A 226,521-nucleotide genomic window follows, 5' to 3' on the forward strand; every position below is an offset into this window, starting at 1 on the left:
CCCGGCCACCCCGAACCGCCAGGCACGCCCCACACCGCCAAGCCACCCCGAACCGCCAGGCACGCCCCACACCGCCAAGCCACCCCGAACCGTCAGGCTCGCCCCGCACCGCCAGGCCACCACCCCGAACGGCCGCGCGCCGAAAGCCCCGCCGCGGAAAACGGCGTGCCCGCGGCCGGTCCGGGCACCAGGCTGGCGGTATGCACGACGGCAGAACAGTACGGGTCTCCAAGTACCTCTCGAAGCACCTGCGTCACGAGCCCGGGCGCATCGGCCTCCGGCTCGACGCGGCGGGCTGGGTGCGGATCGACGAGCTCCTGGCCGCTGCCGCCGCCCACGGCTTCCCGTTCACCCGCGAGGAGCTGGTCCACGTCGTGGCCGTCGACGACAAACGGCGGTTCGCCGTGGACGGGGAGCGGATCCGGGCCCGGCAGGGGCATTCGGTGCCGGTGGACCTGGCCCTGCCGCCCGCCGAGCCGCCGCCGTACCTGTACCACGGCACCGTGGCGCGCTTCCTGCCCGCGATCCGCGCCGAGGGCCTGCGCCCCATGAACCGCCATCACGTGCACCTCTCGCCGGACCGCGAGACCGCCACCCGGGTGGGCGCCCGGCGCGGCCGTCCCGTCGTCCTCGCCGTCGACAGCGGCGCCATGCGCGCCGCCGGGCACGTCTTCCACGTCACCGGCAACGGGGTGTGGCTGACGGCCGCGGTCCCCGCCCGCTACCTGCGCTTCCGGTCCGGTGGCGGGACGGGTGGCGGGGAGGGCGGGAAGGGGGCGGCCGGGCGGTCGTGAGAGCGGCGCGGCCCCGCGCCCCCGGCAGGATGCGGTCTGATTCGGCGGCCGGTGACCGGGCAAGTGATGTGCTGTGGTCATCCCTGTGCACGACGTGAATCCGGTGCGGCGCACCCCGTGGGTGACGTACGCGCTCGTCCTCGTCAACGTCGTGGTCTTCCTGCGCACCCCCGGCGTGACCGGCTCGGTGACCGGTGACAGCGGCCTCGCGGACCTCTGCCGCCTCCACGCCTTCCTCGACCGGTGGGGGGCCGTGCCGCGCGAGCTGGTGCACGCCCGGCTGCCGGGGCTGGTGCCCACCGGGGAGGTGGGTGTGGGGCCGGCCGGCCCGGGGTGCCTGGTCGGGCCGCCCGCGTACGACAAGTCGCCGCCGCTGTCCGTGCTGACCGCGATGTTCCTGCACGGCAGCTGGTTGCACCTGCTCGGCAACATGCTCTTCTTATGGATCTTCGGGGACAACGTCGAGGACCGTCTCGGCCATGTGCGGTACCTGCTGTTCTACGGCTTCTGCGGTTACGCCGCCGCCTACGGGTTCGCGCTGGCCGACACCGACTCCGGCACCCCGCTCATCGGCGCCTCGGGCGCCATCGCCGGGGTGCTCGGCGCCTACCTCGTCCTGTTCCCCCGGGCGAGGGTCTGGGTACTGGTGCCGTTCCTGCTCTTCCTGCCCCTGCGCCTGCCCTCCTGGGTGGTCCTCGGGCTGTGGTTCGTCCTCCAGGCGGTGTACTCCTACGGCGCGGGCGTCTCCGACGCCGCGAACGTGGCGTACCTGGCACACGTGGTCGGCTTCGTCACGGGAATGCTGCTCGCCTGGCCGCTGCGGCGGGGAGCGCCTCCTCCGCCCGAACCACCGGGGCCGCGGTGGGGCCGGGGTGTCCGGCCCGGCACGCCGTGGCGGATCCAGCGGATCCAGGTGTATCGATCACGAGCCATGCCCGCGTACCGGGCCGGCCTCTAGAGCTGGGTGGCACCGCCGTCGACGAGCAGCTCCGCACCCGTGGTGCAGGAGCTCTGGTCTCCGGCCAGGTAGAGGGCGGTGGCGGCGACCTCGTCGGGGCGGCCGAGGCGGCCGAGGGGAGTCGGTGCGGCGGGCTCGGCCGCCGCGGACCGGTCGTCCCGCGGGAACGCGGCCCGCAGTTCGTCACCGCCGGGAGTCCCGACCGGGCCGGGAGTGAGGGCGTTGTCCCGGATCCGACGGCCGGCCAGTTCGGCGGCCCAGGTACGGGCGAGGCTGCGGATCGCGGCCTTGGTGGCGGCGTAGACACCGAGGCCCGGGACGGCGCGCAGGGCCGCGCTGGAGGAGAGCAGGATCACCGAGGCACCGTCCGGCAGCAGCGGCAGGGCCTTTTGGACGGTGAAGACCGTGCCTTTGAGGTTGACGGAGGTGGTGCGTTCGTACTGCTCCTCGGTGATCTCGCCGAGGGGGCCGTAGTCCCCGACACCGGCGTTGGCGACGACGACGTCGAGGCGCCCGCTGCGCTCCTCGATCTCGGCGAACAGCCGGTCGAGGTCGTCGAGCCGCGACACGTCGCCCCGGATACCGATTCCGCGGTCGCCGACCCGCCTGACGGCGGCGTCCAGTTCGGCCTCGCGGCGGCCGGTCAGGTAGACCGTCGCTCCCTCGTCGGCGAACCGGCGCGCGATGGCCAGGCCGATGCCGGTCGAGGCGCCGGTCACCAGGGCGATCTTGTCGTCCAGCTGTCCCATGGGGTTCTCCGTATCCTTGAGGTAACCGTTTCTGTTACATGAACGGGCGCGGGAAACCGCCGCTTGCGCGACCGGAGGTCAGGCCGGGCTCAGGAAGCTTTGAGCACGTCCCGGAGAACGTCCTCCAGCGTGGTCCTCGCCAACTCCTCGCGGAGGACGGCCTCGATCCCTTCGTAGACGGAGGTCAGCGCCGGTCCGATGCCGCGGCCCACGACGCACTGGGGGTCGGGAGACGAGCGGTGCAGCGCGAAAAGCGGCCCCGGTTCGACCACTTCGTGGACATCGAGCAGGGTGATCGCCTCCAGGTCCCGCGAAAGCGTCCAGCCGGCACCGGCGCCCCGCCGCGAGTCGACGAGGCGTGCTCGGCGGAGCTCGGACAGGAGGCGGCGGATCACCACCGGATTGGTGTCGACGCTCGTCGCGATCTGCTCGGAGGTGGCCACTTCATGACCACGGCGCTGGTACAGCCCGATCCACGTCAGGGCATGCGCCGCGATGGTCAGTCTGCTGTTGGCGCTCACGTCGCCCTCCTCACCTCCCTCAAGCCCCGCCGCGCGGTCGTAACCGTAGTTATGACATTCACCGGCGGCAAGACTGCCCCGGCGTTGCCGATTCCGGCCGCGCGCGGCCGTCCAGGGCGTCCGCGCGCGGCGGTCGCCCCTGTTCACAGGCCCGGCCGCGCCCGTCCCCACGTGCGGCGGGACCGGCCCGAAGACCGGTCGCTGGCCGGAGCCGCGCCCGGTCGCGCGAGAAAATACCAGCGCGGGCGGGCCCGACGGGTCCAGGATGAACTCCGGCGCCCGGCACGGGGGTACGGGCGCCCGCGAGGACCGAACGGCCCGGCCGGGTGCCGCACGCTTCCCGGCCGGGCCGCGGACGGCGGACGGGCGCGCGTGCGGCGCCTCGGCTGCGTCACCTCGCCCCGCCGTCGTACGGGCAGGGAACGCGCGCCGCCCACCGGATCGCGGTCTGGCCCCGCACGCTGATTGGGGGCCGCGGGGTGCGCTCCGCTAGCCTGAGCGGCACGATGAAGCGTTTTTCCACGTCATGGGGCACATTCGACCTCGCCCGCTTTCCCGAGGACCCGCGCGACCGGCTGTTCGCCTGGGACGCCGCCGACGAGTACCTGCTGCGGCACCTCGCGGGCGGGGACGACGGCCCGGTGGACCTGTCGGGCGACGTGGTCGTCGTCGGCGACCGCTGGGGCGCCCTGGTCACGGCCCTCGCCGCGCACCGCCCCACGCAGATCACGGACTCCTTCCTGACCCAGCAGGCGACCCGGGTAAACCTGGACCGCAACGGCGTCCCGGCGGATTCGGTACGGCTGCTGTCCACGCGGGACACCCCGCCGGAGCGGATCGACGTCCTGCTGGTCCGGGTACCCAAGAGCCTGGCCCTGCTGGAGGACCAGCTGCGCCGGCTGGCGCCCGCCGTGCACGCGGGGACGACGGTCGTCGGTACGGGCAAGGTCACCGAGATCCACACCTCGACGCTGAAGCTGTTCGAGGACGTCCTCGGGCCGACGCGGACGTCGCTCGCGGTCAAGAAGGCCCGGCTGATCTTCTGCTCGCCGGACCCGGGGCTCGTGCGGCGGCCCAGCCCCTGGCCGATCGAGCACACCCTGGGCCCGGACGCCGGGCCGGCCGCCGGGCTGACCGTGGTCAACCACGCGGGCGTGTTCTGCGCGGACCGCCTCGACATCGGCACCCGCTTCTTCCTCAACCACCTCCCCCGGCGGCGGGGCGGCGGGCGCGTGGTGGACCTCGGCTGCGGCAACGGCGTGCTGGGCACGGCCGCCGCGGTGGCCGACCCGGACGCCCAGGTGCTGTTCACGGACGAGTCGCACCAGGCCGTCGCCTCCGCACGGGCCACCTTCCGGGCGAACGCCGGGGAGGGGCGGACGGCCGAGTTCGTCGTGGGCGACGCGCTGTCGGCGGTGGCCCCCGGCTCGGTGGACCTGGTGCTCAACAACCCGCCCTTCCACTCGCACCAGGCCACGACCGACACCACGGCCTGGCGGATGTTCACCGGCGCGCGGCGGGCGCTGCGCCCGGGCGGGGAGCTGTGGGTCGTCGGCAACCGGCATCTCGGGTACCACGTCAAGCTGCGCCGGATCTTCGGCAACTGCGAAGTGGTGGCGGGCGACCCGAAGTTCGTGGTGCTGCGGGCCGTGAAGCGGTAGCGCCTGACGGCGCGTTCGGGGCGGGCGTACCGGGCGCCGACGGGCCGGCCGGCACACCGCCGGTGTCCGGTCTCGGCCCGGCCGTCGGCCGGCCCTCCGGGGGTACGCCCCGCCCTTTCACCGTTTCCCGCGGGAGGGCCCGCGCCCCCGCGAGCGACTTCGCCGCTCGTCAGCCCGGCAGCGCCACCTCCTCCACCCTCGGCAGGATCAGCGCCCCGGTGACGATCATGAGGACGCCGACGGCCTCCGGGATCAGCCACCAGCCGGTGCGGACGTGTTCCTCGTACACCATGAGCCCCAGCGTGAGGCTGACGAGCGCGTCCCCGAGGGTGAGGGCGGGCTGGGAGGCGAGCAACGGCCCGGACTCCATGGCGTTGGAGAGCAGGAAGAGGGAGACCGCCCCGGCGGCGGCGAAGGCGTACGTCTGCCAGCAGGTGAGGAAGGCGCCCGCGCCGTGCCGGGCGAAGGTGGTGGCGGCGTCCTTCATCAGCGCGGCGGTCAGGGCGTAGCCGACGGCCGCCGCCGCGCCGAAGAGGGCGGCCCGCGCCTTGCCCCGGGGGCGCGGCAGGGCGGCCACGACGCAGCCGGCCATCGCCGCGGCGGCGGCCGTCAGCGCGGCCAGCCAGCGGGCGGTGCCGACGTGGACGTGTTCCCCGGTCGGCGCGGCGGCGGCCAGCGCCAGCCCCAGCCCGGCGGCGACCAGCAGGATCGCCGCCCAGCCGTACGCCGGCAGCCGGCGGCGGAAGACGGTGCCGGCGATCAGCAGCGCGAACGGGAGCTCGCTGACGAAGATGGGCTGCACCAGCGAGAGGGATCCCAGGGAGAGCGCGAGCGCCTGGAAGACCGCGGCGCAGAGGACGGCGCCGATGCCGGCGAACCAGGCGGGGTGCCGCAGCAGGTCACGGACCAGGCGGAGGCTGAAGGCGTCGGCCTTCGGGACGGTTCGGGCCGCCAGCCGCTGGAGCACCACGGCGGTGGCGTTGCTGACGGCGGCCAGTACGGCGAACAGCAGCGTGAGGACGTCTGCCACGTGTCGCTCCCCTCCTGTCCGGGCGGCGGGCGGTCGCTTGCGTCACGTGCGTCACGGTGGCAGAGCACACCACCCCACCGGCCCCGCGGCGCCCCCCGGAACCCGGTCGTCACACGATCAGTCGATCCGACGCATGCCCCAGGACGGCCGGTTGCGCGCTTGCGCCCGGCGCGGCCCGGCACGGAAGGTGACGGGGCCGGGCGCACCCGCCCGGCAGGCGCTTGCCGAGGAGGGCAGTGTGATCCACATCAGTGAGACCCTGGCGCTCCAGACGGTCGAGGACTTCCTGGACGCGGAGGAGCGGGCGCGGCTGGCCAAGTTCGTGGACGCCGACCCCGTCGCGTCCCGCCGTCCGGTGCGGCAGGCGGAGGTGGTGCCCGCCCCGGCCGGAGCCGGGGAGATCCTGCGCCGGGCGACGGAACGGGCGCTGCCCGCGATCCGGCGGGCGCTCCCGTCGGTGCGGGACGCGGGCCCCTGGGGTTACACCGAGCTCTGGCCGGGGGACGCGGTCCCCACGCACCTCGACGGGATCCCGTCCCCCGGCACCGCCCCGCGCCGGATCGGGCGGATCGGGGTGTCGGTCGCCGACGCGGACGAGGGCGGGCTGTTCTACGTCGAGACGACGTCCAGCGGCGCGCCCTGGACGGGTGCGGTGGCCGGTGAGACCGAGGGCTTCGCCCCGGGCACGCCCCTCACCCGCTGCCTCCCCCACCAGCCGGCCGGGCGCGGGCACGCGGCCGAGGCGGGCTGGTTGTCCCGTACGCCCACGACCCGTTGGACGACGGCCGCTCCGGCGGGGGTGGCGGTCGCCTACGGGTCCCAGCTGATCCACGGGGTGACTCCCGTGACGCGCGGCCGGCTCCGGAAGTTCGTCGCGGATCTGCTCGCGTGAGAACGGCGGCGGGGCAGACGGCCGACCGTGCCGCCCGCCTGCCGCGCGGGCGTCGGGGTGGCCGCGACGGCAGGCGGCCGGACGACGGTACCCCGATCACGCCTTGACGGCGGCACCGTCCCGGGCGGGCTCCGTCTCGCTCGCCGCGGTCCGGGTCGGGGGCTGCGGCGGGGTGGGGCGGACGAGGGCCAGGGTGAGGAGGCCGCCCAGGACCGCGGCGGCGGCGGACCACAGGAAGACGGACTGGAGGCCGTCGGCGAAGGCGCGGTGGACCAGTTCCCCGGCCGTGCCCCGGTGCGCCTCCGGCGCGGCGGCGACGAGGCGCCGGGCCTGACCGCCGGCGAGGGCGGAGGCGGCGCCGTGCGGGTCCGGGACGGCGCCGGAGAGGTCGCCGCGGGCGGCGTGGGTGAAGACGGCGCCGAGGACGGCGATGGCGAGGCTGGTGCCGAGCTGGCGGAAGGTGTTGACCGCGCCGGCGGCCATGCCCATGCGCTGCGGCGGCACGCTGCCGGTCGCGGCCGAGACCAGCACCGGTGTCGCCAGGCCGACGCCGACGCCCGCGACGGCGAGCCCGAGGACCAGGGCCGAGCGGCCGGCGTCGGCGGACATCGCGGTGTACAGCAGGTACATGCCGAGGGCGACGAGCAGCAGGCCGACGCCGATGGGCAGGCGCGGCGCGATCCGCTGGGTGTACCGGCCGGCGAGGGCGGCCACGAGGAAGGAGGCCACGGCCATCGGCGTCAGGGCGAGGCCGCTCTCCACCGGGCCGAGGCCGAGCACGGACTGCAGCCATATGGAGACGAGGACGAGGCCGCCGAACGCGCCGCCCTGGAACAGCAGCGCGCCGCCCATCAGGCCGGCGAACGACGGCCGGCGGAGCAGGGCCAGGTCGAGCATGGGAACCTCGCCCCGGCGCCCGGCGCGGGTCTCGGCGAGGACGAACCCGACGAGGGCGGCGGCCGCGACGGCGAACGAGGTGAGGACGGTGGCCGACGTCCAGCCGGACTCGGCGCTGCGGATGAATCCGTAGGTCAGGGCCGCCGCGGCGAGGGTGAAGGTGACGGCACCGGGGACGTCGACCCGGGTGCGCCGGGCGCCGGCGGCGCGCGGCCGGTCGGCGCGGACGACGCGGAGGGTGAGCAGCACGGCCGCCGCGGCGATCGGCAGGTTGACCAGGAAGATCGCTTCCCAGCCGATGTGCTCGGTGAGCAGGCCGCCGAGGATGGGTCCGGCCGCCGCGGCGGCGCCGTTGACGGCGCCCCAGATCCCGAACGCCGTGCCCCGGTCCCGGCCCTGGTAGGTGGCGCCGAGCAGGGCCGCCGAGGTCGCGAACATCGCGGCGCCGCCGGCGCCCTGCACCGCGCGGGCGGCGACCAGGACGCCGGCGTCGGGGGCGAGTCCACAGCCCAGGGAGGCCAGGGCGAACAGCGTGAGGCCGATGACGTAGAGCCGGCGGTGGCCGAACAGGTCGGCCAGCGAGCCGGCGACGAGCAGCAGCGCGGCCAGGGACAGGGCGTAGGCGTCGACCACCCACTGGAGGGACGAGAAGGTGGCGTCGAGGTCGTCCCCCATCTCCGGCAGGGCGACGTTCACGATGGTGACGTCCACCAGCAGGATGAAGGCGCCCAGGCTCACCGCCACCAAGGGCCACCACTTGCGCATGATCACTCCGTTTCCTCCGGGCCGCGGAGCGGTCTCCGCGTCACCCGCGCCGCAACCATCCGCCGGAACACCCTCCTCGCACAGCCAGGACCGCGTCGGGCGCGGAATCCGACAGCATTTACCGTGAGACGGTGAATTTCGACACCGCGCCCGACGACCAGCGAGCGGTGCTGCCGCCGCTCGACACCTCCGACCAGGCCCTCGTCCACGCCCTCCAGATCGACGGCCGGGCGCCCTTCCGCAGGATCGCCGAGGTGCTCGGCGTCTCCGACCAGACGGTCGCCCGCCGCTACACGCGGCTGCGGTCGGCCGGCGTCCTGCGGGTGCTGGGGCTGACCGAGCCGCTGCGCCTGGGCCAGGCGCCGTGGATCGTCCGGATCCGCTGCGCGCCGGGCGCGTCCGCGCAGATCTCCACGGCGCTGGCCCGGCGCCGGGACACCACCTGGATCAATCTGACGGCGGGCGGTACCGAGATCGCCTGTCTGGTGCGGCCGGAGCGGCCCGGGGAGGGCGTGCTGCTGCTGGAGAAGCTGCCGGGCACGCCCCGTGTGGTGGACGTCGCGGCCCACTCGCTGCTGCACGTCTTCTTCGGGCAGGAGCGCAGCCTGCTGACCAAGTCGGGCCCGCTCTCCGCCGGCCAGGTGGCCGCGCTGTCCCCCCGGGACGCCCCGGAGTCCCCGCCCGCCGACCCCGGCCCGGCCTTCCCGGTCGACGCGGCGGACCACCGGATGTTCGACGTCCTGGCGCTGGACGGCCGGGCCTCCGTCGGGGAGCTCGCGGCGGCCACCGGCTGGTCGCAGACCACGGTGCGGCGCCGGATGGCGGAGCTGCGGGCGGCCGGGGTGCTGTACTTCGACGTCGACTACCACCCGCGGGTGCTCCAGCGGAACTTCCGTTCCCTGCTGTGGCTGAACGTCGAGCCGTCCCGGATCGAGGAGGTCGGCAGGGCGCTCTCCGCCCATCCGGAGGTGGCGTTCGCGGCGGCGATCACGGGGGACGCCAATGTGCACGTCAGCGTGACGACACCGGACGTCACGGCGTTCTACCGCTACCTCACGGGTCCGGTGGCGGCGCTGCCCGGCATCCTGGGCACCGGCTCGGCGCCCGTCCACCGCACGGTGAAGGGGGCCGGGCCGCTGTGGACGCCGCAGTGGGGGCAGTGGTGAGCCGCCGAAGGCAAGGGGCCCACTGGGCAGTTGTGGTCCGGACCAATCGAAACGTCGATTTCCGGCCCTCTCACCCCTTGTGCCTCAGAGGAATGTGCCGAGGGAAAATGCCGAAACCCACCCGCCGCGACGCTCCTTTCGCATACCTTCTGTCGCAACGGACACGCCACCGGTAATCGCCCGAGGGCGGGAGAGGATTGTGTGACCGTGCCGTGCACCCGCCCGACTCCATCCCATCCATCATGAGGCGCGCCTTGAGGCAGTTCGCCGGAAGGAGGCAGTCGATGACCGCCGCACCACCCGAAGTACTCGCCGAGTTACAGGAGTTACGGGTCAGGGTTCCGTATCTGACCGGTGCGATGGTGGCGAGCACGGACGGCCTGGTGATCGCCCATCTGCTCGCCAACGCGGAACCCGACGGGGTGGCCGCGCTGACCGCCGCGGCGCTGGGCGTGGGTGCCCGGCTGACGGACGCCGTGGGCCACGGCGGCTTCCGCGAACTGTTGGTCAACGGCGAGTTCGGCTACGTGGCCACCTACGCGGCGGGCACCGCCAGCGTCCTGACGCTGCTGGCCACCGCCGACGCGAACGTCGGCCGGCTCAACATCGAGGCCCGCCGGGCCTGCCCCCGCCTCGGCGCCCTGATCGACGGCGCCCTCCAGCGGCAGCGGCAGCCCTAGCGGCGCGCCCCCGACGACCCACGGGCGCGGAGACCCGTGCGGCGCCCCCGCATCCCTTACCGACACCGAAAGCGGAACTCTCATGGCCAACACCGAAATGGCACTCAAGGACGCGATGAACTCCATCGAGGGGGCCATCGGCGTCGCGCTCGTCGACTACGGCAGCGGCATGGCACTCGGCACCCTGGGCGGCAACCAGTCGATCGACCTCAACGTGGCGGCGGCGGCCAACACCGACGTCGTCCGGGCCAAGCTGCGCGCCATGGAGATGCTGAACCTCCAGGACCGCATCGAGGACATCCTCATCACCCTCGGCACCCAGTACCACCTGATCCGGCTGCTCACCGGGCGCGGGGGCAGCGGCCTGTTCCTCTACCTCGTCCTGGACGCCAAGCGGGCCAACCTGGCGATGGCCCGCCACCAGCTCAAGCGCATAGAGAGCGACCTGGAGGTCTGAGCGACCGGCGGTCAGCGGAGGCCCGCGGGCTCCCGCTCGGCGGCCACGCGCTCGTCGAGGAAGGCCGCGAGCTTCGCGGCGAAGCCCTCCGGATCCTCCCCCGGGGCGCCGTGCCCGGCGTCGATCTCGGCGTAACGGCTGTCCGCGATGCCGGACAGCAGCGCCCGCTGCTGGCCGGCGTCGATGATCCGGTCGTGCGCGCTGGCCAGCACCAGGGTGGGCGCGGTGATCCGGCCCAGCAGCGGGCCCAGGTCCACCGTCAGGTCGACCTCGGTCTGCCGGTCGGCGCCGGGGGCGATCACCCCGGCGAGCGCGCCGACCAGGGCCTCGTAGGCGGCGTCGTCCGTCCGCTCCCAGTAGCGCGGGCCGAAGGCCATCAGCGGCAGCATCCGGACGAACAGGTCCGTCCCGTGCCGGGCGTCGGACCGCAGCAGGGCGAGCCAGTAGCGGAACTCCGCCGCCATCCGGGAGTCCGTGCGCACCCACGCGGCGTGCAGCGCCAGCGAGCGGACCCGGCCGGGGTGCGTCCCCGCGAGGTGCGCGGCCACCACGGCGCCCAGCGAGTGGCCGGCCAGGTGGAAGGTGGCGAGCCCGGCGTCGTCGGCGGCGGCGAGGACCTCGTCGGCGAGGTCGGCGACGGTCAGGGGCCCGCCGTGGTCGGTGGTGGCGCCGGACCCGGAGAGGTCGGGCGCCACCACGGTGAAGCGGTCGGCGACGGCCCCGGTCAGGGGCTGCCACTGCTCCTTCGTGGCCCCCGTGCCGTGGACGAGGACCAGGCCGGGGCCGGACCCGGAGCGGTCGTAGGCGACGGTGGCCGCGCCGTGGCAGAGGGCGGCGGTGGTGCTGGGCATGGCTGTCCGATTCTCGTGAAAGCGTGAAGGGCGGTACGGCGGCGGTCCGCTACGCGGGGACGCCGACCCGTATGGCGGTGAGCAGGTCCCGCAGCGCCGCGTTGAAGGCGGCGGGCCGCTCCTGGTGCGGCATGTGGCCGGAGCCGGCGATGACGCGGACCTCGGCGCCGGGGGTCAGTGCGGCGCACTCCCGGGAGATCGCGACGGGGATGTGGCTGAGCTCGCCGTGGACGTAGTGGACCGGCACCCGCAGCTCCGGCAGCGCCGGGCGCGGGTCGTACGCGAGGGCCCGGTCGAACTGCCGGTCGATGAAGACGCCGGAGTCCAGGACCTGGCGGACCGTCCAGTCGGCCAGCGCGGGCGGGGCGTCCGGCCCGAACCAGCCGGGGACCCAGCCCGCCACCGTGCCCGCCCGGTCCTCGCGCAGTTCGCCGACGAGGTCCGAGGACGACGGGTCGAGCGTCGGCCAGTGGGCGGACCCGTCCACCGAGACCGCCCCGCCGACCAGCCCGGGGTGCCGCAGGGCCAGTTCGAGGGCGAAGACGGCGCCGATCGACGAGCCGACGACCACGGGCCGGTCCAGCCCCAGGGCACCGATCAGCGCGACGACGTCGCCGACCACGCCGTCGATGTCGTTGCCCGCGGCGGGCCGGTCCGACCGGCCGCAGCCGCGCCAGTCGACGGTGACGACGCGGTGGTCCTCGACGAACGCGGGGAGCTGTGCGCCCCACACCCGTCCGCTGGTCCCCCAGCCGTGCAGGAACAGCAGGGCCGGACCGGTGCCCTCGTCCTCGTAGTAGAGCGTGGTGCCGTTGACGTTCGCGTACGGCATGGCGGACTCCTTCCCCTCCGGCCGGACCGGCTCTGGCGCCGGTCCGTCGATGACCCCCACTCCATCGCGCCGGCCGCCCGCGACCAAGGCGCGAAGTGCGCCTACACTCATCACGGATCGAGATCAGTGCAGGTGGGGGCGGGCGAACGTGGAGATCAGGCAGCTGGAGTACTTCCTGGCAGTGGCCGAGGAGCTGCACTTCGGGCGGGCCGCCGAGCGGCTGCACATCGTGCAGTCGGCCGTGAGCCAGCAGGTGCGCCGGCTGGAACGGGAGCTGGGGATGCCGCTGTTCGACCGGACGACCCGGGCCGTCGGGCTGACGGAGGCCGGACGCCGGCTGCTGCCGCACGCCCGCGAGGTGCTGGCCGCGCGGGAGCGGGCCAGGGCCGCCGTCGACGAACTGCGCACGGAGCACGCGGCCACCCTGCGGCTCGGCACCAGCTCGGGCCTGGGCGCCCGGCTGGAGGCGATCCTCGACGGCTTCGCCCGCCTCGCCCCCTCGGCCCAACTCGAACTCGTCACGGCCGCGACGGACGACCGGCTCCGGCGCGTCCGCTCCGGCGAGCTGGACGCGACCCTGCTGCGCGGCGACCGGCCGGTCCCCGGGCTGGAGTTGCTGCCGCTGTGGGAGGACGACGTCATGGTGGCGCTGCCCGCCCGGCACGACCTCGCGGTGCGCGACACGATCGACCTGGCCGAGCTGGCCGGGCTCCCGCTGCGGCTCTCCGGCCGCGAGCGCAACCCCGCGCTGTACGACCTGATGCTGCGCTCGTGCGAGGAGGCGGGCTTCACCCCCGTGTTCGGCCCGGAGTTCACCACGGCCCAGGACACCCTGGCGTCCATCGGGTACGGAAAACCGTCCTGGACGGTCTTCTACGCGCCGCACGCCGACCAACTGCCCGTGCCGGGCGTGGTCTTCCGGCGGCTGCGCTCGCCCGCGCCGGTCATGCGGGCGTATCTGGCGGTGCGCCCGGACCCGCCGCGGGCGGAGCTGCGGGCGCTGATCGAGGCGTGCCACGGCGCGGCGGCCTGAGCCCGGCCGGGCGGGCGGAAGTGCCGGGCCGGTCGGTTCCGTCGGGCCGCGGGTTGCTTCCGTTGGGCCGCGGGTTAATTCCGTTGGACCGCGGGCGACCGCTCCCTAGGATGCGGCACATGCCCCTCCCCCTGTCCGTCCCGGACCTCCTGAACCGCCACCGCCCCGCCGACGACCGGGAGCGCGCCGACGCCGAGCGGGTGCGCGCGCTGCTCGCCGCCGGCGGTGACCCCTGGCAGCGCGCCCTGCCCCTGCACCTCACCGCGACGGCGGTGATCGTCCACCCGGAGAGCCGCCGGGTGCTGTTGCGCAGGCACCCGCGGCTGGGCTCCTGGCTGCTGGTGGGCGGGCACGGCGACCCCGGGGAGACCGACCCGCTGGCCGTGGTGCTGCGGGAGGGACGGGAGGAGACCGCGCTGACGGACCTGGTGCCGTGGCCGGACGGGGAGTTGGCGCACATCGCGGTGGTGCCGGTGCCCGCGTCCGACCGCGAGCCGGCGCACGAACACGCCGACCTGCGCTTCGTCCTGGCGACCGGGACGCCGGAGGCGGTCCGTCCCGAGCACCCGGGGGCGGAACTGCGCTGGGCGGGCGTGGACGAGGCGCGGGGGCTGGTGGTGGAGGAGAACGTACGCGAGACGCTGTCCCGGGTGCGGCCGCTGCTGGAAGGGTGACGCGCGGCGCGGGGGCGGCGCGCCATGGCCCGGCGCCGTGCGGCCGATGCGGAAAGCGGCCGACGCGGCAGGCAAGCGACCGGCTCAGCGGCCGGCGGCCACCGCGTGGCGTCCGCGCGTCCGTTCGCCGTCGCCCGCGGGCGCGTCGCCAGCGGTCTTCGCCTCCTCGGCCGACCGGCCCGCGTCGCCGGACGGAGAGGCCGCGACGGGCGGAGAGGCCGCGACGGGCGGAGAGGCCGCGCCGGCCACCCGCCGGGGCGGCGTGCGCCGGGTCGCGGCGACGGCCACGCCGAGCAGCACGATCAGCCCGCCGGCGCCGGCCAGCGGCGCGGGGACGTTGCCGAAGAGGGCGGCGTCCAGGGCCAGGGCCGCGACGGGCACGGCGTAGAGCACCAGCGAGCTGGTGGCCGCCGTCGCCGCCCGGAGGACGCGGGACCAGGTGCAGAAGGCGAGGACGGTGCAGCCGAGGCCGAGCCAGCCGACGGCCGTCCCCTCCCGCCAGCCGACCGCGGCCGACTGCCGTACGGCGTCGGGGACCGCGAACAGCAGCGGCAGCAGCCCGAAGAGGCTGCCGTAGAAGATGCAGTCCAGCCCCGAGTAGCGGCGCAGCAGCGGCTTCTGCAGGACGAACGAGGTGGCCTGCGCGGCCGCGGCGACGACGATCATCGCCATGGCGGTGAGCGAACCGCCGCCCGCGCCGCCGGCCATGGCGACGACGAGGGCTCCGCCCAGCGCCACCAGCAGGCCGACGATGCCCCGGGCGCCGGGCCGCTCCTTGAGGACGAGCATGCCGAGGAGCGTGGCGAAGACGGGCGAGGTGGCCACCAGCATGGCGGCGGTGCCGCCTTCGACGTGCCGCTCGCCCGCGTACAGCAGGAGTTGGTAGGCGGTCATGCCGGTGAGCCCGAAGCCCGCCATCCGCAGGGCGTCCGCCCGCCGGAGCCGGCTGATCCGGCCGGTGAGCGCGCAGGGGACGAGGATCGCCGCGGCGCAGACGAGGCGCAGGATGGCGATGGACGTCGGGGAGTAGCCGTCGAGGGCGACGCGGATCGCGGGGAAGGCGGACCCCCAGAGGATCGCCGTCGCGGCCATGAACGTCCAAGGGGACGTCGTTCGGCGCTCGGCCGCCATGGGAGGTCACCGCCCATCGGTAGGGGACGTGCAGAAGGGCCGTGGGAAGCGGTTGTTCGCCTTCTTCCGGGCCGCTTTCGACGCTAGCGGCATTCGATCCATAAGTCGAATAATGAATTCCGTTACGATCTCCAAGAATTCCTTTGAGGTGGACCTGTCGGCGCGCACACCAAGGGGGCCGAGGTCGCGCCGGACGCCCTCCCCTCCTCGGGGCGCCGACCCTTCCTCGGCCCGCTCAACTCCCATGATTCCAGAGCGCATTCATTCCGTCACGAGCTGTGACCGAACGGCCGGGGTGTGGCTCCCGTCCTCGCGCCCCGGCGTGCGCCGTTGTGCCCCATCTGCTCAGCTGGATGAGTGGGCGCAAACCGCCCCGGGAGGAGGAGTCCACATGGCTATGGCCACTCGGGATGCCACCCGGACCGACCTCGGGACCCTGCGCGAGCTGCTGGCCGCGCCGGGCCCGTTCGCCTCGGTCTATTTCGGCCTCGAAGCACGCCCCGAGCGGGCGGAGGAGGCCGGGGCCCGCTGGCGGGACCTGGCCGCCCGGCTCGCCCGCGAGGGCGCCGACGCGGCCACCGTCGACGCGCTCACGGCCCGCGTCATGGACGCGCTGCCGGGCACCGGCGTCCTCGCCCTCTTCGCCTCGCACGGCGAGGTGCGCCACGCCGCCGAACTGCCCGGCGGGCACCACGGCGACGTCGCCGAATTCGCCTCCGTGCCGCACCTGTTGCCGCTGCTGGAGTGGCGGCAGGAGCACCCCGCGCACGTCGTCGCCGTCGTCGACCGCACCGGCGCCGACCTCCTCGTCCACCCCGAGGGCGGCACCGAGGCCCGGCGGCGCACGGTCCAGGGGACCGACGACGAGATCCTGCGCACCTCGGGCCTGCCCAACATGCGCTTCCAGCACCGCGCCGAGGACTCCTGGGAGCGGAACGCGAAGGTCGTCGCCACGGCCGTGGACGAGGCGCTCGCCGAGGTGTCGGCGTCCCTGCTGCTGGTCGCGGGCGACGTCCGGGCCCGGCAGTACCTGACCAAGCACCTGCCCGCGCGGGTCCGCCGGGACGTGACCGTCGGGCACATCAGCGGCAGCCGGTCGGCGGACGGCTCGGCGGCGGTGCGGACGTCCCGCACCGAGACCGAGGTGGCCCGGGCCGGCCACGCCCGCACCGCGGAACTGCTGCGCACGCTGGAGCATGAGCTCGCGCCCGGTGGGCACGCGGTCGAAGGGGTCCGCGCCACGCTCGACGCGCTCGCCGTCGGCCGGGTGGGGACCCTGACGGTCACCGACGACCCGCGGGACCAGCGGACCGCCTGGTTCGGCGACTCGCCGGCCGAGCTGGCCGAGCGCCGCGACGACCTGCCGCCGGACGGCGGCGGTGAGCCGCACGAGGGGCGCCTCGCCGACGTCGCGGTCCGGGCGGCCCTGCTGACCGGCGCCGACGTACGGGTGCTGGAGCCGGGCGAGCCCAGGACCCCGGCCCAGGGTGCGGGAGGCATCTGCCGCTACCCGTGACGGCCTCACCGCCGTCACCGTCGTGACCGTCGCGACCAGCGATCCGGACGAACAGGACAAGGAGCACACCACATGAAGGTGGCATTTCTCGTGGCCCCGGAAGGCATCGAGCAGGTCGAGCTGACCGACCCGTGGCAGGCCGTCAAGAACGCCGGCGGCACCCCCCGCCTGGTCTCCACCGAGCCGGGCAGCGTGCAGGCGTTCCACCACCTCGACAAGGCCGACACCTTCCCCGTCGACGACGTGGTGGACCAGGTGTCCGTCCAGGAGTACGACGGACTGGTGCTCCCCGGCGGCGTGGCCAATCCGGACGCGCTGCGGATGCACGAGGGCGCCGTCTCCTTCGTCAAGTCCTTCTTCGAGGCGGGCAAGCCGGTCGCCGCGATCTGCCACGCCCCGTGGACGCTGGTGGAGGCCGACGTGGTGCGCGGCCGGACCCTGACCTCGTGGCCCAGCCTGCGCACCGACGTCCGCAACGCGGGCGGCACCTGGGTGGACGAGCAGGTGAAGGTGTGCACCGGCGGCCCCAACACCCTGATCACCAGCCGGAAGCCGGGCGACCTGCCGGCCTTCTGCTCGGCGTTCGTGAAGGAGTTCCGCACCACCGCGCACGCCTGACCGCGCACCCGATCGGAACGCCCGGCCGCGCGGGCCGGCGGCACCCCGCCCGTCACGACGGGACGCGGGCGGCCGCCGGCCGAGTTGCGGCGCGGGGCGGTGCCCCTAGCGTGGCACTGTGATCGGCACACCGGATCCCCGAGCCGGTACGGGCGGACCGCTCCGCCGGTTCCTGCGCACTCCGGGCGCACCGGAGGCGCTGCGCCGCGCCGCCTGGGTGACCGTCGCCGGCTGCGCGGGGTTCTACACGTTCGCCTACGCCTTCGGCCGCCGCGACATGGCCCTCTACGCCATGTTCGGCGCACTGCCCCTGATCCTCTTCTCCTCGGTCCCCGGGCCGCCCCCTCGGCGTACCGGGACCCTGCTGCTGACGCTGCCCGTCGGCTGGGCGCTGGTCACCGCCGGCACCCTGCTCGCCGTCCGCGACTGGGCGGCGGCGCTGGGGATGCTGGCGGTGGGCTTCGCCGTCTCCCTGCTGGCGAACGGGGGCCCGCGGACGGCCGCCCCGGCGCCCGCCTTCCAGCTCTACTACGTGCTCCCCTGCTTCCCGCCCTACGCGCCGGACGCCCTGCCCGCCCGGCTGGCCGGCCTCACCGTCGGCATCCTGCTCACCGCCCTCGTGGACCGGCTGTTGTGGCGCGAGCCACGCCCCGTCCCGTATCGGACGCTGCTCGCCGACGCCACTGAGGCAACGGCCGGCTACTGCGCCGCCGTCGGGCGCCTCCTGGCCGGCGACGGGCCCCCTGAGGACGTCCGGAGCTCGCGGGAGGCGGCCGACCGGGCCCTGACGGCGACGCTGCTGTCCGAGGTGCCGCCGGACCAACGCCCCACCTCCGCCACGCCCGGCGACCGGGCCCTCACCCACACCCGGGCCGCGGTGCGGCACGTGCGCGACCTCCTGAGCTTGACTCTGTCGGGGATCTTGGAGTTTCCCGGCGCGACGGCGTGATCAACGGGCATGCTCGGGGCTGTTCCGCAGGCCGATGCAGTTGTCGAGGTGCTCGTTGTCCCTCCGTCCCCGTTCCGGTGAGCAAGTCCCGCCTCTGACCGCGCAGATCGCGCAGGCGAGCAACCCGGGCGGTACGGCGGCGATGTGGGTGAGAGACCGCCTGGACGGGCTGTGGCGTGACGAGGACTTTGCCGATTGGTATCCGCGTGACGGGCGTCCGGGCCTCTCGCCCGCCCAACTGGCCACCGTCTGTGTGCTGCAGTTCGTGCTCGGCCTGTCGGACCGGCAGGCCGCCGAGGCGGTGCGCTGCCGCATCGACTTCAAGTACGCCATGGCCATGGAGCTGGACGATCCCGGCTTCCACCACAGCGTGCTGGCCGACTTCCGTGAACGCCTCGCCGAGGGCGGCCGTGCCGACCGCCTCCTGGACCTCGCCCTGGCCCGCCTGAAGCTGGCCGGCCTGGTGCGCGAGCGCACCACACAACGCACCGACTCCACCCACGTCCTGGCCGCGGTCCGCGACCTGACCCGGCTGGAGATGGTCACCGAGGCGGTCCGCGCCGCACTGGAGGAGGTCGCCGGCACCGCCCCGCACGTGCTGGACGAGCTGGTCGACGAGGACTGGGGGCGCCGCTACGGCCGTCCGGTCCGCCTGGGCAAGAACCCCACCAAGCCCAAGACCAGGATCCTGGCCACCGGCAACGACGCCGTCCGGCTCCTGGAACACCTCTACCGGCACAGGGCGGACCGTGCGTCGGGCCCTCGTGTCCAGACCCTGCGCCAGATCATGGTGCAGAACTATCACCGCGACGCCGCAGGCCGCCTGCGCTGGCGCACCGCCGAGACCGAGGACGACCCCGGGCTGCCGCCCTCGTCCCGGGCGATCGTCTCCCCCTACGACACCGCGGCCCGCTATGCCCGTCACGGGCACATCATCAGCTGGAAGGGATTCTCTGCCCATCTGACGGAAACGTGCGCTCCTGACGGCCCCAACGTGATCACGGACGTGGCCACCACCGCGTCCACGACCCACGACAGCAACGTCCTGCCCGGCATCCACACCCGCCTCTCCCGCCGCGGTCTGCTGCCCGCCGAGCACCTGGTCGACAGCGGCTACACCTCCCTGCCCCACCTGGAACAAGCCGCACGCGACCATCAGGTCACCGTCTCCGGTCCGCTGAAGAACAACCCCACCCGCCAGCACCGTCGAGGCGAGGGCTTCGCCCGGGACGACTTCCACATCGATTACGACCGCCGGCAGGTCACCTGCCCTCGGGGGCAGGTCAGCGCGGGCTGGCACGGCCCCTACCCGACCTCCTCGTCCACCGCGGCCCCACTGATCGTGGCACGGTTCACCAAGAGCCAGTGTCAGCCCTGCCCGGCCCGCGCACAGTGCACCACCTCCCGCGAGAGCACCCGCACCGTCGGATTTCCCCCGCGAGAACTCCGTGACCTGCAACTCCGCGTCCGCGCCGAGCAACAGACGCCCGAGTGGAAGACCCGCTACGCGGTCCGCTCCGGAGTGGAAGGCACGGTCAACGAGTTCGCTCACGGCCACGGCATGCGCCGCTGCCGCTACCGAGGACAGAGCAAAGCCCACGTCCAGCACGTTCTGACCGCGATCGCCATCAACATCGAGCGTCTCGGCGGTCTCCCACCGACCGAGGAAGCACCCCCTCCCCGCCGACCGACCGCCTTCCAGAACTACCTCGACCAGCGCGAGATCCCCCGGCCGAAATCCTGGCGCACCCTGGGCACCTGACCTCGGCCACTCCAAGATCCCCGACAGAGTCAAGCTGAGTGCCTGAGTGGGAACTCTTGATCGGCGGCGGCGAGGCCCCGCGTGTCGTGATCGCGAGACCTATGGCCATGGCCTCAGGCGTGCCCGATGTGTCGGATGACTGGCCCCTCGGTGGATCGTTCCGCGCGTCGTGGGGGGGGCGATCTGTCTCAATTTCAGGCCTGGTCGGCGACGAGGTGCGCGCCCGTGGCGTCCTGCGGGCCAGCAGGCGGAGGAAGTGGGCCCCTGCACGACGAAATCTCTATCGCTCAGCTGGTGCGGCTACGGCCTGTTCTCGGCCCTCTTCCTTTATGTGGCTCAAAGTGTACGGAGTGTGATTGATCGGCTCATAGAAGGCTTTGTGGCTGGGCAGGATGTGGCGGTCCTCCCGCGATGGCGGGCGACGAGTAAGGGGAGTGGGGGATCAAATGACGCAAGCGAGCGAGGGGCAGGTCACGGCTGTCGCGTGGGCAGTGCAGACCGAAGGCGGCGGGTGCCGGGTGCAGTGGGATGTGCCGGATGCCACGCGCTACGAGGTCTATCGCGTGCCGGGCGCGTCCGAGGCAGAGCGGGAGGCGTCAGCGGGCCGTGCCGTTCCGGTGGCGCAGGCCGCCAGCCTGGAGAAGGTTGAGCTGCCGGATCTGCCCGCGCTTCGGGAACATCAGTACGTGATCGCTGCCTTCACCGGCGATGGCTCGTTGCCGGTGGCTGTGGCGCCGGTGGGTGTGGGAGACCGCCAGGCCAAGGCGGACGTCGCGGCGGCCCTGGCCAAGTGGAGGAAGTGGCGGGAGCTCAGCCCGTACCAGCCGAACGCAAAGTCAAAGGTGGGCCCCGAAGAGGTCACCCACGTCAAGGGCGTCAAGCGTACGAAGCAGACCTACAGCCTGACGAAGAACCCCGAAGAGGCGATCACGTTCGATCCGAACGTGTCCATGTGCTTCCCCGGGGCGATCGTGCAGGCCAAGCCGGCCATCGAGAACGGCTACCTGATCCCGGCGGGAATCGAGGACAGCGACCGGGCGGACCTGGGCATCACGGTGGACCGGCTCACCAGCAGGAAGGAGACGGCCTCCCCGCCGTCCGCGTCCAACGTGACCGCGGCGATCGGCAAGGTGGTCGGTGACGATGCCCCGGGCTCCTCGGACGTGGTCTTCCGCCGCGTGGAGGCGTACGACAGTTCCGAGACCGCCCTGGAACTGGGCATCTCCGCCAAGTATGGAGGGTTCGCCGCCTCGCTGGACATCAGCGCCAGGCGGAAGGAGACCATGAACACGGTCCTGGTCTATCTGCGCGAGAGGGGGTTCACCGCGTTCTGTGACGTGTCCACCCCGGGCGCGCTGTTCAAGGACAGCTTCACCGAGGAGAAGCTCAACAAGCTCGTCAGCGGCGGTTACATGGGGCCGGACAACCCACCGCTGCTGGTCAACAGCGTCGTCTACGGCCGCATCATCGTCTTCACCTTCACCTCCACCTCGTCCGAGACCGAGATCAAGGCCGCTCTCGAGGCCAGCTACCACGGCTTCGCGGACGTCGACGCCCACCTGAAGGCCCACTACCTGGGGATCATCTCCAAGTCCGAGGTCAGCATCATCAGCAAGGGCAGCACCGGAGGCCAGATCAAGGAACTGCTCACCAAGGGCACACTCGCGGAATCCTTCGCCACCCCCCAGAAGTACAAGTCCTACGTGAGGATCGGCTACACCCTCCAGACCCTGGACGGCATCCCGGCCAAAATGAGCGAAACCACCAACTACGACGCCGTCGTCTGGGGAGACAGCACCGTCACCCTCAAAGTCAAGAGCCTCGGAACCCCCTTCGGAACTCGTGAGTCATTCGACATCACCATCGACGGGCAAGAGCTCCCCGGAGCTAGCGGGCACCCGGCCACTGCGTACCGCGCCTTCGCGGAGGATGGCTCCGGAGACCCATACCGCATCACATGCATGAAGTATCCGGTGATCGGTACAACCGACACCGAAGCACACGTCGACTGGCGGCTCAGTCCCAAGGAATTGGGTTGGTTCGCCGGCGGCACTACCACCGCGAGCGGCCGCTACCCCGAGACCGGCAACGTCTGGATGGACTACGAGGCAGTCAAAGACGGTAACTCCTAGCCGCCCCAAGGGGCACGCCGCCCTCCTCGCACTTCCACTGCCCGCATAGGCGGGGCGCGAGGGGGCTGCAGGCGCGATCAGCCGTCATCAACAGCAGCGGGTGGCGCTGTCTCGGCCCTGCCGTCTCGGCTGCTCCTGAAAGGCGAGCAGGTACCCGTGTCGTGATTTCTGCGGCAAGGCGAGCCGTGTCGCCGCCCATCTGTGGATCCACCCGTCCCATCTGCTGTCCAGGCCGGAAGGGGAACCATGCCGTCAGCTACCGCATCGTCCGCAATGATCGTCATCAAGGAGGACGGCGGAGGTGAAACCAGCCCCATGGCTCAGCCGCAAGCGCAGTCCTACCTGATCGAGGTCATCAAGGCCCGGAAGATGACCGAGAAGACGGCGAACGTCAAGCAAGCCCTGAACCAGGCATTCGACGGTGGTGGGAAAGCCACTGGCAAATACACGTTCAACGGGCATCCGGTCCTGCATGCCAGCTCAGGTAACGGCCAGACAAGCGCCACCCTCTTCTTCTACGACGACGCCGGCAAGCTGATGCTGTTCGCCATGGGCGAGCATGACACCTCAACAAAGTACAAGATCAGCGTGTACGGGCAAAAGGGCACCGACTTCGCCAAAGGGAAGACGATCGCTGTCTGACTCCCGGTAGGCCGCTTGGCGCTGTCCGCTGGGTCACCAACGACCCCTCGGGCGGCGCCAAGGGCCGTCTCCGCCGCTCTCCGGCGATGAGGGAGCCCACCCCACGGTGCGGTGATTGACCTTTAAGTACGTGTTGGAAAACTGCCGACATTGAAGGTGGGGCGGGCTGGCGCCCGCAGCCGTCTGATCGGAGTTGCGTCTCAGCGTGACGGCGTGCGGGGTGGCCCGTGGAGCGGTCGACAAGTCCGGTGTGGCTGGAGAAGCCAGCGACGCTCGAACATCTCGTTCCTGCTTCAGGGGGACAGCGTCGCACGGGCAGCGACGCCACCATGGATACATGGTCAAACGACTAATTACCGTGACGGCCTTGGCCGTCTCGTCCGCCATCCTGGCTGCAGGAATCACTTCGGCCGCGGCCGCAGTTCCAGCCAGCATTCCGGCAGCCGATCCTGTCAGCCCTGTGACGCCGGACGAACCACAGGATCGGACAGGCTTCTCTGTTCCCGATGCCCTCCAGCTCGTCATCGACACGGTCAACTCATTCTGACCAGGGCCTGCCGGCTCAGCTGCCAATCACCGACCTGGCGCGAAGCCAGGACTGCATCCAACCGACGAACAGAAAGGCTGGCTATGCGGCGACTTGCTGCTGTTCTCCTCGGGGCTGTGATCGTTCTGGGAGGCACCTCTTCCCATGCCGTCGCCGCCCCGGGTGACCAAACCACGGTGGTAGGATCATGGGCCGAGAACGGCAACCAATCCATCGCAACGTGCCCGGCGGGAACCAAGCTGGTGAGCGGCGGCTACAACGCACAGCCCAATTATCACGAGGTACGGCGCGGTGGCGTGCTGGGGATGGTCGTTGACGCAACGGATGGTGTGCGCTCGTCCATCGGGCCCAACATGATCAGCACCAACACTCCGGCCCAGAATTCCTGGTATGCCTCGATTGAGGATGGCCGGATCCGGGCTTACGCGATCTGTGAAGAGGTGGCTCCCAGGAGATGACCTTGCTGATGAAGCCGGTCCCAGTTCACCCCGTATGAAGCACACGCCCTGGCTGAGCGCGGTGGCGGCCGAGGCCGCCACCGCGCTCAGCCAGGGCTTCTTGTCCCAGCCGTCAGAGCGTGGCCGACCGCCGCGGGCCAGCCGCCGGGTGTTGACGATCTGCCGCGCGACGGCGGTGTACGCCGGCACGATGCGGGTGTCCTCCAGATCGGCCTGGGAGGGCACGGCGCCGAACGGACGCAGTCCGCCGGGTCGCGTGATCCAGCCGAGCAGGGGGACACCGCTGTCGTGCATGTCCTGGGCTACGGCGTCGTAGAAGGCCGGGTCGGCCGCGCGAACACGCGGCTTCACCGGGCAACGGCGACGCCCGGACGGGTGAGCCGGCGGGTCATGAGCGTGATCGCGGCCCACGTGATCAACGCCTCCGAGTGCTGCGGCAGCCTCTCGTAATCGCGGGCATTTCTGCGGGCCTGCATGATCCACGCGATCGAGCGTTCGACCACCCAGCGGCGGGGCAGAATGACGAACCCGGGGGTGTTCTTCGGCCGGCTGACCGTCTTGACCGTGAGCCTCAGGAACGAGCGGGCCCAGTCGACCAGGCCGCCGGCGTAGGCGGAGTCGGCCCAGACCACCGTCAGCTCGGGGTGCATCAGCCTCAGACGGAAGAGGACTTCGCGCCCGGCGTCGCGGTCGCTGACGTCCGCGGGGGTCACCATTACCAGCAGCGGCAGACCCCGTGTGTCCACGACGAGGTGGCGTTTGCGCCCGTCTATCTTCTTCGCGGCGTCGTAGCCGCGGGTGGCTTTGCTGACGGTCTCGGCGGCCTTGACGCTCTGGGAGTCGATGACGATCGCGACCGCATGCGGGGCCCGGCCCGAACCGCACCGGATCCGGCGGCGGAGCTGGTCGCGGAGGATGCCGACGATCCCGGCCGCTGCCCATTTCGCGAAGTGGTCATAGACCGTCCGCCATGGCGGGAAGTCCTGCGGCAGGGCCCTCCACTTGCAGCCGGAATCGACCAAATACCTGATGGCGTCCACGATGTCGCGCCTGTGGTGCTTCTCCGGCCTGCCACCCCAGCGGGTCCGGCATGCGGGCACCGGAAGAAGGGGCTCGATCAAAGCCCACTCCGCTGTCGTGGTGTCGGAGGGGTAGCAGCGGCGACGCATCCCGGGCACCTCCATGCGGTGTTCCAGGGGCCGGCCCCGCCGGGAGGGGGGAAGCAGGCGGTACCGGTCCCTGGAGATGGTCATGCGCTGGCGATCAGGTCGAGGGTGGACTCGACCGAAGCGAGCTGGGCAACGATGTGCCGCACCCACTTGTCCTTCGGGTGAAGGGCAGCGTGCGGGGCGACCGTGCCGGAGATCAGACGGCGGATCTCGGTGAGCTTCTCACTGATCACCGACCGCTCGTAGGCTTCGAGCTCCCCGGACTGGGCGGCGAACTTGTAGCCGTCGGCCCGTGTCCAGATCAACGGCGGCCAACCGTTCTCGGCGATCATGTCCCGCAGCACGGCCAGTCCCGCCCTCACCTGGCTCGGGGAGAGCTCGCTCGCCCGCACCAGCTGCGGGAACAGCAGGCCCGCCGGCCTCGCCTCGAAGAGCACGAACCGGATGCTGTTCGCGTGCCGCTCGGCCGCAGCACCCCGCCTCCGGGATGCCCGCGGCATCCCTACTCGCCCCGCAGCAGCCGCGCGAGCTCCGCGTCCATGTCGACCTTGCCGGTCTCGACCGCGTTCTCGATCCAGTCCAGCGTCGCCCTCACGCCCGCCACCCGCTGATGGACCACCGCGCGCTCGTCCTCGCTCAGCCTGCGGTCGCGCAGGCCCGGCACCACCCGGCCGGCCGCCGCGGTGAACGCGTGGCAGGCCGCCACCAGGTCCAGGAACTCGATCGAGTGCTCGATCCGCCTCACCGCAGGGGCGAAGACGTCCGTGCGCTCGAAGTGCTCGCGGGCTTGCCGCCCCCGCTCGACCTGGGCCTGGTTGACCATGTGCCGGGCGGTGTTATCGGCCATGGCCCGCGCGGCGATCTCGGGCCGGTGCAGCATGACGGTGGCCACCTGACTGGCCACCTCCTCCTCACGCGCGAGGGTGTGGATGGCGTTGATCTTCTCCTGCGGCGAGACCGGCTTGGCGGCCTGCTGGCCCACCCGCCGGTGGGCGTCGTCGGGCGTCCACCGCATCTTGCCCGCGGGAGGTTTGCCGATCGCCTCGAACCGCTCCCTCTCGTCCTCGATGTGCGCGAGGATCCGGTGGACGGTGAAGGACACCCCGCTGCGGCGCCGTTCCTTCGGCCACCGGGAGGCCGTCCACCTCTGCTTCTCCACCGTCTTGTAGGACATGCCGATGTCCTCGGCGAGCCGGTGCAACGATTCGCGGACCGTGAACAGCTCCTGCCCCGGCGCGACCTCGTGCCGCCCGCCCCGCAGGCGCATCGGCTCGATCTCCAGCGCGCGGTCGCCGATGACGAACTGCCCCGTGGTCTGCTGCTCGACCACCTTCCGCAGCTCGGCGACGATCTCCTCGTATCGCTTCTGGCTGACACTCCCGACTTTGGTGTCGTCCTCGGACATGGCTTTCACCACCCCGCGGGCCGGGGCACGACCGCTTCCCGGCCGTGACGGGACTCGGCCCGCAACGACTCCGAGCGTCAGACCGAAAAACCACTGATCACAAGAATCAACGCACAATTGAGCGAAACAGGACAGAAGTTGAGCGGCTGGCCGTTCACGATGCGGTTACTGTGACCGTTCGCTGAACGGTTCCTTCCGCCTCCGCCAGGCCCTCACCTTGCACCGCGACGAGCAGAAAACAGCCGTCGACCGCCGGTCCAGCCCCACCACCCACCGGACTCCGCACTCCGGACACTCCCGCTCGCCGACGCCGGTCTGCACGGCCGCCAGCCGCTGCCGCAGCCGGCGTTCCCGGCGCCACCACCTGGCCCGACACGCCGACGAGCAGTACACCGCATCCGGCCGGGCACCCCGCCTCAGCGGGTCGTCACAGCACCTGCAACGACGGCCCGCCGACCCAACGGCGTCCTCCGGCACCCCGCCAGCGTACGGCCGCCAGGCTACTCAGAAACCGGGATTCCACACAGGCACTGAACGGCATCGTCGACGACCGCGGCGAGCCGGTGCCCGGAGCGCCCGCGCTGCTGCGGCACTGCGCGGACTCCCTGCGGCGCACCGCCTCGTCGCTGCGCCCGGACGTCGGGGGCCCGGAGGACGAGGACGCCCTGTCCGCCGCGCTGGCCGCGTTCGACGAGGAGCGGGCCCGGGGGCTCGCCCGGGCCACGCCCGGACGGCTGCGGCAGGACGCCGTGTTCCGCCAGGTGGCGGAGGGGACCCTGGTGGCGGCCGAGGCGGGCCGCCTCGCGGCCGGCGGGCGGCTGTCCGCCGCCTGGGACTACCCCGGCAGCCCCTTCGCGTACGTGGGCGTCGGCACCGCCGTGTGGTGGTGGCGCCGGCTGGCCGTCCGTCTGACGCCGACGTCCGTGCTGTTCCGGAACGCCCTCCGGCTCTCCCTCGCACTCGCCTGCGCGCGGCTGCTGGTCGGCGTCCTGGAGCTGCCGCACGGCTTCTGGGTGCTGCTGGCGATCCTCAGCCTCATGCGCACTTCCGCGGCCGACACCCGGGCCGCGCTGGTGCCCGGTGTCGTCGGGACGGTCGTGGGCGGCGTCCTCGCCACCGGGATGCTGCTCGCCGTGGACGGCACGACCGCCTTCTACGCGGCCTTCACCCCCGTCTTCCTGCTGGTGGGCCTGACCGTGGGCCCGGTGCTCGGCCCCGCCTGGACCCAGGGCGTGGTGACCGTCGTCCTCGTGCTGGTCTTCAGCCAGGTGGCGCCGCCCGACTGGGACCTGCCCGCCGTCCGGCTCCTCACCGTGCTGATCGGCGGAGGGATCGGTGCGGTGGCGAGCCTGCTCGCCTGGCCCCGGGGCGCGGCCGGACAACTGCGGCGCGACATCGCCGACTTCCTGACCCGGGCCGCCGCGGCGTGCCCGGCCGTGACCGCCCGGCTGGCCCGCCCGCACGCCGGCGGGGTCGACGAACTGGCGGCGGCGCGGCGAGCCTTGTTCCTCGCCCAGGGGACCTACCTCCAGTACCACATGGAGGCCGCCTCGCGGGACGGCCGGGACCTCCCCTGGGAGGCGTTCACGCTGCCCGGGTACGCGGTGGTCGCCGGCGGCGCCATGATGCTCGCCCGGCGCCGGGACGACGACCGGCCGCCGCTGCCGCCCGCCGCCGACGCCGAACTGACCGGCCTGGCCGGGCTGGCGGCGGCACGCTGCCTGGCGACCGCGCAGTCCCTCCGCTCGGAACGCCCTCTCGGCCTGGCCCCCGACGACACCCCGCCCGCCGAGGCGTCCGGCCCCCTGCGCTGGGCGGCCGGCCACGCGACGTCGGCCCGGGCGGCCGACGTCCTCCTGGTCGCCGAGGCGGAGGCGTGGCTGGCGGGGGTGGTGCGGGCGGCGGGGGCCGCCGCGCGGTGAGGGTGCCCCGGTCCCGCCCTTTCTCCGTTTCTTGCGGGGGCAAGCCCCCACACCCCCGCAACCGCGCGGAGCCGCGACAAGGGGGGCTGGGGGCGCAGCCCCCAGGAAACGGAGAAAGGGCGGGACCGGGGCACCTCAAACCGGCTCAGCCCCCCGCCGCAGGAACACCCCCCACGTCACCACCAAACACACCACATACCAGGCCAGAAAGGCCAGATAAGCCGGCTCCCCACTGCCACCACTCAGAAAAGCCTGCCGGAACGCGACATTGATCAGCACCCCACCAAGCGCCCCAACCGCCCCCGCCACCCCCATGGCCGCATTCGCATGCTGATGTGCCAACCGATAAGCCGCCTCGGACTCCACCCCCGCGGCCACCCGCCGCCGCGCCGCGGCCCGATGCAACGCCGGAATCATCTTGTACGTCGAGCCGTTGCCGACGCCGCTGAGGAAGAAGAGAAGCACATACCCGGTCAGGAACAGCGACAGCGATCCCTCCCGCGAGGCCGCGACCACGAGGGCCGTGCTCCCCGCCATGGCGGCGAACGTCCAGAACGTGACGCGCGCCCCGCCCCACCGGTCGGCCAGGACACCGCCCAGCGGCCGGACCAACGAGCCCAGCAGCGGCCCGAGGAAGGTGAGGGAGGCCGCCCGGACGGGAGTCGGGAACGCGTCCGGGAACTGGACGAGGAGCACCTGCCCGAAGGCGAAGCCGAAGCCGATGAACGACCCGAACGTCCCGATGTAGAGCAGGGACACGGTCCAGGTGTGCCCCTGCCGGGCCACCTCGCGCAGCGGACGGCCGGGCGGCCGGGGCCCGCCCAGGTCGTCCATGCGCAGCGCGGCGGCGAGCGCGGCGAGCCCGATGAGCGGGATGTAGACGAGGACGATCAGCCGGGGGTGCCCGGCGCCCGCCGTGCCGAGCACCAGCAGGCCGAGCAACTGCACGGCGGGCACACCGAGGTTGCCGCCGCCCGCGTTGACGCCGAGGGCGCGGCCCTTCAGGTGCTGGGGATAGAACGCGTTGATGTTGGCCATCGACGAGGCGAAGTTGCCGCCCCCGACGCCCGCGACGGCGGCCACCAGAACCAACGTCGAGTAGGAGACGCCCGGTTCGAGGACGACGGCGGTGAGCACGGTGGGGACGAGGAGGACGGCGGCGCTGATCACCGTCCAGGTCCGGCCGCCGAAGACGGCCACGGCGACGGTGTACGGCAGCCGCAGCGCGCCGCCGACGAGCGTCGGCACCGCCGTGAGCAGGAACTTCCCGGCCGGGTCGATGCCGTACTCGGGACCGAGGAAGAGGACGAGGACGGACCACAGGCTCCACACCGAGAAACCGATGTGCTCGCAGAGGACGGAGAGGACCAGGTTGCGCCGGGCGATCCGGGCGCCCCCGGCCGCCCAGAACGCCGGGTCGTCGGGCCGCCAGTCCTCGACGCGCCGCCGCCGGCGGCGTCGGGATGCCGGGGCGGCGGGGGGTTCGTGGGCCCGCTCGGCGGCGGGGGTGAGGGGGTTCACGGGTGCTCCCGGGGTGGGGCGGACGGGCGGTCGGCGGATGGCGCGGCGGTCGCGCCGGCGGGCCGGTCGCCGGACGGTCCGGCCGCGCCGGCGAGGCGCACGGGCCACACGGGCAGTGTGGCGGGCCCTCCGCCGGGCGTCTCGGGCTCGTCGGCGCAGGCGCCCGAGCGCAGGTCGAACGCGCGGTGGTACATGGGCTCGACCACGACGGGCACGCCGTCGCGGCTGCCGAGCAGGCCGCGGGAGACCACGTACGCCCCGCTGAACGGGTCCCGGTTGCCGACGGCGTAGAGCCGTCCGGCGCGGTCCCGGAAGACCGCCACCTGATGCCCGCCGACGAGGGCGGCGACCCCGCGGCCGGGGATCAGGTCGTCGTACGCGCAGACGGGGGTCCAGCCGCCGCCGGTGTCGACCTCGACGACGCGGCGGGCGGTCACCGCGCCACCGCCGCGACGGTCCCGGCGGTCCCGACGTCCGGGACGGGGAGGACGGGCGGGGCGGCCGGGCGGATCCGCCCGGGTTCCCCCTCGAAGCGGACGGCCGGGTCGGGGGTGCCGGGCGCGTTGACGAACGAGACGAAGCGGCGCAGCCGTTCGGGGTCGTCGAGGGTGGCGCGCCACTCGTCCTCGTAGGTGGCGACGTGCTCGGCCATCAGGGCGTCGAGGTCGGCGCAGATGCCGAGGGAGTCGTCGACGACGACGGACCGCAGCCGGTCGAGCCCGCCCTCCATGCGCGCGATCCAGGGGGCGGTGCGCTCCAGCCGGTCGGCGGTGCGGATGTAGAACATCAGGAAGCGGTCGAGGGTGCGGACGAGGGTGTCGCGGTCGGCGTCGGCGAGGAGCAGTTCGGCGTGGCGGGGGGTGGTCCCACCGTTGCCGCCGACGTAGAGGTTCCAGCCGGCGGCGGTGGCGATGACGCCGAAGTCCTTGCCGCGGGCCTCGGCGCACTCGCGGGCGCAGCCGCTGACGGCGGCCTTGAGCTTGTGCGGGGAGCGCAGGCCGCGGTAGCGGAGCTCGAGTTCGACGGCGAGCGCGACGGAGTCCTGGACGCCGTAGCGGCACCAGACCGAGCCGACACAGGACTTCACGGTGCGCAGGGCCTTGCCGTAGGCGTGTCCGGACTCGAAGCCGGCGTCGACGAGCCGCCGCCAGATGTGCGGGAGCTGGTCGACGGTGGCGCCGAGCAGGTCGATGCGCTGCCCGCCGGTGATCTTCGTGTAGAGGCCGAAGTCGCGGGCGACCTCGCCGATGACGATGAGCTTCTCAGGGGTGATCTCGCCGGCGGGGACGCGCGGGACGACGGAGTAGGAGCCGTTGCGCTGGAGGTTGGCGAGGAAGTGGTCGTTGGTGTCCTGGAGGGCGGCCTGTTCGCCGTCGAGGATGTGGACGGAGTTGCCGAGGCGGGGGTTGAGGGTGGCGAGGATGGAGGCGACGACGGGTTTGCAGGTGTCGCAGCCGTCGCTCCCGTTGGCACCGCTGCCGTGTTCGTCGATGAGGCGGGAGAAACTGGTGATGCCGGTGACGCTGATGATGTCGAAGAGTTCGGCCCGGGTGTGGGTGAAGTGCTCGCAGAGGCCCTTGGGGGCGGGGGCGGCACCGGCGGGTGCAGTCGCGCCCTCCACGAGCTTGGTCACCACGGCGACGCAGGAGCCGCAGCCGGTGCCGGCGTGGGTGTGCCGCTGGACCGCGCGGACATCGGAGCGGCCGTGGTCGGTGACGGCGGCGCGGATGCGGCCCTTGGTGACGTTGTGGCAGGAGCAGACGATCGTGCTGTCCGGGAGGCTCTCCGGGCCGGGCGCCGCCGCGCCGGCGGCCGAGGCCGGCAGCAGGAGCCGTTCCGGCGCGGTGGTGAGCGGGGTGCCCGCCTCGGCGAGCGGCCGGAGTACGTCGTAGGCGTCCGTGTCGCCGACCAGGACGCCGCCGAGCAGCCGGCCGTCGGGGGCGACGACGAGCTTCTTGTAGACGCCGTCGCGGCTGTTGGCGTAGCTGACCTCCAGGGCGTCGTCGCCGGTGGCGTGCGCGTCGCCAAAGGCGGCCACGGCGACGCCGAGGAGCTTGAGGCGGGCGGCGGGTGCGGCGCCGGTGAAGCTCCCGTCGCCGCCCGTGATCCGGACGGCGGCGGCCTCGGCCATGGCGTAGCCGGGCGCGACCAGGCCGTGCACCCGGCCGTCGGGCGTCAGCGCGCACTCGCCGACGGCCCAGACCCGGGGGTCGGCGGTACGGCAGCCCTCGTCGACGACGATGCCGCCGCGCTCGCCGACGGGCAGGCCGCAGGCGCGGGCGAGTTCGTCGCGGGGCCGGACGCCGGCGGAGAACACGACGAGCCCGCACGGGACGACCGTGCCGTCCGAGAGCGTCACGCTGCCGACGGTCCCGTCCGGCCCGGCCTCGACGGCACGGGCGCCGACGCCGGTATGCACGACGACGCCCAGCTCCTCGACCTTGCGGCGCAGGGCGGCGCCGCCGCCGTCGTCCACCTGCGCGGCCATCAGCCGGGGCGCGAACTCGACGACGTGCGTCTCCAGCCCCAGCGCCCGCAGCGCCCCCGCCGCCTCCAGCCCGAGCAGCCCGCCGCCGACGACCAGCCCCGTCCGCACGGCTCCGGCGCGGGCGCGCAGGGCCTCCAGGTCGTCGAGGGTGCGGTAGACGAAGCAGCCGGGGGTGTCCCGGCCGGTAACGGGCGGGACGAAGGGGCGCGATCCGGTGGCCAGGACGAGGGTGCCGTACGCGTGGACCGCGCCCGAGCGGGTGGTCACCTCGCGGGCGGCGCGGTCGATCGCCACGACGGGGTCGTCGAGCCGCAGTCCGACGCCGGGGCGCCGGGCGAACTCCTGTGGCCAGAGCGACAGTTCCTCTTCCGTCACACCGGAGAGGAACGAGGTGAGCCGGACGCGGTCGTAGGCGGGGCGCGGCTCCTCCGCGAGGACGGTGACGCGCGGGGCGTCCGCACCGAGCGCGTCGGTGCGCCGGACGAACGCTTCGAGGAAGCGCTGGCCGACCATGCCGTGGCCGACGAGCACGAGGGGGTGGTGCCGGTCGAGGTGGGGTGGGCTACTGGGGGTGGTCATGCGGTCGGTCCGCCTTTCGGGATCGTCAGCGGGTGCGCGGGGGAGCGCGGTACGGCGCGGGAAGCGCCGTCGGGCTCGTGCCCTGGGTGCGCTGGGTGGCTGCGGGGCCCCGGCGCCTTCGCCGGGGAGGGGGACGGTGGTGACGAGACGCCGCACGATCGCACTCGCGTCCGGCGACGCCCCGAAGTGGGCTCGCTGTCGGTCGGCCCCGGCGCCTTCGCCGGGGAGGTCGGTTCAGCCGGTGTGACGGGTGCGCCAGGCGGCGGTACCGCTCCCGACGACGCCGTCGGACGACCTTGACGGACCGTCGCCCCCGGCGCCGCGCACAGCCCCCGGGACCCCTTGCCGACCGCGCGGGGGCGGGTGGTGGCGGGGAGCCGCTCGGGTGGCGTGGCGCGGCCTCATGGGCGGCCCTCCCCCACGAGCAGTCCCAGCGCGTCGCCCGCCACCGGCTCGCCGCGTGCCACGGCGTCCGCCACGTCGCCCACGGTGGTCAGGTCGCCGACGAGGATCGCGCCGACGGGCACGCCCCCGCGCAGGACCAGCTTCCGGTAGGTGCCGCGCGTCGCGTCGGCCAGGGTGACGACCTCGGTGTCGCCGCCCGCGGCCGTCGAGTCGCCGAACGCGGCCACGTCCACCGGCCCTCCGCCGAGCCGGAGGAGGACGGGAGGGGCGGGGGGACGCGTGCCGGCCGGGGTCCCGGAGAACTCCGCCGCGAGGGCGGCGGCCAGGGCGTCGGCCTGTTCCCAGGCGGCTTCCGCCCGGCCGTGGACGGCGTTCCGGTGCTCGGCGCAGTCGCCGATCGCGTACACGCGCGGGGCAGACGTGGCGAGGGTGTCGTCCACGACGACGCCGGTGGCCACGGCGAGCCCGGCGGCCCGCGCGAGGTCCGTGCGGGGTCGCGCCCCGCAGGCGAGGACGGTGGTCCGGGCGTCGATCCGCGTCCCGTCGGACAACCGGAAGCCGACGATCCGGCCGTTGGCGCCGAGCGCCGTGAGGACGCCCGGCTCGTGGTGCACGCGGACGCCGAGCGAGGCGAGGGTACGGCGCACGATCCCGGCGGCACCCGCGTCGAGGTGACGGTCCAGCAGGTGTTCCCGGTCGTGCACCAGATGGACCCCGGCCCCCGCCCCGGCGAGCGCCTGCGCCGCGTCGACGCCGAGGACTCCCCCGCCGACGACGACGGCCGTCCCGCCGCTCCGGACGGCCGCGGCGATCCGGGCGCGGTCGCCGAGGGTGCGCAGCGGGTGGACGCCGTCCCTGAGCGCCCCGGCGGCGGTGCGCAGACCGGGCAGGTCCGGTACGACGGGCGCGGCGCCGGTGGCCAGGACGAGGGTGTCGTACGCGGCGGTCTCCCCGCCGGCCGTGCGCAGGGTGCGCGCCCCAGGGTCGATCGCGACGACCTCGGTGCCGGTGCGGACGGCCGCCCCGCCGGTGGGCAGGGCGATGGTGCCGGACGCGTACCGGCCGCGCAGCAGGCCGGTGAGGAGGGTGCGGTTGTAGGGCGCGTACGGTTCCGCGCCGTAGAGCGTCACCCGCGCGCTCCCGTCCGGCGCGAGCGCGAGCAGCTGCCGCGCGAACCGGGCGGCGGCCATCCCCGCCCCGACGACGGCGACGTGGTGGGGGCCGCGCGGGCGGGACGCGCCCCGGGCGGCGGCCCCGACAGGGCGCGAAGGGCGCCCGGCACCCGTACCGGCCGTCCCGCTCACCGCGCCCCCTCGGTCACCGCCGCCTCCACCCGTACCGCGCACACCTTGAACTCCGGCATGCGCGAGACGGGGTCGAGGGCGGGGTTGGTGAGGGTGTTGGCGCGGCCGGGGCCGGGCCAGTGGAAGGGCATGAAGACCGTGTCGGGCCGGATCCGGTCGGTGACGACGGCGGGCGCGGTGACGCTCCCCCGCCGGCTGGTGACCGTCAGCGGGGTGCCGTCGGCGACGCCCAGCCGGGCCGCCAGCCATGGGTGGACCTCGACGAAGGGCCCCGGCGCCGCCCGGTCGAGCTCGGGGGTGCGGCGGGTCTGGGCGCCGCTCTGGTAGTGGGCGAGGACGCGCCCGGTCGTGAGGCGCAGCGGATAGTCGGCGTCCGGTTCCTCGGCGGCGGCCCGGTGGGAGACGTCGGCGAACCGGGCGCGGCCGTCCGGGGTGGCGAAGCGGTCGAGGAACAGCCGCGGGGTCCCGGGGTGGTGGGGCCGTCCGGCGCCGGCGCGCGGGCAGGGCCAGAAGACGCCGTCCTCGGCCCGGATCCGGGCGTAGTCGATGCCGGAGTAGTCGGCCTGGCCGCCGGCGGACGCCTCCCGCAGTTCCTCGAAGGCTTCCTCGGCCTCCGTGGGGAACCCCTTCCCGACGCCGAGGCGTTCGGCGAGTCCGTGCAGGACGTCGAGGTCGGTCCGGACGCCGGGGGGCGGGTCGAGGGCCCGGCGGCGGAGGATCACCCGGCCTTCCAGGTTGGTCATGGTGCCGGTCTCCTCGGCCCATTGGGCGGTGGGCAGGACGACGTCCGCGAGTTCGGCGGTCTCGGACCGGACGACGTCGCAGACGACGAGGCAGTCGAGGGCGCGCAGCCGTTCGGTGACATGGGAGGCGTGCGGGGCGGAGACGACCGGGTTGGAGCCCATGAGCAGCAGGGCGCGTACGCCGCCGTCGGTGCCGAGCGTGTCGAGGAGTTCGTACGCGGAGCGGCCGGGGCCCGGGAGGGTGTCGGGGTCGACGCCCCACACGGCGGCGACGTGCGCGCGGGCCGCCGCGTCGGTGATGGACCGGTAGCCGGGCAACTGGTCGGCTTTCTGGCCGTGTTCGCGTCCGCCCTGGCCGTTGCCCTGTCCGGTGAGGCAGCCGTAGCCGCTGTGCGGCCGGCCGGCCCGGCCCGTCGCCAGGCACAGGTTGATCCACGCGCCGACGGTGTCCACGCCCTTGCTGTGCTGTTCGCCGCCGCGCGCGGTGAGGACCATGCCGGTGGGCGCGTCGCAGAACAGTTCCACGGCCCGCCGCATGGCGGCCACCGGGACGCCGGTGAGGCGTTCCACCCGTTCCGGCCAGTGCGCCATGGCGGCCTCGCGGGCCCGCTCCCAGCCGGTGGTCCGGGCGGCCACGAACGCCTCGTCCACCCGCCCGTCCGCGACGACGAGGTGGAGCAGGCCGAGGGCGAGCGCGAGGTCCGTGCCCGGGGCCGGGCGCAGGTGCAGGTCGGCGGTCTCGGCGGTGCGGGTGCGGCGCGGATCGACGACCACCAGCGTGCCGCCGGCCGCCTGTTGGGCCCGGAAGTAGCGCATGGCGGGCGGCATGGTGTCGGCGGGGTTGCCGCCGACCAGGACGAGGCAGCCGGTGCGGGCGATGTCCGCGAGCGGGAAGGGCAGCCCCCGGTCGAGGCCGAAGGCCGCCCGCTGGGCCGCCGCGGCGGACGACATGCAGAACCGGCCGTTGTAGTCGATGTTGGCCGTACGCAGCACGACCCGGGCGAACTTGCCCAGCAGGTACGCCTTCTCGTTGGTGAGACCGCCGCCGCCGAACACGCCCGCCGCGTCCCGGCCGTGGCGCGCGGCGGCGTCCGCCAGTCCCTCGGCGGCCCGGCCCAGCGCCTCGTCCCAGCCGGCCTCGCGCAGCCGGCCGGTGCGGCGGTCACGGACCAGGGGCGCGGTCAGCCGGGCGCCGGGCGCGAGCACGGCCGCGGCCGAACGGCCCTTGCCGCACAGCGCCCCGCGGTTGACCGGGAAGTCCGGCCGCTCCTCCACCGCGACGGTGGTGCCGCCCGGCCCCGCGCCGGGGGACTCCGGGGAAACGATACGGCGCAGCCGCATACCGCACTGCAGGGAGCAGTACGGGCAGTGGGTGTCGGCCGGCTGTGCTCCTGAGGTCATGCCGGTAAGCGTCATCCGCCCTCGTTACCACGGTGGAACGTCCGTGTTGCCGCGCGCTCACGTCGCACACATCTCCGGCGCTACCCGATGTGCGTTCGCCGACACGTCCTTGTAGGAAAGCATGCGCGGTCCTTACGCCCCCGTGACTGCGGCGAAATGACGGCTTAATCCCCGTCGGGGAGTCTCGGCCCATGGGAACAGCCGTGCCGGGAGCGCCCGGTGAGCCGATCGGGCCGCTGACGGGCCTCACGGTGGGGGTCACCGCGGACCGGCGCCGCGACGAACTCGCCGCGCTCCTGCTCCGCCGCGGCGCCTCGGTGACCGTCGCCCCCGCCCTGCGCATGGTGCCGCTCGCCGACGACGCGCTGCTCCGCGCCGCCACCGAGGCGTGCCTCGCCCGCCCGGTCGACTACGTGGTGGCCACCACCGGCGTCGGCTGGCGGGGCTGGATGAGCGCCGCGGAGGGCTGGGGCCTCGCCGAAGCTCTGCTCGCGGCCTGCCGGGAGGCCGCCGTGCTCAGCCGCGGCTCGAAGACGACGGGGGCGCTGCGCGCCTGCGGACTGCGTGAGGACTACGCGCCGGAGACCGAGACCACGGACGCGGTCCTCGCCTGGCTGCTCGCCCGCGACCTGCGCGGACGGCACGTCGCCGTCCAGGAGCACGGCGCTCCGGCCCCCGGCTTCGCCGAGGCGCTGCGCGCCCGAGGCGCCGCCGTGACCGCGATCCCCGTCTACCGCTGGGGCCCGCCCGAGGACCCCGACGCCGTGCGCCGGCTCGCCACCCGGACCGTCCGACGGGAGATCCACGCGCTGCCGTTCACCAGCGCACCGGCCATCGAGGCGTTCCTGGCGGCGGCGGGCCCGGGACGCGACGACGTTCTGGCCGCCCTCCGCCACGACGTCCTGGCGGTCTGCATAGGCCCCCTGTGCGCCCGCCCTCTCGTGGCGGCCGGGGTTCCCTGCCCCTGGCCCGACCGCGGCCGCCTCGGCTCCCTCGTCCGCCTCCTCACCGACGAACTCCCCCGCCGCCACCGCCGGGAACTCTCCACCCCCGCGGGCCCCCTGATCGTCCAGGGCGCGGCCGTCCTGGCCGGCGACACCCTCCTCCGCCTCCCGCCCCTGCCCGCCGCCCTGCTCACCGCCCTGGCGGAACAGCCGGGGACGGTGCTCAGCCGCAAGGAACTGGTGCGACGGCTCTGGCCTCCGGTGGGGGACGCCGTGCCGGGACGGCAGACCGGGCAACAGCAGCACGCCCTCCGCGCGTTGGAGGCGACGGTGGGGAGGCTGCGGGGGGCGTTGGGGGCTTACGGGGGCGTGGTGGGGACGGTGACGAAGAGGGGGTACCGGTTGGTGGGGGTCGGGGGGTAGGGGGTAAGCCCCGCGCGCGCGGGGACCACAGGCTCCGACCTGGGCCTCTACCCGGACCCGCCCCCGTTTTCACTCACTTCCGCAGATCGCGACATATGACCCGAAAGCCCCGCCTCACACCGCCGCGGCCCCCCGCTCCACCGCCGTGACCAGCATCGCGCCGATCGGGATCAGCCCCTGGTTCAGCGCGTCGAGCGCCTGCCGCTCCGTCTCCGGGATGTGCCACTCCTCCCACCACCCGGCCTCCTCCACCGAGCAGGACTCGAACGCCTCGGCCTCCCAAGCGCGCAGCAGGTCGGCGGCGTACGGAACGGCCGGGCGGGCCTGGTGCGCGTAGGCCTCCAGGAGGGCGATCATGTGACTGTCCGGGAGGTAGCCGCGCCAGGCGGCGAGGAGGGTGTCGACGATGCCGACGACGTCCTCCAGCCACAGCACGTGCTCGGTCACCCAGCCCTGCGGATCGGGGCAGGCGGGCATGCCGGGCAGCAGGCGCCGCTGAAGCCCTTCGCGGCGGTGGAAGAAGTCCTTGCCCAGGGCCACCTCTTCACTCGTGGGCAGCCAGGCGTTCCGGCTCAGGGCGGTCACGGCGGCATCGAAGGGATGGGTCGTCATTCCGCTCACCCTACGCGGTGCGGAGTGGCGCTAGGGAGGGGTGGTTGTGCCTGTTCAGGGGTGGTTCGACGACGGCGTGACGCCCCGTCGCCGCACCACCCGGCGGCGGCCCGGTCAGGGTGCCGGTACCCGACGCGAGCACCGGGATGATCAGTCGCCCGGCGCCCCCGGTGCCGGGGCTTCCCCCGGGGACAAGGTCAACCGCCGCCTCCGGCTAGCGTGAAGGCCCGCACACCACCCGGGGGTCCCGGCATGGCAACCGACGCGCTGTACCCGCCGACCGAACCGTACGACGAGGGGATGCTCGACGTCGGGGACGGCAACCTCGTGCACTGGGAGGTGTCCGGCAGGCCGGACGGGAAGCCGGCGCTCGTCGTGCACGGCGGGCCGGGGTCCGGCTGCTCGCCGGGGGTCCGCCGGTTCTTCGACCCGGGCCGCTACCGCGTCGTCCTCTTCGACCAGCGCGGCTGCGGGCGCAGCACACCGCACGCCGCCGACCCGGCGACCGACATGCGGCACAACACCACCCACCACCTGATCGCCGACATGGAACGGCTGCGCGAGCACCTGGGCATCGACCGGTGGACGCTGTTCGGCGGATCCTGGGGGTCCACCCTCGTCCTGGCCTACGCCGAGCGGCACCCGGAGCGGGTCGCGGAGATCGTGATCACCGGTGTCACCACCACCCGCCGCTCGGAGATCGACTGGCTGTACCGGGGCGCCGCCCGCTTCTTCCCCGAGCAGTGGGAACGCTTCCGGGACGGCGTCCCGGCGGCGGACCGCGGCGGGGACCTGGTCGCCGCGTACGCCCGGCTGATGGAACATCCGGACGCCGCCGTACGCGAGCGGGCCGTGCGCGACTGGTGCGCCTGGGAGGACGCGGTCGTCTCCGCGGAGCCCGACGCCGTACCCGCGCCCTACAGCGGGCGGCCGTCGAGGGCCCGCCGCGGCTTCGTCCGGATCGTCACCCACTACTTCGCGCACGGTGCCTGGCTGGAGGAGGGCGCCCTGCTGAGGGACGCGGGCCGGCTGGCCGGGATCCCGGGGGTGCTGGTGCACGGCCGGTTCGACGTCGCGGGGCCGTTGGGTACCGCCTGGGAACTGGCCAGGGCGTGGCCGGACGCCCGGCTGGTCGTCGTCCCCGACGCGGGTCACCTGGGCAGCGAGACCTTCCTGTCCGAGGCCCGCGCGGCGCTCGACCGGTTCGCCTCCGGGTAACGGCCGGAGGGCGCCCGTGAGTTCCGGCCGTCGCCCGCCCGGCCCGTCACCGGGTCACGGGCAGCTCCCGCGGCCCCCGCACCAACAGCCCCGGCCGGTACGGCAGGAGCCCCGGGTCGGCGGCGAGCCGCAGCCCCGGCAGCGCGTCGAAGAGCAGCGGCAGGGCGACCGCCGCCTCCAGCCGGGCCAGCCGGGCGCCGAGGCAGAAATGCGGTCCGCGACCGAACGCGACGTGGGCGGCGGCCCGTTCGGGGCCGGGCAGGTAGCGGCCGGGACGGAAGGCGTCCGGTTCGGGGAAGCGGCCCGGATCGCGGTTGGCGGCGGCGAGGACGACGAGGACGGAGGATCCGGCGGGTATGACCGCTCCCCCGCCGAGGTCCACCTCCTCGGTCGTCCGCCGCCAGGTGGTCCCCTCCAGGGGGCTGGCGTGCCGCAGCGCCTCCTCGGCCACGGCGTCCCACCGCCGCCCGCCGGTGTCGCGCCGGGCGGCGGACAGTTCGCCGGGGTGGGTGAGCAGGAGCAGGACGGCGGAGGCGAGGAGGTTCATGGTCGTCTCGTAGCCCGCGAACAGCAACAGGAAGGCCATCGCGAGGAGTTCCCCGTCCGTCAGGCCGCCCTCCCGGGCATCGTGCACCAGGGAGCTGAAGAGGTCGTCGCCGGGCGCGCGCCGTTTGTCCGCGATGAGCGCGGTGAAGTACGTGTGGAGGGCGGTCCAGGCGGCGTCCACCGCGCCGGGGGCGAGCGCGTCGGCGGGCGATCCGACGCGGTACGTCCACTCCCGCAGGTCGGCGCGGTCGGCCTCGGGGACGCCCAGGACCTCGCCGATGACCAGGACGGGCAGCGGGAAGGCGAACGCGTCGACGAGGTCGGCGGAGCCGTCCCGCTCCAGCCGGGCCGCGAGGTCCCCGGCCAGCCCGGCGGCCAGCCGCGCGATGCGCGGCCGGAGGGCGTCGACGCGGCGCGGGGTGAACGCGGCGGCGGTCAGCCGGCGGAGCCGGGTGTGGTCCGGGGCGTCGGAGTTGAGCATGTGCCGGGCGAGGCACGCCTGGGCGCGGCGGGCGGGGGAGTCGGGCCGGGGGCGGCCGGCGGCCTTCGGGGGCACGTTGGAGAAGCGGGGGTCGGCCAGGACGGCCCGGGCCTCCCGATAACCGGTCACCAGCCAGGCGTGCGTGCCGTTGGCGAGGTCCACCCGCGCCGCCGGGCCGCGGGCGCGCAGCCGGGCGTAGTACGGGTAGGGGTCGCGCGCGAAGGCGGGGTCCGCCGGGTTCAGAAGATCGGCCACCCGCTCATCCTCACCGACGGACGGGCCCGGGCACCGGTGTGGCAAGGGTCAGGGCGCACGGGCGCGTGCTGTGGGATCCCTACAAGACGGGCGGGTTGGTCCGGACCGGGGCCGGGGCGGGGGCCGGGGTCTGCGCCGGGGCCGGGCCGGGGCGCGGCGGGGGCCTGCGCCGGGCCAAGGCCGGAGCGGAGGCCGGGCCTGCACCGGGCCGGGGACGGAGACGGAGACAGGGACGGAGACGGGGACAGGGACAGGGACAGGGACAGGGACGGAGACGAGCCGAGGCCGGGGCCAAACCGGTGCGGGGCCGGCGCCGGGCCGGGGCCGAACCTAGGCCGGGCCGATGCCTGCGCCGGGGCCGTTGTCAGACCCCACTGGCATGCTGACGGCATGATCCTGCAAGCGTGTCTCAACGGTTCCCGCGACCGGCGGGAGCATCCGGGCCTGCCCGTCACCGCCGCCGAACTGGCGGCAGCGGCACGGGAGGCGGTCGCCGCCGGGGCGGTGGACCTCCATGTGCACCCGAAGGACGCGGCGGGCGCGGACACCCTCGACCCGGTGGCCGTCGCCGAGGCCGTCGAGCGGGTGCGGGCCGCGGTGCCGGGGGTGCCGGTCGGCGTCACCACCGGCGCGTGGGCCGCGCCCGACCCCCGGATACGCGCCGCGCTCGTCCGGTCGTGGACGGTCCTGCCGGACCACGCGTCCGTCAACTGGCACGAGGAGGGCGCCGACGAGGTCGCCGCCGCGCTGGCGGAGCGCGGCGTCGCCGTCGAGGCGGGCCTGTTCTCGGGCACGGACGCGGTGGCCCGCTTCCGCGCCTCGCCCCGCGCGGGCTCGGTGCTGCGGATCCTGGCCGAGGTCACCGACACCGACCCCGGCACCGCCGAGCGGTCGGCCCGCGCGCTGCTGGACGACATCGGGACGGACCCGCCCGCGCCCGTCCTCCTCCACGGCGAGGACGGCGGCGCCTGGCCCGTGCTCCGGCTGGCCCTGCGTCAGGGCCTGTCGACGCGCGTCGGCCTGGAGGACGTCCTCCACCTCCCGGACGGCTCCCCGGCGCCCGGGAACGCGGCGCTGATACGGGCGGCGGCCGCGGGCGTCGCCGCGGCCGTGGGCACCGCGGCGTGCGGCCGGCGGCGGCGCGGCGTGCCCGGGACCGGCGGGTGACAGCCCCCGCCGCCCCACCGCTCCGGTTCCGACCCCGCCCTGATCCCGAGGCAGGCGGGCCTACCGCCCGGCCGGGGCGAGAGTGCCGCAGTTCGTCTTGTAGCGGGCCACGACGTAACCGTCGATCTCGCCGCCCCAGTCGACGCACTTGCCCTTGGCCTCCAGGTAGACCGGCCCCGCGTAGGAGGTGAAGAAGCCGTACTGCTCCTGCTTCGACTTCAGGTCCTTGTCGCGCTGGATCCAGGAGCCCACCCACAGCTTCGATCCGCTCGCGCCGTCCCGCTTGGTGACCACGCAGTTCTTGCCGTTGGCGGAGTTGTAGGCCAGGAAGACCGCCCCGCGGCCCGGGATCGGGATCTGGTTGACCTGCGTGTATCCGGCGCCGCACTCCTTGTTGTACGCGGCCGTGGCGCGGGCCGGCGCGGCGGCGGACGTTCCGGTGCCCGCCACCAGCGCGGTGACGGTGGTGGCGGCGAGCAGCGTGGCTCCGGCGACGCGGGCACGTACGGCACGCTTCACGGTGTCCTCCCTGGAGGTCTCGGGTCGCATGGTGCCTGTTCGGTGAACGTACGCGGGACGGCCGTCTCCGTGCCCGTACAGACACCCCACCCCCGGGAGGGGTTGCACGCCCCTTCTTCCCCGGGGTGCGAAACCGGCCACCGCGCCACACGGGCGGCGCGGGCCGTCATGTTCGACTCCCCGATGGCAGCGGTGGCGCCGCCGTCGGCAGGCGGACCTCGACCGTCGCGCCGCCGCCCGGCGCGCTCTCCACCGTGAACCGCCCGCCCGCGGTCTCCACCCGCACGGAGTGGCTGGCCAGGCCGATGTGCCCGGCCCGCAGCCGCTCCTGGACGACGTGCGGGTCGAAGCCGACGCCGTTGTCGCGGACGGTCAGCACGGTCTCGTCGCCCTCGGTGGCCAGCGTCACCCAGACGTCGTCGGCCCGCGCGTGCCGGACGATGTTGCGGAGGAGTTCCCGGGCGGTGGAGTAGAGCAGGGCCTCGTGGCCGACGCGGCCGGGCAGCCGCACGTCGTAGTGGACACGGAAGCCGCCGCGCCGAGCGAACCGCTCCCCCGCCGCCTCCAGCGCGGCACCGAGCCCGGCGGCGGCGAGGATCTGCGGATGGAGATTGAAGATGATCTCCCGCATCTCCCGGACGGTGCGCCGCACTTCGCCCTGGGCCCGGTCGAGGGCGGCGCGGGCAGCGGGGTCCGTGACGGCGTCCTCGGCCTCCTCCAGGTCGTGCAGGGCGGCCAGCAGCGTCTGCACGGCGCCGTCGTGCAGGGAGTCGGCGACCCGGGACCGTTCGCGGGTCTCGGCGGCGAGCGCGTCGTCGAGCAGCAGTTCGCGGGTGCGCAGCAGTTCGGCCACCCGCTCGCTGCGCCGGGCCAGCAGGACCGCGATGAGCACCGAGGCGCAGACCGTCCACAGCAGGTACGCCTCGTCGACGACGATGTCCCAGGACTCCTCCGGCGGTTGCGTCAGCGCGTGCGGCACCGACATCGCCGCGTAGCAGACCATGCAGGCGGCGCCGAAGACGGCCGTGACCTTCGGCATCTGCCACAGGACGGTGGCCGTGGACCACAGGAAGTAGGCGTAGCGGACCGGGGAGTCCGGGCCGCCGGAGACCGCGGCGAGGGCCGTGATCAGCGCGAGGTCCACGACGACGGCACCCGCGGCGCCGCGCACGTCGGCCACCGGGCGGCGCCGGATCCACAGCATCCGCCCGACGGCCCAGAGCAGGTAGGCGACGAGCAGGCCGTCGAACCAGTGCCGGTACGAGACGTCGGGCGGCCGGCGGCCCGCCATGAACAGGGGGACGGCCAGGGCGAGCCGGATCCAGGCCACGCGGCGGGAGGCGAGCGCCGTGGCGCCGCCCAGCCGTTCCTCCCGGTGGTGCGTGGTCATCGGGACCCGCTCGGACGGGCCGGCCCGGAACGCCCGGGCGGCCCGCCTCCGTCCCGTCCTGTCCGGTACCGCACGGTTCCGACCCTAGACCGGCCCCCCGGCCCGCGCCCGCCGGCGGCGGGCAGGGGGGCCGTCAGGACACGGCGGACCGCACGGGCGCGGCGGACGCCAGCAACGTCGCGAACACGAGCGGGGCCACCGCCTGGTAGGCGACCCACACCTCGCCCCCGGCGGTACCGCCCCGCCAGGCCACCACAAGAGCGGCGAGCGTGGCCAGCGCCCAGCCGCCGTCGTAGGTGATCATCAGCCGCAGGTAGACGGGCAGCGGGCGGTGGCGCACGTACCGGAGTTCGACGCCCCCGCCGGCCAGCAGCGCGACGCCGGCGGCGACCAGCAGCCAGGACGGCGCGCCGAGGGGCCCGTCGAGCCATGCGGCACCGAGGGCGAAGGCCGCGCCCAGCACCACCTTGAACACACCGTCGCCGACGGCCCCTGCCCGCATCCGGGCCTCACTCCGCGCCACGCCCACCCGCGCGCGACCCGGAGCGTCAACCCCCGCGCGCACGGCGCGCGTTGTGCGGGCCGGGGCCCGGGCCCCGGCGCGCGCCGCCGCGTCACCCGACGGACGGTGCGCCAGGGGGCGGCTCCCGTAGTATTCGACCATGGGCGACGAGCAGACCCCCGACTTCGAGCGGATCAGCATCACGGTCCCCCGCGAGCTGGCCGAGCAGTTGCGCGGCTTGAAGGACGCGAACGTGATCGAGTCCGTGTCCGCCTTCGTGACGAGAACGCTGGCCGGCCAGATCGACCGCGACCGCCGCCACCGCGAGAGCGAGGAGCGGCTGCGGCAGGACTTCGGCCTGGACGAGGAGTACATCGCCCTGGCCCGCCAGTGGGCGGACGACGCGACCGGCCGCCGCACCCGGCTGCCCCTCGACCAGTACATCGCCACCCGCCGGAGCAGCGCCGCGTGACCGCCGACGCGGTGACGGGCGTCGTCCTCGACGCCGGCTTCCTCTCCGACCTGGCCACCGACCGCAGGATCGAGCACGAGGTCCTCACCGACCGGTGGAGCTGGCACGCCGTCTCGGTCAACGTGCCGCAGACCGAGCTCGTCCTCGCCGAGCGCGAGAAGCCCGGCCGCGCCCGGGCGGCGCTGGAACTCCTGCTCGCCCGCTGCGGCCCCTCGGTGCTCATCCGGCCGCTGGACCTGACGGCCGTCGAGGCGGCCGGGACGATGATGCGGCGGTACGCGCTCGACGACATCGCCCTCGCGCACACGGCCGCCGTCGCCGTGCCCTCCGGGTGGACGGTCTTCACCACGGCCCCCGAGCGCTACCGGCCGCTCGGCGACGCCGTCGACGTGTTCGGGCTCGCCTGACACCACCGGCCCCGCACCCGCCGGCCGCCCGGGCGCCTTCCGCCCACCACGGCCGCGGCCCTGCCGTGACGGCCATGACGGGCACCCCGCGACACCCCGACGTCGGGACCGCCGTCCGCTACCACACCGCCCTGACCCGCCGGGCCACCGCCGAGGAGCCGGCGGGCTTCTTCCATCCGGACGTGGTGCAGCACGAGTTCCCCAACGCCCTGGCCCCCGACGGCGCGGTCCGCGGCCTGCTCGCGATCCTGGAGACGGCGGAGCGGGGCCGCGCCGTGCTGAGCCACCAGGCGTTCGACATCGTCGAGGCGGTCGCGGCCGGTGACACGGTCGCCCTGGAGGTCCGCCGGCGCGGCACGCGCGCCGTACCGCTGGGCGAGCTGCCCGCCGGACACGAACCGCGGGCCCGCTTCGCCGCGTTCCTGGAGTTCCGCGACGGCAGGATCGTCGCGCAGCGCAACTACGGCTGCTTCGACCGCCTCGCCCAGGAGGACCGGCGGCGCCGGTCCGAGGTGCCGCCTCGGAAGGAGATCAATTCCCTTCCAGTACATCCTATGGCACTCTTGAGTGCATTCCAGTGAACTCAAGGAGAGTCATGCCCGCCGCCGACCTCAAGAGCCTGCTCGACTCCGCCGTCATCGACCCCGCGGTGCGCGCGCTGCGGCCCGACTACCGAGCCCTCCTCATCGCCGCCGAGGGTCTCCGGCCCGGGCCGAGCGACGCCGCGAGCGAGCGGCTGCTGGCGGCGGCCGAGGGGACCGCCCGCCGCCGGTTCGGCGACGCGCCGCCCGAGGAGCACCCGCACCTGGCCGCCTGGCGCGAGGCGTTCCGGGCGTTCGGCGCCAAGCCGCAGCGCACCCGGCCGAGCGCCGAGGCCCTGCTCCGCCGCGTCCCCGCCGGGCTGCCGCGCGTGGACCGGCTCACGGACGTCTACAACGCGGTCTCCGTCGCGCACGTCATCCCGCTCGGCGGCGAGGACCTGGACCACTACGCCGGCGCGCCCCGCCTGGTCCGGGCCACCGGCGACGAGCCGTTCGGGACCACGGCGGGCGGGGAGCCCGTCGTCGAGCACTGCCCGCCCGGCGAGGTGGTCTGGCGGGACGACGCGGGCGTCACCTGCCGGCGCTGGAACTGGCGCCAGTGCACACGCACCCGGCTCACCGGCACCACCACCCGGGCGCTGTTCGTCCTCGACGCGCTCGGGCCGATGAGCGACGCGGACCTCGCCACGGCCGGCGAGGCCCTCACCGAGGCGCTGGCGGAGACCAGCCCGGGGGCGGTGACGGCCTCCCGGCTGCTGGCCGGCTGAGCGGTCACCGCCACGGCGATCCGGTGCGGGGCGCGACGCGCACGCCGCCACCTTCCGCGTGCGAACGGGCCGGAGCTCGCGTGTTTGCCCGCGCACCCGATCGTGTGGGCGATGGCATGATCGCAAAAACGGCCGGGCATCGTCAGAGGGAATTCCCCCTTGGGCCGCACGGGCCCGCGAGCGATCCGCATCGCGTACGCGCCGGCCCGGCCACCGGTACGCGCACGGAGTTTCCGCACCACCTCACGCCCGGACCCCGGTGGACCTCCGGGACACTCCACAGCCAGTCGGGAACATCACGGCTCGAAAGGAATCGGGGTACACCTTGTCGAGCTGGCCAAGACCGCCCGTCTTTTCGCGGCATCCGCCGTACTCGACGTGATGCTGCACATTCCCGCGGGGGAATCCGCCGCGCGCCCACCCCGTCCGGAAGATCCCTCGTCGACGTCACCTGCCCACTGGGAACGCAATTCACCACGTACCGACCGGGATTGACCCTTTCCCCGCGGTACACGCGCTACACGGCTCACGGGACGCCGACCACGTGCCTGTCGACGGGGGCAGCGGGGCTGAAAGGCGCCGTTTTCACCACCACCAGCGAGGGACACGCGAGTTGCCTCTCCGGAGAGGTCACGGAAAGGTCGGTGTACCACTGGAACACCGGCGCGACGAGCGTGGTGGAAGGCAGGTTCAAAGTGAACCTCAAGCCGAACGGCACCACCGTCGTCGTGGCGACGGGATCCGTGGTCTCGGGCGCCTTCGCGGGCGCCACCACGGTGCAGACGAAGATCCTGCCCAACGTCGGCCTGCTGGACTGCCTCGCCCCGCGCGGCATGACGGGCGCCGGTGGCCCCGTGAGCATGACCGTCACCGGCTAGCCACCGCACCGACCAGTGATCTCTCCCGCCGAGGAGGCGTTCCGGTGGTCCCTCTCGCCTACAACGACAACGGGCTGCACAGCGTCCCGCTTCCCGTTGCCATCGAGGAAGTCGCCGCCGCCGGATTCAGCGGTATCGAACTGTCGTTGGCCCGTGGCCGGCTCGACCCTTTCGACTTCACGCCGTCGCACGCCGCACGCGTACGCGCCCGGCTGGAGAAGGCCGGGATCACGGCCTGTGCGCTGGCGGCCGGGGACGCCCGGCTGCTCGGCGGAGAGCGCTTCGAACCATCCTTGGTCCATCCGACCGCCGAAGGGCGCCGGCAGCGCACGGAACTGCTGACCAAAGCGGTGGACATGGCCCGGGAACTGGGCATTCCCACCGTCGGTTTCGCCAGCGGCAAGCTCCATCCCGGCACGGATCCCGGCGAAGCCGCGCGCCGGCTCAAGGACGGCGTTCTCGCCCTGCTGGAGTACGCCGGGGAGGACGTCGCACTGTCCTTGGAACCCGAACCCGGTTTTCTGATCCGGACCAATGCCCAGGTCGGCTCCTTGCGCACCGAGCCGGGGCTGGAATCCCTGACGCTCTGCCAGGACCTCGGCCACTGCCGGGTGGTGGAAGACGACTATCTCGGAGCCAGTGAACAGTGGCTCCCCATCACCCGGCACATTCAGATCGAGGACATCAAAGGAAGGCACCACCGCCACGAGATCCCGGGGGACGGGGACATCGATTTCCCCGCCTTCTTCGCCCTCCTCGGCAGGAGCGGGTACCGGGGTTGGGTGAGCGTGGAGCTCTACAACCAGGCGCACCGCTACCGCGAGGTGCTGCGCCGCAGCCACGACGTCCTCCACGCCGCCCGGGCCGGCCTCTCGTGACCACGGCACACGGCACGGAGGGAGCCGTCCCCGGGCAGAGGCCGGTGGAACTGCTGCTCGCCGGTCCCGGCCGGCTCCTGATCCGCCCGCTCGGGCCCCCGGCCGGTCCCGCGCCGGGAGAGGTGATGGTCCGAGTGGACCGCGTGGGGCTGTGCGGCAGCGATTACCGGCTCTACCAAGGGACGTACGGCGGCCCGTGCGCCTATCCCCTCCGTTTCGGACACGAGTGGGCGGGGGAAGTCGTGGCGGCGGGCCCCGGCGCGGGCCGTCTCCTCGGCCGGACCGTCACCGGCGACTGCTCGCGCTGGTGCGGCCGGTGCGACCGGTGCCGAACCGACCGCAACCTCTGCCGGAGCATCGAGAAGTTCGGCCTCACCACGGACGGCTTCTCCAGCCGGTACGTCCATGTACCGGCGCGCTACCTCTACCCCGATCCGCACGGCCTCCCGCCCGACCTCCTGGCCCTGACCGAGTTGTTCGCCGTCGCGCTGAGGGGTTTGCGGAAGGCGCCCGCGCCGGCGGCGGCCCCCGTCCTCGTCATCGGCGCCGGCCCCCTCGGCCTGGCCGTCCGCCTCCTGGCCACCTCCACGTACCCGGCCTCCCGGGTACACCTGTTGGAGAGCGACCGGCGCAAGGTGGAGACGCTCGCGCGACGGGTTCCCGGCCTCGTCTGGCACGCCCCCGAAGAAACCCCGGCCCCCGGCGGAACGCCGGACGCCTCCGCACCGCCCGGCTACCCGCTGGTGGTCGACTGCGCGGGGGCCGGGGAGCCGCTGAACACGGCCCTGCGGCTCACCGAGCCCGGGAGCACCGTTGTGTACTTCGGCCTGCAGAGAACCACCGGCGTCCGCTGCGACCTCCTCACCACCAAGGGCCTCACGGTCCTGGGGTCCGTCGGCGGGACCGGGGCGTTCCCGGAGGCCATGCGCTTCCTGAGCCGGCACGTGGAGGAGGCCCGGCTGCTCCTCACCCACCGCTACCCCGCCCACCAGGCGGCCGAAGCCCTCCGGGCGGACGCCGGTTCGCGCATCAAGACGCAGCTCCTCTTCGACCACTGACCGCCCGAAGACCGCCCCGAGACCGGCCCGGACCTGCCGTGGCGCACGGCCCGCGCCGGCGTGTCCGTACCGCGGGAAGCAGGGAGTCCACCGTGCCGCTGCACCGACTGGCATCCGTCACCATCGGCGTGCCGCACCCCGAACAGACGGCGCCCTACTACCTCCATCTGGGCCTGACCCCGGACACCGACGGCTGGTTCGCCACCCGGGACGGCGGCCGGCAGCTCCGCATCGTCCCGTCACCGACGCGCCGGCTGGCGGAGATCCACCTCGAGGCGCACGACGAAGACGACGTCCGCGCGCTGGCGGGCCGGCTCGCGCGCCTGGGCGTCGCCCGCACGCCGCGCGCCCGGGAGCTCGTCACCCGCGACCCGGTCACCCGGGTCGCCGTGCGGGTGACCACGGGCCCGCCCCGCACCCCTCCGTCGGTCCCGCCGACGCCCTACAACGGCCCGGGGCGCGTCGAACGCCACGGGCGCGCCGCGGCGGTGTGCCGGGACCGTCCTGTCCGCCCCAGCAAGCTCGGACACGTGGTCATGGGCTCCACCGACGTCGCGGCCACGACGGCCTTCTTCACCGCCGGCCTGGGCTTCAAGGTGTCGGACACCGTCAAGGACCAGGCGGTGTTCCTCCGCTGCTCGACCGATCACCACAACGTCATGGTGATGGCGGCTCCCGTGACCTTCCTGCACCACACCTCATGGCAGGTCGACGACATCGACGAGATCGGGCGCGGGGCCCACGCCATGCTCGACGGCCACCCGGAACGCCACGTCTGGGGCCTGGGACGTCACCATGCGGGCGCCAACTTCTTCTGGTACCTCAAGGACCCCGCCGGCAACTTCACCGAGTACTACAGCGACATGGACTGCATCACCGACGACCATCTCTGGAAACCCGAGGTCTTCGACGGTGCCACGGGTCTCTTCGCCTGGGGGCCGACGCCGCCCCCTTCGTTCCTCCGCCCTGACGACCTGGCGGACCTCATGGTCTCCTCCCACCACGCGGGCTGACCCCGCGGCCGGCGGCGCACCGTCGTCCGCCGGCCGCCGCCCGGCTCAGTGCCCCTCGGGCACCCGTTCCAGGACGAAGACGGGGATCTCCCGGTCGGTCTTCTTCTGGTAGTCGGGGTACGCCGCCACCGCGCGCTCCCACCAGCGGGCCTTCTCCTCGCCGGTGACCTCGCGAGCCGTCATGTCCTGCCGCAGCGGGCCGTCCTGGAGCTCGGCGCGCGGGTCGGCCTTGAGGTTGTGGTACCAGACCGGGTGCTTGGGGGCGCCGCCCTGCGAGGCGACGACGGCGTACCGTCCCTCGTGCTCGACCCGCATCAGGGGCGTCTTGCGGAGCTTCCCGCTCTTGGCCCCGCGCGTGGTGAGGACGACGACGGGCATGCCGCGCAGCGTCGTCCCCTCGGTCCCGCCGGAGCTCTCGTACTGCTCCACCTGGTCCCTGACCCACTGCTCGGGGCTCGGTTCGTACTCGCCTTCCAGCGGCATGTCACTGCCTTTCTCTCGGTGTTTCCGTCGCGTCGCGGTCCGTGCCGGCGGGCCGTCGGAGGAACGCCCTCCGGCCACACGGGCTCAGGCATACCCGTGGGGCGCGGGAGTTCACTCCGTCCGCCCCCCTCCGAACAAGCGCGGGGGGCCGGGGCAGCATTCCCGGCCCCCGCCCGCCCGGGCCTTCGCCGCGTCAGACCTCCGCCACGGCGCGGCCCCGGCGGGCCAGGACGGTCAGTCCCCCGGCCGCGGCGGCCACCGCGAGGACCGTCGCGAAGACCGTCGCCCCGGTCGGCAGCCCCACCGCGTCGCTGAGGAAGCCGGCGGCGACCGGCAGGGTGCCCGCCGGCACATAACCGCCCACGTTCATGGCCGCGTTCGCCTCGGCGAGCCGCCGGGCCGGGACGCCGGCGTTCAGCAGGGAGAGCCCGCCGAGCTGCCCCAGGCCCTGGCCCGCGCCGGCGAGCAGCGCGGCGGCGGCGAGGAGGGCGGCCGAGGAGAGGCGGACCGCGCCGACGAGGGCCACCATGGCCAGGACGGTGCTCACGGCGCCGGCGACCAGGGCGGTCTCGGGGCGCAGCCGGCGGACGGCGAACTGGACGCCGGTGGCGGCGAGGAACATCACGAAGGCCATGGCGCCGGCGACCACCCGGTTGGTGGTGCCGAGGAGGCCGGAGAGCAGGGAGGGGCCGAGGGAGAGGACGAACGAGGTGGCGGTGATGCCGGGGGCGAAGACGGCGACGCCCCGCAGCAGGTCGCCGCCCCGGCCGCGTGGCACGCCCGGCACCCGGATCCAGGAGCCGCCGCCGGCGCCGGCCGGGCGCGGGAGGGGCATGCGCAGGACGACGGCCAGGGCGAGGACGAGGAGGACGGCCTCGACGCCGAAGACGGTGGCAGTGGGGGCCGGGAGGGTTTCGGAGAGGACGCCGGCCAGCAGCGGGCCGAGGCCGGCGCCGAGCACCATCGCGGTGGAGGCGAGCAGCGCCGCCTGCCGTTTGCGCGCGGGCCCGGCGACGTCGGAGACGGCCGCCATGCCGGCGGAGACGACCGCGCCGACGGCGATCCCGGTGAGCAGCCGGGCGGCCATCAGGGCCGCGACGGACGAGGCGGTGGCGAAGATCCCGCAGGCGGCCAGGGCGAGGAGCACCGCCGGGACGAGGACCGGCCGCCGGCCGATCCGGTCGGAGAGGACGCCCGAGACGAGGAGCGAGCCGATCAGGCCCGCGATATAGCAGGCGAAGACGAGGGTCAGGGTGCCTCGGGAGAAGCCGATGTCCCGCTGCCAGAGCGCGTAGAGCGGCGTGGCGGCGTTGGAGAGGACGAAGACGGCCGTCACCGGCCAGGCGGCGAGCCACAGCCACCGGCCCGGGGCGGCGGACGGGGCGGAGGCCGTCTGGCGGGCGGGTCGTGTGGCCACGGGGGCAAGCCGGATGTCCGTCACCGGAGCTCCTTTTCGGCGGTCGGGGCGCGCCGGGGCAGACCGGCGCGCCGTCGGCGGAGCCCGCAGGCACCGCTGTACGAGTTATTTCGAACTTAGCACGCAGTACGATTGAACTCGTACAGTGAGCGTCCGACCGTTCGAACCCGTGACGGTTCGAACCCGTGAAAAAGAGGAAGCCGATGACCACCTCCCGCCCCGCCCGCGTCTTCCCCGTCCCCCCGGAGCCGGCCGACGTGCCGGCCCCGCTGCCCGAGCCCGACGCGGCGGACCTGCGGCTGGAGACCGTCCTCGGCGCGCTGAGCGATCCGCTGCGGCTGCGCGTCGTCCGTAAACTGCTGCTGGAATCCGAGGCGTTCGACCACCCGTGCGGCTGGTTCGGCCTCGACCGGCCCAAGTCCTCGCTGACCCACCACTTCAAGGCGCTGCGCGAGGCCGGCGTCACCCGGCAGCGCCAGTACGGGCTGGAGCGGCGCAGCCAGGTGCGGGTGGCGGACCTGGAGGCCCGGTTCCCCGGGCTGCTCGCACTGGTGGCCGACTGGACGCCCCCGTCCGGGTGACCCTCGCGGCCGGTCTGCCCGGTCGTCCGGCCGGGCCGGGTTTCCCGCGCGGGCATCGGGTCACACGCCTGGCGAACGTCACCGGCCGTCCGGAGGGAACCGATGGACCACACGCAGGCCCCCGTCCTGGAAGCACTCGCCGCCTACCACGAGGCAGGCCGGCTGCCGTTCACCCCGCCCGGCCACAAGCAGGCCAGGGGCGCCGATCCGGCCGCCCGCCGGGAGCTGGGCGACGCCGTGTTCCGCGCGGACGTCCTGGCCACCGGCGGCCTGGACGACCGGCGGACCAGCGGACGGGTCCTGGAGCGGGCGGAGGCGCTGATGGCCGAGGCCGTCCACGCCGAGCACACGTTCTTCACCACCTGCGGCAGTTCGCTGTCGGTCAAGGCCGCGATGCTGGCCGTCGCCAGCCCGCACGAGGAGCTGCTGGTCGGCCGGGACGCGCACAAGTCCGTGGTCGCCGGGCTGATCCTGGCCGGCATCCGCCCGGTGTGGGTGGAGCCGCAGTGGGACGCGGAACGGCACCTCGCCCATCCGCCGGCCGCCGCCGCGTTCGAACGGGCCTTCGCGGCGCACCCGGACGCGCGCGGCGCGCTGGTCACCAGCCCGACTCCGTACGGGTCCTGCGCGGACCTGGAGGGCATCGCCGAGGTGTGCCACCGGCGCGGGCGCCCGCTCATCGTGGACGAGGCGTGGGGCGCCCACCTGCCGTTCCACCCCGACCTGCCGGCGTGGGCCATGGACGCCGGCGCGGACGTGTGCGTGACCAGCATCCACAAGATGGGCAGCGTTGCCTGGAGCAGGGGTCGGTCTTCCACCTCCAGGGCGATCTCATCGACCCGGCCGCGCTGAGGTCCCGCGCCGACCTTCTGGGCACCACCAGCCCGTCCGTCCTCATCCTGGCCGGGATCGACGGCTGGCGGCGGCAGATGATGCTGCACGGCCGCGAACTGCTGGACCGCACGCTGGAACTGGCGGCGTCGGCCCGCAAGAGGATCGAGCGGATCGACGGGCTGCACGTGAACGACCGGGCCGACTTCACCGGGTCCGGACTGGCGGCGGACCTGGACCCGCTGCCCGTGGTCATCGACATGGCGGAGCTCGGCACCACCGGCTACCGGGCGGCCGACTGGCTGCGCGACGAGCACCGCGTCGACCTGCACCTCGTCGACCACCGGCGGATCAGCGCCCAGCTCACCCACGCCGACGACGAGGAGACCGTCCGGACCCTGCTGGACGCGCTGCGCGACCTGTCCGAGCGGGCGTCCGGGCTGCGGCCGGCGCCCGGCGACCTGCGCATGGAACAGGTCCTGCCGCCCCGGGACGCCTACTTCGGGCCCGTGGAGGACGTCCCCCACGACCGGGCGGAGGGGCGGATCGCCGCCGAGATGCTGACCCCGTACCCGCCCGGCATCCCGGCGGCCCTGCCCGGCGAGCGCCTCACCGGGCCCGTCCTGGAGTACCTGCACACCGGGATCGAGGCGGGGATGAACCTGCCGGACGCGGCCGACCCGGAGCTGCGGACGGTCCGGGTGACGCGGGAGACGGACGCCGCCTGACCGGGCCCGGCTCACCGGCACCGGGCCGGGCCTCCTTCCGACCGGCCCGCGGCGCGCGAAGGCCCCGGACCACGTACGAAGACACCAGAGGGACGCGCGAAGGCCCCGGGCGGCGGACGCCCGGGGCCTCGGTGACGATGCTCGCTGCGGGGCGGGCGGCGGACCGCCTCGCCCCTTGATCACTTCTTGCTCACTCCTTCAGGGTGCGCATCACTTCTTCAGGGTGCGCCGCACGTCCTCCGCCGTCTCGCGAATGTCTCCCTTGGTCTTCTCGGTGCGGCCCTCGGCCTGCATCCGCCGGTCGCCGGCCGCGCGTCCGGTGGCCTCCTTCAGCCGGCCCTTGGCCTGCTCGGCCTTGGCCTTGGCCTTGTGTTCGGCGCTCATCGCGCGCCTTCCTTTCGAGAGGTGTGACGTCCCCCCTCGAGCCCTTCACGGGCCCTCACCGCCGAGTGTCCCGCGCCGGTCCGCCGCGCGCACGTCCCGGGCGGCCGAACGGCTCGGGGGCCGCACCACGGGTTTCCCCCGGGCCGCTCAGGGCACTCGGGGGTGCATGGTGCACATCGGCTACACAATGATGACCGAGCAGGCCGGGCCACGGGAGCTGGTCGAGCACGTGGTGGGCGCCGAGAAGGCGGGCTTCGACTTCTCCGTCACCTCCGACCACTTCTTCCCCTGGCTCGCCTCCCAGGGCCACTCCCCGAACGCCTGGGCCGTCCTGGGCGCCGCGGCGCAGGCGACCTCGCGGATCCCGCTGATGACGTATGTGACCTGTCCGACGACGCGCTACCACCCGGTCGTCGTGGCCCAGCAGGCGGCGACGGTGCAACTGCTGTCCGAGGGCCGGTTCCGGCTGGGGCTGGGGTCGGGCGAGAACCTCAACGAACACGTCGTGGGCGGCGGTTGGCCGTCGCCGGACGTCCGGCTGGAGATGCTGGAGGAGGCGACGGGGATCATCCGGGCCCTCTTCGAGGGCCGCACCCTCACCCATCACGGCCCGCACTACGACGTCGAGCACGCCAAGCTGTGGGACCTGCCGGAGACCGCCCCGCCGATCGGCATCGCGGTGTCCGGCGAGCGCTCGTGCGAGCTGGCCGGGCACCTGGCGGACCTGGTCATCGCCACCGAGCCGAAGAAGGAGTTGCTGGACGCCTTCGACCGGCACGGCGGCACCGGGAAACCCCGCGTGGGCCAACTGCCCGTCTGCTACGACACGGACCGCGACGCGGCGATCGAGCGGGCCCACGACCAGTTCCGCTGGTTCGGCCTCGGCTGGAAGGTCAACTCCGAGCTGCGGGACGACCGCGGGTTCACCGCCGCGACCCAGTTCGTGACCAAGGACGACATCGCGGAGAGCATCGCCTGCGGGTCGAGGGTCGAGGACTTCGTCGAAGCGGTCCGGCCGTACGCCGAGGCCGGGTTCGAGGAGATCGCGCTGGTCCAGATCGGCGGCGGACACCAGGAGCCGTTCCTGAAGTGGTCGGCCGGCGAACTGCTGCCCGCGCTACGGGAACTGTGACGGCCCCGGAGACCCGGCCCGTCGTGCGCGGCGCACCGAAGCCCGCCGCCGGAACGGCACGGACCCCCGGTACGCGACGGCTGGTCCGGCCGCCCGGGGTGTACGCGCCGCAGGAGGACTCGTTCCTGCTCGCCGGGGCGCTCGCGCGCGAGCCGCTGCCCGCCGGGGCGCGGGTGCTCGACGTCGGCACCGGGACCGGCGCCCTGGCCATCGCCGCGGCCCGCCGGGGACGCGGCGTCCGGGTGACGGCCGTCGACGCGTCGCGCCGCGCGGTGCTCACGGCACGGCTGAACGCTCTGCTCGCTGGGTGCCGCGTCGAGGTGCGGCGGGGCGACCTGCTCGCACCGGTCGCGGGCCGGCGCTTCGACCTCGTCCTCGCCAACCCCCCGTACGTCCCCTCCCCCGACGGCGCCTTCCCCGGCCGGGGGCCCGCGCGCGCCTGGGAGGCGGGGGACGACGGGCGGGCGGTGCTCGACCAACTGTGCGCCGAGGCACCGCCGTTGCTCCGGCCCGCCGGGGTCCTGCTGCTGGTGCAGTCGGCGCTGAGCGGCGAGGAACGGACCCTGGAACTGCTGCGGCGGGCCGGGATGGCGGCCGAGGTGGTGGACCGCAGGTCCGTGCCGTTCGGGCCGGTGCTGCGCGAACGCGCCGGCTGGCTGCGGGAGCGCGGACTGCTGGCGGCGGGGCAGGACAAGGAGGAGCTGGTGGTGGTCCGTGGCCGGTACATATCCTGACGCGTCCGGTGCGCATCCGGACATGGCCGGTACGCACCCTGACGTGGCCGGTACGCATCCGGACGCGGCCGGCGCGCGCCCGCGCCCGGCCGGTACACGCCCCGACCCGGCCGGCGCAGGCCCCGACCCGGCCGGTACGCGCCCTGAACCGGCGCGGCAGCCCCCGGATGACGCGCGGCAGCGGCCCCGAACCGACGGCCCGGCGCCGCAACCCGCCCGCCGCGTCTCCCGCGAGCCGAACGGGCCGTTCCTCGTCGAGGGGCCGGTGGAGGTGGTCATGGAGGACGGTTCGATCGTGCGCTCGGACCGTCCGGTGGTGGCCCTCTGCACCTGCCGCCGCAGCGAGGAGTTCCCCTGGTGCGACACCAGCCACCGCCGCCGTCGCAGGCCCCCGGCGTGACGGGCCCGGCACCGGGTAACCGTTCCTCCCGCGCATCCCGCGAACCCTGCGCACCCCGCGGACCTCGGAGGCTCACGATGCACTGTCCGGCCGCGCGCGGCGAACTGTCCGGCGCGCTCCTGGAACTGTTCGGCCGCGACCCGGGCGACGGCCGGGACCCGCTGCCCGGCGCGCCCGCCGTGGCGGCGGCCGACCCCTACGGCGAGGACGTCCAACTGGCCCTCCACCTCTGCTACGAACTGCACTACCGCGGCCTGCCCGGCGTGTCCGACGCCTGGGAGTGGGACCCGCGCGCGCTGCGGCTGCGGGCCGTGCTGGAGAGCGCCTTCCTGGCGGCGCTGCGGGCCGACGCGCCGATCGGCGAGGGCGTGGACGCCGCGCTGGCGGAGCTGGTCACGGAGCCGCCGGACGGCGAGGCGGACGGCGCGTCGTCCTTCCTGCGCGACCACGGCACGTGGGAGCAGCTGCGCGAGTACGCGGTGCACCGCTCGGTCTACCAGCTGAAGGAGGCCGACCCGCACGCCTGGGCCATCCCCCGGCTCACGGGCACGGCCAAGGCCGGTCTGGTGGCGGTGGAGTACGACGAGTTCGGCGCCGGCCGGGCGGACCGGGTGCACGCGGCGCTGTACGCGGAGCTGATGCGGGACCTGGACCTGGACGACTCCTACGGCCACTACGTGGACGCCGTGCCCGCGGCCACCCTGGCCACCGGCAACCTGATGTCGCTCTTCGGCCTGCACCGGGCGCTGCGCGGCTGCCTGGTGGGCCACTTCGCGACGCTGGAGTGCACCTCGCCGCCCGGCTCGCGGCGGATGGTCCGGGCGATGGAACGGCTGGGTGCCGGTCCCGCGGCCGTCCGCTTCTACGCCGAGCATGTGTCGGCCGACGCGGTGCACGAGCAGTTGGTGCGGCGCGACGTGGTGGGCGGGCTGCTCCGGGAGGAGCCCGCGCTGGCGGCGGACGTGGAGTTCGGCATCACCGCCACCCAGTGGCTGGAGGGGCGGTTTGAGCGCCGTGTGACGGAGGCGTGGCGCGCGGGCCGGTCCTCGCTGCGGCGGCCCCTGGAAAGCACGGCGGAAGCGGGCGAACCGGAGGCGGCCGGTCCGGTCGGCGCCGGAGCGGGTCCGGGGCGGCGTGGCGAGGCCGGGGCGTCCTGACGCTGCCGTCGGCCCGCCGACGCCTCCGGAATTCAGGAATCCCTTGTTCCCCTGTCTCTGATTCGTGGTCGTTCGGGCCCGTTTCGGATGGAGCGCCATCCGAATTTCACTTTTATACCTTCCGATTGCCGGACCCGCTGTGTACGGTCGGTGCCGTCCGCCGAGGGGGGAAGCGCCAGGGCGTTCGGCCGTGCGGTGACCGCCTCCCCGGTCCTTTTTTCGGAGAGGTTTGGAACATTGTCCGAATTGGCTGATGAGTCCGGCGGTCCGATACCGGGACGCGCGGCGGCGGCGCGGGAGTGGCTGCACGACTACGTGTGCCTCCCGGACGCGCGGCTCGCCCGGGAGGGCGCGGTGTGCCCGTTCGTGCCGCCCTCGCTGGAGGCCGGCACCCTGCGGTTCGAGGTCTGGCCGGTGACGGCGTCGCCACCGGGCCTCGACGCCCTGATCGCCCGCATGGTGGAGGTGTTCGAGGCCACCCGGTGGGCCCACCGCAACCGCACCCTGCACGCCCTGCTGGTGGTTCTCGACGGTCTTCCGGACGACGCCGGCAGCCTGGCCGCGCTGGACGCGGCCCAGGCCCGCGCGAAACCGGGCATCGTGGAAAAGGGGCTGATGATCAGCCAGTTCCACCCGCTCTGCGACGAGTCCGCCGCCCGGAATCCGGAATTCAAAGCGCTGCGCGCGCCGGTGCCGATGCTCGCCCTCCGTCACATGGCCTTGCACGACATCGTATTCCTGAAGAGCGACCCGAGATGGTTCTCCGAATACGAGACCAGGTTCGGTGTCCGTTACGACCGCGGATCCGTGCAGGACCCTTTTTTCCGCGAGGTCTTCCACCGGGCGCGGGAACGTTTCTCCCGGTCGGCGCCCGTCTCCGGGGCCCGCTGAACGACGCCCGTACGGCGGGCCCTCACTCCTCCGCCCGCCGCCGGACGTCCTCCACCACCTCCTGGTCGAGGGCGGCCCGGACGAGGGCGGCGGCCAGGGCCGGGGTGTCCTCCGGGTCGACCAGGCGGGCCAGGGGCCCGGGCCGGTCCGGGAGACCAAGACGGGTGGCGCCCCGCAGGGCCTTGTCGTCGAGGTACGGCAGGAGTTCCGGCCAGACACCCTGGACCTCGCGGAGGAAGATGCCCGCTCCGGCGGGGCCCAGGCCGGGGATCTCCTGGAGGATCTCCGGGAGGCGGCCGGTGTCGCCGTCGGCGGCGGCCCGCATCCGGCGGACGTCGCCGCCGTACCGGTCGAGCAGCAGCTCGGCGCCTTCGCCCAGTTGGGTGGCGGTGCGCTCGTCGTAGCGGCGGTAGCCGCCCGCGCCGAGCGCGTCGACCCGCCGCTGCCAGCTCGCGTCGGCCATCCGGCGCGGGTCCTTCAGCCCGGCGTCGGCCAGGCTGCGGGCGGTGGCCACGGCGACCGAGGCCCTGATCCGGGCGCTGAGCAGGCAGGCCAGGACGAGGAGGCGGTACAGCGGCTGCGGGGTGTCCCGCAGCCGGATGCCCGCCTCCTCGGCGTAGGTGCGGCCGTGCGCGTCCAGCAGCGCCCGGACCGTGCGCCGGTCGTCGGCGGCGTTCACCGTGCGCTCCCCCGCCGTCAGTTGAGCAGGCCGGGCCGGCGGGGGAAGCGGTGCAGCGCGATCGCGGCGGCGAAGGCGTCGGCCACGTCCTCGACGGAGGCGGTGCCGTCGCCGGCGAACACCCCGTAGGACGGCGCCGATTCACCGAGGACGACGTCCTCGGGCAGCCGGGCCGCGGTCAGCAGGCGCGTCCCCTCGCCGAAGACGGCGAGCGGCTTGCCGTGCCGGTACGCCTCCTCGACGAACCGTACGGCCGCGGGGTCGGCGGCCAGCACCGACACCGCCTGGGCGCCGCCCGGCACGAGGACCGCGTCGTAGAGGACGGACGCCATGGTGGGCATCGCCCGGTCCACGTCGAGGGCCTCGCCCCCGGCTCCCTGCACCGAGCCGTCGCGGGCGGCCAGCACCTCGACGACCGCCCCCTGAGCCACCAGCCGGCCGCGGGCGGCGGCCACCTGCCCGGCGTCCGTCCCGTCCGCCGCCAGCACGGCGATCTTGCGGGTGCGGATGCCCTCGCCCATCAGGTTCTCCTGGCTCAGGGCGGGGGACGCGGCGGTGGGGACGTTCGCGTCGGGCGCCGGCGCGGGCAGGCCCAGGCCGTCGGCCACCAGGGCGGCCAGTCCGCCGTTCACATGGGCCAGGTTCCCGACCATGCGCTCGCGCACCTCGACGGACATGACCTTGCCCAGCTCGAAGCGGAACGCCTCGACGATGTGCCGCTTCTCCCAGTCCGCCATGCTGTTCCAGAACAGCGCCGCCTGGCTGTAGTGGTCCTGGAAGCTCTCGCTGCGCACCCGGATCTTCTCGCCGTCCACCCGTTCGGCGTAGTGCCGGAAGACGCCGGGACCGCCGCCCGAGCCGGCGTGCGCCGGGCAGCCGCCGCCGAGGGAGTTGGGGAAGTAGTTGGTGCCGGGGTGGATGACCTGCTGGCCGAAGCCGTCGCGGTGGTTGTGGTGGACGTCGGCGACCGGCCGGTTGACCGGCAGCTGGCTGAAGTTGGGGCCGCCGAGCCGGATCAGCTGGGTGTCCAGGTAGGAGAAGTTCCGGCCCTGGAGCAGCGGGTCGTTGGTGAAGTCGATGCCGGGCACGACGTTCGCCGTGTGGAAGGCGACCTGCTCGGTCTCGGCGAAGAAGTTCTGCGGGTTCCGGTTGAGCACCATGCGCCCGATCGGGCGGACCGGCACCTGCTCCTCGGGGATGATCTTCGTGGCGTCGAGGAGGTCGAAGTCGAAGTCGAACTCGTTCTCCTCGGGCACGAGTTGGACGCCCAGCTCCCACTCCGGGTACTCGCCGGCCTCGATGGACTCCCAGAGGTCCCGGCGGTTGAAGTCGGGGTCGCGGCCCGCGATGATCTGCGCCTCGTCCCAGACCAGGGAGTGCACGCCGAGCTTGGGCTTCCAGTGGAACTTCACGAACGTGCCCCGCCCGTCCGCCGTGACGAAGCGGAAGGTGTGCACGCCGAAGCCCTGCATCGTCCGGTAGCTGCGCGGGATGGCCCGGTCCGACATCAGCCACATCAGCATGTGGGTGGACTCGGGCTGGAGCGAGCAGAAGTCCCAGAACGTGTCGTGGGCCGAGGCGCCGGTGGGGATCTCGTTGTGCGGCTCCATCTTCACCGCGTGCACGAAGTCCGGGAACTTGATGGCGTCCTGGATGAAGAAGACCGGCATGTTGTTGCCGACCAGGTCGTAGTTGCCCTCGCGGGTGTAGAACTTGGTGGCGAACCCGCGGACGTCCCGCACGGTGTCGGCGGACCCGCGCGGCCCCTGGACCGTGGAGAAGCGGACGAAGACGGGCGTCCGCCGGCCGGCCTCGGCGAGGAAGTCGGCGCAGGTGTACTCGCTCAGCGACTGGTACGGCTCGAAGTAGCCGTAGGCGCCGGCGCCCCGGGCGTGCACCACGCGTTCCGGGATGCGCTCGTGGTCGAAGTGGGTGATCTTCTCCCGGTTGTGGAAGTCCTCCAGCAGCGTCGGCCCGCGCCGTCCGGCCCGCAGCGCGTTGTCGGTGTCGTCGACGCGCACGCCCTGGTCGGTGGTGAGCGCGTTGTGCGCGGGAGCGGCGCGGAACCGTTCCAGCTGCTGGTCCTTGGCGTCCTGCGCCGCCGGGTCGATGCCCCGGCCTGACTCGTGAGCGGGCACGCGCGTCCGTCCTTCCTGGTCGATGCCTCGTCGCGGCGGCCACCGGCGGGCCGTCCCGCGTGCCGCGGTTCCCGGCGCCGGCGCGACCGCCCCGGAGGGCCGGCGTCCGTACGGCGCCGATCGCCTCCTCAGGCTCACCCGCCTGCCCCGGGCGGGCAAGCCGAAACGGGCGGGGCGGGCGGTGCCACCGGGCCCGGGTTGCCCCAGGTGGCCCAACCGCCGGGGCTGTGCGACGCTTCTAGCCGAGCCGCATTCGCTACGGCGGGTCACGACCGCGAGCCCCGGGTGAACCGGGCCGGCCGGCCGCCCCCGCGCCGGGCCCTCGAAGGCCGGCGAGCAGACCAGAACTCCATTCCGCGTCGTCCCCGGGCCCCGGTCACCGGACGGTCCGGCGCCGCGGCAGCCCTCCCGACGGGACGACGACAGCCGGTCCACCGGCGGGCCGTACCGCACCGGGACCGGTGCCCGTACGCGAAGGAGTGTGATCATGGACGAACGACGCTGGACCCGTGCGGTGATCACCGGAGGAGCGGGTTTCGTCGGATCCCACCTGTGCGAACGGCTGCTGGCCGAGGGCACCGAGGTGTGCTGCGTCGACAATCTCGCCACGGGATCGCGCGACAACATCGCCCACCTGGAAGGGGATCCGCGGTTCTCCTTCGTCCGCGCCGACGTGTCGGCCCCGGCCGCCCTGGCCGCCGTCCCCGGGCCCGTGGACCTCGTCCTGCACCTGGCCTGCCCGGCCTCCCCCGTGGACTACCTGCGGCTGCCGATTCAGACCATGGAGGTGGGCAGCAACGGCACCCGGGCGGCCCTGGAGCTCGCCCGCCGGAACGCCGCCCGCTTCCTGCTGACCTCCACCTCCGAGGTCTACGGCGATCCGCTCGAACACCCCCAGCGCGAGGACTACTGGGGCAACGTCAACCCGATCGGCCCGCGCAGCGTCTACGACGAGTCCAAGCGCTACGCCGAGGCCCTGGTCGCCGCCTACCGGCGCACCCACGGCACGGACACCGCCATCGTCCGCCTCTTCAACACCTACGGCCCCCGGATGCGGGCCGACGACGGGCGGGCGGTGCCCAACTTCATCCGGCAGGCGCTCGACGGCGAACCGCTGACGGTGGCCGGCGACGGCGGCCAGACGCGCTCCCTCACCTACATCGACGACACGGTGGACGGCATCCTGGCGCTCGCCGCCCGCGGCCACCCGGGCCCGGTCAACATCGGCGGGACGGACGAGACCACCGTCCTCGAACTGGCCCGGTTCATCGTGGACCTGACCGGATCCGCCTCGGTGATCGAGTTCGTGGACCGGCCGGTCGACGACCCCGGCAAGCGCCGTCCCGACACCACGCTGGCCCGCCGCCTGCTCGGCTGGTCGCCCCGCGTGGACTGCGCGGAGGGCCTCAAGCGGACCGTGGAGTGGTTCGCGCGGACGGCCCCCGCCGCGTAACCCCCTTCCCGGTCCCCGCGGAGTCCCGGCGTCCGACCCCACCAGAGACGGAGCACGGCATGCGCATCCTCGGTATCAACGCCCTCTTCCACGACCCGGCCGCGGCGCTGGTCGCCGACGGGCGGATCGTCGCCGCCGCCGAGGAGGAGCGGTTCTCCCGGCGCAAGCACGGCAAGCGGCCGGTGCCGTTCGCGGCCTGGGAGCTGCCGGTGCTCTCCGCCCGGTGGTGCCTGGAACACGCCGGGCTGAGCCCCGGCGACCTGGACGCCGTCGCCTACTCCTACGACCCGGCGCTCGCCCTGCCCGCCGCCGAGATGGGACTCGACGACCCGTGGGACCACCTGCGGCAGACCTACGCCCGCGAGGCGCCGGCCTTCCTCGCCGACGCCCTGCCCGGACTGGACCCGGCGCGCGTCCGCTTCGTCGCCCACCACGTCGCGCACGCCGCGTCCGCCGGCCTCGCGGCGCCGCACGCCGACAGCGCGGTCCTCGTCCTCGACGGGCGCGGCGAGTGCGCCTCGCACCTGGCCGGCCGCTACACCGGCGGTGACCTGGAGGTGCTGGCCGCTCAGCGGCTGCCGCAGTCCCTGGGCCTGGTCTACGAGGAGCTGACCGAGCACCTGGGCTTCCTGCGCAGCAGCGACGAGTACAAGGTGATGGCCCTCGCGGCGTACGGGAAACCGCGGTTCCTGACCGAGGTGCGGAAGTACCTGCACGCCACGGAGGACGGCGGGTTCCGGGCGAGCGCGGTGCCCTGGGCGGCGCTCACCGAGCCGCGCGCCCCCGGCCAGGAGTGGACGCAGGACCACGCCGACCTCGCCGCCAGCACCCAGCAGTGCCTGGAGGAGCTGCTGCTGGACCTGGCGCGCTGGCTGCACGGCCGCACCGGCGCCGAGTCGCTGGCCATGGCCGGCGGGGTGGCCCTCAACTGCGTCGCCAACTCCCGGATCGCCGTGGAGGGTCCGTTCCGCCGGGTCTGGGTGCAGCCCGCCGCCGGCGACGCGGGCACGGCGCTGGGCGCCGCGCTCCAGCTCGCGGCGGACGGCGGCGCCCCGACCGCGCCGATGGACGGCGCCGACCTGGGCCGCGGCTGGTCCGACGAGGAGCTGCGCGGCTGGCTGGAGCGGGCCCAAGTGCCGTACGAGCGCCCGCCGGACATCGCGGCGGCGGTCGCCGAGACGCTGGCCGCCGACGGGATCGTCGCCTGGTTCCAGGGCCGCAGCGAGTACGGGCCCCGGGCACTGGGCCACCGGTCGCTGATGGCCCATCCCGGCCGGGCCGAGAACCTGGAGCGGCTCAACCACGTCAAGGGGCGCGAGGAGTTCCGGCCGGTCGCGCCGATGGTCCTCGCCGACCGGGCGGCCGAGATCTTCGAAGGGCCGCTGCCCAGCCCGTACATGCTGTTCGTGCACGGCGTGGCCCGGCCCTGGCGGGACCGCATCCCGGCGGTGGTGCACGTGGACGGCACGGCCCGGATCCAGACCGTCGAGCCGCGGCGGGAGCCGCTGGTGGCCCGGATGCTCGCCGAGTTCGAGCACCGCACCGGACTGCCCGTCGTCGTCAACACCAGCCTCAACACGGCCGGCCGGCCGATGGTCGACGACCCGCGCGACGCGCTGGAGTGCTTCGGCTCGGCGCCCGTGGACCTGCTGGCCATCGGACCGTACGCGGTCCGGCGCGGCGGGGCGTACGCCGGAGGGAGGGCCTCCACATGAACTCCATCCCCGGAACGGCGAGTTCCTTCGGCTACGCGGTGGTGATCCCCACCGTCGGGCGGCCCTGCCTCGCCGACTGCCTCGACGCGCTGGCGTCGTCGGCGGGCCCCGAGCCCCGCGAGGTGGTCGTCGTCGACGACCGCCGGGGCCCCCGGCACGCCCGGCCGCCGCTGCCCCTGGCGGCCCTGGGGACGCTGCGGCCCCGCGCGTCGGTGCTCAGCTCCGGCGGCCGCGGGCCGGCGGCGGCCCGCAACACCGGCCGGCGCGCGGTGGACAGCCCCTGGGTGGTCTTCCTCGACGACGACGTCCTGGTGGGGCCCGCGTGGCGCGACGACCTGGCGGGCGACCTGCTGCGGGCGGGCCCCGACGTGGCCGGCGTCCAGGGCGTCGTCGAGGTGCCGCTGCCGTCCGGCCGGCGCCCCACCGACTGGGAGCGCAACACCGCCGGACTCGCGGACGCCCGGTGGGCCACGGCCGACATGGCGTACCGCACCGCCGTCCTGGAGGCGGTGGGCGGCTTCGACGAGCGCTTCCCGCGCGCCTTCCGCGAGGACGCCGACCTGGCGTTGCGCGTCCTGGCGACCGGCCGGCGGCTGGAGCGCGGCACCCGGACGACCCGGCACCCGGTGCGGCCGGCGGGCCCCTGGGTCTCGGTGCGCACCCAGGCGGGCAACGCCGACGACGCGCTGATGCGGCGGCTGCACGGCCCCGACTGGTGGGAGCGGGCCGGGGCGCCGCGCGGGCGGCTGCGCGGGCACGCGATGGTGACCGCGGCCGGAACGCTGGCGGCGGCCCTCGCCCTGTCCGGCCACCCGGGCGCGGGCGCGGCGGCGGCCGTGGGCTGGGCGCTGGGCACGGCCGAGTTCGCCTGGGCCCGGATCGCGCCGGGCCCGCGGACCGCGCCCGAGGTGGCGGCGATGCTCGCGACCAGCGCGGTCATCCCGCCGCTGGCGGTCTGCCACCGGCTGCGCGGCACCTGGCGGCACCGCGGCGTCCGGCCGGTCCGGCCGGCGGCGGGCGGCCCGCTCGTCGTCCCGGTGCCGGTGCGGACCGCCCCGCGCAAGGGGGCGCGGCCATGACGGCCCGCCGGCTCCCGGCCGCCGTGCTGTTCGACCGGGACGGCACGCTGGTCCGCGACGTGCCCTACAACGGCGACCCGGCCCGGGTGGTCCCCGCCCCCGGCGCCCGGCAGGCGGTGTCCCTGCTGCGGGCGCTGGGCGTCCCCCTCGGCGTGATCAGCAACCAGTCGGGCGTGGCCCGGGGCCTGCTGACCCTCGCCCAGGTGGACCGGGTGAACGCGCGCGTCGAACGGCTGCTCGGCCGGTTCGACGTCTGGGCGGTCTGCCCGCACGGCCCCGACGACGGCTGCCCCTGCCGCAAGCCCGCCCCGGGCCTGGTCCTGACGGCCGCCCGGACGCTGGGCGTCGACCCCGAGGAGTGCGTGGTCATCGGCGACATCGGCGGCGACATGGACGCCGCCGCGGCGGCGGGCGCCTCCGGCGTCCTCGTCCCGACCCGGGCGACGCGCCTGGAGGAGGTGGCCCGCGCGGCCTGCTGGGCGCCGGACCTGCCGGCGGCGGTGCGGATCGCGCTCGCGCGCCGCGGGGGCGGGGCCGGGGACGCCGGGGGCCCGGCGGGAGCCCCGGCCACCGTCGGCGCGCCGGGCCCCGCCCGCACGGCCTCCGGGAGCGGCATCCCGCCGGGGGCGGGGGCCCGCGTCCGGGCGGTCCGCAAGACCCTGCCGGCCACGGTGGGCGGCGTACGGTCCCGTGCCGGGGCCGTACCGTCGGACCCGCACCCGGCCCCGACCGGGAACCGCGGGACCGGAGCCCCCGGCCGCGCCCCGGCCCCGCCGGCCGGGCTCCGCCCGGGCTCCCGCGCCCCCCGCTCCCAGGGAGGCGGTCGGTCGTGAAAGCGCTCGTGGCCCGGCTCGACAGCTTCGGGGACGTCCTGCTCGCCGGCCCGGCGGTGCGGGCGGTCGCCGCGGGCGCGGACCGGACGACGCTGCTGTGCGGGCCGCGCGGCGCGCCCGCCGCGCGGATGCTGCCCGGCGTGGACGAGGTGGTGGTGTGGGACGCGCCGTGGGTGGGGTTCGAGCCGCCGGCGGTGGAGCGGGCGGACGTCGAGGCGTTCGTGGGGCGGATCGCCGCGGACCCGCCGGACGTCGCCCTGATCCTCACCTCGTTCCACCAGAGCCCGCTGCCCCTGGCCCTGCTGCTGCGGCTGGCCGGGGTGCGGCGCGTCGCGGCGGACAGCGTGGACTATCCGGGCGCCCTCCTGGACGTACGGCACCGGCGGGGGCCGCGCCGGCACGAGGCGGCCGCCGCGCTGGACCTCGCCGAGGCGGCCGGTTTCCGGTTGCCGGACGGGGACGACGGACGGCTCGCCGTCCGCGAACTGCCGGACCCGCTCCCGGAGTTGCGCGACGAGCCCGGCTACATCGCCGTGCATCCCGGCGCGGCCGTGCCCGCCCGCCGGTGGAGCGGCGACCGGTGCGCGGCGGCGGTCCGGGCGCTGGCCCGGGCCGGCTACCGGGTGGTGGTCACCGGCGGCGCCGGGGAGGGCGAGCTGACGGCGGCCGTCGCCGGGGGCGTCGCCCTCGACCTGGGCGGGCGGACCGGTCCGGCCGAGCTGGCCGGGGTGCTGGCGCGCGCCGCCGCCGTCGTCGTCGGCAACACCGGCCCGGCGCATCTGGCGGCGGCCGTGGGCACGCCGGTGGTGTGCCTGTTCGCGCCGGTGGTGCCGGCCGAGCGCTGGGCGCCGTACGGGGTGCCGCATGTGCTGCTCGGCGACGAGCGGGCGCCCTGCGCCGGCAGCAGGGCCCGGGACTGCCCGGTTCCCGGCCACCCGTGCCTCAACGGAGTGTCCCCCGAGGACGTCCTGGCCGCCGTGGAGAAGCTGACCGGGCGCACGCCCGGCCTGGAACCCCCTCGAGGGACCCATCCGACGGAACGGACGGAGCGAACGCCATGAGGATCCTGCTGTGGCACGTGCACGGCTCGTGGACGACGGCGTTCGTCCAGGGCCCGCACACCTACCTGGTGCCGGTGACGCCGGACCGCGGCCCGGACGGGCTGGGCCGCGCGGCCACCTTCGACTGGCCGGAGTCGGTCGTCGAGCTGCCCCCGGAGGAGCTCCGGGACACCGACGTCGACCTGCTGGTCCTGCAGCGCCCGCACGAGATCGGGCTGGCCCGCGAGTGGCTGGGCCGCCGCCCGGGCGTCGACGTCCCCACGGTCTACCTGGAGCACAACGCGCCGGGCGGGCCGGTCCCGGACACCCGGCACCCGGCCGCGGACCGCCGGGACCTGACGATCGTGCACGTCACGCACTTCAACCGGCTGATGTGGGACTGCGGGACGACGCCCACCGCCGTGATCGAGCACGGCATCGTCGACCCCGGCCCGCTGTGGACGGGCCGGCTGGAGCGGGCCGCCGTGGTCGTCAACGAGCCGCTGCGGCGCGGCCGGACGACCGGCACGGACCTGCTCCCCTACCTCTCGGAGGCCGCGCCGCTGGACGTGTTCGGCATGGGCACGGAGGGGATCGCCGCGAGGCTGGGCCTCCCGGAGGACCGCTGCCGGGGCCGGGAGCTCGTCCAGAGCGCCCTGCACCACGCCCTGGCGGAGCGCCGGGTGTACCTGCACCCGGTGCGCTGGACCTCGCTGGGCCTGTCGCTGCTGGAGGCGATGCACCTCGGCATGCCGGTGGTGGCGCTGGCGACCACGGAGGCGTGCGAGGCGGTGCCGCCGGGCGCGGGGGTGCTGTCCAACCGGCCGGACGTGCTGCACGACGCCGTCCGCGGCTTCGTCGCCGAGCCGGAGCTGGCCCGCGAGACGGGCCGCGCGGCCCGCACGGCGGCCCTGGCCCGCTACGGGCTGCCCCGGTTCCTGGACGACTGGGACCGGTTGATCAAGGAGGTGACGCGATGAGGATCGCCATGGTGTCCGAGCACGCGAGCCCGCTGGCCGCACTCGGCGGCCCCGACGCCGGGGGCCAGAACGTCTACGTGGCGCGGCTGGCGGACCTGCTCGCCGAGCGCGGCCACGAGGTGACCGTCTACACGCGGCGGGACGACGCGGCGTCGCCCGACCGGGTGCCGCTGCCCTCCGGGGCGGTGGTGGAGCACGTCCGCGCCGGCCCCGACCGGTACGTGCCCAAGGACCGGCTGCTGTCCCATATGCCGCACTTCGGCGGGCACTTGGCGCGGGCGTGGCGGCACGACCGGCCGGACGTGGTGCACGCCCACTTCTGGATGTCCGGCATGGTGGCGCTGATGGGCACGCACGGGCTCGGGGTGCCCGTCGTCCAGACGTACCACGCGCTGGGCACGGTGAAGCGGCGGCACCAGGGGAAGGCGGACACCAGCCCGCCGGAGCGGCTGGAGGTGGAGCGGACCATCGGCGCGACCTGCGCCCGGGTGCTGGCCACCTGTTCCGACGAGGTGGACGAGCTGGAGCTGATGGGCGTCGCCCGGGACCGCTGCTCGGTGGTGCCGTGCGGGGTGGACACCGAGCACTTCTCGGCCCGCGGCCGGGTCGCGCTGACCCCGGCCCGCCGGGCCCGGCACCGGCTGCTGGTGGTCGGCCGGCTCGTCCCCCGCAAGGGCGTCGACCTGGCCCTGAAGGCGCTCCAGCGGATCCCCGACGCCGAGTTGGTGGTGGCCGGCGGACCGCCCGTCGACGGGCTGCTGAAGGACCCGGAGGCGGTACGGCTGCTGGGCCTGGCCCGTCGGCTGCGGGTCGCCGACCGGCTGGTGCTGCTGGGCTGCGTACCCCACGAGGAGATGCCCGCGCTGATCCGCAGCGCCGACGTGGTGCTGTGCACGCCGGTGTACGAGCCGTTCGGCATCGTGCCGCTGGAGGCGATGGCCTGCGGCGTCCCGGTGGTGGCCACGGACGTGGGCGGGCACCGCGACACGGTGGCGCACGGCGAGACCGGGCTGCTGGTGCCGCCCGGGAAGCACGTCGAACTGGCCGACGCCGTCACCGGGTTGCTCGCCGATCCCGAGCGGCTGGCGGCGTACGGCCGCGAGGGGCGGGCCCGGGCGGTGGCCCGGTACACCTGGGAGACGGTGACGGACGGCGTCGAGCAGGTCTACGAACAGGTCGCGGAACGGGTCGCGGAACCGGCCCCGGTCGCCTCGGGAGGTGTGCGATGACCGTCACCCGTACCGTACGGCCGCCGGACACCGCCGGCGGCGACCACTGCGGCCGGCTGCTGACGGCCCTGGAGCTGTTCCGCGCGGAGCAGGCGGCCGTCGCGGAGCGCTGGGGCCGGCGACTGGCCGGGGTGCTGTCCGCCGGCGGCCGGCTGCTGGCCGCCGGCAACGGCGGCAGCGCCGCCCAGGCGCAGCACCTGACGGCCGAGCTGGTCGGCCGCTACCGCGAGGACCGGCCGCCGTTCTCGGCCCTCGCCCTGCACGCCGACACCTCCAGCTGCACGGCGATCGTCAACGACTACGGTCCGGACGAGCTGTTCGCCCGCCAGGTGCGGGCGCACGCGCGCCCCGGCGACGTCCTGATCCTGCTGTCGACGAGCGGGGCCAGCCCCAACCTGCTGGCCGCCGCGGCGGCGGGCCGCGCCTCCGCCATGGAGGTGTGGTCGCTGACCGGCCCGGCCCCCAACCCGCTCGCCGAGGCCGGTCACGACCGGCTGTGCGTGGCGGCCGGGACGACGGCGAACGTCCAGGAACTGCACCTGGTCGCCGTGCACCTGCTGTGCGCCGCCTTCGACGCGGCGCTCGCGGCGGGACACCGCGGCCCCTGAGGAACAGCGACAGTTGGGAGCCCCCATGACGTCCCGGACCCCTCTTCTGGTCGTCGGCGACGCGCTGCTCGACCGCGACCTGGCCGGCACCGCGGACCGGCTCGCGCCGGACGCGCCCGTCCCGGTCCTGGACGACTGCGAGGAGCGGCTGCGGCCGGGCGGCGCCGCGCTGGCCGCCTACCTGGCGGCACGGGCGGGCCGGCCGGTGACCCTGGTGACGCCCCTGGGCACCGACCCGGCCGCCCGCCAGGTGCGCGAACTCCTCGAACCCTGGCTCCGGTTGGTCCCGCTGCCGACTGACGGCCCGCTGCCGGAGAAGACCCGGGTGATGGCGGGCGGCCGCCCCGTGGTCCGGCTCGACCGGGGCGCCGGCCGCGCGGCCGGGGCCACCGAACGGGCGCTGGAGGCCGTCGCGGAGGCCCGCGCGATCCTCGTCGCCGACTACGCCCGGGGCACCGCCGACGTCCTCCGCGACGCGCTCGCCGCCCGGGCCCCGCACACCGCCCTGGTCTGGGACCCGCACCCGCGCGGCCGGCCGCCGGTGCCCGGCGCCCGGCTGGTGACGCCGACCGGCGAGGAGGCCCGCCGGTTCGCGGCGGACGCCGCGGACGCCGACGGTGACGGCGACGCGCTGGGCGCGGTCGCCCGCACGGCGGCCGAACTGGTGCGCCGCTGGCACGCGGTGAGCGTCGCGGTCACCCTCGGCGGGCGCGGCGCGCTGCTCTCGCAGGGCGACAGCCCGCTGCTGGTGCCGACGGCCGCCCGGCACAGCGGTGACGCGTGCGGCGCCGGCGACTGCTTCGCCGCCACGGCCGCGGGCCTGCTCGGCGACGGCGCCCTGCCGGCCGAGGCCGTCCAGGAGGCGGTGGCGGCGGCCACCCGCTATGTGGCGGAGGGCGGCCCGCGCGCGGTGTCGGGCGGCCCCAGCCCGGCGCCGCCCTTCGCCGGCGGCACGGACACCGACGCGCTGCGGCTGGCCCGCCGGGTCCGCGCGGCGGGCGGCACGGTCGTGGCGGCGGGCGGCTGCTTCGACCTGCTGCACGCCGGGCACGTCAGCCTGCTCCAGCAGGCCCGGGGCATCGGCGACTGCCTGATCGTCTGCCTCAACTCGGACGCCTCCGTGCGCCGCCGCAAGGGCGACGGCCGCCCGATCAACCCCCTGCACGACCGCATCAGGGTGCTCCGCGCCCTCCAGTGCGTCGACGCGGTGGCCGTCTTCGACGAGGACACCCCCGAGGCCCTCCTCTCCGAACTCCGCCCGCACATCTGGGTCAAGGGCGGCGACTACGCCGTCGAACAGCTCCCGGAGGCCCCCCAGCTCGCCTCCTGGGGCGGCCAGGCCGTCCTCCTCCCCTACCTCGACGGCCGCTCCAGCACGCTGCTCGCGACGCGGGCCGCTTCGTGTGCGGAGCGCGGGGGCCTCCGGCCGCCGGCGAACGGGACGGACCGTCCGCCCGCCGCCGGTGCCGTGCGCGCGGCCACGGCCGGAGGCCCGGCGCGGACGGAGAGCCCTCCGGACGCACCGGTGGGCGCGGGTCCGGCCATGGACACGGTGGCGGTGGGAGGCCCGGACGCCCGGCGTGCCGACGCGGCTTCGGCCCCCGCCGGCCGGGGCGCAACCGCGACCGGGGGCCCGGAACCCGGCACCGGCCCGTCACCGGCAGGAGACGCACCGAACGGGCGCACCGGTACGGGACCGCACACGAGCACGGCGGCGGTACGGGGCCCGGGTGCCGGCCCGGCCACGGCTCGCGGTCGGCGACCGGAGAGCGGCGTCGGCGCGGACGCGGCGCGCGGAGCGGGGGGCGGGCCCGCTGCCGGAGGCGGCGGGGCGGGGACCGGCGGCGTACGCGGTACCAGGGGTGGGCCGGCCGTCGGTGGCCTACGGCCCCGGGCGGCCGCGGGCGGTGGTGCGTCCGGCCACGCCGGCGAGGGAGACGGTGCGGATGCGGCGGGACGTGCCGGAGGTGGCCCGGTCGTCGACGCTCCGGGGGTCCGGCACGGTACTCGTGGCGGTGCCTCTCGGCGTACGGGACCCGCGCGGGACGAGCGACGGTGAGCGCGAGGCCGGCCGGGGGCTCCGGCTCGCGGGTAGGCCCCGGCTCGCGGGTGGTACGGCCGTCCCGCGCGGCCGCGGCGCCGGGCCGCGGCCGGCTGCTGGTGCTGCGCGCCCTGGGGCTCGGGGACCTGCTCGCGGGGGTGCCCGCGCTGCGGGCGCTGCGCGGGGCGCATCCGGAGCACGAGATCGTGCTCGCGGCGCCGGCGGGGCTCGCGCCCGTCGCCGCCGCCACCGGCGCCGTGGACCGGCTGCTCCCCGCGTCCGCGCCCGGCCGGGCCGTACCGGACGCCCTGGCGTGGACCGGCCGTCCGCCGGAGGTCGCCGTCGACCTGCACGGCAACGGGCCGCCGAGCCACCGGCTGCTCTCCGCGCTGCGGCCGGGGCGGTTGCTGGCCTTCGCCCACCCGGGCACCCCCGAGATCGACGGGCCGCCGTGGCGGGCGGACGAACACGAGCGCGAGCGCTGGTGCCGGCTGCTGCGCTCGTACGGCGTCCCGGCCGACGCCGGCGACCTCGCCCTGCCGCGTCCCGACACCCCCTCCCCGGCCCCCGGGGCGGTGGTCGTGCACCCCGGCGCCGCCTCCGCCGCCCGCCGCTGGCCGCCGGAGCGGTACGCGGCGGTGGTGCGCGCCCTCGTCGCGGCGGGCCGCGACGTGGTGGTCACGGGCGGGCCCGGTGAGGAGGAGCTGGTGCGGGAGGTGGCGGCCCCGGGCGGGCGTCCGCTGGCCGGGGGGCTGCCGTTCGCCGCCCTGTCGGCGCTCGTCGCGGGGGCGGAGGCGGTCGTCAGCGGGGACACGGGCATCGCCCATCTGGCCGTGGCCCACGCCACCCCCAGCGTCACCCTCTTCGGTCCCGTCTCCCCCGCGCTCTGGGGCCCGCCGCCCTCCCCGCGCCACCGGGCGCTCTGGCATCCGGGCCCGCCCGGCGACCCGCACGGCCGCCGGCCCGACCCGCTGCTGCTGCGGATCGGGGTGGACGAGGTGGTGGAGGCGCTGCGGGCGGTGGCGGACCGGGGACCGCGGCGGCCCGTACCCGCGGGAAACGGTGAAAGGGCCGGGCCGGGGCACCCGTCCGCCAAGCCGCCCGGCGCCCCGCGTGGCCCCCGTCCCCGCCGCGCGGCACCCTGAAGGCGAAGGGCGACAGCCACCGGAACACCGCGGGGGACGACACGACAGGAACACGACAGGAAGGTGACCGCCATGACCGGCACCAACCCCGATCCGGACCCGGCCCGCACCCCCGGCCTGGAGCCCGGCGGCGGCGTACCGCCGGGCGAGACGCCGCCCGGCGAGGACAGCACGGGCGGCGCGGGCCCCCGGGAGACCTACAACCCGACGCGGGGCTGGGCGAAGGGGCCGCTCGTCGCCATCGGCCTGCTCGTCCTGGTCTTCGTCGTGACGGTGATCATCTGGGCCGCCCTGGTGTGAGGCGCCACCGGGAGGGGCGCACGATCGCCGGGCCCGCGCCCGGCCGCGCTCAGGCCGCCGTCTGGAAGGCCGGCTCGGCGACCGGCGCCACCGCCGGACGGACGGACGGCGCGCCCCGTCGGCGGCGGAACAGCATGCCCGCGCCGATGACGGCCGTGATGACCACACCACCGATGACCAGCGCCCCCCGCTCGCCCGCGCCCTGCACGAGGAGGCCCAGCAGCGGCGGCCCGGCGAGGCCCCAGGCGGTGCTGACGCTGCGCCAGACGCCGAGGACGCGGCCGCGCATGTGCGGCGGCGGGTCGGTCTGCAGGACGGTCGTGGTGGCCGTGTCCGACACGGACTCCACGATCGCCATCGGCACCACCATCACCAGCAGCATCATCAGCATCGGGCTGACGCCCGCCGCGATCTGCAGCACCGCGCCCGCCGCGGCGAGCAGCGCGACCAGCCGCACGGTCGGCTTCCGCAGCCGACCGGCCACCACGGCACCCACGATGCCGCCGACGGCGAGCAGCGCGGAGACCAGCCCGTAGGCGCCGGCGCCGCCGTGCAGCGGCCCGGTGACGAGCGTGGCGAGGGTGAGCTGGTAGTTGCGGCCGAGGACGGCGCTGACCGCGGCGATCACCGCGAGGGCGACCAGCGTGCGGCGGCTGAGGAAGAAGGCCAGGCCCGCGCGCCCTCCCCCGGCCGCCGCGTCGGCCGGCGCGGCCGCGGCCGCCGCGGCGGCGTCCGGGTGCAGCTTGAGGAACGGGATGACCGCGGTCACGAACACGAACGACGCGCCGTTGAGCGCGTAGGCGCCCGCCGTCCCGATGGTGGCGATGCCGACGGCCGCGAGGGCGGTGCCGGCGAGCCGGCCGACGCTGTGCACGACCGAGCCCAGGGCGATGGCCGAGGGCACGTCCTTCTCCGGGACGAGGTCGTTCCCGAGCAGCGAGGTCGCCGGCCCGTCGACGGTGGCGATCAGGCCGGTCACGGCCGCGAGGATCATCAGGACGGGCACGGTGAGCATGCCGCAGCCCACCAGCACGGCGGTGGTGAAGGCCACGGCGGCCAGCAGCGCCTGGCTGACGGCGGCGGTGAGCTTGCGCGGCAGCCGGTCCACGACAGCACCGCCGAGCAGGCCGAACAGCAGGCCCGGCGCGGCCTGGACGGACAGCGAGAGGCCGGTCGCGGCGGCGGAGCCGGTGAGCTGGAGGACGAGCAGGTTCTGCACGGTCAGCTGCATCCAGGTGCCGAGGTTCGACACCAGGTTGGCGGCCGACCACCAGCGCATGCTGCGGCTGCGCAGACAGCGCCAGGGCGACCGGTCGCCCTTGCCCCCGGCCGGACGGCGGGTGAGCAGGGCGCGGACCGGGCGCACACGGGGGGCGGCATCGGTCGTCAGGGCTGCGGGCTGGGCTGGCGTGGGGCGCAAGGGTCCGTCCGTGGGTAGGCGGGTCGGGCGGGCCGGCACGTTCGGGCCCCACGCGTCCGCGCGCCGTGGGCGGCGCGTGCGGATCTGTCGTCCGGGCGTCGAAGACCCCGCCGCGGACGCGGCGGGGGCCGGGAGGACGCCGTGGACGGGCTCGCACGACGGGCGGCGCTCCTGGCGTCCCGAACATCGTCACAAGCGGTTCCCCGCCGGGAGAAGCGTGCGGGCTGTGCGGTGGGTCACCACGGGGGAAGCCGCAGGTGGGGGGCGTGATCGCGGGCCAGTGGGCCCGGTCACAGGGGGGTGCCCCGGCCCCGCCCTTTCACCGTTTCTTGCGGGGGCTCCGCCCCCGCACCCCCGAAACCGCGCTCCGCGCGGTTGTCCTCAAACGCCGGACGGGCTATATCAGCCCGTCCGGCGTTTGAGGACGAGCGGCGGAGCCGCGAAAGGGGGGTCTGGGGGCGCAGCCCCAGGAAACGGCGAAAGGGCGGGACCGGGGCAACCTCACCCCAGCAACCGCCCCGCCACCCGCAGATCCGCGACCAGCCCCCCATACATCTCCGCCCTCCCCGCCTCGTCCGCCCGCAACACCGCCGACGGATGAATCGTGGCGACGAGCGCCCCCTCCCCCATCCCGGCCGGCAGCGCCAGCGGCACCCCCCGGTCACGGCCGACCCGGAACCCCGACCCGAGGAGGGCCTTCCCGGCAGACGCGCCGAGCGTGACGACGACCTCCGGAGCGACCGACCGCAGCTCCTCCAGCAGCCACGGCTTGCACGCGCTGATCTCGCGCAGACTCGGCGCCTTGTGAATCCGCCGCTTCCCCCGGGCCGCGGGCTCGAACTTGAAGTGCTTCACGGCATTGGTGACATACGTTCCGCCGGGATCGATCCCGGCCTCGGCGAGCGCCCGGTCGAGGACGCCCCCGGCGGGCCCGACGAAAGGGTGCCCCTTGCGGTCCTCCTGGTCGCCGGGCTGCTCGCCGACGAGGAGGACGCGGGCCGAGGCGTCGCCGGTGCCGAAGACGGTCTGGGAGGCGTTCTGGTGCAGCGGGCAGCCGTGGCAGCCGGCCGCCGCGTCCCGCAGGGCGTCGAGGTCCGCGCCGGCGGGGACGAAGGGCGACGCGTCGTAGGCGCCCTCGCCGGACGAGCCCGCCGCCGCGCCCCGGGTCACGGCTCGGTCCGCTGGTTGTAGCGGCGGGCGGCCCGGTCGTTGAGCACGGTGAGGCGGGCGACCGCCGCGGAGCCGAGCCGGCGGGCGGCCTGCCGGCCGGGTACGTCGTGCGCGGGCCCCGGCCCGCCGCGCGGCAGCAGCCGGGCGCCGAGGGTGAGGGCGCGGGTGGTGGTGGCGGGGGCCACGCCGTGCAGCCGGACGGCGGCCTTGGCGACCGGGGTGAGCACCAGCTCGGGGCGGCGGCGTTCGGCGGCGCGGACGATGGCGCGGGCCGCCCGCTCGGCGTCCATGGACAGCAGCGGCAGCCCGGAGGAGACGGCGAACCAGGCGTACTCCCGGGTGGCCCGGCCGCTGAAGCGGGCGGCCGTGTGCGAACCGGTGCGCATCAGACCGGGCAGGACGGTGGTGACGCTGATGCCGTCGGCGGCGAGTTCGGCCCGCAGGCCCTCGGAGAGGCCGGTGAGGGCGAACTTGGCGCCGGCGTAGGGCAGTAGGTGGGGTGCGGCGATCCGGCCGCCGAGCGAGGCGATGGTGACGACGCGCCCGCCGCCGCGTTCGCGCATCTCCGGCAGGGCGGTCAGGACCAGCCGCAGCGGCGCGAAGTACATGGTCTCCATCGCGTCGCGGAAGTCCGTCTCGGTCATCGCGGACACCGGCCCCACCTGGATGTTGCCGGCGTTGTTGACGAGGATGTCGATGCCGCCGAACGCGGCGGTCGTGGCGTCGACGAGCCGCCGGGCGGCCGAGGGGCCGGTGATGTCGCAGGCGAGGGCGCGGATGTCGGCGCCTTCGGCGCGCAGCATGCGTTCGGCCCGGGCGAGTTCCTCGCCGTCGCGGGCGCAGACGAGCACCTTGCAGCCGCGGCGGGCGAGTTCGCGGGCGATGAGCAGCCCGAGGCCGCGGGAGGCGCCGGTCACCAGCGCGGCGCGGCCTGCCAGGCGGTCGTGGGACGGGTGCGTCATGGGCTCTCCTTGGCGGTCACTCGCCGACGGCCTGCTGCATCCGGACCCGCGCGAACTGCAGCAGGTCGGAGCCGGTGAGCGCGGTGAGGGCGGCGGCGGCCAGCCGGGTGGGCCGGGGGGCGAAGACCAGTCCGGCCGCCAGCCCGCTGACGATCCACAGGCCGGTGCAGAACGGGCAGGTGATCAGCTCGCCGACGACCTTGCGGGCGCCGCGGCCGCGCACCTCCTCCTGGACTTCGCCGGGGCCGCCGGCCCCGCGGAAGCGGGCGAACGGGACGCGCAGCGGGCTGGTCACGGAGTCCTTGGTGAGCAGCCGGGACAGCCGGTGGGTGGCGCCCGCGCACAGCAGCACGTCCCAGGGTCCGGGCTCGGGCACCCGGCGGCCGGCGAGCCGGGCGGCGCCGGCCAGGGCGGCGATGCCGGCGACGTACACGCCCATGGCTCCGGCGTACGCTCCGACGGGGTGGTCCTCGCCTCCGTAGGCTTCCCGTTCCTCGTCGGCGGCCCGCCGCAGGCGGGTCTCGGCGTCCTCGGGGCTCGGCATGGTGCCTCCTGCTGTGCGCGTCGTCGGTCGGTTCGGGTCCGTGCCGCGCCCCGCCCACCGTGCCACGGGGCGGCGGGGCGCGCACGTCGGCCGGGGAGGGCCGTTTCCCGGGTGGTGCCGTGGGTACGCTCCCGGCCTCGTCCCGCCAGGAAGGGTTCTCCCGATGTCCTCGCGCAAACCCCCTCTCCGTCCGGTCGTCTGGCACCCGCCGCGCCGTCCCCGGGGCCCGGTCCGCGGCGCGGCTCCGGCCGGACTGTCCCCGGTGCGGCGGCTGCCGCTGGGCGCCTCCGGCCCGGAGGACGTCCGGTGGGACGCCGCCGCGGACCGGCTGCTGACCGGGGTGGCGGACGGGCGGATCCTCTCCGTGGACCCGGCGGGCGGCCCGCCCCGGACGCTCGCCGCCACCGGAGGGCGCCCGCTGGGCCTGTGCCCGCTCCCCGACGGGCGGCTGCTGGTCTGCGACGCCGAACGCGGGCTGCTGCGCCTCGACCCGGCGTCCGGCCGCACCGAGACGCTGCTGGGGGCGGACGGCGATCCGCTGTGGGTGTGCAGTAACGCGGTCGTCGCGCCGGACGGCGCCGTGTACGTCAGCGACGCCTCCGCCCGCTTTCCGCTGGAGCACTGGATGGGCGACCTGCTGGAGCACTCCGGCACCGGGCGGCTGCTGCGGTACGAACTTGGGGCCGCGCGCCCCGAAGTGGTGCTGGAGGGACTGCAGTTCGCCAACGGCGTGGCCGTGACCGGCGACGGCTCCTCCGTCGTGGTCGCCGAGTCGGGGGCGTACCGGCTGACGCGCCTGTGGCTGACGGGCCCGCGGGCGGGCCGCCGGGAGGTGTTCGCCGACGCGCTCCCCGGCTTCCCGGACAACCTCTCCACCGGCCCGGACGGCCTCGTCTGGGTGGCCCTGGCGGGCCCCCGCGAGCCCGTGCTCGACCTGCTGCACCGGTCGCCGCCGGTGCTCCGGCGGGCCGTCTGGGCGCTGCCGTCCGGGCTGCTGCCGGGCCCCCGGCCGGTCGTCCGGCTGCTGGCGCTGGACGCGGCGGGCCGGGTGGTCCGGGACCTGCGGCGGCCGGAGCGCGGCTACCGCATGGTCACGAGCGTGTGCGTGCACGCCGGACGGCTCTATCTGGGGAGCCTGGTGGAGTCGGCGGTGGGGATGACGGAACTGCCGGGCGCCGTATAGCCGGTCAGCGGCCGAGCGCCCGCTTCAGCTCGTCCTTGTTCATGTGCGACCGTCCTTCGACGTTCTTCTTCTTGGCCTCTTCGTAGAGCTGGTCCCTGGTCGGGCCCTTGGCCCCGGAATGCGACCGCTGGCCGCCCCGCTTGGAGGACGACATGTCCTGGAGGGAGGTGCGGCTGGCCGTCTTGGACTCGCCGGCGCGGGCGCGTTCCTTGTTGACCGTGCGGCTCGCGATCTCCTTGGCGCGCTCCTCGCTCGCGCCGCGCGCCTCCGCGCTGTCCTTGATGTGCTCGTACTGCCGCTCGCGCTTGGGGCTGGATCCTGCGGGCATGATGCTGCTCCTTCGCTCGCTGCGCTCGTTCCCCCCTGGACTCGCCTGCCCTCACCGTGACACGCCATGCGGGCCGCCGCCGGGGGAACGGGACCGATCGGGGGCGGAACGCGCCGGTCCGCACGCGGCCGGCGTCACTTGCGGGCGCGGTGGCGGAACAGCGCCCAGCAGGGCAGGGCGAACCAGCAGAACACGAACCAGACGACGAGCCCGGCGACCACCCACGGCACCGCCGGGCCGCGCAGGGCGACCCGCAGGATGAGCAGCAGCGCCGAGGTCACGGTGGCCAGCAGGAGCATCAGGCCGACGACGGTCAGCCGGGACGCCCACACCACCGTCTCGGGCTTCAGCCGCCGCCCGGTGACGATGCGGTGGAAGGAGACGGGTCCGACGAGGGAGCCGGTGGTGGCGGCCCCGAGCACCACCGTGACGACGTAGATGGTGCGGTCGGTGGGGGCGAGGGTGGTGAAGCGCGGGGTGAAGGCGACGGTCAGCAGGAAGCCGAAGAGGATCTGCACACCGGTCTGGGCGACCCGCACCTCCTGGAGGAGTTCGGTCCAGCGCCGGTCGGCGCGTTCCTCCGGCGTCTCGTGCCGTCCCTTGACCTCGTGCCGCTCGGTCTCGTCCCCCCTCCTCCGCGCGAGGTCGTCGCGTTCTCCGGGCGTGGGCATGGGGCGTCCTCCTCTGGCCCGGGCGGGTACCCCCGCGCGTCCCCGGCCATGCACGCCCCGGGGCGGCGCCGGGGCCCCCGCCGACGGGAGGACGGGCTCCCGGCCGCCGGAATCCAGGGGCGGACGACCAGGACAAAACGGATCAGGCGGAGGACACTGGAGGTGCACAGGCCGCCCCCATGGCGGGTGGGCGACCGACAGGAGGTGATCACTGTGGTGCCGCTGCTCCTGGTCCTGATCCTCGCGATCATTCTCTTCGGCGCGGGTTTCGCGGTGAAGATTTTGTGGTGGATCGCGCTGGCCGTGCTGGTCATCTGGCTGCTCGGCTTCCTCGTCCGCTCCGGTGGAGGCCGGTGGTACCGCTGGTAGCGCGGGCCCGCGCCCGGCGGGCCGCCGGGCGCGGGTGACCAGCGTGATCAGGCGTTCTCCGGGTGATCAGGCGTTCTCAAGACGCCCGAAGGGACTGTCGTCCAGCCTCGCCAGCAGGTCGGCGGGGGCGCGGTAGACCGCGACCGCACCGGCCTCCTCCAGTTCGGCGCGCGCGATGCCGCCGGACAGCAGGGCGACGCAGTCCACCCCGGCCTTCCGGGCCGCGTGCACGTCCCAGACGGTGTCGCCGAGGAACAGCGCCCGTCCGGGCTCGGTTCCGGCCTGTTCCAGGGCCTGCCGCACGGGGCCGGGCGCGGGTTTGCTCGCCTCGACGTCGTCGGCGCTGGTAGCGGCCGTGATCGCGTCGTCCGCCCCGATCGCCTTCCGCAGCGCCGTCAGTTCGGAACCCTGGGCCGAGGTGGCGAGGACGACGCGCCAGCCGCGCCCGGCGAGGGTCCGCACCAGCTCCTGGGCGCCCTCCACGACCGGCAGCCGTTCGAACCAGGTGGCGTAGAGGGTCTTGTGCGCGGCGCTGATGGCCTCGTCGGCGCCGCGGTCGCGGTCCTCGCCCAGCAGCCGGTCGAGGAGTCTGCCGGAGCCCATGCCGATGGTGTGGTGGACGTCCGTCATCGCGACCCGGTGCCCGGCCTGGCGGAGCGCCTCGAACCAGCAGACGGTGTGCAGGTAGTTGGTGTCGACGAGGGTGCCGTCGACGTCCAGGAGGGCCGCGAGCGGCCGGCCGGTCACGCGGCGGCCCCGGGCTTCAGCAGGGTCTTGACCATGCCGTCCACCTTGGCCTGGAACGTCCGGTAGGCCTTCGGGCCCTCCTCCAGCGGCAGGACGTGGGTGGCGAAGCCCTCGACGCCGAGCGGGTCGGCGTCGTCGAGGAGCGGCAGGATGCCGTCCACCCAGCGGCGGACGTTGGCCTGGCCCATGCGGAGCTGGATCTGCTTGTCGAACATGGTCATCATCGGCATCGGGTCGAGCATCCCGCCGTAGACGCCGGAGAGGGAGACGGTCCCACCGCGCCGCACCGCCTCGATCGCCGTGTGCAGCGCCGCCAGCCGGTCCACCCCCGCCCGCTCCATCAGCGGGCGCGCCCACGCGTCCGGCAGCATGCCGACGAGCTGGTGGGCCGCCTTCCCCGCCGGCGCGCCGTGCGCCTCCATGCCGACGGCGTCGATGACGGCGTCGGTCCCGCGCCCCTGGGTGAGGTCCCGGATGGCGGTGACGACATCGTCGCCGGTCTCGGTGTGGGCGCGCAGGTCGAGGACGGTCACGCCCCGGGCGGCGGCCCGGGCGAGCCGCTCGGGCACCAGGTCGACGCCGATGACCAGGCTCGCGCCGCGGTGCAGGGCGATCCGGGCGGACATGTCGCCGATCGGCCCGAGGCCCAGCACCGTGACGGTGCCGCCGGGCGGGATCGCGGCGTACTCGACGGCCTGCCAGGCGGTGGGCAGGACGTCGGAGAGGTAGACGTACCGCTCGTCGGGTGGCCCGTGCGGCACCTTGACCGGCAGTGTGTTCCCGAACGGCACCCGCAGGAACTCGGCCTGCCCGCCGGGCACCTGGCCGTAGAGCTTGCTGTAGCCGAACAGGGCGGCGCCCATGCCGCGCTCGCGCACCTGGGTGGTCTCGCACTGCGACTGCAGTCCCTGGCCGCACATGTGGCAGGTGCCGCAGGAGACGTTGAAGGGGACCACGACCCGGTCGCCGGGGGCGAGGGCGGTGACGTCCGGGCCGGTCTCCTCGACGACGCCCATCGCCTCGTGGCCGAGGATGTCGCCCGGGTCGAGGAACGGTCCGAGGACCTCGTAGAGGTGGAGGTCCGATCCGCAGATGCCGGTGGAGGTGACGCGGACGATGACGTCCGTGGGCTCCTCCAGCCGGGGGTCGGGAACCGTCTCCACCCGGACGTCCCGTTTTCCGTGCCAGGTCAGGGCCCGCATGCCGTCTCCCTCGTGCAGCTTCTCGTCGCTTCCCGCCTGAACCGCGCCCCGCCCTCCGGCGCTCCGGAGAGGCCGAATTCGGGAGGCCGGATTCCGGTTCCCGGGTTCCCCCGCGGCGCACGGCGAAACGGGTGCGCGGGCGGGTCGGCCGAACGGACGAACCGCGGACACGGGCCCGGGTACGCCCACCGCGCGGGGGAATCCGTTCCCCCATGGCACACCCTTCCGGCCCCTCCGGCCCGCTCCTGCGCGGTGAACCCGAGTCGTACTGGCTGTCCACCGCTCCCGCCTCCCCGGACTCCGCGTACCCCCCGCTCACCGGCACCGGGACCGATGTCGACGTGGCCGTGATCGGCGGCGGCGTCGCCGGGCTCAGCACCGCGTGGGAACTGGCCCGCGCCGGGCGGTCCGTGGCCGTCCTGGAGGCGGGCCGGATCGCCGCCGGGGTGACGGGCCACACCACCGCCAAGGTCACCGCCCTGCACGGCCTGGTCTACGCCCGGCTGCGGCGCACCCGCGGCCCGGAGGGCGCGCGGCTGTACGCGCGGTCGCAGGCGGAGGCGGTCGAGCGCGTCGCGGAGGTGGCGGCTCTGCTGGAGGCCGACTGCGAGCTGGAACGCCGGCCGGCCTTCACCTATGTGACCCGCCCGGAGGGCCGCGGCGAGGTCCGCGAAGAGGCCAACGCGGCGGCGCAGGCCGGGCTCGACGCCACGTACGTCGAACGGACCGGCCTGCCGTACCGGGTGGAGGCGGCCGTACGGCTCGACGACCAACTCCAGTTCCACCCGCGCAAATACCTGCTCGCCCTCGCCCGGGACCTGGTCGCGCGCGGCGGCGCCCTCCACGAGCACACCCGGGTCACCGGCCTGGACGAGGGCACGCCCTGCCGGGTGACGACCGCGGACGGCGCCGTGCTCACCGCCCGGGACGTGGTGGTCGCCACCCACTACCCGGTCTTCGACCGGGCCCTGCTGTTCGCCCGGCTGTCGCCGCGCCGGGAACTGGTGGTCACCGGCACCGTGCCCGCCGACCGGGACCCGGGCGGCATGTACATCACCTCCGAGGGCGGTACGCGGTCCGTCCGCAGCGCGCCTTACGGTGACGGGCGGCGGCTGCTCATCGTCACCGGAGAGAGCTTCAAACCCGGCACCGCCGACGTCGCCGCCCGCTTCGAGCGGCTGGCCGCCTGGGCCCGCGAGCGCTTCCCCTCGATCGCGTTCGACCGGCACTGGGCGACCCAGGACAACGACTCCACCGACACCGTGCCCCTGGTCGGCGCCTTCCACCCGCGCGCCCGCCACACGTGGGTCGCCACCGGCTTCGGCGGCTGGGGCATGAGCGGCAGCGTCATGGCGGGCCGGCTGCTCACCGAACTGATCGGCGGCCGGCGCCCGCCGTGGGCCGACCTGTACGACCCGCGCCGGCTGTGGACCCAGGTCCGCGAGGCCCCCGCCTTCCTCCGGCACCAGACCGAGGTCGCCCGGCACTTCGTCGGCGACCGGCTCCGGCCGGGCGGCGCGGACGCCGTCGCCGGCATCGCCCCCGGCACGGGCGAGGTGGTGCGGGTCCACGGTCGCCACTGCGCGGTGTACCGCGACGAGGACGGCACCGCGCACGCGGTGTCCGCCCGCTGCACACACCTGGGGTGCCTCGTCGCCTTCAACGCGGCGGAACGTGCGTGGGAGTGCCCCTGCCACGGCTCGCGCTTCGCGCCCGACGGGGCGGTGCTCCAGGGCCCGGCGGTGCGGCCGTTGGAACGGCGGGAGGTCGGGGAGTGAGGTTGCCCCGGTCCCTCCCCCAGAGGGGGCACCCCCATTCACCGTTTCCTGGGGGCTGCGCCCCCAGACCCCGCTTATCGCGGCCCCGCCGCCGCTAGTCCTTCCCCTTCGTCACCGCGTCCGCTATGCGGAGGGTCATCTTCATCTGGGTCTGGTCGCGGTGCGTGGGGTTGAAGGAGTACACGAGCCGCCGCTGCTGATCGCGGGTGGCGACCATCGCCGAGTTGTAGCCGTACCGCTCACCGGTCTTGCCCCAGAACGTCACCCCGTTCACCGTGACTGTCTGCAGTCCTGCGCTGTAGCGGGCCGGACCGCCGTCCGTCATGCGCACGTTCTCAGGGGGCAGCGTGAACATCCTCTCCAGCTGGGCCGCGGGCAGCAGCCGGCCGGAGAAGAGCGCGGAGAGGAAGCGGTCCAGGTCCCCGGTCGTGGAGATCATCTCTCCCTCGCCCCAGGCTTCCGTCTGGTCGTACTCCGTGGCGTCCCGCAGCGTGCCGTCGGACATCGCCAGGTAGCCGTGGACGTGCGGCCCGTGGATCGTGGGATCGTTCCCGGGCACGGACGTCCGGGTGAGGTGGAGGGGGCGGAGGATCCGCCTGCCTATCTCCTCCCCGTAGGAGCGGCCGGTCACTTTCTCGACCACCATGGCGGCCAGCACGTAATTGATCCCCCGGTACTCCTGCTTGGTGCCCGGCTCGAATCTCATCGGCCCATGGCTCACCAGGGACACCAGCCGCCGCGGCGTCCACCGGTCGTAGCGGTGCTGGAGGACCTTCTCGGGGGTGGAGAGGTCCGGGACGTCCGGGCCGCTCTCCGCCGGCAGACCGCTGGTGTGGTTCAGCAACTGGGTGATCGTGATCGGGGGAAAGCCGGCGGGCAGGACACCCGGCAGGTAGCGCTGGACCGGGGCGTCGAGGTCCACCTTGTGCTCCGCGGCCAGTTGCAGCACCACCGTGGCGACGAAGACCTTGGTGATGCTGCCGATCCGGAACGTGTCCTCCTGCCGTACGGGACGCTTCGTCCGGAGGTCCGCCACGCCCGACGTCCCGTACCAGCGCCCGGCCGAGCCCTCGACTCTCACCTGCGCGGCCGTGGCCTGCGGGTCGTCGAGGTGCGCGATGGCCGCGCGGAGGGCCTGGGTGTCCAGCGGCGGCACCGCCGGCCCCCGGGCAGGGGCGGGGGCCGCGGCGGCCCCTGTGTCGGCCGCGGCCAGAGCGGCCGGCGCTCCCGCGGTCAGGAGCAGCGAACCGGCCAGCGCGGCCCCGGCGATGACCCTTCGGCGGCGGAACGGCTTCGAGGACGCGCGCGATGCGGAGAAATCCGGCGAAGAAGGCGTGGCGGAAGAGGAATTCATGTGGTCCATGCTTCTCCGCCGGCGCCCGCCCGACATCCGGGCCTTCCCCCACTTCGCCCCTGACGCCACCCTGAGAAAAAATCCGGCGCCCCCTCAGGGTCGCCCCTGAGAGGGCGCCGCCCCGCGCACCGGGCTCAGTGCACCGAGAACCCTCCGTCCACGAACACCGACTGCCCGGTCACGTACGCCGAAGCCCGGCTCGCCAGGAAGACCACCGCCCCCGCGAAGTCCTCGGCGATCCCGTTGCGCCCGGTGAGGGTGCGGGCGGCGAGCGCGGCGACCTTCTCCGGGTCGGAGGAGAGGCGTTCGTTGAGCGGGGTCATGACGAAGCCGGGAACGAGGGTGTTGCAGGTGACGCCGTACGGCGACCACGCCTCGGCCTGGGAGCGCGCGAGGGATTCCAGGGCGCCCTTGGAGACGCCGTAGGCGCCGCTCTGCACGAACGCCCGGTGCGCCTGCTGCGAGGTGACGTGGATGATCCGCCCGTAGCCGCGCTCGGCCATGCCCGGCCCGAAGCGCTGTCCGAGCAGGAAGGGGGCCTCCAGGTTGACCGACAGGGTGGCGTCCCACACGTCCTCCCCCAACTCGGCCATCGGCGGACGCAGGTTGACGCCCGCGCTGTTGACGAGGATGTCGGGCTCGCCGAACGCACGGGCGGCCTCCTCCGCGGCGGCGCGGACGCCGTCCCGGGTGCCGAGGTCGGCGCTGACCCGCGCCGCCCGGCCCCCGTGTGCCGCTATCTCGCGCACGGTGTCGTCGAGTTCGGCCTCTCTGCGGGCCACCACGACGACGCTCGCCCCGGCCCGGGCCAGGGCCACCGCCATGGCCCGGCCGATGCCGGAGCTGCCGCCCGTGACGACGGCGACCCGCCCGTCCAGCGAGAACAGTTCGGAAAGGTAATCGGTTGCACTCATGAGCGCACCCTAGGGTGCACCCCACCAGTCCCACCAGCCTCACCGGTACCCGGGCGGCGCCTCCGACTCGGCGTGGGCGACCGCCCGGCGCCGCGCCGGACTGCGGCCCGCGGGCTGTTCCGGCGCGGGCCGGGCGGGCAGCTTCGGCACCTCGCGGGACTCCGGCGCGTCGGGGGTGACCGTCAGCTGCTCCCCGCAGTGCCGGATGTCCAGGGCGTCGCCCTCGAGGAGGGTGTACGTGGCCGTGGTGCCCGTGATCTCCACCCGCAGCCTGCGTCCCCTGACCTGGAGCGTGAAGGCGAGCCGGCCCAGCTGCTCGGGCAGCCGGGGCGCGAAGGCGAGCGCGTCACCGTGGTCGCGCATCCCGCCGAACCCCATGACCAGGGCGAACCAGGTGCCCGCGAGGGAGGCGATGTGTATTCCGTCGCGGGTGTTCCCCTCCAGGTCGGAGAGGTCCATCATGACCGCCTCGCCCAGGTAGTCGTAGGCGAGCCGCATATGGCCCGTCTCGGCGGCCATCACCGCCTGCCCGCAGGCGGACAGCGAGGAGTCGCGGACCGTCAGCGCCTCGTAGTAGGCGAAGTTGCGCGCCTTCTGCTCGTCGGTGAAGGCGTCGCCGCGCAGGCACATGGCGAGGACGAGGTCCGCCTGCTTGACGACCTGCTTGCGGTAGAGGTCGAAATACGGGAAGTGCAGCATCAGCGGGTACTGGTCCTCGCCCGTCCGCGCGAAGTCCCACATCTGGTGGCCGGTGAACCCCGCCGACTGCTCGTGGACGCCCAGTTCCTTGTTGTACGGCAGGGTCATCCGGTGGGCCGCGTCGCGCCAGGCGGCGGTCTCCTCGTCGTCGACGCCGAGGGTCCCGGCCGCGTCCGGATGGCGTTCTGCCGCCGCGGCGGCTGCCCGCAGGTTCTGCTGCGCCATCAGGTTCGTGTACAGGTTGTCGTCGCAGACGGCGCTGTACTCGTCGGGGCCGGTCACCCCGTCGATGTGGAAGTCGCCATGGTGGTCGTGGTGGCCCAGCGAGCGCCAGAGCCGCGCGGTCTCGACGAGCAGCGGCAGTCCGATCTCCCGCTCGAAGTCCTCGTCGTCGGTGGCGGAGACGTACCGCACCACCGCGTCCGCGATGTCGGCGTTGACGTGGAACGCGGCCGTGCCGGCCGGCCAGTAGGCCGAGCACTCGTCGCCGTTGATGGTCCGCCAGGGGAACGCGGCACCGCGCAGCCCCAGTTGGCGGGCGCGTTCCTGCGCGGCGGGCATGGTGCTGTGGCGCCAGCGCAGCGCCTGTTCGACGGCCTGCGGGGCGGTGTAGGTGAGCGCCGGGAGGACGAAGGTCTCGGTGTCCCAGAAGCAGTGGCCGTCGTAGCCGGGTCCGGTGAGGCCCTTGGCGGGCAGGGCGCGGGCCTCGCCGCGGGCGCCGGCCTGGAGGACGTGGAAGAGGGCGAACCGGACGGCCTGCTGGATCTCGGCGTCCCCGTCCACCTCCACGTCGGCGCGGGCCCAGAAGTTGTCGAGGTAGGTGCGCTGCTCCTGGAGCAGCCCGCGCCAGCCGGTGCTGACGGCGCCGGCGAGCGCGGCGTCCACCTGGTCGTGCAGGGCGGAGACGGAGCGGACGGCCGACCAGCCGTGGGAGACGAACTTCTCCACCCGCAGCCGCTGTCCCGAGCCGAGCCGCGCGGCCACGGTGAGCCGGCTGAGGTTCTCGCTGCTCTCCGACGACATCTCGGTCTTCTCGGGCCCGTCCACGACGTGGTCCGCCGAGACGGCGATCTTCAGGTCGCTGCGGGCGGTGCGGTGCAGCAACCGCAGCCGTGCGCCCTGGGCGGCGGTCTGCTCCGGGACGAGCGGGTCCTTGAGGCGGGACGCCGTCCGCGGGTCACCGCCGAGGTCGGGCATCTCCTCGTTGGCCACCAGCTCCGACTGGACGACGATCCGCACGTCGCCGTCGAGGGGTTCCACCTCGAACGCCACCGCCGCCACCGCGCGCTGGGTGAACGAGACCAGCCGGGTGGAGCGGACGCGGACGCTCCGGCCGCTGGGCGACGTCCACTCGGCGGTGCGGTGCAGCAGGCCGGTGCGGAAGTCCAGGACCCGTTCGTGCCGGTGCAGCCGGCCGTAACGGAGGTCGAACGGCTCGTCGTCGACGAGCAGCCGGATCACCTTGCCGTTGGTGACGTTGATGACCGTCTGGCCGGATTCCGGATAGCCGTAGCCGGCCTCGGCGTAGGGCAGCGGGCGGAACTCGAAGACGCCGTTGAGGTAGCTGCCCGGCAGCCCGTGCGGCTCGCCCTCGTCCAGGTTGCCGCGCCAGCCGATGTGCCCGTTGGACAGCGCGAAGACCGATTCGCTCTGGGAGAGCACCCCGAGGTTGAGTTCGGTCTCGCGGAGGCACCACGGCTCGACGAGAAAGGCCGGATGAGTGATCACGCTGTCTCCCCCAGAAGGTCGGAAAGGTCGTCCACGACGACGTCCGCGCCGTGCCGGCGCAGCGCCTCGGCCTGGTCCGCCCGGTTGACGCCCACGACGTGGCCGAACTTCCCGGAACGGCCGGCCTCCATGCCGGCCAGGGCGTCCTCGAAGACCGCGGCCTCGGCCGGTGTCACCCCGAGCGCCTCGGCGGCGGCGAGGAAGGTGTCGGGGTGCGGTTTGCCCGGCAGGTGCCGTTCGGCGGCGACGATGCCGTCGATCCGTACCTCGAACAGGTCCTCGATACCCGCCGCGACGAGGACGTCGCGGCAGTTGGCGCTGGACGAGACGACGGCCCGGCGCAGCCCGGCCGCCCGGACGGCCTCGACGTACCGCACCGATCCCGGGTAGGGCTGGACGCCCTCCTTCTTGATCTTCGCCAGGACCAGGGCGTTCTTGCGGTTGCCGAGACCGTGCACGGTCTCCCGGTCCGGCGGGTCGTCGTCGCTCCCCTCGGGCAGGGTGATGCCGCGGGAGGCCAGGAAGGTCCGGACGCCGTCGGCCCTGGGCATGCCGTCCACGTACGCGTCGTAGTCGGCGGCCTTGTCGAACGGCCGGAAGTCCGGTCCGTCGCGCTGGGCCAGGAACGCGTCGAACATCTCCTTCCAGGCCGCGGCGTGGACGGTCGCCGTCCGGGTGAGGACGCCGTCCAGGTCGAAGAGGCAGGCGCGGACGGTGGCGGGCAGGCCGAGAGCGGTCACGGTGTTTCCCCTTTCCCTGGTCGCGGCACCGCCTGCCCACGGAGGGGGCGAATCACTCGTTCGCTCGCGCGGGGCGACGGTTCCGTCGAGGCGGTCTGCCCCGTCGGAGGGCTGTTGACGCCCCGGGCGCGTCGGCGGTCGTCCGCGCTCCTGAGTGCCCCCTCGCGCGCCGTGCGCCATCCGGTGGCACCGGCGGCCCGCCTCTCGCCGCCGCCGCGGCGGACCGGCGACGCTGGGGCCGGCGCCGGCCGTCGCCGGTGCGCATCCGGCCCGTCCGGCCGGGTACGCGGAGCCGGTACCGAGAAGATCCCCGGACACCCCCGCGTGCCCTCCCCCGAGGGCCGAGCGCGGAGCGAGGAGGCACGATGACCCGGCCGGCACAGCAGCAGGAGGTCCCCGGCGTCGAGAAGGAGCTGCGGCCCCGGGCCGACCACGGCGAGGAGGGCTACCAGGGGTCGGGGCGGCTGAAGGGGAAGGTGGCGGTGGTCACCGGCGGGGACAGCGGCATCGGCAAGGCCGTGGCCATCGCCTACGCCCGGGAGGGCGCCGACGTCCTCGTCTCCTACCTGGACGAGCACGAGGACGCCCGGGACACCGCGCGCTGGGTGGAGGAGGCCGGGCGGCGGGCCGTGCTGGTCCCCGGCGACCTCGCCCGGCCCGAGCACTGCCGGGCGGTGGTCGCCCAGGCCGTCGAGGAGTTCGGCCGGATCGACGTGCTGGTCTCGAACGCTGCGTTCCAGATGACCCACGGGACGCTGGAGGAGATCTCGGACGAGGAGTGGGACCGTACCCTCGCCACCAACCTCAGCGCGATGTTCCACCTGTGCAAGGCCGCGCTGCCGCACATGGACGCCGGTGCCTCGATCATCGGCAGCAGCTCGGTGAACTCCGACATGCCCGTGCCGACGCTGCTGCCGTACGACGTCACCAAGGCGGGCGTCGCCAACTTCTGCGCCGCCCTCGCCCAGCTCGTCGGCGAGCGCGGCATCCGCGTCAACAGCGTGGCGCCCGGCCCGATCTGGACGCCGCTGATCCCCTCCACCATGCCGCCGGAGCAGGTGGAGCACTTCGGCGAGCAGACCCCGCTGGGCCGCCCCGGGCAGCCCGCCGAGGTGGCGCCCGTCTACGTCCTGCTCGCCTCCGACGAGGGCAGCTACATCTCCGGCGCCCGCGTCGCGGTGACCGGCGGGAAGCCCATCCTGTGAGCGCGGCGCCCGGCGGCTGGAAACCAGCCGCACGGCAAGACGGAGGCGTGGCACATCCTGTACGCCGGGGCGTACGCCGGGGTGCGGGAGGACGCGGACCGGGGGGGGCGCTGCTGAGGCAGGACGTCGACGCGGTGCTGCGCCGGATCCCGTCCGCGCCGGGGAGACGGCGTACGCGCCGGGCGGCACCGTGCACAGCTTCGGGCCCGGCGTCCTCGTCCACCAGATCGAGCAGACCTCGGGCGTCCGGCAGCACGCCGTGCGCCACCGGATGGAGGACGGCGCGCCGCTCTCCGACGTCGAGCGGCTGCCGGACGGTCTCGACCGGGACGTCCGCGCGCCCCTGCGGGCGGCGGGCCGTCCGCCGGAGGCGGTGGCCGCGCTGGTCGCGTCGGGTCCGGATCCCGCGGCGGACTGAGGGGCGCCGGACCGGTTCCGTCAGCGCGTACGCCACGCGACACGCGGGCAGGAACGTGCCTGCGCGACGCCGACCGCGGAACGCGGTGCCATGGCCGGGGGAACGGGACAGGAGAGGGGTGGTGCCGGATGTCCGTGCCGTTCGCGGGGTCCGGTCCGGTGCGGGTGCTGGAGGTGGAAAGCGCCGCCTACCGGCGGGCGTTCGAGCTCTTCCTGGCCGGGACGGACGAGAAGGAGGACATCGAGGCGCGCCTGGTCCGCCTCGTCGAGGGGCTCGGGCGGCGCCGGGTGTTCCTGGACGTCGGCGCGGGCGAGGGCCGGACCACCGCCCGGCTGGCGCCGTACTTCGAGCGGACGGTCGCCGTCGAGCCCAGCGCGGCCATGCGGGAGGCGCTGCGCCGGACGTGTCCGGGCGCCGCCGTGCTGGCGGAGCCCGTCGACGGTGCCGAGCCCGGGGTCCGGGCGGATCTGGTCCTCGTCTCGCACGTGCTGTACTACCTGCCCGAGGAGGAGTGGCCCGGCATCCTCGACCGGGTCTTCGGCTGGACGGCGCCCGGCGGCACGCTCCTCGTCCTGCTGCAGGATCCGGACAACGCGTGCATGCGCATGGTCCGGCATTTCACCGGGGCCCGGTTCGACCTCCGGACCGCCGCCCGGCGGCTGGTGGCGCGGCAGGCGGGGCGGGTGGCTGACTGGTCCGTGGAGACGGTCGGGAACGCGTACCGGACGGCCGATCCGCGCGAGGCCCTGGCCACCGCCGAGTTCATGATCAACGTGCCCGGGCTGAAGGACCTCGACCCGCTTCCCTCCCGTGCCGGTCTCGCCGCCTACGTGGACGAGCACTTCGCCCGGCCGGACGGTACGTACGCCATCGGCCACACCCATGACGTCGTGCGGATCCGCCGCGCGCCGGATCCGGCCGGCTGAGAGCGGTCCCGGTCCGGTCGGCGCAACCTCGCCCGACCTGGGTATACGGGCTCCGAACGACAAGCGGAACCCTGGGAAGGGGCGGATGGCGGCATGCGGAGCGTAGGAGTGGAAGAGGAGCTCCTCCTGGTGGATCCGGACAGCGGGGAGCCGCGGGCCGTGGCCGGGACGGTGCTGGCCCTGGAGGATCTGGCCCGGGGCGACGATCCGGAGCTGGAGAAGGAGCTCCAGCGGGAGCAGTTGGAGACGGCCACCCGGCCGACGAAGGACATGACGGACCTGGCGGCCGAGGTGCGGCGGCGGCGTGCCACGGCCGTCGAACGGGCCGGGGCCGTCGGCGCCGCGGTGGCGGCCCTGGCCACCTCGCCGCTGCCGGTGGACCCTTCGCTGAGCGCGGGCCGGCGCTACCGGCGGGTGGCGGAGGAGTTCGGGCTCACGGCCCAGGAGCAGCTGACCTGTGGCTGCCACGTGCATGTGAGCGTCGAGTCGGACGAGGAGGGGGTGGCGGTCCTGGACCGGATCCGCCCCTGGCTGGCCCCTCTGCTCGCGCTCAGCGCCAACTCCCCCTTCTGGCAGGGCCACGACAGCGGCTACAGCAGCTACCGCAGCCAGGTGTGGGGGCGTTGGCCGTCGGCCGGCCCGGTGGAGGTGTTCGGCGGTCCGGAGCGGTACCACGCCCACGTACGGCAGTTGCTCGACACACGGACACTGCTCGACAAGGGCATGATCTATTTCGACGCGCGGTTGTCGCGGAACTACCCCACCGTGGAGATCCGGGTGTCCGACGTGTGCCTGGACCCGGACGACACGGTGCTGGTGGCGGCCCTGGCCCGGGGCCTGGTGGACACGGCGGCCCGCGACTGGCGGGCCGGCCGGCCGCCGGAGCCGGTCTCCGTGGGGCTGCTGCGGCTGGCGTCCTGGCGGGCGTCGAGGTCGGGCGTCGCGGACGGCCTGGTGCACCCGCTGGAGTGGACGCCGGCCCCGGCGGAGACGGTGGTGCGGGCGCTGGTGGAGCATGTCCGCGACGCGCTCGCGGACTCCGGCGACCTCGCCCTGGTGGAGGAGTCGCTGGCGCGCCTGCTCGCCCGGGGCGGCGGCGCGGACCTCCAGCGCGCGGCCCTGGCCCGTACGGGCGAGCTGCGGTCGGTCGTCGAGGAGGCGGTCGAGCGCACGGCGTCCTGAGGGCCACGCTCGCCAGGCGACCTTCGTTTCATTGCAAGGAAGTGAATCCTTCCTTTCATGACCAGGCCATTCCGGGTTTCGCTCCTACGATCACCAGCAACCTGCCGGTGATCTTCCGACGAACCGGCCCTGTATCGCCACCACCCGGGATGAGCCCTCATGAAACACGTACTCCGCCGCGCCGCGGCGACCTCCGCCGCGGCCGCACTCACCGCCCTGCTGTCGGCCTGCGGCATGTCCGGCTCATCCGCCGACGGGCAGGTGCGGATCGGGGTGAACGGGGCCGACCCGGAGTGGGACGTGCTCGCCGAGGAGGCCAAGAAGGAGGGCATCGACGTCAAGATCGTCAACTTCGACGACTACCAACTGCCCAACCGCGCCCTGGCGGACGGCGACATCGAGCTCAACGCCTTCCAGCACCTGGCCTTCCTCGGCAAGTTCAACCAGCAGAACGGCACCGACATCGTGCCGCTCGCCTCCACCTCCGTCGCACCCATGGGCCTGTACTCGCTCAAGCACCGCTCGGTGGACGACATCCCCGACGGCGCCCGGATCGCGATCCCCAACGACCCGTCCAACCAGGGCCGGGCACTGCTCGTGCTCCGGGAGGCCAAGCTGATCGGTCTCAAGGAGAAGGCCGGCATCTACGGCACGCCGGACGACGTCACCGACAACCCCAAGCACCTCGAGCTCACCCCGGTCGACGCCCAGCAGACGCCGCGCGCCCTGAAGGACACCGCGGCCTCCGTCATCAACGCCGGTGTCGCGGAACAGGCCGGCTACCGCGTCGAGCAGGCCGTCTTCCGAGACGACCCGGAGAGCGCCGCCACCCGCCCGTACGTGAACGTCATCGCGGCGCGGGCGAAGGACAAGGACGACGCGACGCTGCGCAAGGTCGTCCGGCTCTACCGGTCGGCCAAGGTCCAGGCGGCCGTGCGGAAGTCCGGCAAGGGCGCGCGCTACGTGGTGGACATCCCGCCCGCCGCGCTGGAGAAGGAGCTCGACCGCCTCACCGGGCAGGGGAGCTGACGGCCGTGATCGAACTGCGGGACGTCCGCAAGACCTATCCGGGCAAGCACGGAACGGAGTTCGCGGCGGTCGACGGGGTCTCCCTGACGGCCGCCGAGGGCACCGTCCTGGGCGTCGTCGGGCACAGCGGCGCCGGGAAGAGCACCCTGCTGCGGCTCGTCAACCACCTCGAAGTCCCCACCGCGGGGCGGGTGCTGGTCGGCGGACGGGACCTCACGGCCCTCGACGAGCGGGGGCGCCGGGCCGTCCGGCGCTCCATCGGGATGGTCTTCCAGCACGTCAACCTGTTCCGTTCGCGTACGGTCCTCGGCAACGTCGCCTACCCGCTGCGGCTGGCCGGCACCCCGCGCGCCGAGGCGCGCCGGCGGGCCCTGGAGGTGCTGCGCTTCGTCGGCCTGGAGGACCGGGCGCGGCACTGGCCGGAGCAGTTGTCGGGCGGCCAGCGGCAGCGCGTCGGCGTCGCCCGGGCCCTGGCCACGTCGCCGAAGGTGCTGCTGTGCGACGAGGCGACCTCGGCCCTGGACCCGCAGACGACCCGGGAGGTACTGGAGCTGCTGCGGCGCGTCAACACCGAACTGGGCGTCACCGTCGTCCTCATCACCCATGAGATGGACGTGGTCCGCTTCCTGTGCGACCAGGTGGCCGTGATGTCGGAGGGCCGGGTGGTGGAGAGCGGCGAGGTGTACGAGGTGTTCGCCCGGCCTCGGCACCCCGTCACCAAGGTGTTCGTCCGCTCCGCGCTCGGGGACCCGCCCGAGGGCGAGGCGCTGGAACGGCTGCGCGGCCGGCACACCGGGCGGCTGATCACCGTCCCGGTGGCGCGGGACGTACCCGCCGCGCAGCATTTGTCGCGCCTGTTGCGCGAGCACCGGGTGGACTTCACGATCGCCCATGCCGGCGTCGGCGAGGTGCGCGACGCCGCGCTCGGCAGCGTGACCCTCGAACTGCGCGGCGAGGAAGGGGACGTGGACGCGTTCGTGGCGGCGCTGGACGCCGTCCGGACCGACCGGGCGGGGGAGAAGGTGGGCGCCGATGCACGCTGACTGGAGCGTCTTCTGGCCCAAGGTGGTCGACGCGACCGGCGAGACGGTCTACATGGTGCTGGTCACGCTGGCGCTGTCGGCGGTGCTCGGCATGGCCGTCGGGCTCACCCTCTACGCCACGCGCAAGGGCGGGGTGCTGCCCAACCGGCTGGTCTTCGCCGTGCTCAACACGCTGGTGAACATCGTCCGGCCGGTGCCGTTCGTCATCGCGATCGTCGCGCTGTCCCCGGTGACGCGCGGGGTGGTGGGCACGATGATCGGGACGGACGCGGCGGTCTTCCCGATGGTCGTCGTGGCGACGTTCGGCGTCGCCCGGATCGTCGAGACGAACCTGCTGTCCGTGGAGTCCGGGGTGATCGAGGCCGCCCGGTCGATGGGCGCGGGCCCGCTGCGGATCCTGCTCACCGTGCTGGTGCCGGAGGCCCTCGGACCGCTCGTTCTCGGCTTCACGTTCATGCTCGTCGCGCTGATCGACTTCTCGGCGGTGGCCGGGACGGTCGGCGGCGGCGGGGTGGGCCACCTGGCCATGACCTACGGCTACCTGCGGTTCGACACCTCGGTGATGGTCGTGGCGGTGGCGGTGCTGATCGCGCTGGTCCAGGTCGCGCAACTGCTGGGCAACGCGCTGGCGCGCAAGGTGCTCCGGCGCTGAGTCCGCCGCCGCTTGCCGGGCGCCGGGCCCCGGCCGAGACTGAAGGGAGCGGGAGGTAACGCCGGTGACCGTGACCGTGGCCCTGGCCGGGGACACCATGCTGGGACGCGGCGTCGCCGAACGACTGGCGGCGGCGCCCGCGCCGGAGACCCTGGTCTCCCCCGGAGTGCGGGAGGCCCTGGCCGAGGCCGACCTCTTCGTCCTCAACCTGGAGTGCTGCGTCTCCGCGCGCGGCGAGCCGTGGCCGGCGCCGGGCAAGCCCTTCTTCTTCCGGGCCCCGCCGGTGGCCGCGCGGGTCCTGGCCCGCCTCGGGGTGGACTGCGTCAACCTGGCCAACAACCACGCCCTCGACTACGGCGCCGACGCGCTGGGAGACACCCGGGACCTGCTGGGCGAGGCGGGGATCGCGGTGGTCGGCGCCGGCCCGGACGAGGCCGGGGCCCGGGCGCCCGCCCTGCTGGAGGCGCGCGGCCTGCGGATCGCGGTGCTCGGCGCCACCGACCACCCGGAGGACTTCGCCGCCGCCCCGGACTGCCCCGGCGTCGCCTGGGCCGACCTCCACCACGGCCTGCCCGGCTGGCTCCACGACGCGGTGGCGGACGCCGCCGGGCAGGCCGACGCGGTCCTCGTCACCCCGCACTGGGGGCCCAACATGACCTCCGCCCCGCCCGGCTACGTCCGCGAGGCCGCCACCCGGCTGCACACGGCGGGCGCCGCGCTCGTCGCCGGCCACTCGGCCCACGTCTTCCACGGCGCCGGCCGGCGGACCCTGTACGACATGGGCGACTTCGTCGACGACTACGCCGTGGACCCCGTCCTCCGCAACGACCTCGGGCTTCTCTTCCTCGTCACCTTCGACGGCCCCGCCCCGGTCCGCCTGCGGGCCGTCCCCCTCCAGCTCGGCTACGGCCACACGGAACTCGCCTCGGAGGGCGGCCGGGCCTGGATCCACCACCGTTTCTCCCGGGCCTCGGCGGACCTGGGTACGCAGGTGGCCCTGGCGGAGGACGGCCGACTGGTGGCCGACTGGGGGCAGCCGATCAGCCCGTCCGGCGTCTGAGGGCAACCGCGCGCGAAGCGCGGTTTCGGGGGTCTGGGGCGGAGCCCCCAGGAATCGGCGAAGGGGTGGGGCTGGGGCACAGCCCGCCGCAGGCGCCCCCACCCGCACCTCACTACCGCACCGCCCCCGGAAGCCGCGCGACCCGCTCCTCGAACCGAGCGAAGGCCACCTCCTGCTTCCACTGCACCGCCGCCTTCGCACTCCCCGCCAGCAAGGCGGCGCAAGCGGCCCGGGGGCCCGGGCCCCCGGGCCGCTCACGGGCGCACGGCTCCGCGAGCACAAAGCCGCCCCGGTCCCGCCACAGGCTCCGCCCGGGCAGGAACCCGTACTCCAACGACGTCCGGGCCAGATCCTTGAGCGCCCGGTAGCCCAGCCGGTGGGCGGTGACCGCCCGTTCGTACTCGGCCGTGATGTCACTCCGTTCCACCCCCGCGTCGTCCGTCGCGAGAGCCACGGGCACCCCGTGCTCCCGGTAGAGCGCGAAGGGGTGCCGGCGCCCCGCCACCCCGAGGATCTGGGCATTGCTGACCAGCGGGATCTCCACCAGGATCCGCCGCGCCGCCATCGTCTCCAGCAACTCGCGCGAGGCGTCCTCCCACCCGATGTCCACCCCGTGCCCGATCCGCTGGGCATGGCCGGTCAGCACGGCCTGGCGGATGTGCGACCGCAGGTCCTCCGGCCCGACCAGACCGGGCACCAGCTCGCCGGCGTGCAGGGTGACGGGGACGCGCGGGTACCAGGCGTGCAGCCGGTGCAGCATGCGCATGTGCAGCCCGTAGTCCCGCAGGGCGACGGCGCCGTCCTCGGGCGAGACCAGGTTGACGGAGACGAACCGCCGGTCCCGCCGGGCGAGTTCGAAGCCGAGCAGCAGCTCGGTGAAGACCTGCTCGGGGGCGGCGGAGCGGTCGACCTGGGTGATGAAGCGGATCTCCAGCCCGCAGCCGGGGCGGGGCCGCCGCGTCCCGCAGCGAGAGGCGGCGCGGAACTCGGCGGCGGACCGGTCCATGGCGGCCCGGGCCCGGGCGACCAGCCGGCCGAGCCCGTCCCCGGCGAGCAGCCGGCCGCGCAGCCGGCCGAGGTCCGGGTCGAAGCCGGCCCGCGCGGCGAGCGCGGCCACCCCAGCGGTGGCGTGGGTGACCATGGTCTCCAGGTAGAACTGGTGCTGTGCGGCGGCCCGGTCGGCCACTTCGCTCAGCAGCCGGCCCATGTGCCCGATCTCCACGGGCTCGAACTTCTCGAAGGTGGCGAAGAAGTGGTCGTGCCCGGACTCGCGGCCGGGCCGGAAGTCCTGCATGGACCAGGCGCGGACGAGGTGCCGGTGGAACGCCCGGTCGGCGTGGACGTCGGCGGCCGGTCTGCCGCCCGCCGGGCAGGGCGGCGGCACGGCCCGCAGCCGTTCCTTCTCGATGCACAGTCCGTCCCGCGCGGCGAGGTCGACGAGCAGCTCGGTGCTGGCGGCGCCGCCGAGGTGGTTGTGCAGGTCGGCGCCCTTGGGCAGGGCGTGGAGGAAGGCGCGGAGGGCGCGCCGGTCGGTGCGGACGGCCTCCATGTAGGCGGCCGTGGCGGCCTCCGCCCCGGGCGGCGCCGGGTTCCGCCGGTCACGGCCCGAGGTGCCCCAGGCGGGCAGGACGGCGGCGCAGAGGACCGCGGCAAGGGTGCCGCGCAGCAGCGTACGTCGTGGGCTCACGGAACCTCCTGGCGACGGCCGTTGTCCGGGTGACGACACTGGTCTACCGTCCGGCCACCGTCGTTCACCACGGCAACGCGACATCACACGCACAACGGGCCCTTTCCCCCTGCGCAGTTGACGCCCCCGGGCACACGGCGTTGCAAGCGAACGACGCGCCTCAGGGATGGGTCACGGCCCGCCGCGGAACGGTCCGCTCCGTACAGGGGTTCGCCGCGCTGCGTACGGGAATCGTCACCGGGTGCACCCGGACCGGTCGCGGACGGTCGCGCGGGCGCGGGCGGCGGCAGAATGGAGGCGGGGGCACCCGAGCGAGGAGTGAGCCATGGAGCACACGACCGAGTGGAGGATCCGGCTGGACCTCACCGAGGACGGCGGCACCACGAAGGCCCGCGCGGTCCTTGACACCGGCGCCACCACCGTCACGGGGCAGGGCGTCGCCCGGTGCGCGCCGGGCGACCAGGACGTCCCGGTGATCGGCGACGAGTTCGCCGCGGGCCGCGCGCTGCGCGAGCTCGGGGAGCGGCTGATCGGCACGGCGGAGCGGGACGTGGCGACGCGCGGGTCGGGGCCGGAGCCGCGCCGGTCGCCGATGTACGGCTGGGAGCTCTGAGCGGCGGGCGCCGGGGCGGTCGGGCGGGGCTCCCGGCCCCGCGTTTCCCGTCCCCGTGCTTCCCGTCCCCGCGCGACGCGCGACGGGACGGCCGGACGGATCCGCCTGCTCCTCCCCAGGACGGCCGGGCAGGTCCACCCTCAGCACGCGGCAGGCCACGGGACGGCCCGGTGGGTCCTCCCACCCCGGCGAGCCCCCGCCCCCGCTCACGCACCCTCCCGTCGCAGCACGTCAAGGACCACCGCGCCGTCCACCGTCTCCTTGGCGACCAGCAGGTCCGCCAGCCGGTCGAGGGCGGTTCGGTGTGCGCGGAGCAGGCCCAGCGCGCGTTCCTCGGCCTGCCCCAGCAGCCGGGCCACTTCCTGGTCGACGATCCGCTGGGTCTGCTCCGAGTAGGGCCGCCGTTGCAGCTCCTCGGCCGTCTCGCCGAGGAGCTGCTGTCCGGGCGCGGCGTAGCCGACGGGCCCGAGCACGCTCGACAGGCCGAACTCCCGGACCATCCGGGTGGCGATGAGGGTGGCGCCCGCCAGGTCGTTGGCGGCGCCGGTCGAGCCCTCGCCGAAGACGACCAGTTCGGCGGCCCGGCCGCCGAGCCGGACGGCGAGCAGGTCGGTGAGGTAGCCCTCGCTGTACAGGTGCCGTTCCGCCTCGGGGAGTTGCTCGGTGACGCCGAGGGACACCCCGGCGGGCAGGATGGTGACCTTGGCGACGGGGTCGGCGTGCTCGCACAGGGCGGCGACGAGGGCGTGGCCCGACTCGTGGACGGCCACCGAGCGGCGCTCCTCGGGGAGCAGGGCGTTGGAGGTCTCGCGGCGGCCGAGGAGCACCCGGTCGCGGGCGGTGTCGAGGTCCTGCGCGGTGAGGACGGCGCGGTCGGCGCGGACGGCGTTGATGGCGGCCTCGTTGACGAGGTTGGCGAGGTCGGCGCCGGAGAAGCCGGGGGTGGCGCGGGCGACGGCGTCGAGGTCGACCCCCGGGTCGAGGGTCTTGCCGCGGGCGTGGACGGCGAGGATGGCCGCGCGTTCGGCCTGGTTGGGCAGCGGCACGGTGACCTGCCGGTCGAAGCGGCCGGGGCGCAGCAGGGCGGGGTCGAGGGCGTCGGGCCGGTTGGTCGCGGCGACGACGACGATGCCGCTGCTCTGGTCGAAGCCGTCCATCTCGGCGAGGAGCTGGTTGAGGGTCTGCTCGCGCTCGTCGTTGCCACCGAGCCGGGTGCCGCCGCCGCGCCGGCCGCCGACGGCGTCGATCTCGTCGATGAAGATGATGGAGGGCGCCCGTTTGCGGGCCTCCTCGAAGAGGTCGCGGACCCGGGAGGCGCCGACGCCGACGAACATCTCGACGAACGCGGAGCCGGTCACCGACAGGAACGGCACGTCGGCCTCGCCGGCCACGGCCCGCGCGAGGAGGGTCTTGCCGGTGCCGGGCGGCCCGACCATGATCACGCCGCGGGGCCCCTTGGCGCCGGCCCGGGCGTACCGTTCGGGGCTGCGCAGGAAGTCGACGACCTCGCCGATCTCCTGTTTGACGCCCTCGTAGCCGGCCACGTCGGCGAAGCCGGTGGTGGGCCGCTCGGCCTCGATGATCTTGGCGCGGGAGCGGCCGATGGCGCTGATGCCGCCGGTCAGCGAGCCGGCGGCGCGCCGGGCGCCCCAGAGGAAGAACGCGCCCAGGAACAGCAGGGGCAGGAAGGCCAGCAGGACGGAGAGCCAGGGGCTGCCCTGGCCGCTGCGGGACGCGGTGATCTCCACGTGCTGCGCCTGGAGCCGCTGTTCGAGCTGACCGGCGCCGAGGGCGGTCGGCAGCTGGGAGGTGAACTCGGTGCCGTCCTTGAGCCGGCCGGTCACGGTGCCCTTGTCGCCGATGTCGACGCTGCGCACCTGCCCGGCGTCCACCTTGGCGACGAAGTCGCTGTAGGACTCCGCGCGGGGCTCTCGGCCGGGCAGGCCGCGGGCGAGCAGGATGACGACCACGAACAGCACCAGCACGAAGGCCAGCACCCAGCGGCCCCAGCCGGGCCTGGGCGGCGGCGGGGGGCGCCGGGGCGGCTCGGGCGGGGGCCCGGGCCGCCCGGGCGGCGCCAGGTGCCGGTGCGGCAGCCGAATGCGTGTGATCACGGACCGCTCTCCCTCGCGGGGCGGCGCCGTGGCACCGCCCCAGTCGTCCCAGTCGTCCCGGCCGACGTCGTCCCGGTCGACCCGATCCTCCTGGTCATCCCATTCGTCCAGGATCGGGGATCGAGGCCCCACCCGGCAGAGCCGAACGGGGTCGCACTGGGCCACTCGGGGCATGCGCCCCTGCTCAGGGGGGTACCCGGCCCGGGGCCGCGGGTGGTCCGCCACGGACGGACCCGCCCCGAGTGCCGCGCGGCCGGCCGGCTCGTACGGTCGAGCCGGGGGACGGCGCGGCGGCAGCGGCCGACGACGGCACGACGCAAAGGAGTTCCCGGTGACCAACCCGGACAGCGCGGATCACGTCAGCGTCCATCTGACCGGCTGCGGCCGGGAGACCGCCGACGCGGTCATCGCCGCCCTGGACGCCGCCTTCCCCACCTCCCCCGGCACCGTCATCGCCGAGCGGAGCGGGGGCCGGGGGACGGCGCCGGGCAAGCCCGTCGTCTGGTGCACGGTGGTCGACACCCGGGCCCGCCGCCCGCGCACCGACCCCGCCCCGGTGCCGCTCGACGCCCCCGTCACCGTGGACCTGTTCGGCGCCGCGCAGCCGGTGCGCCAGGTGCAGGAGGAACTGGCCGGGGCCTTCGGGGTGGAGGACCACGGCACCGTGCCGGGCGAGCACGAGCTGGAGGTCCGCCTCGTCCTGACGCCGGTCACCGGCGCCTGAGCGCCTGAGCGTCCGAGCGCCCGAACACCGAGGGCCGCGGACCCCGTACCGTACGGTGCTATGGCACAGCAGACGGTTCCCGAGCACCTCCCCCCGCCCCCGCCCACCCGGCGCCCCCGCCGGACCCTCCCCCTCCTCCTCGCGTCGGCGGCCGTCTGCTCCCTCCTCCTGACGTCCTGCGGCACCGACCCCGGCCCCCGCGACGACCACCGGCGCCCGGGCACGGCGGGCGACCCGGCCCCCGGCGACGACGGCGCGTACGACGCCGAGGACGGCGGGGCCGGCGAGGACGCCGGGGACGACGAGGACGAGGCGTACGACGACGCCGATGACGACGGCGACGACGCCCTCGACGCCGCCGAGGACGACGAGGCGGCGGACCCGGACGACGACGGTGCGGAGGACGAGGAGGAGACCTCCGAGTCCGCCTACGACGACGGCTTCGACACCGGCCAGGACGTCCTGGAGGCCGGCGGCAAGGGCTCGGCCGTCCGCGAGGTCGTCTGGGGCGGCTGCGAAAAACGCGCCCGCGAGGCCGGCACCGCCTACCCGGACTCCTGGACGCGCGGCTGCCGCAAGGGAGTGCAGACCTTCCGCGACCGCTGAGCCCGCCCCGGCGCGGGCGCGCTGAGGGTCAGAGCACTCGCCGCAGCCAGCCGTGGCGGTCTTCCGCGCGGCCGAACTGGATGTCCAGGACGCGCTCGCGCAGGGTCAGGGTCTTCTTGCCGGGGGTGCCGTCGGCGATGGGGAAGGTGTGGGCGTCGCTCTTGAAGCCGACCACGGGGGTGATGACGGCGGCCGTGCCGGCGGCGAAGACCTCGGTGACGCGGCCGTCGGCGGCGGAGGTGCGGAGTTCGTCGAAGGTGACGGTCCGTTCGACGGGGGTGAGGCCGAGGTCGGGGGCGAGGGTGAGGACGGTGTCGCGGGTGACGCCCTCCAGGATGGTGCCGAGGGACGGGGTGACGAGTTCGTCGTCGGAGGTGATCAGGCAGAGGTTCATGGTGCCCGATTCCTCCAGGGTGCCCCGGCCCGCGCTGTCCAGGTACAGCACCTGGTCGCAGCCGTGGTCCCGGGCCTCCAGTTGGGCGGCCAGGCCGGCGGCGTAGTTGCCGCCGCACTTGGCGGCGCCGGTGCCGCCCGGGGCGGCGCGGGTGTAGCGGCCGCTGATCCAGAGGGTGACGCCGGTGACGCCGGAGGGGAAGTACGGGCCCGCCGGGCTCGCGATCACCGAGTAGCGCGCCTCGGCGGCGGGGCGTACGCCGAGGAACGCCTCGGAGGCGAACAGGAAGGGCCGCAGGTAGAGGCTCTCCTCGCCGGTGGGGACGGGCACCCACGCCGCGTCGGCCCGGACCAGTTCCTCGACGCTCGCGAGGAAGTCCTCCTCGGGCAGTTCGGGCAGGGCCAGCCGACGGGCGGAGCGGATGAAGCGGCGGGCGTTGGCCTCCGGGCGGAACAGCCAGACGCTGCCGTCGGGGTGCCGGTACGCCTTCAGCCCCTCGAAGATCTCCTGGGCGTAGTGCAGGACGGCGGTGCTGGGGTGCAGGGTGAACGGGGCGAGCGGGCCGATGCCGCGGTCGTGCCAGCCCGCGTCCGCCGTCCAGGTGGCAGTGGCCATGTGGTCCGTGAAGTACCGGCCGAAGCCCGGGGCCGCGAGCCGGGCGGCCCGCTCGGCCTCGGGGACGGGACGGGTGGTCCGGGTCAGGGGGAAGGCGGTGCTCATGGCCGGCTCCTCACGCTGGGCGGTCCCGTCATCGTAAGCGCCCGAGACGCGTGGCTCACCGGCCGCGGGCCGTGCCGACGTCGGAGACGTCGACGGCGAAGCGGGCGGTCGCCCAGGCCATCGCGTCACCGAACTGGCCGAGGATGGTCCGGTCGAGGTGGGAGAGCGTGTCGCAGGTCTGGTGGTAGCAGGGGTCGGTGAGTTCGCCCGCGGTGCCGCCGAACAGCCGCTGCCATTCGGGGGACTTGAGGTGGTTGTATCCTGCGGAGCCGCCCCCGGCGGGGATGCCGGCGGCCATGAACGGCGCGAAGTCGGACCGGCCGTCGAACTCCAGCGGGACGGTGGGCAGGCCGCGCCGGGCGAAGCGGTCGGTGAAGACCTTCTCGACGGTGTCGGTGCCGGGCGGTACGGCGCCGGTGCCGTGGTAGACCATACGGGCGTAGTTGGGCGAGGCGATGGTCTCGAAGTTGAGGACGAGCGCGGTCTCCCGGCGCTCCCGGTCGTTCAACTGCCCGACGTAGTGCCCGGACCCGATCATGCCCTCCTCCTCGGCGCCCCAGAAGGCGAAGCGCACCCGGTTGCGGACCTCGTCCCGGTGCGGGGCGAGCCGGAGGGCGGTCTCCAGGACCATGGCCGCGCTGCTGCCGTTGTCGTTGAGGCCGGGGCCCTCGGTGGCGCTGTCCAGGTGCGAGCCGAGGACCACCGTGCGGTCGGCGCGCCCGGCGGGGGTGTCGGCGAGCAGGTTGTACGAGTCGGTGGTGACGGCCCGGCCGCGCAGGTCGAGGAAGAGGTCGACGGGTCCGCGGGCGGCGTCGGCGGCGAGCCGTTCGGCCTCGCCGCGCGGCAGGTTGGCGGTGGGGACGCGGGCGACGGCGGGTGGGCGGACGGTGGAGCGGATGTTCATCGCCGCCGGCTGCTGGTCGACATTCACCAGCAGGGCGGCGGCGCCGGCCGCGGCGGCCAGTTCGGTCTTGCGGGCCAGGTCGCAGCCGCCGTAGCGGGCGAGGACGGCGTGGCCCCGGACGTCCCCGGCGTAGTCGGCGGCGTCGCAGCCGTACGCCTTCTCCGGCAGGACGGCCAGGCGTCCGCGCCATCCGCCGTCCGGCGTGGCGGGCGAGAACCGGGCGAGCAGCGGGTGCAGGGTGCGCGGGTCGGGCCCGGTGACCTGGGCGGTCTGGGACACGGGCACGCTGTCGGGGAAGGAGAAGCGCTGGACGCGGACCTGGTAGCCGGCCTCGGTCAGCCGCCGGGTGACGTAGCGCGCCGAGGCGTCGTAGCCCGCGGTGCCGGCGGCGCGGACGCCGTCGTGGTCGTCGGCCGCGCGCTGGAACGCCTCCAGGTGGCGCCAGGCGCCGGCGGCGGTGACCTCCGCCGCCAGCCGGCCGGCCAGCCGCTCGGCGTCCGCCCGGACGGACGGCGTACGGGCGGACGCTCCGGAAACGGACGACGCGGCAGAGGCTCCGGAAGCGGGAGTGGCTCCCGGGGCGGGGGCGGCCGTGGCCACCAGGAGGGCGGCGCAGGCCAGCGCGCAGGCCGGGGCCGCCGTCCGCAAGGGCGCCCGGGTCAGGGTCACGCGCCACCGGGCGCGCGCCGGGCGGCCGGCGGCGGGGCAGGTGGCGGCCGGATCGGGGGAGGATACCGGGGGCGCCCCCTGGAGAGCGCGTCGAGCCGTCCTTCGCATCATCCGTCGCAAGAGCATCTGGAGTCCCCCGAGTACTCGTCCGGCCTGAACCGCGTGTGGCGGGGCAGCCTAACGCGCCCGCTGGGGCGCGCAAGGGGCCGAGCGGCGGTTTCGGGCCGATGTCCGGCCGGGCCGTTCGGCCCGTCCGGCCGGGCCGAACGGCCCCCGTACGCCCTCCATTTCGCCGATTGACCGCCTTTGAAGGGGGCGATGAGAATCGGAACGCCCTCCCGCCTCGCGCCCGACCGGGCGCAACCCGGCCTTTCCGGAAGGGGAAGCAGGGGGAACGACGAGGAAATCCGGGGGAAGGAAAGGGAATTCCGGCCGCCGGGGTGGCGCGTTCCCTACGCTCCGGCGCGTTCGAGGGCGCATGTGACGGGTAGGCGCAGCGAGCATGACAGCACGTGAAACTCGGGGGAACACTCAAGGAAAGGAACAGCTCGTGACACGCCTCACCGCCACACGCCTCGTGAGCGTCGCCGCCGCCGCGGGGATCGCGCTCGCCGCCGCGTCCGGGACGGCGGGCGCCGCCCAGGACGGGCCGGACACCGCGTCCGGCACTCCTACGTGCGGCACTTCCGACCTGCGGATCTCGTTCGCCGAGCGGCTGGGCGGCGGGATGAACCACGCGGGCGGAACACTGGAGTTGAAGAACACCACCCAGCGGACGTGCGCGCTGCGCGGGTACCCGGGCCTGGGCCTGGCGGACTCCCAGCGCAAGGCGCTGCCCTCGCACACGGTGTGGGGCAGCACCTGGTACGCGGACGACCCGGGCAACAAGCTCATATACCTCAAGCCCGGTGAGGCCGCGCAGGCCAACGTCGCCTGGACGCACTCCGGCACGGCGGCCCGCAAGGGCACCTACCTGCTGGTGACGCCGCCCGCCGCGCGGACCCACCAGGCGGTCCCGCTCGACGATCTGGTGGACAACGGCGAGCTGCACGTCACCGCGGTGGCGCACAAGGTGCCGGTCCGCGGCTGACGTCCGGCACGACGAGGGGACCGGCCGTCCCGAGCGGTGCGGGCGCCTTTCGGCGCAAAAGCATTGCACCGCCCGGGACTTTACATTTCCCTGATTGCTCCATGACCAAGACTTGACTAACCTCCGGACCGGAAGTGAGGGGCGCCACTCCGCACCGAGCGGACCCGGGCCCCGAGCGCGCACAGCGGAGCACGCACACAGCACAGAACCCGGGGCACGCCGTTCCCCACGGCGGACACCCGGGTCCTGGTCAGCAGCGCGCGGCCGGTCCTCGGCTTGGCGGCAGCGGTCGGCGCGCGCGTTGCCCAACTCACCCCGGAGGTTACCGTGAACCACCCGAATCGGCTACGCGCCGCGATAGCGGACACCGGCACCACCCCGCTCATCGGCGTCTTCGACATGTTCTCCGCCTCCGTCGCGGCCCGGCACTACGACGGCATGTTCGTCTCCGGCTTCGGCTTCGCCGCCTCCCACTACGGCCTGCCCGACATCGGGTTCATCGCCTGGCCCGACCTCGTCGGCTTCGTCCAGCGGCTGCGCCAGGCGTTCCCCGCGCAGCACCTGCTCGTCGACATCGACGACGGCTATGTGGACCCCGAGACCGCCTGCCACGTGGTGCGGTCGCTGGAGCAGGTCGGCGCGTCCGGCGTGATCCTGGAGGACCAGAAGCGGCCCCGGCGCTGCGGGCACGTGGACGGCAAGCTGATCCTGCCGCTGGAGGAGTACCTGGAGAAGCTCGACATGGTGCTCCAGGCGCGCCGCGACATGGTCGTCGTGGCCCGCACGGACGCCACCGACGAGCCCGAGATCCTGCGCCGCGCCAAGGCGTTGGCGGCGACGGACTGCGACGTGGTCCTGGTCGACGGGGTGCGCAGCGTCGACTGGATCCGCAAGGTGCGGGACGTCATCGGCGACAAGCCGCTGCTGTTCAACCAGATCGCGGGCGGCAAGTCGCCCCGGCTGTCGCTGCCGGAGCTGTCGGAGCTGGGCGTGGACGTCGCCATCTACAGCACCCCCTGCCTGTTCGCGGCGCAGACCGCGATGGACGAGGCGCTGACCGGGCTGAAGCGGGACGACGGGCGGCTGCCCGCGTTCACGCCGGCGTCCGTCGGGGTGGCGGACTGCCTGGCGCTGCTGGAGCGGAACATCTCCCGCCACCACGACCGGGAGCACGACCGGACGCCGGTGACCGCGGGCTGACGGGGTCCCGGGGCGCCGCCGGGGAGGCGGCGCCCCGGGACCGTCAGGCGCGGGTGCTCCTGCTGCCGAACCGGCTGCGGACCACCCGCCGCCTGATCCGGTGGAGCAGCGGCCAGCGCTCCCGGGACGCCCGGGAGTGCCGGTCCAGCTCCTCCGTCAGCCGCTCGGTGCGCTTCTCGACGTCGAGTTCGTCGAGGATGCGGTCGATCTCGGCGAGCAGCGAGCCGTGCAGCTGCCACTGCCGGGGGTGCTCGCGGACCTTGTCCAGCAGCAGGTGGGCGGCCCGGTCGCGGCTCTCCCGGCCGACGGCGAGGTCCTCGACCAGCCGGGACTCGGCCTCCTCGGCGTTGGCGCTCACCTGGCTGGTGATCAGCACGGCGAAGCTCTCCAGGGCCCGGGCGAGGTGGTCCAGCACATCGGTGAGCGCGGCGGCGACGTCCTCGGGGAAGAGGGGTTCGTCGGTGCGCTCGCGCGCCAGGTCGGTCAGGGAGCGGCACATCACCCGGACCACGACGGCGGAGATCTCCAGCGCGTCCAGCCCGGTGCGCAGCACGATCCGGGAGAGCAGGCCCTCCTTGACCCGGGGGTTGAGCCGGAGGCTGTCCTCCGCCTGCCGGAGGGAGACGTCCACCTCGGCGACGTCGTGGTCGAGCCGGCGCGCCTCGTGCAGCCGGGCGGCGGCCTCCGTGACGGGGGTGGGCCGGCCGACCTCGGAGCCGAGGTGGCGGAGGAGTCCGCTTATCCGGCGCGCCAGGTCCTGGATGGCGTCGCCGGCCGGCTCGACCCAGACGGGCGGGACGAGCAGCACGTTGAAGAGGAGTCCGACGACGGCTCCGATCAGGGTCTCCAGGACCCGGTCCCAGGCGGTCTCCGTCACCCGGGTGACGCCGAGGACGAGCATGGCGCTGATCGCCACCTCGGGGACGAACTCCCCCACGTGGACGAAGCGCCCGATGACCAGCGACGCCAGGATGATCAGTCCCAGGCTCCACCAGGTGAGGCCGACCAGGACGCTGAAGCCGATGGCGATCAGGACGCCGGCGACGACGGAGTTCACCCGGCGGATGCCGGTGGTCAGAGTGGAGTACAGGGTCACCTGGACGACGAGCAGGGCGGTCAGCGGCGCGGTGAGCGGCGCCGGTTCGCTGCTGAGCGTCAGCGCCACCACGTACGCGATGACGGCGGCGGCCGTGGACCGCACCGTCTGCGCCACCGCGGGCTCTCTGCCGCGTCGGACCAGGGTCGTCAGGGATTCGGGAAGATCACGCACTGTAGACGCTTTCCCGATCACCCGCGTGGCAGACCCCCAGGTGAGGCACGCCACCCGGGTGGTCGCGGGGCCTCGGCGACCGCGCGGTGTCGGCTCGCCGACGGAAGCGGGGGTCCGGCCGGGGCCGGCCCGTCGCCCGGCCGTACGGCCCACCACCGGGCAGGCCGGGCGGCGGTACGCCGAGCGCCGGGCGAGCCGGGCGGCGGCGCCCGGGCACGCCCGCGCCGGACGGGACGGGCCGTCCGGCCGTCGGCGACCGGCCGACGGGCCGACGCCCGCCACCGCCGACGCGCGGGTCCCGTTCGGTGGACGACGGTGGCCTTGGGCGGCGGGGCGGTCGGAGGCGCCGCCGCCCGCTTGGCCGTGACCTCCCTTCAGCGGACCGCGAGCGGAACCGTCGCCGCCGCCAGGGCCGAGACCGAGATCAGGAGGCCGGCCAGGAAGGCGATGAGGCGGCGCTGGGCGCGCAGCCGGGCGTCGCGGACCGCGTCCTGTACGCGGCGGGCCCGTTCGGCCGTCGCGCAGGCGGCGAGGAACTCCCGCTCCGGGCCGCCGGGCGGGTACGCCGCGTCCGGGCAGCCGGGCGCGCGGGTCGCGGACTCCGCCTCCGCCTCGGCGAGCCGGCGTCCGCGCCAGAGCGTCTCGGGGTCGCGCCCGGACTCCTCCCAGGCCCGGGCCGCCCGGGTGAGCCGCCGGCGGCGGCGCAGCGCCTCCGGGTCCTCGGCCGTCCAGGCGGCGAGCCGGGGCCAGCCCTGGGCGACGGCGCCGTGGGCGAGGACGGCCCGGTCGCGGTCGAGGGTGAGCACCCGGGCGGCGGCGAGGCGTTCGAGGGCGGCGGCCGTGCCGGGGGCGTCGCCGAGTTCCCGGCGGTCGAGGGCGCGCGGCGCACCGTCGTCGCCGGGTTCGGTCAGGCGGAGCAGGATGCCCCGGGCCCGCTGCCGGGGGCCGTCGGCGAGTTCGGCCCAGACCGCCTCGGCGCCCCGGGTGACGGCGCCCTCGAACCCGCCGGCGGCGTGGAAGCCGGCGAGGGTGAGCCGGTTGCCGTCGCGGTGCCGCCAGGTGGCGAGAAGGGCCGCGGACAGCAGGGCGAGGCCGCCGGGCTGCCGATGGGCTCCCGTGACGAGGACGGCGAGCAGCCGGTCCTCGACGGTGCAGTCGGCCGCGGCGGCCGGTTCGGTGACGACGCGGGTGAGGTCCTCGGGGGTCGGCGCCGGCACGGTCAGCGGTTCCCCGGCCAGCAGGGGGTGGCCGGCGAACCGTTCGTGGAGGTCGGTGCGCAAGCCCAGCACGAGTCGGCAGGGTGCGGCGAGCAGCACGTCGAGGAGGCCGGGCAGGTCCGCCGGGCCTGCGGAACGGCCGCGTCCGGCCGGGGCCGGCGCCTGGAGTCGTTCCAACTGGTCGACGACGAGGACGGAGTCGGGGTCCGGGAGCCGGGCGAGGCCGCGGGCGAGTTCGGCGACGGGGTCGGGCCCGGGAACGAACGTGCCGACGGCGGGCGGATCTTCGGCGGTGGCGAGCCGGTGGACGACGCCCGCCTGGAGGAGCGAGGTGGTCCCGGCCCCGGAGGCGCCGGAGACGACCACGAACCGGTCCCGGCGTAACCGTTCCACCGCCTCCTCCACCAGGCGTTCCCGGCCGAAGAAGCGGTCGCCGTCGGCCGCCGTGTACGCGGCGGGGCCGGCGTAGGGCGGCGGCCGGCGGCGGGCGAGGGCGGCGGCCACGGCGTGCCAGCGGTCCGCCCACTCCCCCACGTCGCCGCCGCAGGCGCGGACGTAGGCGCTGGTGACGGCGAGGGTCGGGAACCTGCGGCCGCCCGCGGCGACCGAGAGGCTGGCCGCGGACGAGTGGGCGCGGAGGGCGAGTTGGCGGTACGTGGGGCTGCCCGCCCGTTCGCGCAGGGCGCGCAGGTCCGCGGCGAAGCGCAGCAGGGGGCTGTCGCCCGGGTCCAGGGGCCGTTCACGGCGTGCCACTGCCCTGCCTTTCCAGCCGTGCCGCACGGCACCGGGCCTGGGGTGGGGCGGCGGCGCGAGCGAGCCGAACGTAGCGGTGGACCTTACGGTAACGGTCAGGCAATGGCCAACAACACTATGATTTCCGTCAATTCGACAATGACAGTCGGGCTATGAATGACCAATCCCGATTGTTCGGCGTTGTTCGGAGTTGCTTGTTCGGGGCACGCGGAGCGGTCTCGAACAGCCCGGGTGCGGTAGGCATGGAACCGCGGGGGCGGATCACGACGCCACCGCGCCCTGCTCGCTTCCGCCGGCCCTCGTCGGAGATCCCATGAAGTACTCGCGGTACTGCCGGTCCCTGCTGTCCACCCCCGCCACCGCCGTCCATCGCTACGCCGCCGGCCACCGCTCGGGGGCCGACATTTCCATGGTCGATCTGGAGGACTCCGTTCCGCCGGCGCGCAAGGAGGAGGCGCGCAGACGGGCCGAGGGCTTCTTCACCCTCCCCACCGCCGCCACGACCCGCTGCGCCGTGCGCATCAACGCCATCAGCGGACCGGACGGCCTGCGCGACCTGCTGGCGCTGCGCCAGTACGCGGTCAAGCCGCCGCTGGTCCTGATACCCATGGTGGAATCGCGCCGCGACGTCGAGATCGTGGAGCACGTCCTGGGCCCGGAGTGCCCGGACACCGAGTTCGTCGCCGTCGTGGAGACGCCGCGCGGCCTCCAGCACGCGGCCGGCATCGCCTCGTCCTCCCGCAGGCTGCGGGCCCTGGTCTTCGGCTCGGCCGACTACGCGTTCGCCACCGGCGCCCGGCTCACCTGGGACGCCCTGGCCCACCCGCGCGGCGTGCTGGTCAACAGCGCGCGGGCGGCCGGGATCGAGGTGATGGACGCGCCCTTCTTCGAGGTGCACGACGACGGGGCGCTGCGCTGCGAGGCGGCCCTCGCCAAGGACATGGGGTTCAGCGGCAAGATCGCCGTGCACCCCCGCCAAGTGCCGTTGATCAACGAGGCGTTCTCCCCGGACGACGACACCCTCGGCCGCGCCCGCCGGATCGTCGCCGCCGGGCGGGAGAACGGCCGGGACATCACCGTGGTCGATGGCGTGATGATCGGCATCCCGTTCTTCGAGGCGTCCCAGCGGCTGGTCGAGGAGTTCGGCGACGGACTCCCGGGGCCGCCCGCGCCGTCCCCCGGAAGCGACGGGCCGCCGTCCCCGAGACCCGCGGTCGCACTGCATCGGCAGCCCCGCCCGTACCCCGACGCCCCACGCTCCACCACCGTGACGCAGGAGAGGGAACAGTGAACGACACCAACCCCCCGGGCCCCACGCCCGAGATCACCGGACCGCACCGCTACCGCAACAGCGCCACCATGATCCGTACGGCCGACCCGGCGTGGCTGGGCGCCGCGCAGGCCGGGCTGATCGGCGTGGTGGCCGACTCCCCCGACGCCAACAACCGGCTCGTCACCCCGGACGGGCACGAGTTCGTCAACATGTGCTCGTGCTCGTACCTGGGCCTCAACCACCACCCCGCCGTGGTGGAGGGCGCGATCGAGGCGCTCCGGGAGACCGGCGCCACCTCCCTGGTGATGCCGACCACCCGGGTCCGGCACCGGCTGCTGGCCCGGCTGGAGGAGGAGCTCGGCGACCTCTTCGGCTGCCACGCCCTGCCCGGCGCCTCGTGCAGCGCGCTCACCGCCGGCATCCTGCCGCTGATCGCCTCGGGCCATCTGTCCGACGGGCAACCGCGCGTGATGGTCTTCGACCGGTTCTGCCACTTCTGCATGTCGTACATGAAGCCCGTCTGCGGTGACGAGAGCCTCGTCCTCACCTGTGACCACAACGACCTCGACCGGCTTGAGGAGATCTGCCGGACGTATCCGCGGGTCGCCTACGTCGCCGACGGCGCGTACTCCATGGGCGGCGCGGCGGCCCTGGACGGGCTGCGGCGGCTCCAGGAGCGGTACGGCCTCTTCCTCTACCTGGACGACTCGCACTCGCTCTCCATCCTCGGCGAGCACGGCGAGGGCTTCGCCCGCTCGCAGCTGGAGATGAACGAACTGACCGTGATCACCGCCAGCCTGGGCAAGGCGTTCGGCACCGCCGGCGGCATCGCCATGCTCGGCAGCCGGGAGATGTTCGAGTTCCTGCACCGGCACGCGGGCCCGGTCGGCTGGTCGCAGAACATGTCCTTCCCGGTCGTCGGCGCCTCGCTGGCGTCGGCCGCGATCCACCGCTCCCCCGAACTCGGCGAACTCCAGCGCAGGCTCCAGGAGAACATCGCCTACTTCGACACCGCCTTCCCCACCGCCTTCGCCGGAAACGGCCTGCCCGTGCGCCGCATCACCGTCGGCGACCCGGAGGCGGCCGTCAAACTCTCCGCCGACATGTTCCAGCGCGGCTTCTACTGCTCGGCGGTCTTCTTCCCCATCGTCCCCAAGGGCGAGGCGGGTCTGCGCATCATGATCCGCGCGGATCTGTCCCGGGAGAAGCTCGACGAGTTCATCGGCCACATCAAGGACCTCTCCCCCACGCACTGAGGACGGTACCGACCCATGGCGGACGACGCCCCGCCCAGCGGCTACGAGCGGCTGGGACCGCAGCACTACCGGGAAGTGGTGGGCTTCCTCTACGAGGAGTTCACCGTCGGCGACGTGATCGAGCACCGGCCCGGCCGGACCGTCACCGAGATGGACAACGTTCTGATGAGCACGTTGTCGATGAACGACGCGCCCCTGCACATCGACGCCGCGTTCTGCGCGGACACTCCCTGGGGCCGGCCGCTGGTCTCCAGCCTCGTCACCCTCAGCATCGTCGGCGGCATGACGGCCCGCAGCACCAGCGGCAAGGCCCTGGCCAACCTGGGCTGGGACCGCATCCGGCTGCCCAACCCGGTGTTCACCGGCGACACCCTCTACGCCACCACCGAGATCCTCGGCAAACGGCTCTCCCGCAGCCGCCCGGGCGAGGGCATCGTCTCCTGCCGGACCACCGGCACCAAGTCCACCGGCGAGGTCGTGCTCGTCTTCGAGCGAAGCTTCCTGGTGCCCTGCCGCGACCCCGAGCCCGGCGGCCCGGCCGCCGCGCCGCGGGGGGACGGATGACGGCGCTGCTGATCGGCAACAACCGGGCCGCCGAGATGACCGGCGGCCCGGACGGCACCCCGGAGGAGCGGCGGCGGGCGGCCCGGGGCGCCCAACGGCTGCTGTGGTGGGCCCGGGACGGCGACGTCCTGCTCCTCCCTGAGGCGCCCGACGACGCCTTCGCCGACCACGTCACCGGCCTCACCGGCACCCGCCGGGCCGGCCTCACCGTCGTCACCGCCGCCCTCCCGCCCACCGGCGCCCTGCCCGACGCGACGGTCGCCGCCGTCCGCGCGGCCCTGGCCGGGCGGACCGTCGACCGGGTGATGCCGGTGTACGCCGACACCGGCGTCACCGGCCTCGTCCGACGGCTCGGGGCCGAACGGGCGCTGCCCGGCTGGGCCTTCCACGACCAGGGCGGCAGCGCCCTGGTCAACAGCAAGGCCGCCTTCCGCGCGGTGGCGGCCGGCACCGGGACGCCCGTCGCCGCCGGTACGGTGGCGGGCAGCCCGGACGCGGCGGGCGCCGCCGCGGCGGAGCTGCTCGCCGCCGGGCACCCCGCCGTCCTCAAGCTCGCCTTCCACTCCGGCGGCCTCGGCAACGAGGTCCTCACCACCGATCCGGCCGTCCGCCCGCTCGGGGCGCACCGCGCCGTCGTCCTCCCCGGCCCGGACGCCGCCCGGGAGCACACGGCCCGGCACTGGGCCGGGCTGTCGTCGGGCGGGCGGCACCCCGTGGTCGTCGAGCGGTACCACCCCGAATCCGTCCCCGTGTACGCCGAGTTCGAGGTCCGCGACGCCGGGGTGGTGCTGTCCGGCCACGGCGAGATGCTGATGGACCCGATGCTGGACGGCGAGACCGTGCCCGCCGCCCTGCCGCCGGACCTCCTGGACCGGCTGGTCGGGCACGGGCGGCGGCTGTGCGAGGCGTACCGCGCCCTCGGCTACCGGGGGACGCTCAGCGCCGACGCCATCGTCACCCCCGCGGGGGAACTGCTGTTCACCGAGGCCAACGGCCGGCTCACCGGCTCGTCGCACCTGCACTCCGTGCTCGCGGCGCGGCTCGTCGGCGAACCCCTGCGGTCCCGGCGGGTGTTCCTGGAGAAGGGCGCCTGGCCGGTCCCCTCCTTCGGCGCGGCCCTCGACGCGCTGGACCGGGCCGGGCTCGCCTTCGACCCCGCGACGCGCACGGGCGTCGTCCTCGTCGGCGACCGCGTCCCGGTGGACGGCACGGTGGTCCCCTGTGTGATCGCCCCCGACCGGCCCGCCGCCCACGCCGTGCGGCGCTCCCTCCCCGTGTTCGCCGCCGAGCCCGCCCCCGCCTCCTGACGAAAGGCCGCCGCATGTCCCTGAACAGCTACGACAGTTGGTCCCCCTTGCGTGAAGTGGTCGTCGGCTCGGCCGAGAACTACTCCTCCCACGAGCGGGAGCTGTCCTTCGACCTGTTCTTCCACGACGAGATGCCGTACAGCCGCATGTACTACCCGCGCCACCGGGCGCCGGGCGGGGACGCGTCCGGGGAGGACGGCACCGGCACCGGGGCCCGGCAGAGCCCCATCAAGAAGCGCTACGTCGAGGAGCTCCAAGAGGACGTCGAGGGGATGGTCGACACCCTCGCCTCCCTCGGCGTCACCGTGCACCGGCCCGCGCCGCTCGCCGAGCACATCGAGGTGCGCACGCCCACCTTCCGGGCCGCCGTCATCCCGGCCCTCAACGTCCGCGACAACAGCATCGTCCTCGGCGACGAGGTCATCGAGACGGCCCCTCAGGTGCGCGCCCGCTACTTCGAGACGCAGCTCCTCAAGCCGGTCTTCGCCGACTACTTCCGGCGCGGCGCGCGCTGGACGGTCATGCCCCGGCCGCTGATGACCGACGCCTCCTTCGACCTGTCCTACGTCACGGCGCACACCGCCCCCGGCGAGCTGATGGAGCCGATCACCGACCCCCGGCCGTCGCCGTACGACGTCGGGCACGAGATGATGATCGACGGGGCGCAGTGCCTGCGGCTCGGCCGGGACGTCTTCGTCAACGTCTCCACCGCCAACCACGTCCTCGGCTGCGACTGGCTGGAGCGCCACCTGGACGGGCGGTTCCGGGTGCACCGGCTGGACTCGCTGTCCGACAGCCACATCGACAGCACCGTGCTGGCGCTCCGCCCCGGGCTGCTGCTGGTGCGCACCCCGCAGATCGCCGAGCGGCTGCCCAAGCCGCTCCGCTCGTGGGACATGATCTTCCCGCCGGAGCCGGAGGACAACCAGTTCCCGGTGTACGACGCTGACGACCTCCTCCTGACCAGCCGCTACATCGACCTGAACGTGCTGTCCGTGTCCCCCGACACCGTCCTGGTCAACTCCGCCTGCCCGGAGCTGATCCGGACGCTGGAGAAGCATCGCTTCACGGTGGTGCCGGTGCGCCACCGCCACCGCCGCCTCTTCGGCGGCGGCCTGCACTGCTTCACCCTCGACACGGTCCGGGAGGGCTCCGCGCCCGAGGACTACCTGGAGGGCTGAGCGGCATGCGGGCTGTGGTGATCCGCCGGTTCGGCGGGCCGGAGGTGCTGGAGACCGCGGAGCTCCCGGAACCGGTCGCCGGTGCGGGCGAGTCCGTCGTCGACGTGGTGCTGGCGGGCGTCAACTTCGGGGACCTGGAGGTGCGGGCGGGGACCTACCGGCCGCCGCGGCTGCCCGCGGTCCTCGGCGCGGAGATCGTCGGCGTCCGCCGACGGGACGGCCGGCGGGTGGCCGCGCTGCTGCGCGACGGGGGCGGCTACGCGGAGGTGGCCGTCGCCCGGGACGCGTACACCGTGGAACTCCCCGACGACATCGACGACCTGGCGGGCGCCGCCCTGGTCGAGCAGGGCTGCACGGCGTACGCCGCCCTGGTCACGGCCGGCCGGCTGCGGCCGGGGGAACGGGTCGCGGTCGCCTCCGCCGCGGGCGGGGTCGGACACCTGGCCGTGCAACTGGCGCGCGCCCTCGGGGCGTCCGCGGTCGCCGGGACGGCCTCGACCGCGGCCAAGCGGCAGTTCGTCCGGGAGCTCGGCGCGGACCACGCGGCCGAGGGCCCCGAGGCGCTGCCGGCGCTGTTCCCCGACGGCGTGGACCTCTACCTGGACTCCCTGGGCGGCCCGCGCGTCGAGGCCGCGCTCGCCGCGCTGGCCCCCTTCGGCCGGCTGGTCTCCATCGGCCACCGCGAGGAGCCGGCCGTCGTCGCGGTGGACGCGCTCACCCGGCGCTCGCTCGGCGTGGTGACGCTGTGGATGCGGCAGGTCCTGGAAGCGGACGGGCTGTTCGCGGAGGTGGCCGGCCGGGTCCTCGCGCTCGCCGGCGAGGGCCGACTGGTCCCGCACGTCGACCGGGTCGTCCCGCTGGACGGCGTCGGCGGCGCGCACGAGGCCGTCGCCGCCCGGGCGACGACCGGCAAAGTGCTGGTGGACGTCCGGGCGGCGGGGTGTTGACCCGGGGATTGTGCCGGGGACGGCGGCTGGATAAGGTCCCGTCGGGCCCGCGACAGGGCCGTTGCTGGCACGCGGTGGCAGGTGGGGAATGTCTGTGGTCACGGGTAAGATAATCCGCTTCGACGAATTCCGGGGGTACGGGTTCGTCGCCCCGGACACCGGCGGCGAGGATGTGTTCGTCCACGTCAACGACGTCCAGGCGGACAAGCGCCTGATCGTCCCCGGTGCTTTCGTCGAGTTCTCCGTGGAGGAGGGCGAGCGGGGCCTCAAGGCGTCCCACGTGCGTCTGCTGGACCGGGCGTCCGGCCGGCCGGCCGAGGTCCCGGCGGAGGGCTACGTCCCCGGCCCGTCGGGCGACGACGGCGACTGCGACGTGCTGTCCGCCAAGGAGTTCACGGACGAGGTCACCGAACTCCTCCTCTCCGCGGCTCCCACCATGACCGCGGAACAGATCCTCCTCGTCCGCCAGCGCCTCGTCCGCCTGGCCGCCAACCACGGCTGGGTCGAGGCATAGACATCAGGCGGGGCGCCGCGCTCCCGGGCGCGGCGCCCCGGAACGAACGGAAAGGACCGGCACCATCGGTTCCGCGCACTACACCGTCACCGCCTACCCGAAGCACTCCGACTTCCCCGCGAGCGAGACGGAACTGACGGACGCCGACCCGGCTTTCCTCGCCGGGCTGTTCGGGATCCCGGTCGAGCGGTTCGTGGACGTCTACCCCATGGACGCCGGGCACATGGCGGTGCTGGAACGGACGGCCGGTCTGGCCTTCGACCCGGCCGCGTACGACTACTTCCTCGAGGTCACGGCCGGCTGACAGCGGACGGGCGGCCGCCCGCTCACCCCCGCGCCGGCGTCGTGAGCGCGCCCAGCGGGTCGTGTCCGTGGATCCACGCCAGCCGGTCCGGGAGCGTGGTGAGGTTCGCGTCGCGGGCGGTGGCCTGGGGGCCGTCGGGGAGGTGGAGGCAGGTGGCGTTCTGCCGGGAGCCGGCCTGGATGGCGCGGGTTCTGGGGCGGCGCGTCCGTTCGTAGCGGCGCAGGGCGGCGGGGACGTCGGTGGGCGCGGCGTCGGCGAGCAGCGCGGCGAGGACGGCCGCGTCCTCCAGCGCCTGGTTCGCCCCCTGCCCGTGGTGCGGCAGCATGGGGTGCGCCGCGTCGCCGAGCAGGGTCACCCGGCCGCGGGTCCAGGACCGCCGGGGCTCGCGGTCGTACAGCGCCCAGCGGCCGGGGCGGTCGACGGCGGCCAGCAGGCCGGTCAGGGCCGGGTGCCAGCCGTCGAACGCGGCCAGCAGGTCGGCCGTCCGGCCTTCCGTGACCCAGGACTCGACGGTCCAGGCGGGGTCCGGGACGACGGCCAGGAGATTGAGCAGCCGCCCGCCCGCGACCGGGTACACCACCACGTGCCGGCCCGGTCCGACCCACAGCCACAGGACGGGGTCGGCGAGTTCGGGCAGATCCGGCAGCCGGTCGAGGGGGACGAGGGCGCGGTAGCCGCTGGTGCCGGAGAAGACCGCCTCGTCGGGGCCGAAGACCGCGTCCCGGACGGCGGAGTGGATGCCGTCCGCGCCGACCACCGCGTCCGCCTCGGCCGCCGAGCCGTCGGCGAAGCGGACGACGGCGCCGTCGGGGGTCTGCTCCACGCCGGTGCAGCGGGCGCCGAAGCGCACCGGTATCCCGTCGGCGGCGGCGAGCAGCGCGTCCTGCAGGGCGGAGCGTTCGAGGTGCCAGAAGGGGGCGCCGAACCGCCGCTCGTAGCCGTCGCCGACGCCGAGCCCGGCCACCGTCCGGCCCGTGCGCCAGTGCCGGAAGTCGACGCGCGACGGGGCGACGGCCGTCGCCGCGAGCCGCCGGTCGACGTCCAGGGAGCGCAGTACGCGGTGGCCGTTGGCGCCGATGGCGACGCCCGCGCCGGTGGCCGTCGGCTCCGCCGCCTGTTCGTGCACGACGGCGTCGAGTCCGCTCCGGCGCAGCGCGACGGCGGCGGCCAGTCCACCGATGCCCCCGCCGACGACCGCGATGGTGGGCCGTCTTCCGGCCATGGTCCGCTCCCTCCCGCCCGGCGGTCCGGTCCGCGGTCCGCCCGGACGCCGAGCCTACCCACGGGTCGACGGGCCGCGCACGGGTTCGGTTCCGGACGATCAGCCGACCCTGCGCGGGAGGTGGCCGCGAGTGGCGGGTTTCCGACAGGAGTTGGCATATTATCGGAAGCGGGACGCGCGAGGGAGCCGTCACGATCGGGGGGTGCCGAAGAACCGATCCCTCACCTTCCGCGACCGCCCGATCCTGCTGCTGTCCACGGGGCACGCCTGCGTGGACGTCTACCAGGGGGCCGTCGCCGCCCTGGTCCCGTTCTTCGTCTCGGAGCGGGCCTACACCTACGCCGCCGCCTCGGGAATCGTGCTGGCCGCCTCCCTGCTGTCGTCCGTGGTGCAGCCGCTGTTCGGGGCGCTCACCGACCGGTGGGCCATGCCGTGGCTGCTGCCGGTGAGCACCCTGCTGGCCGGGGCGGGCGTCGCCCTCAGCGGCCTGGGCGGCTCGTACGCCCTGACCCTGGCAGTCGTCGCCGTGTCCGGGATCGGCGTGGCCGCCTACCACCCCGAGTCCGCGCGGGTGGCGCGCCGGGCGAGCCGGGGCAGCCATGTGGCGATGGGCTGGTTCTCCCTCGGCGGCAACCTCGGTTTCGCCGCGGCCCCGCTGCTGGTCTCCGCCGTCGTCGCCACCGGCGGCCTGCGCGCGACGCCGCTGCTGGCGCTCCCGGCCGTCGCGGGCGCGGCCCTGTGCGCCGCCGCGCTGCGCATGGCCCGCGCGCCGGGGGACGCGCCGGGCGCCCGGGCCGCGTCCCGCGCGGCCGGCCGGGACGACTGGGCGTCGTTCCGCCGGCTGACCGGCGCCATCATGTGCCGTTCGGTCGTCTTCGTCGGCCTGAGCGCCTTCGTCTCGCTGCACGTCCGCCAGCGCACCGGCTGGGGGCAACTGGCCGGTACGGCGGCCCTGTTCGTGCTCTATCTCGGCGGCGCGGTGGGCACGGTGGCGGGCGGGAGGCTGGCCGGGCGGTACGGGCGGACGACGGTCGTCCGCTGGTCGTACGCCCTGGCGGTGCCGGCGGTCGCGGGCGTCGTCCTCGTCCCCGGCCCGGCGCTCTACCTGTTCGTGGCCCTGACCTCGGCCGCGCTGTACGTCCCGTTCTCCCTGCACGTCACGCTCGGCCAGGACTACCTGCCGCGCCGGGTGGGCACCGCGAGCGGCGTCACCCTCGGCCTGGCGGTCAGCGTCGGTGGCGTCGCGAGCCCGCTGATCGGGGCCCTCGCCGACGTCACGTCGCTGCGGGTCGCCCTCGCGCCGCTGATCGCGCTGCCCGCCGTCGGCTGGCTGCTGCTGCGCCCGCTGCGCGAGCCCGGCGCGCCGGGGGCGCCCCGCGTGCCCGGCGCGGCGCCGGCGGCCGATGCCCCGAGCGCGCCCCGGGAGGTGTGAGCCGCGTCGTTGGACGCCGGGCGCCGTGGTGCGCGAGAGTGGTCCGAGACGTAATGATCAAGGAAGGGACAGTGCCGTGGCACAGGAAGTCCGGGGCGTGGTGGCGCCGGGGAAGAACCAGCCGGTGCGGGTCGAGACCATCGTGGTGCCGGACCCGGGACCCGGCGAGGCCGTGGTGAAGGTCCAGGCGTGCGGCGTCTGCCACACCGACCTGCACTACAAGCAGGGCGGCATCAACGACGACTTCCCGTTCCTGCTGGGCCACGAGGCGGCCGGCGTGGTCGAGGCGGTCGGCGAGGGCGTGACCGAGGTCGCGCCCGGCGACTTCGTCGTCCTCAACTGGCGCGCCGTCTGCGGCCAGTGCCGGGCCTGTCTGCGCGGCCGCCCGCAGTACTGCTTCGCCACCCACAACGCCCGGCAGAAGATGACCCTGACCGACGGCACCGAGCTGACGCCCGCCCTGGGCATCGGCGCGTTCGCGGAGAAGACGCTGGTCGCCGCCGGCCAGTGCACCAAGGTCGACCCCGAGGTCTCCCCCGCCGTCGCCGGGCTGCTCGGCTGCGGCGTGATGGCGGGCATCGGTGCCGCCATCAACACCGGCGGGGTGAGCCGCGGCGACTCGGTGGCCGTCATCGGCTGCGGCGGCGTCGGCGACGCGGCCGTCGCCGGCTCGCGGCTCGCGGGCGCGGCCCGGATCATCGCCGTCGACATCGACGACCGCAAGCTGGAGACGGCCCGGCGGATGGGCGCCACCCACACGGTGAACTCGCGGACCACCGACCCGGTCGAGGCGATCCGCGAGCTGACCGGCGGCTTCGGCGCCGACGTCGTCATCGAGGCGGTCGGCCGCCCGGAGACGTACGAGCAGGCGTTCTACGCCCGCGACCTGGCCGGCACCGTCGTCCTGGTCGGCGTCCCCACCCCCGACATGCGCATCGACCTGCCGCTGCTCGACGTCTTCGGCCGCGGCGGCGCCCTGAAGTCCTCCTGGTACGGCGACTGCCTGCCGTCCCGCGACTTCCCCATGCTCGTCGACCTGCACCTCCAGGGCCGGCTGGACCTGGCGGCGTTCGTCACCGAGACCATCGGCCTGGGCGACGTCGAGGCGGCCTTCGACCGGATGCACCAGGGCGACGTGCTGCGCTCGGTGGTGGTGTTCTGATGCCGGCCCGGATCGACCACCTCGTCACCTCGGGCACGTTCTCCCTCGACGGGGGCACGTGGGAGGTCGACAACAACGTCTGGATCGTGGGCGACGACCACGAGGCGATCGTCATCGACGCGGCGCACGACCCGGACGCCGTCGCCGAGGCGCTCGGCGACCGCCGGCTGCTGGCCGTCGTCTGCACCCACGCGCACGACGACCACGTCAACGCGGCACCGGCGCTGGCCGACCGCACCGGCGCCCCGGTCCTGCTCCACCCCGACGACCGGCCCCTGTGGGACCGCACCCACCCGGACCGCGCACCGGACGGCGAGTTGGCGGACGGGCAGGTGCTGCGGGTGGCCGGCACGGAGCTCACCGTGCTGCACACGCCGGGGCACGCGCCGGGCGCCGTCTGCTTGCACGCCCCGGAGCTGAACACGGTGTTCACCGGGGACACCCTCTTCCAGGGCGGCCCGGGCGCCACCGGCCGGTCGTTCTCCGACTTCCCGACCATCGTCGCGTCGATCCGCGGCCGGCTGCTGACCCTCGACGGCGACACGGTCGTCCGGACGGGCCACGGCGACACGACGACGATCGGCGCGGAGGCCCCGCACCTGGAGGAGTGGATCGCCCGCGGCCACTGAGCCGCGGAAGACTTCGGGCACGCGCCGGCCGGTGACCGGACCGGTCGGCGCGCCTAGGATCGCAAGCGTCGCGGGGCGCGCCCGCGGGAACGGGGGAAGGATCCATGGACATGACGGACCTGGTGGAGATCACCGAGCCCGGCGAGCTGACGGAGCTGCTGGGGGAACCGCTCCCGCGCGTCCGCGACAAGGCCCGTGACCGGCTGGGCGAGTTGGACCGGCAGTGGCTGGAGCACTCGCCGTTCTGCCTGGTGGCGACATCGGACGCGGACGGCAACTGCGACGTCTCCCCCAAGGGCGACCCGGTCGGCGGCCTGACGCTCGTCCTGGACGACACCACCCTCGCCATCGCCGAACGCCCGGGCAACCGGCGGGCGGACGGCTTCCGCAACGTCCTCGCCAACCCCCATGTCGGCCTGGTCTTCCTGGTGCCCGGCCGCGGCGACACCCTCCGCGTCAACGGCCGGGCCCGGCTGGTGCGCGAGGCGCCGTTCCTCGACCGGATGACGGTCAAGGGGCACCGCCCGGTCCTCGCCCTGCTGGTCGAGGTCGAGGAGGTCTTCTTCCACTGCTCGAAGGCGTTCCTCCGCTCCGAGCTCTGGAAGCCGGAGACCTGGCGGCCGGACGAGGTCCCGTCCCGGGCGCGCATCGCCAAGGTGTTGGAGCGGCCCGAGGACTCCATGGAGGAGTTGGAGACCTACTACGGGCCGCGGTACGCCGAGCGCCTCTACGGCTGAGCAAACAGATTGTTTACAACACGTCATTGGCACCCCGTCATGTGGTGCGGCACGCTGCTGCGTATGCCGTCATCTTCCGAGGCGCCGAAGGCGTCTGATGCTTCCCGGACCCCCGACCCCTTCTCTCCCCCGGACCTCGACCAGGCGCGGGCGCGGCGCGTCCACGCCTCGCTGTTCCGGATCGCCGAGCGGCACGCGGACACGGAAGCGCGCCGCCGTCGGCAGACCCACCCCACGATGATCGGCCCGCACGAGGCCGTCCGGCTGGTGTCCTTCCTGCTCAGCGGCGCCGCCCTGCTGGAGGACGGCGAACCGGAGGTGGACCGCGCCGACATCACCGCCGCCCTGAGCCTCGTGCCGCTGATGCGCGGGGAGATGGACGAGCTGGAGGCCGGGCTCCTCGGAATGGCCCGGGGGCGCGGCATGACCTGGCCGGACATCGCCTTCGGACTCGGGCTCGGCACTCCCCAGGCCGCACGGCAGCGCTACGAACGGCTGGCCGACCGTACGGCGCGGGACGAGTGACAGCCGTACGCCGCGAGGCCGTCGAGGGCCGCCACGACCGTCATCCGGCGGACGCCGCGGCCCGCAGCGCGTTCTTGTCGATCTTTCCGGTGGCGTTGCGCGGCAGGGCCGCCACCGTCCCCACCGACGTGGGGCACTTGAACCCGGCGAGCCGCTCGCGGCAGAACGCCCGGAGCTCCGCCGGATCGACCGGCACCCCGTCGGCCGTCACCAGGACGGCCCGTACCGTCTCGCCCCACTTCTCGTCCGGCACCCCGATCACGGCGGCCTCGACGACGGCGGGGTGCTCGACCAGCACCCGTTCGACCTCGGCGGGGCAGACGTTCTCGCCGCCGGTGATGATCAGGTCCTTCAGCCGGTCCTCGACGAAGACGTAGCCGTCCTCGTCGATCCGCGCCAGGTCCCCGGTGCGCAGCCAGCCGTCGTCGGTGACGGTCTCGGCCGTCGCGGCGGGGTTGCCGAGGTAGCCCTTCATCCGGCCGGGGGACCGGATCCACAGTTCGCCCCGCCGGCCCGGCGGCAGTTCGGCGCGGGTGGCGGGATCGACGACGCGCGCCTCGACGCCCGGCATCGGGCGGCCCGCGGAGGCGAGGCGGTGGGCATGGGCGGGGTCGCGGTGGGCCTCGGGGGCCAGGGCGGTGGCGGCGCCGGAGAGTTCGGTCATGCCGTAGAGCTGGAGGAACCGGATCCCGGGGAACAGCGCGAGCGCCCGGCGCAGCACCGGCAGCGGCATGGGCGATGCGCCGTAGAGGCAGTACCGGAGCCGGCCGAAGGCGGCGACCGCGTCCGGGCCGGCCGCCAGGATGCCGGGCAGCATGGCGGGCACCAGCAGCAGGTGGGTGGCGCCGTCGGCGACGGCCGCGCACATGGCCTCGGGGGTTGCCTCGCGCAGCACGACCGTGGGCGCCCCGGCGAGCAGCGCGGTGACGACGTAGCAGACGCCGCCGACGTGGAAGAACGGGAGGACGGCGACGCTGCGGTCGGCCGGGCCCATAGAAAGGACGGCGAGCAGCGCGGCGCTCTGCTCCAGCAGGCCCCGGTGGGTCAGTTCGGCGCCCTTGGGGGATCCGGTGGTGCCGGAGGTGTAGAGGATGACGCAGGTGTCGTCGGGGTCGAGGTCGTCCCGGGCGGCGAGCGGTTCGGCGGGGTCCAGCAGCGCGGCGTACGTCTCGGCGCCGTCGGCCGGCCCGGCGCCGTCGCCGGTGACGACCAGGCGGGGCGGGGCGTCCAGCGTGCCGAGGGCGGTGCGTACGGCGTCCAGCACAGCGGCGTCGGCGAACAGGACCGTGGCGCCGGAGTCGGCGATGACATGGGCGAGTTCGGGCGGGGCGAGGCGCCAGTTGAGGATCGCGGTGGCCGCGCCGGCGCCGGCGGCGGCGAGGACGGTCTCCAGGCACGCGAGGCCGTTCCGGCCGACGACCGCGACCCGGCCGCCCCGGTCCACACCGGCGGTGCGCAGGGCGCCGCGCAGCAGGTCGGCGCGGGAGCGGAGGTCGCTCCAGGTGAGGCGGGCACCGCCGCAGACGAGCGCTTCGGCGTCCGGCGCGCGGGCGGCCCCGCGGTCGGGCAACTCGTGCAGCAGGCGCGGGCGTTGTGCGAGCGGTGTGGGCATCCGTTCCCCCCGGTCGGCGCTCCGGGCAGCGTACCCGCGGGCCGGTCGGTCCGCCACCGGCGGGCCGGGGCGGAACACGCCCGGCCCGCCGGCGCGCGGCCCGGTCAGGTACCGGGCTTGCGGCCGTAGACGAAGACGTCGTCGCCCTTGTGGAGCAGGTTCCAGTACGCCCGGGCGTCCTTCATCCGCATGTTGACGCAGCCGTGGGAGCCGGGCGGCGAGTAAACGCTGCCGCCGATGGCGTGGAACGCCTGACCCCCGTCGAAGAACTGGCTGTACGGCATGCTCACGTCGTACAGCGACGAGCGGTGGTCCTTGTCGCGCCAGTAGACCTTCTTGAGGCCGGTGCGGGTGGCGAAGCCCTTTCTGCCCGAGCGTATGTGGACCGGGCCGTACTTGATCTTCTTGCCGTCCTGTATCCAGCTCACCTGGCGGGTGAGGTCGACGCAGGCGATACGGCCCTTGTCCGTCGGGCAGGAGACCTTGGCGGGCGCCTTGGCCGGGGCCTTGGCGGGAGCGGCCTCGGCGGTCCCGCCGGCCGTCACGGCCAGGGGGACGGCCAGTCCGGCGGCGCCCAGGACCACGCCCAGCCGGGTCCGCAGAGGGGTGCGTTTCATTGTCATGAACGGTAAGACCATCGAAATCCCCACTTGGTTGCATACCGCACCCGGCGCTTCGGACCCCGCGGGCCGGCGGAACCCGATCTTCCTCCGGCCGACGGTCGACCAGCCGCCCACCTGGGGTTAGGCTCGTCCGGGCGACGGCGCGAACTCCCTTGCACACCGCGGCCCTTGCCGCTCCCCCGTGCACTCCGCCTGCCCCCGTCGACCTCGTCGACACCTTCCGTTCCCCGACCCGTCGCCCTCCATCCGTCCCCCGTTCCCCAGCACCAGGACCTCCTTGTGACCATCCCCCCACCCGTCGCCGCCGGCCCGCCGGCCGTCCGCTCCGCCCGCGTCCGCGCCCGGACCACCGCCCACCGCCCGCCCGCCACCCGGCCGGCCCTGCACGACGGGGTGGGCTGATGGCCAGGGAGACGACGGTCCCCGCCGGCGGCGGCTTCCGCCCGGTCCACCACCCGGCCGGGCTCGACGACGCCCTGCGGATCGCGGTCGAGGAGGTGTGGGCCGGCCGCTGGATGGCCATGCGGGACCTGCTGGAGCGCACCGGCGCCGACTGGGCGCTGCGCACGGCCCGCACCCAGGTCCTCGGCGCGGTGGCCGCCGGTTCGACGATCGTCGAGGCGTGGGCGGCGGAGGAGGGCCACAGCGTGGACGCCCGGGTGATGTGGGCCCGGGTGGTGGTGCAGCGGGCGCAGCGCGCGCACCGGCAGCGGCACCCGGAGGCCGTCCACCTGGAGCACCAGGCCCGTGAGGCGTGCCGGCTGGCGGTCGAGGCCGCGCCCGCCGACCCGGTGCCGTGGATCTGCCTGCTGACGCTGGCCTCCCTGGACGAGCGCCAGGAGCGGCCCGAACACCAGCTCCAGCCCTGGGAGATCATGCTGCCGCCGGGCCCGTGGGGGCTGCTCTCCCGGATCTGGGAGCGCGACCAGTGCAACCGCGAGGCGTTCCACCGGATGCTGCAGTTCTTCCAGGCGTGCACGACGGGCGCGGCGGCCTCGGTGTCGGCGGTCGACTTCGCCCGCTGGGTGGCGTCGTGGGCGCCGGCCGGCTCGGCGCTGCTGGTGATGCCGCTGTTCGCCTACGCCGATCTGCACCGGCGGCAGGCCGCGGACCCGCGGGGGCAGGGCCGGTCGGACGCGCTGCTGCGCTCGCAGTGGTCGGTGGACCCGATCCGTTCGGAGACGCTGCGGGCGTACCGGGGCTGGTTCGCCACCCTGGGCCACGGCGGGCACGCGCCGCTGTCCGTGCCCGATCTGTCGCACCTGGCCTTCGCGATGTGGTCGGCCCGGCACTACGCGGAGGCGGCGGAGGTGTTCGCGGCCATGGGCGCGCACACGGCCGTCCAGCCGTGGGCGTCGTTCACCGACGACCCGAGCCGGCCGGACCTGGCGACCGAGGAGTTCCTGCGGGCGCGGCGGCACTGCCTGGGCGCCTGACGGGCGGACGCGGCCGGCGCTCCGGGGTGACCCGGATCACGGCCGGGCGCCGGGGAGTTGTGCGATGTTGCCCGGATGAGCGATTCCACGGATCCGTCCGGACCGGTCACCGTCCGGCTCGCCGACTACTCCCCCACCGAGATCTTCGGTGACACCCCCGACCCGTTCGGCGTCGAAGCCGTGGGGATGACCTGGCGGCCCAAGGAGGAGCACTTCGGCGTCCTGTGGGACGGCCGTCTCGTCGCCCACGCGGGGCTGGTGGAGCTGCCGTTGACGGCCGGCGGCGTCCGGATGGACGTGGCGGGGCTCGGCGGGGTCGCCGTGGCGCCCGGGATGCGGGGCCGCGGGCTCGCGCGGCGGGCCGTCGCCGCCGCGATGGACGACGCCCGGGCCCGGGGCCTCCCCTTCGGCCTGCTCTTCTGCCGGCCGGACCGGGTCGGTCTCTACGAGCGGCTCGGCTGGCACCCGGTGACCGGCGAGGTGGAGGTGGAGCAGCCCGACGGCCCGCGCGTCATGCCGCTGCGGACCATGTGGACCGCGCTGCGGGCGGGGGCCGCGTGGCCCCCGGGGCCGGTGCGGCTGCACTCGCTGCCGATGTGACGGAGCGCCGGCGGTCCGTCGGCGGTTCAGTGTCCTCCGAAGCGGACGCTGGAGAACGCCGCGTCGCGTGGCGCCCGCTGCCCCGGGGCGACGCGCACGGCCGTGCCCGAGCACTTCTTGCCGCTGAAGATGGTGGCCGGGGAGTCCGTCCCGTTGTGGGCGCCGTGCGCTTCCTGGCTCATGGTGAAACAGCGGTTGTCCGGCGGGTTTTCGACGAAGAAGGGCTTGTTCTTCGGACCGAGGAAGCCGAACGGGCCCTTCGCGGCCACCGCGGCGTCCACGGGTCCGGCCATGGCCAGCGCGAGCCCGGCGAGTACGACGACGATCGGACGGAAGAGACGCATCTGTGGTCCTTTTCCCGATGATGGGCGATGAGCCCGGAATGAGTTCATCGCCCTCAACGACGCCGCTCCCGCGCACGACACGTCCGGTGTCAACTCCCCGCCGGGGCGGGACACTCGCCCGGGTCCCGCTCACCGCCGCACCCGGTTGCGGACGGCGACCGCGGTGAGGCCCAGCAGGACGGGCGCGACCAGCCGGAACGTCCCGTCCACACAGGTGCCGGCGAGGGTGAGCTCCGGGGTGCCGGAGCGGAGGCCGACGGCGCCGAGGACCGTCCGTACGGAGGTCTCCAGCCGGCCGCCGGCCGGCCCGCGCTCCTGCCGCGTCCGCTCCTGCTGCGTCCGGGCCGGGGGCGCGGCGGCCGTGGCGGCCCGGGGCGGTTCCGGCGGCAGGCCCCACAGGGCCACCGCCGCGACGGTGGCCAGGGTCGTGGCCAGCAGCCAGAGCAGGGTGCGGCCGACGCGCAGCGCGTAGCCGGACACCGCCCAGTACAGCAGGAGCAGGGTGCGCCGACCGTCCGTCCGTTCGCCGCTGTGCCGGCGCATCTCCATCTCGCCGTAGTGGAAGTCGCCGGCGCCGGGGTGATTCCTGCCGTTCTCCAGCGAGGTGCGCAGCTGCCGGTAGGTGGAGGCGAGCGCCGCGGGCGGGCGGACCCCGACGCCCTCCGGGGCCGGCGTCCAGCCGCGCGAGCCGCGGGCGGCGCGCCAGTGGTGCTCCTCGGCCAGCACCTGGCGCGGGGCCCACCGCCGGACGGGCAGGAGGGGCAGCCGGCGGACCGGGGTGCGGGCGAAGACGCAGCACCCTTCGAGGCCGAGCCGGTCGAGGTGGAGGGCGCCGCCGAACAGGCAGGAGGACAGGTCGAGGTCGTTCAGGGCGAGGTTCGCCGCGTCGGAGCCGCTGAGCGAGCGGACGCGGACGCCGGGATCGCCGGAGGCGACCACCTCTTCGAACGGCCGGCAGCCGTCCGCCCCCGACAGGAAGGCCCGGGGGTGCGCGGTGACGCTCAGGGCCTGCTCGGCGATGACGTCGACGAGGTCCACCGTGGCGTACCGCAGCCGCAGCGCGGCGCCGGAGGCCCACGAGGACTTGCGGCAGTCGACGAACCCGGCGGCGGCCTCCAGGGTGGTGGTGCCGAGGAACCGCGTCCAGGAGAGGTCGAGGGTGCCGCGGCAGGCCAGCGGCCCCAGGGCGGGGGCGGTCCGGAAGGCGGCGCCGCGGAAGGTGACGCCGTCGTGGAAGACGGTCGCGCCGAAATAGCAGTCGCCGTGGAAGTCGGCCTCGCGGAAGCAGACTTCGCCGGCGAGGCGGGCCGCGCTGAAGTGGGCGCTGTCGTGGAACGCGGCCCGGGCGAAGCCGGCGCCCGCCGGGAAGCGGGCCCGGCTGAACCCCGCGTCGCGGCGGAAGCGCGCCTCGCCGAAGCCGGCGTGCCCGGTGAACCGCGCGTCGTGGAACCACGCGTGGTCAAGGAACGACGCCTTCCGGAAGGATGTCTCGTCGCCGAAGGCGGTGTCGTTGAAGTCGGCGCGGCCGAGGAACGTCGCGCCGTCGAAGCAGGCGCCGTCGGGGAACACCGCTCCGGTGAAGCGCGCCCCCGTGCGGAAGAGGGCCTCCTCGAACGCCGCGTGGCCGACGACGGCGCGCCCGGAAGCCTCGTCGTACAGGGCGCCGAGGAGCGCGTCGAGCAGGTCGTCGGCGAAGGTGGTGCCGCGGTGGTCGACGCGGGCGCCGGGGCGCAGTCCGGCGAGGTAGGCCGCCCGGCCGGCCCCGTCCAGGTGGGCGAGGCAGGCGCGCGGGCCGCCGCCGGGCCGCGGCACCGCGCGCCCGCGGCAGCCGACCGGGTCGTCAGGCCCGGCCCCGCGTCCGCAGCGCGGCCAGACCGGCGGCCGGGGTGCGCGTGTCATGCCGGGCGGGACGCGGCGGCCGTGCGGCCCGGTTCCCTGCGGGGCCCTGGGGGAACGCTCACCCCTCCTCATGCGAAGTCAACCGAAAGAAAAGCCACTTAAAAGCAAAAAGAGACGGATAAAAGCGAACACCGCCGAAGCGGAACAATCCCATCGACCTAACGTCCCGCCATGACGCAACCAGCTACCGTCCCCTCCCGGCCCTCCTTCGCCCGCTCCCTGCCGCTCGTCGTGGTCATGGGCGTCTCCGGAGCGGGCAAGACGACCGTCGGCCGGCTGATCGCGGACCGCCTCGGCGCCCCATTCGCCGACGCGGACGCCTTCCATCCGGCGTCCAACAAGGCCCTGTTGGCGGCCGGGATCCCACTCGGCGACACCGAACGCGCCCCCTGGCTCGCCGCCATCGCGGACTGGATGACCGCCCACGCCGCCGGGGGCGGGGTCGTCACCTGCTCCGCGCTCAAGCGCCGCTACCGGGACGCCCTGGCCCGGACGGCCCGGCGCGCCCTCTTCGTCCACCTGGACGGCCCGGCGGAGGTCATCGCCGACCGACTCGCCCACCGCACCGGCCACTTCATGCCGGCCTGCATGCTGGGCTCGCAACTGGCCGACCTGGAACCCCTCGCACCGGACGAACACGGGGTCCGCGTCCCCGTCGACCACCCCGCGCGGCAGGTCGCCGACCTGGCCCTCGCCCGCCTGCCCTGCCCGCACGGCACCGGAGCCGCCTGCCCCCGCTGACACTCCCTCACCTCTGTACCTACTGGTATGTACACTCCTCGCACAGGAACGCCACCCGCACGAGGAGTCCCACCATGCCCCTGGTCCGCATCGACACCCTGGGAGCCGGCCGCGACCGGCTGGAAGCGCTCGGCCGCGCCGTCCACGACGCGCTCCAGGAAACCCTCGACATCCCGGCCGACGACTGCTTCCAGATCCTCACCGACCACGACGGCACCACCGGCACCCTCCGCTACGGCGGCTACCTCGGCGTCGACCGGGACGAGGGCATCGCGTACATCACGATCACCATGCGCGCGGGCCGCTCCCCCGACCGCAAGCGGGCGCTGTACCGGCGGATCGCCGAACTCGCCCACGCCCGCGCCGGCACCGAGCCGCGGAACGTCTTCGTCACCGTCACCGAGAACGCGTCCGTCGACTGGTCCCTGGGCCACGGGCAGGCGCAGTACGCCCCCGGTCCCGGCCCTGTGGTTGCATGACCCCTTCCGCGCGGCACGCCGGCCGCCGGAGCGGACCGGAGAAGGAGCGGAACCCGTGCTGATCGACACGGTGGCCTGGGTGCGGGTCGAGGACGGACGGGTCCTCTGCGCGCGACCGAAGGGGAAGGACGTGTTCTATGTGCCCGGAGGCAAGCGGGAGGGCGCGGAGAGCGACCTGGAGACCCTGCTGCGGGAGGTCGAGGAGGAGCTGACGGTCCGCCTCGACCCGGAGACGGTGGCCCACGTGGGCACCTACGAGGCGCCGGTGCCGGAGCTGCCGGACGGCACGGTGGTCCGGATGAGCTGCTACACGGGCGAGTACGGCGGGACGCTGACGGCCAGTGCGGAGATCGAGGAGGTGGCCTGGTTCTCGTACGCGGACCGCCCGCTCGTCCCGCCGGTCGACCGGCTCCTGTTCGACGACCTCCATGCGGCGGGCCTGCTGCGCTGACGCGGCGGGCGGCGCGGTACGGGAGCCGGTGCGGACCGGCTCCCGTACCGCACCCTCGTCAGTCGTCATCCCCCTCGAAGAAGTCGCCGATCTCGTCGACGACTTCGGCCGCCACCAGCCCGCCGACCACACCGGCCGCGACGCCCGCGGCACCGGCGGCCACGACGGTGCCCATGCCCGGGCCGGACCGGGAGCCGCCGTCGTGGAGCCGGCCCTCGCGGTGGATCCCGTACCGCGTCTCCCGCTGCGCCCGGCGGGCGCCGTGCTGCTCGACCAGCCGCTGCACCCAGGACTCGACCTCCGCCGTCCAATCACGTCCCGCCGTGTCGTGGGCGACGTGGAAACGGGTGACGACGTCGTGCCCGGCGGAGAGGAAGCCGCCGCGCTTGTCGGCCTCCAGCACGACCTCCATGCCGTCGGGCGCGGCCAGGAAGGTCACCTCGATCTCGTTGACGGCGTACGCGTACTGCGGGGCCGGCGCGAACTCGATCTCCTGGTAGAAGGGCAGCCGCTGACCGCTGCCGCGGATGTGGCCGAGCTCCAGGTCGGCGGAGCGCAGCCCGAAGCCGAGCCGGCCGAACGCGTCCAGCACCGCCTCCTGCGCGGGCAGCGGGCGGACGGTCAGCGGGTCGAGGTCACCCTTGTCCCGCGCCCCGGCGATGGCCAGTTCGGTGCGGACGCCCAGGACCGTGCCCAAGGGTCGCCCGTACAGCTCGGTCACCGGCGTCTCCCACGGGACCGGCACCGCGAACGGGACGTCGCGCTCCTCGCCGGCCGCGAGCCGGAAGCCGCCGGCGACCGTGTGCCGGTCGAAGACGACGGTGCCGTGCTGCTCTCCGTCACCGCGCTCGGCCTCGACGCGGGCCTCGAACTCCAGCGTGACGTGCTCGACGTCGAAGTCCGCCTTGCCGCCGCACAGCCGGACCCGGCCGGTCAGGGTGCCGCCCGGCGGCACCGGCCCGTCCAGGACCGTGTCGACCGTGGGACCGCCCACACCGAGCGAACCGAGCAGCTTCTTGAACACCATCGCGGCGTCCCCTACCTTCTTTGCCCTCTGTGTTTCCGTACCGTGTACGGCACCACCTTGCCCTGCCCGGGCAAGGCGACGGAAATTCCCCTGATCAGGGGACGTTCCCCGGGAACAGCCCCGGTTCCCGCCCGCAGGCCGGTCTACTGGCCGCCGACGGCCGCGCCACCCGGGCGCGGCACCGGGAGACGGGGAAGACCTTTGGGCATCGGGAAGAAGACCGGGACCGTCCTCGCCGCCCTCGCCCTCGGCCTGGTCGCGGCGGCGCCCGCGCAGGCCGGGGTCGACGGGCACTGCGGGAAGTACCTGTGTGTGATGACGGCCCATCACAACCGGTTCGTGCAGGACATCACGGTGGAGACGAAGGACGGCCTGCCCGGCACCCTCCGCGCCTACTGGGGCGACTACCACTCGCCGAAGGCGCACGCCGCCTCCCACCGGTGGACCGTGGGCCGGGAGCAGAAGGACGCCAAGCTGGTCTGCGGCGGACTGGAGCGCGACGGCCGGACCATCGAGGACGGTGTCTGCGTCACCATCTGACGGACGGGGCCGCGGCGGCTGTGTCCCTGCCGGTCCGCGGCCGGACCGGGCGCCATAGTGGCTGTCTGACGGGCGGTGCCCCGCCCGTCGAGCGGCCACAGCAGGAAGGGTCCCGGCATGCTCGTGCTTCCCACGGACCGCGGCCACACCCCCGTCCCGTTCGGCCCGTCGGACAGGTACCAGTACCTGCGCGCCCGGACGGCGGCGGACCCGGCCCGCACCCACGTCTGCATCGCGGCGCGGATGACCGGGCCGCCGCCGGACCGCGAGGAGTTGGAGCGGCTGGTGGCGGACGCGGTCGCGCGGGTGCCGGCGCTCGGGTACCGGGTGGGCGGTACGGGCCGCCGGGCGCGGTTCGAGCCGGCGGGCGCGCTGGACGTCTCGCTGCACGTCGACGAGGTCGAGGTGCCCGCCGGGCGGTCCCCGGGCCGGTGCGCGCTGGACGCGCTGGCGGCTCCCCTGCCGGCGGACCGGCCGCTGTGGGGCGTCCGCCTGATCCGGGGTCACCGTCCCGACGAGTACCTGCTGGCCTACCGCGCGGCCCATCTCTTCCAGGACGGCCTGGCGATGGCGCAGGCCATGGGCGCCGCGCTGTCCGGCGCCCGGCTGCCGGCACCCGCGCCCCGGCCCGCGCCCCGGGCGCCGTCGCCGCAGACGGTGCGCGCCTGCGCACGGTTCCTCCCGCACCTGTTCGGGCGCACGGCGCGCTGGCTGCCACCGCGTTCCGCCGTCACCGGCGAGCGGACGCTGCACACCACCACCCTGGACCGGTCGGCGTTCGACGAACTCACCCGCCGCACGGGCGCGTCCGCCGCCCAGGTGGCGCTCGCCGCGCTGGCCGGCGCCCTCCGGGCGTGGACGCCCGACCACTGGTGCGGCGCGTGCGATCGGCGGCAGCGCCGGGGGCTGCGGGTCTACCTGCCCGTCAGCCTCCGCCATCCCGGGGACCGCGCGGCCCTGGGCAGCGCCCTGGGCGTCATGCCGCTCACCCTCCCCTGCGCCGAGCCCTCCCCCGCGCGGCGGCTGGCCGACGTGGTCCGCGACACCGGGCCGATGACGCTGTACCGGTTCCGTGAACTCTTCGGCTACCTGCTGCGGGCGCCGGGGCCGGTGGCCTGGCTGGCCCACCGCGTCGTACACCACTGCTCGCCGCCCCGGCTGGGCGTCACGGTCATCCCGGCGGACGCCCACGACACCGGCCCGGGCATCGCCGGCCTCATCCCGGTGTCCCCACCGGTCGGTTCGTCCCCGGGCGGCTGCGTCTTCGTCCTGGAGAAGACCCGGGTGTCCGTGTCCTTCCTGTTCGACGCGGGTGTGCCGGGCACGGAGCGGCTGCCGGGGCTGCTGGGCGCGGCGCTGGAGGAGCTGCGGGCGGCCGTTTAGCCCGTCCGGCGTTTGAGGACCCCGCGGCGCGGCGCGATGCCGGGGTCCGGGGGCGGAGCCCCGGAGGACACGGCGAAAGGGAGCGGCCGGGGCACATCCGGAAGACCGACGCCACGCGCGGGATGCCCCTTCGCCGAACAGGTCGTCCCCGCGCACGCGGCCGGGCGCGTCCCGCGACGGCCGGTGCGGCGCAACCGATGGTGGGGGCGAAGCACGCGCACGATCAGGAGGCACGAATGGCAGGACGCACCCGGCGCGACGCACTGGCCCTCGTGGCCCGGGCCGGCCTGGCCGGCCTGGGCGCGGCGGCCCTGGGAAGCCGGGCCGCCGCGGCGGCGACCCGTACGGACTTCCGCGCGCTGGTGATCGGTTCCGGGTTCGGCGGAGCGGTCGCGGCGCTGCGCCTGGGGCAGGCCGGGATGGACACGGCCGTGCTGGAGCGCGGCCGGGAGTGGCCGGTCGCCCCGGCGCGGCCGGTGTTCGGGTCGGTCAACGGGGTGACGGACACAATGTTCTGGTTCCGCCGCACGGCCCGCTATCCGGGGCTGCTGCCCGTACCGGTGCGGCCGGGGCCGGGCGTGCTGGAGGTGGCGGAGGAGCCGGGGCTTGACATCTGGTGCGGGGCGGGCGTCGGTGGTGGATCGCTGGTCTACACGGGGGTGACGGTGGCTCCGCCGCGCCGCTGCTTCGAGCGGCTGTACCCGTCCGGGCTGCGCTACGAGGAGTTCGCCCGCGTCTGGTTCCCCCGGGCGAGGGCGATGCTGGGCGCCTCGCCGATGCCGCGTGACGTCTACGCGTCGGGGCCGTTCCTCCACTCGCGGGTGTGGGACCGGCAGGTGACACGGGCGGGGTTCCGGCCGGAGCCGCTCGACTCGACGTTCGACTGGAGGGTGGTGCGCGGCGAACTGGCGCACCGGGTGCCGCTGTCCGCGACGGCCGGCGACTCGGACTTCGGCTGCGGCAACGGGGCGAAGAAGACCCTGACGCGCACCTATCTGCCCGCCGCCCTGGCCACGGGCCATGTGCAGCTGCGTCCGTTGCACGAGGTCCGCTCGGTGGGCCGGCGGCGGGACGGCCGCTTCCGGCTGGAGGTCCGCCGGCTGACGCCCGGCGGGGCGGTGCTGGGCACCGAGGAGTTCACCTGCGACCTGCTGTTCGTGGCCGCCGGCACGCTCAACACCAACCGGCTGCTGGTCGCCGCCCGCGACCGGGGCGCCCTGCCCGACCTGCCGGCGGCCGTGGGCGAGGGCTTCGGCGACAACGGCGACCAGGTGACCCTCCGTTCGCAGCCGCTCGTCCAGCACGGGGCGACGCAGGGGTCCCCGTGCGCGTCGGGGGTGTTCGTCCCGGACGGCTGCGGGCTGCCGCTGCGCGCGGAGAGCTGGGTGCTGCCCGGGTTCCACGGGCTGCCGGCGGTCGTCACCCTGAGCATGACGGCGGACGGCGACCACCGGGGCGCGTTCCGCTCCGACCCGCGCACCGGCCGGGTGCGGCTGACGGGCTGGGGCGACGGGTCGGCGGCCGCGGCCCGCGCCGCCCTGGCGTTCAGCCGGCGCGTCATCGCCGCCAACCCCGGTACCCTGCCGCTGACCGTGCCGCTTCCGCCGTACACGGCGCACCCGGTGGGCGGGTGTGCGATCGGCCGGGTGACGGACCCGGAGGGGCGAGTCCGGGGCGTGCCGGGGCTGTACGTCGTCGACGGCTCGCTGCTGCCCGGGACGGTGGGCGGCGCCAACCCGTCGCTGACCATCACGGCGCTCGCCGAGCGCGCGCTGGCGGGGATCGTCGCGCGGGCGGGGTGACGGCCGGGGCGGGCGCCGCGCTCGCCACGTCCAGTCCGGCGCGGGCCGCGGCGCGGGCGAAGACCACCGCGTCGAGGACGGCGGCCCCGCCCGGGTCGTTGTTGAAGTAGGCGTACACGTCGGCCCGCCGGGGCCAGGTGTCGGCCACCCGCGCGGCCCAAGTGGCGAGCGCCTGGCGGCCGTAGCGCGGCCAGGGCCGGGCCCGGCCGCCGTGGAAGCGCAGATAGCCCCAGCCGGCGGTGCGCCACAGCGGACCGGCGGGCCGGGAACCGGCGTCGGCCCAGCACAGGGCCGCGCCGCGGCGTTCGAGGACGGCCCGCACCTCGTCCGTCCACCAGGAGGGGTGCCGCAGCTCGACGGCCACCCGGACGCCGGACGGGAACTCGGCGAGGGCGGCGTCCAGCGTCGCGGGGTCGGCGCGCAGGGTGGGCGGCAGTTGGAGCAGGACGGGCCCGAGCCGGTCGCCGAGGCCCGCCGCGTGCCGCATCAGCCGGGCGACGGGCTCGGCCGGGTCGCGGAGCCGCTTGATGTGGGTGAGGAAGCGGCTGGCCTTGACGGCCATCACGAACCCGTCGGGTGTGCGGTCGCGCCAGTCGGCGAAGGTGTCCGGGGAGGGCAGCCGGTAGAAGGCGTTGTTGTTCTCGACGGTCGGGAAGTGGCGGACGTACTCCTCCAGCCAGAGCCGCTGGGGCAGTCCGTCCGGGTAGAGGCCGCCGCGCCAGTCGGCGTACTGCCAGCCGGAGGTTCCGACGAGGAGGGGCATGGGGGATCCCTGCCCGGTGGGGGGTGACGGATCACGGGATGGCGGTCGGTTCAGCCCGTCCGGCGTTCGAGGACGCGCGCGCGGCACGCGGTTCCGGGGTCCGGGGCGTCAGCCCCGGGAAACGGCGAAAGGGCGGGACGGGGGCGCGACCACACCGGGCCGCGCCCCGAACTCACGAGTACGCTCCGGGCGCGAGCCCGCCCCGCTCGGCGCCCTCGGCCCCGCCCCCCTGCCGCCACGGCGGCGGCGCCCCGCCGTCGCTCCACGCGGCGAGGGCCCGCGCGTCGAGGCAGAGGATGCCGCCGCGGGCGGCGTACTCGAGCGCGGGGCCGGTGAAGTCGCTGGTGGTGACAAGGGCCGCGATGTGGGCGCCGTGAATGGTGAAGCAGGTGCCTCCGAAGCGTTGCAGGTCCTGGGAGCCGACCTTGTGGTCGGGCCCGTACCGCTTGCACTGCACGACGAGGCGCCGCCCGTCGGGCGTGGTGGCGAGGACGTCGGCCCCGAGGTCGCCCGCGCCGCCGACCACTTGGACGTCCGTGCAGCCGTCGCGTGCGCACAGGTCGGCGATCGCCCGCTCGAACTCGGCGGCGTCCATGGCGGTGTAGTCCACCGGGGGAACGGCCTCCGGCGCGGGTGCCGCCCGGTCCCCGCGCCACCCCGCCGTCGCCCCGAACGCACCGCGCAGCCGGTGCCGCCCGCGCAGGCCCGCCGCCCCGGCGCAGCCGAGCGCGAGCAGGGCGACCAGGGCGCCGGCCGGATGCTCGTCGGCGTGGGCGGCGGCGGTCCGCAGCGTCAGGCCGACGCCGCAGACGACGATGGCGAGCAGGGCGAGGGCGAAGGCGGTCCGGCGTCCGGTACGGCCCCGGCGCGGGGCGGAGGGCTCGGGCATCGTCATCGTCGGCGGCTCCCCCACGTCGGCTTCCACATTTCAAGATCACCTGCTGGGGTGCGCTTGCCCGTTCCCGGGGGTTTCATGAGCGGCCCGGCCGCGACGGCTCCCCGGCCACAGGATGTGCCGCCGGCCCACGATCCCGTGGAGACTCGGAACCATGCGGACAACACAGGACCCCCCGACGGCGGACTGCGTCTTCTGCGCGATCGCGGCGGACGGCGCGCCCGCCCACCGGGTGCTGGCGGACGACGCGGTGGTGGCGTTCCTGGACGCCCGGCCGCTGTTCCCCGGGCATGTGCTGGTGGTGCCCCGGCGGCACGTGGTGACCCTGACCGAGTTGCCGGAGGCGGACGTGGGGCCGTTCTTCGCGCGGGTGCGGCGGATCGCCGGGGCGGTGGAGCGCGGGATGGGCGCGGCCGGTTCGTTCGTCGCGGCGAACAACAAGGTGAGCCAGTCGGTGCCGCATTTCCATGTGCACGTCGTGCCGCGCAACCGGAAGGACGGGCTGCGGGGCTTCTTCTGGCCGCGGACGCGGTACGCGTCGGAGGCGGAGGCGGAGGGGGTCGCGGAGCGCGTCCGGGCGGCGCTGGCGGACGGCGGCTGAGCGCCCCCGGCCGGGTTGGTGCGCACGGACGGGGGTCGCATAGTGGAAGGGAGACCTTTCCCGCCGGCCGGGCGTACCCCGGCTGCCGGAGGTGGACGATGCGATTCGACGACCGAGTGGACGCGGGCCGGCGGCTGGCCGAGCGGCTGGAACACCTGCGCGGAGACGATCCCGTCGTGCTGGGCCTCCCGCGGGGCGGTGTGCCGGTGGCGTACCAGGTGGCCCGGGCGCTGCGGGCGCCGCTGGACGTGATCCTGGTGCGCAAGCTGGGTGTCCCCTCGCACCGGGAGCTGGGTTTCGGGGCGCTCGGCGAGGGCGGGGTGCGGGTGGTGCGCGACGACATCATGCGGCTGGGCCGGGTGGACGAGGACGACCTGGCGGAGGTGCAGCGGGCCGAGGAGCACCACCTGCGGGAGCAGGCGGACCGCTTCCGCGGCGGGCGGCCGCGGGTGCCGCTGGAGGGCCGCACGGCGGTGGTGGTGGACGACGGGATCGCCACCGGTTCCACGGCTGTCGCGGCGTGCCGGGTGGCGCGGGCCCAGGGGGCCCGGCGGGTGGTCCTGGCCGTGCCCGTGACCTCGCCCGACGCGGTGGAGTCGCTGCGCGGCGAGGTGGACGAGCTGGTGTACCTGTCGGCGCCGGCCGGGTTCTCCGCGGTGGGCGAGTGGTACCGGGACTTCTCGCAGACGGAGGACGAGGAAGTCGTCGCCCTGCTGCGGCACGACACGTCCGCGCCGCCGCACACCGGGGCGCACATCCACGGCCCGGCCCCGGTGAAGCTGCCGGTGGACGACCGTACGGTCACGCTGGACGGCGACCTGACGATGCCGCCGGGCGCGCCGGCGGTCGTCCTGTTCGCGCACGGCAGCGGCAGCAGCCGGCACAGTCCGCGCAACCGTGCCGTGGCCGGGGTGCTGAACCGGGCGGGCCTGGGGACGCTGCTGTTCGACCTGCTGACGGAGGAGGAGGCGGCGGACCGGGAGAAGGTCTTCGACATCGGTCTGCTGGCCGGCCGGCTGGGCCAGGTGACGGAGTGGATGCGCCGGGAGTCCGTCCCGCTGTGCTACTTCGGCGCGAGCACGGGCGCGGCGGCGGCCTTGTGGGCGGCGGCGGAGGAGGGCCGGGAGGGCCCGGCGGCCCTGGTGTCCCGGGGCGGCCGGCCGGATCTGGCCATGGACCGCCTGGAGGCCGTCCGGGCGCCGACGCTGTTCCTGGTGGGCGGCCTGGACGAGACCGTCCTGGACCTGAACCGGCGGGCGGCGGCCCGGTTGCGGTGCGAGAACCGGCTGGTGGTCGTGGAGGGCGCCACCCATCTGTTCGAGGAGCCGGGCGCTCTGGACACGGTGGCCGAGCTGGCGTGCGAGTGGTTCACGGACCACGTCGCCACGACGTCCTGAGGGCCGCCGACGCCGCGGCCAACGGCCCCCGCGGCGCGCGCCCGCTCCCGTCCGGACAGGACTTCGCCCCGGTCCGGGGCGTGGGCGGCCGGGGACCGGGGCGAAGCCTGGAGGGGAAGTACGGGTCGTCCGGAGGGGAACTACGGACGGTTCGCGCTGATCAGCGGAGGCGTGCGCGCCTGCGGCGGAGGAGGCCGACGGCGCCGCCGACGAAGGCGAGCGCGGCGCCCGATCCGCCGAGGACCAGCGGGGCCGAGGACGTCGAGGAGTGCGGGCGCCCGGCGCCGAAGCCGCTGGAGAAGCCCTTGGTGTCGTACTCCGAGCCGGGCTGCTTGTCGGCGTAGCGCCCCTTGACCAGCTTCTGGTAGTCGGCGAGCGACACCGACGGCTGACCGTTCAGCCCTTGCCGGGCCGCGTCGTTCAGCGGCTCGACGGTGGTGAGCTTCAGCTGGTAGTAGCCGTGGATCTGCGGCTCGCTGAACACCGTCGTCGCGAGGTCGGCCTTCCCGGCGTAGGTGGCGTCCGTGTCGCCTTCGCGGACGGCGGCCAGGTGCCAGCCGGTGGTGCCGGTGGGGGCGAGCAGGACGGTGGCGGTGCGGCCGGCCGAGGTGGTCACGCCGGCGACGGCGTAGGCGAGTTTGACCGCGTCGGTGAGGGTGGGCTGGGCGGTGCCCGCGACGAAGGCCGGCGCGATTTCGTTCAGGGCCACCGGGTCCTTGATGGTGAAGGTCGGCACGCCCTCACAGGGGTCGGCCTTCGCGGGGAGCGTCACCACCGCGCCGGGCGACTCACCGCCGGGCACCGGTGCGCTGAGGAAGCGGCAGACCGCGTCGTGGGTGGCGGTCGACTTCAGTGTGTCCAGGGCCGCCTGGAGGTTGGGGAGGTCGGCCGGGCCCTTGGCCGCGCCGGCCGGGCCGGCTCCCACCGACAGCAGGACGGACGCGCCGAGTGCCAGGGTGACGGGGAGGCGGGAGAAGCGGGCGGCCCGCCGCGTCGCGGACGTTCTCTGGTCGCGCATGTCGCTCTCCTAGCCTGAGATCCCGGTCCGGGAGTGGGTCCACTTGAACGAGCTGTTGCTCACGTAGTCGTTGTAGTTCCACCACGTGTAGGTGGTCGTGTCCGGCCACGGGTCGCCGACGCCGATGGTGTTGTTCGACGTGTCGTAGCCGTAGACGACGTTCATGTGCCCGCCGCCGGAGGTCCAGCCGATGCGCGCTCCGACGGGCCGGGGCCCCCGGACCTCGGTCTGGACCTCGCTGAACGTGGCCGCCCTGCTCAGCCCCGTGCCCGTGTGGGACATGCCGAGACTGCCCCAGCCCCTGGCCATGTCGTCGAGCGTGGCGGGCTGGTTGTTGCAGCCGTAGTACGGATTGGCGCGGGTGCAGAAGTCGCTCTGGGTCGAGCCGTAGCCCTGGAACTTGGCGATGGTCAGCCCGGAGGCCACCCAGCACCACTGGGTCTTCTCCTGCTTCAGCATGGTGATCTGGTCGTACGCGGCGTCCGCGTGCGCCGTGGCGGCGGCTCCGAGGAGCCCGGACACGGCCAGGGCCAGGGCCGTCGCCGTGGTGGTCGTGCGCTTGAGTCTGCTCATTTTCCTGCCTTCCCGTCGTGGGGTGCGACGAGCAGATGGCCGGATCATCCGACCCCCTCCGTGGAGGGCAGTCATATGACAGCTCGCGTTGCCAAGGCTGACTAGCGTCTACCAACGAGTTCAACACCAAAGAGTGCTTTATCCGCTTATCGCGCTAATGCAAGATCTTTGCTTTCCATCCCATTGCACTCCGTCACCAGAGAGCCATCCATCCTTCTGCGACGCCTACGCCAACACGCGCCCGGGCGGCCTCTTTTCGAACGCGAAGGAAGCGGAAGCCCGCAGCGCTCAGGCGCGATCAGGTGTTGTCGAAAACCCAATGCGTGTCATTCCGTGGACGGTTGGAGCTTGATCGGGTGGTGATCAGGGAGCACTCCAGCGTGATCGCTGTCGCCGCGCCGCACCACTCCGGCCCGACGCGGGCGCCCTCGTGGAACGCCGACACCGCCCGCCGGAACACCGACACCAGGAGACCACCCCCGGCTCACTGTGCAGCCCGCAACCCGGAGGGGGTCGTCACCGTGCAGGAAGGAACTGCCGCACGACCGGAGCGCGGCATTAGGTTCCGGAGCGGAACAGCGATTGTTCCTGAGCACACGGAACCACGTCTGTGCAGCCGGTTCGCGCCACAGACAATCTGCGAGGAGAGACCACCGATGTCCGAGAAGCTCATGGGGAAGAAGAACGGGGTCGCGCTCGCGGTTCCCACTGTGCGCAAGCGCACCGTCGGCACGGCCGTGGCCTCCGGCGCCCTGGCCCTGGCCGCGGTGCTCGGCGCGGGCGGCCAGGCCGTCGCCGGCACCGCCGGCCAGCAGATCGTCATCGCCGACTACACCGGCAGGGTCGGGTCGGTGAAGATCATCAGCCAGGACCAGAAGGGCGCGCCCCGCACCTACTGCCTCGCCACTCCCCACAAGGAGACCAGACTGGAGGGTTGGTGGTGGCGGGACTACACCCGTCTCGCGAAGTGGACCGACTCCAGCTGCGGCGCCGGCGGCGGCGCCTATCTCGGCAGCCAGGACGAGTGGGTGAACGCCACGCAGTACGACAGCGACTGGACGTGGCTCAACATCTACAAGAACCAGTACTGATACCGATCCCGCGGGGTGCGGGCGGCTCCCACCGCCGCCCGCACCCGGTTCTCCCAGAGGACGCGTTCCTCCCAGCGGATCCGGACACCGAGGCCGGACGCACCGGGGCTACCAGGTGACGATCATGTACCCCTTGCCGCCGGACCCGCCGCGGACCCCGTCGCCGCCGTTGCCACCGGGGTCGGCGGCGGAGTGGTGCAGCACCGCGCCCGAGCCCGAGGACCCGCCACGTCCTCCGCGACCGCCGGGCCCGCCGACGCCGATGCCCTGAGGCAGCTTCGCGCCTCCGGGCTCCACGTTCTTGGCCGGTTCGCCGCCGTCCCCCGGAAAGAACTGCTTCGTCCCGTGCTTGCCGGCGCCGCCCTGGAGGGATTCCGCCACCTTTCCTCCGGGGCACCTTCCCGGCCACGCCTTGCGCGTGGCCCCGCCGGCGGCACCCGCCTTGCCGTGGTGGGCCCGGCCACCGCTCTTGCCGCCGCCCTCGCCGCCGGTGCCTTCCAGCCCACGGAGGCCGGCGGGTCCTTCGTCGACATTGGCCACCTGCACGTCCTTCGTCGTGTCGAACAGCTCGGTCCGGCGCCGGGCCTCATTGCCGTTGTTGCCGGGGCGGCCCGACCGGCCGTTCTGCCCGTCCTGACCGGAATTACCCGAACCGGCCGCACCGCCCTGGCCCTTGAGGCCGCCTTCGCCCCCGCTGCCACCCCCGGCGACGGTCACCTGGTAGGTGTGGGAGGGGTCCAGCGTGATGTGGCACGCCAGGTAGGACCCGGCACCGCCGCCACCGCCGGCCCCTCCCGCTCCGCCCGAGCCGCCGCTGCGCCCGTCGGCCCCGGTGTTGGGGTCGAAGAAGTCCTTCACGGGAGCCTCGCCGCCGCCACCGCCACCACCGGCCCCTCCCCCGCCACCCGTGCCGCCGGCACCCCAGATGTAGACGGTCGCCTTGCTCACCCCCGCCGGTGGCCTCCACGACGTGGACGACTCGAAGACCTTCCGCCGCTCGGAGGGCGCGGCCTCGGCACCGGGACTCAGGGAAACCGCCAGCAGGTGAGCGACGACCAGCGCGGCAGTGGTTCCCCATGCCGCACGGCGCCTCACCGGGGGCACTCGTACGTGATTCATCCGCGTGTTCTCCTCATCCGTCCGACCACCCGTCCGACCATCCGCCGGACCGTCCATCCGACCCTCCGCCGGACCGTCCATCCGGCTGTCCGTCCGACCGTCCATCGGGCTCTCCATTCGGCTGCTCATTCGACGTGTTCCTTCCGGAGGAACCAGGGGCGCCGCGGAATCCGGCCCGAGCCCGTCAGTGCGCCGCCGGACCACTGCCTTCCGGCAAGGACGGGGACACGGCGGCCGCGAGCGGCCGGACGGGTGGGCACTGCCGTCGCCACGGGCCGTCCGGCGGCAGGCCTGTTTCCTACGGTCACAGCGCAAGCCGGTCAAATCATCCGACGAGCAGGCCGAAAACGATCCCTTACACATGTGCGGAATCCGACCTGACGTGCTGGTGCGGTGCCGCCTCGACATCACCTGCCGACCGGGCGGAGGGCTGCCTCAAACCCTCCGCCGACGTACCGAAGGAGTGAACCCGGGCCTGCGGAGAACGCCGGGCGTCCGCCGGCCGGCACATCGTCCCCGTCGGAAGGACCTGGTCCACTCCACGCGACCGTCTCACCGGTACGAGGGAGCGGACCGCCATGAGGGACCGGACACGCCACGGCTTCCGGCGGGGCCGGGTGGCAGCCGCGCCCGTCGCGCACGCCGGCGGGGACGCGGGGACGGCACCCGTGAGCGACCCCTCGCACTCGGCTCGCCTCGAACATCGCCCCTGACCGGCACCCCGAGGTCCCGCGCCGCCCGCGACCGGACCGCTCGCGGGGGAACTCAGACCCCGCGGCTGCCGGTTGCCCCGTAGGCCGCGCGCCAGGCGCCCGGAGGTGTGGCGGCCTGGCGCCGGAAGAAGGTGGTGAAGGCGGTGGCGTCCCGGAAGCCGAGCCGTCGGGCGCAGCCGGCGACCGGCAGGTCGGTGTGCGCGAGCAGCCTCTTGGCCTCCAGCAGGACGCGCTGGTCGAGGAAGGACTTGGCGCCCGTGCCGGTGGCGGCGCGCGTGGCCCGGGTGAGGGTGCGCACGTCGTAGCCCAGCGCCCGGGCGTAGTCGGCGACGTGGTGCCAGTCGGTGAAGTGCTCCTCCACGGCGGCCCGGTAGCGGCGGAACACATCCGTGGACCGGCGGTGGCCGGTTGCATCCGTACGGACGGGTGCGGCGGGGAGCGCGCGCAGGAGCAGGGCCGCCAGCAGGTGGGTGAGCAGCGCGGGAGACGCCAGGTGCGGTGCGCGCACGGCCGCGTCGTGTTCGCGGCCGAGGTGCAGGGCCGCGAACAGGGCGAGGTCCAGGCGCTGTCGGTCGAGGTGCCAGCACGCCGGCGTGGCGGCCTCCGCCGCGGTGAAGCCGGGAAGGAATCCGGGCCGGAAGAGGACCAGCGGGCCGTCGCAGGCGTCGGTGTCGCTCCAGCGGTGCACCATGCCGGGCCGTATCCATACGGCGCTGCCTTCCGCCAACCGGTGCGTCCCGAAGTCCGCTTCGTGGCTTCCGGTGCCGGAGGCGATCAGGGCGAGGACGTGGAAGTCGGGGCGCTGCGGCAGTACGCGATGGCGGCGGACGTCCATGCTCCGCAGCGCGGCGAAGTCCAGGACCTCCACGCCGCAGGACGAGCCGACGGCGGGCGAGTAGCGCAGCTGCCGCACCGCCGGGTGTCCGTTTTCCACAACGACTGTGTTCCTTTCCACCGGGCAGCGGATCCCGCCGCTCGTACGGTCGGACATGTGCCCGGCAACCAGGCCGGGGCTTAAGCAGGTTACGTGTTCGAGGTGTGGTGACGATGGAAACGACAAGGCCGGTGCCGGTGGCGGGCGGGACCCTGGACGTACGGGTCGGGGGCCGTACCGGGCCGGCGCTGGTGTTCGTCCACTACTGGGGCGGCTCCGCCGACACGTGGAACGGTGTGATCGCCCGGCTCCCGTCCGGGCGGGCGACGGTCCGCTACGACCAGCGCGGCTGGGGCACTTCCCGGTCGCTGCCCGGTCCCTACGGCCTCGACCGGCTCGCCGACGACCTCGACCGCGTGATCGCCGCGTGCGTACCGGGACCGTTCGTCCTCGTGGGGCACTCCATGGGCGCCAAGGTGAGCCAACTGCTCGCGGCCCGCGGGCCCGCCGGTCTGGCCGGCCTGGTGCTCGTCGCGCCCGCGCCCCCCGAGCCGCCCGGCACGGTGACCGAGGAGTACCGGCGGGAGCTGTCCCACGCCTACGACTCGCCCGCCGCGGTTCGGCACGCCCTCGACCATGTCCTGACCGCCGCACCGCTGCCCGGACCGGTGCGGGCCACCGCGCTGCGCGACAGCGTCGCCGCCGGACCCGAGGCCCGGAGGGAGTGGCCGCTGCGCGGCATCGCCGAGGACATCACGGGCGCCGCCCGCCGCATCGCGGTTCCGGTGACCGTGCTGGCCGCGGAGCACGACGTGGTCGAACCACCGGGCGTGCTGGGGGAGTTCCTGCTGCCGCACCTTCCGCACGCGAGCCTCGTCACCGTCCCCGACGCCGGCCACCTGCTCCCCGTGGAGCGCCCCGGCGCCGTCGCGGCGGCGATCGCCGACTTCCTCGCGGTTCTCCGGTCCTGACCGGCTCCCCGGGACAGCCCCCCGACCGCCCGCCTACGCGCTCCTCGGCTCCGCCGAGAAGGTCAACGCCCTCGGGACGACCTCGAAGACGCGCCGCAGTTCGGCCGCCAGGGCGTCGCGACCCGGGGCGCCGGGGAGGGTCACCCACGCCTCCAGGGCGTGCCGGTGGGCGGCGACGAAGAAATCGAGCGCGAGGCGGAGGCGGATCTCGTCCCGGGGGTCGTCGATACGCAGCCGACGCGTCAGGATCCCGGCCGCCCTGCGCACAGTGCGGTCGCAGAAGTGCAGGCCGTGGGCGTCCATGGACGGTGTCTCGGCGGCCAGTCGGCGGCTGAGGCGGACGCTCCGCGCCCAGCCCGCGCCGGTCATCCGCTCCAACGCGCCGTACAGCGACGCCTGCAGCGTCTCCAGGACGGTTCCGCCGCTCGGTTCGCGGGTCTCCAGGTCGTCGAGGAACGCGGACCACAGGTCCTGGGTCGGTGCCATCGCCACGTCTTCCTTGCTGGCGAAGTAGCGGAAGAAGGTGCGCTTGGACACCTCGACGGCGTCGCAGAGTTCGTCCAGCGTCGCGCCGTCGAAACCGCGTTCCGTGAAGAGCTCCAGGGCGGTGTCGGTCAGCGCCTGACGGGTGCGCAGTTTCTTGCGCTCGCGCAGCGGCAGGCGTTCCGGGGTGGGTGCGTCGGTGGCGGCCATCGGCCCCAGTGTAGCGCGGGCGCCTATGCCACTTGTAGGTTTATGCCACTGAGAGGCACAATCGACTCCCGGAAGGGCTGCTCTGCCATGCGCGCACTCCTCGTCGACCCCACCGCCCCCGCCCGCCTGCGCCTCGGCGAGGCACCGGACCCCGAACCGGCACCCCACCAGGCACTCGTCCGCACCGTCGCGACCTCCCTCAACTCCGGCGAGATCCACCACGTCCTGGCGGAGTCGCCCGCCGGGGCCGTGCTCGGCTGGGACGCGGCGGGAGTCGTCGAACGCGCGGCGGCCGACGGCTCCGGCCCCGCGGCCGGCACCCCCGTCGTCACGCTGGGGTGGGACGGGGCCTGGGCGGAGCTCCGCGCGGTCGACACCGACCGCCTCGGCACCGTGCCCGAGGGCGCGGACCTCGGCGCGATCAGCACGATCCCGGTGGCCGGCGCCACCGCCCTGCGCGCGCTCCGGCGCCTCGGCCCGCTCCTCGGCCGCCGCGTCCTCGTCACCGGCGCGACCGGCGGCACCGGTCGGTACGCCGTCCAACTCGCGCGCCGCGCGGGCGCGTACGTCGTCGCGTCCACCGGCGACCCCCGCGCGCACGGCGACGGCCTGCGGGCACTCGGCGCACACGAGGTCGTGACCGGCCCGGAAGACCTCATTGAACCGGTGCACGGCATCGTCGACATGGTCGGCGGACGGCACCTCGTCGAGGGCTACGCCCAGCTCGCCGAACACGGCACCCTCGTCAACGTGGGCCGCGCGGCACTGGCACCCGACACCTTCCCGCCCGGCGCCTTCTCCGGCGCCCCCGAGGCCCACGACCGGGCGCTGGTCAGCTTCTTCCTCCTGCGGTGCACGGGACTCGACGAGGACCTGACCCTCCTGGCCGGCCTGGTGGCGTCCGGGGAACTGGACGCCCAGATCGCCTGGCGTGGCACGTGGGACCAGGCGGCGGACGCGATCGACCTGCTGGTCGGCCGGCGCCTGCACGGCAAGGCGGTACTGGACCTGTCCTGACGGCAGTGCCGGACCTGTCCTGAACGCGGCCGCCACCGGTGGCGGCTACCACCTGAGTACCGAAACTGAGTACGAACGCTCAGGTCCGGCCGCCTGCCGGGCGGCAGGCTGGAGTCATGACCACGCCGCTCACCGGACCCCAGTCGTACCCCGCGCCCCCGCCGTTCCCCGCCTTCCCGCCGCCCTTGCCGCCCGTACCGCCGCGCCGGCGGCGGCGTGGGCTGGTGGCCGGGGGTGTCGCCCTGGCCGTCCTGGTGGCCGGCGGCGGCGCCGGGGCCTGGTGGTGGACGCGGGACGGGGACGGCTCACCGCTGGCCGGGCGGCCGCGGGTGGCGGACGACGCGGCCGGACTCTCCTACGCCGTCCCCAAGGGCTGGGAGCACGACTCGAAGCACAAGCTCATCAACGCCTTCACCACGGCGATCGGCCGCAAGAAGCAGGACGACCACCACACGGCCGCCGTGCTGGCCGGTCGTTCCGGCGCGATCCCCCAGGACCGGCTGCGGATGTGGGCCGAGCGGGCCGCCCGTTCGAACGCGGAGTTCTTCTACCCCGACCGGCCCGTCGCGCCCGAGGAGTCCCGCCCGACCTCGGTGGACGGGCACCCCGCCCACACCGTGGCCCTGCGGGTGGACGCCGAGGAGGGCGGTCCCGCCCGGCTGCGGATGACCCTCCTGCGAGTGGACGACACCCGGGCCGCCTTCCTCCTCGGCATCGACCAGCCGGCCGGAGGGCCGGTGCAGGAGGAGGTCGACCAGGTGCTGGAGAGCGCCGAAGTGACGGGGGGTGGGAAGGCGACGGAGGGGCGGCCGGAGGCCGGGGGCCGGTCCGGGTCCGGCGCGCCGTCCCAGGCGCTTCCCGCGTACGGAACCGACCGCCGCCGCCTCTGACCCTCCCCACCGTCACCTCACTCCTCGAAAAACTCCCGCACCACCCGTTCCGCCGCCTCGTCCGCCGCCGCCGCGGGTGACAGCTCACTCAGGGTGTCCAGGTCGGTGTCCTCACTGAGTTCGGCCTCCCAGGCGGCGGCCAATTGCTCCTGCCGCTCGCGCGGCTGGCTCTCGACCTTCTTCCGGCTCGCGGGGCTCAGGGCCGCCAGGAAGCGGGGCAGTTCGTCGGCGGGCATACGGGCCTCTCTCGTCGCGGTCGCTCCTCCCCCGCCGCACCTGGGGCGCGTGGGGTTCCTGATCAGGTGTTCCAGGCCCCGGCCCGGCATCCCTGCCCGGGGCAGCCCGCTCACCCGAACGGCCCCCGCGCCGCGCCCCGACGCGTCCCCGGCCGCCGCCGGACGCGCCGTAGCCTGACGCCATGCCCGTAGCCCTCGCCCTGTTCACCTCCGACCTGCGGCTGCACGACAACCCCGTGCTGCGGGCGGCCGTCCGCGCCGGCGACCGCGTCGTCCCCCTCTTCGTCGTCGACAGCGGCGTGGCCGCCGCCGGTTTCGCCGCGCCGAACCGGTCCGCGTTCCTCGCCGGCTGCCTGGCCGACCTCGACGAGGGGCTGCGGGCACGCGGCGGGCGGCTGGTCGTCCGCCGGGGTGACGTGGTCGAGGAGACCTGCCGGGTGGCCGCCGCGGCGGACGCGGTGGAGGTGCACGTCGCCGGCGGGGTGAGCGGTTACGCGCACCGCCGCGAGGAGCGGCTGCGCGCCGCGCTGGAGGCGGGCGGGCGCCGGCTGCGCGTGCACGACGCGGTGGTCACGGTGGTGGCCCCGGGCGAGGTGGCGCCCGCCGGGAAGGACCACTTCGCGGTGTTCACGCCGTACTTCCGCCGCTGGTCGGCGGAGCCGCCCCGGGCGGTCGCGGACCCGCCCCGGCGCGTCGACGTCCCCGAGGTGGACGGGCTGCCGGTGCCCTCGGCCGCGGACCTCGGGGCCGACGGCGCGGCGCCCGGCCTGCCCCGTGGCGGCGAGCGCGAGGGCCGGCGCCGGCTGACGGCCTGGCTGCGGAACGGTGTCGACCGCTACGCCGAGCTCCACGACGACCTGGCCGCCGACGCCACCTCCCGCCTCTCCGCGTACCTGCACTTCGGCTGCCTGTCACCGCTCGAAGTGGTGACGCGGGCCCGCGGGGACTCCCCCGGCGCCGAGGCGTTCGTCCGCCAGCTCGCCTGGCGGGACTTCCACCACCAGGTACTCGCCGCCCGCCCCCGGGCCGCCGTCGCCGACTACCGGACGCGCCACGACCGCTGGCGGCGGGACGCGGGCGAGTTCGACGCCTGGCGGGCCGGGCACACCGGCTACCCGGTCGTCGACGCGGCGATGCGCCAGCTCGCCCACGAGGGCTGGACGCACAACCGGGCCCGCATGATCGTCGCCTCGTTCCTCGCCAAGACCCTCCACCACGACTGGCGGGAGGGCGCCCGGCACTTCCTCCGCCACCTCGTCGACGGCGACCTGGCCAACAACCAGCTCAACTGGCAGTGGATGGCCGGCACGGGCACCGACACCCGCCCCAACCGCGTCCTCAACCCCGTCGTGCAGGGCCGCCGCTTCGACCCGGGCGGCGACTACGTCCGCCGCTGGGTCCCCGAACTGGCCGGCGTGCCCGGCCCCGCCGTCCACGAGCCGTGGAAGCTGCCCGCGGCCGTCCGCTCCGGGCTGCGTTATCCGGAGCCGCTCGTCGACCTCGCGGAGGCCCTGGCCCGCTTCCGGGCGGCGCGCGGCCTGGACTGAGCTCCCCCCGCACGTGGACGCGGAGATGCGTGACCAGGTGTTCCGTGGGTGGATGGGGGCAGGGGCGCAAGTGACCGGCCGCGCGCCGGTCGCGTACGACACGGCGGAACGGAGGAGCGTTCTCATGGCCAAGCAGACGGTGGCGGAGCAGTTCGTCGACATCCTGGCGCGGGCCGGGGTGCGGCGGCTCTACGGGGTCGTCGGCGACAGCCTCAACCCGGTCGTGGACGCGGTGCGCCGCAACGCGGCCATCGACTGGGTGCACGTCCGCCACGAGGAGGCCGCCGCGTTCGCCGCGGGCGCGGAGGCGCAGCTCACCGGCAAACTGGCGGCCTGCGCGGGCTCCTGCGGCCCCGGGAACCTGCACCTGATCAACGGCCTGTACGACGCCCACCGTTCCATGGCGCCCGTGCTCGCGCTGGCCTCGCACATCCCGAGCGGCGAGATCGGCACCGGTTTCTTCCAGGAGACCCACCCGGACCGGCTGTTCCAGGAGTGCAGCCACTACTGCGAGCTGGTGTCCACCCCGCAGCAGATGCCGCGCGTGCTGCGCACCGGCATCCAGAACGCGATCGGGCGCGGCGGCGTCGGCGTCATCGTGCTGCCCGGGGACGTCGCCGGGGAGCCGGCCGCCGCGCCCACCGGGGACCACGCGCTGGTCACCACCCGGCCGTCGGTGCGCCCCGGGGACGCGGAGATCGACGCGCTGGCGCGGATGGTCGACGAAGCCGGCAAGGTGACGCTGTTCTGCGGCGCCGGTACGGCGGGGGCGCACGACGAGGTGATGCGGTTCGCCGAACGGGTGAAGGCGCCCGTCGGGCACGCGCTGCGCGGCAAGGAGTGGATCCAGTACGACAACCCGTACGACGTCGGCATGAGCGGCCTGCTGGGCTACGGCGCCGCCTACGAGGCCACCCACGAGTGCGACCTGCTGATCCTGCTGGGCACCGACTTCCCGTACACCGCGTTCCTGCCGGACGATGTGAAGATCGCCCAGGTGGACGTGCGGCCCGAGCGCCTGGGCCGGCGGTCCGCGCTGGACCTGGCGGTGTGGGGCGACGTCCGCGAGACGCTGCGCTGCCTCACGCCGAAGGTGCAGGTGAAGAGCGGCCGGAAGTTCCTCGACAAGATGCTGAAGAAGCACGCGGACGCCCTGGAGGGCGTCGTCAAGGCGTACACGCGGAAGGTGGAGAAGCACACACCGATCCATCCGGAGTACGTGGCGTCGGTGCTGGACGAGGAGGCGGCCGACGACGCGGTGTTCACCGTCGACACCGGCATGAACAACGTCTGGGCCGCCCGCTACCTCACTCCCAACGGCCGGCGGCGCGTCATCGGCTCGTTCACCCACGGCTCGATGGCCAACGCGCTGCCCCAGGCGATCGGGGCGCAGTTCCTCGACCCGGACCGGCAGGTGGTGTCGATGTCCGGGGACGGCGGGTTCTCCATGCTGATGGGCGACTTCCTGACGTTGGTGCAGTACGGGCTGCCGGTGAAGGTGGTGCTGTTCAACAACTCGTCGCTGGGCATGGTGGAGCTGGAGATGATGGTGGGCGGCCTGCCGTCGTACGGCACGGCCAACCGCAACCCGGACTTCGCGGCCCTCGCGACGGCGGCCGGGGCGTACGGGGTGCGGGTGGAGAAGCCCAAGCAGGTGCGGGGCGCGCTGCGGGACGCGTTCCGGCACAAGGGTCCGGCGCTGGTGGACATCGTGACCGATCCCAACGCGCTCTCGATGCCGCCGAAGATCAGCGCGGACATGGTGAGCGGGTTCGCCCTGTCGGCGGGGAAGATGGTGCTGGACGGGGGTGTGGGGCGGATGGTGCAGATGGCGCGCTCGAATCTGCGGAACATCCCGCGGCCCTGACGGCCCTGGCGGCCCCTGACGGTTCCTGTCCTGACCGTCCCGGTGACCGGGTCCGGTGACCGGGTCCGGTGACCCGTCCGGCGGCCCGTGCGCATCCGCCGGTCGGGCCCGTCCGCTGCCGTCACCGCTGCCGCTGCCCATCCTGTCCGGCTGCCGCGGCCACCCGCCCGCGACCGGCTGCCTACCGCCGGGTCAGCCGGGGCCCGCCGGAGGCGTCGTCCACCCGATAGCGGGCGGCCAGCGCCGCGAGAGGCTTCCCGACGCACTCCTCCGGCACCGCGAATTCCGCCACCTTGCGGTCCTCGCCGGGCACCGGGCGGACCCCGATGCGATCGTCGCCCTCCTCCACGATCTCCGCCAGGGCGAGGATCTCCCCGTTCTCGTCGAATACCGCGTGCACGCGCATGAGCGAACCGTCCGTTTCCGTCACGGGGTCACAAGGACGAGGGTGAAAATGAACTCGGAGTTCCCGGTCGCCCGGAGGGTTACCCCCCAGAACGGCGGGATCGGGTCGTTGAAGTCCCAGAAGGAGAACTCGGACACGTACTCCAGCTGCGCGTTCCGGTCGCTGAACGACGTGTGGTTCACGCAGGGCCGGATCCAGGAGCTGCCGGGCGGGACCTTGCCGAAGTCGAAGGCGAAATTGTTCTGCTGACCGTTGCCGAGGAACAGCAGACCGCTGCTCTTCACTTCCAGACCGGCCATGTTCCACCGCCTTTCCGGAATCGCCGTACCCCGAAGGGAGCACTGTGGGCACAGCGTGCTCCCGGCCCCGGACGCCGTGAACGGCCGCGGCGCGGACACCACCCGTTCGGCTCCGCAGGACGGGACGGCGGTGGCCCGTGCGCCGCGGGACGCCTTCCGCGGGTGGGGCCGTTCGGCCCATGGCACCGCCCCGTAGGATCGACCACGATCGACACCAGGCGTGACCGGTGCGACCGGCGCGGACGGTGACAGGAGGGGCAGTGGAACAGGCAAGGGTCTTCTCTCCGGAGAAGCCGATCCGGGTGTTCCTCCTGGACGACCACGAGGTCGTCCGGCGGGGCGTCCAGGACCTGCTGGACGCCGAGGACGACATCACGGTGGCCGGCGAGGCGGGCACGATCGCCCAGGCCCTGGCCCGGGGTCCCGCGCTGCGCCCGGACGTCGCCGTGCTGGACGTCCGGCTGCCCGACGGCGACGGCATCTCGGTCTGCCGGGAACTGCGGTCGCGCATGCCGGACCTCGCCTGTCTGATGCTCACGTCGTTCGACGACGACGACGCCCTGCTGGACGCCATCATGGCGGGCGCGGCGGGCTACGTACTCAAGCAGATCAAGGGCTCCGACCTGGTGGCGGCGATCCGCACGGTCGCCTCCGGGCAGTCCATGCTCGACCCGGCCACCACCGCCCGGCTCATGAGCAGCCTGCGCGGCGACGAGGGCGCCCACCCGGAGGACGACCGGCTGGCGGGCCTGTCGCCGCGCGAGCGCGACATCCTGGCGCTCATCGGCGAGGGCATGACCAACCGGCAGATCGGCCGGCAGCTCTTCCTCTCCGAGAAGACGGTCAAGAACCACATCTCACGGCTGCTCGCCAAGCTGGGCGTGGAGCGCCGCATCCAGGCGGCGGTGATCGCCTCGGAGGCGGCCCGGGCGGGCGGCTGAGCCACCGGCGTCCGCTCACCCGTCCCAGCTCCACTCCGCCACCTCCGGCAGGTCCGTGCCGTGCTCGCGGATCCAGGCGTGGTGGCGGGTCCGGACGTCGTCCATCGCCTGCCGCACGCCGGCGGCGCGGACGCCGAGGCCGGGGACGCGGTCGATGACGTCCATGACGAGGCGGTAGCGGTCGAGGTCGTTGCTGACGACCATGTCGAACGGCGTGGTCGTCGTACCGGACTCCTTGTAACCGCGCACGTGGAAATTCGGGTGACCCGCCCGCCGGTAGGCAAGACGGTGGATGAGCCACGGGTAGCCGTGGTAGGCGAAGACGACGGGCCGGTCGGTGGTGAAGAGGGCGTCGAACTCGTGGTCGGGCATCCCGTGCGGGTGCTCGCCGTGCGGCATCAGCCGGGCGATGTCGACGACGTTGACGACGCGGACGGCGAGGTCGGGCAGGTGCCGCCGGAGCAGGGAGGCCGCGGCCAGGGTCTCCTGTGTCGGCACGTCCCCGGCACAGGCGAGGACGACGTCGGGTTCCCGCCGCCCGTCCTCCGTGCCGGCCCATTCCCAGACGCCGGCGCCGCGGGCGCAGTGGGCGCGGGCCTGTTCCAGGGTGAGCCAGTCGTAGCAGGGCTGTTTGCCGGCGACGATGACGTTGACGTAGTCGCGGCTGCGCAGGGCGTGGTCGGCGACGGACAGCAGGGTGTTGGCGTCCGGCGGCAGATACACCCGCACGACTTCGGGGCTCTTGTTCAGGACGTGGTCGACGAACCCGGGGTCCTGGTGGGAGAAGCCGTTGTGGTCCTGGCGCCACACGTGCGAGGTGAGCAGGTAGTTCAGGGAGGCGATGGGCCGCCGCCAGGGCAGCCGCCGGGAGACGCGCAGCCACTTGATGTGCTGGTTGACCATCGAGTCGACGATGTGCACGAACGCCTCGTAGCAGGAGAACAGCCCGTGCCGCCCGGTGAGCAGGTACCCCTCCAGCCACCCCTGGCAGGTGTGCTCGGACAGGATCTCCATCACCCGACCATGCCGGTCCAGATGCTCGTCGGTGGGCAGGGTGCCGGCCTGCCACGCCTTGCCGCTCGCGCCGTAGACCGCCTGCAGCCGATTCGAAGCGGTCTCATCAGGCCCCACAAGACGGAAATCGCGACGGTCGGAAGTGGCCTCCATGACGTCGGCGAGCAGCCCGCCGAGGACGGCGGTCGGCTCGTGCCGCCCGGCGCCGGGCCGGTCGACGACGACCGCGTGACGCTCCAGGGGCGGAACGGGCAGGTCGCGGAGGAGCAGTCCGCCGTTGGCGTACGGGGTTGCGCCGAGCCGCCGCGCTCCTTCGGGCACGCACTCCAGAACCCTCGGCACGGGCCGCCCGTCGCCGTCGAACAGTTCCTCCGGCCGGTACGACCGCAGCCACGCCTCCAACTGCCCCAGGTGCTCGGGATTGTCCCGGACACCGGAGAGCGGCACCTGATGCGACCGCCAGGTGCCCTCGACGGGCAGCCCGTCCACCTCACCGGGGCCGGTCCACCCCTTGGGCGTCCGCAACACGATCACGGGCCAGGAAGGCCGGTCCGCGATGCCCTCCTCGCGGGCGGTGCGCCGGATGGCGGCGATGTGGTCCAGCGCGGTGTCCATGGCGGCGGCCATGGCGCGATGGACGGTCATCGGATCGTCTCCGGTCACGTGCAGGACATGATGCCCGTACCCGTGCAGCAGCCGATCGAGCTCGTGCTCGGGCAGCCGGGCGAGGACCGTGGGGTTGGCGATCTTGTACCCGTTGAGATGGAGGATCGGCAGGACAGCACCATCCCGAACGGGATCGAGGAACTTGTTGGAGTGCCACGACGCGGCGAGCGGCCCGGTCTCGGCCTCCCCGTCCCCGACCACGCAGGCGACCAGCAGCTCCGGCCGGTCGAACGCGGCCCCGTACGCATGCGACAGCGAGTACCCGAGCTCCCCGCCCTCATGAATCGACCCGGGCGTCTCGGGCGCCACATGACTGGGCACCCCACCGGGAAACGAGAACTGCCGGAACAGCCGCTCCATTCCGTCCGCGTCCCGTGTGACATCGGGATACGTCTCGCTGTAGCTCCCCTCCAGCCACGAGTTGGCCAACACAGCGGGCCCCCCATGCCCGGGCCCCCACACACAGAGCGCCTCGATCCCCCGCTGCTTGATCACCCGGTTGAGGTGGGTGTACACGAGGTTCAACCCGGGCGAGGTCCCCCAGTGCCCGAGCAGCCGCGGCTTGATGTGCTCCGGCCGCAGGGGCTCGGTGAGCAGCGGGTTCCCCATCAGATAGATCTGCCCGACGGCCAGATAGTTCGCGGCCCGCCAGTGCGCGTCCAGCGCGGCAAGCTCGGCGTCGGACGGAGGCCGCGCATCGTCGGCGCGCTCCTGGGACTGCTTGGGCTCCGGCATGCTCCCACGGTTCCACTTCCCAGGGCGCGGCGCCATGGGAGCAGGCGGCGCGCGGGTCGCACGGATCGTCAGTCCGCCACACGGCACCTTCCCGGCCGTCGGCACGTCGGATCCCGACGTGATTAAGCTGACACGCGGCCCCCAGCGGCCACTCACTCCTACGGCCGACTGAGGCGCCGCGCAAGCCACCGAGAGAGTAACAGGCAGAATCGTCGGCACCACGGGTGCAGTAGTCGCGACGATTCCTGGCCATCCGGTCTGAAACACCAACGGGCAGCACCGAGTTCGGTGACGTTGACATCGAGTTCTGTAGCCAAAATTGTCTGGAGTCCTTCCTGAATTAATCCAGGAAGGACTCCATACACTCTCAGGACCTGCCCTGAGAGGGTCCCATGGTCAGCCCTCACCGCGCAGACCGATGGCTTCCGGAAGCCCGATCATCACCCTTTTGCGCTCCGGGTTCTCCTCGGACTCGGCACACTCAAGCATCAGGGCTGCGACTTCCCTGCGCCCCTCTTCGGAGAGCTCTCGGAAAATAGCAGCAGCAGGCTCAAGGATATCCGTCGCGACATCCGGGTCAATGTCTTCGTCGTCCGACAAGTCAATCGAGACGACAACGCTTACGAACGCCCGAACCAAAACCTTGTTGATTTCCATCAAGGTACGACCCTTACTCGAATGTTGGTGATCAGGAGCCTGCCTAGGAGGCTACGGGCCCGCGCCGCTTCGGCCGCATTGGGAACTTCCCACCGACCTGTATAGCCGTTCTGCTCAAGCGCTAGGGACTGGTTCATAGCCTGCCGATATGTCTTGTTGAAAGTCGTGACGCTCATCTTGCGATCGATTAGCACTCCGTTGGCTGCATCAAACCCGTCGAACTTGATTTGAGACAGACTCTTCGCGTCGGCTTTGTAGTACTGCAACGCTGGAGCCACACCAGACCTGGAACCGGCTGCCCCCGCATCATAAGCCCGGGCTTCCGAACTCATATTAGCGTTCTCCTTGACCCAAAGAACAGCTCCATCACAGTTGTGCACAAGCACTGGTGCGGTACCTGCCAGCACGTGGTACGTGTGCACGCCGCTGACTGTCAGGTCGTGTGTTCGCTGCTGCTTGACGAAGTGCCGGGTTGCCTTGACTCGGAGCGACTCACCCTTCTCCGTAAGCAGGTGGGAGCCCGGCCGGAGATCTCCTGCACTGACCCATTTCTTTTCCGTGGTCTCCCAGAAGGGGTGATTGTCCGTGGCAATGATGCTCGCAGCACCATGCCCTGTATCGATTGTCAGATCCGTGAAGGACTTGTCTTGCCGAGTGTTGAAGGTGGCGACGACCTCACGTGGTGCCAGCTTGCCCGTTTCCGGGTCTGTGGCAAGGACTTTGTCGCCGGTCTTGATTTCTTCGATGGGCTTGCTGGCGCCAGAATCGAGCAGGACATCTGTACCCGTCGTGAAACTGTGCTCACACGGGACCCCACCACTGCTCCTTGCCGCCCCCTTACCTCTCGCTCCGGCGAAACTGCGAACGCTGAGCACCGTGCCGAACATGGAACCGAAAAGCGCCGAGTTCTTGTACCATGCAACTCGCAGTTTGCACATCGTGTCACCAGATGTGCATGTGACCACGTCGGGAATACTCGCAGGCGGAGAGACCGTTCTATCTCCCGGATTGTGATAGTTCGGATTGGTCCCCATCGCCCAGGGCTGATGTTCCTTTTCGGTGGGGCGCTGCGGCGGGGCTGAATACTCACTGCCCCCACCGCACTCATCACCACAACCCCCTGTCCAACTTCCAGCAGAGTCGGCGCGCTCGTCGCTTTCTTCATCATTTTTGGTAGGACCCGGATCTTCCGGCATCCGCTGATCCCATCCGCCATCAGAGCGCTTCGTGCACTGCATCCTCGGCATGGCCCAGCAATCCCCCGGCATCAGGCCCGAAGGGTCGGACAGCGTGGCCGGGTTGTTGTGGGCGTACGTGTAGCCGTGGTTCTGCTGGGGGTCGCCCAGGTCCATCACCGGGTCGACGCTGATGAACCGGCCGATGGTGGGGTCGTATTCGCGGGCGCCGAGGTGGGTCAGGCCCGTCGTCGTGTCGTTCGTGCCGCCGACGAAGCCCTTGGTGCCCGGCCAGTTCTTCGGCTGTTCGCCGCGCGGGCTGCCGAAGGGGGTGGTGCGTCGGTGAGCGGCCGAGGTGTCCTTCGCATCGATGGCGAGTTGGCCCGTACCGACGTGGTCCCCGACGACGAACGAGCCGCTGCCGTCGTCGTTCTGGACGGCCTGGACCCCGTTGCCCAGGTCGAGGTAGCGGGTGGCCTTCGGTGTCTTGGCGCCCTTGGCGAGGGTGATCTCCGTGGCGCCGAGGTAGAGCGTGGTCTCGGTATCCGTGCGGCCGATGAGTCGTTGGCCGTCGGCGTCGTAGACGTAGGAGGCGCTGTCGGCGACCTTGTCGTTCCGGAACTGGACGGCCTTGGCCAGGTGCCCTTCGGCGTCCCAGTCCAGGGTCTGCTTGTCACCGGCGATCGTCCGGGTCGTGGTGTTGCCGATGGAGTCGTAGGCGTAGGAGTCCTTGGCCGTTCCCGTGGGTGCGGTCGTGTCCACCGCCGTCAGCGTGTGCGGCTGCGGGCCGCCTGCCGGCGGGTAGGAGTAGGTGCGCCTGGTGTCCTTGGCGCTGTCGCCGCCGGTGTCGTGGCGGGTTTCCGTGAGGCGGTTGCCGGTCTTGTCGTAGGTGTAGGAGTTCCAATACGGGGCCGGGCCGCCGATCGACTTGCCGTCCGGGGCGTTCGAACAGGACGGCGTGGGCTGGGTCCATTCATCCGTGACGCGCCGCAGGTAGTCGTAGGTGAAGCACTGGGTGTCCAGGCCACCGGACGCGGCGTCGGAGACTGCGCGGACGTTGCCGGTCTCGTCGTACGTGTACGTGGCGGCCTTGTCCGTGGTGGGCGCGTTCTCGCGGTCGACACGGGTGGTGGCCAGCCGCTGTGTGCCCCACTCATAGCCGTTGGTGAGCTGGGTGACTTTGCCGCCCCCGGTCACCTTCGCCTGGAGCGGCTTGCCCGTGAGGCTGTAGCTGGTGACACTCGCCTTCAGACCGCCGGAGCCGACGACCTCCGTGGGGCGCAGCAGCTTGTCGTAGGTGTAGACGATGCCGTCGCCCGACAGGGAGCCCGCCTTCGGGAGCATCACGCCCTGGACGCTGCCGGAGGGGTTGTAGGTGGTACCGAAGTAGTACTCCCCGGCCAGGGCGCCTTCGTTGGAGGGGATCGCCACTCGTGACCGCGTGGCGCGGTACAGCGAGTCGTACTCGTCGATGCGATTGGTGTAGGCGTTGCCGTTCTCGAAGCGGGTCGAGGTGGCGGGTTGGCCCTTGCCCCGGTTGACCGTGTCGTACGTCCACTCGGCCAGCTTCGTGCCGCTGGTCGAGCCCTCGCGGAGCTCGGTCTTGCGGCCGAGGTTGTCGTAGGCGTAGTAGAGCGTGTTCTTGGTCTTGCGGGAGTTGGTGACGCTGATCAGCTGGCCGCGGTCGTCGTACGTGCTGGTCACCGGGCCCTTGTCCGGGTCCTCGGAGGAGACCTGGCGGCCGAGCTGGTCGTAGGTGTACGTCCAGGCGTTCCCCGCCGGATCCGTGAACTTGGTCAGCTTGCCCGTCGGACCGTACGCGTAGCGGGTGACGTCCGCTTCTCCGTCGGCGCCGCGGTCGTGGTGCTGGCGGAGTTCCGTGGTCTGGCCCCGTGCGTCGATCACCGTGGTCGTGGCCGTGGATCCGACCGGCGGGATCACGGTCGTGCGGTCACCGCCGTAGACGGTGCGGGTCGTGGACAGCACCTTGCCGGCGTCGCTGTTGCCGGCGATCTGCTTCGTTTCGGTGGCCCGGCCCAGTCCGTCGTAGGCGGTCCAGGTCTGGGACTCCACCTTCAGGGCGTCATCCGGTGCGAAGAGGGTCGTCGCGGGAGCGCCGAGGGCGTAGTACGTCGCGAAGGACTTCGTGGCCAGACCGCGTTCGTCGTAGAACGTGTCGGTGAGCAACCGGCCGCCGTCGGGGCCGGGTGCCTGGGTCTGGCGAGGGCGACGAAGTCCGTCGTAGATCGTGTACGACGTCAACTGACCGTAGTTGTCGTTGAGGGTCCGGGTGGCGACCGCCGCCGGCTTGCCTTCGGCTATGTAGTAGACGAATTCGAGGCTTGGCGCACCGCCCGCGCCCTTCGCCTTGTTGGGGAGCCAGACCTTGGTGCTGCGGCCGAGCGCGTCATAGTCGAAGTCCGTGCGCCGGTCGTTGGCGTCCGTCTTGCTGAGCGGCTGGCCGCGCAGCGGGTCGAGCGTGGTCGTGCTCGTCCAGGCGGTCGACGGGTCTCCCGCCTTGGCCGGCGGAGCAGTCGCGGTGACGGTGTCGGGGAAGCCCGTGGCGGGCGAGTAGGCGGTCGTGGTAGTGCGGCCGTCCGTCCGCTTGGTGGTCGAGCGGCGCTCACCGGATCGGTCGAAGACCACGTCGGCCGTGAGGTCGGTGGTCGACAGTTCCCGTCCGTAGCCGTCGTAGGTCTTGCCGGACTCCAGGTAGACCGCCTGCTGGCCGTCGTCCTTCTTCAGCGTGGCCACGCTGGTCGCGTCGCCCTTGGTGGGGGCCGCTCCGTAGGTCCCTCCGTCGTACGCCGTGCGGACGTCGGAGACGACCGCCTTGGTCCGGTCGATCGACGACGCCTTGTCGCAGGAGGCGGCGACGGTCACGGCACGCGACGGCAGGCTGAAGATGTTTGCGTCGGGGTTGTCCGCGTACGTGGTCTGGGTACACCGGTCGTCGGCATCGGTTTCGGTGTCGCCGAAGTCGTCCACCTGTTTGGCGCGGCCCGTCTTCGTGTCGTACTCCGTCGCCGTACGGGTCTGCCGCCATTTCTCACCCGCTCCGCCGTCCAGCGAAGTGAAGGCACGTGACGACTCCGTGCCGGTGAAGTTCGCGGTGACCGTGCCCCAAGAGCGTTCGCGTTTGCCGGTCTCGTGGTGCCAGGGCCGGCTGACGGTCTTGGACAGGACCTTTCCACCGGGGCCCGAGTAGGTCTCGGTGCGGTACGTGAAGCCGGCCGCGGACTCGTGGTCGGCGATCGGGCCGCCCTCTTCCTCGCTCAGGAGGGTGCTGACGCTCTTCTTGCCTCCGTCGGAGTCCTTTCGGTCGCCGTCCATGCCGCGGAGGAAGTAGCTGTCCTCCTGGGACTTCATCGCGTCCGCGCCCTGGCCTCCCTTCTGGACGCGGACGTGTCCGTACCCGCGCCATTGGGACCAGGTCTTGAACTTCTCCTTGGTCAGCCCGTCGTCATCGTCGTAGTGCCAGGCGGAGCCGTCGAGGTAGTCGTAGCGGGTCACCTGGTCGGGTGCCCCACCCGTGCGGTCGGTGGCCGTCACGGCTTCGACCACGTACTTGTTGAACCACTGCTTGGTCGGATCGTCGCTGCTGCTCCCGCCGATGAACTGAGGGAAGCAGCGCGTGGTGTTGGATTCGGGTGTGGGGAGTTTCGCCCAGTCGCATGCCGGTTGCGAATAGACGACGTCCGTCTGCCCGCCGAACTCGTCCGCGATCGTGGAGAGGCGCTCCTTGATGAAGGGCGCTTTGCCGTCCCCGGTCTTGTCCAGACGGTTGGTCCGCTGGGTGTAGGCGAAGGTCGTCTTCGGCAGGGTGATGGCGGGGCTCGCGGACTGGCCGGTGTGCTGGATCGAGTCCAGCAGGAGTTGGTAGTCGATGTCCGCCGTGCCCCAGCGGTGGTTCAGTTTCCACGAGTCGACAGTCGCGTACTTGCCGTCATTCTTGAGGACGCTGGTGGAGACGTCCGTCAGGCGCTTCCGTGTCCAGAAGGACGGAGAGAAGCGGCCCTTGTCGCACTCGGTTCCCTCCTTGCAGTTCAGGTCCCACGGAGTGTCGTACCAGTACGCCTTCTTGTCGTCGATGGTGTTCTCCGCACAGGTCACCTTGTCCTTGTCCTGCGGGAGGCACCGCTCGGCGTTGGTGAAGTCGACCTTGGCCAGCGGCTTGGCATACAGGTCGGCCGACTTCAGTCCGTACTCGATGCGCTTGAGGTAGCCCCCGCGCGCGTACGGGGTGTCGTCCTTCTTCTCCAGATCGCGGCCGTAGGAGTTGGTCTCCTTGCCGTAGTAGTAACCGACCGCGTTGCCGTGCCGGTCGACGGCGTAGTCGAGGTTCCAGCGCCACGCCTGTTGGCACCACGAGTCCTTGAAGCCGGTTTTGTGGCAGGGTTCGCCCGAGTTGTTCCCGTAGACGGGTACGGTCCAGGTGGAGTCGGTGGTGTCCTTGCCCTTGGTCCAGCCGTTGAGCTTGTGGTAGCCGAAGTAGTAGCGGGTACCGCCCGGGGTGGTCAGCCGCCAGTACTCGTTGTCGTTGTCACCGTTGTCGTGCTCACTGCCGGAGAGCCGGGCGATCCTGGTGCCGTCGTCGTTCTTGAGCTTGAATTCGTTGCCGCCGGCCGGGACGAGTTCTCCCGCCTTGCCGTTGAAGGAGATGAAGGCGTTGTCATAGGCCCAGCAGAGATCGCCGGGCTTGTTGCCGTCGTCGTGCTTCTCCCCGTCGTCGTAGCACGGCTTGTAGCGGCGCTCGATGAATCCGGGCCACATGTCGAAGCCGTCGCCCACCCAGGACGACTGGTTGTTGGTGTTGCCCGTGCGGCCGTCGATGGTCGAAGACGAGTAGCTGAGCCCGATGTTGGGCTTCATAGCGCCGGGTACGTCCGGCACCGGAATGTCATAGGACCAGCTGAAGGCACCGCTGTTCAGGTCGGTCTTCCAAGTCGCCGACGGTGACAGAGGCGTGGCCTTATAGTCGCCCTTCTCGCCCGATGCGGCCGGGGCGGCGGCGAGGACGGTGGTGTTCCCGGCCCGCAGAGCGATCTGGTCGGCGGTCAGTACCTGCTTTTCGGTGTCGTTCTTCGTGGCGAGTGGCTTCGCGGTCCGGCACGCGGCCTTGTCGGGAGAGGTGATCGCGCAAGAAGGGAGTTCGACGAGCCGCAGTCGTGACGCGTATCCGCCGCCGAAAGCCTGCGCATAGCCGGAGTAGTCGATGCGCACCCGCGCGTTGGTGGGCGCCGCGCTCTTCGCCGTGCTCTTGCCGGGCGCCGGAGTGATGACGAACAGGGGTCCGTCCACCTGGGCCCGACGACTCGCCTCCGGTTCCAGGACACGGACTTCGGCTTTGTCGGGTGACCCGGGCGGCCTTTCCGATCCCTTCGAAGACGCGAAGAGACTGAGCGGGAAACTGCCCGCGTTCTCCCGCCCTCCGGCCGCGGTCGGCCCACCCGTCAGTTCGACCAGGGATTTCCCGCTCGGGCTCCACGAGGCCCGAGGGGCCTGCCCGGGAACCCTCGGAGCTGGATCGATCTTGCGCGGTTTACTCCCGATCTCCTTTCCTGCTACCGGCTTTCCCGGTGGCGGTGCACCGGGGAGGTTGCCGGCGGCGTCGGCCGCCGATGCGGCCACGCCCTGCAGCAGTGCCCCCACCAAGACCGTGGACACTCCGAGTGCCACGCGTCTGTGCCAAGGGGAGATTCGCACTCCGGCCTTGCCTTTCATCTCTCGTCATCCCTCGCTGAGGCAGCGCGAACGCGTCGTGCGCGCTGCGAGTCTGCGGAATCCGTCTGCGACGGCATTGCACGAATCCCGTGGGGAGCCCGACCGTCGCCGGCTCCCCACGCGTGCGCGGGTCAGTCGTGGGGAATCCGGGTGGGCAGGTCGCGCTCTCCGACAGCGAGCTGCTTGACCTGGACGTCGCTCAGCGCCCCCTGGAAGGCCCACGCGTCGTCGATCTGCCCCGACCAGTACTCGGTGCCGGATCCCTTCACCATCGCCCGACCCATGTGCAAGGCCTTGGTGGCGCCGAAGGAGACGGCATTGCCCACCCGGGAGGATCGGTCGGCGCATCCGGCGGCCTTGGCGGCATCGGAATCCGCGGGGCACGAGAACTCCTCCAGTACGCCGTTCACGTACAGCCGGAGCTCATCCGAGAAGCCGTCATAGACCAGGGCGAGGTGGTTCCAGTCCCCCGCATCCTGATAGGCATTGTGGTCCACCGTCGTGACGGTGACGTCCTTCTCCGCGTCCTTGCCCGGCAGCGTCACCTGCCAGCGTCCGTGCCCCTCACCCGAGCTCTTGTCGCCCGGGAGATACCGGACGGCGAACGCGTTCTGTGACGCGCCCTCCGCGCTCATCACCGTCATTGCGCGACCCGGCTTGTCCGCCACGCGTTGCGCCCACGCGGTCATGGTGAAGCTGCCACTGGTGTCCACGGGAACGCCGTTGGTGAAGGCCGCGGCATTCATGCCGTTGAGCTTCAGGCCGCCCTTGTCCACATGTCCCTCGCCGATGGCGGCGCCACCGGTGAACGTCATGTCGTGCCGCGCCGCCCGCCGGTCCGGAAGGGCGTCCGGCGAGACGGCCGGGCTTCCCGACGCTGCCTCGAACTGCCAACGACCCTTCACCAATGGGCGCTGCTTCACGAGCTGGCGCACTTCGTGGACCGAGACGGGGCGATCGTAGATCCGGAGTTCGTCGATCTCCCCGGGAAAGAAGTTGTCCTGCTTGCCCGAATACGCGCCTGCGCCGATCTGCAGTTGCCTGTCGGCGTACCAGGAGGCGGCCAAGGGTTCGGTGCCGGCTTCCACCCCGTTGACATAGAGGGTGAGAGTACCGGCGACGATGTCCCGGACGCCTGTCAGATGCGTCCACTCACCGCCCTGCGGTCGTGCGCCCGCGCTCTGGACCACTTTGTTGGACGTGGCATCGGCGGTGTCCTGTGTGTGCTGATTCAGGACCCATTTGTCGTAGGTGGGCGAGTAATAGAGCTCGACGCCGCTCGCATGGACCCCGGTCTGTGTGACGACCACGGCCGTGTGTGTCGGCTTCTCCTTCGGCAGCCGGACCCAGGCGGAGACGGCGAAGGCTCCCATGGTGTTGAAGTGGGGCGCGTCGACGGTGGCGTAGTCGTGCACGCCGTCGAGAGACAGCGCCTTGCCGTCGACGCCATCGGTGCCGGGCTGGGGATTGCCGTGGAAAACGGCCGGCATGACGTCCGCGTGCCCGGTCACTTCCTTGGCTCCGGGCTCCTCGTCCAGCGGGAAGATCGCGCGGGCCGGGCGTCCCGGACCGCGAATGTGTTCCTTGGCATAGAGCCGGGAGACCTCGTCCGCGGAAGCGGGCTTGTTGAAGATTTCCAGTTCGTCGAGCTGTCCGGGGAAGAACGCGTTCGGCTTGCCGTTGGACGACGACGCGCCGATCAGCAGACCGCGGCGGGCGTCCCAGGGCGTCTTGTACGAAACGGCGGCCTCTTGCCGGCCGTTGACGAACAGCCGCAGTTCGTCGTCACCGCTGTCGTAGACGCCGACCAGATGCGTCCATTCCCCCGGCTTCACACCGCCGGGTTTCTGCTGCATGACTCGGACGGGCAGTGCGCCGTCCGTGTCCGAGGCGAACTGGCTGAACGCCCACCGGTCGTAGTCCTTGGAGTAGTACAGCGAGAATCCGGGCGAGTGGTTGCCCGGCTGGGTGGCGACGGCCGCGGGCTCCGACGGCACTTTCGACAGATTGGCCCAGGCGGATACCGTGAAGCCACCGGAGGTGTCTACGACAGGAACGTCCGTTTCCGCATAAGCGTCCGTACCGTTGAGCGACAGCGACTTGCCCATGGCACCATCCGCCCCCGTGACAGCTCCCCCGTGCAGCTCCGCCGTTCGCGCCGGAGTGCTGCCCTCGGCCTGCTTGGCGTCCGGCCCCTCGTCCATCGCCCACGTAGCCCGCTCCGGCTGGCCGGCACGCACCTTGTAGCGGTAGGTGTACGGCTCGCTCACATTGCCGACGGCGTCGAGCGCCTGAACGGTGATGAAGTTCAGGCCGGCGTCACCGGGGAGGGCCTTGATGGTTCTCGCGGCTCCTTCCGTGGTGCCGAGCGTGTTCTTCGGAGTGGCGTCCCCGTTGATTCCGTAGATGTACTTGGTGATGTCCTTGCCGGCCGGGCCGACGGTGAAGGAGCCGTAGCGGCCCGTCCCGTCGTACCAGGGATCGCCGTCACCGGACGAGCCCGGCTTCGACTCGGGATAGTCGGCGGACGCCATTCTGGGCGCCGGCAGGACCTTGGGGTCACGGACGAAATAGCAGCCACTGGGCGAACCGGCGTATGACCACGGCGAGTATCCACGTCGGTCGTAGGAACGCACGTACCAGTTCACCGGGGTGTTGACGGTGATGTCGGACGGCAGGGTGACCGCGAAGTCGGATCCGGACTTCTTGAACGAGGTCAGTCCCGGCTTCCAGCGGGCAACGGTCCCCTTGCCGTCGCCCGCGTCCCACTCCGCCTGGAACTCCACGGCGACGTCGTCTCCGTCCGGATCGGTGACGTGGTTGGCGTAGATCTTGCCGAGACTCCGTACGTGGACCGCCTTCTCCGGGATCCTGCATTTCCCGCCGTACTCCATCGACAACTGGGACATGGCGATCTGCGGTGGCGTCTGGTTGTACTGGACGCGCAGGTACGCCCGGTTGGCGAACCGCTTCCAGGCATAGGTGTCGCTCTCGTCCGATGCCCGCAGGCCGAACGTCACCGAGGACCACGACTTGCCCGCGGCCTCCTTGACCGTGTCGAGGACCTTGAACTCCGCGTCCGCACTGGCGCAGCCCTCGAAGCCGTACGCGAAGTCGTACTCGCCCAGCTTCTTGATCCAGAAATCGGAGGAGTCCTGGGAGTTCCACGTGGTCGAGGAGTCGATGCCCTTGGTCCTCCACAGTTGGACCCCCTTCTTCGCGCACGAGGCCGCCCATGTCTCGGGGACGACGAACTCGGCCGACAGGATGGTCTTGCCCGCGAATCTGGACGTCGGGATTTCGTAGAAGAGGCGCTTGGTGTCACCTGGATTGCAGTGGTTCCAGTCGCAGTAGCCCATGCCGGCGTCGCTCTTGCCGTTGAACTTCCACTGCGGCTCGTTGGCCCAGTACTTGGAGGCCATGGTCCACGCCGACGACCGGGGCGAGTACCACTGCGGATCGATGTACACCGGGTACACGGTGTCGGGGCCGGTCAGCACCTTCTTGTCGGGGGTCAGGACCAGTTCCCGTCCGCCGTCCGGTACGTCGACCGCCACGCGGGCGAGTTGCCCGGACTCTGCCGGACCGGAGACCTCGCGCCGGTTCGCGGTGGCAGACGGGACCTTCCTGGGGTCAGGCCTGCGAAGTGCTGCTCCGGACCGGTTCGGGGCGGACGAACCGGGGCTGGAGTCCCACATCATCGGAGTGGGTGCTTCGAAGACCGTGCCTCCTGCTCCCTGGTCGATCGCGTTGAGGCCTCCCTGAGCCGTCTCCTGGACCGTGACGCCCTCCCCCGCCATCTTCAGACGGAGGTGCGCGAGCTCCGGACTGGCCGCCGCCTTCGCCGACTTCACCACCAGCAGTTGCGTGAAACCGTCCACCTGGGCGGTGAGCCGGAGATCGACGTCCGGCAGGACGTCGGGATACGTCGCCGTGTCCCCCTCCAGCCGCGGAGTCGGAAGCCTGGTCGGCCAGTCGAGAGCCAGCTTGCGGCCTGCTTTGTCGAGCTTGACCAAAGAAGTGTCGCCACCTCCGGAGAAGGAGACTCCGACGGTGGCGACGTGCGGCGAGACCGACCCCTCGGGCGTTCTCTCCAACGCGACGTCCGTGGGCCGCCATTCACCGCCCACACGCGCCCTGACCGGTCTCAGGTACTCCCGCGTCTCCAACGTGCCGTCCGGCTTGGCGACGACATCCCAGCTCTCACCACGCTGAGAGGCCACCTCCACGTTCTTGCCCGACCGCTTCGCCTGGGCGAGCGCATCCGCTTCCGACGCCGCCGTCCCGGAGTCGCCCCCGCCCTCGTATCGCGGCGCGGAGCTCCTGGCCGAAGCCGCACCTGCCGGAGTCGCGGACGCGGCATCCGGCAGCACCCCCGTGATCAAAGCCAGGCCGAGACCACAGGCCACTGCGACACCTGAGGCACGTGCCCGTGCACGACCAAACATCCCCCAAGCCCTCCCCAAAGCTTGCCCACATCAAGCAACGGGAAGTGACCATAGAGACACATGGAGCGTTGGTCTACACCTAGAGAAGTGGCACACATCCGGTCGCCCTACGCGATTTCCGGCAATCTCTGATGTGTCAAGCATCACAGAATGCGTACAGCCGCATCTCCCGGCGAAGACGGACGATCATTCACGACCGGCCGGTTCACTCGAGCGGCTGAACCCTCGCCGTCGGCCCGTCCGGGGACAGTACGCTGGCGGGTCGGCGATCCGTGAATACCATTGCGAGGGCGTGCCGTTGACCAGACATCCGCAGTTCCCCCGAGCCGAGTGGCTCGCCCGGCGGGCGCGCATCTTGGGGTGCGCCGCCTCCCTCGTCCACGACGACGAGGGGCGGATCATGCTGCTGCACACCTCCTGGGGCGACGCGTGGCAGCTGCCCGGAGGCGGTCACGACGACGGCGAGGATCTGTGGGAGACGTCCGTGCGGGAGACGTTCGAAGAGACGGGGTTGACCATGCCGGACGTCCCCGAGCTGCTGGCCGTTGACTGGGGTGTGCACCCGGAAGGCATTCCCGAGGTCTTCGTCCTGTTCAAAGGTCCGCTCGTCGACGCGAGCACCGTCAAGGTGAGGCTGTCCGACGAGCACGACGCCTGGCGCATGCTCACCGTCGAGGAGTGGGCGCCGCTGGTGCCCCCGCGGCAGGCCCGTGTCCTGGCCGCCGCGACCGCGGTGCTGCTCGGGGGGCGATGCCCGTACCTCCGTGAGGCCGGGCATCTGGCCGACGTCCCGTAGTGGGCCGTCGGCTCGCCGGCGGGGGGGCGGGGGGGTGGTTCGTTACGCGGGCGTCTTCGCCGAAGGGGCCTCCGTTCCCGTGTCGAGCGGGCGCAGGAAGCGGCGTTCGTAGCGCTTGATGCAGCGGGTGGTGCGGGCCAGTTCGAAGGCGGCCTGGCATTCCGGGTCGGTCGTGCTGTCCGTGCGGTAGCGCTCGTACGCGGCCATGCTGGGGAAGGAGAAGAGGGCGTACGCGATGTCGCTGTCGCCCTCGCTCGGCAGGAAGTAGCCGTGGTGCGTGCCGCCGAAGCGGTTGACGAGCCGGATCCAGCGGCGGCCGTACTCCTCGAAGTCGGCGAGTTTGTCGGCGTCGATCTCGTACTTCAGATGGATGCTGATCATGACCGCATGATGCGGGGTGCGGCGCGGGGACGGAAGCGGTTATCGGGCGCCGGCTCCTCCTCCGTCCCGCGTCCCGTGTCCCGTCGGGCACCGGCCGCCGGTCAGCGGGATGCGCCACTCCAGGTGCGTGCCGCCGGTCGGTGGGGCGGTCAGGGTGAGGGTGCCGCCGTGGCGTTCGGCGCGTTCGGTGAGGTTGCGGAGGCCGCTGCGGCGGGTGGCGGTGGGGGGTATGCCGTTGCCGTCGTCCACGATCGTCAGGACGAGGGCCCCGCCCTCGTTGACGACGGCGACGTCCACCGTGCCGGCCTCCGCGTGCCGGGCGACGTTGGCCAGGGCCTCGGCGAGGACGGCGACGGCGTCGTCGGCGGCCTCGCGGGGGACTTGGGTGTCCAGGAGTCCCTCCATGCGCAGGCTGGGCGCGAAGCCGAGGGCCGTACCGGCCTCGGCGACGGCGCGGACGGCGCGGGTGCGCAGGCCGTGCTGGGGGGCGGTCTCGCGGGAGCGGAGGCCGAAGATGGTGGAGCGGATGATCTTTATGGTCTCGTCGAGGTCGCCGACGGCGCGGCGGACGCGTTCGGCGGCCTCGGGGTGGTCGATGAAGCGGTCGGCGCTCTGCAGGGTCATGCCGGTGGCGAACAGCCGTTGGATGGCGAGGTCGTGGAGGTCGCGGGCGATCCGGTCGCGGTCCTCCAGGAGGGCCAACTGGGCGGTGTCCGCGCGGCGTTCGGCCAGTTCCATGGCCAGGCCGGTCTGGCCGGCGAAGGCCAGCAGCGGTTCGGCCTCCCGCTCGGGGAAGTCCCCGGCGCCCGCGGCCCGGACGAGCAGCAGGACGCCGTGCACGACGTCGTCGCCGGAGGTGACGGGGACGGCCAGGGCCGGTCCCGGACCCGCCGGTACCTCCTCGGCGGGGCCCCGGACAGGGCGCGCTCCGGTGAACGCGGCGCCGCTGAGGGTGCCTTCGAGGGGCAGGACCAGGTGCCGGAGCCCGTCGGCCCCCTCACCGGTCGCCGCCTCGACGGTCAGCGCGCCGTCCCCGGCCTCCGGCAGCGAGAACACCGCGAGGTCGGATCCCGTGATCTCGCGGGCGAGTTCGGTGATGCGGGCGGTGACCTCGGCGCGCGGCCGGTCGGACATCAGGGCGGTGGTCACCTCGGCGCCGGCCCGCAGCCACCGTTCGCGCCGGGTCGACTCCTCGTACAGGCGGGCGTTCTCGATGGCGATGCCGGCGGCGACGGCGAGGGTGGCCAGCACCTCCTCGTCCTCGTCCTCGAAGTCCGCTCCCCCGCGCTTCTCCGTCAGGTACAGGTTCCCGAAGACGTGGTCGCGCACCCGGATGGGCACCCCGAGGAAGGTGCTCATCGGCGGGTGGCCGGGCGGGAAGCCGTACGAGGCCGGGTGCTCGGAGATCTCCGGCAGCCGCAGCGGTTCCGGACGGCGGATCAGCTCGCCCAGGATGCCGTGGCCGCAGGGGTACGGGCCGATGGCCGCGATCTCCTCGTCTGTGAGGCCGACGGTGAGGAACTGGGACAGCCGCCGGCCGTCCGGCCCGATGACGCCGAGGGCGCCGTACCGGGCGTCGACCAGTACCACGGCCGCCTCGATGATGCCGCGCAGCACCTGTTCCAGCTCCAGGCCGCGGCCGACCGAGAGGACGGCCTCCAGCAGCTTGTGCACGCGGTCGCGGGTGCCGCGGGCGGCGTCGAGCCGGGCCTGGACCTCGTCCAGCAGTTCGTCCAGTCTGAGCTGCGGCAGCCGTACCGCCGCCGACCCGGTGTTCTCCACGCCTCTCCTCGCCTCTTCCGGGCCCCGCCGCTGCCGCGCCGACCGGGGACCGGGGCGGCCGGATACGGCCCCTGACGGCCGGTCGGCCCTGTTCAGGGCCCTGTCCACCGTATCGCCGCGCTCTCTGTTGGGGCCGACCGGCCCCTGTCCTCCGCCGCCGGTGCCTCGTTGAATGGGCGTAACGGGTCCGCCGCCGAGTGGCGCGGCGGCGGACCCGCTCCGCCCGGCCCGGCGGCCCGTCGTCCCGCCGGGAGGGCGGGTCCCGCCGGCACGGGCGCCCGAGTGCCAGGGACCAGGAGGACAGCCATGACCGACACCGCGTTCGACCGGTCCGCCGGCGGGGGCGTCAGGGACGCGCAGAACACACTGGACGCGAAGGACGCACATCACCTGCGGGGCAACGCCGCCGGAGCCGGCCGGGCCCTGGCCTGGCTGCTGGTCGGCGCCGGGACGCTGGGGCTGCTCGCCTCCTTCCAGATCACCGTCGACAAGATCCACCTGGCGGAGAACCCGGGCTTCCGGCCCGCGTGCAGCATCAACGCCGTCGTCTCGTGCACCCATGTGATGCTGAGCGACCAGGCGTCGGTGTTCGGCTTCCCCAACCCGCTGATCGGTCTGGTCGCCTACGCGGTGGTCGTCGCGCTGGGCGTCGTCCTGCTCACCGGCGCCCGGCTGCCGCGCTGGTGCTGGCTGGGGCTGAACCTGGGGACGCTGGCCGGGGCGGTGTTCTGCATGTGGCTGATGTCCCAGGCGCTTTACGTGATCGGGGCGCTGTGCCTGTGGTGCTGTCTGGCGTGGGCCGTGACGATCGCCCTGTTCTGGTACACGACCGCGCACAACCTCCGGCACGGTTTCCTGCCCGCGCCGCGCACGCTGGTGCTGGGGGTGCGGGAGTTCCACTGGGCCGTGCCCGCCGCCTGGTACGGGGTGATCGCGCTGCTGGTCGTGGAGCGGTTCTGGGCGCCGTGGTGAGGCCCGCCCGGGAGAGGGCCGTTCGGCCCTGCCCCCGGCCCCGCCCGGCCCCTGCCCCGGCCCCCGACCGCCGCCGATCATGAACGAGGCCGGAGGGGCCCGTGACCCCCGCGTACGCCCCTCCGGTCCGTGAAGAACTTTCGGCAGATGCGGAGCAGGTGTGCCAGTGGACGGCGTCGAAGTGCGGAGCGGGCGGAAACCCCTGACGGAACGCCCCGTAGGGGAGGCGACCGCGGGTCCCCGGCCGAGGAGTTCACCCGTCGAGTGGCTGACGACCACCGACCACAAGCGGATCGGGACCCTCTATCTCGTCTCCGCCTTCGTCTTCTTCATCATCGGCGGGATCCTGGCCCTGCTGATGCGCGCCGAACTGGCCCGCCCCGGCTCGCAGATCATGTCGAACGAGCAGTTCAACCAGGCGTTCACGATGCATGGCTCGATCATGCTGCTGCTGTTCGCGATGCCGCTGTTCACCGGCTTCGCGAACTGGATCATGCCGTTGCAGATCGGTGCGCCCGACGTGGCGTTCCCGCGCCTGAACATGCTGTCGTACTGGCTGTTCCTCTTCGGCTCGCTGATCGCGGCCGCCGGCTTCCTCACCCCGCAGGGGGCCGCGGACTTCGGCTGGTTCGCCTACACGCCGCTGTCCGACGCGTCCCACTCCCCCGGCGTCGGCGCCGACCTGTGGATCATGGGCGTGGCGCTGTCCGGCTTCGGCAGCATCCTGGGTGCCGTCAACTTCATCACCACCATCATCTGTATGCGCGCCCCCGGCATGACGATGTTCCGGATGCCGATCTTCACCTGGAACGTCCTGCTCACCGCGCTGCTCATTCTGCTGGTGTTCCCGGTGCTGGCCGCCGCGCTGTTCGCACTGGAGATGGACCGCAAGTTCGGCTCGCACATCTTCGACCCGGCCAACGGCGGGGCGCTGCTGTGGCAGCACCTGTTCTGGTTCTTCGGCCACCCCGAGGTGTACGTCCTGGCGCTGCCGTTCTTCGGGATCGTCTCCGAGGTCATCCCGGTGTTCTCCCGCAAGCCGATGTTCGGTTACTGGGGTCTGATCGCCGCGACGATCTCCATCGCCGGCCTGTCGGTGACGGTGTGGGCGCACCACATGTACGTCACGGGTGGGGTGCTGCTGCCGTTCTTCGCCTTCATGACCTTCCTGATCGCGGTCCCGACCGGGGTGAAGTTCTTCAACTGGATCGGCACCATGTGGAAGGGGTCGCTGTCCTTCGAGACGCCGATGCTGTGGGCCACCGGCTTCCTGATGACCTTCGTCTTCGGCGGTCTGACAGGGGTGCTGCTGGCCGCCCCGCCGCTCGACTTCCACACCTCCGACTCGTACTTCGTCGTCGCCCACTTCCACTACACGCTCTTCGGCACGGTCGTCTACGCGATGTTCGCCGGATTCCACTTCTGGTGGCCGAAGTTCACCGGCAAGATGCTGGACGAGCGGCTGGGCAAGGTCACGTTCTGGACGCTCACGGTGGGCTTCCACCTGACGTTCCTGGTCCAGCACTGGCTGGGCGCGGAGGGCATGCCCCGCCGGTACGCCGACTACCTGGCGGCGGACGGCTGGACGACGCTCAACACCCTCTCCACCATCGGCTCGTTCCTCCTCGGGCTGTCGTTCCTGCCGTTCTTCTACAACATCTGGAAGACCGCCAAGTACGGCGAGAAGGTGGAGGTGGACGACCCGTGGGGCTGGGGCCGCTCGCTGGAGTGGGCGACCTCCTGCCCGCCGCCGCGGCACAACTTCCCGTCCCTGCCGAAGATCCGTTCCGAGTCCCCGGCGCTCGACCTGCACCGTCCGGGCCTGGAGTCGGGTGACGCGCGGACGGCGGCGGAGCGCGAGCCGGCGGTGACGTCGGCGGGCTGACGCGGAAGCGGCGTGCGAGCCGGCTGCGCGACAGGGGCCCGAGGGCGCGGAGACCGCGTCCCCGGGCCCCTTCGCGTCGCGGACGCAACCACTCCCTCACCCTTTCGTGTGAGTTAGCGCGGAGAACGGCCGTCATCGTCAACGGTCCACCCACTCACGGTGCATTGAGGCCCTTCGAGGCGCTTGTCCACTTCCGGGCGCCGCCGTGTCTTTCCCCCATTTGGCGCAGTTGGTCACGGGACCGCCGGAAACGGCACCCGAACGAGTGGAGGGGGCACCAATCGTGACGACCGACCACGAACTCAAACGGACGGCGCACCCGCCCTGTCGTCCCCCGAAGACGCCCAAGATGCCCAAGACGGCCGACACGGCCGACACGGCCGAGACGCCCGCACCACCCCGGCCGCCCCTGCCCGAACCGAAGGAAGTGCGATGCCGCGACGCCGGGGTACGGGACGCGTTCGAGTCCGCGTCCTTCCTCCAGCTCTGCTCCCGGATCCCCGCCCTGCTGGCCCAGATCGCCCGCATGGCCTGGGAGGTCGACCGCCGGGACGTCCTGGTCCTGGTCGGCTGCCAGTTGCTCTCCGGCACGGCGGCGGCCGTCGGCCTGGCGGCGACGGCACGGGCCATGACACCCGTGCTCGGCGGCGGCCTGGTGCCCGACCGCATCCGCGAGGCCCTCCCGGCCCTGATCGTCGTGGCGGTGGCCGCGGCCGTCGCCCGCGTCACGTACGGGGTGGCGTCCTGGGCCGTGAGCCGGCTCAAACCCCGGCTGATGACGGCCGCCGACGTCGCCCTCGTCGAGGCGGTCGTCTCGGTGGAGCTGGCCGCGCTCAACCGCGCCGACTTCGCCGACGAGCACGAGGCGGCCGAGACCGGGGCGATCCGCTGCGACCGGATGCTCTACGACGCGCAGGCGTTCATGTCCGCCCTCATCCGGCTCGTCGCCGCCTGCGGCGTGCTGACCGTGCTGCACCCGCTGATGCTGCCGGTACTGGTGCTGGCGGTGCTGCCGTCCGGGGCGGGCGCGGTCGCCGAGGCGAAGATCGAGCACCGCACCCACTACGCCAACGTCTCCCGCCGCAACGTCAAGGGGATGATGCGCTGGCACGTCACCACACCCCGGCTGGCGGACGAGGTCCGGGCCAACAGCATGCGCGCGTACCTGATGTTCTGGTACCGGACGGTCTCCCACCGCATCGACGAGCGCATCGTCGAGGCCGCCGGCCTGGGGCTGCGCGTCAACCTCCTCGCGGCGGTCGCCGGCGGCGCCTGCCTGACTCTGGCCTGGACGACGCTGGTGTGGCTGACGGTCACCGGCCGGGTGTCGTTCGCCGTCTCCGCCACGGCCGTCGTCGCCGTCCGCGCCGCCCTGGGCAACCTCACCAACGTCGTGCACTACTGCACCAGCCTGTTCCACTCCACCCTCTACCTCGGCGACTGGAAGCGGTTCGTCGACCGCACCCGGGCGCTCGCCCCGAACCGCGGCCGGGAGACGGCCCCCGCCCACCCGGAGACGATCCGCTTCGAGAACGTCACCTACTCCTACCCGAACAAGGCCCGGCCCGCCGTCGACGGCCTCGACCTGACGCTGCGCCGGGGCGAGCTGGTCGCGGTGGTCGGCGAGAACGGCTCCGGGAAGTCCACCCTGATGCGGCTGGTGACCGGGCTGTTCACCGCCGACAAGGGGACGGTCTCCTGGGACGGCGTCGACCTGGCCAACGCCGACCCGGACACGGTCTGGGCCCGTACCGGCCTCGTCCCGCAGTTCTTCGCCTACTGGCCGCTCACCGCCCGTGAGAACATCACCCTGGGCCAGCCCCTCACCTGGGACGACGACCGGGTCTGGGAGACCGTCGACCTGGTCGGACTGCGCCCGACGGTCGAGGAGTTCCCCGAGGGGCTCGACATGCTGCTCGCCCGCGAGCTGTGGGGCGGCGTCAACCTCTCGGGCGGCCAGTGGCAGCGCATCGCCTGTGCCCGGGCCCTGTACCGCAGGCCACCGGTGCTCATCCTGGACGAGCCGACCAGCGAACTCGACGCCCGGGGCGAGCACATGATCTTCCAGGCGCTCAAGGACATGGCCAAGGACCGCATCACCATCGTCGTCACCCACCGGCTGGACAACACCCGGATCGCGGACCGGATCGTGGTGATGGAGCACGGCCGGATCACCGAACAGGGGCCGTTCGACCGGCTGGTGACGGCCGGCGGCCTCTTCCAGGAGCTGTACGCGCTCTCGCAGGACCGCTGAGGGTCGTGGACGACACGAAGGCGCCCGGTCGCCGGACCGGGGGAGGTCCGGCGGCCGGGCGCCTTCCGCGGCCCGGGCCCGCCGCTAGCCGCGCCGCTCCGCGCGGCGGACGGCCACCCGCCGGCGCAGCAGCACCAGCGGGACGGCACCGACGAAGGCCACGGCGGTGGGCGCCGTGGCGGCCGCCTTGTCGATGCCCTTCTGGTCGAAGGTGTCGGGCACGGGCAGGGTGGCCCAGCGGTCGATCGGCCAGGCCACGACGATCGCCCGGCCCACGACGTTGCCGACGGGCACGAAGCCGTTGCCCGGCTCGTCCTGGTGGAAGCGGGAGTCGGCGGAGTTCTGCCGGTGGTCGCCCATCACCCAGAGCCGGTCCTTCGGCACGGTGACCTTGAACTGCCCCTCGGGGGCCAGGCTGCACGGCGTGTTCCCGGGGAAGACGTACGGCTCCTGCAGCGGCTTGCCGTTGACCTTCAGGGGGCCGGTCCCCTTGCACTCCACGGTGTCGCCGGCGACCCCGATGACCCGCTTGATCAGGTCCTTCTCGTTGGCCGACGGCATCAGGCCGATGAAGCTCAGCGCCTTCTGCACCATGTTGGGCTCCGGCGTCGGCTCGTCCCGCAGCCAGGTGCCGGGGTCGTGGAAGACGATGACCTCGCCGCGCTCGGGCTCCGAGCCGAACCACGGGGTCAGCTTGTCGACCAGCACCCGGTCGCCCCGCTGGAGGGTGTCCTGCATGGAGTCCGAGGGGATGGAGAACGCCTGCACCAGGAACGTCTTGATCAGCAGAGCCAGCACCAGGGCGACCACGACGAGGAGGGGCAGCTCCTTCCAGAACGGCCGCTGCTGTCCGGCCTTCTTCTTCGCCTTCCCCGTCTTCTCGGCCTGCTCGGCCTTGCCGGCCGGCTCGGTCCCGCCGGCCGCCCCCACGGGCTCCTCCTCCGGCCCGCCCTGCTCCGAACGCGCGCCCACCGCCACGTCCCCCACATCCACTCCTCACTTCGACCACCGCCCGTTCCGTGCGCGGCCCGGGCCCCGGCGTTCCCGTCGAGCGGGAGATTCCGGCGGGGTCAGCCTATGCGAAGCGGGGGTGCGGGCGTTCCGGGCGGCGGGCGTGCGCGCCGTGACGGGCCGTCGGCGGCGCGGCGGATTCCTCCGTACGGGTCCCGGACCCCCGCCCGTCCGCCCGGGCGACCCCGCCGGTCACGCCCCGGACGCGGCCCGCGTGCCCCGTTCCGGCAGGGCGTGCGGGTGCCGCAGGCACCAGCCCTCCCAGGCGGAGGCGACCATGTCGTGGACGGTGTGCCGGGCCCGCCAGCCCAGTTCCCGTTCGGCGGGTGAGGAGTCGGCGACCACCCGCGCCGGGTCGCCCGGCCGCCGGGCGGTGACGACGGGGGTGGTGTCGTGGCCGGTCACCTCGCCGATCACGGCGATCAGCTCGCGTACCGACAGCCCCTCGCCGCGGCCGACGTTGTAGGTGCGGGCCACCCCCTGCCGGTCGCGCAGGAAGCGGGTGGCGGCCAGGTGGGCGGAGGCGATGTCGGCGACGTGGATGTAGTCGCGGACGCAGGTGCCGTCCGGGGTCGGGTAGTCGTCGCCGAAGATCAGCGGAGGCTGCCCGGCGGTGAGCCTCTCGAAGACCATGGGCACCAGGTTGAGCACCCGTCCGTCGGCCATCCGCGGTTCCGCGGCCCCGGCGACGTTGAAGTACCGCAGGTTGACGAAGTCGACGCCGTGGGCGCGGTGCGCCGCGGCGGCCAGCCACTCGCCGATCAGCTTGGTCTGGCCGTAGGGGCTGATCGGGGCGCAGGGTGTGGCCTCGGTGACCAGGTCCTCGTCGACCATGCCGTAGACGGAGGCGCTGGAGGAGTACACCAGCTTGCGCACCCCCGCGTCGTCCATGGCCGCGAGGAGCGTCCGGAAGCCCTCCACGTTCTGGCGGTAGTGCAGCAGCGGCAGTTCGACGGACTCGCCGACCTGGGTCCGGGCGACGAGGTTGACCACGCCCTCCACCGGGAACCGCCGGAAGGCCCCGGCGAGCGCCTCCCCGTCGCGGATGTCGGCCTCGACCAGGGGGACGCCGTCCGGGACGGCGTCCCGGCTCCCCGTGGAGAGGTCGTCCACCACGACGACCCGCTCCCCCGCCTCGCGCATGGCCCTGACGACGTGTCCGCCGATGAATCCGGCGCCGCCCGCGACGAGCCAGTACGACATGTCCCACTCCCTTTCGTTCGACGGCCGGGCCCCGCATCCCGGTGTCACGGGCGCGGCGGTTCCGCGCGGCGGACGGGACGGGCGGGGTGCCGCGGCCTGGGGAGATCATCGCGCCGGCCGGCCGGTCGCCGCTCACCGGCCCCGGCCGCGGCCTGCCGCGCGGCCCGGGTGCGCCGCGCGGCGGGGCGGGCCTTGGGCGGGACGCGACGGAGCGCATCGGGCGGCGGGCGCGCGGCGGTTCGCGGCGCGGGGCGGGGTACGGACGGGGGGTCGCGGTGGACGGTCCGCCGTCCCCGCCCTCCTGCCGGACGAGACGAAGCTCACCCTCGGCGGGTGGCGCTCACGCGGACAGCAGCCGTGCCGCCAGGAGCAGCCCCGTCACCGTCCCCGCCTCCGTCAGCGTTCCGCTCGCGGCCAGGCGGACCGCGTCGTCGAGCGGCAGCCAGCAGGCCCGCATGCCGGCCTCGGTCGGGTCCCGCCGGAGCGTGCCCCGGCGCAGGTCGGTGGCCAGGTAGAGGTGGGTGACGGCCGACGTGCGGGACGGGAGCGGGTGGAAGGCGCCCAGCCTCCGGAGCGCGCCGGGACGCCGGCCCGTCTCCTCCTCGCACTCGCGCGCCGCCGCGGCCTCGGGGTCCTCCCCCGCGGCGACGGCCCCGCCCGGAATGTGCAGCAGCCGCCGGCCGAGCGGCGCGAAGGCGTCCTCGACCAGGGCCACCCATCCCTCGTCGTCGACGGCGACGACCCGGGCGCCGTCCGCCAGCGTGAGGCGTTCGTACGTCCCCTCGGCACCGTCCGGCTGGACGACGCGGTCGCGGTGGAGCGTCAGATGCCGCCCGTGGAACAGCACTTCGGTACCGAGCCGGTCCCAGCCGCGGCACCCTCCGTGGTCGTCGGACATGGTTTCGTCGTTCCCCCTGGACCGGTGGCGAGCGGTGTGGCGCCCTGTGAACGACCCGACCGCCCGCTGGTTCCGGGGGCGCGGGGCAGCGCTTGCACGCCCCGGCACTCCGGGCTACACCTGCCCTCACCACCGAAAACGAACTGGAGTGCAACACATGTCCCTCGATGATCGCGTCCCCCCTCCCACGACCGGCGGCGAGCGGGAGACGCTGCGGGCCTACCTCGACTACCACCGCGCCACGCTGGCCCGGAAGTGCGAGGGGCTCACCGACGACGACCTGCGCCGCCACTCGATGCCGCCGTCGACGCTGACCCTGCTCGGCCTGGTCCGCCACCTCGCCGAGGTGGAACGCACCTGGTTCCGCCGGGTGTTCGAGGACAACGCCCTGCCTCTCGTCTGGTCCGACCGCATGGACTTCCAGGCGGCGTACGACGCGTCCGCCTCGACCCGTGCCGAAGCCTTCGCCATGTGGGACGCCGAGACCGCCCACTCCCGCCGCGTCGAGGCCGCAGCGGCGTCCCTGGACACGACGGGCTTCCAGCCGCGGTGGGGACAGCGGGTCTCCCTGCGCATGGCGATGGTCCACGTCCTCCTCGAGTACGCCCGCCACAACGGTCACGCCGACCTCCTGCGCGAGGGCGTCGACGGCGTGGTGGGGGCCTGAAGCGGCGCCGTCCCCGGCTGGCTAGCCTGGCGGTATGGAAGCGATCCTGGTCAGCGCGTGTCTGCGTGGGGTGCCCTGCCGGTTCGACGGGCGGGACAAGGCGTCGTCGGAGGTCGGGGCGGCGGTGGCGGGGCGTGTGGTGGTCCCGTTCTGCCCGGAGGTCGCGGGCGGGCTCGCGACGCCGCGGCGGCCCGCGGAGCTGGTGGGCGGTGACGGGCACGCCGTGCTCGACGGGACGGCGCGCGTCGTCGAGGACACCGGGCGGGACGTGACGGCGGAGTTCACGGCCGGGGCGCGGCGCGCGCTCGCGGCGGCGCGGCGGGCGGGGTGCTCGGAGGCGCTGCTGATGCCGCGCAGTCCGTCGTGCGGCCGGGGCACGGTGTACGACGGCTCGTTCGGCGGGGAGCTGGTGCCGGGGGACGGGGTGACGGCGGCGCTGCTGGAGCGGAACGGGATCGCCGTGCGCCCCGCGCCGGGGGTATGAGCCGTCCGCCGGGCGGTCCGCGAATCGCGGGCTTGTTTACCGTCCCTGCGATCGGCAACGCGTGCCCCGACGGCACTTTCCGGCCATGAGGAGGCAGCACCGTGACAGCGTCCGACAAGGTGAGCACCGAGCTGTGGGACGAGTTCCACACGGCGGTGAACATGACCTCGCGCGAGCTCCAGGACTGGCTGAACGTCCAGGCGGCGGGCGAGCGGGCCGAGGAGGTCCCCGACCGCGCCGGGCCGCCCACCGGGCGGCAGGTCCTCGACATCCTGGCCAAGCGCCGCACCGACCTCACCGAGGACGACGCCCGCGTGATGCGGCGCGTGTGCGACGTCGTCCGCTCCCAGCGGAGCCCGGACCGGGAGCCGGAGGCCGGCGGGACGCAGTGGCGGCACGGCCTGATGAACATCGGCCACGACCCGCTCAAGCCGTCCTGACCCCCTCCCCCTCCGTGCGGGCCGGCCACGGCGTGCGCGCCGGGCCCCGGCGATCGACACTGGAACCCGGGGAGCGGGCGCCGCCCGCCCTCCCGGCCCCTGCAAGCGAAGCGAAGGGCATCGCCGACATGAGCGCCAAGGACAGGACGAAGGCCAAGGCCGACCGGACCAAGGGCCACCTGAAGGAAACCCTGGGCCGGGTGACCGGCAACCGCCGGACCCAGAACGAGGGCCACCTCCAGAAGGTCAAGGGCGAGCTCCACGACGCGGTCGCGAAGGCCCGGCACGCGGCGGAGCGGAAGCACCACCACAAGGGCAGGTGACGCGGCGCGCGCCCGGCGGCGCGCCCGCACTCAGCCGGCCACCCGCAGGAGCAGCTTGCCGGTGGTCGTGCGCGTCTCCATCAGCCGGTGCGCCTCCGCCGCCTCCGCGAGGGGGAACTCCGCGGTGACGGGCAGGCGCACGGTCCCCTCGGCGACCGCGCGGAACGCCCGCGTCGCGATCTCGCGTACGGTCGCGGGCTCCGTCGCCGCGAGCGTGAGGAGCGAGAAGCCCGCGACGGAGAACGCCCCGGGGAACAGCTCCGGCTGCCCCAGCCGCCACGGTTCGGCCCCGCTCGCGTTGCCGTAGGAGACGAGGCGGCCGAAGGGCGCGAGCGCCTCCAGGCTCCGCCGGAACGTCTCGCCGCCGACCGGGTCGAGCGCGAGGTCCACGCCCCGGCCGCCGGTCGCGGCGCGCACCTCGTCCGCGAACCCGCCCACGAAGACCTCGTCGTATCCGTGGGCGAGCGCGTACTCGGCCTTCGCCGCCCCCGACACCACGCCGTACACCCGCCCCGCGCCCGCGGCCCCGGCCAACTGACCCAGCACCGTTCCGACCCCGCCCGCCGCCCCCTGCACGAGTACGGTCTCGCCGGCGCGCAGCCGGCCCACCTCGTGCAGGAGCGCGTGCGCGGTCGGCAGGACGGTCGGCAGGGTGGCGGCGGTGCGCAGGTCGATGCTGTCCGGCAGGGTGAAGACGGTCGCGGCGTCGACGACGACGGTCTCCGCGTAGCCACCGCCCGGGGTGAGCGCCGCCACCGGCCGGCCGGCTTCCAGGCCGGTGACCCCGTCGCCGACCGCGCGGATCCACCCGGACACCTCCAGGCCCGGCACGAAGGGGAGCGACGGCACGCGGTAGCCCTCGCCCCGCGACTTCACGTCGGCGAAGTTCACGCCGGCGTACGCGACGTCGATGGCGACCTGTCCGGGGCCCGGCCGGGGGGCCGGGGCCCGGGTCACCGTCAGGACCTCCGGACCGCCGAACTTCTCGAACCGGACAACACGCATGGGCAGCCACCCCTCATCGAGTGTTCAATGACCAACGAACACCCGGGAGTGTACGGTCATTGTCGAACACTCCGCAATCGGCGCGACCGGGAACGAGATCACGGGCAGCGACGTTGCAGCCCTGCGCCGCAGGCCGTGACCAGCACGGTCTTCGTACGTCACCGACACGGCCAGGGGGGCACACCACCGTGAACGACGCCGACCGGCATTTCCTCTTCCTGCTCGGCAGCTCCCGCACCGGCGGGAACACCGAAGCGCTCGCCCGGCACGCCGCCGCCCAGTTGCCGGCGCGGGTGACCCAGCGGTGGCTGCGGCTCGGCGATCTCCCGCTGCCCGCGTTCGGCGACCTGCGCCATGCCGGGCGTGCCCGCGACGAGCCCGCGGACAACGAAAAGGTGCTGCTGGACGCCACGTTCGAGGCGACGGACCTCGTGATCGTCTCGCCGCTGTACTGGTACAGCGTGTCCGCGTCCACCAAGCTCTACCTGGACTACTGGGGCGGCTGGCTCAACACGCGGGAGCTGCGCTTCCGGGACCGGATGCGGGACAAGACGATGTGGGCCGTCACGACGACGAGCCACGACGTCGACACGGTGGCCGACCCCTTGCTGGGCACCCTGCGGCTGTCCGCCGAGTACATGGGCATGCGCTGGGGCGGCTCCCTGATCGGGCACGGCAACCGGCCCGGCGACATCCACCGCGACACCGCCGTTCTGGCCTCCGCCAAGACCTTCTTCGCGGCCGAGGACCACTGACGGCGGCCTCGTCACGTCACCTGCCGCCGCCCCGCACGGGGGACGGGCGCCTCGCGCTCACCGGCGCCCCCGGTGAGCGCGAGCCGGAAGGCCCCCGTGCGTCAGAAGGGCTTCGTCGGCAGGTACTTGCCGTCGAGCGTGATGACCGCGCGCTCCCCGCCCTCCGGGTCGGCCACCTTCTTCACGTCGAGCCGGAAGTTGATGGCGCTGATGATGCCGTCGCCGAACTGCTCGTGGACCAGGGCCTTGAGGGTGGTGCCGTAGACCTGCAGCATCTCGTAGAAGCGGTAGATCGTCGGGTCGGTCGGAACGCCGGTGCCGAGGGAGCCGCGGGTCGGGATGGTCTGCAGCAGCGTCACCGCGTCCTCGTCCAGGCCCAGCAGCTCGGCGACGGACCGCGCGGACGCCTCCGGCAGCGCGTGCTGGCCGAGGACGGCGGCGGTGACGAAGGCGACGGAGAGACCGGCCGCGTCGGCTATCTGCTGCCAGGTCAGATCGCGGCGGGTCTTGGCCGCCACGGCGGCCTCGGCGAGCTGCAGGCGGGCGGTGGGGTCGAACTGGGCGTGCGGCATGGGTGTTTCCTTTCGTGGGGTGCCTGGTCCGCGGGTGCGGGGGCATGGATGTCGGGGGTACGGGTTCCGCCGCGAGCAGGTGCCGTCGCGTACGGATCCGCGCCCGGGGTGAGAAGCGGGTGAGAAGCGGGCCTGCGCGGCCGAGCGGCTCAGGCGGACCGCGTGGCGCGCGGCGGCACGGACTCGACGGCGGAGCCGTGCGCGGGCAGTTCCTCGACCGTGCCCGTCGCGATGTCGAAGACCCAGCCGCGCAGGGTGAGCGCGCCCCGGGCCAGCGCTCCGGCGACGCAGGGATGGGTGGTCAGGTTCGCCAGCTGGGCGTGGACGTTGGCACGCACCAGCGCGCCCACGGCGTCCACGGCGTCCGCGCCGGTGGCCCCGGCGGAGACGCGCGCCCGGGCGGCATCGGCGTGGCGCAGCCAGTCCGCGACGGCCGGGGTGCCGCTCAGGTCGCGGTCCTCCGCCAGGGCGGTCATCGCCCCGCAGTACGAGTGTCCGCAGACGACGACCTCGGACACGCCGAGCACGCCGACGGCGTACTCGATGCTCGCCGCCACGCCGTCCGCGCCGGGGGCGTACGCCGGAACGATGTTGCCCGCGGTCCGGACGACGAAGAGGTCGCCCGGCTCGCCCTGGGTGATCAGTTCCGGTGGGACCCGGGCGTCGGAGCAGCCGACGAACAGGACCTCCGGCGCGTGCCGGCCGGCCAGCCGGGCGAAGAGGCGCGCCTTGGCCGGGAAGACGTCGCGTCGGAAACGGGCGACGCCCCGGGCGAGGTCGTGCATGATCGCTCCCTTCGATGGGGTCAGCCTCGGGGGTGGGCTGACGTCCTTCACCCTGCACGACCAGCGCTCATAGTGTCCAAGAGCTGCTACCCATGTATCCCATTGATGTCATCTATGGTGGTGTCCATGGCCCTGGAACTGCGCCACCTGCGCTATCTGCTCGCGGTGGCCGAGCACCGCAACTTCACCCGTGCCGCCGAGGACCTGCACATCTCCCAGCCGACCCTCTCCCAGCAGATCAAGCAGCTGGAGCGCACGGTGGGCGCCCAGCTGCTGGACCGGACGGGACGCGCGGTCCGGCTCACCGACGCCGGGGAGGTCTACGTCCGGCACGCCCGGCGCGCGCTGCGCGATCTGGCCGCCGCCGAGCGGGCCGTACGGGACGTCCGGGACCTGTCCGAGGGGCGGCTGCGTCTGGCGGCGACCCCGACGTTCACCGCGTACCTCATCGGCCCCCTCACCGCCGAACTGCACACCCGTCACCCGGGGATCACCCTCACCTTCCGGGAGATGGCGCAGGACGAGCTGGAGACGGCCCTGCTCGCCGACGACCTCGACGTGGGCATCGCCTTCGACGGACCGCACCAGCCGGGCGTCGCGGCGGCCCCGCTCTTCACCGAGACGCTGAGCCTCGTCACGGGCCCCCGGACCGACGGTCCGGCCGCCACCGCCCCGCTCTCCCCACACGACCTCGCCCGCGTCGAACTCGCGCTCCTCAGCCCGGACTTCACCACGCGCGGGCACGTCGACGCCTATCTCACCCGGCACCGGGTGAGCCCCCGCATCGCGGTCGAGGCCAACTCCCTCCAGGCGCTCACCGAGATCGTCCGGCGCACCGGACTGGCCACCGTGCTGCCGGACGCCATCGCGGAGGACGACCCCCGTCTGACCCCCGTCGCCGTCCGGCCGCCCCTCCCCTCCCGCACGGTCGCCCTGCTGTGGCGGGAGGCGGCGTACCACAGCGCCGCCGCGCACGCGTTCACCCGCCTCGCCCGCGACCACGTCCGAGCCGCGGGCCACGCGCCCCCGCCATGACGGCCCCGTGGCCACACCCGTCCCCCACGTGATCAGCTGACGCCATGGAAGCCATTTGGACGAGCGCCGTGGCAGTCGTGGGAACGCTGCTCGGCTCGGTGATCACGCATGTCCTCCAGCGCCGCGTGTCGGAGCGCGGCGAGTCGTTCGCCCGGTCGGAGGCGCTCCGGCGCGAACGCATGGCGACGTACAGCGCGTTCGCCGAGGCGATGGAGGACTACCGCCACGGCCAGGCGGACCGCTGGTACAGCGGGCGGGAGGCCCCGGGCACCGAGGCGTACGTCGCGGCGCGGGACGAGGCGCACCGCCGCCGCACGGCGGCCCGGCAGGCGCTGTACCGGGTCCGGCTGCTCACCGACGACGCCGAGGTGAACGCCGCGGCCGAGCGCGCCTACGCGAGCACGTGGGAGATCTCGACCGCCCGGGACCAGAGCGCCAGGGACGCCCTCGACGCCCGGGCGCGGCGGGCCATAGAGGAGTTCGTCAGCAGGGCCGCGCCACTGGTCCGTTGAGGGCGGCGGCGTCGAGGAGGACGTCGGCCAGCTCGCGCGGCCGGGAGAACATCGGCCAGTGGCCGGTGTCGAGGTCGGCCCGCCGCCACTGCGGACCGGACAGCAATCCCCTTACCGCGTCGCTCGGTTCGGGTCCGGCGAGGCGGCAGAGGACGTACGTCGTCGGCAACTCCTCCAGGGGACGCGCCAGGACCGCGGGCTCGGTGAGCGTGGCGCCGGGGTGGGGCGTCGAGCCGGCCACGATACGTGCGATCTGTTCGTCCGTGAGCCCGTGCCCCGCGTAGTGGCCGGCGGGCACGGTCGGCCAGAAGCCCCCGTGCTCGGCGATCTCCGCCGTGACCGCCGCCCCGCCGTCCGGCCAGACGGAGACGAACGACGCGCCGTCGGACGGCACTTCGGCGTCGACGAACACGACGCGCCGCAGCCGGTCGCCGATCCGCCCGGCGGCCTGGCCGACCGGGATCCCCGCGTAGCTGTGGCCGACGAGGACGACGTCGCGCGACTCCCGCCGCTCGACCTCGTCGACGATGTCCCGGACGTGGGTCTGCTGCCCGGCGGACACACCGCGCTTCTCGGCCAGCCCGGACAGCGTCAGCGGACGGACATCGTGCCCGGCCGCGCGGAGGTGGGGCACGACGCCGTCCCACGCCCATCCCCCGAGCCGCGCGCCCGCCACCAGTACGAAGGTCACCATGGCCGAACGGTAGTGCGGCGGTCGACCTGTCGCGCGCGATTTATGCCCGGGCCACGGGCCGGAACGGCGGCCTCGCCCCTCCCGGGCGACGAGCCCGAACCGGCCGGGGTCCACCGGTACCGACACCCGCTCGGCCGCGGGCCGGTCGTAGGGTGAGGGGATGGGCAACACCTTCTTCGCCGGTGACGACAGCCTGTACCTCACCAACGGGGGTACGGCGGTCTTCGTCGACGTCCTCACGCTGGCGGTGTCCGCGTTGGCGGAACGGCCGTGGGACCACCGGTTCGCCGCCCTGCCGGCCCGGCAGGACCAGTCCGTGATGGGCCGGGGCGCCGTCGGCTTCGACCTGGCCGACCTCGACTGGGGGCGTACCGCCCGGGAGCGGGCGGAGGCCAAGGACTTCGTGCTGCGGGTCACCGACCTGGCGCTGCGGCGGCACCGCTGGGACGAGCTGGACTACTTCCCGCCGTTCGCGGAGAAGTACCTGCGCCGGTTCCGGGAGATGGTCGAGGCGTTCGACCCGGCCGCCGCCCGGGACGACGGGTACACCCTCCCCGGGCCCGACGAGGCGGCGACGGCCTCGTGTGTACGGCACCGGGTGCTGAGCTCGCTGCCGCTGCTGGAGGGCTGCGTCTTCTGCTTCGCGGGCTGACGGCCGCGGGCGCGGACGCGTCAGGCGTGCAGAGACGCGTCAGGCGTGCAGACGGGCGTCCAGCGTCTCCATCAGCTCGATGACGGACGCCTCCCAGAACACGTCGCCCGCCAGGGCCCGCAGGGCGGAACCGCGGACGATGGGTACCCGTTCGTCGTCGAGCCCCTGGTCGCGGAGGAGGGCGCGGACCGCTTCCTCCGCCTCGCCGGCCGCCTCCGGGTCGGCGAGCGCGTCGCACTTGTTGAGGAACACCACGAGCCGGCGCACCCCGGCCCCGCGGGCGAGCCGCAGGTGGTCACGCGCCTGCGGGGGCACGGCGCCGAGCGCCGAGACGACGAGGACGACCCCGTCCAGCGACGCGTGGCCGAGCAGGTCGCCGACGTGGCGGGCCTCCGTGTCGAAGTGGGTGTAGTGGCAGTCGGCCGTGGTGTACGCGCTGTGGGTGCTGTACGGGGCCAGCGCGGGGCGGGTGTTGCCCGCGGCCTCCACGATCCGCTCGACGGCACCGGCGTCCTGCCGGTACGCCTTCGCCGCGGCCTTCCCCGCCGCGACGGCCAGCGTGGTCTTGCCGTGCCCCCGGTGCCCGATGGTCCCGATGGTCCTGTGCTTCCTGTGGCGTGGTCGTCCGCGTTCCCCGGTCATGACCCGGCCTCCTTCCTCCCGGCCCTTCCGGGCCCGTCCTTCGGTGGCGTACCGCGCGGGTGCCCCGGGCCCCCGGCCGGATGCGGGGGCGTGCGGAGTGCGGGAGGTCGCGAACGGAGCGGAATCGTCCGGGTGCCGGACGGTGCCGCGCGCCCGGCCGGAGGGCCGGCTCCCCGCAGGAGGTCGACCGGCCCTGGGCGTCCGGTGATCAGGCCGCCGACGCCCACCGGAACCGCCGTTCGACGTCCGTACGCACCGGCGCCCGAGGGCGTCAGCCCACCGGCTTCCACGGGCCGACCGCCACCTTGCCCGTGCTGCCGAGGTCCAGGCCGCCCTCCGGCTCGACCGTCTGGGCGCGGACGCCCGGGGCCGGGGTCACCTCCAGGTGCCGGCCGAGCAGCGGGGGCCGGCGGGTGTCGTCGTACGTGTTGCGCCACAGGACCACGGCCGTCGCCGCCGCGCCGGGTCGCAGGGTCACCGGCCGGGCCGGGGTGTCCGGCCCGCCCGGGCGGGGGGTGGCCGCGAGGTCGTCGCGCACGGCGACGTCCAGCGCCTCCCCTTTCTCCCCCAGGACGCGCAGGCGCGGTCGGCCTTCGACGGTGCGGGGCGCGGTACCGCAGTTCTCCAGCCGCACGCCCATACTGCGCAGGCCCATGGCGGCGTCGACGGGCCCGGCCGTGACCCGCAGGCCCTCGCGCGGGCAAGCGGCGGGGGTGCTCCGCGAGGGCCCGGCGGAGGGGGTGCGCGGGCCCGGCCGGCCCCCGGGCTCGTCCCGGACGGCGGGCAGGGGAGCCGGCCGCGCGCACGCGAGCGGCGCGGCCGTGCAGACGATCAGCAGCGCGGCCAGGGGGAGGGTGCGCGGTGTCCGGTTCATCCGCTGATCGTCTCACGGGGGTACGCGCGGCCGGTGTTCAGCGGGGATCCGGCCGCTCCCGCGTCGCCCGGGGCTTCCGTGGCCGCCGAGCGGGCACCACTCGCCCCGTGTACCCCTCCGCGAGATGGGTCGAGGCGGCCGTCGAGCACACCAGGCTCGCCAGTTCGCCGAGTTGGCGGCGCTCGTCGAAGGCGGTGGCGCCGGGGAGGCGGTGCAGCAGGTTCGTCATCCAGTAGGAGAAGTGCTGGGCCCGCCAGGTGCGGCGGAGGGCGCGCGGGCCGTAGGTGTCGAGGTGCCGGAAGTCGCGGGCGGTGACGGCGCGTTCCACCGCCTCGGCGAGGAGACGGGCATCGGTGAGGGCGAGGTTGAGGCCCTTGGCGCCGGTGGGCGGGACGGTGTGCGCGGCGTCGCCGGCGAGCAGCATGCGGCCGTAGCGCGGGGGTTCGCAGACGAAGCTGCGGAAGCGCAGGACCGAGCGGTCGAGGACCGGGCCCTCGGCGAGGGCGAATCCGTCGGCGCCGCGCACCCGCGCCTGGAGTTCCGCCCAGATCCTGTCGTCGGGCCAGTCGGCGGGGTCCTCGTCCGGGTCGCACTGGAAGTACAGGCGCTGGACGGACTCCGTACGTCGGCTGACGAGCGCGAACCCGCGCGGGGAGTGGGTGTAGACGAGTTCGCCGGCGCTGGGCGGTGCGTGGACGAGGACGCCGAACCAGGCGAAGGGGTACGCGCGGAGGAAGTGGGTGCGCGCCGCCTCGGGAACGGCGGCCCGGCACACTCCCCGCGAGCCGTCCGCGCCGACGAGGACGGCGCAGCGCACCTCGCGGGCCACGCCCTCGGCGTCGGTGAACAGGATGCCGGGGCGGTCCGTGGCCAGGTCGGTGACGCGGGTGCCGGTCACGCCGTAGCGGACGTCTCCGCCGTCGCGTTCACGGGCGTCGGCGAGGTCGGTGAACACGTCGGTCTGCGGGTAGAGCCAGACGTTCTCGCCGACAAGGGCCTGGAAGTCGACGCGGTGGTTCTCGCCGCCGAAGCGCAGGGTGATGCCGGCGTGCGGCCGGCCCTCGCGGCGGACCCGGTCGGAGACACCGCTGTCGGCCAGCAGGCGGGCGCTGTCCGCCTCCAGGATGCCCGCCCGCTGGGTGCCGCCGATCTCGGCCCGGGTGCGGTGGTCGACGACCACCGAGTCGATGCCCGCGCGGGCCAGTAGGTGGGACGCCATGAGGCCGGCCGGACCGGCACCGACGATGCCGACGGTGGTCCGGGTGAGGGCTGGCGACATGGGGGCGTCCTCCTGGTTTCCGACTGGTTCCGACTGGTTTCCGACTGGTTTCCGAGCCTCCGGTGTTCCCGGCCTCCCACTCGTTCCCTCTTCGCCGAGCCGCTCGGTTCATCGGCATAACGCATAACCCGATCGCGTACGTCATTCCCTCAACCCCCCTTTCAGATAAGCAGAACCGGACCCCTCCGGGAAAGGCGGAGCGACCGGAGCGAATCCGCGCCGCCGTTGCCCCGGGGGCGTGCGACCGCACAAGTTTGCGCGATCGGGCGCCGCTTGACCGTCGCATTCCCGGCCTCATAGCCTGCTTGGCACTGCTTGGCACCTGATTGTCCGAAGATGCATTCTTCGGCCGGGCACACCGGGTTTTCCCATCCTTTCATCCGGTTCTTTCATATGTATTTCATGAAGCGGTGGTGACATGATCGAACGGCTCGGGGAATTCTCCTCGGCACCACCGCAGACGAGGATGCTCGTATGCGCGGACGGCTCCACGACCGTGCTGCTCGACGCCCTCGTCGGTGAGCGGCTGCGCGTACGCGTCGACCACCAGCGGCAGGTGCGCGCCGCCCGCGTCCGGCACATCGGGTGCCATGTGCTGGGCGCCGCGCCCGACGCCCTGGTGGTCGACCGGCGGTCGCGGATCCTCACCCCGGCCCTGGACGTCATCAGCGTGAACCGGGTGGTGATCGCCGCCCGGCGGTGCGGCCAACTGGTGCCACCCGCCGACGAGTTACTGGGCCCCTACCTCAAGGCCATGGGCCTCTCGCTCAGCCGGGAGCCGATCGCCGTCTCGCGCGGCGTCTGGCCGCTGGGCGGGGCCGCGCCCGCGTGTGTCAGCAAGGAGTACGTCATCGACTGCGGCGGCGCCGGCCGGGTGTACGTCCACGAGCGGTTCAACCCCCGGTACGTGCCCCTGGAGTACCTGCCCCCGGAGAAGGAGGGTGCACCGACATGACGGATCCGGTGGCCGGACGCGCCGCGCCGCACGGCCGGACAACCCCCGGGGAAGCGCCGTGAAACGAGCGCTGATCACCGGCATCACCGGCCAGGACGGCTCGTACCTCGCCGACCTGCTGCTGGACAAGGGCTATGAGGTCCACGGCATCGTCCGCCGCAGCTCGACCTTCAACACCCGCCGCCTGGACCACATTTACCGCGACCCGCACGACGCCGGGCGGCGGCTGATCCTGCACTACGGCGACGTGCGCGACGCCAGCCGCCTGGTGACGCTGCTCGGCCGGATCCGGCCCGACGAGGTCTACCACCTGGCCGCTCAGTCGCACGTCCGGGTCAGCTTCGACGAGCCGGAGAACACCGGCGACATCACCGGGATGGGCACCACCCGGCTGCTGGAGGCCGTCCTCATGACCTCCCGGGACCGGGACATCCGGTACTACCAGGCATCGTCGTCGGAGATCTTCGGCGCCGCACCGCCCCCGCAGGACGAGCGGACCGCCTTCCGGCCGCGCAGCCCGTACGCCGCCGCCAAGCTCTACGGCTACTGGATGACCCGCAACTACCGCGAGGCGTACGGCCTGTTCGCCGTCAACGGCATCCTCTTCAACCACGAGTCGCCGCGCCGGGGCGAGACCTTCGTGACCCGCAAGATCGCCCGGGCGGCGGCCCGCATCAAGGCCGGCCTGGAGAAGCACCTCTACCTCGGCAACCTTGACGCCGTCCGCGACTGGGGGTACGCCCCCGAGTACGTCGAGGGCATGTGGCGGATGCTCCAGCTCGACCGACCGGACGACTACGTGCTGGCCACCGGGGTCGGTACCACCGTACGGGACTTCGCCGGGCACTGCTTCTCCCACGTCGGCCTCGACTGGCGCCGCCACGTGCGCCACGACGACGCGTACCTGCGCCCGACGGAGGTCGACGCCCTCGTCGGCGACGCGGGCAAGGCGCGCCGGGCCTTCGGCTGGACCGCGCGGACACCGGTGCGCCGGCTCGCCCAGATCATGGTGGACGCCGAGCTGGCCCGGCTGGCCGCGGACGGCCGCGAGCCCGGCCCGCCGATACCCGTGACCGAGCCTCCGGACCACCACGAACGGTCACGACCACCCGCACGCGCACAGGACTTGGAGCACCCGCGCCCATGACCGTCACCGACCGGACCGCCTGGCGGGCCGCCCTCGACCGGCGCGCGCGTACGACCGGGCCCGGCGGGCTCGCGCAGCGCCTGCGCCACCCGGTCCGCACGTCGTACCCGAGCACCCGCGCGCTGCGCCGCCGGCGGCACCGCGGCGCGGGACGGCCCTCGACCGTCCGCACCTTCTGGGGCCAGGAGATGACGATCGCGCTCCCCGAGGAGGTCTCCGTCGCCCTCCGCCGCCGCGGCTTCGTCGACTACGACCTCACCGCCTTCCTCCTGTCCCACCTGCGCCCCGGCGCGACGGTGCTCGACGTCGGCGCGCACATCGGCTACTACACCGTGCTGGCCGCCGCCCTGGCCGGCCCCGGCGGGACGGTCCGGGCGTTCGAGCCGACGCCGTCGACGCTCACCGTCCTGCGGCGGAACGCCGGCCGCTTCCCGGGGGCCCGGGTGGTGCCGGCGGCCGTCTGGTCGCACCGCGACGAGCTGGTCCTGTACGACCACGGCCTCGGCTACAGCGCCTACAACTCGGCGTTCGAGGCCCGGCTGCCGGAGGCCGTCCGGGCCCGGATCCCGTCCGTCCCGTTCACGGCCGAGACGGTCGCCCTGGACGACTACGTCCGCGCCGAGGGCCTCGCCCCGGACTTTGTGAAGATCGACGCGGAGAGCGCGGAGGCGCACGTCCTGGCCGGGATGCGCGACCTGCTGGCCGGGGGACGGCCGGTCGTCTCGCTGGAGGTGGGCGACCTGGAGGTGGCGGGCGCCCCGCCCAGCCGCACGCTCGTCGACACTCTGACGGCCGCCGGCTACGAGCCGTGGGAGCTGCGCGACGGCACCCCGGTGCCGCACCGGCCGCGGGACCACTACGCGTACGAGAACCTGCTGTTCGCCCCCGCAGGCCGATGGCACACCCCTCAGGACCCGCAGGAGGCCGGACCGCCATGCACGATCTGATCATCCGCGGCGGCACGCTGTACGACGGGTCCGGCATCCCCGCCCGCCGCGCCGACGTCGCCGTCGACCACGGCGTGATCACCCGGGTCGGACGGGTGCCGGACCGGGGCCGGACGGAGCTCGACGCCGACGGCCGGATCGTCACCCCCGGCTTCGTCGACATCCACACCCATTTCGACGGGCAGGTGAGCTGGGATCCGCTGCTCACGCCCAGTTGCTGGCACGGCGTCACCTCGGTGGTGATGGGCAACTGCGGGGTCGGCTTCGCGCCCGCCCGCCCGGACCGGCACGACTGGCTCGTCGGGCTGATGGAGGGCGTCGAGGACATCCCGGGCGCCTCGCTGTCCGAGGGCATCACCTGGGAGTGGGAAACGTTCCCCGAGTACCTCGACGCGGTGGAGCGCGTCCCGCGCGTCCTGGACGTCGCCGCGCAGGTGCCGCACGGCGCGCTGCGGGCCTATGTGATGGGCGACCGGGGTGCGGCGAACGAGCCGCCGACCGAGGACGACCTGCGGCGGATGTGCGCGCTCGCCCGCGAGGGCATCGACGCGGGCGCCCTCGGCTTCTCCACCTCCCGCACCCTCACCCACCTCGCCATCACCGGCGACCCGGTGCCCGGCACCTTCGCCGCCGAGGAGGAGCTGTTCGCCCTGGGCGGGGTGCTCGGCGCGGCGGGCACCGGCGTCTTCCAGCTCGTACCGCTGGGCGCGGGCGGCGAGCGGGTCGACGACCCGCTCGGCGAGATCACCTGGATGCGCCGGCTGTCGGCGGCGGTCGGCCGGCCGGTGACGTTCGGCCTCTTCCAGAACGACAACGACCCCGACGGCTGGCGGGAGTTGCTCCAGATCGCCGAGGACGCGGTGCGGGACGGCGCGGACCTGCACCCGCAGGTGGCCGGGCGCCCGTTCGGCGTCGTCATCAGCCTGGACTCCACCCACCCGTTCCACAAGCGCCCGTCCTACAAGCGGATCGCGCACCTGCCCGCGCCGGAGCGCCGGGCGGCGATGCGCGACCCGGCGCTGCGGGAGCGGATCCTCGGCGAGCTCCCGGAGAACGCCGATCCGCGCTCGGCGCTGTTCCCCCGGGGCTACGCGCGGCACTTCCCGATGGACGCCACCGGGCCGGACTACGAGCCCGCCGCCGACCGGTCGTTCGACGCGCTCGCCCGGCGCACCGGACACGACCCCGAGGCGCTGATCTACGACTTCCTCGCCTCCGGGGAGACCAGCGGCATGATCTTCCGGCCGCTGCTGGGCTACACCGAGTACACGCTGGAACCGATTCGCGAGATGCTGCTCCACCCGCAGGCCGTCCTGGGCCTGAGCGACGCCGGGGCGCACTGCCGGCTGATCTGCGACGCCAGCACCCCGACGTCGATGCTGACGCACTGGGCCCGCGACCGCGGCAGGGGCGAACGGCTGCCGCTGGAGTTCGTCGTCCGGAAGCAGACCTGGGAGCCCGCGCGGCTGTACGGGCTGCGGGACCGCGGGCTGCTGCGGCCCGGCTACCGGGCGGACCTCAACGTCATCGACTTCGACCGGCTCGCGCTGCGCTCGCCGGAGTTCGTCCACGATCTCCCGGCGGGCGGCGGGCGCCTGATCCAGAAGGCGGACGGGTACGCGGCGACGATCGTCGCGGGCGAGATCACGTTCCGCGACGGGGAGCCGACCGGCACGCTGCCGGGGCGGCTCGTCCGCGGCACTCGGCGCGGACCGGGGGGCCGGTGAGGGGCCCCGCGTGGGGGGCCGCCGCCGGTGAGCGCGGGGGGCCGCCCGTGAGCACGGGGCCGGGCCGGCGGACGCGGTCGGCGGACGGGCTGAACGGACGCGGTCAACGGACGCGGCAGGCACAAGGAACGGACCAGGCGACACGACGAGCGGGCCGGACGGACAGCGGACGTCCGGCCGCGGAGGGGACCACGCCGTGACCTACCCGACCGACGCGACGGGCCGAACGGGCCCGACAGACCGAACGGACGCGACCAGCCGAACGAGCCCCACAGACCGAACGGACGCGACCGACCGAACGAGCCCCACAGCCCGAATCGACCGAACCGCCCCCGCCGGGCCGCTCCCGCTCGGGAACTCGGCGAAGCTGCTGGCCCGCGGCCGGCTCGTGGACGCGACGCTGTCGGAGAAGGACTACGTCATCGAACGCGACCGGCTGGTCGACGGGGCCTACCCCGTCTACGGCGAACGGGCCCGGGGCGCCCGCGTCTGGGACGCCGACGGCAACGAGTACCTGGACTACATCCTCGCCTACGGCACGATCATCCTCGGCCACGCCGACCCGGCGGTGACCGAGGCCGCCCTCCGGGAGATCGAGGAGGGCTTCTCGATCACCCTCCGCAAACGGACGCAGATCGAGCTGGCCGAGCGGCTCGTCCAGGTGATCCCGGGCGCGGAGCGGGTGTTCCTGCTCAAGACCGGCTCCGACGCGACCAGCGCGGCCGTGCGCCTGTCCCGCGCCTTCACCGGCCGGGACCGGGTCGTGCGCTGGGGCTACAACGGGTGGCACGACTGGGCGGCGCAGCGGCCGGGCGGCATCCCGGACACCGTACGGACCCAGGTGGACACCTTTCGGTACAACGACCTGGACAGCCTGCGGGAGGTCTTCCGACGCCACCCCGGCGAGGTGGCCTGCCTGCTGCTGATGCCGTTCGAACTCGACGCGCCGGAACCGGGTTTCCTCCAGGGGGCCGTCGACCTCGCGCACGAGCACGGCGCGCTGGCGGTCTTCGACGAGATGCGGTCCGGGTTCCGGGTGGCCCTCGGCGGGGCGCAGGAGCTGTTCGGCGTCCGGGCGGACCTGGCGACGTTCAGCAAGGCGATGGCGAACGGCTGGGCGGTGTCGGCGCTGACCGGCCGGGCCGACGTGATGGCGATGGTGGGCCGGACCCACATCTCGTCCACGTTCTACTCCAACACGGTGGCGATGGCCGCCGCGCTGGCGACGATGGACCGGCTGGCGGACGGGACGCTCCTGGAGCGGGTCCGCGCGCTCGGGGCGCGGCTGCAGGAGGGGCTGACCGGGCTGGCGCGGGCGCACGGGGTGCCGGCCCGGGTGCGCGGGGTGCCGCAGATGCCGTTCCTGACCTTCGACCATCCGGAACCCGGCAGGTCCCGGGTGCTTCAGGACGCGTTCTTCACGGAGACGACGCGCCGGGGCGTGCTGCTGCACCCCACCCACCACTGGTTCGTCTGCGCCGCCACCACGGACGCGGACCTCGACCACACCCTGGCCGCCTGCGACGCGGCGTTCCGGGTCGCGGCGGAGGCGGCGTGACGGGGGACGACGGGCACCGGGCGATGCTGGCGCGGGTACGGGCCGGGCTCGCGCGCCGGCTGGACGAGGAGCCGGACCTGCCGTGGCTGGGCGACACCGAGCCGCTGGCGGCGGCGGGCGTCGACTCGGTGCTGCTCATCTCGGTGATCGGGGAACTGGAACAGGAGTTGGACGTGTCCCTGCCCGACGACACCGTCCTGGAGTCGGCGAGCCTCAGCTCGCTGGCCCGGGCGCTGAGCCGGGGCGGTCGGCGGTGAGCGGCGCGGGCCGGCGGCCGGTCGCCGTCACCGGGCTGGGCTCGTGCGGGCCGGGCGGGGTCGGGGTGCCGGCGCTGTGGGAGGCGCTGGGCGGCGGGCGGGCGCACCGGCCGCCCGTCACGGAGTTCGACGTGACCGGCGCGACGCTGGGCGCGGCGGGACGGGTGCCGTCGCCCGTCGAGGGGGACGGGGAGTGGCGGGCCCTCGATCTCGCCGGGGCCGCCGTACGGGAGGCGGTCGACGGGCTGGACGCGGACGGGCTGGGGCGGGTGGCGCTCGTCCTCGGCACCACGGATCCGGGCGCGGTCCCGCCCCTGCCCGGCCGCTTCCCCGGCGACCTGGCGGCGGCCTGCGCGGAGCGCACCGGGCTGGGCGGCGAGGCCGTGACCGTCGCCAACGCCTCGGCGTCGGGCGCCGCGGCCGTCGCCGTGGCCCGGGACCTGGTGGCCGCCGGGGACGCCCCGGCCGCGGTGGCGGGCGGCGCGGACGCCGTCACGGACCTGGCCCTGCTGGGCCTCAACTCGCTGCGGACGCTGGGCCCGGAGGGCTGCCGGCCGTTCAGCTCCCGGCGGCGCGGCATCGGCCTCTCCGAGGGCGCGGCCGTGCTCCGGCTGCAGCCCTTGGACACGGCGGCGCCCGGGACGGTCCTGGCGGTGCTCGCCGGCTGCGGTCTGACCAACGCCACCGGCCACCTCGCCGCCCCCGACCCGGCCGGTATCGAACTGGCCGTCCGTCTGGCACTGACGGACGCTCAACTGACGTCGGACGAGGTGGACTTCGTCAACGCGCACGGGCCGGGCACCCGGCGTGGCGACACGGCGGAAGTGACGGCGCTGCGCGCGGTGTTCGGCGACCGGCTGCCCTCGGTCCCGGTCAACAGCGTCAAGGGGGTGCTCTGGCACCTGCAGGGCGGCGCGGGCGCCGTCGAGGCCGTGACGTGCGTGCTGTCGCTGGTCCACCGCGCGGTCACCCCGACGTGGGGAGCGGCGCCCGTCGACCCGGCGTTCGACGACCTCGACCTGGTGCTGGAGGACCGCCCCCGGCCCGTACCGGGCCTGCGGACCGCGCTGAGCGTGTCCTGCGGCCTGGGCGGGATGAACACCGCCCTCGTCTTCCGGAGGCCGTGATGGGATTCCCGGACGTCGTCGTCACCGCCGCGGTCGCGGACGGGATCGACACCGCCGAGCTGTGGCGCGCGCACGCGGCGGGCGCCGAGGGCCGCCGCGACGTCAACAAGTGGACCGGCGAGCTCGCGGAGCGCATCGCCGCGTCGGCGGGCCGGGCGCCGGCCCGCGCGGGCGGACTCCCGCCCGCCACCGGCTGCCTCGTCGGCTCCCTGTACGGCTCGGGGCACGTCGCGGAGGCCATCCGGTCCCGCCTGGACGCGGGGGCGCGGTCCGCGCTGGCCCCCGAGTCGTTCGTCCACTTCAACGCGCACGGCGTGACCTCGCTGATCTGCCTCCGCCACGGCCTGCGCGGCCCCTCCGCCACCCTCGTCGGTCCGGGCGGGGGCCTCCAGGCCCTCGCGGCGGCCCACCGGCACCTCCGCCTCGGAGCCGACGCCCCGATGCTGTGCGGCGCCTACGACCTGCTCAGCCCGGCGGCCGCGGCGGCTCTTGGCGGCGCGCCGGTGGCGGGCGCGGCGGCCTTCCTCGTCCTGGAGACGGCGACGGGGGCGCGGGCACGAGGGGCGCGGGTCCTGGGGCGGCTGGGGCCGGTGGGGGTGTTCCGGCGGGAGGACGTGGGGGCGGGGCCCTGGACGACGGAAGAAGGCGCCGTGGCGGACGGTGGCGCGGCGGGCGGCCCGACGGCGGGCGGCGCCCTGCCCGAGGACGTGCGGGCGACCGCCCCGCTGGCCGCGCTGGTCGCCGCGCTCACGGGCGATGGTCCGGCCGTGGTGGGACCGCCCCAAACCGTGACCGCCATGGGCCGGCGGCACGCGTACCGCTGCACCGTGTACCGGGAGGGATGACCGTGGACGACGCACCCGACACCCCGCTGGACGTCCTCGCCGGGCACCGCCGTGCCGGCCGCGGCGACCGGCCGGCCCTGGCGGACCGGCGGCGGTCGGTGACCTACGCCGAGCTGGAACGGGAAGTCACCGAAAGGGCGAGGGCGTTGAGCGGCACGGGTGTCGGCCCTGGCGTGCCCACCGCCGTCGTCCTCACCTGCCTGCTGGAGTCCGTGGCCGACTTCGCCGCCGCGCTGTCCCTGGGCGCCGCCGTCCTGGTGCTGCAAGAGCGCGTCGGCGGCGCCGAACGGGCCGCCACGCTGGACGACTTCGGCGCCGAACTCCTCGTCGCCGACGGCCGGGTGGCACGACCGCGGCCGGGCGGGCGGAACGCGGGGGCACCGGCGTTCGCCGTCGCCAGCTCGGGGACCGGCGGCCGGCCCAAGGTGATCTCCCGGGAGTGGCCGGGCACGTTCCGCAACTCGGCCGCGTTCGCCCGCCGGTTGGAGCTCGACGCCGACGATGTCGTGCTCACCACCAGCCCGCTCGGGCACAGTTACGCGATCGAGGCGGGCACCCTCGCCGTCCTCGCGTCCGGCGCCTGCCAGGTGGTGCCGTCCGGCCCGCTGACCCCGGCCCGGGCCGCCGCCCTGGCCGAGCGGCACCGGCCGACCGTCCTGCAGACCGTCCCGCTCGTCCTCGACTGGTGGGGGCGCGGCGGCGTGCCACGCGCGGGCCGGTGGAAGCGGTGCGTCAGCGCGGGCGAGGCCCTGCCGCCCGCCGCGGCCGGGCCGTGGCACGCCGCCGGGATCCCCGTCCTCGACCACTACGGCAACTCCGAGCTGGGCCAGCTCACCCTGGGCCCGGCCGGCGGCGAGGGCGTCGGCCGACCGCTGCCCGGCGTCGGACTGCGGGCCGGTACCACCGGTCCGGGGCCGGTGACCGCGCGCTTCCCCGGCCTCTCCCCCGTCCGGATGCGGCAGGGCCGGCCCGTACCGCTCGCCGACGCGGACGGCTGGGTCGCCACCGGCGACCTCGGCGTCCTCGGACCCGGCGGCGGGCTCCGGCTGACCGGCCGCGCCGACGCGCTCATCAACGTCGGGGGCAACAAGGTCTCGCCCACCGAGGTGGAGGCCGTCCTGCGCGGCCTGCCCGGGGTGGGCGACTGCGCCGTCGTGGGACGGCCGGGGCCGGCGGGCGGGACGCAGGTGTGGGCGTTCGTCGAGGCCGACGCCCGCGACTTCGACGCGGCGGCCCTGCGCCGCCGGGCCGGCGAGCTGCTGACGCCCGTGAAGGTGCCCACGGTGATCCGCCGGGTCGACGCACTGCCGAGAACGCCCAGCGGGAAGATCCGGCGCGGCCCGCTCATGACGGACGGCGGCGGCTGATCCGCCCACCGTACGACCACTCGCACGCCCACCGACGAAAGGGAATCCGACATGACCGGACCGACCGACGGAAACGGCGCCACTCCCCGGCTGCCCGACCGCGAGGACGCGATGAGGCTCGTCACGACCGTCCTCGCGGAACGCCCCCACCTCCCCGACCGGCTCGACGAGAGCGCCACCCTGGACGAGATCGGGATGGACTCCCTCGATCTGATCGTGGTGTTCTCCCGCTTCGAGGACGCGTGGGGCGTGCCCTACAGCGAGGAGGAGACCGACTGGACGGTCTTCGACAACCTCGGTCACCTGGCCGACACCCTGGTCGCCCGCGCCCGGGCCGCCGTGCGGGAGCCGCGGTGACGGGGACGGCCGCCGTCCCGCGGTTCGACCCCGGCGCGGCGCTGGGCTGGGGGGACCGCGCGCTGGACGGGCTCAACTGCGTGCTCCGCTGCGTCGAGGCGGTGCTGCGGTTCCGGGGCCTTCCTCCGCCGGCGGTCGCGCGGGCGCTCAACGGCCCGCTGGACCCGGTGGGCCGGGACCTCGCCCGGGACTTCGACGGCTGCCGGGTGACGTACCGGACGGCGTTCGACGACGGCGCCCGCAACGTGCCGTTCGTGCTGGAGCGGCTGGCCGCCGGGGAGCCGGTGATGGTGCTGCCGGACCGGTACCACCTGCCCGGCGACGTGTACGAGGGCCGCTTCCACTTCCACGACCACGCCGTGCTGGCGGTCGGCTGGTCCCCGGCCGACGGCGTCGTCACCGTGCTGGACACCGATGCCGACCCGGCCGACGGCTTCCGGCGGCGGTGGACGCTGACGCCCGCGCTGCGGGCGCTGTTCACCTGGGTGGGCACGGTGGCGGCGACCGGCCCGCCGGACGAGCGGGACCCGGCGGAGTACCTGGCCGGGCGGCTGGACCGGGACACCGCGCTGCTGTCCGCCGGCGCGCGGGCGCTGCGCGGCCTCTTCGACGAGCTCGACGGGCTCGCCGCGCGCGGCCTGGGCCCGGTGCCGGCCCGGGCGCTGCACGTGCTCGTCCTGGGCGACCTCCAGCCCCAGCTGTTCCTCTACGCGCACGCGCTGGGCCCGCCGGACGGCCTCTCCCCCGCCGTGGCCGCGGTGCGGACCGCCGCGCTGGACGCCCGGCTGCGGGCGAAGCGGCTCGGCACCGCCCTGATCGCGGCGCACGAGCAGCCGGACCCGCCCGCGGTGTACCCGCGCGTGCTGGCGCTGGGCCGTCCGCTGCTGGCCGCGCTGGACCGGCTGCGGGAGGCGATGGTCGCGGCGGGCGGCCGGGAGGGTCCCCGGGATCCGGGTGCGGCGGACCGGCTGCGGGCCCGGTTCGCGCGCATCGAGGAGACGTGCTTCCCCGTCGGGGAGGCGCGGTGAGCGGCCGGGCCGCGCTGGTGACCGGCGGTTCCGGGCCGCTGGGCCGGGCCGTCGCGCACGCGCTGGCCGCCGCCGGGCACGCGGTCGCCGTGCACGCGCACCGCAACGCGGGCGCGGCGGCGGACGTGGCCCACGCGCTGCGTGCGGCGGGCGCGGCGGCCGTGGCGGTGACGGCCGACCTGTCCCGGCCGGACGGCGGGAGGCGGGCGGTCGACGCGACCGTGGCGGAGTTCGGCCGGCTGGACGCGCTCGTCGTCAACTCCGGGGTCCACCGGGACCGGCTGCTGCTCGACGTGCCGGACGAGGAGTGGGAGGAGCAGGTGGCGGTCAACCTGGGCGGCGCGTTCCGCTGTCTGCGGGCCGGGGTGCGGGCCATGCTCCGGCGGCCCGGCGGGCGGGTGGTGCTGGTGTCGTCGGTGGCAGGGCTGCGCGGGCGGCCGGGCCAGGCGGCGTACGCGGCGGGCAAGTCGGGGCTGCACGGGCTGGCGTGGACGGTCGCCCGGGAGTACGGGCGGTACGGCCTGACCTGCAACTGCGTGGCCCCCGGCCTGGTCGCCGGGACGCCCGCGCACGACGGCCTGCCGGAGCGGGCGCGCGAGGACGTCGTCCGCCGTACCCCGCTCGGCCGGCCGGCCCGGCCCGAGGAGGTCGCCGCGGTCGTGGCCTTCCTGTGCTCCCCCGCCGCGTCGTACGTGACCGGGCAGGTGATCGCGGTGGACGGCGGACTGACGGTCTGAGGTCATGTCAGATATGGGGCGAGCAAGGCGAGATGGAGGAAGTGTGACCGAACGGGTGCTGTTCTTCCCCTGGGCCTGGGGCGGCGGCGCGGCCTACACCGGCCGCTGCCTGGTGCTGGCGGCGGAACTGGCCGCGGCGGGCGCCGAGGTGGCGTTCGCGGACTGCGGTGTGACGGCGATGGTGCGGGAGGCCGGGTTCCCGGTGCTGGACTCCGGGCCCGACGCGCCCCGGCCGCCGGCCCGGCACCCGACGCCGCCGTACCTGCCGTTCGCCGATGTGGAGCGGGTGTTCGCGGTCGCGGCGACGTTCCACCGGATCGAGCGCGTCCGGCGGCGGCTGGCCGCGGACGCCCGGCTGATCGAGGAGTTCCGGCCGACGGCGGTCGTCATCGACATGTACCCCACCGCGGCGCTCGCCGCCCGCGCGGCCGGCGTGCCGGTGGTCTCGCTCGCCGACGCCGACTTCGTCACCCCGCGCGCGAACGGCTGGATGCCGTGGTCGACCGTCGCGCCGCGCGACCTGCTGCCGCACCCCTCCAGCCTGCCGGTCTGGGACGAGGTGTCGCGCGGACTCGGGCTGGGCCCGGTGGCGCGGGCGGAGCACCTGCTGTGGGGGGACGTCACCCTGGTGTCGAGCGACCCCGGCCTCGAACCCCTGGACGGGCCGCCGCACCGGGGCACGCCGCACTACGTCGGCCCGATGTACTGGAACCCGCCGGCCGCCGCCCCGGAGCCGCCGCGCACGGACCGGCCGCGGGTGTACGTCACCATCGGCAGCGGCGGCAACGTGGCCCGGCGGGCGCTCCAGAACGTCCTGGACGCCTGCGCGGAGCGGCCCTGGACCGTGTACGTGTCGAGCGGCTTCGCCTTCGAGGGCGGTCTGGTGGTGCCCGACAACGCGGTGGTGGCGGGCTTCACCGGCCTGGACGCGCCGCTGGCCTGGGCGGACGTGGTGGTGAGCCACGGCGGTTCGGCGACGGTGCTGGCCGCGCTGCTGCACGGGAAACCGTCGGTCGTCATGCCGTTCATGTCCGAACAGGAGCTGAACGGACGGCAGTTGGCGGAAGCGACCGGCGCGGGGGTGCTGCTGCGGACCAGTGCGACGACCCCGCGCGGGCGGCTCGCCTTCACCGACCGCACCTCCGGCCCGGCCGACGGCCCCTACGTGCCGACCGAGGATATCCGGCGGGGCGTCGAGGACGTCCTGGCCGATCCGCGGTACACCGAACGGGCGGCCGAGTGGGGCGCCCGGCTGCGGGCCCGCCGGGAGGCTGCGGACCTCGTCGGCCTGGTCCGGTCCGCCGTCGCGCCGACCGCGGGGGTACGGCGATGAGCGGGGGTACGGCGAGGGGCGAGGGTCCGGTCGTCGGTCTGCTGGGCTGCGGGCGGATCGGCGCGCTGTACGCCGCACACCTGGCCGCGCTGGGCCCGCACCGGCTGGTGTGCGTGGACGTCGTCCCGGAACGCGCCGAGGCGCTGGCCCGGAAGGCGCCCCGCGGGTCCGTCGCGGACTCGGTCGAGGTCCTGGTTTCCCGGGGCTGCGACGCGGCGCTGGTGACGGCGGCCACCACCAGCCACCCGGAACTGGTCGCGGAGCTGGTCGGGGCGGGGGTGCCGACGCTGTGCGAGAAGCCGCTGGCCGTCGATCCGGCGACGACCGAGGCGCTCGGCCGGGCGGCCGAACGGCGGGGTGTGCCGCTGTGGGTGGGGTTCCAGCGCCGCTTCGACCCCGGCTTCGCCGGCCTGCGGGCCCGCGCCGCCGCCGGCGACCTGGGGCGGGCGCACGTCCTCCGGCTGGTCTCGCACGACATGGCCCCTCCCCCGCTCGCCCGGCTCCGGGAGAGCGGTTCGGTCTTCACCGACCTGATGCTGCACGACTTCGACCTGGTCCGGTGGCTCACCGGCCGGACGATCGTCCGGGTGACCGCCGACGGCGCGGCCTTGGCCTGCCCCGAACTGGCGGACCTCGGCGACTTCGACACGGTCACCGCCATGCTGCGGCTCGACGACGGCACCCTCGCGGTCCTCACCGCCGGCCGCCGGCAGCCCCTGGGCTACGACGTACGGGCCGAACTGCTGGGCGAACAAGGCAACTTGGAGGCGACCCCCACGGGCGCGGCCGAGCCCGGCGCGGGCGGTGCGCCGGCCCCTCGCCACCAGGGCTACTGGGACCGCTTCGCCACCGCCTACCGCACCCAGTTGCGCGCCTTCCTCACCACCGCCGCCGGCGGCCCGCCCGCCCCGGCCGCGGCCGGCTGGCGCGACTCCCACGCGGCCCTGCGCTGCGCGCTGGCCGCGGAGCGGTCGGTGGCGGGGGGATCGGTTCCGGTGGCGTTGTGAAGGGGTGCGGGGGCACAGAGGGCACAGAGGGAGCAGAGGCAGCGGCGGGCGCGTGGGGCGGCCGAGGCGCCCGGATCGCCGCGACGACCGGGGCCGGAGGAGCCGCCGGAGCCGCCGGAGCCGCCGGAGCCCGCGGGGTTCACCGGGCCGCCCCGGTCGGCGGAGCGGACGAGGCTGCCGCCCAGACCACTGCGGCCGGCACCCCGGCAGCCGCGGGGGTCACCGGAGTCTCCCGAGCCACCGAGGTATCCGGAGACGCCGAGCGCGGCACGCCCGCCGTCCGGGACGCGCCGAGCGGGCCGGGGGCCGTGGCGGAAGCCGTGCGCGTCGCCAGGATAGGGGCCGTCCGGGGAAGCGGCGGCCCGGTGCCGGTCCTCTCACGGGGGCCGTGCTCGTATCCGCCGTGGCGGCTCCCGCGGAGCCTGCCACCGGGCCCGTCGCCGGACCCGCCGTCGGCCTGGCTCCGAGGCGGACGGCCCCCGCCCGGACGGTGCCGTGGGCCGGGCGCCGCCGGGGCGTCCGCCGCCACGGCGTTCGCGGACTTTGCACGTCCGCGCCCCCCGGGCAAACCCCGCCCGGGGAAAGCGCGGCGCACCGAACAGAAAGAGAGCACCCGTCATGTCCGATCTCGCCACGCTCCCGACCGCCCCCGCCCGCGCCCTGGAGCGGGACTTCCGCCTGCTCTGGATCGGCAGCGGCATCAGCCAGCTCTGCGGGATGGCGACGGTCGTCGCCTTCCCGCTGCTCGCCGCCCGGACGCTGGGGGCGACGGTCGGTGAGGTCGGGCTGATCACGGCGGCGGGCTATCTGCCGTGGCTGGTGCTGACGCTGCCCGCCGGTGTGTACGGCGCGCGGCTGCGCCCGCGGACGCTGCTGCTCCTCGCCGACCTCGGCCGCGCGGTGATCGTCACCATGGTGCCGGTCCTGGCGGCGACGGGGCACCTGGCGCTGTGGCACCTCTACCTGTCGAACGTGCTGGTCAGTTGCGCGACGGTGTTCTACGAGATCGTGTACCTGTCCATGCCGCCGCGGATGCTGCCCAAGGACCGGCTCGTGCACGGGAACGTCCGGCTGCAGATGGCGCGCGCGGTGTCGCTGGCCTTCGGTCCGGCGGTGGCCGGGTTCACGGTGCAGGTGCTGGGGCCCGAGCGGGCCCCGCTGCTCAACGTGGGCGGTTTCGCGGCCTCCGCGGCGTGCAATCTGCTGATGAGGGCGCAGATCGAGGCCCCCGGCGCGGCGCCGGGCACGGCGGGCCGCGCGACGGGCCTGTGGGCGGAACTCGCCGAGGCGTTCCGCTTCGTGGCGCGACGACCGGTCATCCTGGCGTCGATCGCGGGTTCCGCCCTGGGGAACTGCTGCTTCGCCGCGTACGAGGCGCTCGTCGTCCTCTTCCTGGCCGACGACGTCGGGGTGGCCCCCGGCACTCTGGGCCTGCTGATCGGCTCGGTGGGCATCGGCGGGCTGGTCGGGGCGTTCGGCGCGGGCCGTGTCGCGCGGCGGCTGGGCACGGCCCGCGCGGTCTGGACCCCCGCGGCGGTGTGCGCCCCCGCGGGACTGCTGCTGCCGCTGACCCGGCCGGGCACCGGGCTGTTCCTGTTCCTGTCCGGGGCGCTGCTGTTCCACGCGGGGTACGCCGTGTTCACGGTCGGCCAGGCCACGCTCGTCCAACTCCTCACCCCGGCCGACCTGTTGCAGCGGACGGTGGCCTGCGTCCGGTTCGTCAGCCGCGGCATGCTCTTCGTCGGCGGCCTGGTCGGCGGCGCGCTCGGCAGCCTGTTCGGCCCGCGGCTCGGGCTGGCCGTCGTCATGCTCCTCTGGATCGGCGCGCCCCTCGTCACCGCCTCTTCCCGACTGCGGTTCTGGCGGGACATTCCCCCTACGGAGTGACCACACTGCGGAGTGACCACATGTCCGAAACGATCGACATCGTCATCACGACCATCGGCTCCGGGGAGTTCCTGGAGCACTACGCCGACACCCTGGCGGAGGGCGGTGCCCGGCTCGTCGTCATCCCCGACCGCCGGACACCCGCCGCCTTCCACGCGGCCTGCGACCGGGCCCGCGCCCGCGGCGCCGCGATCCTCTCGCCGGACGTGGCGGAGCAGGACCGGCTGCTGGCGAAGCTGGGCGTGCCGGAGCTCGTGCCGTACGACTCGGACAACCGGCGCAACATCGGCTATCTGCTGTCGTACCTGAACGGCAGCGCGTGCGCCGTGTCCATGGACGACGACAACCTGCCCGCCGTGAGCCCGTTCCTGGACGAGCACCGGGTGGTGCTGGAGGGACCGGCGCGGCACCGTACGGTGTCGTCGCCGTCCGGCTGGTTCAACTGCTGCGACCTGCTGGACGTGACGCCCTGCCGGGTCCACCCCCGGGGCTTCCCGTACGGGCCGCGCACGGACCCGGCCGCGCCGACGTGGACGGAGGAGACGGCCGACGTCCGGGTCAACGCCGGGCTGTGGCTGGGCGATCCCGACGTGGACGCGGTGACCAGGCTCGCCGTCCGCCCCACGGTGACCGCCTACCGGGGGCCGGCCGCCGTCCTGGCGCGGGACACCTGGTGCCCCGTCAACTCCCAGAACACGGCGGTGCACCGGGACGCGCTGCCCGCCTACTACTTCCTCCGCATGGGGCAGCCCGTCGGCGGCGCTCCCCTGGAGCGCTTCGGGGACATCTTCAGCGGGTACTTCCTGGCGGCGTGCACCAAGCACCTGGGCCACTCCGTCCGCTTCGGCGGGCCCCTGGTCCACCACGAGCGCAACGCGCACGACCTCTTCGCCGATCTCACCGCCGAGCTGCCCGCGATCCGCTTCATGGACGAACTGCTGGACTGGCTGCGGGAGTTCCGCCCGGATGGGAGTGACTACCGGGAGGCGTACGCCTCGCTGGCGCACGGCCTGCGGGAGTTCGCCGAGCAGGCGCGGGGCCCGGCCTGGACGCAGGACGCGCGGGCGTTCCTGCACCGGAGCGCCCACCTGATGCTCACCTGGCTGTCCGCCGTCCGCCGGATCGACGGCGGATGAGGGCGCCGGGCTCCACCGGGAGCACCGGCGCCGGGCGGTGGGGCGGGGGCTCAGCCCTTGGCGAGGATCGCGTCGACGGTCTCGCCGAGGGTCATCTCGGAGCTGTCGAACCACGTTCCCCGACCGTCGAGTTCGGTGCGCATCGCCTCGTCGAGGAACGACCAGTCGTCGGCGAGCACCTTGTCCCGTTCGGCGACGCGCCGGGCGACGACGTCCGCCGTGGGCGCGAGGACGATGAGGTGCAGCGGCAGGCCCTCCAACTGCTCCAGGTAGTAGTCGAGGTGCGCGCGCCGGACGACCACGTCGTCGATGACGGGGACGACGCCGGCGGCGTGGAAACTGCGGGCGAGCACCGAGGCGTTGCGGGCGCGCAGCAGCAGCTGGCGGTCGGCCTCCAGGTCCTCCTCCGGGGAGGGCAGGTGCCCGCCGGAGACGATGAGTTCCTGGATGTGGTCGCCCTCGATGTGCGCGCCGAGGGGAAAGCGGCGGGCGAGGGCGGCGGACACCGAGCTTTTTCCGGATCCGGGAATGCCGATGACGAGATAGGCGTCGGACGCGGGTTCGGTATCGACGACCAGACCCTGGAAGGAGTTCTCCGGCATTCTTCCTCTACTCCTTTGTCGAAGGTGTCGCTTTCCGCATCGAAAGCGTCGAGCAGTGGTGCGCGCGGCGGCGCCGACCGGCCGGTGCGGCGATCGTAGCAAGCACCGGCGTGCCACCCGATCCGATGCACCGGAACACGAGGGGCTTATGACATTCGACAGTGTGCTGCCGCCTCCACCACCGTGGCTGCTGGTGTTTTCCGCCGCCACGCGTGCGGAGTTGACGGAAGAGGCGAAAAGGGCGGCGGAATTGTTGGCCAACGGTTCTCGGCCCGATGAAGTGTCACCCATTCCCGCGTGCCCCGGCCCCGAACGCCTGGCGGTGGCCGCGGCGGACGTGCCGGGGCTCGTCGAGGGCCTGAGGTGTTTCGCCGACGGCCTGCCGAGCCCGCGCTGGACGGCGGGCCGGGCCGACGGCGCGGCCGGCCGGACCGCCTGGTGCTTCGGCGGACACGGCGGCCAGTGGACGGGCATGGGCCGCGCCCTGCCGGGCTGGTCGCCCGTGGCGGCCGAGGTGCTGGCCGAACTCGACGGGCTGCTGCCCGGCGGCGTCACCGGCCCGCTCGCGAGCCCGCCCGGCGCGGGGGCCGACGGGCCCGGCACGGCCCAGCCGCTCATCTTCGCGCTGCAGGTGGCGACCGCCCGCTGGCTGCTGTCCCTGGGGCTGCGGCCGGACGCCGTGGTGGGGCACAGCCTCGGCGAGGTCGCCGCCGCCCATGTCGCGGGCGTCCTCACGCTCCCCGAGGCGGCGCGGGTCGTCGCCACCCGCTCCCGGCTGCTCGCCCGGGTGTCGGGCGGCGGGGCGATGGCCACGATCGGCCTGGACCGGCACACCGTCGAGCGGCGCTGCGCCGGGACGCCGGGGACGGTGGTCGTCGCCGCGCACAGCGCGCCCCGGGAGACGGTGGTCACCGGGGCGTCCGACGCGGTGGGCGCCCTGGTCGGCGCCCTGGAGACGGAGGGCGTGCGGTGCAGGACGATCCGGATCGACGCGGCGTCGCACAGCCCGTACGTCGACGGGGTCCTGCCCGAACTCCGCGCCGAACTGGCCGAACTGTCCCCGGCGGCGCCACGCGTGCCCTGGGTGTCGACCGTCGACGCGCCCCGGGCCCCGACGACCGACGCGGGACCGGGTCCGGGTCCGGGCACCGACTCCGGACCGGGACCGGGACCGGGCACCGACTCCGGGCTCGATCCGAACTCCGGCGCCACACCCGTGCCGGCCGCCGACACCGGACCGAAGTCGGCCGTCGGCACCGGACCCGACCCGACCACCAGCGCAGCACCGGAGTCGGACGCCGGCACCCCAGGCCCGTCCGCCCCCGGCTCCGCGGACTACTGGGCGCGCAACCTCCGTCGGCCCGTGCGGTTCACCGAGGCGGTGTCCGCGCTGGCGGACCGAGGCTTCCGGGCGTTCGTGGAGATCGGCCCGCACCCCGTGCTGGCCCGGCCGATCCGGGACACGCTGCGGGCCGAGGGGGTCGCGGCCCCGCTCGTCGCGGCCTCGGGGCACCGCGGGACCCCCGAACCGGTTTCCCTGCTGCGCCTGCTGGGCGCCCTGTACTGCCGCGGCCTGGACCTCCCCGGACTCCCCCGCCTTCCCGGTCGACCCGACCGCCCCGATCGACTCGATCAACCCGACCGCCCCGGCCATCCCGGCCGCCCCCGCCTCCCCCGCCGCCCTCACCACCCCACGCCCCACCCGCCCGTCCCCCCGCAGGAGAGGCAACCGTGAACCCGCCCCGCCCCCTCCTCCCCCTCCTCCCCCCGTCCGCGACGGTGCTGGTGGCCGGTTCCACCGGCCTTGTGGGTTCGGCTCTGCTCCGCCGGCTGGCGGCCGAGGGGTTCACGTCGGTCGTCGGCGTCGCCTCCGCCGACGTCGACCTCACCGACGCCCGCGCCGCGTCCGCCCTCCTCGCCGCGCTCCGCCCGGACGTGGTGATCGACGCCGCCGCCCGGGTCGGCGGCATCGCCGCCAACGACGCCGAACCGGTCCAATTCCTCACCGACAACCTCAGGATCCAGACCAATCTGTTCACCGCCGCGCACGCCGCCGGCGTCGACAGGCTGCTGTTCCTCGGCTCCTCCTGTATCTACCCGAAGCACAGCCCGCAGCCCATCCCCGAGTCCGCCCTGCTGACCGGGCCGCTGGAGGAAACCAACGACGCCTACGCCATCGCCAAGATCGCCGGGGTGGTCGCGGTGCGCTCGTACCGCAGGCAGTACGGCCGGCGCTGGATCTCCTTGATGCCGACGAACCTCTACGGCCCCGGGGACAACTTCCACCCCACCCGCTCCCATGTCCTCCCCGCGCTCATCCGGCGCTTCCACGAGGCGGCGCGGACCGGTGCCGAGGAGGTCACCGTCTGGGGCACGGGCGCACCGCGCCGGGAGTTCCTGCACGTCGACGACCTCGCCGCGGCCTGTCTGCATCTGCTGCGGCACTACGACGGCCCGTCGCCGGTCAACGTCGGCACCGGCCGGGACGTGACCATCGCGGAACTGGCCCGGATGGTGGTCGAGGCGGTCGGCTACACCGGGCGGATCCGCTGGGACCCGAGCCGCCCGGACGGGACGCCGCGCAAACTCCTCGACGTCTCCCGGCTGTTCGCCACCGGGTGGCGGCCGGCGATCGGGCTGCCGGACGGGCTGCGGAGCACGGTCCGCTGGTACGCCGAGCGGTACGCCGCCGGCCCGGACACCGCGCGGCGCCCGGCCGCTACCTGACGTCCCCGCCGGGGCGCGGGACGAACCGGCCGCGGCCCAGCACCACCCGCCCGTGCGAGCGGACCTCGAACAGGGCCGCGCCGGCCGCCGCCCAGATCCGTACGGTGAGGTCCCGGCCGGGCAGCACGGGCGCGGTGAACGCCGCGGACATGGTTCCGAAGCGGGCCGGTTCGCCCCCGCACAGCGCGTGCAGCAGCGCCCGCCCGGCGAACCCGAAGGTGCACAGCCCGTGCAGCGGCGGCCCGGCCAGGCCGAGCCGTCCGGCGAGGGCCGGGTCGGAGTGCAGCGGATTCCGGTCACCGCAGAGCCGGTAGAGCAGCGCCTGGTGGAGGGCGGTGCGGTAGCGGGTGGTGTGGTCCGGCTCGCGCGCCGGGCGCTCCCACGGCGCCTCCTGCGCCGGCGGTCCGCCGAAGCCGCCCGCGTGCCGGATGGTCAGCCCGGTGCGCAGGTCGGCGAGCGGCCGGCCGGTGTCCGCGTCCGCGCACCGGGAGTCGATCACGGCGAGCGCGGCGCGTCCCCGGTCGTGCAGCGCGGTGAGCCGGGACGTCGTGACCGCCGTTCCCTCGACGGGCAGCGGGCCGTGGAGCGTCACGGACTGGTGGCTGTGCAGGAGCCGCGTCACGTCGAAGTCGCCGAGGGCGGGGTGCTCTCCGGGCGGGACGAGGGTGGTGGCGAAGGTGGGCAGCACCGACGGGGTGACGCCCGTGGAGTTCTCCGTCGTGAACTCCCGTTCCGTGGACGGATCGTCGGCCCCGGCCCCGACGCCGAGCGCGTAGAGGGCGGTGTCGGCGAACGTCCACCGCAGCGGCCCGAGGGCCCAGGTGTGTCCGACGAGGTGGTGGTGGAGGGGCATGGCGGAACCGGCCCGTCTGTGCTGGCGGCGGGTGGCGCGGGGGGGGCGGCGAACTCAGAACTCGCTGACGCCCGCGTCCACGGCGAGGGCGTGCGCGGTCACGTGCCGGGACGCGTCCGACACCAGGAACAGCACGGCCTCGGCCACGTCCTCCGCCGAGATCCCGGGCACCGGCTGCATGTTGACCAGCATCCCGCGCAGCCGCGGGTCGGCCATGCTGGCCTCGGCGACGCGGGCGAGCATGGCCCGGCCGCCCATGGCAGTGTCGACGCCCGTCGGGTGCACGCTGTTGACCCGGACGCCGAACCGGGCCAGCTCGGCGGCGAACGCCTTCGCCATCCCGCGCACGGCGAACTTGCTGGTGGTGTAAGGGATCATGAACGGCTGGACCTTGAGCCCCGCCGACGAGCTCATCAGCACGATGGACCCGCCGCCCGCCGCCACCAGGTGCGGCGCGGTCGCCATCACCGTGTTCCAGGTGCCGCGGACGTTGACGTCCATGGTGTCCCGGAAGTTCTCCTCGGTGACCCGGTCCCAGGCGCAGGGGATGCAGATGCCCGCGTTGGCCACCACGGCGTCCAGCCGGCCCAGGGTCTCCACGGCTCCGTCCACGGCCTTCCGGAGCCCGGCGAGGTCCCGGACGTCGGCCACCAGCGGGATGATCCGCCGGCCGTGCGCCGCGCCGAGGGCGACGGTCTCGTCGAGGTCCTCCGGCACCGGGGAGGCGTAGGCGACGCCGGGCAGCCGGCCGCACAGGTCGACGGCGATCACGTCGGCGCCCTCGCCGGCCAGCCGCACGACGTGCGCGCGGCCCTGGCCGCGGGCCGCGCCGGTCACGAGGACGGCCTTGCCCCGCATGGATCCGTTCACCGTTTCGTGTCCTCTCCCGGCATGTCCCGGACCTGTCGCCGGCGCGCCGGACGGGCTCGCGGGCCTCCTTGGACGGCGCCCGGAGCGAAGGCAATGGTGTGGAGGTGTCCCGGAAGGGCGAAGTGGCCGCCATGCGGGCCTTGTAGCGGTTCGCCCCCTCCACGGTAGCGAAGCGGCCCGCGGTGTTCACCCGGTTCCGCCGACCTCGGTCCGGTTCTCCGGCTCCCCGCGGCCGTCGGCCGCCGGTTCGTGAACTCCCTTCCGCGGCACCGAGGTTCCTGCGAACATAAGGGGAGGGAGAAGAACCGGAGCACCATCCGAACGTCCGGCCGAGCGCCCGCCCTGATGTGCGGAAACGGGCCGGGCGGCGGCCGTCTGTGCCATGCTCGGGGCGTGACGAGCGAGTCTGTCCAGGACGAGAAGTCCGGCGTCGAACCCGACGTCGTCGCACTGGCGAAGGTGGTGGCCAAGCTCCGGGCGGAGAACGAGCGGCTGGAGCACCTGGCGTCCACGACGGCGGTGCTGGAACGCGCGAAGGGTGTGCTGATGGCACGCTCCGAGTGCTCCGCGACGGCGGCCTACGAGCAGCTGACGCGGCGCGCCCGCACCGCCGGCCGGACGTTGATAGAGGAGTGCTGGATCGTCCTGGGCGAGATGCCGCGGGGCGGCGCCGTCCCCGCCGCCCGGAAGCCCTCCGAACCGCACGGACCCCGTGAGCCGGACGGGCGGGAGGAGGGCGGCTCGGTGTTCGATCCCGCGCACTACACCCGGCACGCCCCGCCGCGCGCCGCCGGGCACCGGACGCACGCGGAGGTCCTGGGCGCCGTCGGCGAGGCCCTGGCCCAGGTCTCGGGGGTGCGGGAGCTCGCCGGGACGCTGCTCGACCACCTGGCCGGGCCGCCGGTGGGCGCCGACGCCGTCATGATCTTCCTCAACACCCCGGACGGCGTGCTGGAGCTCGGCGGCCACGCCGGCACCGGGGCCGCCGTCGCCGCCCAGTGGCGGTCCGTACCGCCCGTCAGCGGCATCGCCGCCCAGGACGTCGTCCACCGGGGCGAGGCCGTCTGGCTGGAGGACCCCGAGCGGGACGCGCTGCGCTACCACCTGATCGGCGAGCCGGCCCACCGGTGGCCGACGCGGGCCTGGCTCCCCGTGGTCACCGGTGGCAGCGTCACCGCGGCCCTGGGCATCCTGCGCACCGTCGACGCCCCCTTCGACCCCGCCCTGCGGGAGCTGCTGTGGGCGGTCGCCCGGCTCTGCGCGGGGAGCCTGCGCATGTGCGACGCACCGGCCGGCCGGGCCGGCCCGTCCCGCACCGAAACCGTCCAGGCGATCTTCGACGCGCTCATGGGACCGGCGGCCCTGCTCACGCCCCTGCGGTCGGCGACCGGCGAAATCGAGGACTTCCGGATCGACGCCGCCGCGCCGCAGTCCGCCGACGTCGCCGGGCGGCGCGGGCGCCAGCTCGTCGGCCTGCGCGTCCTGGAGTGCTACCCCACCATGGCCGGATCCTCCGCCTGGCACGGCTACCTCCACACGCTGGAGACCGGGCAGCCGTACCAGAGCGAGCCGTTCGCCTACGAGGAGGTCGTCGCGGGCGTCCGCCGGCAGTCCGTCTACTCGCTGCGGGTGGCGCGCCTGGGCGGCTCCCTCGTCGTCTGCTGGACCGGCCACGACACCGAGACCCGGCAGCGCGAGCTGCTCGCCGACCTCCAGCGGCTGGGCAACCTCGGCTGGACGGACTGGAACCTGGCCACCGACGACGTCACCTGGTCGCCGCAGGTCTACGAGATCCTGGACCGCGACCGCTCGCTGGGGCCGATGCGCCTCGACGAACTGCCGCGCCACCTGCTGCCCGAGGACCTGCCCGACTTCGCCCGGGCCGTCCAGGCCCTGCTGGCCGACGGCACACCCATGGACCACCTGGTCCGGTTCGCCAGCGCCTCCGGCGTCAAGCACCTGCGGGTCGTCGCCGAGACCGTGCCGGACGCCGACGGCACACCCGTCGAGATGCACGGCGTCATCATGGACCTCACCGCCCGGCGGCGCGCCGAACTGGCCCTGCTGGAGTCCCAGCAGGCGGTGCTCGCCCAGCGCAACGTGCTGCAGACGGAACGCCTGGTGGCGGCGCGGCTCCAGCACGCGCTGCTGCCGCTGCCCACCCAGTCGCTGAACCTCGCGGACCTCCGCGTCGACGTCGTCTACCTGCCGTCGCACGACGACCTGAGCGTGGGCGGCGACTGGTACAGCGCCGTGGAGATGCCCGACGGCTGCGTCCTGTTCGCCGTCGGGGACGTCGCCGGGCACGGTATCGACGCGGTGGCCACCATGGCGCAACTGCGCTTCACCGCCAAGGGGATGGTGTTCACCGGCTCCTCGCTGACCGGCGCCCTGCACCGGCTCAACACCCTGCTGCTGCACACCCCGGACGGGCACGCCACGGCCACCATGGTCCTCGGCCGCTACGACCCCACCGAGCGCTGCCTGACCTGGGCCCAGGCCGGCCACCCGCCGCCCCTGCTCATGCGGCAGGGCAAGGCGGAGTACCTGACCCCGCCCGAGGGCGTGCTCCTCGGCGCGACCCTGCGGCCCTCCTACGGCGAGGCCACCTGCCGGATCGAGCCCGGCGACCATCTGCTGATGTACACCGACGGGCTGATCGAGCGCCCGGGCGAGCACCTCGACGCCGGCCTGGACCGACTCACCGAGGCCGTACGGAGCGTGTCGCCGCGCGGCGGCAATGGCTCCCTCGACGCGCTGCTCGCCCGGCTGCTCCCCGACGAGCAGCGCGACGACGTGTGCCTGCTGTCCGTTCACCTGCCTCCGGAGCCCGCGCCTCGGGAGGAGCGGGCGTAATCCGGGGGCTTCACCGGGCCCCTCCCGCCCGTCAGGCGCCCGCCGGGCCGCGTGTGCCGCCCACCGGGCCGCCCATCCCGTCCGCTTGAACACGGCATGTCTGCCCGTCCGTCGCCATCCGGCACCGTCCGGCGTCCGTGACTCCCAAGCGCCCGGCGTGCCCGGACGTTTCACCCTACCCGGGTGTTTGGCCGCCCCCGGGTGTTCCGGTGTGTTTTCGGACGGACCGACGGTGTTCCGGCCCAACTGAGTTCATGGACCACTCAGTTCCGGACAACTGAGACCGATGGGGGTTGCGGGGACACCGGGGGCCGTGAAATCCATGGGTCCCGAAGCCGGACGCCCAGTCGACGCACGCATTTCCGACTCCGACTCCGGCTCCGCGTGTCGTATTCCCCTGCCTCAGGAGGAGACATCACCATGCGTGAATTCAGGCGAGTGCGCCGAGTTCGTTTCGCCGCCTGCGCTCTGGTCGCCGCCGCGACGGGTATCACCCTCGCCGCGGGACCGGCCTCGGCCGACATTCCGATCGGCCAGAAGATGACCGGCAAGATGACCTACTACACCGACAAGGGCTACGGCGCCTGCGGAACGCCGATCGACGCCTCGTCGCAGGACCTGGTCGCGATACCCGCCGCCTGGTGGACCACCCCGAACCCGAACAACGACCCGCTGTGCAGAGGCGTCTCGGTGGAGGTCTCCTACAACGGCAGGACCATACGGGTCCCGGTCCGGGACAAGTGTCCGTCCTGCGACCGGACGCACATAGACCTCAGCCAGGCGGCTTTCGCCAAGCTCGCGCCGCTGGACCGGGGTGTGGTCAACGGAATCACCTGGAAGTTCGTCCGCTGACGTCGTCCGGGATGTGACGAGCCCCTTTCCCACGTGGGAAAGGGGCCCGTCGCCGCGGGTCGCGAAAGGAATTCCCCCGCTGCCGAAGGCCACCTGGATCACCCGCCGGCGGCCAGGCGCTCCTTCCACCACGCGACCGTCGCCTCCACCTGCTCGTCGACGGGCGTGGAACGGACCGTGAAGGCGGACCGGTAGGCGTCGGAGTCGACGACGAAGGGGCGGTCGAACTGGTAGCGGATCTCCTTCAGCTCGCGCAGCAGCGGGGAGAACAGCGACGCCACGCCCAGCACGGCCGGCGGCGTCGGGCGGACGGCGACGGGTGCCGTCCCGGCCGCGGCGGCGAGGCGGTCCGCCATCTCCCGGACGGAGAACGGCGGTTCCGTCGGAACGTGCCAGGCGCGGCCCCAGGCCCGTTCCTCCCCCGCGGCCTCGGCCAGGGCCGCGGCCACGTCGGGCAGGTAGCTCCAGCTGTGCGGGGCGTCCGGGTCGCCGAGCGCGGTCACCGCCTTGCCGCGCAGCAGCGGGGGCATGAAGCGCCCGGCCAGATGACCGCCGTCGGTCACGCCGGGCCCGAAGAAGTCCGAGGCCCTGATCTCGACCGCCCTGATGCGCCCCTGCTCGTGCAGGGTCCGCGCCCGCTCCCACGCGGCGGCGCGCACCCGCCCCTTGGGACCGGTCGCGGCGAGCGGCAGGTCCTCGGTCAGGGGCCCGTCCACCGGGCCGTAGCCGTACAGATTGCCCAGCATGACCAGGACGGCGCCGGACGCCTCCGCCGCCTCGGTGAGCGCCGCCGCCAGCGGCGGCCACTCCTTCGTCCAGCGGTGGTAGGGCGGCGCGGCGCAGCCGAGGATCGCGGTGGCGCCCCGCGCGGCCCCGGCCAGCCGTGCCGCGTCCGTCGCGTCCAGGGCGACGTGTTCGATGCCCGGGTGCTCGGTGCCGGGGTGCTCGGTACCGGGCCCGGGGGCGCGGCCCGACCTGGTGACGACGCGTACCGTATGGCCCTGTCCGGCCAGCAGCCGGGCGGTGGCCGCTCCGGCGGGTCCGTATCCGACGACGATGTAGAGACTCACCGGCGCACCCTAGCGCGAGCGGCCGGTGTCGTCGCAGGTGGAGGGGATTTCCGGGGCCGAGGTGCGATCAACGGCGCGGCGTGGTGAGGATGGATTGAGCGGTCTCCGTCGGTCGCCCCACCTCGTGTGGCAAGGGCGCGGGGTGGAGGACGACTCCCCGGGGAGGGCCGCATCCGCCCGCCGGGCGCGCGTTCGTTCCCGGCAGCGCGGCGGCGTTCTTTTCCCGGGCTCTCGGACTCGCCGGCTTCGGAAGGCCGATCCGGACTAGGAGAGAGACCATGTCGCACTCCTCACAGCCGCACACCACTCAGCACCACAGCGAGAAGTCCCTGGCGGCCGCCGCCGGACTGACGGTCTTCGCCGCTGTGATGCTGTTGATCGACGGCTTCCTGAACGTACTCAGGGGCATATCGGCGATCGTCCACGACACCGTGTTCGTCAACGCCCCGAACTACGTCTACAAGTTCAACGTGGCGGGCTGGGGATGGGTGCACCTCTTCCTCGGCATCGCGGCCATCATGGTGGGCGTCGGCCTGTTCAAGGTCTCCGCCTGGGCGCGGGTGCTGGGCATCGTGATCGCGTCACTCATCCTGATCGCCAATTTCCTGTCGCTGCCGTACTTCCCGCTGTGGTCGGTCGTCGTCATGGCGACGTGCGCGTTCGTCATCTGGGCGCTCTGCGTCGTCCGCCACGACTGAACGCGTCCTCGCGAGGAGCTCGGGCGTCCCGGCGGCCGGCCGCGGCCGGTCACACCCCGGACGCGGCCAGCTCCGCCAGCACCCGCTCCACGGCCTCCGCGGAGGAGCGCCGCGCGGCGCGGGAGGCGGAGCGCCGCAGACGGGTGAGGCCGGCGGCGGCCCCGGCGTAACCGGCCGCGAGGGCCCAGGCCGCCCGGGACGGCGGCATGATCCGCTCGGTGGCCCGCAGCAGGGCCTGGTGGGCGGAGACGAGAGAGAGCGCGCCCAGGGCGCCGCTCAGCGCCAGCGCGGTCCCGGCGAGGCGCGCCCGGCCGACCGCCGTGGTCAGCGGGCCGCCGGGGCCGCCGGCCTCCGCGCGCACCAGCCCGGTCACGTCCCGCCAGAGCCGCCCCGCCGCCTCGGGCCACGGCCCGTCCAGCGGTGCTCCGTTCGCCCCCGCCTTCACCGTCATCACGTCCTCCGTTCCTCCCGTTCGTCACCGCGTCGTACACGGTCGCCACCGTGCGTGGGTGCCGCCGTACGCGGGTGCCACGGATCCCTGCGGCGAAACCGGGCGGGCGGGCGGCGGGGTGGGCGGCCGGTCTTCTTCCTGATCCGTGCTCTGCTCGCGGCGGCCCTCGTCGGGGTTCACGCCGCGCCTCCGCATCCCGACGGGCGCGGAGACATGACGGAACGGGCCCGGGGTGCCGCGCCGCCCCCCTTGCCCGGCGCGGCACCCCGAACCCGTCCGATCGAACGCTCCTGACCTGCCGGAGCGTCAGGGCGTCAGGACCCACTTCTGGTTGGCCAGTCCGTTGCAGTCCCAGATCCCCAACTGCCGGGCGTTCGTGGTGTCGAAGCCGAGGAGGTCGAGGCACTTGCCGGTGAGGACGTTCTTCAGCGAGCCGTCCGCCTGCGGGATCCACTGCTCGCCCTGGCTGGAGGGGATGCAGTCGTAGATCTCCACTCCGGTGCCGTTCTCGCTGCGCCCCCAGACCACGTTCAGGCACTTGCCCAGCGCGCGGACCGTGCGGTCGCTGCCCAGCGTCCACCACTGCGCGCCCGTGCCGTTGCAGTCGTAGATCTGCACCGGGGTGGCGATGGTAGTGCTGCCGTGCCGGATGTCCACGCACTTCCCGCCGTACCCGACGAGCCGGCCCTGCTGCCCGGTCACGCCGACCACCACCGGGCGGATCGTCTTGGTGGCGTACGACCGGGGGCGCGAACACATCGCGGTCGACACGCCGTTGCCGGTGATGACGCTGCCGGCGACCCAGTAGGTGATCGGCTGGTCGCCCTCGAGGTAGAAGCAGGCGACTTCGATGCGCCACATGGTGCCCGACGGGACGTCCGTACATTCCCCGAAGGCGGCCGGGCCGTCGTGGCGGGTGGTGCAGTTGCCGGGGCTGTCGGCCTGGGCGCTCGTGGCCGTCAGACCGATGGCGGCGACCAGCGTCAACAGGGCCGTGAGCAGAGCGGCGGCGGTGCGTCTCACAGTGGTGCTCCTTCCGTTCGCGGAGATGGATCGGCAGGGCTCTCGGATCGCGCGGCCAGCCTGCCGATGCGGCGTACCGCCTGTCAACTGGTGTGGAGAAAAAGCAGGTTCCATTCATCTCAGCTGATGCCGTACTTGATGCCGTACTGGTCGCCGCACGGGCGGGGACCACGCGACGGCGGTCGGTTACGATGCGGGCGAACGGAGGTGGGGGACGTGTCGGAGACCTCGGACCGGTCGACGGAGCGCGCCGGCCGGCCACCGGAGGGCGCGGGTTCGCCGCCGGGTGGGGCGGGGCGGTCGCTGTCCGAGCGGATAGAGCTCCTCTTCACGACCGTCCGGCGCCCGGACCGTACGCCCTACAGCAACGAGGAAGTCGCCAGGGCCTGCCGGGAGTCGACGGGCGAGTCGTTCTCGGCCACCTACCTCTGGCAGTTGCGCACCGGCCGCCGCGACAACCCGACCAAGCGCCATCTGGAGGCGCTGGCCGCGTTCTTCCGGGTGCCGGTCGCCTACTTCTTCGACGACGCGCCCGGAACGCCGGTCGCCGAGGAGGTCGCGCTGCTGTCCGCCATGCGGGACGCCGGGGTGCGCGACGTCGCGCTGCGTGCGGTCAACCTGTCCCCGGACGGTCTGGGCACGGTACGGGACCTCATCGAGTCCATCGCGCGCCGCGAGGCCGAGCGGCGCCGGCCGTCGTCATGACGCCGCTCCCGGGCCGAGCCGCCCTGCGGGCGCGGCGGGCGGCCGGCCGGCGGCTGCGCCGGTGCCGGGCGCTGGCCGACGGCCTGGAGCTGCCCGTTCCGTTCGACGCGGCCGAGCTGGCCGAACGGATCGCCCGGCGGCGCGGCAGACCCATCGACCTGATGCCGGCCGACTGGCGGTCCGGACTGCCCTGCGGGCTCCTGATCAGCGCCGACCAGGCGGACTACATCGTCTACGTGGCCGACACCCCGCCCCTGCACCGCGAGCACATCCTCGTCCACGAACTCGCCCACCTGCTGTGCGAGCACCACGGGTCGCCGTCCGGCACCCTGCTGCCCCACCTGCCGTCCGCGCTCGTCGGACGGGTCCTGGGCCGCACCGCGTACAGCGAACCGCAGGAGGAGGAGGCCGAGTTGCTCGCCTCCCTGATCCTGCAGCGCGCCGTCTGGACCGAGTCGGCCGCCGGCCCGCCGGACCCCCTCTTCGGGCCCCCGTCCCGTACCGGCCGCGGCCGCCCGTGACGGACGTCCTCGCGTGCCTCGCCGGTCTCGCTCTGATCATCTTCGGGCTGTGCCGCCGGGCCGCGCTGCGCGGCGACCGGGCGGCACCCGCCCTGCGGCAGGCGCACCGGTTCGCGTTCTGCCTGGGCACGGCACTGCTGGTGCTCGCGCCGACGAGCGCGCTGGCCGTCGAACGGGCGGTGGACGTACCCGGGTTGCCCATGCTGCTGGGGGACGTCCTGCGGATGCTGGCCGTCGCCTGCCTGGGCCTGCTCACCGAACGGCCCGCGCGGCGCGGGGGTGCCACGGCACTGGCGGTGGCTTTGGCGGCCCCGCCGGTCCTGCTGCCCGCACTCTTCTTCGCGGCCGATCTCCGGCACGCCACCGGCCGGCTCACCGTCGACGGCGGCCACCGCCCGTTCCTCGCCGCGTACGACACGGTCCTGGTGCTGTACCCGGCGTGGTGGCTGGCGGCGGCGGGCCGCACGGTCCGCGCCCGCGCCCGCCGCACCGGACCCGGCCCGCTCCGCACCGGCCTGCGCCTGCTCGCCGCCGCCTTCGCCGCGGGCCTGATCTGGACGGCGTGGGGGCTCGACGACGTCCGACTGGCCCTGCTCACCGGCCGGCAGACGGATGGCGACGACACGGTCTCCACGGCCCTGGGCCTGCTCTGCGCGGTCCTGGTCGCGGCCGGCGGGAGCGCGGCGGCCTGGCCGGCGCTGCGCCACTGGTGGTGGTGCCTGTGCACGTTCCGGGCCCTGACACCGCTGTGGTCCGCCCTCCACCAAGCCTTCCCGACGACGGCCCTACCCACCCGCCACCCCCCGCTCGCCCTCCCGGCGCCCCTGTCCCCCCAACGCCTCCGCTTCGCCCTGTACCGCCGCGTCATCGAAATCCACGACGGCCTGCTGCTGCTCCGGCCTCATTTCATGGCGATGGCGGGTGGGGGTCCGGCTGCGGGTGGGGGTCCGGCTGCGGACGATGGGACGGCTGCGGACGATGGGACGGCTGCGGGTGAGAGCACGGCAGCAGACGGGCGCGCGACCGCGGGCGCCGGCACCGACGCGGGTGCACGTACCGAAGCGGGCGCGAGCACCAACTCGGCGTCGTACACCGGCACAGCGTCGCCCACCGACTCGGGCCCACGCCCCGGCGCCGCCCCGGCCGACGACCCGCACACAGCGGCAACCCGCATCGCCCACGCCCTCCGCCACCGCACCCCCCTGCCGGATTCGCCGGGCTCGCCGCTCAGCGCCTTCCCCGTCCACCTCCCCCTCCTCCCCCTCCGCCCCGCGACCGGCACGGACCCCGCCGCCGCCCAACTCGCCGCCGTCTCGCGCGCCTTCGCCCGGCTGAGCTGAACCACCGCGCCCGCACCGGGCGGACCCAACGTGAGGTGAGGGGAGCCCGGGCGCCCGTCGCCCCGACGAGCCGACAGCACCCCGGTACACACCCGGTTCGGCCGACGGCCGGTCGCGCCCCCGCACAGACACCCGCACAGAGCGGCCACCGACCACCCCCGCCCGTACACCACCGGCGACGCCGGTTACCCTGCACCCCACCGCCGTACCGAAAGGTCCCTCTCCTCATGATCATCGTCGCCGGGGAAGCCCTGATCGACCTCGTCCCCGCGGAGCCCGGCGGCGACGCCTCGGGCACCGGCAGCAGGCGCTCGGACGCGGCGGCGCGCTGCGACGGGCCGCGTCCGGACGGGCGGAGGCGCACCGGGAACGGGACCGGGTCCGCCGCCGAGCTGCCCGCCCTGCGGCCCAAGCGCGGCGGCGGACCGTACAACACCGCCATCGCCCTGGCCCGCCTCGGTTCCCCGGCCGCGTTCTGCTCGCGGCTGTCCACCGACCACTTCGGCGAGGCGCTGCTCGACGGCCTGGCGGCGGACGGGGTGGACACCTCGCTCGTCCAGCGGGGGCCGGAGCCCACCACCCTGGCGGTCGCGCACATCGGCGCCGACGGCTCCGCGGGCTACTCCTTCCACGTGGAGGGCACGGCCGACCGCCTCTTCCGTACCCCGGAGGCGCTGCCAACGGCGGCCCGCGCGGTGTCGTTCGGTACCTGTTCCCTCGTCCTGGAGCCGGGGGCCTCGGCGTTCGAGGAGCTGCTGCGCCGCGCGTCGGGCGACGGCCTGTTCACCGCCCTCGACCCCAACATCCGGCCGGGCCTGATCCCCGACGCGGACGCCTACCGGACCCGCTTCCGCTCCTGGCTGCCGTACGTCACCCTGCTCAAGCTCTCGGAGGAGGACGCGGCCTGGCTCGCGGGCCCCGCCGACCCGGCGGCGGCCGTCCGGCAGTGGCTCGCGGCCGGCCCGTACGCCGTCGTGCTGACCCGCGGCGGCGCGGGCCTGACCGTCCTCACCCGGGACGGCCTCGAACTCTCCGTCCCCAGTGCGAAGGTGGCCGTCGTCGACACCATCGGCGCCGGCGACACGGTCAACGCCGCCCTGCTCCACCGCCTCGACGGCCACACCGCGCTCACCCCGTCCCCGTCGCTCACCGCCGAACAGTGGCGGGACACCCTCACCTTCGCCGCCCGCGCCGCCGCCGCGACCTGCTCCCGCGCCGGCGCCCAACCCCCGTACGCCACCGAACTGGCACCCCCGACCACACCCTGACCAACCCACGCTCCGCCCGCGGTGCCATGGACCACCCGCCCCGCCGCGAGCCCGAAGCACTGGATCGCTCGTGCCCTCACGACCGCGGAGCCGGCCTCGAACACGTTGCTCCCGGCCCGAGCACCGTGCCGGCCCCCACCGATGCCCGGACGTCCTCCACGTCCTCGGCCCGCAGCCGGTCGGTCCGCTCGTCCGGCGCGGCGCCCCGGTTCCCGACCGGCCGAGGCCCTCCGCCGCACCGGAAGGCAGACGTCACGCCGACCGTGCCTCCTGCTCGTCCTCCTGCACCACCGCCGCCGAACTCGTCGTCCTGACGCGCAGGGTGGCCGCGAGCGCCAGGACGAGCAACGCGGCGCAGACGTAGCTCGCCAGTTCCAGACCGTGCGCCATTGCCTCCCGCGCGGGCCCGGCCGCGCCGGCGGTGCCGGGATCGTCGGAGAGTGACGGGATCACGGAACCGGCACTCTCGGTTACCACGCCGCTCACCTGCTCGGCCTTTCCGCCGGGGAATCCGGCGTCGCCCAGCCGCTCCTTGAGGTCGGAGGCGAGCGTGCTGAAGAAGAGGGTGGTGAGCAGGGCGATGCCCAGGGCCGAGCCCAGTTCCCGGGCCGCGCTCTGGACACCGGAGCCCTGCCCCGCGCTCTGTACCGGCACGTCGGCGAGGACGATGTTGGTGACCTGCGCCGTGGCGAAGCCGACGCCGACGCCGTAGACGAAGAGGGAGAGGCCGATCTGCCACCAGGCGCTGTCCGTTCCGGCGATCAGTCCCAGCAGTACCAGGCCGGCGGATTCCAGCACCAGCCCGACGCGGACCTGCCGGAGTGCCGGGACCGACGCGGCCATGGGGAAGCTGACACCACTGGCGACGAAGCTGCCTCCCGCGAGGGCGACGAGGGCGAGGCCCGTCTCGAACGCGCTGTATCCGAGCGCGAATTGGAGCCACAACGGCAGTACCGCGATGATGCCGAACTCGCCGACGCCCACCAGCACCGTGACGACGTTGCCGTTGCGGAAGGAGTCGACGGCGAACAGCCGCACGTCCACCAGCGGCTCGCCTCCCGT

210 protein-coding genes and 3 pseudogenes (1 of these 213 running past the window's edge) are annotated in these 226,521 nt (G+C 74.1%); 131 read left to right on the plus strand and 82 right to left on the minus strand.

What is annotated here, in order from left to right:
* Positions 1-200 precede the first annotated feature (200 nt).
* Both J7W19_RS01455 and J7W19_RS01460 read left to right on the plus strand, forming a co-directional pair.
* Entirely contained in the window at positions 201-794 is a 594-nt protein-coding gene (locus J7W19_RS01455; protein ID WP_004941396.1) for an RNA 2'-phosphotransferase, read from the plus strand.
* 73 nt (positions 795-867) lie between these two features.
* The gene (locus tag J7W19_RS01460) at positions 868-1,752 is read left to right on the plus strand and encodes a rhomboid family intramembrane serine protease (RefSeq protein ID WP_078587814.1); all 885 of its coding nucleotides are present in this window, start codon (positions 868-870) and stop codon (positions 1,750-1,752) included.
* On the opposite strand, the gene J7W19_RS01465 is transcribed toward J7W19_RS01460, so the two are convergent.
* Both J7W19_RS01465 and J7W19_RS01470 read right to left on the minus strand, forming a co-directional pair.
* The gene (locus J7W19_RS01465; RefSeq protein WP_004941399.1) at positions 1,749-2,501 is read right to left on the minus strand and encodes an SDR family NAD(P)-dependent oxidoreductase; all 753 of its coding nucleotides are present in this window, start codon (positions 2,499-2,501) and stop codon (positions 1,749-1,751) included. The two genes, J7W19_RS01460 and J7W19_RS01465, sit on opposite strands and share 4 nt — an antisense overlap.
* 89 nt (positions 2,502-2,590) lie before the next feature.
* The gene (locus J7W19_RS01470; RefSeq protein WP_004941401.1) at positions 2,591-3,022 is read right to left on the minus strand and encodes an Rrf2 family transcriptional regulator; all 432 of its coding nucleotides are present in this window, start codon (positions 3,020-3,022) and stop codon (positions 2,591-2,593) included.
* 506 nt (positions 3,023-3,528) lie between these two features.
* Here J7W19_RS01470 and J7W19_RS01475 point away from each other — a divergent pair.
* Positions 3,529-4,683, plus strand: a complete 1,155-nt coding sequence (locus tag J7W19_RS01475; protein WP_004941402.1) for a methyltransferase — start codon at positions 3,529-3,531, stop codon at positions 4,681-4,683.
* 169 nt (positions 4,684-4,852) lie between these two features.
* Here J7W19_RS01475 and J7W19_RS01480 read toward each other — a convergent pair whose 3' ends face one another.
* Entirely contained in the window at positions 4,853-5,713 is an 861-nt protein-coding gene (locus J7W19_RS01480) for a DMT family transporter (protein ID WP_004941405.1), read from the minus strand.
* 238 nt (positions 5,714-5,951) lie between these two features.
* Here J7W19_RS01480 and J7W19_RS01485 point away from each other — a divergent pair, with 238 nt between their 5' ends.
* Complete coding sequence (locus J7W19_RS01485) at positions 5,952-6,605, plus strand: hypothetical protein (protein ID WP_004941407.1); 654 nt, start codon at positions 5,952-5,954, stop codon at positions 6,603-6,605.
* A 96-nt stretch (positions 6,606-6,701) separates the two neighbouring features.
* Here the strand turns inward: J7W19_RS01485 and J7W19_RS01490 are convergent, their stop codons facing one another.
* Positions 6,702-8,267, minus strand: a complete 1,566-nt coding sequence (locus J7W19_RS01490) for an MFS transporter (RefSeq protein ID WP_040888659.1) — start codon at positions 8,265-8,267, stop codon at positions 6,702-6,704.
* Positions 8,268-8,398: 131 nt separating this feature from the next.
* On the opposite strand from J7W19_RS01490, the gene J7W19_RS01495 reads away from it, so the two are divergent.
* The 3 genes from J7W19_RS01495 (at position 8,399) to J7W19_RS01505 (ending at position 10,570) form a co-directional block, all read left to right on the plus strand.
* Positions 8,399-9,433, plus strand: coding sequence for an Lrp/AsnC family transcriptional regulator (locus tag J7W19_RS01495; RefSeq protein ID WP_233478049.1), 1,035 nt, complete (start codon positions 8,399-8,401; stop codon positions 9,431-9,433).
* Positions 9,434-9,717: 284 nt separating this feature from the next.
* On the plus strand, positions 9,718-10,113 hold the full coding sequence (locus tag J7W19_RS01500) for a roadblock/LC7 domain-containing protein (protein ID WP_051072525.1): 396 nt from the start codon (positions 9,718-9,720) through the stop codon (positions 10,111-10,113).
* Between the two features lie 82 nt (positions 10,114-10,195).
* The gene (locus tag J7W19_RS01505; protein ID WP_004941414.1) at positions 10,196-10,570 is read left to right on the plus strand and encodes a hypothetical protein; all 375 of its coding nucleotides are present in this window, start codon (positions 10,196-10,198) and stop codon (positions 10,568-10,570) included.
* An 11-nt stretch (positions 10,571-10,581) separates the two neighbouring features.
* Here J7W19_RS01505 and J7W19_RS01510 read toward each other — a convergent pair whose 3' ends face one another.
* Together J7W19_RS01510 and J7W19_RS01515 are read right to left on the minus strand one after the other, a co-directional pair.
* Positions 10,582-11,421, minus strand: coding sequence for an alpha/beta fold hydrolase (locus tag J7W19_RS01510; RefSeq protein WP_004941416.1), 840 nt, complete (start codon positions 11,419-11,421; stop codon positions 10,582-10,584).
* Between the two features lie 49 nt (positions 11,422-11,470).
* Entirely contained in the window at positions 11,471-12,253 is a 783-nt protein-coding gene (locus J7W19_RS01515) for an alpha/beta fold hydrolase (RefSeq protein ID WP_004941418.1), read from the minus strand.
* A 148-nt stretch (positions 12,254-12,401) separates the two neighbouring features.
* On the opposite strand from J7W19_RS01515, the gene J7W19_RS01520 reads away from it, so the two are divergent.
* On the plus strand, positions 12,402-13,286 hold the full coding sequence (locus tag J7W19_RS01520; protein ID WP_004941421.1) for a LysR family transcriptional regulator: 885 nt from the start codon (positions 12,402-12,404) through the stop codon (positions 13,284-13,286).
* Positions 13,287-13,405: 119 nt separating this feature from the next.
* Positions 13,406-13,960: an NUDIX hydrolase gene (locus tag J7W19_RS01525; RefSeq protein WP_004941423.1), complete on the plus strand. Its 555-nt coding sequence runs from the start codon at positions 13,406-13,408 to the stop codon at positions 13,958-13,960.
* A gap of 84 nt (positions 13,961-14,044) precedes the next feature.
* Here the strand turns inward: J7W19_RS01525 and J7W19_RS01530 are convergent, their stop codons facing one another.
* Complete coding sequence (locus J7W19_RS01530) at positions 14,045-15,091, minus strand: DMT family transporter (protein WP_106429553.1); 1,047 nt, start codon at positions 15,089-15,091, stop codon at positions 14,045-14,047.
* Between the two features lie 391 nt (positions 15,092-15,482).
* Here J7W19_RS01530 and J7W19_RS01535 point away from each other — a divergent pair, with 391 nt between their 5' ends.
* The 8 genes from J7W19_RS01535 to J7W19_RS01570 all read left to right on the plus strand — a co-directional run bounded on the left by J7W19_RS01535 (position 15,483) and on the right by J7W19_RS01570 (position 23,715).
* Positions 15,483-16,607, plus strand: coding sequence for a baeRF2 domain-containing protein (locus J7W19_RS01535; RefSeq protein WP_040888635.1), 1,125 nt, complete (start codon positions 15,483-15,485; stop codon positions 16,605-16,607).
* Between the two features lie 72 nt (positions 16,608-16,679).
* Positions 16,680-17,225 carry a type 1 glutamine amidotransferase domain-containing protein gene (locus tag J7W19_RS01540; protein WP_004941428.1) on the plus strand — a complete coding sequence of 182 codons (546 nt, stop codon included), beginning with the start codon at positions 16,680-16,682 and terminating at the stop codon, positions 17,223-17,225.
* 118 nt (positions 17,226-17,343) lie between these two features.
* Positions 17,344-18,174 (plus strand): hypothetical protein, encoded by an 831-nt coding sequence (locus J7W19_RS01545; RefSeq protein ID WP_004941429.1) that lies wholly within the window; start codon positions 17,344-17,346, stop codon positions 18,172-18,174.
* A gap of 55 nt (positions 18,175-18,229) precedes the next feature.
* Complete coding sequence (locus J7W19_RS01550) at positions 18,230-19,936, plus strand: IS1182 family transposase (RefSeq protein ID WP_233478050.1); 1,707 nt, start codon at positions 18,230-18,232, stop codon at positions 19,934-19,936.
* A 446-nt stretch (positions 19,937-20,382) separates the two neighbouring features.
* Complete coding sequence (locus tag J7W19_RS01555) at positions 20,383-22,068, plus strand: thiol-activated cytolysin family protein (RefSeq protein ID WP_158688747.1); 1,686 nt, start codon at positions 20,383-20,385, stop codon at positions 22,066-22,068.
* Between the two features lie 273 nt (positions 22,069-22,341).
* Entirely contained in the window at positions 22,342-22,710 is a 369-nt protein-coding gene (locus J7W19_RS01560) for a hypothetical protein (protein ID WP_040888637.1), read from the plus strand.
* A 337-nt stretch (positions 22,711-23,047) separates the two neighbouring features.
* Positions 23,048-23,257, plus strand: a complete 210-nt coding sequence (locus tag J7W19_RS01565) for a hypothetical protein (protein ID WP_158688748.1) — start codon at positions 23,048-23,050, stop codon at positions 23,255-23,257.
* A gap of 116 nt (positions 23,258-23,373) precedes the next feature.
* Complete coding sequence (locus tag J7W19_RS01570; protein ID WP_158688749.1) at positions 23,374-23,715, plus strand: hypothetical protein; 342 nt, start codon at positions 23,374-23,376, stop codon at positions 23,713-23,715.
* 347 nt (positions 23,716-24,062) lie between these two features.
* Here J7W19_RS01570 and J7W19_RS01575 read toward each other — a convergent pair whose 3' ends face one another.
* From J7W19_RS01575 to J7W19_RS01585, 3 genes are all read right to left on the minus strand, one after another.
* Entirely contained in the window at positions 24,063-24,884 is an 822-nt protein-coding gene (locus J7W19_RS01575; protein ID WP_040888670.1) for an IS5 family transposase, read from the minus strand.
* Between the two features lie 80 nt (positions 24,885-24,964).
* Positions 24,965-25,384 (minus strand): hypothetical protein, encoded by a 420-nt coding sequence (locus tag J7W19_RS01580; protein WP_004941441.1) that lies wholly within the window; start codon positions 25,382-25,384, stop codon positions 24,965-24,967.
* 2 nt (positions 25,385-25,386) lie between these two features.
* On the minus strand, positions 25,387-26,289 hold the full coding sequence (locus J7W19_RS01585; RefSeq protein ID WP_004941443.1) for a DUF6192 family protein: 903 nt from the start codon (positions 26,287-26,289) through the stop codon (positions 25,387-25,389).
* Between the two features lie 563 nt (positions 26,290-26,852).
* Between J7W19_RS01585 and J7W19_RS01590 the strand changes: the two genes are divergently transcribed.
* Positions 26,853-28,211 carry an FUSC family protein gene (locus tag J7W19_RS01590; RefSeq protein WP_004941445.1) on the plus strand — a complete coding sequence of 453 codons (1,359 nt, stop codon included), beginning with the start codon at positions 26,853-26,855 and terminating at the stop codon, positions 28,209-28,211.
* 135 nt (positions 28,212-28,346) lie between these two features.
* Here the strand turns inward: J7W19_RS01590 and J7W19_RS01595 are convergent, their stop codons facing one another.
* The 5 genes from J7W19_RS01595 to J7W19_RS01615 form a co-directional block, all read right to left on the minus strand.
* Positions 28,347-29,732, minus strand: coding sequence for an MFS transporter (locus tag J7W19_RS01595; RefSeq protein ID WP_004941447.1), 1,386 nt, complete (start codon positions 29,730-29,732; stop codon positions 28,347-28,349).
* The gene (locus J7W19_RS01600) at positions 29,729-30,169 is read right to left on the minus strand and encodes a nitrite reductase (NAD(P)H) small subunit family protein (protein WP_004941450.1); all 441 of its coding nucleotides are present in this window, start codon (positions 30,167-30,169) and stop codon (positions 29,729-29,731) included. The genes J7W19_RS01595 and J7W19_RS01600 overlap by 4 nt, the downstream gene beginning before the upstream one ends.
* Positions 30,166-32,799, minus strand: a complete 2,634-nt coding sequence (nirB, locus tag J7W19_RS01605) for a nitrite reductase large subunit NirB (RefSeq protein WP_004941452.1) — start codon at positions 32,797-32,799, stop codon at positions 30,166-30,168. Before nirB ends, J7W19_RS01600 begins: the two co-directional genes overlap by 4 nt.
* A gap of 401 nt (positions 32,800-33,200) precedes the next feature.
* Positions 33,201-34,508, minus strand: coding sequence for an NAD(P)/FAD-dependent oxidoreductase (locus tag J7W19_RS01610; protein WP_004941454.1), 1,308 nt, complete (start codon positions 34,506-34,508; stop codon positions 33,201-33,203).
* Positions 34,505-36,652, minus strand: coding sequence for a molybdopterin oxidoreductase family protein (locus tag J7W19_RS01615; RefSeq protein WP_004941457.1), 2,148 nt, complete (start codon positions 36,650-36,652; stop codon positions 34,505-34,507). The genes J7W19_RS01610 and J7W19_RS01615 overlap by 4 nt, the downstream gene beginning before the upstream one ends.
* Positions 36,653-36,843: 191 nt before the next feature.
* Here J7W19_RS01615 and J7W19_RS01620 point away from each other — a divergent pair, with 191 nt between their 5' ends.
* A complete protein-coding gene (locus J7W19_RS01620) occupies positions 36,844-38,019 on the plus strand; it encodes a uroporphyrinogen-III synthase (RefSeq protein WP_004941458.1) in 1,176 nt (391 codons plus the stop codon).
* Between the two features lie 114 nt (positions 38,020-38,133).
* Here the strand turns inward: J7W19_RS01620 and J7W19_RS01625 are convergent, their stop codons facing one another.
* Positions 38,134-38,631 carry a hypothetical protein gene (locus J7W19_RS01625; RefSeq protein WP_004941459.1) on the minus strand — a complete coding sequence of 166 codons (498 nt, stop codon included), beginning with the start codon at positions 38,629-38,631 and terminating at the stop codon, positions 38,134-38,136.
* A gap of 252 nt (positions 38,632-38,883) precedes the next feature.
* On the opposite strand from J7W19_RS01625, the gene pip reads away from it, so the two are divergent.
* Positions 38,884-39,849 (plus strand): prolyl aminopeptidase, encoded by a 966-nt coding sequence (gene pip / locus J7W19_RS01630; RefSeq protein ID WP_004941461.1) that lies wholly within the window; start codon positions 38,884-38,886, stop codon positions 39,847-39,849.
* A 46-nt stretch (positions 39,850-39,895) separates the two neighbouring features.
* Here the strand turns inward: pip and J7W19_RS01635 are convergent, their stop codons facing one another.
* Positions 39,896-41,131, minus strand: coding sequence for a cytochrome P450 (locus tag J7W19_RS01635; RefSeq protein ID WP_210455247.1), 1,236 nt, complete (start codon positions 41,129-41,131; stop codon positions 39,896-39,898).
* A gap of 390 nt (positions 41,132-41,521) precedes the next feature.
* Here J7W19_RS01635 and J7W19_RS01640 point away from each other — a divergent pair, with 390 nt between their 5' ends.
* A complete protein-coding gene (locus J7W19_RS01640) occupies positions 41,522-42,298 on the plus strand; it encodes a 3-keto-5-aminohexanoate cleavage protein (RefSeq protein ID WP_004941467.1) in 777 nt (258 codons plus the stop codon).
* Between the two features lie 60 nt (positions 42,299-42,358).
* On the opposite strand, the gene J7W19_RS01645 is transcribed toward J7W19_RS01640, so the two are convergent.
* From J7W19_RS01645 to J7W19_RS01655, 3 genes are all read right to left on the minus strand, one after another.
* Positions 42,359-42,817 carry a hypothetical protein gene (locus tag J7W19_RS01645; protein ID WP_004941469.1) on the minus strand — a complete coding sequence of 153 codons (459 nt, stop codon included), beginning with the start codon at positions 42,815-42,817 and terminating at the stop codon, positions 42,359-42,361.
* Between the two features lie 166 nt (positions 42,818-42,983).
* Entirely contained in the window at positions 42,984-44,207 is a 1,224-nt protein-coding gene (locus J7W19_RS01650) for a sensor histidine kinase (protein WP_004941471.1), read from the minus strand.
* Between the two features lie 133 nt (positions 44,208-44,340).
* Positions 44,341-44,709, minus strand: a complete 369-nt coding sequence (locus J7W19_RS01655; protein WP_004941475.1) for a hypothetical protein — start codon at positions 44,707-44,709, stop codon at positions 44,341-44,343.
* A 160-nt stretch (positions 44,710-44,869) separates the two neighbouring features.
* Here J7W19_RS01655 and J7W19_RS01660 point away from each other — a divergent pair, with 160 nt between their 5' ends.
* The 8 genes from J7W19_RS01660 to J7W19_RS01695 all read left to right on the plus strand — a co-directional run bounded on the left by J7W19_RS01660 (position 44,870) and on the right by J7W19_RS01695 (position 50,724).
* Positions 44,870-45,181 (plus strand): hypothetical protein, encoded by a 312-nt coding sequence (locus J7W19_RS01660; RefSeq protein ID WP_004941477.1) that lies wholly within the window; start codon positions 44,870-44,872, stop codon positions 45,179-45,181.
* The gene (locus J7W19_RS01665; protein ID WP_004941479.1) at positions 45,178-45,588 is read left to right on the plus strand and encodes a hypothetical protein; all 411 of its coding nucleotides are present in this window, start codon (positions 45,178-45,180) and stop codon (positions 45,586-45,588) included. The genes J7W19_RS01660 and J7W19_RS01665 overlap by 4 nt, the downstream gene beginning before the upstream one ends.
* A gap of 74 nt (positions 45,589-45,662) precedes the next feature.
* Positions 45,663-46,169 carry a nuclear transport factor 2 family protein gene (locus J7W19_RS01670; protein ID WP_004941481.1) on the plus strand — a complete coding sequence of 169 codons (507 nt, stop codon included), beginning with the start codon at positions 45,663-45,665 and terminating at the stop codon, positions 46,167-46,169.
* 14 nt (positions 46,170-46,183) lie between these two features.
* On the plus strand, positions 46,184-46,897 hold the full coding sequence (locus J7W19_RS01675) for a B3/B4 domain-containing protein (RefSeq protein WP_004941484.1): 714 nt from the start codon (positions 46,184-46,186) through the stop codon (positions 46,895-46,897).
* Positions 46,898-47,541: 644 nt separating this feature from the next.
* Positions 47,542-47,775: a hypothetical protein gene (locus J7W19_RS01680; protein WP_004941485.1), complete on the plus strand. Its 234-nt coding sequence runs from the start codon at positions 47,542-47,544 to the stop codon at positions 47,773-47,775.
* A gap of 44 nt (positions 47,776-47,819) precedes the next feature.
* Complete coding sequence (locus J7W19_RS01685; protein ID WP_004941488.1) at positions 47,820-48,653, plus strand: sugar phosphate isomerase/epimerase family protein; 834 nt, start codon at positions 47,820-47,822, stop codon at positions 48,651-48,653.
* On the plus strand, positions 48,650-49,711 hold the full coding sequence (locus J7W19_RS01690; RefSeq protein WP_158688750.1) for a zinc-dependent alcohol dehydrogenase: 1,062 nt from the start codon (positions 48,650-48,652) through the stop codon (positions 49,709-49,711). The genes J7W19_RS01685 and J7W19_RS01690 overlap by 4 nt, the downstream gene beginning before the upstream one ends.
* Before the next feature lie 92 nt (positions 49,712-49,803).
* The gene (locus J7W19_RS01695; protein ID WP_004941491.1) at positions 49,804-50,724 is read left to right on the plus strand and encodes a VOC family protein; all 921 of its coding nucleotides are present in this window, start codon (positions 49,804-49,806) and stop codon (positions 50,722-50,724) included.
* A gap of 45 nt (positions 50,725-50,769) precedes the next feature.
* Here the strand turns inward: J7W19_RS01695 and J7W19_RS01700 are convergent, their stop codons facing one another.
* Both J7W19_RS01700 and J7W19_RS01705 read right to left on the minus strand, forming a co-directional pair.
* Complete coding sequence (locus J7W19_RS01700) at positions 50,770-51,207, minus strand: nitroreductase family deazaflavin-dependent oxidoreductase (RefSeq protein WP_004941495.1); 438 nt, start codon at positions 51,205-51,207, stop codon at positions 50,770-50,772.
* A gap of 193 nt (positions 51,208-51,400) precedes the next feature.
* Positions 51,401-52,624, minus strand: a complete 1,224-nt coding sequence (locus tag J7W19_RS01705) for an MFS transporter (protein ID WP_233478215.1) — start codon at positions 52,622-52,624, stop codon at positions 51,401-51,403.
* A 203-nt stretch (positions 52,625-52,827) separates the two neighbouring features.
* Between J7W19_RS01705 and J7W19_RS01710 the strand changes: the two genes are divergently transcribed.
* Together J7W19_RS01710 and J7W19_RS01715 are read left to right on the plus strand one after the other, a co-directional pair.
* Complete coding sequence (locus J7W19_RS01710) at positions 52,828-53,205, plus strand: ArsR/SmtB family transcription factor (protein WP_004941500.1); 378 nt, start codon at positions 52,828-52,830, stop codon at positions 53,203-53,205.
* 102 nt (positions 53,206-53,307) lie between these two features.
* Positions 53,308-54,764: pseudogene (locus tag J7W19_RS01715) on the plus strand (aminotransferase class I/II-fold pyridoxal phosphate-dependent enzyme).
* 210 nt (positions 54,765-54,974) lie between these two features.
* Here the strand turns inward: J7W19_RS01715 and J7W19_RS01720 are convergent.
* Positions 54,975-55,148: a CsbD family protein gene (locus tag J7W19_RS01720; RefSeq protein WP_004941508.1), complete on the minus strand. Its 174-nt coding sequence runs from the start codon at positions 55,146-55,148 to the stop codon at positions 54,975-54,977.
* 166 nt (positions 55,149-55,314) lie between these two features.
* Between J7W19_RS01720 and J7W19_RS01725 the strand changes: the two genes are divergently transcribed.
* From J7W19_RS01725 to J7W19_RS01745, 5 genes are all read left to right on the plus strand, one after another.
* The gene (locus J7W19_RS01725) at positions 55,315-56,280 is read left to right on the plus strand and encodes an LLM class F420-dependent oxidoreductase (RefSeq protein ID WP_004941512.1); all 966 of its coding nucleotides are present in this window, start codon (positions 55,315-55,317) and stop codon (positions 56,278-56,280) included.
* 23 nt (positions 56,281-56,303) lie between these two features.
* The gene (locus J7W19_RS01730) at positions 56,304-57,014 is read left to right on the plus strand and encodes a HemK2/MTQ2 family protein methyltransferase (RefSeq protein ID WP_411848820.1); all 711 of its coding nucleotides are present in this window, start codon (positions 56,304-56,306) and stop codon (positions 57,012-57,014) included.
* A 43-nt stretch (positions 57,015-57,057) separates the two neighbouring features.
* Positions 57,058-57,414, plus strand: a complete 357-nt coding sequence (locus J7W19_RS33725; protein WP_169345286.1) for a CDGSH iron-sulfur domain-containing protein — start codon at positions 57,058-57,060, stop codon at positions 57,412-57,414.
* A 77-nt stretch (positions 57,415-57,491) separates the two neighbouring features.
* Positions 57,492-58,571 (plus strand): iron-containing redox enzyme family protein, encoded by a 1,080-nt coding sequence (locus J7W19_RS01740; RefSeq protein ID WP_004941522.1) that lies wholly within the window; start codon positions 57,492-57,494, stop codon positions 58,569-58,571.
* Between the two features lie 246 nt (positions 58,572-58,817).
* Positions 58,818-59,462 (plus strand): DUF6875 domain-containing protein, encoded by a 645-nt coding sequence (locus tag J7W19_RS01745; RefSeq protein ID WP_004941525.1) that lies wholly within the window; start codon positions 58,818-58,820, stop codon positions 59,460-59,462.
* A 22-nt stretch (positions 59,463-59,484) separates the two neighbouring features.
* Here J7W19_RS01745 and J7W19_RS01750 read toward each other — a convergent pair whose 3' ends face one another.
* Positions 59,485-60,141, minus strand: coding sequence for an HhH-GDP family DNA glycosylase (locus J7W19_RS01750; protein WP_004941527.1), 657 nt, complete (start codon positions 60,139-60,141; stop codon positions 59,485-59,487).
* Positions 60,142-60,158: 17 nt separating this feature from the next.
* On the minus strand, positions 60,159-62,279 hold the full coding sequence (locus J7W19_RS01755; protein WP_004941531.1) for a catalase: 2,121 nt from the start codon (positions 62,277-62,279) through the stop codon (positions 60,159-60,161).
* A 487-nt stretch (positions 62,280-62,766) separates the two neighbouring features.
* Here J7W19_RS01755 and J7W19_RS01760 point away from each other — a divergent pair, with 487 nt between their 5' ends.
* The 11 genes and pseudogenes from J7W19_RS01760 (at position 62,767) to J7W19_RS01810 (ending at position 74,702) form a co-directional block, all read left to right on the plus strand.
* Complete coding sequence (locus tag J7W19_RS01760; protein WP_004941534.1) at positions 62,767-63,732, plus strand: UDP-glucuronic acid decarboxylase family protein; 966 nt, start codon at positions 62,767-62,769, stop codon at positions 63,730-63,732.
* A 59-nt stretch (positions 63,733-63,791) separates the two neighbouring features.
* Positions 63,792-65,447: a carbamoyltransferase family protein gene (locus J7W19_RS01765; RefSeq protein WP_004941537.1), complete on the plus strand. Its 1,656-nt coding sequence runs from the start codon at positions 63,792-63,794 to the stop codon at positions 65,445-65,447.
* Positions 65,444-66,526: a glycosyltransferase family 2 protein gene (locus tag J7W19_RS01770; protein WP_004941540.1), complete on the plus strand. Its 1,083-nt coding sequence runs from the start codon at positions 65,444-65,446 to the stop codon at positions 66,524-66,526. Before J7W19_RS01765 ends, J7W19_RS01770 begins: the two co-directional genes overlap by 4 nt.
* Positions 66,523-67,359: a D-glycero-alpha-D-manno-heptose-1,7-bisphosphate 7-phosphatase gene (locus J7W19_RS33730; protein WP_004941541.1), complete on the plus strand. Its 837-nt coding sequence runs from the start codon at positions 66,523-66,525 to the stop codon at positions 67,357-67,359. Before J7W19_RS01770 ends, J7W19_RS33730 begins: the two co-directional genes overlap by 4 nt.
* A complete protein-coding gene (locus J7W19_RS01780) occupies positions 67,356-68,420 on the plus strand; it encodes a glycosyltransferase family 9 protein (protein ID WP_004941544.1) in 1,065 nt (354 codons plus the stop codon). The genes J7W19_RS33730 and J7W19_RS01780 overlap by 4 nt, the downstream gene beginning before the upstream one ends.
* Positions 68,417-69,379 (plus strand): glycosyltransferase, encoded by a 963-nt coding sequence (locus tag J7W19_RS01785; protein ID WP_004941546.1) that lies wholly within the window; start codon positions 68,417-68,419, stop codon positions 69,377-69,379. Before J7W19_RS01780 ends, J7W19_RS01785 begins: the two co-directional genes overlap by 4 nt.
* A complete protein-coding gene (locus tag J7W19_RS01790) occupies positions 69,376-70,608 on the plus strand; it encodes a glycosyltransferase (protein ID WP_004941549.1) in 1,233 nt (410 codons plus the stop codon). Before J7W19_RS01785 ends, J7W19_RS01790 begins: the two co-directional genes overlap by 4 nt.
* The gene (locus J7W19_RS01795) at positions 70,605-71,216 is read left to right on the plus strand and encodes a D-sedoheptulose-7-phosphate isomerase (protein ID WP_004941552.1); all 612 of its coding nucleotides are present in this window, start codon (positions 70,605-70,607) and stop codon (positions 71,214-71,216) included. Before J7W19_RS01790 ends, J7W19_RS01795 begins: the two co-directional genes overlap by 4 nt.
* Before the next feature lie 25 nt (positions 71,217-71,241).
* Positions 71,242-72,627 (plus strand): annotated as a pseudogene (gene rfaE2 / locus J7W19_RS01800) (D-glycero-beta-D-manno-heptose 1-phosphate adenylyltransferase); the annotation flags it as partial.
* A gap of 698 nt (positions 72,628-73,325) precedes the next feature.
* Entirely contained in the window at positions 73,326-74,402 is a 1,077-nt protein-coding gene (locus J7W19_RS01805; RefSeq protein WP_004941556.1) for a glycosyltransferase family 9 protein, read from the plus strand.
* A gap of 72 nt (positions 74,403-74,474) precedes the next feature.
* A complete protein-coding gene (locus J7W19_RS01810) occupies positions 74,475-74,702 on the plus strand; it encodes a DUF6480 family protein (RefSeq protein ID WP_004941559.1) in 228 nt (75 codons plus the stop codon).
* 49 nt (positions 74,703-74,751) lie between these two features.
* On the opposite strand, the gene J7W19_RS01815 is transcribed toward J7W19_RS01810, so the two are convergent.
* The 4 genes from J7W19_RS01815 to J7W19_RS01830 form a co-directional block, all read right to left on the minus strand.
* The gene (locus J7W19_RS01815; protein WP_106429558.1) at positions 74,752-75,981 is read right to left on the minus strand and encodes an MFS transporter; all 1,230 of its coding nucleotides are present in this window, start codon (positions 75,979-75,981) and stop codon (positions 74,752-74,754) included.
* A 642-nt stretch (positions 75,982-76,623) separates the two neighbouring features.
* The gene (locus J7W19_RS01820) at positions 76,624-77,292 is read right to left on the minus strand and encodes a UdgX family uracil-DNA binding protein (RefSeq protein WP_004941565.1); all 669 of its coding nucleotides are present in this window, start codon (positions 77,290-77,292) and stop codon (positions 76,624-76,626) included.
* A complete protein-coding gene (locus tag J7W19_RS01825) occupies positions 77,289-78,254 on the minus strand; it encodes an SDR family NAD(P)-dependent oxidoreductase (protein ID WP_152265700.1) in 966 nt (321 codons plus the stop codon). The genes J7W19_RS01820 and J7W19_RS01825 overlap by 4 nt, the downstream gene beginning before the upstream one ends.
* A 16-nt stretch (positions 78,255-78,270) precedes the next feature.
* On the minus strand, positions 78,271-78,798 hold the full coding sequence (locus tag J7W19_RS01830) for a DUF1360 domain-containing protein (protein WP_004955613.1): 528 nt from the start codon (positions 78,796-78,798) through the stop codon (positions 78,271-78,273).
* Between the two features lie 163 nt (positions 78,799-78,961).
* On the opposite strand from J7W19_RS01830, the gene J7W19_RS01835 reads away from it, so the two are divergent.
* Positions 78,962-79,981, plus strand: coding sequence for an SMP-30/gluconolactonase/LRE family protein (locus tag J7W19_RS01835; RefSeq protein WP_004955615.1), 1,020 nt, complete (start codon positions 78,962-78,964; stop codon positions 79,979-79,981).
* A gap of 4 nt (positions 79,982-79,985) precedes the next feature.
* Here J7W19_RS01835 and J7W19_RS01840 read toward each other — a convergent pair whose 3' ends face one another.
* Both J7W19_RS01840 and J7W19_RS01845 read right to left on the minus strand, forming a co-directional pair.
* Positions 79,986-80,309, minus strand: a complete 324-nt coding sequence (locus J7W19_RS01840) for a hypothetical protein (RefSeq protein ID WP_004955619.1) — start codon at positions 80,307-80,309, stop codon at positions 79,986-79,988.
* A gap of 134 nt (positions 80,310-80,443) precedes the next feature.
* Complete coding sequence (locus J7W19_RS01845) at positions 80,444-80,980, minus strand: DUF6328 family protein (protein WP_004955620.1); 537 nt, start codon at positions 80,978-80,980, stop codon at positions 80,444-80,446.
* Between the two features lie 213 nt (positions 80,981-81,193).
* Here J7W19_RS01845 and J7W19_RS01850 point away from each other — a divergent pair, with 213 nt between their 5' ends.
* Positions 81,194-81,349 (plus strand): hypothetical protein, encoded by a 156-nt coding sequence (locus tag J7W19_RS01850; RefSeq protein ID WP_004955622.1) that lies wholly within the window; start codon positions 81,194-81,196, stop codon positions 81,347-81,349.
* A gap of 66 nt (positions 81,350-81,415) precedes the next feature.
* Here the strand turns inward: J7W19_RS01850 and J7W19_RS32615 are convergent, their stop codons facing one another.
* Positions 81,416-82,096, minus strand: a complete 681-nt coding sequence (locus J7W19_RS32615; RefSeq protein WP_004955625.1) for an HAD family hydrolase — start codon at positions 82,094-82,096, stop codon at positions 81,416-81,418.
* Positions 82,093-83,298 (minus strand): zinc-dependent alcohol dehydrogenase, encoded by a 1,206-nt coding sequence (locus J7W19_RS32620; RefSeq protein WP_004955627.1) that lies wholly within the window; start codon positions 83,296-83,298, stop codon positions 82,093-82,095. The genes J7W19_RS32615 and J7W19_RS32620 overlap by 4 nt, the downstream gene beginning before the upstream one ends.
* A gap of 212 nt (positions 83,299-83,510) precedes the next feature.
* Between J7W19_RS32620 and J7W19_RS01860 the strand changes: the two genes are divergently transcribed.
* Positions 83,511-85,076 carry an FAD-dependent oxidoreductase gene (locus tag J7W19_RS01860; RefSeq protein WP_210455249.1) on the plus strand — a complete coding sequence of 522 codons (1,566 nt, stop codon included), beginning with the start codon at positions 83,511-83,513 and terminating at the stop codon, positions 85,074-85,076.
* A gap of 94 nt (positions 85,077-85,170) precedes the next feature.
* Here the strand turns inward: J7W19_RS01860 and J7W19_RS01865 are convergent, their stop codons facing one another.
* From J7W19_RS01865 to J7W19_RS01880, 4 genes are all read right to left on the minus strand, one after another.
* Positions 85,171-86,430, minus strand: coding sequence for a serine hydrolase domain-containing protein (locus tag J7W19_RS01865; RefSeq protein ID WP_078588283.1), 1,260 nt, complete (start codon positions 86,428-86,430; stop codon positions 85,171-85,173).
* A gap of 134 nt (positions 86,431-86,564) precedes the next feature.
* Complete coding sequence (locus tag J7W19_RS01870; protein WP_004955217.1) at positions 86,565-87,344, minus strand: SDR family NAD(P)-dependent oxidoreductase; 780 nt, start codon at positions 87,342-87,344, stop codon at positions 86,565-86,567.
* Positions 87,345-87,383: 39 nt separating this feature from the next.
* Entirely contained in the window at positions 87,384-89,771 is a 2,388-nt protein-coding gene (locus J7W19_RS01875) for a glycoside hydrolase family 65 protein (RefSeq protein ID WP_004955216.1), read from the minus strand.
* A complete protein-coding gene (locus J7W19_RS01880) occupies positions 89,768-90,511 on the minus strand; it encodes an HAD family hydrolase (RefSeq protein ID WP_004955213.1) in 744 nt (247 codons plus the stop codon). The genes J7W19_RS01875 and J7W19_RS01880 overlap by 4 nt, the downstream gene beginning before the upstream one ends.
* Before the next feature lie 365 nt (positions 90,512-90,876).
* Between J7W19_RS01880 and J7W19_RS01885 the strand changes: the two genes are divergently transcribed.
* The 8 genes from J7W19_RS01885 (at position 90,877) to J7W19_RS01920 (ending at position 98,026) form a co-directional block, all read left to right on the plus strand.
* Positions 90,877-91,716, plus strand: a complete 840-nt coding sequence (locus J7W19_RS01885) for an SDR family oxidoreductase (protein ID WP_004955210.1) — start codon at positions 90,877-90,879, stop codon at positions 91,714-91,716.
* Between the two features lie 190 nt (positions 91,717-91,906).
* On the plus strand, positions 91,907-92,134 hold the full coding sequence (locus tag J7W19_RS01890) for a hypothetical protein (RefSeq protein ID WP_004955207.1): 228 nt from the start codon (positions 91,907-91,909) through the stop codon (positions 92,132-92,134).
* 128 nt (positions 92,135-92,262) lie between these two features.
* The gene (locus J7W19_RS01895) at positions 92,263-93,060 is read left to right on the plus strand and encodes a class I SAM-dependent methyltransferase (protein WP_004955205.1); all 798 of its coding nucleotides are present in this window, start codon (positions 92,263-92,265) and stop codon (positions 93,058-93,060) included.
* Between the two features lie 93 nt (positions 93,061-93,153).
* Complete coding sequence (locus tag J7W19_RS01900) at positions 93,154-94,242, plus strand: glutamate--cysteine ligase (protein ID WP_152265710.1); 1,089 nt, start codon at positions 93,154-93,156, stop codon at positions 94,240-94,242.
* Positions 94,243-94,401: 159 nt separating this feature from the next.
* Positions 94,402-95,271 carry a MetQ/NlpA family ABC transporter substrate-binding protein gene (locus J7W19_RS01905; protein WP_004942105.1) on the plus strand — a complete coding sequence of 290 codons (870 nt, stop codon included), beginning with the start codon at positions 94,402-94,404 and terminating at the stop codon, positions 95,269-95,271.
* Positions 95,272-95,276: 5 nt separating this feature from the next.
* A complete protein-coding gene (locus J7W19_RS01910) occupies positions 95,277-96,314 on the plus strand; it encodes a methionine ABC transporter ATP-binding protein (protein WP_004942104.1) in 1,038 nt (345 codons plus the stop codon).
* Complete coding sequence (locus tag J7W19_RS01915) at positions 96,304-96,966, plus strand: methionine ABC transporter permease (protein WP_004942101.1); 663 nt, start codon at positions 96,304-96,306, stop codon at positions 96,964-96,966. Before J7W19_RS01910 ends, J7W19_RS01915 begins: the two co-directional genes overlap by 11 nt.
* A gap of 64 nt (positions 96,967-97,030) precedes the next feature.
* Positions 97,031-98,026 (plus strand): CapA family protein, encoded by a 996-nt coding sequence (locus J7W19_RS01920; RefSeq protein ID WP_004942099.1) that lies wholly within the window; start codon positions 97,031-97,033, stop codon positions 98,024-98,026.
* 112 nt (positions 98,027-98,138) lie between these two features.
* On the opposite strand, the gene J7W19_RS01925 is transcribed toward J7W19_RS01920, so the two are convergent.
* Positions 98,139-99,713: an adenosine deaminase family protein gene (locus tag J7W19_RS01925; protein WP_004942098.1), complete on the minus strand. Its 1,575-nt coding sequence runs from the start codon at positions 99,711-99,713 to the stop codon at positions 98,139-98,141.
* A 325-nt stretch (positions 99,714-100,038) separates the two neighbouring features.
* On the opposite strand from J7W19_RS01925, the gene J7W19_RS01930 reads away from it, so the two are divergent.
* Positions 100,039-100,326 carry a DUF1876 domain-containing protein gene (locus J7W19_RS01930; protein ID WP_004942096.1) on the plus strand — a complete coding sequence of 96 codons (288 nt, stop codon included), beginning with the start codon at positions 100,039-100,041 and terminating at the stop codon, positions 100,324-100,326.
* 206 nt (positions 100,327-100,532) lie between these two features.
* Here the strand turns inward: J7W19_RS01930 and ftsH are convergent, their stop codons facing one another.
* A complete protein-coding gene (gene ftsH / locus J7W19_RS01935; protein ID WP_040888855.1) occupies positions 100,533-102,440 on the minus strand; it encodes an ATP-dependent zinc metalloprotease FtsH in 1,908 nt (635 codons plus the stop codon).
* Positions 102,441-102,771: 331 nt separating this feature from the next.
* Between ftsH and J7W19_RS01940 the strand changes: the two genes are divergently transcribed.
* Positions 102,772-103,164, plus strand: a complete 393-nt coding sequence (locus J7W19_RS01940) for a hypothetical protein (protein WP_004942093.1) — start codon at positions 102,772-102,774, stop codon at positions 103,162-103,164.
* A gap of 60 nt (positions 103,165-103,224) precedes the next feature.
* Entirely contained in the window at positions 103,225-103,770 is a 546-nt protein-coding gene (locus J7W19_RS01945) for a hypothetical protein (protein WP_004942091.1), read from the plus strand.
* Positions 103,771-103,798: 28 nt separating this feature from the next.
* Here J7W19_RS01945 and J7W19_RS01950 read toward each other — a convergent pair whose 3' ends face one another.
* Entirely contained in the window at positions 103,799-104,884 is a 1,086-nt protein-coding gene (locus J7W19_RS01950; RefSeq protein ID WP_004942090.1) for a branched-chain amino acid aminotransferase, read from the minus strand.
* Between the two features lie 55 nt (positions 104,885-104,939).
* Positions 104,940-106,457 (minus strand): M28 family peptidase, encoded by a 1,518-nt coding sequence (locus J7W19_RS01955; protein ID WP_004942087.1) that lies wholly within the window; start codon positions 106,455-106,457, stop codon positions 104,940-104,942.
* A gap of 550 nt (positions 106,458-107,007) precedes the next feature.
* Between J7W19_RS01955 and J7W19_RS01960 the strand changes: the two genes are divergently transcribed.
* Entirely contained in the window at positions 107,008-107,547 is a 540-nt protein-coding gene (locus J7W19_RS01960) for a DUF4232 domain-containing protein (protein WP_004942085.1), read from the plus strand.
* Between the two features lie 327 nt (positions 107,548-107,874).
* Positions 107,875-108,747 carry an isocitrate lyase/PEP mutase family protein gene (locus J7W19_RS01965; RefSeq protein WP_004942082.1) on the plus strand — a complete coding sequence of 291 codons (873 nt, stop codon included), beginning with the start codon at positions 107,875-107,877 and terminating at the stop codon, positions 108,745-108,747.
* Positions 108,748-108,790: 43 nt separating this feature from the next.
* On the opposite strand, the gene J7W19_RS01970 is transcribed toward J7W19_RS01965, so the two are convergent.
* Entirely contained in the window at positions 108,791-109,960 is a 1,170-nt protein-coding gene (locus J7W19_RS01970; RefSeq protein ID WP_004942080.1) for an aromatic acid exporter family protein, read from the minus strand.
* A 431-nt stretch (positions 109,961-110,391) separates the two neighbouring features.
* A complete protein-coding gene (locus tag J7W19_RS01975; RefSeq protein ID WP_004942078.1) occupies positions 110,392-111,987 on the minus strand; it encodes an nSTAND1 domain-containing NTPase in 1,596 nt (531 codons plus the stop codon).
* 313 nt (positions 111,988-112,300) lie between these two features.
* Between J7W19_RS01975 and J7W19_RS01980 the strand changes: the two genes are divergently transcribed.
* The 8 genes from J7W19_RS01980 (at position 112,301) to J7W19_RS33915 (ending at position 119,333) form a co-directional block, all read left to right on the plus strand.
* The gene (locus J7W19_RS01980; protein ID WP_004942076.1) at positions 112,301-113,278 is read left to right on the plus strand and encodes an HpcH/HpaI aldolase/citrate lyase family protein; all 978 of its coding nucleotides are present in this window, start codon (positions 112,301-112,303) and stop codon (positions 113,276-113,278) included.
* A complete protein-coding gene (locus J7W19_RS01985) occupies positions 113,275-114,516 on the plus strand; it encodes an 8-amino-7-oxononanoate synthase family protein (protein ID WP_004942074.1) in 1,242 nt (413 codons plus the stop codon). The genes J7W19_RS01980 and J7W19_RS01985 overlap by 4 nt, the downstream gene beginning before the upstream one ends.
* A 15-nt stretch (positions 114,517-114,531) precedes the next feature.
* A complete protein-coding gene (locus J7W19_RS01990; RefSeq protein ID WP_004942071.1) occupies positions 114,532-115,080 on the plus strand; it encodes a MaoC family dehydratase in 549 nt (182 codons plus the stop codon).
* On the plus strand, positions 115,077-116,387 hold the full coding sequence (locus J7W19_RS01995; protein ID WP_004942069.1) for a preATP grasp domain-containing protein: 1,311 nt from the start codon (positions 115,077-115,079) through the stop codon (positions 116,385-116,387). Before J7W19_RS01990 ends, J7W19_RS01995 begins: the two co-directional genes overlap by 4 nt.
* A gap of 14 nt (positions 116,388-116,401) precedes the next feature.
* Positions 116,402-117,568: a hypothetical protein gene (locus J7W19_RS02000; protein WP_004942068.1), complete on the plus strand. Its 1,167-nt coding sequence runs from the start codon at positions 116,402-116,404 to the stop codon at positions 117,566-117,568.
* A gap of 5 nt (positions 117,569-117,573) precedes the next feature.
* Positions 117,574-118,515: a quinone oxidoreductase family protein gene (locus tag J7W19_RS02005; RefSeq protein WP_004942066.1), complete on the plus strand. Its 942-nt coding sequence runs from the start codon at positions 117,574-117,576 to the stop codon at positions 118,513-118,515.
* A gap of 94 nt (positions 118,516-118,609) precedes the next feature.
* Positions 118,610-119,029 carry a cold-shock protein gene (locus J7W19_RS02010; RefSeq protein WP_004942065.1) on the plus strand — a complete coding sequence of 140 codons (420 nt, stop codon included), beginning with the start codon at positions 118,610-118,612 and terminating at the stop codon, positions 119,027-119,029.
* 64 nt (positions 119,030-119,093) lie between these two features.
* Positions 119,094-119,333: a DUF7683 domain-containing protein gene (locus tag J7W19_RS33915; RefSeq protein ID WP_420877637.1), complete on the plus strand. Its 240-nt coding sequence runs from the start codon at positions 119,094-119,096 to the stop codon at positions 119,331-119,333.
* Between the two features lie 22 nt (positions 119,334-119,355).
* Here the strand turns inward: J7W19_RS33915 and J7W19_RS02015 are convergent, their stop codons facing one another.
* Positions 119,356-120,555 (minus strand): FAD-dependent monooxygenase, encoded by a 1,200-nt coding sequence (locus tag J7W19_RS02015; RefSeq protein WP_004942063.1) that lies wholly within the window; start codon positions 120,553-120,555, stop codon positions 119,356-119,358.
* 202 nt (positions 120,556-120,757) lie between these two features.
* Between J7W19_RS02015 and J7W19_RS02020 the strand changes: the two genes are divergently transcribed.
* The 5 genes from J7W19_RS02020 (at position 120,758) to J7W19_RS02040 (ending at position 125,040) form a co-directional block, all read left to right on the plus strand.
* A complete protein-coding gene (locus J7W19_RS02020; protein ID WP_004942061.1) occupies positions 120,758-121,987 on the plus strand; it encodes an MFS transporter in 1,230 nt (409 codons plus the stop codon).
* Positions 121,988-122,063: 76 nt separating this feature from the next.
* A complete protein-coding gene (locus J7W19_RS02025; RefSeq protein WP_004942059.1) occupies positions 122,064-123,149 on the plus strand; it encodes an S-(hydroxymethyl)mycothiol dehydrogenase in 1,086 nt (361 codons plus the stop codon).
* Positions 123,149-123,778: an MBL fold metallo-hydrolase gene (locus tag J7W19_RS02030; protein WP_004942056.1), complete on the plus strand. Its 630-nt coding sequence runs from the start codon at positions 123,149-123,151 to the stop codon at positions 123,776-123,778. The genes J7W19_RS02025 and J7W19_RS02030 overlap by 1 nt, the downstream gene beginning before the upstream one ends.
* Before the next feature lie 104 nt (positions 123,779-123,882).
* Entirely contained in the window at positions 123,883-124,515 is a 633-nt protein-coding gene (locus tag J7W19_RS02035; protein ID WP_004942054.1) for a pyridoxamine 5'-phosphate oxidase family protein, read from the plus strand.
* A gap of 63 nt (positions 124,516-124,578) precedes the next feature.
* The gene (locus tag J7W19_RS02040) at positions 124,579-125,040 is read left to right on the plus strand and encodes a hypothetical protein (protein WP_004942053.1); all 462 of its coding nucleotides are present in this window, start codon (positions 124,579-124,581) and stop codon (positions 125,038-125,040) included.
* A 40-nt stretch (positions 125,041-125,080) separates the two neighbouring features.
* On the opposite strand, the gene J7W19_RS02045 is transcribed toward J7W19_RS02040, so the two are convergent.
* Both J7W19_RS02045 and J7W19_RS02050 read right to left on the minus strand, forming a co-directional pair.
* A complete protein-coding gene (locus tag J7W19_RS02045; RefSeq protein WP_004942050.1) occupies positions 125,081-126,652 on the minus strand; it encodes a long-chain-fatty-acid--CoA ligase in 1,572 nt (523 codons plus the stop codon).
* 104 nt (positions 126,653-126,756) lie between these two features.
* A pseudogene (locus J7W19_RS02050) lies at positions 126,757-127,221 on the minus strand (L,D-transpeptidase); the annotation flags it as partial.
* 333 nt (positions 127,222-127,554) lie between these two features.
* Here J7W19_RS02050 and J7W19_RS33355 point away from each other — a divergent pair.
* The 3 genes from J7W19_RS33355 (at position 127,555) to J7W19_RS02060 (ending at position 129,311) form a co-directional block, all read left to right on the plus strand.
* A complete protein-coding gene (locus J7W19_RS33355) occupies positions 127,555-127,677 on the plus strand; it encodes a hypothetical protein (protein ID WP_267939115.1) in 123 nt (40 codons plus the stop codon).
* Positions 127,677-128,711 (plus strand): hypothetical protein, encoded by a 1,035-nt coding sequence (locus J7W19_RS02055; RefSeq protein WP_004942045.1) that lies wholly within the window; start codon positions 127,677-127,679, stop codon positions 128,709-128,711. Before J7W19_RS33355 ends, J7W19_RS02055 begins: the two co-directional genes overlap by 1 nt.
* Before the next feature lie 75 nt (positions 128,712-128,786).
* Positions 128,787-129,311 (plus strand): GNAT family N-acetyltransferase, encoded by a 525-nt coding sequence (locus tag J7W19_RS02060; RefSeq protein WP_004942043.1) that lies wholly within the window; start codon positions 128,787-128,789, stop codon positions 129,309-129,311.
* Between the two features lie 26 nt (positions 129,312-129,337).
* Here J7W19_RS02060 and J7W19_RS02065 read toward each other — a convergent pair whose 3' ends face one another.
* Positions 129,338-129,655, minus strand: a complete 318-nt coding sequence (locus J7W19_RS02065) for a hypothetical protein (RefSeq protein ID WP_004942040.1) — start codon at positions 129,653-129,655, stop codon at positions 129,338-129,340.
* A 129-nt stretch (positions 129,656-129,784) separates the two neighbouring features.
* On the minus strand, positions 129,785-131,554 hold the full coding sequence (locus J7W19_RS02070) for a pentapeptide repeat-containing protein (RefSeq protein WP_040888815.1): 1,770 nt from the start codon (positions 131,552-131,554) through the stop codon (positions 129,785-129,787).
* A 171-nt stretch (positions 131,555-131,725) separates the two neighbouring features.
* On the opposite strand from J7W19_RS02070, the gene J7W19_RS02075 reads away from it, so the two are divergent.
* From J7W19_RS02075 to J7W19_RS02085, 3 genes are all read left to right on the plus strand, one after another.
* Positions 131,726-132,295, plus strand: a complete 570-nt coding sequence (locus J7W19_RS02075; RefSeq protein WP_004942037.1) for a gluconokinase — start codon at positions 131,726-131,728, stop codon at positions 132,293-132,295.
* Positions 132,296-132,369: 74 nt separating this feature from the next.
* Complete coding sequence (locus tag J7W19_RS02080; RefSeq protein ID WP_004942036.1) at positions 132,370-132,774, plus strand: tautomerase family protein; 405 nt, start codon at positions 132,370-132,372, stop codon at positions 132,772-132,774.
* 55 nt (positions 132,775-132,829) lie between these two features.
* Entirely contained in the window at positions 132,830-133,225 is a 396-nt protein-coding gene (locus tag J7W19_RS02085) for an NUDIX hydrolase (RefSeq protein WP_004942034.1), read from the plus strand.
* A gap of 58 nt (positions 133,226-133,283) precedes the next feature.
* Here the strand turns inward: J7W19_RS02085 and J7W19_RS02090 are convergent, their stop codons facing one another.
* Positions 133,284-134,252, minus strand: coding sequence for a sporulation protein (locus J7W19_RS02090; protein WP_004942033.1), 969 nt, complete (start codon positions 134,250-134,252; stop codon positions 133,284-133,286).
* Positions 134,253-134,453: 201 nt separating this feature from the next.
* Between J7W19_RS02090 and J7W19_RS02095 the strand changes: the two genes are divergently transcribed.
* The 3 genes from J7W19_RS02095 to J7W19_RS02105 all read left to right on the plus strand — a co-directional run bounded on the left by J7W19_RS02095 (position 134,454) and on the right by J7W19_RS02105 (position 137,977).
* On the plus strand, positions 134,454-134,792 hold the full coding sequence (locus tag J7W19_RS02095) for a hypothetical protein (protein WP_004942030.1): 339 nt from the start codon (positions 134,454-134,456) through the stop codon (positions 134,790-134,792).
* Positions 134,793-134,909: 117 nt separating this feature from the next.
* On the plus strand, positions 134,910-136,175 hold the full coding sequence (locus J7W19_RS02100) for a hypothetical protein (protein ID WP_004942027.1): 1,266 nt from the start codon (positions 134,910-134,912) through the stop codon (positions 136,173-136,175).
* Between the two features lie 236 nt (positions 136,176-136,411).
* Positions 136,412-137,977: a GMC oxidoreductase gene (locus tag J7W19_RS02105; RefSeq protein ID WP_004942025.1), complete on the plus strand. Its 1,566-nt coding sequence runs from the start codon at positions 136,412-136,414 to the stop codon at positions 137,975-137,977.
* Here the strand turns inward: J7W19_RS02105 and J7W19_RS02110 are convergent.
* Both J7W19_RS02110 and J7W19_RS02115 read right to left on the minus strand, forming a co-directional pair.
* On the minus strand, positions 137,925-138,740 hold the full coding sequence (locus J7W19_RS02110) for a DUF72 domain-containing protein (protein WP_004942023.1): 816 nt from the start codon (positions 138,738-138,740) through the stop codon (positions 137,925-137,927). The genes J7W19_RS02105 and J7W19_RS02110 overlap by 53 nt on opposite strands.
* A 172-nt stretch (positions 138,741-138,912) precedes the next feature.
* Positions 138,913-139,635 (minus strand): restriction endonuclease, encoded by a 723-nt coding sequence (locus tag J7W19_RS02115; protein WP_004942021.1) that lies wholly within the window; start codon positions 139,633-139,635, stop codon positions 138,913-138,915.
* Between the two features lie 154 nt (positions 139,636-139,789).
* On the opposite strand from J7W19_RS02115, the gene J7W19_RS02120 reads away from it, so the two are divergent.
* Positions 139,790-140,236, plus strand: coding sequence for an HIT family protein (locus J7W19_RS02120; protein WP_004942019.1), 447 nt, complete (start codon positions 139,790-139,792; stop codon positions 140,234-140,236).
* Positions 140,237-140,334: 98 nt separating this feature from the next.
* Positions 140,335-141,633: a phosphoribosyltransferase gene (locus J7W19_RS02125; RefSeq protein WP_004942017.1), complete on the plus strand. Its 1,299-nt coding sequence runs from the start codon at positions 140,335-140,337 to the stop codon at positions 141,631-141,633.
* A gap of 160 nt (positions 141,634-141,793) precedes the next feature.
* Here J7W19_RS02125 and J7W19_RS02130 read toward each other — a convergent pair whose 3' ends face one another.
* Positions 141,794-142,651: a hypothetical protein gene (locus tag J7W19_RS02130; RefSeq protein WP_004942015.1), complete on the minus strand. Its 858-nt coding sequence runs from the start codon at positions 142,649-142,651 to the stop codon at positions 141,794-141,796.
* Positions 142,652-142,660: 9 nt separating this feature from the next.
* Positions 142,661-143,224: a papain-like cysteine protease family protein gene (locus J7W19_RS02135; protein WP_004942013.1), complete on the minus strand. Its 564-nt coding sequence runs from the start codon at positions 143,222-143,224 to the stop codon at positions 142,661-142,663.
* 656 nt (positions 143,225-143,880) lie between these two features.
* On the opposite strand from J7W19_RS02135, the gene J7W19_RS02140 reads away from it, so the two are divergent.
* Positions 143,881-144,315: a hypothetical protein gene (locus J7W19_RS02140; protein ID WP_004942011.1), complete on the plus strand. Its 435-nt coding sequence runs from the start codon at positions 143,881-143,883 to the stop codon at positions 144,313-144,315.
* A gap of 108 nt (positions 144,316-144,423) precedes the next feature.
* Here J7W19_RS02140 and J7W19_RS33360 read toward each other — a convergent pair whose 3' ends face one another.
* Together J7W19_RS33360 and J7W19_RS02150 are read right to left on the minus strand one after the other, a co-directional pair.
* A complete protein-coding gene (locus J7W19_RS33360; protein WP_158688751.1) occupies positions 144,424-145,434 on the minus strand; it encodes a hypothetical protein in 1,011 nt (336 codons plus the stop codon).
* A gap of 765 nt (positions 145,435-146,199) precedes the next feature.
* The gene (locus J7W19_RS02150) at positions 146,200-147,081 is read right to left on the minus strand and encodes a helix-turn-helix domain-containing protein (protein ID WP_004942007.1); all 882 of its coding nucleotides are present in this window, start codon (positions 147,079-147,081) and stop codon (positions 146,200-146,202) included.
* 113 nt (positions 147,082-147,194) lie between these two features.
* Between J7W19_RS02150 and J7W19_RS02155 the strand changes: the two genes are divergently transcribed.
* Positions 147,195-147,992, plus strand: coding sequence for an alpha/beta fold hydrolase (locus J7W19_RS02155; RefSeq protein WP_040888812.1), 798 nt, complete (start codon positions 147,195-147,197; stop codon positions 147,990-147,992).
* Positions 147,993-148,025: 33 nt separating this feature from the next.
* On the opposite strand, the gene J7W19_RS02160 is transcribed toward J7W19_RS02155, so the two are convergent.
* Complete coding sequence (locus J7W19_RS02160; protein ID WP_004942003.1) at positions 148,026-148,685, minus strand: TetR/AcrR family transcriptional regulator; 660 nt, start codon at positions 148,683-148,685, stop codon at positions 148,026-148,028.
* Positions 148,686-148,772: 87 nt separating this feature from the next.
* On the opposite strand from J7W19_RS02160, the gene J7W19_RS02165 reads away from it, so the two are divergent.
* On the plus strand, positions 148,773-149,702 hold the full coding sequence (locus J7W19_RS02165) for a zinc-binding dehydrogenase (RefSeq protein WP_004942001.1): 930 nt from the start codon (positions 148,773-148,775) through the stop codon (positions 149,700-149,702).
* Positions 149,703-149,818: 116 nt separating this feature from the next.
* Entirely contained in the window at positions 149,819-150,592 is a 774-nt protein-coding gene (locus J7W19_RS33365; RefSeq protein ID WP_004941998.1) for a hypothetical protein, read from the plus strand.
* A 17-nt stretch (positions 150,593-150,609) separates the two neighbouring features.
* Here J7W19_RS33365 and J7W19_RS02175 read toward each other — a convergent pair whose 3' ends face one another.
* Complete coding sequence (locus J7W19_RS02175) at positions 150,610-150,828, minus strand: hypothetical protein (protein WP_004941996.1); 219 nt, start codon at positions 150,826-150,828, stop codon at positions 150,610-150,612.
* A gap of 182 nt (positions 150,829-151,010) precedes the next feature.
* Here J7W19_RS02175 and J7W19_RS02180 point away from each other — a divergent pair, with 182 nt between their 5' ends.
* Together J7W19_RS02180 and J7W19_RS02185 are read left to right on the plus strand one after the other, a co-directional pair.
* Positions 151,011-152,375: a cryptochrome/photolyase family protein gene (locus tag J7W19_RS02180; RefSeq protein WP_004941994.1), complete on the plus strand. Its 1,365-nt coding sequence runs from the start codon at positions 151,011-151,013 to the stop codon at positions 152,373-152,375.
* 124 nt (positions 152,376-152,499) lie between these two features.
* Positions 152,500-154,242: a pyruvate dehydrogenase gene (locus J7W19_RS02185; RefSeq protein ID WP_004941992.1), complete on the plus strand. Its 1,743-nt coding sequence runs from the start codon at positions 152,500-152,502 to the stop codon at positions 154,240-154,242.
* Positions 154,243-154,423: 181 nt separating this feature from the next.
* Here J7W19_RS02185 and J7W19_RS02190 read toward each other — a convergent pair whose 3' ends face one another.
* Positions 154,424-154,648 carry a hypothetical protein gene (locus J7W19_RS02190; protein ID WP_004941990.1) on the minus strand — a complete coding sequence of 75 codons (225 nt, stop codon included), beginning with the start codon at positions 154,646-154,648 and terminating at the stop codon, positions 154,424-154,426.
* A gap of 20 nt (positions 154,649-154,668) precedes the next feature.
* A complete protein-coding gene (locus J7W19_RS02195) occupies positions 154,669-154,947 on the minus strand; it encodes a hypothetical protein (RefSeq protein WP_004941989.1) in 279 nt (92 codons plus the stop codon).
* Between the two features lie 260 nt (positions 154,948-155,207).
* Between J7W19_RS02195 and J7W19_RS02200 the strand changes: the two genes are divergently transcribed.
* On the plus strand, positions 155,208-155,888 hold the full coding sequence (locus tag J7W19_RS02200) for a response regulator (RefSeq protein ID WP_040888808.1): 681 nt from the start codon (positions 155,208-155,210) through the stop codon (positions 155,886-155,888).
* Positions 155,889-155,903: 15 nt separating this feature from the next.
* Here J7W19_RS02200 and J7W19_RS02205 read toward each other — a convergent pair whose 3' ends face one another.
* The 4 genes from J7W19_RS02205 to J7W19_RS02220 form a co-directional block, all read right to left on the minus strand.
* Entirely contained in the window at positions 155,904-158,303 is a 2,400-nt protein-coding gene (locus J7W19_RS02205) for a phosphoketolase family protein (protein ID WP_210455251.1), read from the minus strand.
* Positions 158,304-158,699: 396 nt separating this feature from the next.
* Entirely contained in the window at positions 158,700-158,960 is a 261-nt protein-coding gene (locus J7W19_RS02210) for a hypothetical protein (protein ID WP_004941983.1), read from the minus strand.
* Positions 158,960-165,436, minus strand: coding sequence for a polymorphic toxin-type HINT domain-containing protein (locus J7W19_RS02215; RefSeq protein ID WP_004941981.1), 6,477 nt, complete (start codon positions 165,434-165,436; stop codon positions 158,960-158,962). Before J7W19_RS02215 ends, J7W19_RS02210 begins: the two co-directional genes overlap by 1 nt.
* A 554-nt stretch (positions 165,437-165,990) precedes the next feature.
* Positions 165,991-170,307 carry a LamG-like jellyroll fold domain-containing protein gene (locus J7W19_RS02220; protein WP_051072539.1) on the minus strand — a complete coding sequence of 1,439 codons (4,317 nt, stop codon included), beginning with the start codon at positions 170,305-170,307 and terminating at the stop codon, positions 165,991-165,993.
* A gap of 292 nt (positions 170,308-170,599) precedes the next feature.
* Here J7W19_RS02220 and J7W19_RS02225 point away from each other — a divergent pair, with 292 nt between their 5' ends.
* A complete protein-coding gene (locus J7W19_RS02225) occupies positions 170,600-171,103 on the plus strand; it encodes an NUDIX domain-containing protein (protein ID WP_063825774.1) in 504 nt (167 codons plus the stop codon).
* A gap of 42 nt (positions 171,104-171,145) precedes the next feature.
* On the opposite strand, the gene J7W19_RS02230 is transcribed toward J7W19_RS02225, so the two are convergent.
* Positions 171,146-171,484: an NIPSNAP family protein gene (locus J7W19_RS02230; RefSeq protein WP_004953893.1), complete on the minus strand. Its 339-nt coding sequence runs from the start codon at positions 171,482-171,484 to the stop codon at positions 171,146-171,148.
* 39 nt (positions 171,485-171,523) lie between these two features.
* Complete coding sequence (locus tag J7W19_RS02235; protein WP_004953891.1) at positions 171,524-173,266, minus strand: sensor histidine kinase; 1,743 nt, start codon at positions 173,264-173,266, stop codon at positions 171,524-171,526.
* A gap of 306 nt (positions 173,267-173,572) precedes the next feature.
* On the opposite strand from J7W19_RS02235, the gene J7W19_RS02240 reads away from it, so the two are divergent.
* The 3 genes from J7W19_RS02240 to J7W19_RS02250 all read left to right on the plus strand — a co-directional run bounded on the left by J7W19_RS02240 (position 173,573) and on the right by J7W19_RS02250 (position 178,377).
* Positions 173,573-174,238 (plus strand): vitamin K epoxide reductase family protein, encoded by a 666-nt coding sequence (locus tag J7W19_RS02240; protein ID WP_004953888.1) that lies wholly within the window; start codon positions 173,573-173,575, stop codon positions 174,236-174,238.
* A 202-nt stretch (positions 174,239-174,440) separates the two neighbouring features.
* On the plus strand, positions 174,441-176,123 hold the full coding sequence (gene ctaD / locus J7W19_RS02245; RefSeq protein WP_233478216.1) for an aa3-type cytochrome oxidase subunit I: 1,683 nt from the start codon (positions 174,441-174,443) through the stop codon (positions 176,121-176,123).
* Positions 176,124-176,472: 349 nt separating this feature from the next.
* Positions 176,473-178,377 carry an ABC transporter ATP-binding protein gene (locus J7W19_RS02250; protein ID WP_004953883.1) on the plus strand — a complete coding sequence of 635 codons (1,905 nt, stop codon included), beginning with the start codon at positions 176,473-176,475 and terminating at the stop codon, positions 178,375-178,377.
* An 84-nt stretch (positions 178,378-178,461) separates the two neighbouring features.
* Here the strand turns inward: J7W19_RS02250 and lepB are convergent, their stop codons facing one another.
* The 3 genes from lepB to J7W19_RS02265 form a co-directional block, all read right to left on the minus strand.
* Complete coding sequence (gene lepB, locus J7W19_RS02255; RefSeq protein WP_004953877.1) at positions 178,462-179,364, minus strand: signal peptidase I; 903 nt, start codon at positions 179,362-179,364, stop codon at positions 178,462-178,464.
* Between the two features lie 216 nt (positions 179,365-179,580).
* Positions 179,581-180,591 (minus strand): UDP-glucose 4-epimerase GalE, encoded by a 1,011-nt coding sequence (gene galE / locus J7W19_RS02260; protein ID WP_004953873.1) that lies wholly within the window; start codon positions 180,589-180,591, stop codon positions 179,581-179,583.
* A gap of 340 nt (positions 180,592-180,931) precedes the next feature.
* The gene (locus J7W19_RS02265) at positions 180,932-181,489 is read right to left on the minus strand and encodes an NUDIX domain-containing protein (protein ID WP_004953870.1); all 558 of its coding nucleotides are present in this window, start codon (positions 181,487-181,489) and stop codon (positions 180,932-180,934) included.
* 157 nt (positions 181,490-181,646) lie between these two features.
* Between J7W19_RS02265 and J7W19_RS02270 the strand changes: the two genes are divergently transcribed.
* From J7W19_RS02270 to J7W19_RS02285, 4 genes are all read left to right on the plus strand, one after another.
* Positions 181,647-182,156 carry a DinB family protein gene (locus tag J7W19_RS02270; protein WP_004953868.1) on the plus strand — a complete coding sequence of 170 codons (510 nt, stop codon included), beginning with the start codon at positions 181,647-181,649 and terminating at the stop codon, positions 182,154-182,156.
* 34 nt (positions 182,157-182,190) lie between these two features.
* Positions 182,191-182,640, plus strand: a complete 450-nt coding sequence (locus tag J7W19_RS02275) for a 2-thiouracil desulfurase family protein (protein ID WP_004953865.1) — start codon at positions 182,191-182,193, stop codon at positions 182,638-182,640.
* A gap of 101 nt (positions 182,641-182,741) precedes the next feature.
* Positions 182,742-183,080, plus strand: a complete 339-nt coding sequence (locus J7W19_RS02280; RefSeq protein WP_004953862.1) for a DUF3140 domain-containing protein — start codon at positions 182,742-182,744, stop codon at positions 183,078-183,080.
* A gap of 128 nt (positions 183,081-183,208) precedes the next feature.
* Entirely contained in the window at positions 183,209-183,403 is a 195-nt protein-coding gene (locus tag J7W19_RS02285; protein WP_004953859.1) for a CsbD family protein, read from the plus strand.
* 30 nt (positions 183,404-183,433) lie between these two features.
* Here the strand turns inward: J7W19_RS02285 and J7W19_RS02290 are convergent, their stop codons facing one another.
* A complete protein-coding gene (locus J7W19_RS02290) occupies positions 183,434-184,408 on the minus strand; it encodes a quinone oxidoreductase family protein (protein WP_004953857.1) in 975 nt (324 codons plus the stop codon).
* Positions 184,409-184,596: 188 nt separating this feature from the next.
* Here J7W19_RS02290 and J7W19_RS02295 point away from each other — a divergent pair, with 188 nt between their 5' ends.
* Positions 184,597-185,163 (plus strand): flavodoxin family protein, encoded by a 567-nt coding sequence (locus tag J7W19_RS02295; RefSeq protein WP_004953854.1) that lies wholly within the window; start codon positions 184,597-184,599, stop codon positions 185,161-185,163.
* Between the two features lie 101 nt (positions 185,164-185,264).
* Here the strand turns inward: J7W19_RS02295 and cynS are convergent, their stop codons facing one another.
* On the minus strand, positions 185,265-185,735 hold the full coding sequence (gene cynS / locus J7W19_RS02300) for a cyanase (RefSeq protein ID WP_004950985.1): 471 nt from the start codon (positions 185,733-185,735) through the stop codon (positions 185,265-185,267).
* Between the two features lie 149 nt (positions 185,736-185,884).
* On the minus strand, positions 185,885-186,520 hold the full coding sequence (locus J7W19_RS02305) for a carbonic anhydrase (RefSeq protein ID WP_004950986.1): 636 nt from the start codon (positions 186,518-186,520) through the stop codon (positions 185,885-185,887).
* Between the two features lie 126 nt (positions 186,521-186,646).
* Between J7W19_RS02305 and cynR the strand changes: the two genes are divergently transcribed.
* Together cynR and J7W19_RS02315 are read left to right on the plus strand one after the other, a co-directional pair.
* Positions 186,647-187,555 (plus strand): transcriptional regulator CynR, encoded by a 909-nt coding sequence (cynR, locus tag J7W19_RS02310; protein WP_040891659.1) that lies wholly within the window; start codon positions 186,647-186,649, stop codon positions 187,553-187,555.
* A gap of 44 nt (positions 187,556-187,599) precedes the next feature.
* Positions 187,600-188,067 carry a hypothetical protein gene (locus J7W19_RS02315; RefSeq protein WP_040891657.1) on the plus strand — a complete coding sequence of 156 codons (468 nt, stop codon included), beginning with the start codon at positions 187,600-187,602 and terminating at the stop codon, positions 188,065-188,067.
* Here J7W19_RS02315 and J7W19_RS02320 read toward each other — a convergent pair.
* On the minus strand, positions 188,039-188,761 hold the full coding sequence (locus tag J7W19_RS02320; RefSeq protein ID WP_004950992.1) for an alpha/beta fold hydrolase: 723 nt from the start codon (positions 188,759-188,761) through the stop codon (positions 188,039-188,041). The two genes, J7W19_RS02315 and J7W19_RS02320, sit on opposite strands and share 29 nt — an antisense overlap.
* A gap of 160 nt (positions 188,762-188,921) precedes the next feature.
* Here J7W19_RS02320 and J7W19_RS02325 point away from each other — a divergent pair, with 160 nt between their 5' ends.
* Entirely contained in the window at positions 188,922-189,413 is a 492-nt protein-coding gene (locus tag J7W19_RS02325; RefSeq protein WP_004950994.1) for a hypothetical protein, read from the plus strand.
* 39 nt (positions 189,414-189,452) lie between these two features.
* Here the strand turns inward: J7W19_RS02325 and J7W19_RS02330 are convergent, their stop codons facing one another.
* The 3 genes from J7W19_RS02330 to J7W19_RS02340 all read right to left on the minus strand — a co-directional run bounded on the left by J7W19_RS02330 (position 189,453) and on the right by J7W19_RS02340 (position 192,208).
* The gene (locus J7W19_RS02330; RefSeq protein WP_004950995.1) at positions 189,453-190,055 is read right to left on the minus strand and encodes a GTP-binding protein; all 603 of its coding nucleotides are present in this window, start codon (positions 190,053-190,055) and stop codon (positions 189,453-189,455) included.
* 271 nt (positions 190,056-190,326) lie between these two features.
* Positions 190,327-190,929: a DUF4232 domain-containing protein gene (locus J7W19_RS02335; protein WP_004950996.1), complete on the minus strand. Its 603-nt coding sequence runs from the start codon at positions 190,927-190,929 to the stop codon at positions 190,327-190,329.
* Positions 190,930-190,966: 37 nt separating this feature from the next.
* Entirely contained in the window at positions 190,967-192,208 is a 1,242-nt protein-coding gene (locus J7W19_RS02340; protein ID WP_004950998.1) for a 4-hydroxybenzoate 3-monooxygenase, read from the minus strand.
* Between the two features lie 418 nt (positions 192,209-192,626).
* Here J7W19_RS02340 and J7W19_RS02345 point away from each other — a divergent pair, with 418 nt between their 5' ends.
* The 16 genes from J7W19_RS02345 (at position 192,627) to J7W19_RS02420 (ending at position 209,623) form a co-directional block, all read left to right on the plus strand.
* A complete protein-coding gene (locus J7W19_RS02345; protein WP_040891658.1) occupies positions 192,627-193,163 on the plus strand; it encodes a hypothetical protein in 537 nt (178 codons plus the stop codon).
* Between the two features lie 58 nt (positions 193,164-193,221).
* The gene (gene gmd, locus J7W19_RS02350) at positions 193,222-194,310 is read left to right on the plus strand and encodes a GDP-mannose 4,6-dehydratase (protein WP_004951001.1); all 1,089 of its coding nucleotides are present in this window, start codon (positions 193,222-193,224) and stop codon (positions 194,308-194,310) included.
* Positions 194,307-195,257 carry an FkbM family methyltransferase gene (locus tag J7W19_RS02355; RefSeq protein ID WP_004951003.1) on the plus strand — a complete coding sequence of 317 codons (951 nt, stop codon included), beginning with the start codon at positions 194,307-194,309 and terminating at the stop codon, positions 195,255-195,257. Before gmd ends, J7W19_RS02355 begins: the two co-directional genes overlap by 4 nt.
* Positions 195,245-196,984 carry an N-acyl-D-amino-acid deacylase family protein gene (locus J7W19_RS02360; protein WP_004951004.1) on the plus strand — a complete coding sequence of 580 codons (1,740 nt, stop codon included), beginning with the start codon at positions 195,245-195,247 and terminating at the stop codon, positions 196,982-196,984. Before J7W19_RS02355 ends, J7W19_RS02360 begins: the two co-directional genes overlap by 13 nt.
* Before the next feature lie 388 nt (positions 196,985-197,372).
* Positions 197,373-198,542, plus strand: a complete 1,170-nt coding sequence (locus J7W19_RS02365) for an aspartate aminotransferase family protein (protein WP_004951007.1) — start codon at positions 197,373-197,375, stop codon at positions 198,540-198,542.
* Entirely contained in the window at positions 198,539-198,799 is a 261-nt protein-coding gene (locus J7W19_RS02370; RefSeq protein ID WP_004951008.1) for an acyl carrier protein, read from the plus strand. Before J7W19_RS02365 ends, J7W19_RS02370 begins: the two co-directional genes overlap by 4 nt.
* On the plus strand, positions 198,796-199,926 hold the full coding sequence (locus J7W19_RS02375) for a beta-ketoacyl synthase N-terminal-like domain-containing protein (RefSeq protein ID WP_004951011.1): 1,131 nt from the start codon (positions 198,796-198,798) through the stop codon (positions 199,924-199,926). Before J7W19_RS02370 ends, J7W19_RS02375 begins: the two co-directional genes overlap by 4 nt.
* Positions 199,926-200,771, plus strand: a complete 846-nt coding sequence (locus J7W19_RS02380; protein WP_004951013.1) for a beta-ketoacyl-[acyl-carrier-protein] synthase family protein — start codon at positions 199,926-199,928, stop codon at positions 200,769-200,771. The genes J7W19_RS02375 and J7W19_RS02380 overlap by 1 nt, the downstream gene beginning before the upstream one ends.
* Entirely contained in the window at positions 200,768-202,138 is a 1,371-nt protein-coding gene (locus tag J7W19_RS02385) for a class I adenylate-forming enzyme family protein (protein WP_004951016.1), read from the plus strand. Before J7W19_RS02380 ends, J7W19_RS02385 begins: the two co-directional genes overlap by 4 nt.
* A gap of 51 nt (positions 202,139-202,189) precedes the next feature.
* Positions 202,190-202,495, plus strand: a complete 306-nt coding sequence (locus J7W19_RS02390) for an acyl carrier protein (RefSeq protein WP_004951017.1) — start codon at positions 202,190-202,192, stop codon at positions 202,493-202,495.
* Complete coding sequence (locus tag J7W19_RS02395) at positions 202,492-203,523, plus strand: BtrH N-terminal domain-containing protein (protein WP_004951019.1); 1,032 nt, start codon at positions 202,492-202,494, stop codon at positions 203,521-203,523. Before J7W19_RS02390 ends, J7W19_RS02395 begins: the two co-directional genes overlap by 4 nt.
* Positions 203,520-204,260, plus strand: a complete 741-nt coding sequence (fabG, locus tag J7W19_RS02400) for a 3-oxoacyl-ACP reductase FabG (RefSeq protein WP_004951020.1) — start codon at positions 203,520-203,522, stop codon at positions 204,258-204,260. Before J7W19_RS02395 ends, fabG begins: the two co-directional genes overlap by 4 nt.
* Positions 204,261-204,303: 43 nt before the next feature.
* A complete protein-coding gene (locus tag J7W19_RS02405; protein WP_004951022.1) occupies positions 204,304-205,593 on the plus strand; it encodes a glycosyltransferase in 1,290 nt (429 codons plus the stop codon).
* Positions 205,590-206,600, plus strand: coding sequence for a Gfo/Idh/MocA family protein (locus J7W19_RS02410; RefSeq protein ID WP_004951024.1), 1,011 nt, complete (start codon positions 205,590-205,592; stop codon positions 206,598-206,600). The genes J7W19_RS02405 and J7W19_RS02410 overlap by 4 nt, the downstream gene beginning before the upstream one ends.
* A 618-nt stretch (positions 206,601-207,218) precedes the next feature.
* The gene (locus tag J7W19_RS02415) at positions 207,219-208,487 is read left to right on the plus strand and encodes an MFS transporter (protein WP_004951026.1); all 1,269 of its coding nucleotides are present in this window, start codon (positions 207,219-207,221) and stop codon (positions 208,485-208,487) included.
* 20 nt (positions 208,488-208,507) lie between these two features.
* The gene (locus tag J7W19_RS02420) at positions 208,508-209,623 is read left to right on the plus strand and encodes a hypothetical protein (RefSeq protein ID WP_004951028.1); all 1,116 of its coding nucleotides are present in this window, start codon (positions 208,508-208,510) and stop codon (positions 209,621-209,623) included.
* Positions 209,624-209,673: 50 nt separating this feature from the next.
* Here J7W19_RS02420 and J7W19_RS02425 read toward each other — a convergent pair whose 3' ends face one another.
* Positions 209,674-210,225, minus strand: coding sequence for an AAA family ATPase (locus tag J7W19_RS02425; RefSeq protein WP_004951029.1), 552 nt, complete (start codon positions 210,223-210,225; stop codon positions 209,674-209,676).
* Between the two features lie 280 nt (positions 210,226-210,505).
* Between J7W19_RS02425 and J7W19_RS02430 the strand changes: the two genes are divergently transcribed.
* Together J7W19_RS02430 and J7W19_RS02435 are read left to right on the plus strand one after the other, a co-directional pair.
* Entirely contained in the window at positions 210,506-211,960 is a 1,455-nt protein-coding gene (locus tag J7W19_RS02430; RefSeq protein WP_210455253.1) for an acyltransferase domain-containing protein, read from the plus strand.
* Positions 211,957-212,952 carry a GDP-L-fucose synthase family protein gene (locus tag J7W19_RS02435; RefSeq protein WP_004951548.1) on the plus strand — a complete coding sequence of 332 codons (996 nt, stop codon included), beginning with the start codon at positions 211,957-211,959 and terminating at the stop codon, positions 212,950-212,952. The genes J7W19_RS02430 and J7W19_RS02435 overlap by 4 nt, the downstream gene beginning before the upstream one ends.
* Here the strand turns inward: J7W19_RS02435 and J7W19_RS02440 are convergent.
* Both J7W19_RS02440 and J7W19_RS02445 read right to left on the minus strand, forming a co-directional pair.
* Positions 212,945-213,805, minus strand: a complete 861-nt coding sequence (locus tag J7W19_RS02440) for a MaoC/PaaZ C-terminal domain-containing protein (protein WP_004951545.1) — start codon at positions 213,803-213,805, stop codon at positions 212,945-212,947. The two genes, J7W19_RS02435 and J7W19_RS02440, sit on opposite strands and share 8 nt — an antisense overlap.
* A gap of 54 nt (positions 213,806-213,859) precedes the next feature.
* Positions 213,860-214,675 carry a mycofactocin-coupled SDR family oxidoreductase gene (locus tag J7W19_RS02445; protein WP_004951541.1) on the minus strand — a complete coding sequence of 272 codons (816 nt, stop codon included), beginning with the start codon at positions 214,673-214,675 and terminating at the stop codon, positions 213,860-213,862.
* 393 nt (positions 214,676-215,068) lie between these two features.
* Here J7W19_RS02445 and J7W19_RS02450 point away from each other — a divergent pair, with 393 nt between their 5' ends.
* Together J7W19_RS02450 and J7W19_RS02455 are read left to right on the plus strand one after the other, a co-directional pair.
* Positions 215,069-217,531: a SpoIIE family protein phosphatase gene (locus J7W19_RS02450; RefSeq protein WP_004951539.1), complete on the plus strand. Its 2,463-nt coding sequence runs from the start codon at positions 215,069-215,071 to the stop codon at positions 217,529-217,531.
* Between the two features lie 420 nt (positions 217,532-217,951).
* Complete coding sequence (locus J7W19_RS02455) at positions 217,952-218,383, plus strand: cysteine/serine endopeptidase inhibitor (RefSeq protein WP_004951535.1); 432 nt, start codon at positions 217,952-217,954, stop codon at positions 218,381-218,383.
* Between the two features lie 98 nt (positions 218,384-218,481).
* Here J7W19_RS02455 and J7W19_RS02460 read toward each other — a convergent pair whose 3' ends face one another.
* On the minus strand, positions 218,482-219,453 hold the full coding sequence (locus tag J7W19_RS02460) for an NAD-dependent epimerase/dehydratase family protein (protein ID WP_004951530.1): 972 nt from the start codon (positions 219,451-219,453) through the stop codon (positions 218,482-218,484).
* Positions 219,454-219,731: 278 nt separating this feature from the next.
* Here J7W19_RS02460 and J7W19_RS02465 point away from each other — a divergent pair, with 278 nt between their 5' ends.
* Complete coding sequence (locus tag J7W19_RS02465) at positions 219,732-220,151, plus strand: DUF7144 family membrane protein (RefSeq protein ID WP_004951528.1); 420 nt, start codon at positions 219,732-219,734, stop codon at positions 220,149-220,151.
* 49 nt (positions 220,152-220,200) lie between these two features.
* Here J7W19_RS02465 and J7W19_RS02470 read toward each other — a convergent pair whose 3' ends face one another.
* Positions 220,201-220,602: a hypothetical protein gene (locus J7W19_RS02470; protein WP_004951526.1), complete on the minus strand. Its 402-nt coding sequence runs from the start codon at positions 220,600-220,602 to the stop codon at positions 220,201-220,203.
* A 306-nt stretch (positions 220,603-220,908) separates the two neighbouring features.
* On the minus strand, positions 220,909-221,625 hold the full coding sequence (locus J7W19_RS02475; protein WP_004951522.1) for an RICIN domain-containing protein: 717 nt from the start codon (positions 221,623-221,625) through the stop codon (positions 220,909-220,911).
* A 216-nt stretch (positions 221,626-221,841) separates the two neighbouring features.
* On the opposite strand from J7W19_RS02475, the gene J7W19_RS02480 reads away from it, so the two are divergent.
* From J7W19_RS02480 to J7W19_RS02495, 4 genes are all read left to right on the plus strand, one after another.
* Positions 221,842-222,330, plus strand: a complete 489-nt coding sequence (locus J7W19_RS02480) for a hypothetical protein (protein WP_004951520.1) — start codon at positions 221,842-221,844, stop codon at positions 222,328-222,330.
* The gene (locus J7W19_RS02485) at positions 222,327-222,851 is read left to right on the plus strand and encodes a hypothetical protein (RefSeq protein WP_004951515.1); all 525 of its coding nucleotides are present in this window, start codon (positions 222,327-222,329) and stop codon (positions 222,849-222,851) included. Before J7W19_RS02480 ends, J7W19_RS02485 begins: the two co-directional genes overlap by 4 nt.
* A complete protein-coding gene (locus J7W19_RS02490) occupies positions 222,848-224,191 on the plus strand; it encodes an MAB_1171c family putative transporter (RefSeq protein WP_004951513.1) in 1,344 nt (447 codons plus the stop codon). The genes J7W19_RS02485 and J7W19_RS02490 overlap by 4 nt, the downstream gene beginning before the upstream one ends.
* 227 nt (positions 224,192-224,418) lie before the next feature.
* Positions 224,419-225,459 carry a carbohydrate kinase family protein gene (locus J7W19_RS02495; RefSeq protein WP_004951511.1) on the plus strand — a complete coding sequence of 347 codons (1,041 nt, stop codon included), beginning with the start codon at positions 224,419-224,421 and terminating at the stop codon, positions 225,457-225,459.
* Between the two features lie 252 nt (positions 225,460-225,711).
* On the opposite strand, the gene J7W19_RS02500 is transcribed toward J7W19_RS02495, so the two are convergent.
* Positions 225,712-226,521 carry the final stretch of an MFS transporter gene (locus tag J7W19_RS02500; protein WP_078588205.1) on the minus strand. 837 nt of this gene lie beyond the right edge of the window, so only the last 810 of its 1,647 coding nucleotides appear in the window; its start codon lies beyond the right edge, outside the window; its stop codon occupies positions 225,712-225,714.

This window comes from Streptomyces mobaraensis NBRC 13819 = DSM 40847 (assembly GCF_017916255.1).
Lineage (GTDB): Bacteria > Actinomycetota > Actinomycetes > Streptomycetales > Streptomycetaceae > Streptomyces > Streptomyces mobaraensis.

What these genes read in the sequence shown, in the direction of transcription:
- J7W19_RS01455 (WP_004941396.1), top strand. Translation starts at nt 201, where the DNA reads ATGCACGACGGCAGAACAGTACGGGTCTCCAAGTACCTCTCGAAGCAC.
- J7W19_RS01465 (WP_004941399.1), bottom strand. Translation starts at nt 2,501, where the DNA reads ATGGGACAGCTGGACGACAAGATCGCCCTGGTGACCGGCGCCTCGACC.
- J7W19_RS01475 (WP_004941402.1), top strand. Translation starts at nt 3,529, where the DNA reads ATGAAGCGTTTTTCCACGTCATGGGGCACATTCGACCTCGCCCGCTTT.
- J7W19_RS01490 (WP_040888659.1), bottom strand. Translation starts at nt 8,267, where the DNA reads ATGCGCAAGTGGTGGCCCTTGGTGGCGGTGAGCCTGGGCGCCTTCATC.
- J7W19_RS01500 (WP_051072525.1), top strand. Translation starts at nt 9,718, where the DNA reads ATGACCGCCGCACCACCCGAAGTACTCGCCGAGTTACAGGAGTTACGG.
- J7W19_RS01505 (WP_004941414.1), top strand. Translation starts at nt 10,196, where the DNA reads ATGGCCAACACCGAAATGGCACTCAAGGACGCGATGAACTCCATCGAG.
- J7W19_RS01510 (WP_004941416.1), bottom strand. Translation starts at nt 11,421, where the DNA reads ATGCCCAGCACCACCGCCGCCCTCTGCCACGGCGCGGCCACCGTCGCC.
- J7W19_RS01515 (WP_004941418.1), bottom strand. Translation starts at nt 12,253, where the DNA reads ATGCCGTACGCGAACGTCAACGGCACCACGCTCTACTACGAGGACGAG.
- J7W19_RS01525 (WP_004941423.1), top strand. Translation starts at nt 13,406, where the DNA reads ATGCCCCTCCCCCTGTCCGTCCCGGACCTCCTGAACCGCCACCGCCCC.
- J7W19_RS01530 (WP_106429553.1), bottom strand. Translation starts at nt 15,091, where the DNA reads ATGGCGGCCGAGCGCCGAACGACGTCCCCTTGGACGTTCATGGCCGCG.
- J7W19_RS01535 (WP_040888635.1), top strand. Translation starts at nt 15,483, where the DNA reads ATGGCTATGGCCACTCGGGATGCCACCCGGACCGACCTCGGGACCCTG.
- J7W19_RS01540 (WP_004941428.1), top strand. Translation starts at nt 16,680, where the DNA reads ATGAAGGTGGCATTTCTCGTGGCCCCGGAAGGCATCGAGCAGGTCGAG.
- J7W19_RS01555 (WP_158688747.1), top strand. Translation starts at nt 20,383, where the DNA reads ATGACGCAAGCGAGCGAGGGGCAGGTCACGGCTGTCGCGTGGGCAGTG.
- J7W19_RS01560 (WP_040888637.1), top strand. Translation starts at nt 22,342, where the DNA reads ATGATCGTCATCAAGGAGGACGGCGGAGGTGAAACCAGCCCCATGGCT.
- J7W19_RS01565 (WP_158688748.1), top strand. Translation starts at nt 23,048, where the DNA reads ATGGTCAAACGACTAATTACCGTGACGGCCTTGGCCGTCTCGTCCGCC.
- J7W19_RS01575 (WP_040888670.1), bottom strand. Translation starts at nt 24,884, where the DNA reads ATGCGTCGCCGCTGCTACCCCTCCGACACCACGACAGCGGAGTGGGCT.
- J7W19_RS01580 (WP_004941441.1), bottom strand. Translation starts at nt 25,384, where the DNA reads ATGCCGCGGGCATCCCGGAGGCGGGGTGCTGCGGCCGAGCGGCACGCG.
- J7W19_RS01585 (WP_004941443.1), bottom strand. Translation starts at nt 26,289, where the DNA reads ATGTCCGAGGACGACACCAAAGTCGGGAGTGTCAGCCAGAAGCGATAC.
- nirB (WP_004941452.1), bottom strand. Translation starts at nt 32,799, where the DNA reads ATGACCACCCCCAGTAGCCCACCCCACCTCGACCGGCACCACCCCCTC.
- J7W19_RS01615 (WP_004941457.1), bottom strand. Translation starts at nt 36,652, where the DNA reads ATGACCTCAGGAGCACAGCCGGCCGACACCCACTGCCCGTACTGCTCC.
- J7W19_RS01620 (WP_004941458.1), top strand. Translation starts at nt 36,844, where the DNA reads ATGGGAACAGCCGTGCCGGGAGCGCCCGGTGAGCCGATCGGGCCGCTG.
- J7W19_RS01625 (WP_004941459.1), bottom strand. Translation starts at nt 38,631, where the DNA reads ATGACGACCCATCCCTTCGATGCCGCCGTGACCGCCCTGAGCCGGAAC.
- pip (WP_004941461.1), top strand. Translation starts at nt 38,884, where the DNA reads ATGGCAACCGACGCGCTGTACCCGCCGACCGAACCGTACGACGAGGGG.
- J7W19_RS01640 (WP_004941467.1), top strand. Translation starts at nt 41,522, where the DNA reads ATGATCCTGCAAGCGTGTCTCAACGGTTCCCGCGACCGGCGGGAGCAT.
- J7W19_RS01650 (WP_004941471.1), bottom strand. Translation starts at nt 44,207, where the DNA reads ATGACCACGCACCACCGGGAGGAACGGCTGGGCGGCGCCACGGCGCTC.
- J7W19_RS01655 (WP_004941475.1), bottom strand. Translation starts at nt 44,709, where the DNA reads ATGCGGGCAGGGGCCGTCGGCGACGGTGTGTTCAAGGTGGTGCTGGGC.
- J7W19_RS01660 (WP_004941477.1), top strand. Translation starts at nt 44,870, where the DNA reads ATGGGCGACGAGCAGACCCCCGACTTCGAGCGGATCAGCATCACGGTC.
- J7W19_RS01670 (WP_004941481.1), top strand. Translation starts at nt 45,663, where the DNA reads ATGACGGGCACCCCGCGACACCCCGACGTCGGGACCGCCGTCCGCTAC.
- J7W19_RS01675 (WP_004941484.1), top strand. Translation starts at nt 46,184, where the DNA reads ATGCCCGCCGCCGACCTCAAGAGCCTGCTCGACTCCGCCGTCATCGAC.
- J7W19_RS01700 (WP_004941495.1), bottom strand. Translation starts at nt 51,207, where the DNA reads ATGCCGCTGGAAGGCGAGTACGAACCGAGCCCCGAGCAGTGGGTCAGG.
- J7W19_RS01710 (WP_004941500.1), top strand. Translation starts at nt 52,828, where the DNA reads ATGACCACCTCCCGCCCCGCCCGCGTCTTCCCCGTCCCCCCGGAGCCG.
- J7W19_RS01720 (WP_004941508.1), bottom strand. Translation starts at nt 55,148, where the DNA reads ATGAGCGCCGAACACAAGGCCAAGGCCAAGGCCGAGCAGGCCAAGGGC.
- J7W19_RS01725 (WP_004941512.1), top strand. Translation starts at nt 55,315, where the DNA reads ATGGTGCACATCGGCTACACAATGATGACCGAGCAGGCCGGGCCACGG.
- J7W19_RS01740 (WP_004941522.1), top strand. Translation starts at nt 57,492, where the DNA reads ATGCACTGTCCGGCCGCGCGCGGCGAACTGTCCGGCGCGCTCCTGGAA.
- J7W19_RS01760 (WP_004941534.1), top strand. Translation starts at nt 62,767, where the DNA reads ATGGACGAACGACGCTGGACCCGTGCGGTGATCACCGGAGGAGCGGGT.
- J7W19_RS01765 (WP_004941537.1), top strand. Translation starts at nt 63,792, where the DNA reads ATGCGCATCCTCGGTATCAACGCCCTCTTCCACGACCCGGCCGCGGCG.
- J7W19_RS01770 (WP_004941540.1), top strand. Translation starts at nt 65,444, where the DNA reads ATGAACTCCATCCCCGGAACGGCGAGTTCCTTCGGCTACGCGGTGGTG.
- J7W19_RS33730 (WP_004941541.1), top strand. Translation starts at nt 66,523, where the DNA reads ATGACGGCCCGCCGGCTCCCGGCCGCCGTGCTGTTCGACCGGGACGGC.
- J7W19_RS01785 (WP_004941546.1), top strand. Translation starts at nt 68,417, where the DNA reads ATGAGGATCCTGCTGTGGCACGTGCACGGCTCGTGGACGACGGCGTTC.
- J7W19_RS01790 (WP_004941549.1), top strand. Translation starts at nt 69,376, where the DNA reads ATGAGGATCGCCATGGTGTCCGAGCACGCGAGCCCGCTGGCCGCACTC.
- J7W19_RS01795 (WP_004941552.1), top strand. Translation starts at nt 70,605, where the DNA reads ATGACCGTCACCCGTACCGTACGGCCGCCGGACACCGCCGGCGGCGAC.
- J7W19_RS01810 (WP_004941559.1), top strand. Translation starts at nt 74,475, where the DNA reads ATGACCGGCACCAACCCCGATCCGGACCCGGCCCGCACCCCCGGCCTG.
- J7W19_RS01815 (WP_106429558.1), bottom strand. Translation starts at nt 75,981, where the DNA reads ATGCGCTGGTGGTCGGCCGCCAACCTGGTGTCGAACCTCGGCACCTGG.
- J7W19_RS01825 (WP_152265700.1), bottom strand. Translation starts at nt 78,254, where the DNA reads ATGACGCACCCGTCCCACGACCGCCTGGCAGGCCGCGCCGCGCTGGTG.
- J7W19_RS01830 (WP_004955613.1), bottom strand. Translation starts at nt 78,798, where the DNA reads ATGCCGAGCCCCGAGGACGCCGAGACCCGCCTGCGGCGGGCCGCCGAC.
- J7W19_RS01835 (WP_004955615.1), top strand. Translation starts at nt 78,962, where the DNA reads ATGTCCTCGCGCAAACCCCCTCTCCGTCCGGTCGTCTGGCACCCGCCG.
- J7W19_RS01840 (WP_004955619.1), bottom strand. Translation starts at nt 80,309, where the DNA reads ATGCCCGCAGGATCCAGCCCCAAGCGCGAGCGGCAGTACGAGCACATC.
- J7W19_RS01845 (WP_004955620.1), bottom strand. Translation starts at nt 80,980, where the DNA reads ATGCCCACGCCCGGAGAACGCGACGACCTCGCGCGGAGGAGGGGGGAC.
- J7W19_RS32620 (WP_004955627.1), bottom strand. Translation starts at nt 83,298, where the DNA reads ATGCGGGCCCTGACCTGGCACGGAAAACGGGACGTCCGGGTGGAGACG.
- J7W19_RS01860 (WP_210455249.1), top strand. Translation starts at nt 83,511, where the DNA reads ATGGCACACCCTTCCGGCCCCTCCGGCCCGCTCCTGCGCGGTGAACCC.
- J7W19_RS01865 (WP_078588283.1), bottom strand. Translation starts at nt 86,430, where the DNA reads ATGAATTCCTCTTCCGCCACGCCTTCTTCGCCGGATTTCTCCGCATCG.
- J7W19_RS01870 (WP_004955217.1), bottom strand. Translation starts at nt 87,344, where the DNA reads ATGAGTGCAACCGATTACCTTTCCGAACTGTTCTCGCTGGACGGGCGG.
- J7W19_RS01885 (WP_004955210.1), top strand. Translation starts at nt 90,877, where the DNA reads ATGACCCGGCCGGCACAGCAGCAGGAGGTCCCCGGCGTCGAGAAGGAG.
- J7W19_RS01895 (WP_004955205.1), top strand. Translation starts at nt 92,263, where the DNA reads ATGTCCGTGCCGTTCGCGGGGTCCGGTCCGGTGCGGGTGCTGGAGGTG.
- J7W19_RS01900 (WP_152265710.1), top strand. Translation starts at nt 93,154, where the DNA reads ATGCGGAGCGTAGGAGTGGAAGAGGAGCTCCTCCTGGTGGATCCGGAC.
- J7W19_RS01905 (WP_004942105.1), top strand. Translation starts at nt 94,402, where the DNA reads ATGAAACACGTACTCCGCCGCGCCGCGGCGACCTCCGCCGCGGCCGCA.
- J7W19_RS01915 (WP_004942101.1), top strand. Translation starts at nt 96,304, where the DNA reads ATGCACGCTGACTGGAGCGTCTTCTGGCCCAAGGTGGTCGACGCGACC.
- J7W19_RS01930 (WP_004942096.1), top strand. Translation starts at nt 100,039, where the DNA reads ATGGAGCACACGACCGAGTGGAGGATCCGGCTGGACCTCACCGAGGAC.
- J7W19_RS01945 (WP_004942091.1), top strand. Translation starts at nt 103,225, where the DNA reads ATGGCACAGCAGACGGTTCCCGAGCACCTCCCCCCGCCCCCGCCCACC.
- J7W19_RS01950 (WP_004942090.1), bottom strand. Translation starts at nt 104,884, where the DNA reads ATGAGCACCGCCTTCCCCCTGACCCGGACCACCCGTCCCGTCCCCGAG.
- J7W19_RS01980 (WP_004942076.1), top strand. Translation starts at nt 112,301, where the DNA reads ATGAAGTACTCGCGGTACTGCCGGTCCCTGCTGTCCACCCCCGCCACC.
- J7W19_RS01990 (WP_004942071.1), top strand. Translation starts at nt 114,532, where the DNA reads ATGGCGGACGACGCCCCGCCCAGCGGCTACGAGCGGCTGGGACCGCAG.
- J7W19_RS01995 (WP_004942069.1), top strand. Translation starts at nt 115,077, where the DNA reads ATGACGGCGCTGCTGATCGGCAACAACCGGGCCGCCGAGATGACCGGC.
- J7W19_RS02000 (WP_004942068.1), top strand. Translation starts at nt 116,402, where the DNA reads ATGTCCCTGAACAGCTACGACAGTTGGTCCCCCTTGCGTGAAGTGGTC.
- J7W19_RS02005 (WP_004942066.1), top strand. Translation starts at nt 117,574, where the DNA reads ATGCGGGCTGTGGTGATCCGCCGGTTCGGCGGGCCGGAGGTGCTGGAG.
- J7W19_RS02015 (WP_004942063.1), bottom strand. Translation starts at nt 120,555, where the DNA reads ATGGCCGGAAGACGGCCCACCATCGCGGTCGTCGGCGGGGGCATCGGT.
- J7W19_RS02030 (WP_004942056.1), top strand. Translation starts at nt 123,149, where the DNA reads ATGCCGGCCCGGATCGACCACCTCGTCACCTCGGGCACGTTCTCCCTC.
- J7W19_RS02035 (WP_004942054.1), top strand. Translation starts at nt 123,883, where the DNA reads ATGGACATGACGGACCTGGTGGAGATCACCGAGCCCGGCGAGCTGACG.
- J7W19_RS02040 (WP_004942053.1), top strand. Translation starts at nt 124,579, where the DNA reads ATGCCGTCATCTTCCGAGGCGCCGAAGGCGTCTGATGCTTCCCGGACC.
- J7W19_RS02045 (WP_004942050.1), bottom strand. Translation starts at nt 126,652, where the DNA reads ATGCCCACACCGCTCGCACAACGCCCGCGCCTGCTGCACGAGTTGCCC.
- J7W19_RS02055 (WP_004942045.1), top strand. Translation starts at nt 127,677, where the DNA reads ATGGCCAGGGAGACGACGGTCCCCGCCGGCGGCGGCTTCCGCCCGGTC.
- J7W19_RS02060 (WP_004942043.1), top strand. Translation starts at nt 128,787, where the DNA reads ATGAGCGATTCCACGGATCCGTCCGGACCGGTCACCGTCCGGCTCGCC.
- J7W19_RS02065 (WP_004942040.1), bottom strand. Translation starts at nt 129,655, where the DNA reads ATGCGTCTCTTCCGTCCGATCGTCGTCGTACTCGCCGGGCTCGCGCTG.
- J7W19_RS02070 (WP_040888815.1), bottom strand. Translation starts at nt 131,554, where the DNA reads ATGACACGCGCACCCCGGCCGCCGGTCTGGCCGCGCTGCGGACGCGGG.
- J7W19_RS02075 (WP_004942037.1), top strand. Translation starts at nt 131,726, where the DNA reads ATGACGCAACCAGCTACCGTCCCCTCCCGGCCCTCCTTCGCCCGCTCC.
- J7W19_RS02080 (WP_004942036.1), top strand. Translation starts at nt 132,370, where the DNA reads ATGCCCCTGGTCCGCATCGACACCCTGGGAGCCGGCCGCGACCGGCTG.
- J7W19_RS02090 (WP_004942033.1), bottom strand. Translation starts at nt 134,252, where the DNA reads ATGGTGTTCAAGAAGCTGCTCGGTTCGCTCGGTGTGGGCGGTCCCACG.
- J7W19_RS02100 (WP_004942027.1), top strand. Translation starts at nt 134,910, where the DNA reads ATGCTCGTGCTTCCCACGGACCGCGGCCACACCCCCGTCCCGTTCGGC.
- J7W19_RS02105 (WP_004942025.1), top strand. Translation starts at nt 136,412, where the DNA reads ATGGCAGGACGCACCCGGCGCGACGCACTGGCCCTCGTGGCCCGGGCC.
- J7W19_RS02110 (WP_004942023.1), bottom strand. Translation starts at nt 138,740, where the DNA reads ATGCCCCTCCTCGTCGGAACCTCCGGCTGGCAGTACGCCGACTGGCGC.
- J7W19_RS02115 (WP_004942021.1), bottom strand. Translation starts at nt 139,635, where the DNA reads ATGACGATGCCCGAGCCCTCCGCCCCGCGCCGGGGCCGTACCGGACGC.
- J7W19_RS02120 (WP_004942019.1), top strand. Translation starts at nt 139,790, where the DNA reads ATGCGGACAACACAGGACCCCCCGACGGCGGACTGCGTCTTCTGCGCG.
- J7W19_RS02125 (WP_004942017.1), top strand. Translation starts at nt 140,335, where the DNA reads ATGCGATTCGACGACCGAGTGGACGCGGGCCGGCGGCTGGCCGAGCGG.
- J7W19_RS02130 (WP_004942015.1), bottom strand. Translation starts at nt 142,651, where the DNA reads ATGCGCGACCAGAGAACGTCCGCGACGCGGCGGGCCGCCCGCTTCTCC.
- J7W19_RS02135 (WP_004942013.1), bottom strand. Translation starts at nt 143,224, where the DNA reads ATGAGCAGACTCAAGCGCACGACCACCACGGCGACGGCCCTGGCCCTG.
- J7W19_RS02140 (WP_004942011.1), top strand. Translation starts at nt 143,881, where the DNA reads ATGTCCGAGAAGCTCATGGGGAAGAAGAACGGGGTCGCGCTCGCGGTT.
- J7W19_RS33360 (WP_158688751.1), bottom strand. Translation starts at nt 145,434, where the DNA reads ATGAATCACGTACGAGTGCCCCCGGTGAGGCGCCGTGCGGCATGGGGA.
- J7W19_RS02155 (WP_040888812.1), top strand. Translation starts at nt 147,195, where the DNA reads ATGGAAACGACAAGGCCGGTGCCGGTGGCGGGCGGGACCCTGGACGTA.
- J7W19_RS02160 (WP_004942003.1), bottom strand. Translation starts at nt 148,685, where the DNA reads ATGGCCGCCACCGACGCACCCACCCCGGAACGCCTGCCGCTGCGCGAG.
- J7W19_RS02165 (WP_004942001.1), top strand. Translation starts at nt 148,773, where the DNA reads ATGCGCGCACTCCTCGTCGACCCCACCGCCCCCGCCCGCCTGCGCCTC.
- J7W19_RS33365 (WP_004941998.1), top strand. Translation starts at nt 149,819, where the DNA reads ATGACCACGCCGCTCACCGGACCCCAGTCGTACCCCGCGCCCCCGCCG.
- J7W19_RS02175 (WP_004941996.1), bottom strand. Translation starts at nt 150,828, where the DNA reads ATGCCCGCCGACGAACTGCCCCGCTTCCTGGCGGCCCTGAGCCCCGCG.
- J7W19_RS02180 (WP_004941994.1), top strand. Translation starts at nt 151,011, where the DNA reads ATGCCCGTAGCCCTCGCCCTGTTCACCTCCGACCTGCGGCTGCACGAC.
- J7W19_RS02185 (WP_004941992.1), top strand. Translation starts at nt 152,500, where the DNA reads ATGGCCAAGCAGACGGTGGCGGAGCAGTTCGTCGACATCCTGGCGCGG.
- J7W19_RS02190 (WP_004941990.1), bottom strand. Translation starts at nt 154,648, where the DNA reads ATGCGCGTGCACGCGGTATTCGACGAGAACGGGGAGATCCTCGCCCTG.
- J7W19_RS02195 (WP_004941989.1), bottom strand. Translation starts at nt 154,947, where the DNA reads ATGGCCGGTCTGGAAGTGAAGAGCAGCGGTCTGCTGTTCCTCGGCAAC.
- J7W19_RS02205 (WP_210455251.1), bottom strand. Translation starts at nt 158,303, where the DNA reads ATGCCGGAGCCCAAGCAGTCCCAGGAGCGCGCCGACGATGCGCGGCCT.
- J7W19_RS02210 (WP_004941983.1), bottom strand. Translation starts at nt 158,960, where the DNA reads ATGGAAATCAACAAGGTTTTGGTTCGGGCGTTCGTAAGCGTTGTCGTC.
- J7W19_RS02220 (WP_051072539.1), bottom strand. Translation starts at nt 170,307, where the DNA reads ATGTTTGGTCGTGCACGGGCACGTGCCTCAGGTGTCGCAGTGGCCTGT.
- J7W19_RS02230 (WP_004953893.1), bottom strand. Translation starts at nt 171,484, where the DNA reads ATGATCAGCATCCATCTGAAGTACGAGATCGACGCCGACAAACTCGCC.
- J7W19_RS02240 (WP_004953888.1), top strand. Translation starts at nt 173,573, where the DNA reads ATGACCGACACCGCGTTCGACCGGTCCGCCGGCGGGGGCGTCAGGGAC.
- J7W19_RS02250 (WP_004953883.1), top strand. Translation starts at nt 176,473, where the DNA reads ATGCCCAAGACGGCCGACACGGCCGACACGGCCGAGACGCCCGCACCA.
- galE (WP_004953873.1), bottom strand. Translation starts at nt 180,591, where the DNA reads ATGTCGTACTGGCTCGTCGCGGGCGGCGCCGGATTCATCGGCGGACAC.
- J7W19_RS02265 (WP_004953870.1), bottom strand. Translation starts at nt 181,489, where the DNA reads ATGTCCGACGACCACGGAGGGTGCCGCGGCTGGGACCGGCTCGGTACC.
- J7W19_RS02270 (WP_004953868.1), top strand. Translation starts at nt 181,647, where the DNA reads ATGTCCCTCGATGATCGCGTCCCCCCTCCCACGACCGGCGGCGAGCGG.
- J7W19_RS02275 (WP_004953865.1), top strand. Translation starts at nt 182,191, where the DNA reads ATGGAAGCGATCCTGGTCAGCGCGTGTCTGCGTGGGGTGCCCTGCCGG.
- J7W19_RS02285 (WP_004953859.1), top strand. Translation starts at nt 183,209, where the DNA reads ATGAGCGCCAAGGACAGGACGAAGGCCAAGGCCGACCGGACCAAGGGC.
- J7W19_RS02290 (WP_004953857.1), bottom strand. Translation starts at nt 184,408, where the DNA reads ATGCGTGTTGTCCGGTTCGAGAAGTTCGGCGGTCCGGAGGTCCTGACG.
- cynS (WP_004950985.1), bottom strand. Translation starts at nt 185,735, where the DNA reads ATGCCGCACGCCCAGTTCGACCCCACCGCCCGCCTGCAGCTCGCCGAG.
- J7W19_RS02305 (WP_004950986.1), bottom strand. Translation starts at nt 186,520, where the DNA reads ATGCACGACCTCGCCCGGGGCGTCGCCCGTTTCCGACGCGACGTCTTC.
- cynR (WP_040891659.1), top strand. Translation starts at nt 186,647, where the DNA reads ATGGCCCTGGAACTGCGCCACCTGCGCTATCTGCTCGCGGTGGCCGAG.
- J7W19_RS02315 (WP_040891657.1), top strand. Translation starts at nt 187,600, where the DNA reads ATGGAAGCCATTTGGACGAGCGCCGTGGCAGTCGTGGGAACGCTGCTC.
- J7W19_RS02320 (WP_004950992.1), bottom strand. Translation starts at nt 188,761, where the DNA reads ATGGTGACCTTCGTACTGGTGGCGGGCGCGCGGCTCGGGGGATGGGCG.
- J7W19_RS02325 (WP_004950994.1), top strand. Translation starts at nt 188,922, where the DNA reads ATGGGCAACACCTTCTTCGCCGGTGACGACAGCCTGTACCTCACCAAC.
- J7W19_RS02330 (WP_004950995.1), bottom strand. Translation starts at nt 190,055, where the DNA reads ATGACCGGGGAACGCGGACGACCACGCCACAGGAAGCACAGGACCATC.
- J7W19_RS02335 (WP_004950996.1), bottom strand. Translation starts at nt 190,929, where the DNA reads ATGAACCGGACACCGCGCACCCTCCCCCTGGCCGCGCTGCTGATCGTC.
- J7W19_RS02340 (WP_004950998.1), bottom strand. Translation starts at nt 192,208, where the DNA reads ATGTCGCCAGCCCTCACCCGGACCACCGTCGGCATCGTCGGTGCCGGT.
- J7W19_RS02345 (WP_040891658.1), top strand. Translation starts at nt 192,627, where the DNA reads ATGATCGAACGGCTCGGGGAATTCTCCTCGGCACCACCGCAGACGAGG.
- J7W19_RS02355 (WP_004951003.1), top strand. Translation starts at nt 194,307, where the DNA reads ATGACCGTCACCGACCGGACCGCCTGGCGGGCCGCCCTCGACCGGCGC.
- J7W19_RS02360 (WP_004951004.1), top strand. Translation starts at nt 195,245, where the DNA reads ATGCACGATCTGATCATCCGCGGCGGCACGCTGTACGACGGGTCCGGC.
- J7W19_RS02380 (WP_004951013.1), top strand. Translation starts at nt 199,926, where the DNA reads ATGGGATTCCCGGACGTCGTCGTCACCGCCGCGGTCGCGGACGGGATC.
- J7W19_RS02385 (WP_004951016.1), top strand. Translation starts at nt 200,768, where the DNA reads ATGACCGTGGACGACGCACCCGACACCCCGCTGGACGTCCTCGCCGGG.
- J7W19_RS02390 (WP_004951017.1), top strand. Translation starts at nt 202,190, where the DNA reads ATGACCGGACCGACCGACGGAAACGGCGCCACTCCCCGGCTGCCCGAC.
- J7W19_RS02410 (WP_004951024.1), top strand. Translation starts at nt 205,590, where the DNA reads ATGAGCGGGGGTACGGCGAGGGGCGAGGGTCCGGTCGTCGGTCTGCTG.
- J7W19_RS02415 (WP_004951026.1), top strand. Translation starts at nt 207,219, where the DNA reads ATGTCCGATCTCGCCACGCTCCCGACCGCCCCCGCCCGCGCCCTGGAG.
- J7W19_RS02420 (WP_004951028.1), top strand. Translation starts at nt 208,508, where the DNA reads ATGTCCGAAACGATCGACATCGTCATCACGACCATCGGCTCCGGGGAG.
- J7W19_RS02425 (WP_004951029.1), bottom strand. Translation starts at nt 210,225, where the DNA reads ATGCCGGAGAACTCCTTCCAGGGTCTGGTCGTCGATACCGAACCCGCG.
- J7W19_RS02440 (WP_004951545.1), bottom strand. Translation starts at nt 213,805, where the DNA reads ATGCCCCTCCACCACCACCTCGTCGGACACACCTGGGCCCTCGGGCCG.
- J7W19_RS02455 (WP_004951535.1), top strand. Translation starts at nt 217,952, where the DNA reads ATGCGTGAATTCAGGCGAGTGCGCCGAGTTCGTTTCGCCGCCTGCGCT.
- J7W19_RS02465 (WP_004951528.1), top strand. Translation starts at nt 219,732, where the DNA reads ATGTCGCACTCCTCACAGCCGCACACCACTCAGCACCACAGCGAGAAG.
- J7W19_RS02470 (WP_004951526.1), bottom strand. Translation starts at nt 220,602, where the DNA reads ATGACGGTGAAGGCGGGGGCGAACGGAGCACCGCTGGACGGGCCGTGG.
- J7W19_RS02485 (WP_004951515.1), top strand. Translation starts at nt 222,327, where the DNA reads ATGACGCCGCTCCCGGGCCGAGCCGCCCTGCGGGCGCGGCGGGCGGCC.
- J7W19_RS02495 (WP_004951511.1), top strand. Translation starts at nt 224,419, where the DNA reads ATGATCATCGTCGCCGGGGAAGCCCTGATCGACCTCGTCCCCGCGGAG.